We start from the raw sequence: 190416 nt of genomic DNA, 5'->3' as shown, positions 1-190416 counted from the left end.
AGTTATAGGTCTGCAAGACTTCAAAACTGATTTTGATATAAAACTTACTTCTTCCAGATTCAAAGCGCTGTTGCCCCGTTGGGAACAGTTGCTTGTACAAGTTATGCCTGATGACCATAGCAAGTCGGTCCCACCCCTTCCCATCCCGAACAGGACCGTGAAACGACTTTGCGCCGATGATAGTGCTGCAACCAGTGTGAAAGTAGGTTATCGTCAGGCTAGTTATAAGAGAAAAACCCCCGTAAGCCTTAGCGCGCACAAGTTCGCGCTAAGTGCAAACGGGGGTTTTTTTTCGTCTGGAGATTTGTGATTGTTCGGGACCGTAGGGCGGAAGAGCGCAGCGTCACCCGCCGATTGGGCTCGAACAGCGATAACGGTATTCGAGCCAATTCCGCGGATGACGGCCTTCGGCCTCTTCCGCCCTACAAATACGATGGCTGCTTACACGCCCCACACCACGTCGTAGCCACCCTTGCGTGCTTCGCGCAGCATATCCAGCAACGGATACGCTCGGGTCGAGAACGACACGATTTCCATCTCTTCATGGTCGGTGTCGTCGCCCTGTTCGTTATGATGCGCGTCGACGTCGCGCTTGACCTGCTCCGACGTCGGATGCGAGCGGCTTTCAGCGATTTCCCTCTCGAGGATTTCAACCGCTTTTGGCGCTTCGGCAGCGGTAATAATCCCCTGGTCGCTATCTTTTTGCAGCAAGTCGAGGATGCGCTTGGCGTGGTCTTTGTACATCATGACGTCGGCTGCGGCTTTGGAGTGAAATGTGATTAACATGGTGTTTTCCGATCTTACGTTTGATGACTAAACGATAACACGAACTGCACTTTCATTCACCCCGCACACGTACATGCGGGCAGTTTAATCATGCGCTTTTGCCTTGCTGGCGACGAAATAAACCAGCGAGGCGGTCTGCAAGGCCACGGCGATGGCCAAGGTGAGGCGGAAAGCATCGACAACCTGCATTCCATTCGCCTTCAGGCCATCGGCCACCACCCCAAAACCCCACTGCGTCGCGAATGCGCCGACGAACAACATCAGGTTATACGCTGAGTTGGCGCGGCCGGCCAGTGCCGCCGGGAATGACAGCGCCAGGTAAGACTGCACCAGGGTTGTCACAGGCACGCACAGGGCAAGCACCAGCCAGAGTATCCAGGCATGTTCCGACTGGGTAAACAGCATGGCCGTCTGCGCCAGCACCATGCCAATGATGCCCGCCGCGATGAGCCGGTGCGGGTTCACGCCGCGCGCCATCAGCCGCGGCGCGGCCCAGCCCAATGCCAGGTAGGCCATCATCAGCACCAGGTTCAGCATGAACAGGATCTCGCTGGCCTCTTGCGGCGACTTGCCCAGCACTGTCGTCATCCACGGGCCCGCCCACAAGGTCTGCAGGGCCACGAACACGCCTTGATTGAACATGCCCAGCGACGCCATGCGCCGGAAGTAGGGCCGCGCGAAGATGCGGCGGTAGCCGCCATCATCGCCCGCACCGGACGCAGTGGTCGAGTTGACCGCCGCGAAGTGCCGCTCGACGCTGCGCAGCGACAGGAAGATCGCCGCCGACACCATCAACAACAGCGCCGCCACGACCCAGAAAATGCCACGCCAGCCAATTGCCGGCAGCGCCAGCGTCACCGGGACGGTCGCGGCCAGCGCGCCGGCGGTGCCGGCAACCAGCATCCAGCTTGCCAGCTGGCTTTGCTGCTCTGGCGCGAACCACAAGCGGTACGCCTTGAAAGCGGCCATCAGGCAGGCCGACACCCCAATGCCGATCAGCGCGCGGCCGATCCACAAACCGGCCAGCGAATCGCTCATGGCGAACACCGCTGCGCCAATCGCTGCGACTACCAGCAGGGCCGACTCGGTGCGGCGCGGGCCGTACTTGTCGAGCCAGATCCCGAGCGGCAGCTGGAGCGAGCCGAAAGCGACGAAATATGCGGACGACAGCAGGCCCATGTCGGCATTCGACAGGGCCATCTCTTGTATCAGTGCGGGAGCGATGACGGCGTTGATCGACCGCAGTCCATAAGACAGCAGGTAGCCCAGTGCGAAGCAGAGGAAAACCCTTGCTGCCAGCACGCCGCGCAAGGTGCCGCTCATCGCGTCCACGTCAGTTCGGCTTGAACGACGACAGGAACATGTCGACTTCCTGCTGCGGAACGGCCTTCTCCTTGCCCATCACAATAACCTGGTAGACGCGGTTGCCGCGTGCTTCGAAATGGCCGACCAGGCGCATTGGCGTGCCGTTCTGCGCTCCCTTGGCGTCGATGTCGATCGACGACGCTTTCTTTTCTTCGCGGGTGACGGTGGCGCCGATGTTCTTGACCATCGCGGTACGCATCGCCGCAACGGCTGCCTGCGCCTTGGCCGCATCGGGTGCTTCGGCGCTGCCGATGGCGAACACGGTTCCGTCGATCTGCGCGGCCGTCATCGTCATGTCGACGTTCAAGCCATCGAGGTCGACGCTGCGCTTGTGCGATACCGGCTTGTCCGGGAACATGGCCTGGTACGGCGCGTCCGGGCTGTTGTAGTCGCGCCAGTTATAGGTAGGGCTGCACCCGGCCAGCAGACACGCTGTCAGTACGGGCAGAAGCAGGGATGAAAGTAGTGATGTACGCATGCTGCCATGGTAGCAGAACGGCCGCCGCTACAGCTCCCGCAGGCCGCGCCGGAACTGAACCGCCTGGGAGACGTGCTCCGCGCGGACCTCCCGGCTGCCAGCCAGGTCCGCAATGGTGCGCGCCACTTTCAGGACGCGGTGATAGGCGCGTGCGGACCAGTGCAGGCGTAGCATCGCCTCGCGCAGCACGGCCGCGCCGGCGGCGTCCAGACGGCAGTGCTCGTCGACTTCGCGCGGATTCAGCCCTTCGTTCGCCTTCCCTTGCCGCGCCAGCTGCAGATCGTACGCCCGCAGCACGCGCGCTGCGATGACGGCGCTCGGCTCGCCGTCCGCATGCGCCGACAAGGCCGAAGGCAGCATCGCCGGCACCTCGATCTGGATATCGATCCGGTCAAGCAGCGGCCCGGAAATGCGGTCCTGGTAGCGCAGCACCGCGTCGGTCGAGCAATGGCATTTATTGGACGGATGCCCGAGGTAGCCGCAAGGGCAGGGGTTCATCGCCGCGATCAGGTGGAAGCGGGCAGGGAAGTCAGCCTGGCGCGCGGCGCGCGAGATGGTGATGGTTCCCGACTCCAGCGGCTGGCGCAGCACTTCCAGCACGCGGCGGTCGAACTCGGGCAGCTCATCGAGGAACAGCACGCCGAAATGCGCGAGCGAGACTTCGCCGGGACGCGGCACCGAGCCGCCGCCCACCAGCGCGACGCCCGATGTCGTGTGGTGCGGCCTGCGAAACGGCCGCCGCTTCCACTGCGCCGCCGAGAAACCGCCCGCCAGCGAATGGACCGCGGCACTTTCCAGCGCCTCCTCGTCGCTCATCGGCGGCAGCAGGCCGACGAAGCGCGACGCCAGCATGGTCTTGCCGGCGCCGGGCGGGCCGACCAGCAGCGCGCTGTGGCGGCCGGCGGCGGCCACTTCCAGCGCGCGCTTCGCCTGCAGCTGGCCTTTGACGTCGGCGAAGTCGCCGTGCGCTGCCGCTTCGAGTACGGGCATCGGCTGATGCCTCTGCAGCGCGCACTCGCCGCCGCGCGCCGTGAAATGCGCGCATACCTCCAGCAGCGACTGGGCAGGATAGATATGCGCGTTCGGCACCAGCGCGGCTTCGGCGGCGTTAGCCAGTGGAAGGATGAAAGCGCGCGGCTGGCCTTGCGCCCGGCGGTGCATCGCAAACGTCATCGCCAGCGCGCCGCGTATCGGCCGCAACTGCCCCGACAGGGACAGCTCGCCCGCGAACTCGTAGAGATCGAGCCGGTCTCCGGGGATCTGTTCGGAAGCGGCCAGGATGCCCAGCGCGATCGGAAGATCGAAACGCGCCGATTCCTTCGGCAAGTCGGCCGGCGCAAGGTTCACCGTGATGCGGCGCGAAGGAATTTCGTAGCCTGCGTTCTGCAGCGCCGCCCGCACGCGGTCTTTCGACTCGCGCACCTCGGTGTCGGCGAGCCCGACGATGGTGAACGAAGGCAAGCCACGCGCCAGATGTACCTCGACGCTGACCGCAGGCGCATCCATGCCGGCCAGGGCGCGGCTTTTCAGTACGGCGAGGCTCATGGATATTCCTGACGGTTGACGGCGCTTCGCTGATCCTAGAATCGCTGGCCGGATGCTTCTTGTCGCTCGCCAAACGTGCGCGTGTTTTAGGCGCGAACAATTTCCGCAAGTAACTCAGCCACCGCCAGCGGATCGACCGGCTTGACCATGTAATGGTCGAAGCCCGCTTTCAGCGATTCGGCGCCGTCGGCAGGCAGCCCATAGCCGGTAATCGCCACCAGCATCGCGTCGCGCGCTTGCGGCAGCTGGCGCAGGCGCTGTGCGAGTTCTTTGCCATCCATGCCCGGCAGCCCGATGTCGAGCAGGAAGGCATCGAAGCTGGCGGTGGCCGCACGCGCAAGCGCCGCCTGGCCGCTGTGCTCCACCGCGACCAGGTGGCCGCTCGCTTCAAGGAACATCGCCAGCATCTGGGCGCCGTCGACATTGTCGTCGACGACCATCAAGCGCAGCGACATGCCTGCCGCAGCCGAGCCGCGTTCAGGCCACGCCGCCACCTCGGGTGCCTCGCGCGGGGCCAGCCGCGGCAGGCGCACGGCAAAGCTGCTGCCCGCGTTGACGCCGGCGCTCGCCGCCGTTACCGCGCCGCCGTGCAGTTCAACCAGGCTCTTGACCAGCGCGAGGCCAAGTCCCAGCCCGCCATGCGCGCGGTCGCTGCTGCGTTCGGCCTGCGAAAATAATTCAAACACGTGCGGCAGCAGTTCGGCCGAAATGCCGACGCCGTTGTCCGCCACCTTGAGCGTCACATGCTCGTCGCTGGCCTCGAGCGCGACTTCGATGCGGCCATGCTCCGGCGTGTACTTGACGGCGTTGTGCAGCAGGTTGGCCGCGATCTGCACCAGGCGGGTGTAGTCGCCGCACACGGCGACATGTCCGGGCGCGGTCTGCACCACGCAGCGGTGCTTGCGCGCTTCCATCAGCGGGCGTACCTGTTCCATCGCAGCGGCCAGCACGCGCTTGATGTCGACGTCTTCCTGCTGGATGATGGCCATGCCGCTGGTAACGCGCGAGACGTCGAGCAGGTCGTCGACCAGCCCTGTCATGTGCCCGACCTGGCGCGCGATCAGGGCGCCGGTGCTGCGCACCCTGTCGTGATCGAGCGTGCCAAGCTTGAGCAGTTCGGCCGCGGAGCTGATCGGCGCGAGCGGATTGCGCAGCTCGTGCGCCAGCATCGCCAGGAACTGATCCTTGCGCCGGTCGGCCTGCACCAGCGCCGCTTCCGCGCGTGCCCGTTCGACCGCGATCCACATGCGGTGCGCGACATCCTCGACCACTTCAATTTCGTCGGCGCGCCACGCGCGCGGATGGCTGGAGTTGATGATCAGGCAGTTGATGATGGCGCCGGCGCGGTGATTCGGCACTGCGATGGCCGAGCGGATACCGAGCGCGTAGAAAGCTGGAAACACATTGCCCGTGCTGGTACGCGGGTCGTTCGCGATGTCTTCGCATACCCAGGTTGTGCCGTTTTCGATCGACTTGAAATTCTCGCTGCCGAAGCTGGCGGCGGGAAACGTGCCGACCAGTTCCAGCGCCGGTGCGACCGCATAATTCGAATGAAAAGTCATCACGTGCTGGTCGCAGTCGTAGTCGCCCGACAGGACGCGGCTGGCGTTAAGGTGCTTGCCGAGCAGTTCGGCGGTGACGGACAGGATTTGCGCCGGTTCGGTGTGCGCACGCAGCGCGTCCGACAGGCGCAGCTGGAAGGCCTGGCGCTGTTCGAGCCGGGTGCGCGCCGTGGTGTCCCGAATCACGCAGAAGGCGCCCGCGACGGCGCCGGTTTCGTCGCGCAGCGGCGAATATGACAGTGTGAACGTGCTCGGCTCATCGCGTCCATTGCGCCGGATCATGCGCGTGACGTCTTCGCCCATCGTCGCCTGGCCGCTGAAGGCGGTGTCGATCAGCGGGCGCACCTGTGGCCATAGCTCGGGCCAGACGCGCGGCAGGGACGCCCCCAGTGCTGCCGGATGCTTCTCGCCCAGCAGATAGACGTAGGCGTCGTTATACAGGAAGGTCAGCTCCTCGCCCCATGCGACAAACATCGGAAAGCGCGAATCGAGCATCAGGCCGACGCTGCTGCGCAGCGCTGGCGGCCAGGTATCCGGATGGCCAACCGCGCTGCGCGACCAGTCGGTGGCGCGCAGTACCTGTCGATGCGGGTCGCTGCCCTGGAACAGGTCGTACGGGGGAGGGCAAGGGGGGCTGGACATCGCGTGTGATCGGTACTCGGCCGAATTGATAGCTGAGCACGATAGCACACGCGACGGTGCTAAAAGGCCGGGCGCAACAGTGCGCGCCGCAGATACAACAATTACGGTTTGGCGTCGATGCCCGCTTCCAGGTCGGCGATGCGCTTTTCCAGCGCGTCGAGCTTGGCGCGGGTCTTTGCCAGCACCTGGGCCTGGATATCGAACTCCTCGCGGGTGACGAGGTCTAGCTTGGAGAAGCCCTGCGTCATCATCGCCTTCACGTTCTTTTCGATGTCCTTGGCAGGCGAACTCTCGATGGCCTGGTTGATCTTGCCCTGCAAGTCGGTGAAGAAGTTGTTCATGTCCATCTGATGTCCCTGTTGAAAGGCGACGCACCATCAAGGTGCATGCGGGTCTTAATCTGGTGCGGTGGGCGCCATCAGGCCGGCCGCACCGCTGTGAATACGCTAAAAATAGGTCTGAATGGCTAAAAAACAAGTCCGGGACGGGCAAAAAACGCGCTGGCATGAGTCCTGCTATGACATACCTGACCCCCGGTCATCCGAGATTGTAATCCGCAACGACACCATACGTACAAAACCAAGGGAATCGCCCATGAAGAACCTGAAACTGAAGCTGTCCTTTGCTGCCGCGCTCTGCGTGGCGGCGGCAACGTCGGGCGCACCCGTCGCGATGGCGCAAACCGCCGACGGCGAGCTGACCTTCAACGCCGCCCTGACGTCCGACTATCGCTACCGCGGCCTGTCGCAGACGCGCCTGAAGTCTGCCCTGCAGGGCGGCGCCGACTACGTCCACACGCCGAGCGGTTTCTACGTCGGCACCTGGCTGTCGACCATCAAGTGGACCAAGGACCTGGGCGGCGATGGCGACATCGAGTGGGATATCTACGCAGGCAAGCGCGGCGACATCGCCGAAGGCATCAGCTATGACATCGGCGGCCTCGGCTACGTGTACCCGTCCAACGGCCTCAATCCAAGCGCCAACACCTTCGAGCTGTATGGCCAGGTCGGCATGGGCCCGGCGTACATCAAGTACTCGCATTCGACCACCAACCTGTTCGGTACCGCCGACAGCAAGGGCAGCGGCTACCTCGACCTGGGCGCCAACGTCGAACTGTCCACCGGGCTGGTGCTGAACCTGCACGCCGGCCGCCAGCGCGTCGCCAACAACGGCGCCTTCAGCTACAACGACTACAAGATCGGCCTGACCAAGGACATGGGCTTCGCCAGCGTGTCGCTGGCGGTCATCAAGGCCGACACCAAAGCGTATTTCAGCCCGGTCAACGGCAAGGACCTGGCCAAGACCGGTGCCGTGCTGTCGATTGCCAAGACTTTCTAATAGCGAGACAACCATGAAGATGATCACCGCCATTATCAAGCCCTTCAAGCTCGACGAAGTGCGCGAAGCGCTTTCCGAGATCAACGTGCAAGGCATTACGGTGACCGAAGTGAAGGGCTTCGGGCGCCAGAAGGGCCACACCGAGCTGTACCGCGGCGCCGAGTACATCGTCGACTTCTTGCCAAAGACCAAGATCGAAATCGCGGTCGACGACGCCATCGTCGAGCAAGTCATCGAAACGATTGAAAAGGCTGCGCGTACCGGCAAGATCGGCGACGGCAAAATCTTTGTCGCTAACCTGGAGCAGGTAGTGCGCATCCGTACCGGCGAAACCGGCAACGAAGCACTCTGAGGGGAATACTGAATGAAAAAAACGATAACAACATGGCTGGCCGGCGCCGCGGTACTGTTCGCGCTCACCGGCTCGCTGCCTGCCTTCGCGCAGGATGCCCAGGCGCCAGCGCCTGCTGCCACCGCTACAGCAACTGAGGCCGCCACGCCTGCCGCTCCCGCGGCAGCACCCGAGCTTGCAGCGCCGGCCACCGCCGCCACCGCCGAGCCGGCGGCCGCGCCGGCAGCCGCGCCGCTGGTGCCGAACAAGGGCGACACCGCCTGGATGTTCATTGCCACCATCCTCGTCATCATGATGTCGCTGCCCGGCCTGGCGCTGTTCTACGGCGGCCTGGTGCGCTCGAAGAACATGCTGTCGGTACTGATGCAGATCTTCATGGTGTTCTCGGTGATCATCGTGCTGTGGTGCCTGTACGGCTACTCGCTCGCCTTCACTGCCGGCAGCGCCTTCATTGGCGGCTTCGACCGGGCCATGCTCAACGGTATCTGGGATCCTGCACAGGGCGCGTTCGCCTATGCCGCCACCTGGAGCAAGGGCGTCGTGATTCCCGAGTTCGTGTTCGTTGCCTTCCAGGGCACGTTTGCGGCCATTACCTGCGGCCTGATCGTCGGCGCCTTCGCCGAGCGCGCCAAGTTCTCGGCGGTGCTGGCGTTCATGGTGCTGTGGTTCACCTTCAGCTACCTGCCGGTCGCCCACATGGTCTGGTTCTGGACCGGTCCCGATATGGTCACCGACGCGGCCAGCGCGGCTGCAGAGGGCGCCAAGGCGGGCTTCCTGTTCCAGATGGGCGCGCTCGACTTCGCCGGCGGTACCGTGGTGCACATCAATGCGGCAATCGCCGGCCTGGTCGGCGCCGTGATGATCGGCAAGCGCGTCGGCTACGGCCGCGAATCGATGGCCCCGCATTCGCTGACGATGACGATGATCGGCGCCTCGATGCTGTGGGTCGGCTGGTTCGGCTTCAACGCCGGCTCGGCGCTGGAAGCGGGCGACATCGCCGCCCTGGCCTTCATCAACACCCTGCTGGCCACCGCTTGCGCGACCGTGTCGTGGGTCATGGGCGAGTGGATCTTCAAAGGCAAGCCGTCGATGCTGGGCGGCGCCTCCGGCGCGGTTGCCGGCCTGGTGGCCATCACCCCGGCCTGCGGCTTCGTCGGACCGATGGGCGCGCTGGCGATCGGCCTGCTGGCAGGCATCATCTGCCTGTGGGGCGTAACTGGCCTCAAGCGCATGATCGGCGCCGACGACTCGCTCGACGTGTTCGGCGTGCACGGTGTCGGCGGTATCGTCGGCGCGCTGCTGACGGCGGTGTTTGCCGCGCCGTCGCTCGGCGGCCAGGGCATCTTCGATTACATCACCAACAAGCCGTCGCCCGATTACTCGATCGGCGGCCAGCTGGTCACCCAGCTGTGGGCGGTCGGCACCACGGTGCTGTGGTCGGCCGTGGTGTCGTTCCTGGCCTACAAGCTGGTCGACGTGGTCATCGGCCTGCGGGTACCGGAAGAAGAAGAGCGCGAAGGCCTCGACATCACCAGCCACGGCGAATCGGCGTACCACGCCTGATCCAGCCTGAATTGAGCCAAGGCGCCCTGCGGGGCGCCTTTTTACGTTGTGGCGGGATCAAACACCTTTAAAATGGCGGTATCGGCCCAATTTAGGCCTCTTAAAATTATCAAAAAAGCCTGAAGGACGTCTAATCCATGGTTCCGCACCTCGCCACAGCCCTGACCGGCCCCCTGCACGATCTCGAGAAAAAAGTCCTGGAAGCCACGCCGGCGATCGAGCGCTGGTTCCGCCTCGAATGGCAGGAGCACACGCCGCCGTTCTACTGTTCGGTCGACTTGCGCAATGCCGGCTACAAGCTGGCCCCGGTCGATACCAACCTGTTCCCGGGCGGCTTCAACAACCTGGCCACCGAAATGCTGCCGCTGTCGGTGCAGGCCGCCATGGCCGCGATCGACAAGTATTGTCCTGATGCGCGCAACCTGCTCTTGATTCCCGAAAGCCACACGCGCAATCCGTATTACCTGCAAAACATCGCGCGGATGATGCAGATCTTCCGCCAGACCGGCCTGCACGTGCGTCTTGGCTCATGGTCGCCGGAGATCACCCAGCCAACGCCGCTGGCGCTGCCTGACGGCAACATGCTGGTCATCGAGCCGCTGGTGCGGTCGGCCAACGGCCGCCGCCTGGGTTTGAAAGATTTCGATCCATGCACCATTTTGCTGAATAACGACCTGTCGGCGGGCATCCCGTCGATCCTGGAAAACGTCCATGAGCAGTCGCTGCTGCCGCCAGTGCACGCCGGCTGGGCGGTGCGCCGCAAGAGCAACCACCTGGCGGCCTACGATGAAGTGGCCAAAAAGTTCGGCAAGCTGATCGATGTCGACCCGTGGATGGTCAACCCCTTCCACGCCAAGTGCGGCCAGATCAGTTTCGACGAGGATACCGGCTCCGAATGCCTGGCTGACAACGTCACCATGCTGCTGGCCAAGATCAAGAAGAAATACAAGGAATACGGCATCAAGGACCAGAAGCCGTTCGTCATCGTCAAGCCGGACGCCGGCACCTATGGCATGGGCATCATGACGGTGCGCGACGCCAGCGAAGTGCGCGACCTGAGCCGCAACCAGCGCGCGCGCATGTCCGTCATCAAGGATGGCGTGGCCGTCACCGACGTCATCATCCAGGAAGGCGTGCCGACCTTCGAGAGCATCAATGACGCCGTCGCCGAGCCGGTGGTCTACATGATCGACCGCTATGTCGTGGGCGGCTTCTACCGCGTGCACGCCGAGCGCGGCATCGACCAGAACCTGAACGCGCCGGGCTCGCAGTACGTGCCGCTGGCCTTTGCCCAGCAGCATGCCGTGCCTGACCTGAAGGCGAAACCGGGCACGGCGGCGCCGAACCGCTTCTATGTGTATGGCGTGGTGGCAAGGCTTGGCTTGCTGGCGGCGTCGCTGGAAATGGAACGCACCGATCCGAATCCCGAAGTGTACTGATCACCGCCGTTCCCGCGTCCGCCTCGGCGGCCGCGCTAACGGTGTTGGCCCTGCTTCAACCTCACTCGGCGTTTCCGGCTAAAATCAGGGTATTACCTGCAATGGAACCGCCCATGAAACTCGCTTTCCTCGCCGACCCGCTGTCCGGCTTCAAGACCTACAAGGACTCGACCTTCGCCATGATGCGCGAAGCGGCGCGGCGCGGCCATACGATTTACGCGTTCGAGCAGAACGACATGGCGCTCGAAGGCGGCATCGTCAGCGCGCAGATTGCGCACATCACGCTGACCGGCGACGCCGACGACTGGTTCCGCGCCACGCCCAAGACCAGCGCGCGCCTGTCCGAGTTCGACGCGGTCATCCTGCGCAAGGATCCGCCGTTCGACATGGAGTACGTGTACTGCACCTACCTGCTCGACCTGGCCGAAAGGCAGGGCGCCTGCGTGGTCAACAAGGCCCAGGCGGTGCGCGACCACAATGAGAAGCTGGCAATCACCCAGTTCACCGAGTTCACCTCGCCAACCCTGGTGAGCTCGGACTCGACCCGGCTGCGCGCCTTCCACGCCGAGCATCGGGACGTGATCTTCAAGCCGCTCGACGGCATGGGCGGCGCCGGCATCTTCCGCATCCGCGACGACGCCATGAACCTCGGCTCGGTGATCGAATCGCTGACCGAGCTGGGCACCCGCACCATCATGGCCCAGCGCTACATTCCCGAGATCGTCAAGGGCGACAAGCGCATCCTGGTCATCGGCGGCAAGCCGGTGCCGTTTTCGCTGGCCCGCATCCCGCAGGGCGGTGAAGTGCGCGGCAACCTGGCCGCCGGCGGCATCGGCGTGGCCCAGCCGCTGACCGCGCGCGACCGCGAAATCGCCGAGGCCCTCGGCCCGACACTGGCGGCGCGCGGCCTGTTGCTGGTAGGATTAGACGTCATCGGCGATTTCCTCACCGAGGTAAACGTCACCAGCCCGACCTGCTTCCAGGAGATCGCCGACCAGGCCGGATTCGACGTGGCCGCGATGTTCATCGACGCGGTAGAGCAGCAGGCGGGTAAATAGCATGGTCGGCATCCTGTTGCTTACCCACGCCCCGCTGGGGCAGGCGTTCATCGCGGCGGTGGAGCACGTGTTCCGCGGTCCGACCGAACGCTTCGAAGCGATCGATGTCGCCGCCGACCAGGACATCCACCAGGTCAATGAGCTGGCCAAGCAAGCGATCGCGCGCCTGAACGACGGCAGCGGCGTGCTGGTCATCACCGATATCAAGGGCGGCACGCCGTCCAATTGCTGCAATTCGCTGGCGTCGGAAGGCTGCGTCGAAGTCATCGCCGGCATCAGCCTGCCGATGCTGCTGCGCGCGATCACCTATCGCCGCGACACGCTCGACGTGGTCGTTGAAATGGCGCTGGCCGGCGCGCAGAGCGGGGCGGTACGGGTGGATAACCGGATCCGTGTCGGTCCGGGATAGGAAACGGCTGCGCGCAGCGCGGCCGTATAAACAGCGCAGTTAAGCGTGATAGAGACGAGACAAAATGACTCAACAAGAACTAGAAATTATCAACAAGCTGGGCTTGCACGCACGGGCTTCGGCAAAACTCACGCAACTGGCAGCAAAATTCCAAAGCGATGTCTGGCTGACGCGTAATGCGCGCCGGGTCAACGCCAAGTCGATCATGGGCGTGATGATGCTGGCCGCCGGCATGGGCGCCAAGGTCACGCTGGAAGCCGACGGCCCCGACGAAAACGACTGCGTCGCGGCCCTCTCGGCGCTTATCAACGACAAGTTCGGCGAAGGCGAGTAATGCGCGAGCGCGCATCGCCCCGCTTCCATACAGGTCCGCCAATGGCATCGTTCACGCTGCATGGCATTCCGGTCTCGCGCGGTATCTCGATCGGCCGCGCGCACCTGCTCACGCCCGCGGCGCTCGACGTCAAGCATTACCTGGTGCCCGAAGAACAGCTTGAAGCCGAGGTGCGCCGCCTGCAGGATGCCATCGCAGAAGTGCATCGCGGCCTGCAGGCGTTGTGGACCGACCTGCCGAAGGACGCCCCGACCGAGCTGGGCGCGTTCATCGACGTCCATGCCCTGATCCTGTCCGACCCGATGATTTCCGAAGCGCCGCTCGACATCATCCGCACGCGCCACTACAACGCCGAGTGGGCGCTGGTGACGCAGATCGACGAGCTGTCGGCGCAGTTCGACGAGATCGAAGACCTCTACCTGCGCGAGCGCAAGGCCGACATCCAGCAGGTCGCCGAGCGCGTGCTGAAGGTGCTGATGGGGACCGCCCAATTGATGCCGCCGCGCGCCACCGCCAGCGCCGACGACTACCAGCCGCAGATGATCGTCGTCGCGCATGACATTTCACCGGCCGACATGCTGCAGTTCCGCGACCGCTCGTTCATCGGTTTCGTCACCGACGTGGGCGGCCAGAACTCGCACACCGCGATTGTCGCGCGCAGCCTGGACATACCGGCCGCCGTGGGCATGTCGCAGGCGTCGCAGCTGATCGAGCAGGACGACTGGGTGATCATCGACGGCGACGCCGGCGTGGTGATCGCCAACCCAAGCGCGCTGGTGCTGGACCAGTACCGCGAGCGCCAAGCCGCGCAGATCCGCGCCCGCAAGAAGCTGCAGAAGCTCAAAAAGACGCCGGCCATCACGCGCGACGGCGTGCCGGTGGCGATGCTGGCCAATATCGAGCTGCCCGACGACTGCCCGGGCGCGCTCGACTCCGGCGCCGAAGGCGTGGGGCTGTTCCGCTCGGAGTTCCTGTTCATGGGGCGCACCGGGCATCCGCACAAGATCCCCGGCGAGGACGAACAATTCGAGCAGTACCGCAAGGCGGTGCTGGCCATGAAGGGCAGGCCGGTAACCATCCGCACGCTCGACATCGGCGCCGACAAGCCGCTTGATCCGACCGAACACAATGCACTGAACCCGGCGCTGGGCCTGCGCGCGATCCGCTACTGCCTGGCCGAGCCGCAGCTGTTCCTGACCCAGCTGCGCGCGATCCTGCGCGCGTCGGCGTTCGGCAAGGTGCGCATCCTGATCCCGATGCTGGCGCACGCGTTTGAAATCGACCAGTCGCTGGCGATGATCGAGCAGGCCAAGGCGCAGCTGCGCGAGGCCGGCCACAAGTACGACCCGGCGGTGCAGGTCGGCGCGATGATCGAAATCCCGGCCGCCGCCTTGTCGCTGCCGATGTTCGTCAAGCGCATGAACTTCCTGTCGATCGGCACCAATGACCTGATCCAGTACACGCTGGCGATCGACCGCGTCGACTACGAAGTGGCGCACCTGTACAACCCGCTGCATCCGGCGGTGCTGCAGCTGATCGCGATGACCATCAGTGCGGGCCAGAAGGCCGGCATCGACGTCGCCGTCTGCGGCGAGATGGCGGGCGACACCAAGCTTACCCGGCTGCTGCTGGGGATGGGCCTGCGCGAGTTCTCAATGCATCCGGCCCAGCTGCTGTCGGTCAAGCAGGAGATCCTTACCTGCGACATGGCGAAGCTGGCCACGCAGACCCGCAAAATCCTGCGCACCAGCGAGCCGTCGGCGATCAGCGAAGCGGTCGAGCAGTTGCAATCAATCTGAAACACCCACAGTAAAGTCTCATGCAATCCATTGGAATAGTCTCGCCCAGTTCGATGCACTTCACCGAACCGCTGGCGCTGAAAAGCGGCGCGCAGATCGGCGGCTACACGCTGGTCTACGAAACCTACGGCACCCTCAACGCCGACTGCTCGAACGCGGTGCTGGTCTGCCATGCGCTCAACGCCTCGCACCACGTGGCCGGCACCTATGCCGACCAGCCGAAAAGCGCTGGCTGGTGGGACAACATGGTCGGCCCCGGCAAGCCGCTCGATACCGACCGCTTCTTCGTCATCGGCGTCAACAACCTCGGCTCCTGCTTCGGTTCGACCGGCCCAATGCACGACAACCCGGCCACCGGCAAGCCTTACGGCGCCACCTTCCCGCTGGTGACGGTGGAAGACTGGGTCTCCGCGCAGGCGCGCCTGGCCGACGCGCTGGGCATCACGCAGTTCGCCGCGGTGATGGGCGGATCGCTGGGCGGCATGCAGGCGCTGGCCTGGAGCATGATGTACCCGGAGCGGCTGCGCCACTGCGTGGTGATCGCATCGACGCCGAAACTATCGGCGCAAAACATCGCCTTCAACGACGTCGCGCGCCAGGCGATCCTGACCGACCCCGACTACCACGGCGGCGACTTCTACGCGCATGGCGTGGTGCCGAAGAACGGCCTGAAGGTGGCGCGCATGGTCGGCCATATCACTTACCTGTCGAACGACGACATGGCCGAAAAATTCGGCCGCAAGCTGCGTAACGCGGCCGAGAGCAACGAGTACAAATTCGACTTCGGCGTCGACTTCGAGATCGAGTCGTACCTGCGCTACCAGGGCGACAAATTCTCCGAGTACTTCGACGCCAACACCTACCTGCTGATCACCAAGGCGCTCGATTACTTCGACCCGGCGCGCGACTTCGGCGGCGACCTGGCCAAGGCGCTGGCCGGCACGCGCGCCGAATTCTTCGTGGCCTCGTTCACCACCGACTGGCGCTTCTCGCCCGAGCGCAGCCGCGAGATCGTCGAGGCGCTGCTGTGCAACCGGCGCCGCGTTACCTACGCCGAAATCGACGCGCCGCACGGCCACGACGCCTTCCTGCTGGAAGACCCACGCTACATGAACATGGTGCGCGCTTACTACCAGCGCATCTGGGACCAGATTTCCGAGGTGCGCGCATGAATTTCGACGACCTCTCCAGCCTGAGGCCCGACCTGGCCTTCATCGCCCACTGGGTGCCGAAGGGCGCGCACGTGCTCGACGTCGGCTGTGGCGACGGCGCCATGCTGCGCTACCTGCACAGCGACAAAAGCTGCACCGGCTACGGCATTGAAATCGACGACGACAAGCTGCTGGAAAGCGCCGCGCGCGGCATCGACGTGATCCAGCACGACATGGAAAAGGGCCTCGCCATCTTCGGCGACAACTCTTTCGACACGGTGCTGTGCCTGTCGTCGCTGCAGATGATGCAGCACGTCGAAGCGCTGCTGCGCGATATCGTGCGGGTTGGCGCCGAAGCGATCGTCTCGTTCCCCAACTTCGCCTACTGGCCGCACCGGGTGGCGCTGCTGCGCGGGCGCATGCCGGTATCGCGCTCGCTGCCATACCAGTGGTACGACACGCCGAACGTGCGCTGCGCAACCATCTACGATTTCGAGGAACTCGCACAGGAGTGCGGGCTCGAAGTGCTTGAGCGCGTGGCGCTGGTTGGCGGCCGGCCGGTAACGGTGCTGCCGAACCTGCGCGGCAGCCTGGCGGTTTTCCGCCTGCGCAAAAAAGGCCGTACCGCGCCCTGACGCGCACGGGCGACCATATCGTGTGCGACTTTGGGCGGATTTTTGAGATGATGGTGTTATCAGATAAACAAAACGGTACGCACATGAAGAAGCTCACGCAAATCTCCCTCGCGCTCACGCTCGCTGTCTGCGCCGGCGTCGCGCCAGCCCAGCAGAAGGAGTCCCAGGTACAGGACGGCATCCAGGTCAGGCCGATGCCGCGCTACCGCGTGCTGGCGTCGGAAGACCAGATGGAACAGCAGGCCAAGCAGCAGTACGCCGCCATGATGGCTGAAGCGCAGAAGCAGGGCGCGCTGGCGCCGCCGAACCACCCGCAGGTGGTGCGCTTGCGCACCATCGCCAAGCGCATCATCCCCTACTCGACACGCTGGAACCCGGCCGCTGAAAAGTGGAACTGGCAGGTCAACCTGATCGGCTCCGACCAGGTCAATGCCTTCTGCATGCCGGGCGGCCGTATCGGCTTCTTCAGCGGCATCCTGACCAAGCTCAGGCTGACCGACGACGAAGCCGCGGCCATCATGGGCCACGAGATCGCCCACGCGCTGCGCGAGCACGGGCGCGAGCAGGCGGTCAAATCGACCGGCACCGCGATGGGCTTGCGCCTTGGCGGCGCGCTGCTGTCTGGCTGGCTCGGGATCGATCCGCGCATGACCGACACGGTGGCGCAGTACGGCACCCAGTTGCTGTCGCTGAAGTACTCGCGCGACGACGAGCGCGAGGCCGACCTGATTGGCCTCGACCTGGCCGCGCGCGCCGGTTACGACCCGCGCGCCGGGATCGTGCTGTGGCAGAAGATGGCCGCGCAAAGCAAGGGCGCACCAGCCAGCTGGCTGTCGACGCACCCGGGCGGCGCCGACCGCATCCGCCAGATGAACGACCACATGGGCGTGCTGCTGCCGCTGTACGCGCGCTCGAAGGGCACCACCGCGGCCAAGCTGCCGCCGTACCGCACCACCGCACTGAGATAAATGGGACGGCAAGCCGCTAACAACGCCCTCCGGCCGCTCCCTGTCAGGGACGGCGTCGCGCCAAGCTACCTGTGGCTCGACGAGGACCGCGCCGGCGGCATGCTGGCCTTCCTGTGCGAGCAGTTTCCGGCGGTCGGCGAGGACGCCTGGCGCGGCCGCATGGCGCGCGGCGAGGTGGTTGACGGCGCCGGCGCAGTGCTCGATGAAGCGAGCCAGGTCAAGCGCGGCATGCGCATCTGGTACTACCGCGAGATCGAGGTGGAGACGCCGATCCCGTTCGAGGAGCGGGTGCTGTTCCGCGACGAGCACCTGGTGGTGGTCGACAAGCCGCACTTCCTGCCGATGACCCCGAGCGGGCGCTTCCTGCGCGAGACTTTGCTGGTGCGGCTCAAGGACAAGCTCGGGCTGGCGCACCTGACCCCGATCCATCGCCTCGACCGCGAAACTGCCGGCGTGGTGATCTTCTCGCACTGCGAAGCCAGCCGCGGCGCCTATCAGTCGCTGTTTCAGCAACGCAGCGTCGAGAAGACCTACGAAGCGCTGGCGGCGCCAATGGCTGGCCGCAGCTTCCCGTTCGTTTACCGCAGCCGGATGGTTGACGGCACCCCGTTCTTCCGCATGCAGGAAACCGAAGGCGAGCCGAACTCGGAAACCCTGGTCGACGTGATCGGCGCGCGCGGCGACGCGCTGCTGTACCGTCTGGAACCGCACACCGGCCGCAAGCACCAGCTGCGCGTGCACATGGCGAGCCTGGGCGCGCCGATCCTCAACGACGCCTTCTATCCGGTCGCGCTGCCCTGCAAGGGAGATGATTTTTCAACGCCGCTCAAGCTGCTGGCGCGCTCGATCGCCTTTCGCGACCCGCTAAGCGGCCAGCAGCGCCGCTTCGACAGCGAACGCATACTGGAGGCCGGCCTGGCCTGAAAGACGTGGAAGGTCAGCACCGGCACGCCGACGACCGGCAGGCAGTGCCAGCCTGCCTGAACCTTCGGCGGTGGTATTGCTTACGCGGGTATTTACACGCCGTAATCGATGATCAGCGGCGCATGGTCGGAGAAACGCTCGTCCTTGTAGATGGCGACGGTTTTCGCCTGCGACGCAATGCCGGGCGTGGCAACGTGGTAATCGATGCGCCAACCGACGTTCTTGGCCCATGCCTGGCCGCGATTGCTCCACCAGGTGTACTGCTCCTCGCGCTTGTCGATGCCGCGGTGGACGTCGACGAATCCGCACTCGTCGAACACGCGCGTCAGCCAGGCGCGTTCTTCCGGCAAAAAGCCCGAGTTCTTCTTATTGCCCTTCCAGTTTTTCAGGTCGATCTCGTGATGCGCGATATTCCAGTCGCCGCAGATCACCACTTCGCGGCCCTCGGCCTTCAGTTCGAGCAGGTGCGGCAGGAACACCTCCATGAAGCGGAACTTCGCCTCCTGCCGTTCAGGCGAGGACGAACCGGACGGGCAGTACACCGAGATGATCGACAGGTCGCCGAAATCGCAGCGCACGTAGCGGCCTTCGGCGTCGAACTCGGGGCAGCCGAAACCGGTGCGCACCGCATCGGGCTTGGCGCGGCTGTAGATGCCGGTGCCCGAATAGCCTTTCTTCTCGGCGTAGTGGAAATGGCCGTGGTAGCCGCCCGGGGTAAGGAACTCCTCGGTCATGTCAGGCAGTTGCGCTTTCAGCTCCTGCACGCAGACGAAGTCGGCGGTTTGGGCAGCCATCCAGTTGAAGAAGCCCTTCTTGTGGGCGGAACGGATTCCGTTCAGGTTCGCTGAAATAATTCTTGGCATGGGTCCAGGGGGAGGTGGGTGGCGTAAAATACCGCCAGATTTTAACAGTGAGGTTTCAGTGAATAATTTGCGCCAACAGTTTATCGCTTTTTCGGTGTCCACGGGCGTGTTGCGCTTCGGTGAGTTTACGACCAAGGCAGGGCGCCTGTCGCCATACTTCTTCAACGCCGGCCTGTTCCACGAAGGCGCGACGCTCGGCCAGCTGTCGCAGTTCTATGCGCAGACGCTGCTCGACTCTGGCGTCGAATTCGACATGCTGTTCGGTCCGGCCTACAAGGGCATCACGCTGGCCTCGGCCACCGCGGTCGCGCTGGCGGGCAAGGGGCGCGACACCTCGTTCGCCTTCAACCGCAAGGAAGCCAAGGACCACGGCGAAGGCGGCACCATCGTCGGCGCCAAGCTGCAAGGGAAGGTTGTCATTATCGACGACGTGATCTCGGCCGGCACCTCGGTACGCGAATCGGTGCAGATGATCCGCGCCGCCGGCGCCGAGCCGTGCGCAGTCCTGATCGCGCTCGACCGGATGGAGCGTTCGGGCAAGGACGACGCGCTGTCGGCCAGTTCGGCGGTCCAGGAAGTGAGCCGCGAGTTCGGCATTCCGGTGATCTCGATCGCCAACCTCGACGACCTGTTCACCTACCTCAACGCCCACAGCGCCGACCCCCAGTTGGCCCAATACAAGGAAGCCGTCGCCGCCTACCGCACCCGTTACGGCGTATAAACATTCCAAAATCGGGGACAGACCACCATTTTAGAAGATTCTAAAATGGTGGTCTGTCCCCGATTTCGGAACGTTTTGGAGAGGTGAAGAACTGGGAGCTTAGCCTGCCAGTTTTTTCTTCAGCAGTTCCGTCAGCTGGGCAGGGTTTGCTTTGCCCTTCGACGCTTTCATCGCCTGGCCGATCAGCGCGTTGATGGCCGCTTCCTTGCCGGCGCGGTATTGTTCAACGGATTTCTCGTTGGCGGCCAGTACGTCGTCGACGATCTTTTCCAGCGCGCCGCTGTCCGAAATCTGGCGCAGGCCCTTCTGGTCGATGATCGCGTCGGCAATGTGCTCGTCGGTCGATTTGGCTTCCCACATCGCGCCGAATACTTCCTTGGCGATCTTGTTGGAGATGGTGCCGTCGGCAATCCGCTTGAGCAGCAGCGCGAGCTGCGATGCTTCCACCGGCGACTGCGCAATGCCGACGCCTTCGCGGTTCAGCGTCGACGAGACGTCACCCATCAGCCAGTTGGCCGCGGCCTTGGCGTTTTCCTTGCCGGCCTTGGATACTACGGCTTCGAAATAGGCCGCCATCTCGTGCGACGAGGTCAGAATCAGGCTGTCGTATTCCGGCAGCGCATAGTCGCTGACAAAACGCACGCGCATCGCCGCCGGCAGTTCCGGCATGTCGGCCTTGACGCGCTCGATCCACTCCGGCGAGATCACCAGCGGCGGCAGGTCCGGGTCAGGGAAGTAGCGGTAGTCTTGCGCGTCTTCCTTGGTGCGCATGGCGCGCGTTTCCTTCTTGTCCGGGTCCCACAGGCGCGTGGCTTGCTGCACCTTGCCCCCGTCTTCGATCAGCTCGATCTGGCGCCGCACTTCGTAGGCGATCGCTTCTTCCATGAAGCGGAACGAGTTGAGGTTCTTGATCTCGCAGCGGGTGCCGAATTCGGTTTGCCCGAGCGGGCGCACCGAGACGTTGACGTCGCAGCGGAACGAGCCTTCCTGCATATTGCCGTCGCAGATGCCGAGCCAGACCACCAGCGAGTGCAGCGCTTTCGCGTACGCCACCGCTTCGGCCGAGCTGCGCATTTCCGGCTCCGAGACGATCTCCAGCAGCGGCGTGCCGGCGCGGTTGAGGTCGATGCCGGTCATGCCCGCGTAGTCTTCGTGCAGCGACTTGCCGGCGTCTTCCTCAAGGTGGGCGCGGGTCAGGTTGACCGTCTTGGTTTCGAGCTTGCCGTCCTTCTCGTAGCCGAACGTCAGCTGGCCGCCGATGACCACCGGTTCTGCGAACTGGCTGATCTGGTAGCCCTTCGGCAGGTCGGGGTAGAAGTAGTTCTTGCGCGCGAAGACCGAGCTTGGCGCGATCTTGGCGCCCACCGCCAGGCCGAGACGGATGGCGCGTTCGACCGCGCCCTTGTTCATCACTGGCAGCACGCCCGGCAGCGCCAGGTCGACCGGGCTGGCCTGGGTGTTCGGCTCGGCGCCGAACTGGATCGAACTGCCGCTGAAAATTTTGGAGTTGGTCGTGAGCTGGACGTGGTTCTCAAGACCGATGACGACTTCCCATTGCATAGGTTTCTCGCTTCTTTGAATGTTAGATGCCGGACGGGGCGCGCGTGTGCCAGTCGGTCGCCAGCTGGTACTGGTGTGCGATGTTCAGCAGCTTCGCTTCGGCGAAGTAGTTGCCGATGATCTGCAGGCCGACCGGGCGCTGGCTGTTCTTGTCGCCTTGACCGAAGCCGCATGGGATCGACATGCCTGGCAGGCCCGCCAGGCTGGTCGACAGGGTGAAGATGTCGGCCAGGTAGTTGGCCACCGGGTCGTTCGACTTGTCGCCCAGGTCCCACGCCACCGTCGGCGCCACCGGGCCCATGATGACGTCGCACTTGTCGCCCAAGACGGACTGGAAGTCGTCGGCGATCATGCGGCGGATCTTTTGCGCCTGCAGGTAGTAGGCGTCGTAGTAGCCGTGGCACAGCACGTAGGTGCCGACCATGATGCGGCGCTGTACCTCGGGGCCGAAGCCTTCGGCGCGCGATTTCTTGTACATGTCCTGCAGGTCTTTGTACTCGGCGGCGCGGTGGCCGTAGCGCACCCCGTCGAAGCGCGACAGGTTCGACGACGCTTCGGCCGGCGCGATGATGTAGTAGACCGGGATCGACAGCGACGTCTTGGGCAGCGTGATGTCGACCAGCGTTGCGCCCAGCTTGACGAATTCGTCGAGCGCGCCACGCACCGCCTGTTCAACGTCGGCAGCCAAACCTTCGCCGAAGTACTCTTTCGGCACGCCGATGCGCAGGCCGGCGAGCGGCTTGGCCAGGTCGCGCGCGAAGTCTTCGCGCACATTGCCTTGTTCGGCCGTCAGCGAGGTCGCATCGCGCTCGTCGAAGCCGATCATCTCGTTGAGCAGCAGCGCGCAGTCTTCCGCGGTCTGGGCGATCGGGCCGCCCTGGTCGAGCGAGGAGGCAAACGCGATCATGCCGAAGCGCGAGACGCGTCCGTAGGTCGGCTTGATGCCGGTGACGCCGCAGAACGAGGCCGGCTGGCGGATCGAGCCGCCGGTGTCGGTGGCGGTGGCCGCCGGCGCCAGGCGCGCGGCGATCGCGGCAGCCGAGCCGCCCGAGGAGCCGCCTGGCACCGCCAGCTTGTCCCATGGGTTCTTGACCGCGCCGAACGCCGAGTTCTCGTTCGACGAGCCCATCGCGAATTCGTCGCAATTGAGCTTGCCGAGGTTGACCATGCCGGCGCTGTTGAAGCGCTCGACGACGGTGGCGTTGAACGGGCTGGTGTAATTGCCCAGCATTTTCGATCCGGCCGTCGAGCGCCAGTCGCGCGTGACGAAAATGTCCTTGTGCGCGATCGGCACGCCGGTCAGCGGTCCGGCGCTGCCGCCGGCCAGGCGCGCATCGGCCGCGGCCGCTTGCGCCAGGGTCAGCGATTCATCGACGTGCAGGAATGCGTTAAGGTCGCTCGACTTGATACGGGCGAGGTACTGCGACGCCAGTTCGGTGGCGGACACCTGTTTCGAATGCAGGAGTTCGGACAGCTGTTTCAGTGTTTTAGTATGCATGGCTGATGATCGAATCCGTGATTTATTCAATAACTTTTGGTACCAGGTACAGGCCGTCCTGGGTTTTCGGCGCCGGCGCCTGATAATCGTCGCGGCGGTTGTCTTCGGTGACGACATCGTCGCGCAGGCGCAGCGACAGCGAATCCATGACGGCGGCCAGCGGCTGTGACAGCGGCGCCACGCCGGTGGTGTCGATTGCCTGCATTTGCTCAGCCAGTGCAAAGATGCCGTTTAATTCATTCAATGCGGTTTCGGCGTGAGCCTCGTCCATATCGAGCTGCGCCAGGTGGGCAATGCGTTTTACATCTGAAAGTGTCAGGGACATGGCAGGGTAGCGCGGCGCTGGCCGCGTTCAAAATGTTATGAGACGAATAGTGAAATTTGAATAACAGAGCGTTAAAGACGATAAAAGCTTATTAATAACTGCGATCTCGTCCGCCGAACTGGCGTGGAAAACACCGGTTTTTCAGCATTTACACCGCAAATTATAAGGTAGAATGGCGGGCTAATGCGTTGTGGAGACTGAATCCTGGTCACCGCGGCTTGCGAAACGGCGTGACGGTGCGGCAGTATCCGCGCGGCGACCGTATCCTTATTAATGATAAACGCGCAGCCGATTGCGCTACAGGACACACATGTTTGGTTTTTTACGCAGCTATTTTTCGAACGATCTCGCAATTGACCTGGGTACGGCGAACACGCTGATTTACGTGCGCGGCCTCGGTATCGTCCTGGATGAGCCGTCGGTTGTGGCGATCCGCCAGGAAGGCGGCCCGAATGGCAAGAAAACCATCCAGGCGGTCGGTAAGGAAGCCAAGCAGATGCTTGGTAAAGTGCCGGGCAATATCGAGGCGATCCGCCCGATGAAAGACGGCGTGATCGCCGACTTCACCGTGACCGAGCAGATGCTCAAGCAGTTCATCCGGATGGTGCACGATTCCAAATTCTTCCGTCCTTCGCCGCGCATCATCATTTGCGTCCCGTGCGGTTCGACCCAGGTCGAGCGCCGCGCGATCCGTGAATCGGCGCTCGGCGCCGGCGCCTCGCAGGTGTACCTGATCGAAGAGCCAATGGCCGCGGCAATCGGCGCCGGCCTGCCGGTGTCCGATGCAACCGGTTCGATAGTCGTCGACATCGGCGGCGGCACCACCGAAGTGGGCATCATCTCGCTGGGCGGCATGGTCTACAAGGGTTCGGTGCGCGTCGGCGGCGACAAGTTCGACGAGGCGATCGTCAACTACATCCGCCGCAACTACGGCATGCTGATCGGCGAGCAGACCGCCGAAGCGATCAAGAAGGCCATCGGTTCGGCGTTCCCGGGTTCGGAAGTCAAGGAAATGGAAGTCAAGGGCCGCAACCTGTCCGAAGGCATTCCACGCTCGTTTACGATCTCGTCGAACGAGATCCTCGAAGCGCTGACCGACCCGCTCAACAACATCGTTTCGGCGGTGAAGAATGCGCTCGAACAGACCCCGCCGGAACTGGGCGCCGACATCGCCGAAAAAGGCATGATGCTGACCGGCGGCGGCGCGCTGCTGCGTGACCTGGACCGCCTGCTGATGGAAGAAACCGGCCTGCCGGTGCTGGTCGCCGAAGACCCGCTCACCTGCGTGGTGCGCGGTTCGGGCATGGCGCTTGAGCGCATGGACAAGCTTGGCTCGATCTTCTCGTACGAGTGATCGCTCGCTGGCGGCGCCTTGTGCCGCGGCCTGCCCCGTGCCCTGGCACGGATGTCCGGAACGATGCGGGGCGCTTGTGCGCCCCGCCTGGTGAGCCTGGCGCACCGCGCCGTCATCTTCACACCTGAAACTCATGGAATACAGCCCACCGCCACTGTTCAAGCAAGGCGCCCCAGCGCGGGTCAAGGTGATTGTGTTCGCTCTTATCTCCATCGTGCTGCTGCTGGTCGACGCGCGCATGAACACCCTTGCCAGCATCCGCCAGGTCGCCGGCACCGTCCTCTATCCCCTGCAAATGGCTGCGCTGATGCCGCGCGAGGCGTTCGCCACGATGGGTAGCTACTTCTCGTCGCTGTCGGCGCTGCAGAAGGAAGTCCGCGATCTCAAGAACGAACGCGCCGCCAGCGCCCAGGTGATGCAGCAGGCGCGCCTTGAAATGGCCGAAAACGCGCACCTGCGCCGCCTGATGGGCGCGCGCGCGCACGTCCCCGTCAAGTCGATGATGAGCGAAATCCTGTACGACGCGCGCGATCCGTCGGCACGCAAGGTGGTGCTCGACCGCGGTTCGCGCAACGGCGTGGCGCTGGGCCTGCCGGTGATCGACAATGCCGGCGTGGTCGGCCAGGTCACGCGGGTATTCCCGTTCACCTCCGAAGTGACCCTGCTGACCGACAAGGAGCAGGCGATTCCGGTGCAGATCCTGCGCAATGGCTTGCGCAGCGTCGCCTATGGCCGCGGCAACGCCGGCACGCTGGAGCTGCGCTTTGTCGCGCCCAACGCCGACGTCCAGGTGGGCGATGTCTTGATCACCTCCGGGATGGACGGCGTGTATCCGGCCGGGCTGGCGGTGGCGAAGGTGGTCCTGGTCGAGAACAATGCGGCCGGCGCGTTCGGCCGCGTGGTGTGCCAGCCGCTCGCTGGCGTCGACCGCAACCGCCAGCTGCTGATCCTGATGTCGCTGCCCGAACTGCCACCGCGCCCGCCCGAACCGGCACCGCCGCCGGCCAAGCGCGCCCAGCGCCCGGACATGGCGCCGCTCACAACCCCGCGCGCGCCGCAGCTGCCGCCTGCCGCCGCCGCACCCGCCGTGGCGCCAGCCGCCACACCCGCGGCCGCGCCAGCCGCGACCACGCCGGCACCGGAGAGCACACGATGAACCGTCCCCATTACATCCTTTTGCCGGTCAGCCCGCTGTTCATCGCGTTCAGCCTGACCTGCGCCTTCATGCTCAACCTGCTCCCGTGGGGGAACTGGATCGGCGTTCCCGATTTCGTGGCGCTGGTGCTGGTCTTCTGGGGCATCAAGCAGCCGCGCAAGGTCGGCATCGGCGTCGCCTTCTTCATGGGCCTCCTGATGGACGTGCATGAGGCGACCCTGCTGGGCGAGAATGCGCTGGCCTACACGCTGCTGTCGTACTTCGCGATCATGATCCACCGCCGGGTCCTGTGGTTCCCGGTAATGACGCAGGCCCTCCACGTGCTGCCGCTGCTGCTGATGGCGCAGGCGATCCAGATGCTGGTACACCTGATCGGCTCGGGCAAATTCTCCGGCTGGCTGCAGTTCGTCGAAAGCGCCGTGGCCATTGCGCTATGGCCTGTGATCTCGTCCCTGCTGATGGCGCCGCAGCGCCGCGCCGTGGACCGCGACCACACACGTCCGATCTGACCGCGATGACTGAAATTAAGAACAACGACCGGGAGATTCATCGCTTCCGCATGCGCCTTGTGGCGTTCGTGGGAATCGTGTTCCTCGGATTCGGCGTGCTGGTGGCGCGTTTCGTCTGGCTGCAGGTCATCAAGTACAACGACTACGCCGCGCAGGCGGAAGACAACCGCATCGCGATCGTGCCGATCGTGCCGAACCGCGGCCTGATTGTCGACCGCAACGGTGTGGTCCTGGCGCGGAACTTCTCCGCCTACACCCTCGAGATCACGCCGTCCAAGCTGCAGGCCACCCTGGAGTCGGTCATCGACGAGCTGTCCAAGCTGGTCGAGGTGAGCCCGCGCGACCGCAAGCGCTTCAAGCGCCTGCTGGAAGAGTCGCGCAGCTTCGCCAGTGTGCCGCTGCGCACCCGCCTGACCGACGACGAGGTGGCGCGCTTCACCGCCCAGCGTTTCCGCTTCCCCGGCGTCGAGGTGCAGGCGCGCCTGTTCCGCCAGTACCCGCAGGGCGAAGTGGCCTCGCACGTGATCGGCTACATCGGCCGGATCAACCAGCGCGACGCCAAGATCATCGATGCCAGCGAAGACGCGGCCAATTACAACGGCACCGACCATATCGGCAAGGAGGGCCTCGAAAAAAGCTACGAGGCGCACCTGCATGGCCGCACCGGTTACGAAAAAGTCATCAAGACCGCCGGTGGACGCGCGGTGTCGACCTTGTCGCGCACCGAAGCGACGCCGGGCAGCAACCTGATCCTGTCGGTCGATATCGAGCTGCAGAAGATCGTCGAGCAGGCCTACGGCGATTTCAAGGGCGCCTTCGTCGCCATCGAGCCGGAGACCGGCGACGTGCTGGCCTACGTATCGCGCCCGGGCTACGACCCCAACCTGTTCGTCGACGGCATCGACACCCAGAACTGGAATGAACTCAACACGTCGGAAGACCGGCCGATGATGAACCGTCCGCTGTCGGGCACCTACCCGCCGGGATCGACCTTCAAGCCGTTCATGGCGCTGGCCGCGCTGGAGCAGGGCCGCCGCACGCCGTCGCAGGGCATTTCGGACGCCGGCTACTTCATGCTGGGCGGGCACCGCTTCAACGATGACAAGCCGGGCGGCCACGGTTTCGTCAACATGCACGATTCGATCGTCGCCTCGTGCGACACCTACTACTACCAGCTCGGCAACGAGATGGGCGTCGATAACATCCACGCGTTCATGAAGCAGTTCGGCTTCGGCGAAAAGACCGGCATCGACCTCGAACACGAGAAGACCGGCGTGCTGCCGTCGACCGCCTGGAAGCGCGAACGCTACAAGAACAACAAGGCGATGCAGAAGTGGCACGCCGGCGAAACCATTTCGGTATCGATCGGGCAGGGCGCCAACAACTACACGATGCTGCAGCTGGCCCATGCGGTCTCGATCCTGGCCAACAACGGCGTGGTGATGAAGCCGCACCTGGTCAAGATCGTCGAGGATGGCGCAACCCGCGCACGCACCTTGACGGTGCCGAAGGAAACGCGCCGGGTGCCGCTCAAGCAGGAGAACATCGACGTGATCAAGCGCGCGCTGGTCGGCGTGAATACCGAGGCGACGGGCACTGGCCGCATCGCCTTTGCCAACGCCGGCTATACGTCGGCCGGCAAGACCGGTACCGCCCAGGTGATCGGCCTGAGAGGCCAGAAGTACAACGCCAGCCGGATCGCCGAGAAGTACCGCGACAACGCGCTGTATATCGCGTTCGCCCCGGCCGACAAGCCGCGCATCGCGCTGGCGATGGTGGTCGAGAACGCCGGCTTCGGCGCCGCCGCAGCCGCGCCGATCGCGCGCAAGGCGATGGATTACTACCTGCTCGGCAAGCGTCCGGCGATCAAGGACCCTGCCGCACCGGCGGCCCCGGCGGCCCCCGCACACTGAGGATGAACATGCGCATCAACGAACGCCGCTCGCTCTGGCGCCGCATGCGGCCCTACTTCACCGTATTCGACGGTCCGCTGGCGATGATCGTGTTCCTGCTGGTCTGCACCAGCCTGGTAACCCTGTACTCGGCCGGTATCGACTTCCCGGGCCGGGTCGAAGGTCAGATCCGCAACATCATCGTGGCGTTCGTGTTCATGTGGATGGCCGCACTGGTGCCGCCGCAAATGCTGATGCGCCTCGCGGTGCCGATCTACACCTTCGGCGTCGCGCTGCTGATCGCGGTGTTCATGTTCGGCATCATCAAGAAGGGCGCGCGCCGCTGGCTGCACATCGGTATCGATATCCAGCCATCCGAGATCATGAAGATCGCGATGCCGCTGATGCTGGCCTGGTACTTCCAGCAGCGCGCCGGCGTGGTGAAATGGAGCTCGTTCCTGGTCGCTGCCGTGCTGCTGGCGGTACCGGTCGGCCTGATCCAGCTGCAGCCCGACCTCGGCACCTCGCTGCTGGTGCTGGCGTCCGGGATGTTCGTGATCTTCCTGGCCGGGCTGTCGTGGAAGGCCATCGCCGGACTGGTGGTGGCGTTCTTCGCCAGCCTGCCGGTGGCCTGGTCGCTGATGCACGACTACCAGCGCGAGCGGGTGATGACCTTGATCGACCCCACCGCCGACCCGCTCGGCAAGGGGTTCCACATCCTGCAGTCGATCATCGCGATCGGATCGGGCGGCATGACCGGCAAGGGCTGGCTGCATGGCTCCCAGGCCCACCTCGAATTCGTCCCCGAAGCGACCACCGACTTCGCGTTCGCGGTGTTCGCCGAAGAGTTCGGGCTGGTCGGCAACCTGGTCCTGCTGTTCATGTACATGCTGCTGATCGGCCGCGGACTGATGATCGCGGCCAACGCCGCCAACCTGTTTTCACGCCTGCTGGCCGGCGCGATCTCGATGCTGTTCTTTACCTTCGTGTTCATCAACATGGGCATGGTGAGCGGCATCCTGCCGGTGGTCGGCGTGCCGCTGCCGTTCCTCAGCTACGGCGGCACCGCCTTGATGACGCTGGGCCTGTGCCTCGGCATCCTGATGAGTATCCAGCGCCACCGCAAGCTGGTGCAGACATGATGCCGCCCGCGCTGGCAAGGCTGGCGCCAGCGCTGGCCGCGCTGGTGCTGGCCGGTTGCGGCAGCACCTCGGGCAGCGAGAAGCGGTCGATCTGGCCGTTTCCGGCACCGTTCCACAAGGCCGAACGCCATCCCAAGGTCAATCCGGACCTGCCGCTGCTGCCGCCGGCTAATTCCGGGCGCGGCGGCTATTACAAGGACGACGGGCCGGGCGACAATCCGCCGGAGAACCTGAACGATGTCGCCGACGCCGAAGTGCGCGCCGAACCCTATTCGAAGTATGCCAACCGCCCGTACACGATATTCGGCAAAACCTACGTGCCGGTAACCCACGACGAGCCGTTCGTGCAGCGTGGCGTGAGCAGCTGGTACGGCAAGAAGTTCCACGGGCAGCGCACCTCGTCCGGCGAGATCTACGACATGTACAAGATGACGGCGGCCCATCCGACCTTGCCGATTCCGTCGTTCGCGCGGGTGACCAGTGTCGCCACCGGCAAGCAGGTGGTGGTGCGGATCAACGATCGCGGCCCGTTCCATGCCGGCCGCGTGATCGACGTGTCGTTCACCGCGGCGCTCAAGCTTGGGCTGCTTCAAAAAGGCAGCCACGAGGTGCTGGTCGAACGCCTGTTGCCGAACCGCGGAGTCACGCTTGCCGAGCAGCGCCGCAACGCGCCGCAGAGCGCGATTCCCGACACTGCGCGCGACAGCGCGCCGGCCGGCATCGCCGCGCTGATGCTGAACGATCGCGCGCCGGATGCCGAGGCGTCGACCGAGCGTCCGGCAGCGGCGCCATCGAACGCCTTCTACCTGCAGCTGGGCGCCTATGCGCGCGCCGACAAGGCCGAACAGGCGCTCGAGCGCCTGCGTAACAATACGGCGGTGCGCGGGGCACTGGAAGTGGTCAGGGGCGGCGCCATGCACCGCCTGTTCAGCGGTCCGTTCGCCACCCGCGACGAGGCCAACGAGGCGCTGGCCGCGTTAAAGGCGCTGGGCTTGACGCCGCTGGTGGTGCGGCGCTAGCGGCGCGCTATTTGCAGAGGCGTGCGCGCTGGCCAGGGAACGTCGCGGCGACGCGGTCGATGCGGTCGCGCATGGCCGGTTCGACATCGCGGAAACGGTAGTTGACGCGCGTGACCTGGGCGCCTCGGCCGCTGATGCGCGCGCCTTGCACGCCCTGTTTGTTCAGCGCCGCGAGCAAGGTCTTGGCGGCGTTCTCCGATTTGAACACGCCCAGTGAAATCGCCCACTTCATCGGCGTGTTGTCGGGAATGACGTAGTAATTGGTGACCCCGAGGTTTTTCAGTTCTTCCGCCTTGCCGTCGGCTGCCGCGCGCGTTGCCTGCGGCGGGATATGCACCATGTAGCTGCCCACTTCGGTGCTGGTGACGTTCTGGCGCAGCGGCTTGAGCGGGCCGAGCGCGGCGATGCGCGCGTCGAAGCGGCGTGCGTCGACGGCGGCCAGGTTGCCCACTTCAACGCAGGCGATCAAGAGCGGGGCGGCGGCGACCGGCTGCAGTGCGGGCGCGGGCGCGGCGTCGGCCACGGCGGCTTTTACCGCCGTGGCCTGGGCGGCCGGCACAAGTTTGAGCTTGTCGGCGTTGAGCTGGTTCTTCATGCGCGCCGGTTCGCGCTCGTTGCCCTTGAAGTTGCCGAGGTAGCCGCGGCCATACGCGAACAGCGCGGCGTTAATCGACAGCAGAATCCAGAAGAGAAATTTCAGCACAGCTTATCCCGAAGAAGTGGCGGCCGCATGCAAGCCGACCAGGACGATATTATCGATGAGCCGGTGCGGGATGGATAGAGCCGGCGCAATATGCGGCGCCGCACCGCCCGAGATCAGGCACAGCGCGCCGCCATGCAGGCGGCTGGCGCGCTCGATCGCCCCAGCCTGGGCCGACAGGCATCCTGACCGGATCGCGTCGCTGGTGTTGTCGGCAAACGGCGGCGGCAGCGCGCCGGCGGCTGGCACCTGCGGCAGCTGCGCCGTGTTGGCGGCCAGCGACGCGGCCATCAGGCCGAGGCCCGGCAAGATCATTCCGCCGATGAACACGCCGTCCTGGCTGACAGCGTCGATGGTTGTCGCCGTGCCGCAGGTGGCCACCACCAGCGCCATCCCCGGCGCCAGCGCGCGCGCGCCGAGCGCCGCGGCAAAACGGTCGCAGCCGAGTTGTGCCGGATCGCGGTAGCTGTTGCGCAGGCCGGCCAGCTGGGGCGCCGCCGCGAACCAGGTCACCGGCACCGCCGGCAGCATCAGCTGCAGCTGGTCGCGCACACGCTGCCCGGCGACATTCGAGACGATCACGCTGGCGATGTGCGCGTCGCGCCAGACTTCGGGCAGGTGATTCAGGTCGGCGTTGGCGACGGCGCCGCTGGCGCGCCAGTGTCCCGGCGCGGCGCCCTGGTCGGCCAGGGCCCATTTGATGCGGGTGTTGCCGGCGTCGACGATCAGCAGCATGCTAGGCCTCGCGCGTGCGCAGCGACACGTCGCCAGCCAGCACCGTGATGCGGCCCTCGGCGCAGTCGAGCAGCAGGCGGCCTTCGTCGTCGACCCCGGCGGCGGTCCCCTCATGCAGGACGGCGCCATTATCGAGAATCGACACCAGCCGCCCCTGCCAGGCGTGCAGGCGGTTCCAGCGCGCGCTGAACGCGCGGAACCGCGACTGGCGGAATTCCGCCAGCGTGCGCGCCAGGCTGGCCAGCAGCGCCGCCATCAGCGCGTCGCGGTCCATCTGGGCCAGCCACGGCGCCGCGGCCACGCTGCGGCCGATGCGCTGTTCCAGGTCGTCGGGCATGCGCAGGTTCATCCCCACACCGATGATGGCCCAGATACCGCCGCCGCTTGCTGCCTGGGTTTCGATCAGCACCCCGGCCAGCTTGCTGCCGTCCTTGAGCATGTCGTTGGGCCATTTCAGCTGGACCTGGACGCCGCAGGCGGCCAGCGCCTCGGCCAGCGCGACGCCGACCGCCAGCGGCAGTCCGGCCAGCTGCTGCAGCGGCAGGTCGAATTTCCATGCCAGCGAAAAGGTCAGCGAGTCGCCCGGCGCCGACAACCAGCTGCGTCCGGCGCGGCCCCGTCCCGCGCTCTGGTGTTCGGCGATCAGCAGGGTAGGGCCGGCAAGCGCCGGTGCGCGCGCCAGCAGGTCGGCATTGGTCGACCCGGTTTCCGCGACCACTTCCACGGCGACCTGCGTGCCGCTCGCCAGGCCGATGGCGGCGGCGTTCATGGCGCTTCCTTGCGGGCCTTGTGCGGCGCGCGCGAGAACGCGAAGTCATAGACGGTATTGGGCAGTGCGCGCAGCAGCTTGGCCACCACGCCCATCTGCCAGGGAATGACGGCGTAGCTGGCGCCGCGATCGATCTTGTCGGCCGCTTGCGCGGCGAAGCGCGCGGCCGGCATCAGGAAGGGCATCGGGTACTTGTTATGGCGCGTCATCGGCGTGTCGATGTAGCCGGGCGCGATGGTAACTACCTTGATGCCATCGGGTTTGAGTTCGAGCCGCAGCGATTCGCAGTAGGCCAGCACGGCCGCCTTCGACGCGCTGTAGGCGCCGGCGCCAGGCAGGCCTCGGATGCCGGCAACGCTGCCGATACCCACCAGCCGGCAAGGGCCGCCCTGGGCCTTCATCGTGGCGATGAACGGCGCGAAGGTGGCGACCGTGGCGCTGACGTTGGTGGCGAGGATGGTGTCGAACACCGGCAGGTCGGCGGCGAATTCGGTCAGGGTGCCGTGCGAGATGCCGGCATTGGCGATGACGACGTCGGCGCCGCCGTGCGCGGCGATGAAGTCTTGCGCGGCGCCGGCGAGCGCCGCATGGTCGGTGACGTCGAGCGCGTAGACCTTGTGCAGGTGCGGGTTGGGCAGGCTGGCGGCGAGCTGCTCAAGCAGTTCGCGGCGCCGTGCCACCAGTCCCAGCACGGCGCCGCGCGCTGCATATTCGGCGGCGAGGGCCGCGCCGATGCCGGAGGATGCGCCCGTAATGAATACGCGTGTCATGGCCGGGCGCATCGCCTGCTTATTTGCTGGCTTTTACTTTGGCGACCAGGTGGTTCAGCACCAGTAGTCCGCCTTGCTGCTGTTCGGCTTCGGTCTGGTCGGTCTTGACGTTGACGTTGGCCAGCGAAGGGGACGTCAGGTAGCGTCCGCCGACCGCGAGGATAGGCCAGTGGTCGATCTTGTACGCTTCCATCATGGCGGCGGCGCGGCGGGTCTTGGCTTCCATGCCGAACGAGCGGTAGGCGGCGATGAATTTGGCGCGGTCGATGCCGGCTTTCTCGGCCCAGTCGAACACCGCTTCATCGTTCTGGAAGCGCTGGCGCTCGTTGTGCATCGCGTGGAACACCTTGGCGTGGTACTGCTCGACCAGACCGAGCGCCTCCAGCGTGTAGTAGAGGCGCTGCTGCGGCAGCACACCCTGGCCGCGCGTGATGTGCACGCGCTTGAAGACGATATTGCTACCTTGCTTTTTCACCCACTCGGCCAGCATCGGGTCGAACGAGTGGCAATGCGGGCAGGCGTAGTCGAAGAATTCGGTGACTTCGACCTTGTTGCCGGAGTCGGTGTTCTGCGCTTCCGGCAGGGTCAGGTACTCGGTGCCGTTGGCCGGATTGGCTGGGGAGGCGCTGGCGGTTGCGGCAACGGCGCACAGTGCGGCGGCGCACAGGATGGTACGAATGAGTCGCATGCTGGAAGTCTCCGGGGTTGACGGTTATTTTTGATTGCGGACGATGGCCACGTCGACGCCAGCGTCGACCAGCTTGGCGCGCGCGCGGTTCATGGTTTCGACCTGGTTGTACGGGCCGATACGCACGCGGTGCAGCACCTCGGGACCGTTGGTGCGGTCGCTGATGGCGGCCTCGAAGCCGAGCAGGGCCAGCTTGGCGCGGGTGTTCTCGGCGTCGGCCATCTCGCGGAAGGCGCCCGCCTGCAGGTAGTAGATGATCTTGTCTTCGCCGGTATCGGCGGCGGCGGGTGGCGGCGCTGGCGTCGGCGCCGCTGCCGGAGCCGCAGCCTCGGCGTCCTTGTCGATATCGGCGATGACTGCTGCCAGCGGATCGGCTTCGGGCGCCTTCGGCTTGCCCGCGAACTGCTTGTTCGCTTCGCGCGCGGCCTGCTTGTCGCCGTACAGCGGCTTGTTGGGATCGGCCGCCTGGCCGGCCTGCGGCTCGCCCATTTTTCCGAGCTTGCCGGTCTTGTCGGTAAACGGCGTGGCGCCCTTGGTGATCAGGAGCGCCACGATCACGGCGATCACCAGGCCGATGATCAGGCCGATGATGATGCCGGTGAGGGTATTGCCGCGCTGGCGCGCGTGCGAAAAGGAGCGGAGTTGTGCTTTCATCTGGACCCTGGGTTGGGGGTTACATCTTGTTTGGTGCGGACACGCCGATCAGCGCAAGGCCGTTGCGCAGGACCTGGCGGGTGGCCGTGGCCAGCGCCAGGCGGGCCAGCTTGAGCGGCTCGTCGTCGTCGAGCAGCCATTTGTTAGCGAAGTAGTAGCTGTGCAGTTCGCCGGCCAGCTCGCGCAGGTAGAACGCGACCTGGTGCGGGCCCAGCTCGGCCTGGGCGCGCGCCAGCACCTCCGGGTAGGCCGCCAGCTTGGCGAGCAGGCTCGCTTCGTGCGGGGCCGCCAGCAGCGACAGGTCGGCGTTGGCCAGCTGCGCCTCGTCGCCGCCCCAGTTTGCCAGCGCCGAGCAGATGCGCGCATGGGCGTACTGCACGTAATAGACCGGATTCTCGTCGTTGGTGGCCAGCGCGACGTCGACATCGAAAACGAATTCGGTGTCGGCCTTGCGCGAAATGAGGAAGAAGCGCACCGCGTCGCGGCCTTTGCCGATGTCGCCGCCGCCCGACCATTCGATCAGGTCGCGCACGGTAACGTAGGAGCCGGCGCGCTTGGAGATCTTGACCTCTTCGCCGTTTTTCATGACGGTGACCATCTTGTGCAGCACGTAGTCCGGATAGCCCTGCGGGACGCCCATGTCGACCGCCTGCAGGCCGGCGCGCACGCGCGCGATGGTGCCGTGGTGGTCGCTGCCCTGGATGTTGATGGCCTGGACAAAGCCGCGCTGCCACTTGGTGATGTGGTACGCCACGTCCGGCACGAAATAGGTATAGGTGCCGTCGGACTTGCGCATTACGCGGTCCTTGTCGTCGCCGTAGTCGGTGGTGCGCAGCCACAGCGCGCCTTCGTGATCGTAGGTCTTGCCCGAGCCGATCAGGGTGCTGACGGCGCTGTCGACCTTGCCTTCGCTGTACAGCGACGACTCGAGGTAGTAGTTGTCGAACTTGACGCCGAACGCCTGCAGGTCGATGTCCTGCTCGTTGCGCAGGTAGGTGACGGCAAATTTGCGGATCGACTCAATGTCGTCGGCGTTGCCGCTGGCGGTGGCCGGCTCGCCATCGCTGGCCGAAACCGTTTTACCGGCCAGGAAGTCGTCGGCGATGTCCTGGATGTAGTCGCCGTTGTAGGCCGATTCGGGCCAGCCGGCATCGCCCGGCTTGATGCCGCGCGCGCGCGCCTGCACCGAGTTGGCCAGGGTTGCGATCTGGACGCCGGCGTCGTTGTAGTAGAACTCGCGGGTGACGTCGAAGCCCTGCGCATTGAACAGCGAGGACAGCGCGTCGCCCAGCGCGGCCTGGCGGCCGTGGCCGACGTGCAGCGGGCCGGTTGGATTGGCCGAGACGAATTCGAGGATGACTTTCTTGCCCTGGCCAACGTCGCTGCGGCCGAACTGGGCTTGCTGCTGCAGGATCGTGCGCACCACCGACTGCTTGGCGCTGGCGGCCACGCGCAGGTTGATGAAGCCTGGGCCGGCGATGTCGGCGCTGTCGATCAGGCCCTTGCCAGCCGGGTTTTCCAGCAGGCCGGCGACGATTTTGGTGGCCAGTTCGCGCGGATTCATCTTGAGCTGCTTGGCCAGCTGCATCGCGATATTGCAGGCGATGTCGCCATGCGAGGGGTCGCGCGGACGCTCCAGCGTCACGGTCGGCGTGAGGCCGCTGCCTTCGAGGACAGGGGCGAGGGCGGCCTGGAACAGGGCGACGATTTCTTGTTTTTGTTGGGCGAGCATGTGCGGCGATCTGACAAAGTTAATGTGCGGTGGCGGGGCCACGGGCGAAGATTGGTCAATTATACTGGTTTGGCGCCTTCCGGAGTATCGCCGGCCCGCTCCGCTGGCGGTCCGTTTAAGCCAGGCTTACGGATTCACCCGGTACAATGGCGCCTTTCATTCGCACTATTGTAAAGACGACCATGACCGACAAGCGTCCGACGCTCTCCCTGAAGCCAGCGCCAAAGACCACCGGCGCGCCGAAGCGCGCGCCCGCGCCTGCCGTGCGGCCAAGCTACGAGGTCAAGCCGGTGCTGCAAAGCGGCTACCGGCCCGACCTGCGCGACGACTCGCTGGCGCTGGCCCTGTCGGGCGCCGCGCACGCGGTGGCCCAGGTGCGCGGCGGGGTCACCTTGCCGCAGGCGCTCGGTGTGGCGTTCGGCGTGATGGACGCCTCCCCGCAGGCGCGCGGCGCGATCCAGGACATTGCTTACCGGGCCATGCGCAAGCTGGGCCGCAGCGAATCGCTGATCGCCCTGATGACCTCGAAAGCGCCGGAGCCGCCGATGCTCGCCGGCCTGCTGTGCAGCGCGCTGGCGCTGCTCGACACGCGCAGCGGCGAGGACGCCGCCTATGAGGAATTCACCGTCGTCGACCAGGCCGTCACGGCCGCGGCATCGCATCCCGACATGGCGCATGCGCGCGGCATGGTCAACGCCGTGCTGCGCCGCTTCCTGCGCGAGCGCGCGGCGCTGGTGGCCGAGGTGGTGCGCCAGCCGGTCGCCGAATGGAACTACCCCGACTGGTGGATCGATGCGGCCAGGGCGGCGTACCCGCGCCAGTGGCAGCAGATCCTCGCCGCCGGCAACGAGGCGCCGCCACTGACCCTGCGCGTCAACCGGCGCAAAAGCAGCGTCGCCGACTACCTCGGGCTGCTGGCCGATGCCGGCATCGGCGCCAGCCAGATCGGCCCGGCCGCGGTGCGCCTCGACCAGCCGCTGCCGGTCGCCCAGATCCCCGGCTTCGAGGGCGGCGTGGTGTCGGTGCAGGACGCCGGCGCCCAGGTCGCCGCGCCGCTGCTCGACCTGGCTGACGGCATGCGCGTGCTCGACGCCTGCGCGGCCCCGGGCGGCAAGACCGGCCACATACTGGAGCTGGCCGAGGTCAGCCTGGTGGCGCTCGACTCCGACCCCAAGCGCCTGGTGCGGGTGCGCGAGAACCTCGACCGCCTCGGCCTGCAGGCCACGCTGGCCTCCGGCCTGGCGCAGCAGGGCGACTGGTGGGACGGCCAGCAGTTCGACCGCATCCTGGCCGACGTGCCGTGCACGGCGTCGGGCATCGTGCGGCGCCACCCGGATATCCGCTGGCTGCGCCGCAAGGGCGACACGCTCCAACTTGCAACACTTTCGGCCAAAATTCTCGACAACCTTTGGCAGATGCTGCGGCCCAATGGTAAATTGCTGTTCGTGACATGTTCGCTATGGCCCCAGGAATCGGAGGCGCAGGCCGCCGCGTTCGCTGTGCGCCACCAGGCGATTCGCCTCGACGCGCCAGGCCAGCTGCTTCCGGGCGCCGCTGCCGGGCAGGATCACGACGGATTGTTTTACGCGCTATTCCAAAAGAAGGCGGCGTAACGCGGGTTTCCGGCAATTCAAACGATGATTAAGGCTCTGGCCCACTTGTGACACACCGATTTCTCCGACTCCTGGCATGCCAGCTGCTGCTGGCGCTTGCATGCGTCCAGGCGCATGCTGCCGATGGCGTAGACGTCACGCGTGCCCGCATCGAGGCCACCGAGGACGGTTACAAGCTCGACGCCGCATACTCCTTCGAACTGACCCCCGCCGTGGAGGACGCGATCCACCATGGCGTCGACCTGTACTTCACGACCGAGGTGCGCCTGACGCGCCCGCGCTGGTACTGGCGCGACGAGAAGGCAGCGGCGGCCAAGCAGACCATCCGCATCTGGTACAACGTGATCACGCGCGAGTACAACGTCATGACCCTGGGCAGCGTCAAGCAAAGCTTTCAGACGCTGGAAGACGCGATGTTCCTGATCCGCCGCCCCAGCCGCTGGGTGGTCGCGCCCAAAAGCGCGCTGACGCCAGGCCAAACCTACGACGTCACGCTGCGCATGGGGATGAACCGCGACTACATGTCGAAGCCGATCCAGGTCAATGCGGTCAGTAACGCGGGCTGGCGCTTGTCGTCCGATTACAAGACCTTCACCTACAAGGCCGAGTAAGTGAAACAGGGACTGCGGTACGCGGTAGTCGTCGCTGGTGGCGTCACCAGCATTCTCTTGTTCCTGCTTGCCAGCGCCTCCGACAGCACCGGCTTCCTCGACCGCTACTACTCCTGGCTGCTCGGCCTGAACGCCGCGGTCGCCGCGACCCTGCTGGTGTTCTCGATCGTTGCGCTGGCGCGCCTGTATTCCCGCTACAAGTCAGGCAAGTTCGGCTCGCGCCTGATGGCGCGCCTGATGATGCTGTTCGCCGCCATCGGCATTTTGCCGGGGCTGGTGATCTTCCTGGTATCGGTGCAGTTCGTATCGCACTCGATCGAGTCCTGGTTCGACGTCAAGATCGAAGCGGCGCTGCAGTCGGGCGTGAACCTCGGGGTGGCGGCGCTCGACCAGGCCTTGTCGGAACTGGGCGCGCAGACCGAGGTCACGGCGGCCACGGTGGCCGGGCAGGACAGCGGCTCCAGCCAGCAAATCCTCAAGCGGCTGCTTGACGAACGCGAAGGCATGCAGAACGCGATGATCATCGGCGCCGACGGCAAGGTGGTGGCCAGCGCCTCGACCAACCGCCGCATCGCCGACCTGCAGGCCGACGTGCCGACCCCGCAAATGCTGCTGCAGGCCGTGATGCCGGGCGGGTACGCGCGCCCGGAAGGCGGCATCGAGCGCGACTTCCGCCAGGCGCCCGGCGCTTCCGATACCGCGCAGGACGCCGCCACCGGCCTGCGCCTGCGGGTGGTGCAGGCGATCCCCGAGCCGCCCGGCGCGCAGCCGCGCTTTTTGCAGCTGATGCAGGCGGTGCCGGTGAACCTTGCCTCCAACGCCGAAGTGCTGCGCAGCGCCTACAGCGAATACCAGGAACGCTTCGTGGCGCGGGTCGCGCTGCGCGAGATGTACATCGAGACCCTGACATTGACCCTGCTGCTGGCGATTTTCGGCGCCATCGCCAGCGCCTTCGTTATCGCCGGGCGGCTGGCGCAGCCGCTGCTGGTGCTGGCCGAAGGCACGCGCGCGGTGGCCGAGGGCGACCTGTCGCCGCGCCCGATCGTCGCCACCAACGATGAATTGGGCACCCTGACGCAGTCGTTCAACATGATGACCGGCCAGCTGTTCGAAGCGCGCAGCGCGGTCGAACGCAACCGCTCGGCGCTGCAGAGCGCCAAGGCCCACCTTGAATCGGTGCTGGCCAATATGTCGGCCGGCGTGATCGTGCTGGACGCCGACTTCCACGTGGTGAACTCGAACGAGGCGGTGGAACATATCCTGCAGCAGCCAGTGGCCGCGCATCTGGGCGTCACGCTGTCGGATATCGCCGGCCTCGAAGTATTTGCCAACGCGGTCAACCGCGCGTTCTCGGCCCAGAGCGCGGGATCGGCGGCCGGCAGCGCGCGCCTGCGCAGCCACTGGCAGCAGCAGATCGAGATTCCGCGCCGTCCCGGCAGCGGCGACGACCATGACCTGACCTTGCTGGCGCGCGGTTCGCGCCTGCCGGTGGGCGCCGGCAGCGGCTTCATCGTCGTATTCGACGATATCTCGGACGTGATCTCGGCCCAGCGATCGATCGCATGGGGCGAAGTGGCGCGCCGCCTGGCGCACGAAATCAAGAACCCGCTCACGCCGATCCAGCTGGCCGCCGAACGGATGCAGATGAAGCTCGAGGCCCACCTGCCGCAGAAGGAAGCCGACCTGCTCAATCGCGGCACCGCCACCATCGTCAACCAGGTCGATGCGATGAAGCGCATGGTCGACGACTTCCGCGACTACGCCAAGGCGCCGCCGGCCCAGCTGCAAACGCTGGACCTGAATGCGCTGATCGGCGAGATCCTCGAACTGTACCTGGCCGGCGACGGCAGCGACATCATTCACGCCGCGCTGGCGCCGCGACTGCCGTCGGTGATGGGCGACCCGACCCAGCTGCGCCAGGTGATCCACAACCTGCTGCAGAACGCGCAGGATGCGATGAACGACCGCGAACCGAGCGCGCCGCCGCCGCGCATCGACGTCACCACCGAGGCGATCCACTACCAGGGCGCGGGTGGCGCGGCCGGTACCGCGGTGCGGCTGGCGATCGTCGACAACGGCCCCGGATTCGCGCCGCGCATCCTGGCGCGCGCCTTCGAACCCTACGTCACATCGAAGGTGCGCGGCACCGGACTTGGGCTGCCAATGGTGAAAAAAATCATCGATGAACACGGCGGCCGGATCGACATCCAGAACCGCAGTGACGGAACAGGCGCGTCCGTCTTGATTTTGCTGTTAAAGTTAGCTCCTGCGACATAGTAGCGTCAGGTAAGAATCAAGAATAGAATCATGGCTTCGGCGGCATGTCATGCGTGCGGCCCTGCATGGGCGAAATCAGGAAGGCATTAGATGGCAAACATACTCGTAGTTGATGATGAAATGGGCATCCGCGAGCTCCTCTCGGAGATCCTTGGCGATGAAGGCCATGCGATCCAACTCGCCGAAAATGCGCAGCAGGCGCGCGATGCAAGGGCCGCTGGCGCGCCCGACCTGGTCCTGCTCGATATCTGGATGCCCGATACCGACGGCGTCACCTTGCTCAAGGAATGGCAGCGCGACGGGCTGTTGACGATGCCGGTCATTATGATGTCGGGCCACGCGACGATCGATACGGCGGTCGAGGCGACCCGGATCGGCGCACTGAACTTCCTCGAGAAGCCGATCGCACTGCAAAAGCTGCTCAAGGCAGTCCAGCAGGGCCTGTCGCGCGCCCAGGAAGTGGTGCGCGCACCGGCCATCGTCCCGCGGCCGATGATGGCCACCCAGATCGAGGACAGCAATGCGGTGAGCGCGCCGATGTTCGCGTCGCAGCCGCTGCCTGTAGGCATCCCGGCGCGCGTGGGCGGCATGCCGAACGGTGAAGGACATGGCTACAACCTGTCCTTCGACCTGCCGCTGCGCGAGGCGCGCGACGCGTTCGAGCGTATGTACTTCGAACACCACCTCGGACGCGAAGGGGGCAGCATGACCCGCGTCGCCGAAAAAACCGGCCTCGAACGCACCCACCTGTACCGCAAGCTCAAGCAACTCGGCGTCGAGCCGGGCAAGCTGGCCAAAAAAGGTCAATGACCGCGCCGGGGCTGGCGGCCACCCTGGTGACCGGCCCCAGCGCCGCGGCGCGCGAGGCCGCCATCGGCGCGCGGCTGGCCGCGGGGCAGGGCGGCCCGGTGGCCGTCATCCTCGAGGGCCTGCCCGATCCGCGCACCATCCTCACTCCCTCAGACTCGCTCCTGCTGCACCGAATCGCGCCCGGTTGCGTATGCTGCACCGGCAATCTGGTTTTGCGTGTAACATTAAATCGTGTCCTGCGCCGACGGCCCGCGCAACTGTATATCGGGCTTGCCAGTACAGAACATCTTGATCAGTTGCGATCGTGGCTGCAGCAACCGCCATACGATCAGCTGTTGGAACTGACCCCGGACCTCAGCACTTGAAATTGGTTCCGGTACCCCCACCTCCCCATTGAACGGAGTGGAAAGTCAGCCGTCTGCCTCTTGACGGTTCCGATCTGCAAAACCGTCTGATCGAGTGAAGGAGTAATGATGAACATGATCTACAACAGCGAACAGTACAGCGTCGTCGAGTTCGGCGTTGACCAGAACCTCGAGGCCCTGCGCTTCGGTGGCTACGAGATCGTCGACAAGTCGGGCCGCCGCGAAGCATTTATCGGTGGCAAGCTGGCACAATCGTTCCGGCGCGACGTCAATACGCTGATCGCCAGCGAGCCGACCATGGAAGAAATTGACGACTTCCTCGGTTCCTATGACTCGCTGATGAGCAACCCCGTGCTCCTGCACTAAACCCGGGCCGGACGTGGGCCCCCTGCGGGCGGCCCACGCACCCGGCGCCTCTGCGTTTCCCCCGACACGGCCGCACGGCCAGGTTTGTGGCGTATCAAATTTCGCATGGTAAGCTTGCGCCATGTGCCAACTTCTCGGAATGAATTGCAACGTCCCCACGGACATTGTTTTTAGCTTTACCGGCTTCGCCCTGCGCGGCGGACGCACCGACACCCACCACGACGGCTGGGGCATCGCATTTTTCGAAGGCGCCGGCGTGCGCCTGTTTGTCGATCACATGCCCGCCATCGAATCGCCCGTCGCCGAACTGATCAAGCGTTATCCGATCAAGTCGCGCAATGTCATAGCGCACATACGCAAGGCGACCCAGGGCCATGTCGCGCTGGAAAATTGCCATCCCTTCGTACGCGAGCTGTGGGGACGCTACTGGGTGTTCGCGCATAACGGCGACCTCAAGCAATTCCACCCGGACCTGCATGGCGCGTTCCGCCCGGTCGGCACGACCGACAGCGAACGTGCCTTCTGCTATCTGCTGCAGGAACTGCGCGCGCACTTCGGCGACATCCCGCCGCCGCTGGATGCCCTGCGCCCGGTGCTCGCCGAACTGGTGCAGGGCATCGCCGCGCACGGCACCTTCAACATGATGCTGTCCGACGGCTCGGCGCTGTTCGCCCACTGCTCGACGGCCTTGCACTACGTGGTGCGCCAGTATCCTTTCCCCACCGCCAAGCTCGCCGACGAGGACGTCAGCGTCGACTTCGCCCAGGTCACCACGCCGCAAGACCGGGTGGCGGTGATCGTCACCGCCCCGCTGACCACCAACGAAGCCTGGACCGCATTCGCGCCCGGCGAGATGAAATTGTTCGTCGATGGCTGGCCGCGCGGCTAAGTTTTAGTTTGTAATGACAAAAATGCCACAAAGAATGAAATAAGGGTTAAAGTTATGCCCATTATTTCCGTTCATAAACTGGCCACGCATGCTCGATACCGCACAACCCGACAATACCCGCGCCCACGTCCGGGTGCGTGACTTCTATCTCGGGCGCCAGCCCATCCTCGGGCGCGACCAGGCGCTGTATGGCTATGAGTTGCTGTTCCGCAACGCGCCTATGGGGCCGGCCAGCATCGACTCCGAGCTCTCGGCCACCGCGGCGGTCATCGCCCACGCTGCCCAGCTCGGGCTGAACCGGGTGCTGGGCGGGTCGACCGGGTTCGTCAACGTCGACGCGGCGGTGCTCAACAGCGATATTTTCGCCTTCCTGCCGCGCGAAAAGCTGGTGCTGGAGATCGACCAGTCGATCGACGCCAGCGCGCCGCTGCTCGGCCGGATCGCCGAACTGGCCGGCCATGGTTTCCGTTTTGCGCTGTCGGATGTCGGTGCGGACACCCCGCAACTGGGCGAGCTGCTGCCGATGATGGCATACCTGAAGGTCAACCTGCGCAACACCTCGCCGGAGGCGCTGCAGGACCTCGCGCCATTGCTGCGCGAGACAGGCAAGAACCTGGTCGCCGAAAAAGTCGAAACGCGCGAAGAATTCGACGCCTGCAGGGAACTCGGCTTCGATTACTTCCAGGGCTTTTATTTCGCGCGCCCGGCCATCATCAGTGGGCGCAAGCTGTCGCCGGGGCAGGTCGCCCTGCTGGAACTGATGAACCTGATCGACGCCGACGCCGACAACATCGTGATTGAGCGCACGGTCAAGAAAGACGTGCCGCTGGCGCTCAACCTGCTTCGCCTGGTCAACACGCCCGCCGTGGGCCTCGGGCACAAGGTCGATTCGGTCAGCCAGGCCATCACGATCATGGGCCGGCGCCAGCTGCAGCGCTGGCTGCAGATCATGTTGTACGCCGAACCGGCGCGGCGCGGCGAAAGCATGCCGCCGCTGCTGACCCTGGCGACCGCGCGCGGCCGCCTGCTCGAACTGCTGGCCAAGCGCCTGCGCCCTGGCCAGCGCGCGGTGCCCGAAATCGCCTTCACGGTCGGCATCATGTCGCTGATGGACGCGCTGTTCGGCATGCCGATGAACGAGATCCTGCAGCAGATGCCGGTCAGCGACGACATTTCGGACGCGCTGCTGCACCGCGGCGGTTTCTTTGGCGACTTGCTGCGCCTGGCCGAGAGCATCGAGGTGATGGACGAAGGCGACGACCAGCACGTCGCGCCGGCGCTGGCCGACCTGGCGCTCTCCGCCGACGAACTGGGCGAGCTCGAAATGGCGGCCTTCGAATGGAGCGACAACGTCGCGCGCTACGCAATCTGACTGCGGCGCCAGGGCGTGTTTGCTGCCCTGTCGGCGCCGAAGAATGCGCGCATTAGCGCCACAGCGCGTATTCAGATAGCAAAAAGCGATGACGAAAAAAACGCGAACCCGCGGGTTCGCGTTGTTGCATGGCGTAGCCGCTTAGTGCGCGCCGCCGGCGCTGGACCATTGGCGATGCAGCTCGGGGTCGGTCCGCAGCTCCCACATGCCCAGCACGACAACGGCGATCCCGACAATGACCGAGTTGGTCATCATCGCGCCGCGGTCGGCGAATGCCGGAATCCAGGGCGACAGCGCGGTCCACGCCCCCAGCAGCAGGTTCGCGACCACTGCCCAGAAGTAGGTTTTATAGAGGTCGAACGCAGCCAGCGCGGCCATCACGGCGCCGACCACATAGGCGTTGATTGCCCGCGGCGAGTCGCTGGGGATGCCAAGAACCCAGGGTGAGACGAACAGCCATACGCCCAGCAGCAGGATCAGCTGGTCCTGCCAGCGTTTGGCAGAGAAATGCAGTGCCATAGCAGCCTCCGAGTAGACGAACCGGCGCCAGTTCAGCCCGTTGCGGGCGTGGCGCCGGCACGCCCGCAACACTGCTTTGAGCGCGGAAGGCGGCGGAAAGTTCTGCCGATTACGACAGGTTCGGGGCCAGCCAGCGCTCCAGGTCTTCCTTGCTGGCGCCGCGCCGCGCGGCGTGGTCGGCCAGCTGGTCGTCGCCGATCTTGCCGACCACGAAGTACTTCGACTCCGGATGCGCGAAGTAGAAACCGGATACCGCCGCGCCCGGGAACATGGCGAACGAGTCGGTCAGTTGCATGCCGATGTCGTTGGCCTGGAGCACGCGGAACATTTCGGCCTTGACCGTGTGCTCCGGGCAGGCCGGATAGCCTGGCGCCGGGCGGATGCCCGAGTAGCGCTCGGCGATCAGGTCTTCATTGCTCAGCGTTTCGGCCGGCACGTAGCCCCACAGGTCCTTGCGCACGCGCTCGTGCAGGTATTCGGCGAAGGCTTCGGCCAGGCGGTCGGCCAGCGACTTGAGCATGATCGACGAGTAGTCGTCGTGCGCATCCTCGAAGCGCTTCTCGTGCTTTTCGATGCCAAGGCCGGCGGTGACGGCGAACATGCCGATGTAGTCGGCCACGCCTGACGACTTCGGCGCGATGAAATCGGCCAGGCACTGGTTCGGGCGCTGCACGCCGTCGACCACCGGCTTGACGCCTTGCTGGCGCAGGCCGTGATAGGTGAACGCGACTTCGGTTCGGCTGTCGTCGGTGTAGATCTCGATGTCGTCGTCGTTGACCGAGTTGGCCGGCAGCAGCGCGATGACGCCGTTGGCGGTCAGCCAGCGCCCTTCAATGACCTTCTTCAGCAGCGCCTGGCCTTCCTCGAACACGCGGCTGGCCGCATCGCCCACCACCGGGTCGGTCAGGATGGCGGGATAAGGGCCGGCCAGGTCCCAGGTCTGGAAGAACGGGCCCCAGTCGATGTACTTCGCCAGCGCCGCCAGGTCGACGTTCTTGAATTCGCGGCGGCCGATGAATTTCGGGCGCACCGGCGCAAAATCGAGCTTCATCTTGTTGGCGCGTGCGTCCTTCAAGGACAGCATCGGCAGCGCCTTCTTGTTGGCGTGCTGCTCGCGGATGCGCGCGTAGTCGTCGCTGATGTCTTCGATGTACTTGTCGCGCGTCTCAGGGGTCAGCAGCGACTGCGCCACCGAGACCGAGCGCGATGCGTCCGGCACGTATACCACCGGGCCTTCGTAGTTGTGGGCGATCTTGACCGCGGTGTGGGCACGGCTGGTCGTCGCGCCGCCGATCAGCAGCGGAATCTTCAGCATCCGGAAATGCGGGTCGCGCTGCATTTCGCGCGCCACGTGCGCCATCTCCTCCAACGATGGGGTGATCAGGCCGGACAGGCCGACCATGTCGGCATTCTCGACCTTGGCGCGGGCCAGGATCTCGGAGCAAGGCACCATCACGCCCATGTTGACGACTTCGAAGTTATTGCATTGCAGGACCACCGAGACGATGTTCTTGCCGATGTCGTGGACGTCGCCCTTGACGGTGGCGATGACGATCTTGCCCTTCGGCTTGGCGACGATCCCGGTACGCTCTTCTTCGCGCTTCTTTTCTTCTTCGATGTACGGGATCAGGTGGGCCACGGCCTGCTTCATCACGCGCGCCGACTTGACCACCTGCGGCAGGAACATCTTCCCTTGTCCGAACAGGTCGCCGACGACGTTCATGCCGTCCATCAGCGGGCCTTCGATCACGTGGATCGGGCGGCCGCCCGAGGCCAGCAGCGCCTGGCGCGCTTCTTCGGTGTCGTCGACGATCCACTGGGTGATGCCGTGCACCAGCGCGTGCGACAGGCGCTGGTTGACGGTGCCGTCGCGCCAGGCGAGGTTTTGCGCGTCCTGCCTGTCGCCGGCCTTCAGGGTGCCGGCGATCTCGATCATGCGCTCGGTGGCGTCGTCGCGGCGGTTCAGCACCACGTCTTCGACGCGCTCGCGCAGTTCGGGCGCGATGTCGTCGTACACCCCCATCATGCCGGCGTTGACGATACCCATCGTCATGCCGGCCTTGATCGCGTGGTACAGGAACACGGTGTGGATCGCTTCGCGCGCCGGGTCGTTGCCGCGGAAGCTGAACGACACGTTCGAGACGCCGCCCGAGACTTTCGCGTGCGGCAGGTTGTCGCGGATCCAGCGCGTGGCGTTGATGAAGTCGACCGCGTAGTTGTTGTGCTCTTCGATGCCGGTGGCGATGGCGAAGATGTTCGGGTCGAAGATGATGTCCTCGGGCGGGAAGCCGACCTGCTCGGTCAGCACCTTGTAGGCGCGCGCGCAGATTTCGGTCTTGCGCTCGAAGGTGTCGGCCTGGCCCTTTTCGTCGAACGCCATGACGATGACGGCGGCGCCGTAGCGGCGGCACAGGCGCGCCTGGCGGATGAATTCTTCCTCGCCTTCCTTCATCGAGATCGAGTTGACCACCGCCTTGCCCTGCACGCACTTGAGGCCCGCTTCGATCACCGACCATTTCGACGAGTCGATCATGATCGGCACGCGCGAGATGTCGGGCTCGGACGCGATCAGGTTCAGGAAGCGGGTCATCGCGGCGACCGAATCGAGCATCGCTTCGTCCATGTTGATGTCGATGACCTGGGCGCCGTTTTCCACCTGCTGGCGCGCCACCGACAGCGCTTCGTCGTACTGCTCGTTGAGAATCATGCGCGCGAACGCTTTCGAGCCGGTGACGTTGGTGCGCTCGCCGACGTTGACGAACAGCGAGTCCGCGTCGATGGTGAACGGCTCGAGGCCGGCCAGGCGCTGGGCCACCGGAATCTCGGGCAGCGCGCGCGGGGCCCGGTCGGCCAGCAGGTCGGCGATCGCCTTGATGTGTTCCGGGGTGGTGCCGCAGCAGCCGCCGGCGATATTGATGAAGCCGGCGTCGGCGAATTCGCGCAGCAGCGCCGAGGTGTCGGCCGGCAGTTCGTCGAAGCCGGTGTCGCTCATCGGGTTGGGCAGGCCGGCGTTCGGGTAGATGCAGACGAAGGTGTCGGCGATCTTGGACAGCTCTTCGGCGTAGGGGCGCATCAGCGCCGCGCCGAGCGCGCAATTGAGGCCGATGGTCAGCGGTTTGGCATGGCGCACCGAGTTCCAGAAAGCCGGCACGGTCTGGCCGGACAAGATGCGGCCGGAGGCGTCGGTGACGGTACCGGAGATCATGATCGGCAGGCGCACCTGGCCAGGGTTGTCGTCGAAGTACTGGTCGATCGCGAACAGCGCGGCCTTGCAGTTGAGGGTATCGAAGATGGTTTCGACCAGCAGCACGTCGGCGCCGCCCTGCACCAGCCCGCGCACCTGCTCGAGGTAGGCCGCCGCCAGCTGGTCGAAGGTCACGTTGCGCGCGGCCGGGTCGTTTACGTCGGGCGAGATCGATGCGGTTTTCGGCGTCGGGCCGAGCGCGCCGGCCACGAAGCGCGGCTTGTCCGGGGTGCTGTACTTGTCGCAGGCGCGGCGCGCCAGCCTGGCCGCTTCGACGTTCATCTCGAACGCCAGGTGGCCCATGTGGTAGTCGTCCTGGGCGATGCTGGTGGCGCCGAAGGTGTTGGTTTCGATCAGGTCGGCGCCGGCGGCCAGGTAGCGCTCGTGGATTTCCTGGATCACCTGCGGCTGCGTCAGCGTCAATAGTTCGTTGTTGCCTTTGACAAACAGTTCGCGCGCACCGCTGTTCTCCGGGGCAGCAAACGTGGCGAAGCGCTCGCCGCGGTAGGCCGCCTCGTCGAGCTTGTACTGCTGGATGATCGTGCCCATCGCGCCGTCAAGGATCATGATGCGGCGCGACAAGATATCGCGCAGCTGGGATTCGGTCTTTGAGAGTGCGGTGGTGGTCATGGTGTGCTTTCAGATGGCGGTGTCCCGGGCAGGCCGGCCGGGCGCGGCCCGGGTCTAAAATTATACGTCAACCCGGTCGAAAAGTTTTCGCAGTGCAGCATTTGGATTCACGGGTAGCGTTTGTATCTTTTTGTATTAAAGCGTGACACGGAAACATGAGGATACAAAACCTGAGGGCACAGCAATCTTTACGTTACATGACAGGGTCACAATCGCAGTATTGACAGGTTTTAAAGATGAGGATTCAGGAATGAACAAGGATTTCGCACCAGCGTGGGACGAGCCCGTCCAGGGAAATTACCTCGGCAGCAGCACCCAGCAGCCAGCCGCCAAGGCCAGCGCCACCCAGCAAAAGCAGATCGTGACGATCCGCCTCGACGTGGACATGCTTGACTGGTTCAAGTCGGCCGGTCCGGGCTACCAGACCCGCATCAACCAGCTGCTGCGCGAGCACATGGACGCCGAGCGCGCCAAGGCCGCGGCCAGCGACGACGCGGCTTAATCGAAGCACAGTCCTTCCAGCGGGAATCCCTTGAGGAATTCCTGTGCTGGAAGGCGTTTGCCGCCAGGCTTTTGCAGTTCAGTCAGGCGCAAGGTGCCGTGCTTGCAGGCGACCACGATGCCATGCTGGGCGTCGGCGGCCAGCACCTGGCCGGGGAGGGTGGTACTTCCTTCAGGCAGCGCCTCGGCACCCCAGAATTTGATCGCTACACCGTTGACTTCGGCGTGGGCGCCGGGAAACGGGTTGAATGCCCGGATCTTGCGGGCAATTTCGCCGGCCGACAGTGAAAAGTCGATCTTCGCTTCATCCTTGCTGATCTTGGCCGCGTAGGTGACGCCGGCCGCAGGCTGCGGCACCGCTTCCAGCGTGCCCTGGGCGCGCTGGCGCAGCGCCGCCACGATCATGCGCCCGCCCAGTGCGGCCAGCGTGTCGTGCAAGGTCGCGGTGGTATCGGCAGCGCCGATCGCCACCCGCTCCATCATCAGCATCGGGCCGGTGTCCAGGCCTTCTTCCATTTCCATGATGGTCACGCCGGTTTCGGTATCGCCGGCCTCGATCGCGCGGTGGATCGGCGCGGCGCCGCGCCAGCGCGGCAGCAGCGAACCGTGGATGTTGATGCAAGGCTTGATGTTGAGCGTGCTGAGCGGAAGGATCAGGCCGTAGGCGGCCACCACCATCACATCGTAGTCGAGCGCAAGCAGGCGCGCATGGGCGGCCGCGGCCTGGCTTGCCCGTTCCGGGTCCTTGCTGTCGGTGCGCAGCGACAGCGGTTGCAGCACTTCGATGCCGTGCGCCAGCGCGTATTGCTTGACGCTGGGCGCCTGCAGCTGCATGCCGCGCCCGGCCGGACGGTCGGGCTGGGTCAGCACCAGCGGGATCTCAAAGCCAGCCTCATGCAAGGCACGCAGGGCTACCGCGGCAAACTCCGGCGTGCCGGCAAAGACGACTTTCATCGCGCGCGTCAGTAGCGGCGGCCGGCGGCGCGCAGGGCCGCTTCACGCTCGAGCCCGCGCTCTTCCTTGACCAGCTTGGCCTTGATGCGGTTGCGCTTGAGCGGTGACAGGTATTCCACAAAAATTTTGCCCTGCAGGTGGTCCATCTCGTGCTGGATGCACACGGCCATCAGGCCGTCTGCCGCCAGTTCGAACGGCACGCCCTGCGCGTCGAGTGCGCGGACCTTGATTTTGGACGGACGTTCGACGCCGTCGTAAATGCCCGGTACCGACAGGCAGCCTTCGTCGTAGATGGTTTTTTCGTCGCTCGCCCAGATGATTTCCGGGTTGATGAACACGCGCAGGTCATCCTTGGTGTCGGTGATGTCGACGATCACCAGCTGCTCGTGCACATCGACCTGGCTGGCGGCCAGGCCGACGCCGGGCGCCTCGTACATGGTTTCGGCCATGTCCGCCACCAGGCGGTTGATGCGGTCGCCAAATTCGGTAACCGGCTTGGCGACCTTGTGCAAGCGTGGGTCGGGGTAGCGCAGGATAGTCAGGAGTGCCATAGGTGTGTTCAGCTCAGTAACAATTTAATAATCGATTCGGTGGTGCCAGCAGAAAAATGCCTTAAAACAACAAAATCACACAGTCCGCCACGGTGATCGGGCGCAGTATTTCTTGCTACTTCAAGGATTTATGTGCAGAATTTGATCCAGTACGGCAACCCTTTACTCTCAGCAAGTGCAATGGGGAGCGCGCATTCTGCTGCCTTTTGCGCCGTGGCGCGCGATGGGTGGCGGTTCAGCCAGCAATTTTGTGTAATGCCGCACTTTTCGGACATCTCAATGAAAAATTTTAGCACAGTCGGCGCCCGACTTGCTGGAGCAGCGCTCCTGGCAGGCCTGTTTGCTTCATCCGCCCAGGCCGCGCCCTGCGCGTTCCGCCCGAACGCGCCCGACCAGCACAAGGTCGTCAAGGGCGATACGTTGTGGGACATCTCCGGCAAGTTCCTCGAGCATCCATGGTGCTGGCCGCAGGTATGGGGCATGAACCGCGACGAGATCCGCAACCCGCACTGGATCTACCCGGGCCAGATCGTCTACTTCGACCGCAAGACCGGCCGCCTGTCGCTGACCCGGCCGGGCGACGACGATGGCGCCGGCCGGCCGGGCATCACCCGCCTGTCGCCGCAGTTCCGCACCGAAGGCATGGGCCGCGACGCGGTGCCGTCGATTCCGCCGGCGATGATCGAACCCTTCCTGACCCGTCCGCTGGTGATCGGCGTCGACGAGCTGGCGAGCGCGCCGCGCATCGCCGCCGCGCAGGAAGGCCGGGTGTATATGGGCCAGGGCGACAAGGTCTACGTCAAAGGCGAGCTCAACGGTGTAAAGGCGTTCCAGGTGTACCGCCCGGGCACGCCGCTGACGGATCCGGAAACCGGCGCCTTGCTCGGCTACGAAGCGCAGTACCTCGGCACGGTGGCGCTGAAGGCGCAAGCCACACCGGGCGTCGATGTCCATACCTTCACGGTCGGCAGCTCGCATCAGGAAATGGGCGTGGGCGACCGCCTGGCGCCGGTGCCGCCCGAGGGCATGCGCAACTATGTGCCGCATCCGCCCGAGACCGTCATCGACGCGCGCGTGGTGTCGATTTATGGCGGCGTGACGTATGCGGGGCAGAACCAGATCGTCAGCATCAATCGCGGTTCAGTTGACGGACTCGATGTCGGCGCGGTGCTCCAGCTGTACCATTTCGGTAAGGTTGTGGCGGATCCGGGCGGCGACAAAGGCATGCTGGGGATCGCCAGGCCGACCATCAAGCTGCCGGACGAGCAATACGGCGATCTGTTTATCTTCCGCGTGTTCAAGAACGTTTCTTACGGCTTGGTCATGCAGGTAACTGAGCCGGTGCAGGTCGGCGACGTGGCTAAATCACCGGAGTAAAACCGCCGTGCAGGACACGGACCCCACGCAGCAATCAGCCCGGCCGGATCTTTCCGGCTGGCTGCGGCTGGTATCCGTGCCGGGCATCGGCTGCGTGCTGGGTGCGCGCCTGCTGGACGCCTTCGGTTCTCCCGCCGGCGTCTTCAACGCCAGCCACGCGGCGCTCGCCGCGCTCTGCGGCGCGGCGCAGGCAAGCGCCATCGCCGCGCCGCCGCCCCCATCTACCGAACAACTGATCGACCGCACCCGGGAATGGCTGGCCAAACCCGGCAACCGGGTCCTGACCTTGCACGACCCGGCTTATCCGCGCATGCTGCGCGAAATCCACGATCCGCCGTTGCTGCTGTACGCGATCGGCCATGTGGCGCTGCTGTCGGCGCCCTCGGTGGCCATCGTCGGCAGCCGCAACGCCAGCACCCAGGGCAAGGCCAACGCCGGCGCGTTCGCCCGCGCCTTCAGCGAAGCCGGCCTGACGGTGGTCTCCGGGCTGGCGCTGGGCATCGATGCCGCCGCCCACGATGGCGCGCTGTGCGGGCCCGGCGCCACCGTGGCCGTGATCGGCACCGGCGCCGATATCGTCTACCCGTCGCGCAACCACCAGCTGGCCCATCGCATCGCGCACAGCGGCTGTCTTATTAGTGAGTATCCCTTGGGGCATCCGGTGCTCGCGTCCAACTTCCCGCGCCGTAACCGCCTGATCAGCGGCCTGTCGGCCGGCGTGCTGGTGGTGGAGGCGGCCGCCCAGTCCGGCTCGCTGATCACCGCGCGCATGGCCGCCGAACAGGGCCGGGAAGTGTTCGCGATTCCCGGCTCGATCCACGCGCCGATGAGCAAGGGCTGCCATCGGCTGATCCGCGAGGGCGCCAAGCTGGTCGACTCGGCCGCCGATGTCCTCGACGAGATCGCGCCGCAATTGGCCAGCCCGCGCGGCGCCGGCGGCGGCGCGCGCGCACCGTCCGACCAGTTGCTCGATGCGCTGGGCTACGACCCGGTCGGCGCCGACGCGCTGGCGCTGGAATGCGGCCTCGACGCGGGTACCCTCAGCGCCCACCTGCTGACCCTCGAACTGGCCGGCCATCTGGAAAGACTGCCGGGCGGATTGTTCCAGCGCGTGAATCGTTAGATTCGGCGCATTCCTTGATCCCGCTATTGCCGGGCGGTACTGTGGACACTTGTGCCACAACGAACTTAACTGATAGAGTAGAGCCATGTTTGATATCCTTGTCTACCTCTACGAGACCTACTACCGCCCCGACGCCTGCCCCGAGCCGGCCGCCCTGGCGCGCAAGTTGTCCGCGGTGGGATTCGACGAGGTCGAAATTTCCGAGGCACTGGTCTGGCTGACCGACCTGACCGAAATGGCCGGCGGCGACCTCGAATTCTCCGCTTCCTCGGATGGCATCCGGTTCTACGTAGACCAGGAATACGACGTGCTCGGCACGGCCGCGGTCGGCTTCATCCAGTTCCTTGAAAGCGCGCGGGTGCTCAGCCCGGTGCAGCGCGAAATCGTCATCGAACGCGCGCTGGTGCTGGACGAATCCCCGGTCGGCCTGGGCAAACTTAAGATCATCGTGCTGATGTTGCTCTGGAGCCAAGGCAAAGAACCTGACGCCCTGATGTTCGACGATTTGTTCGGGTCGGACGACGAGCAGGCTCCCCGCCTGCTGCATTAGGCGCCTTCCCGGCCCAAAAGCCGCCGGGTTGCCGCTTTCCTCCGCGACGCAAGCGTTGCGCCGGAGTCGCTTACCGTCCCAAAGGCCACTTGCGGATTTCACGACAACCCGCTTATCATTGGCCGCACTTATCCACTGTTACAAATGTGATATCGGAACGACAAATCTTGATATCCCGGCCAAGCATGTATGATGCGCGGGCCAAACAACCAGAGTACGACGAGAACCTTATATGACAAAAACCCTCATCATCGCCGAGAAGCCCTCCGTTGCGAACGACATCGCCAAGACGCTGGGCGGCTTCACCAAGCACGATGAGTATTTCGAATCCGACGAATACGTGCTGTCGTCCGCGGTCGGCCACCTGCTGGAAATCGCGGTGCCGGAAGAGTTCGACATCAAGCGCGGCAAGTGGAGCTTTGCCCACCTGCCGATGATTCCGCCGTATTTCGCGCTCAACCCGATCGCCAAGACCGAATCGCGCCTGAAGGTGCTCAACCGCCTGATCAAGCGCAAGGATGTCACCCAGCTGATCAACGCATGCGATGCCGGGCGCGAGGGCGAGCTGATTTTCCGCCTGATCGCGCAGAACGCGAAAGCCAAGCAGCCGGTCAAGCGCCTGTGGCTGCAGTCGATGACGCCAGGCGCGATCCGCGATGGCTTCGCCAAGCTGCGCAGCGACGAAGAAATGCTGCCGCTGGCCGATGCCGCGCGCTGCCGTTCCGAAGCCGACTGGCTGATCGGCATCAACGGCACCCGCGCGATGACGGCGTTCAACTCGAAAGAGGGCGGCTTCTACCTGACCACCGTGGGCCGCGTGCAGACGCCGACCCTGTCGATCGTGGTCGAGCGCGAAGAGAAGATCAAGAAGTTCGTCTCGCGCGACTTCTGGGAAGTGCGCGCCGAGTTCATCTGCGCCGCCGGCATCTACGAAGGCCGCTGGCTCGACCAGTCGTTCAAGAAGGACGAGAACGACCCCGAGAAGCGCCCGGAACGCCTGTGGAGCAAGGCTGCGGCCGACACCATCGCGATGGCTTGCAAGGGCCGCCAGGGCAACGTCACCGAAGAATCGAAGCCGACCACCTCGATGGCGCCGGCGCTGTTCGACCTGACCAGCCTGCAGCGCGAGGCCAACGGCCGCTTCGGCTTCTCGGCCAAGAACACGCTCGGCCTGGCCCAGGCGCTGTACGAAAAGCACAAGGTGCTGACCTATCCGCGTACCGACTCGCGCCACCTGCCGGAAGACTACATCGGCACCGTCAAGGCGACCATGGAGTCGCTGGCCGAGAACAACAATTACCACCAGTTCGCCAAGCAGATCAGCAAGAACGGCTGGGTCAAGCCGAACAAGCGCATCTTCGACAACGCCAAGATCTCGGATCACTTCGCGATCATCCCGACCACCTTGGCGCCAAAGAACCTGTCCGAGCCGGAACAGAAACTGTACGACCTGGTCACGCGCCGTTTCATGGCGGTGTTCTTCCCGGCGGCCGAGTTCCAGGTCACCACGCGCTACACCGAAGTGTCGGGCCATCAGTTCAAGACCGAGGGCAAGGTCATGACCAACCCGGGCTGGCTGGCGATCTACGGCAAGGAACTGGCCGCCGACGACAAGGAAGACGCCGGTACGCTGGTGCCGGTGGCCAAGGGCGAGAAAGTGCTGACCGAGAAAGTCATGGCCAACGGCCTGGTCACCAAGCCGCCTGCGCGCTACAGCGAAGCGACCCTGCTGTCGGCCATGGAAGGCGCGGGCAAGCTGATCGACGACGACGAACTGCGCGATGCGATGGCTGGCAAGGGCCTCGGCACGCCAGCGACGCGTGCGGCGATCATCGAAGGCTTGCTGACCGAGCGCTACCTGATCCGCGAAGGGCGCGAGCTGATCCCGACCGCCAAGGCGTCCCAGCTGATGACCTTGCTGCGCGGCCTGGGCGTCAACGAACTGACCGCCCCTGAACTGACCGGCGAGTGGGAATACAAGCTGTCGCAGATGGAGAAGGGCAAAATCTCGCGTGATGAATTCATGCGCGAAATCGCCCAGATGACGCAGATTATCGTCAAGCGCGCCAAGGAATACGACAACGTCACGATCCCGGGCGACTACACCACGCTGCAGACGCCGTGCCCGAACTGCGCCGGCGTGGTCAAGGAAAACTACCGCCGCTTCGCCTGCACCAAGTGCGAATTCAACATGAGCAAGACGCCGGGCAGCCGCCAGTTCGAGATCCCCGAGGTCGAAGAACTGCTGAAGAACCGCACCATCGGTCCGCTGCAGGGTTTCCGCTCGAAGATGGGCCGTCCATTCGCGGCGATCCTGCGCATCGTGCGCGACGAAGACATCAACAACTTCAAGCTGGAATTCGATTTCGGCCAGAACGACGAGAGCGAGGACGGCGAAGGCGTCGACTTCACCGGCCAGACCCCGCTCGGACCGTGCCCGAAATGCAGCGGCGGCGTCTACGAGATGGGCCTGGCGTATGTGTGCGAACACAGTGTGGCCAAGCCGAAGACCTGCGATTTCCGCAGCGGCCGCATCATCCTGCAGCAGGAAATCCTGCCGGAGCAGATGGCCAAGCTGCTCAATGAAGGCAAGACCGACCTGCTGCCGGGCTTCGTGTCGCAGCGCACGCGCCGCCCGTTCAAGGCCTTCCTGGTGAGGGGCAAGGACGGCAAGACCAGCTTCGAGTTCGAAGAGCGCAAGGCCAAGGCGCCGGCCAAGGGCAAGGCTGCCAAGGCCGAGCCGGAAGTCGAAGGCGAAGAGGGCGCAGTCGCGGCGCCGGTGAAGAAGGCCGCTGCCAAGAAGGCGCCGGCCAAGAAGGCGCCGGCCAAGAAGGCCGCGGTGAAGAAGGTCGCGGCTAAGAAAGCGCCTGTCAAGAAAGCAGCGGTAGCGAAGTAAGCGACGCCGTCGCAACAAAGCCGCGCCAGCCCATCAAGGGTTGGCGCGGCTTTTACGTTTTGTTGGCGGATGCGCTGCGCTTATCGCCCGACGAGAGCATGTCAGGTCCGCGGTGTCGACGTAGGGCGCAATGCCGCGTCGAGCGTCGGCGCCGCGGCGCCCTGCGGGCCGGCCGCCACGGCGGAGCCGGCCAGCAGCATGGCCGAGCATGCCGGTGGCAGCCTTGTCATCGCAGTTCCACCTCGATCATGTTGTCCGACGGCTTGCGGTCGATCAGCTTGTTGTCCGGGTCGATGCCGGCGCGCGCCGGACGCCCGTCGACGATCAGGGTGACCACCACGTCGCGGCTGCCCACGATGCGGCGTTCGCGCACCAGCGGCCGGCCGTCCTTGTCGTCGACGCCGAACTCGATCACGTCCTTCAGCGGCGCTTCCTTCTCCTCGCCGAGTTCGCCGGCGCGCATCTTGAGCGCGGTGGCCGCCAGGGTCACGGTATATTTTCCGTCTGCGCGGCGCTGCGCGGTCGCCATGGTGGCGCGGTTCTCGTACAGGACGATCGACTCGAACAGGTCGTCGATCAGGTAGGCGTACTCCGGCGGCGTCACGCGGCGCAGCGCGGCGGTCAGGACGCCGGCGCCATTGTACGGCGGGCCGTGGAAGGCGTGCTCCGTCAACAGGTCGTGCAGCACGCCGTTGACCTTGTCCTCGCCCAGCACATCCTGCAGCAGGTACATCGCCATGCCGCCCTTGCGGTAGTGGATGTAGTCCTGGTTTTCGTTCTGCGCCAGCGGAAGCTCTTTCTTGTTTTCGAGTGCGCGCCCCATCAGGTAGCGATCCAGGTTGTGGCGCAGGAAGCGGCGCATCTTGTGCGGCCCCATGGTCTTCTTCATCACCATCAGCGCCGAGTATTCGGCCAGCGTTTCGGTCAGCACCGTGGCGCCGCGCGTGTCTGCCGCCACCAGCTGGTGGCCCCACCAGTGGTGCGCGATTTCATGCGCGGTGACATGGAACGGGTAATCGATCTGCTTCTGGTCCTGGTCGTCCACCTTGGCGATGAAGCCGAGGCTTTCGGAGTAGGCGATCGTGCCAGGATACGACTGCGCGAACGAGGCGTAGCGCGGGAATTCGACCACCCGCACGACCTTGTGCTGGTAGGGGCTGAAGTTGGCCGAGTAGTATTCCAGCGACGCCTTGACGCCGCGCACCATGCGGTCGAGGTTGGCGTCATGCGACGGGTGGTAGTAGATGTCGATGGTGACGTCGCGCCAGCGGTCGTGCCGCACTTCGTAGCGCGCCGACTGGAACGCGTAGAAGTTCAGGATCTGCCGGTCCATCTTGTAGTGGAAGTAGCGGCGGCCCTTGTCCAGCCATTCCTTTTCCAGCGTCCCGGGCGCGATCGCGATCTGGTCCGGGCTGGTGCTGACGACGGCGTTGAAATTGATCCAGTCGGCGTCGGGGCTGACGTAGTTGACGGCTTGCCCTTGCGGGTCGTCCTGCGCCAGCATGCGCTCGCGCGCCGGCAGGCCGTGGCGCTTGCGGTCGCGCGCGTCGTCCAGCTCGATCGCACGCAGGTAGCCGATCGATGGCAGCGCGTCCTTGTTGAAGAAGGTGCCGTTGCCGACCACCGGGGTGTCGAGCCCCATGCCGAGGATGCCCTTCGGCGCGTAGCGCACGTCGAAAGCCATCGCGATGCGCGCGCCAGGCGCCAGCGGAGTGGCCAGCTTGTACAGGTAGGCGCCGCGCTCGTGGTCGGCGATCACGCGCCGCGCCGGCTGGCTGAAACGCAGCTGCAAGCTGGCGCGGCGGTCCTGGTTGACCAGGATGTCGGTGACCGGACGGCCTGACCTGTTTTCAAGCTGGTAGGTGCCGCGAACGGCCAGGGTGCGCTGTTCGGGTGCGATGTCGACTTTCAGGTCGACGCCGGTCACGCGCGGCTGCGCCAGTTGCGCCAGCGGCTTGTAGCGCAGCTCGTACTCGGCGCGCTTCTGCTCGTCCTGCCAGGCGGTGTGGAAATCGTTGGCGACGTGGAGGTTGAAGTACAGCAGCGCGCCGGTGCCGGCGAATATCGCCAGGCCAAGCGCGAAGCCGGCCAGTACCGGGCCGCTCAGGTTGCGGCGCGCCAGGCGCAGGCGGCTACCCAGTTCATCGTTGCAGCCGCGCGGCCAGAACACCAGCGTCAGCACCAGCAGCATCAAGGCCGCGCCGCCCCAGTACAGCATGAACCAGCGTTCGCGCGTGAGGTAGTGGCCGAAACCGTTCATCGCCGAGTAGATAAATTGCGGCGAGGTGCCGTACAGGATCATCGGGTGATCCAGCCCCAGCGTGCCGAAGGTGATGCTGCCGACGTAGTACACGATCATCGCAAAGTAGGCGATGTACTTGTGGTTGAACAGCACCTGCAGGGCGATCGCCAGCACCGCCAGCAGCGCGTACTGCGGCAGCTGTATCAGGAACAGCGTCTTGATGTACAGCCCCAGCTCGAACACGAAGTAGCCCTTGAATACCTGGATCAGCAGCCCGCAGATCATCAGCACGAACAGCATCAGCGCCTGCAGTCCGATCAGCGCGCAGACCTTGCCCAGCATGCGCACCCAGGTGGGCACCGGCATCACGTCGAGGATAGGCGCCATGCGCGCTTCGCGTTCGCGCCAGACCAGCTCGCCGGCGTAGAAGGTGGTGACCACCAGCATGAACAGCGCGAACATCTCGCCGATCATTTCGAGTACCTTGTAGGTGACCGGGTAGGTGCCGGTGCCGTGGATCGACCCCATGTTGATCGCACTGGCGAAGACCGCCAGCACCCCGGCCAGCACGATGACGGCGAAGTAGATGTTCTTGACCGATTCGCGGAAGTTGAGCCATGCCGAGCGCACCAGCAGCAGCGCCAGGCTGCGGCTGGCGAAGTCGGGTTTTTCGCGGGTGCCGACCGCGGTGTGCGACAGCTGCAGCGGCAGTTCGCCGTCGCTGCGGCGCGCGGCGCCGCTGTCGGCGCTGCTGATGAAGTGGAAGCGCCAGTAGCCCAGCAGCAGCACCACCAGCCCGAAGCCCGACCAGATCAGGCGGTTGAGCAGGTAGACGCCGTCGAACGGGATGGTGCGCACATTGCGCTCGGCGATCGGCCAGTATTCGGTCACCCGGATCAGCGCCGTGGTGCCGAACGGGTCGATCAGGGCCGCGAGGGTTTTGTAATCGAGGTCGCGCGCCAGTTGCGGCGCCACGATGTAGCCGACCATCATCACCACGCTGGCGACGTACACCGGCATCATGCGGCGCGTCAGCGCGGCCAGCACGAAGAAGATCGAGCCGAAGATGAACAGGTTGGGCAGCAGGGTGAAGACGAATGGCCGCAGGTACATCATCGGCGTCGAGGGCCCGAGCCGGTCCGGCTCGATGCCCGGTATCCAGGTGCCCAGCCAGGCCCCCAGCACGATGCTCGAAAAGATGATCGCCATGGTGAGGAAGGCGCCGAGGAAGCGCCCGAACACGTAGTCGGCTTTGCGGATCGGCGCGCTGAAGAAGAAGTGGTGCATGTCGTACTCGAAGTCCTGCTGCACCGAGCGGCCGGCGATGGCAGCCACCACCACCACGCCGAGGCAGCCAAGGAAGGCCACCGTCAGGTCGATCGACCGCGGCGCGTTGATCAGCACCTTGCCGCCGAACGTGACGATGGCTTCCTTGAAGACGCCGCCGGCGGCGGCCATCCACAGCATCGCCATCGCCAGGAACATGGCGAAGTAGACCCAGGTCGACAGCAGCTTGAGCCGCTGCCGCGCTTCGAATAATGCGATTGCCAGCATAAACTGTCCTTAACAGTTGCTGGCCGCGAAACTGCGCCCGGCGATAGTGGCGAAGTAGACGTCTTCGAGGTCGCCGATGGCCGCATCGAAACCGTCGCCCGGATCGCGCTCGTCGTACACGCGGATCAGGGTGCGGCCGGTGAGCAGGCGGGTCGAGATCACCGCGTGGCGGGCCTGGAAGGCGGCCAGCTCGGCCTTGTTGACGAAGCGCTCCCAGATCTTGCCGTCGATCGCGTCGATCAGCTTTTGCGGCTCGCCGCACAGCAGCACCTGGCCCTTGTTGATGATGGCCATGTTGGAGCACAGGTCGGCCACATCGGACACGATGTGGGTCGACAGCAGCACGGTCTTGTCTTCGCCTATGTCGGACAGCAAGTTATGGAAGCGCACGCGTTCCTGCGGGTCGAGGCCGGCGGTCGGCTCGTCGACGATGATCAGCTGCGGGTCGCCCAGCAGCGCCTGGGCGATGCCGAAGCGCTGGCGCATGCCGCCCGAAAAGCCGCCGAGGCGCTGGTTGCGCACTTCAAACAGGTTGGTTTGCTGGAGCAGGCCGTCCACCACTTCGCGGCGCCGCGCGCGGTTCGACAAGCCCTTGAGAACGGCGAAGTGGTCGAGCAGTTCGTAAGCGGTCACTTTCGGGTAGACGCCGAAGTCCTGCGGCAGATAGCCCAGCAGGCGGCGCACCTCGTCTTGTTCGTCGAGTACGTCGATATCGTCAAGGAACACCGAACCCGAGTCGCATTCCTGCAACGTGGCGAGAATGCGCATCAAGGTCGATTTGCCCGCGCCGTTTGGGCCGAGCAAGCCGAACATCCCGGTGGGGATGTTCAGGGTGACCTTGTCCAGCGCCACAACACCGTTGGCGTAAGTCTTGGACAAATTGCGGATTCGTAATTCCATGCTGACTCCAGATCCTGTAACCAAGCGTAACCAAAAATGCAACTGTCACACTTATATGATAGTTGCATTGTATTAAATTTAGGGCCGCTGCGGCGGCTCGTTGCGATACACGGCGAATTGATTGGAACAGAGTGCAGTTTTGGAGGAATGGGGCGGGGCGCCGGCCGTGGCGGCGCGACGACAAGTGAAGCTCGCCGGAACGCGGCGGGCGCCGCTCAGGCGGGATCGACGCCGATCAGAAGTTTGCCGCCGGCCATGAAGTTATGCGGCGGCACTTCCATGTTGGACGGGGCCGGGACGTTCTCGAACACTCGCCCGGCCAGGTCGAAGCGCGAGCCGTGGCAGGGGCAATAGAAGCCGCCGGGCCAGTCGGCGCCGATGTCGGCCGCGCCCGGCTCGGGCCGGTAACTGGGAATGCAGCCGAGATGGGTGCAAATGGCGGTGAGTACCAGGAATTCGGGTTTGAGCGAGCGCGACGGATTGGCCGCGTAGGGCGGTTGCTGCGGCTTGCGCGAGGCCGGGTCGACCAGCTGGTCGTCATGCCCGCCGAGCGAGGCGATCTGTTGGGGAGTGCGGTGCAGGATCCATACCGGCCGACCGCGCCACTCGACCGTCACCAGTTCGCCCGGGGCAATTTTGGTGGTGTCCGCCTCCACCGGGGCGCCGGCGGCGCGCGCCCGTTCGCTGGGCAACATCGAGGCGATGAACGGCATCGTCATTGCCGCCAGCCCGGCGCCGCCGAAGGCGATCGTGCTGGCCGTCAGGAACTGGCGGCGGCTTGCCTTGTAGCTTAGTGCCTTGTAGATGAGCGTCGTGGCCATGGCCGGTCTCGTCGTCTGCCACCCGGGAGTGTTTGCAGGTTTGACCGGCCAGGCGGCGGCAGGTTCGGGCAGGGCCGCCAAAACCGGCCTGACGGCGCTGAAAATGTGGATAATGTTCAGATGGATACTGCAACCAAAGAAAAAGTGCTCGCCGTGACCCGCCGCGGCCAGACCGTGGGCGAATCGACCGACTTCTTCCGCACCGCGCTCGGGCTGCATTACCTGGCCGCCTTGATGACCGACGACACGATCGACTTCAAGATCGTCGACCGCGAATTCAACCGCTTCATCTACCAGTCGATCGGCAAGGGCCACACGATCACCAGCGTGCTGCAGTTCATGAGCGGCGCCAAGGTGATCCCGGTGCTGGAATCGAAGCGCTTCCTGCCGGCGTTCGCCGAACACTGTCCCGAGGTGCCGGTCGACAGCGTGCCGTTCCTGCTGTCGCTGAACCTGTCGGTGGCGAAGAAAATCTCCGGGATCGACATCGCCGGGCCGGTGCTCGACTGGATCGAGCGCCAGAAGCTGCCCGAGGCGGGCGCGCCGGCGCCGCGCGACGTTTTATAATGGCGTTTTGACAGCGTCACTGGACACCGCCATGCCATCACAGCGTTCCCTCAATCCCTTCGATAGCCTGATCGTCAACGTCGACAAGGCGCTGCGCGTCATTGGCGGCGTCGCCACCTCGTCGCGCCCGAATCCGGCCGCGCATGCGGCCGACGCCACGCTCGACGAGCGTGAACAGCGCCACAGCGCGGGCCTGATGCGGGTCAACCATGTGGGTGAAGTGTGCGCGCAGGCGCTATACGATGCGCAGGCGCGCTTCGCCAAAAGCCCGCAGATGCGCGAGCAGTTCGAACAGGCCGGCCGCGAGGAAGAAGACCACCTGGCCTGGACCGCCCAGCGCCTGGCCGAACTCGGCTCGCAGCCGAGCCTGCTGAACCCGCTGTGGTATGCCGGCGCCTACGCCATTGGCGCGGTCGCCGCGCACCTCGGCGACGCGCGCAGCCTCGGCTTCGTGGTCGAGACCGAGCGCCAGGTCGAGGCGCACCTCGACAACCACCTGGTGCAGCTGCCGGCGCAGGATGCCAAATCGCGCGCCATCGTCGAACAGATGCGGCTTGACGAAATCGTCCATGGCGCCGCTGCCAGGGAGCTGGGCGCGGCCGAGACGCCGGCGCTGGTCAAGGCCGGCATGACGGCCATGTCCAAGGTGATGACCACCACCGCCTACTACATCTGACGCTTTACGGCGCCGGCGCGCCGGTTTCGACGATGTCGAACGAATGCGTGAAGGTGGCGCTCTTGGCCAGCATGATCGAGGCCGAGCAGTACTTCTCGTGCGACAGGTTGATCGCGCGTTCCACCGTGCTGTGTTTCAGGTTTTTGCCGCTCACCACAAAGTGGAAGTGAATCCGCGTGAACACCTTCGGGTCGGTCTCGGCGCGGTCGGCCTTGAGCGTGACGTCGCAGCCTTCGACCAGTTCGCGGCCGCGCTTGAGGATCAGCACGACGTCGTAGGCGGTGCAGCCGCCGGTTCCCAGCAACACCATCTCCATCGGGCGCGGCGCCAGGTTGTGGCCGCCGCCTTCGGGCGCGCCGTCCATCGATACCATGTGGCCCGAGCCGGTCGCGGCCCGGAAACTCATGCCCGACGGGCCATTCCAGCTGACTTTGACTTCCATTCCTGCCTCCGTTCAAAAACGTGACTATACCGCCAGTACGTAACGTTCGCTGCGCAAGCGCCAGCTGGCGAAGGCGACAGCGGCCAGCGCCGGGATCATCGAGCTGACAAACGTCATCAGGTAAGGCATTGCGCCGACGTCCTGGCCCTTGGCCACTTCGCCCAGCAAGGTCTGGTTCGACAGCATCGGCACCGCGTACATCCAGGCCGCCGTTTTCAGCTCCATCATCGACACCACCACGCCAGGAATCATCGGCACCAGCATGACGACGCTGGCCGTGGTCTGGGCTTCCTTGAACGATTTGGCGTTCATCGCCATCGCGATATGGACGGCGGCGGCCAGCATCGACAGCGGCACCGACGCCAGGCAGATCATCGCCAGGTCGAGCGAGGTGACGCGCCACGAGGTGCCCACTTCTTCCAGCGGCAGCCAGCTCAGGATGCCGTGCGCCAGCGCCAGTTCCAGCGTGATGGCGACCACTGACAAAATGCCGGCGGCCAGCCACTTGCCGCCGATGAGCTCCCAGGTGCGGATCGGTTGCGCCATCAACACTTCCATCGAGCGCCGTTCGCGCTCGCCGGCGGTGCTGTCGACCGCCGCAGACAGGCAGCAGCCGAAGGCCGGGAAGAACAGGAAGCCGATCATCGCGCCGATGATGCCCGAGCGGCCGGCGGTGCCGCCAGTGTCGTAGCGCTGCACCTTGACCGGCGCCATCGTCACCGGCGAGACGCCGTGCGCCAGCAGGCGCGCGCTGGCGATGTCCATACTGTAGGCGTTGAGCACCATCTCGACGTCGCGCACGCGCGCTCCATTGTCGATCGCCGAATCGAACCACAGCTCCACCTGCGCCGGGCGCATGGCCTGGTAGTTTTCGGTGAACTTGTCGTCGATGCGCAGCACCGCCACGACCTTGCGCGACTTGAGCAGTTCGGTGATCGCTTCCTCATCCAGCGCATCGACCTGCTGCACGGTGACGTTTTTCTGCTTGAACTGCGCCATCAGGTTGGGCGCCTGGGCCGCGCCGATCACCGCCAGCGCCATGCCTTCGCGCTCGGGCTTGGTGGCGCGCTCGATCTGCTTGTTGAGCATGTAGCCAAGCATCAGCGGATACATCAGCGTAAACAGCGCGAGCAGCACCAGCGAGCGGCGGTCGCGCAAGGTCTCGCGGAACTCCTTGATGAATACGACCATCGACTTTGACTTCATGCTGCGATCCCTTCTTCGCCGACCAGGCTGACAAACGCATCTTCGAGGTTGGCGATGCCGGTGCGCCGGCACAGCTCTTCGGGCGAACCCTGAGCCACCGTATGGCCTTTGGCGATCACGATCACGTCATCGCACAGGTGGGTCACTTCCTGCATCACGTGGGTCGCCATCAGCACGCAGCAGCCTTCCTTGCGAAGCACCGTGAGGGCGTTGCGCAGCGCGCGCGTGCTCATCACGTCGAGGCCGCGGCTTGGTTCGTCGAGCAGCAGGTGGCGCGGACGGTGCAGCAGCGTGCGCGCCATCGCCACCTTGATGCGCTGGCCCTGCGAGAAGCCCTTGGTCTGGCGCAGCAGGATGTCTTCCAGCGACAGCAGGTCGGCCACTTCGTCGATGCGCGCGCGCAGGGTTGCGCCGCCCATGCCGTTCAGTTCACCGAAATAGGTCAGGTACTCGCGCGTGGTCAGGCGTTCGTACAGCCCGAACTGGTCGGTTAGGAAGCCGATGTTCCGCCGTACCGCCATCGGATCGACGGCCGGGTCGATGCCGCCGATGGCGATGCTGCCGTGGTCGCGTTCGAGCAGGCCGACCAGCAGGCGCAGGAGGGTGGTTTTGCCGGCGCCGTTGGGGCCGAGCAGGGCGGTGATCTGGCCGTCGCGCGCGGTGAACGACACCCCGCCGAGAGCCTGCACCGCGCCGAAATGTTTGCGGACGTCGCTCGCTTCAATCATGTTTGCCTCGATGTTTAAGGATGTGGTCCGGCGCTGCCGACCTGGAAGGTGGGGGCGGGGATCTCGGACAGGCACTTGGCGTCGAGCTTCTGCGCCGGGTTGTCGAGGAAGGTGCGCAGCAGGCGCGGGCCGCAGCCAAGCTGCGAAATGCCGTGGCCCGCGTGGGTGACCACGACGTGCTGGGCGCGCGCAATGTGCTGGCCGGCCGCTTCGGCGCGGCGCGGCGGCGTGACCGGGTCGAGCGCGCCGGACAGCATCAGCACCGGCGCATCGATGCGCGTGGGGGCGCTCAGCGGCACCGCCGGCACCTGCGCGGCCTTGCACATGGTCTCCATCTGCTTGATGGTGCCGACGGCCAGCAGCGAGGCGCTGGCGTCGGCAGCGGCCATTTGCGGCGTCAGGCGCGAGTAGTCCTCGGCGCAGACTACCGCGACGTACAGGCCCATCGCCATCGGACCTTCGGTGGCAAAGTCGCCACTGGCGTTGCGGCGCGCGACGAACGGCTCCCAGCGGCCCTGGTGGGCGCTGTGGATCATATACGGCAGGCGGCGGCTGTCCTGCGGCGAGTACAGCACGTTGTGTACGGTCGACAGGAAGCGCGCGCGGGTCATCGACTCGCGCAGCGGCAGCGTGGTGCGCGGATTGGCGAGCGAGACTTCGACCGGGCCGGCGCCTAGGCGCGCTACCAGCGCGTCGAATTCGCTGCGCAGCGCCGGGAAGGCCTTGTTGCAGGCCTGGTCCTTGGCGCAGGCGCGGAACAGGCCATCGAGGGCGGCTTTGCCATCGACGCCGCCGGCCGGGATGATCTGGTCGGGCGCGGCGACGCCGTCGAGGATCAGCGAGCGCACCTGGGCCGGGAAGGCGCGCGCGTAGGCCTGGCCGAGGCGGGTGCCGTACGAGCCGCCCCACAGGTTGATCTTGCCGTAGCCGATCGCGCGACGCACCATGTCGATGTCGCGCGCGGCATTGGCGGTGGTGTAGGCGGAGAAGTTCTTGCCCAGGCTGGCGATGCAGCCGGCGGCAATCGCCTGCAACTGGGTGTCGCTCATGGTTTCGTATTCAGGCTTGCTGGCGCAATCGAGCTTGCCCGACAGGCCGGTGCCGCGCTGGTCGATGAACACGATGTCGCGGGTGGCGCGCACGCGGCGGAACACCTGGTCGAGGAAGCCAAGTACGTCGCTGCCGGCCTGGCCGGGACCGCCGGCAAGGATGAACAGCGGATCGGGGCGCGCCGATTCGCGGAAGGCCGGCGCCACCGTGACATGGATATCGATGGTGCTGGCAGGGGCGGCGTAGTCGAGCGGTACGGTGACCTTCAGGCAGCGCAGCGGCTCTTCGGAGCCGGGCAGGTGGCAGGTGCGGCCGGCCTGCGAGGGCGGCGTGGCGCCGGCGGCATGGGACGACAGCAGGAGCGGGAACAAGACGATGGCAAGGCAGGCGCTGAGTTTCACAAGGACTCCTAAAAAGGGTCTTTGCATACTAGTTTGGCACCGTTCCGCCAGTCAACTCATTTGGCATGAGCCGCCGATTGCTGGGCATCAAGTGCCGATTTGAGGCTGTGCCTGCATGAGACAGGGACCGCAAGCGCACCTTGACGCGGTAACGCCAGATGGGCTATGATTGTCGGCTTTCCGTTTGCTCAGGAAAGAAAATAAGGCCGAGTCCGCTGGTAGTGAAGGCGGAACCACCATTTGAGCGATTTAAAATATTAGGAAGTCATCATGAAAACTTTTTCCGCTAAAGGACACGAAGTCCAGCGCGATTGGTTCGTGGTTGACGCGACGGACTTGGTCCTCGGACGTGTTGCCAGCGAAGTGGCACTCCGACTGCGCGGCAAACACAAGCCAGAATTCACTCCGCACGTCGACACCGGCGATTTCATCGTCGTCATCAATGCGGGCAAGCTGCGCGTTACGGGCACCAAGGCAACTGAAAAGACGTACTACCGTCACAGCGGCTACCCAGGCGGCATCTACGAAACCAACTTCAAGAAAATGCAAGAGCGTTTTCCTGGTCGCGCGCTCGAGAAAGCGGTCAAGGGCATGCTGCCTAAAGGCCCGCTCGGCTACGCCATGATCAAGAAGCTCAAAGTGTACGCGGAAGGTTCCCATCCGCACGCTGCCCAGCAACCTCAAGCACTCGTGCTGTTCAAGTAAGGAACTGACATGATCGGTAACTACAATTACGGCACCGGCCGTCGCAAGAGTGCAGTCGCTCGCGTCTTCATCAAAGTTGGCACTGGCCAAATCATCGTCAACGGCAAGCCAGCGTCGGAATACTTCTCGCGCGAAACCGGCCTGATGGTCATTCGCCAGCCACTGGAACTGACCGGCAATGTCGAGCGTTTCGACATCAAGGTCAACGTCCACGGCGGCGGCGAGTCCGGCCAGGCTGGCGCGGTTCGCCACGGCATCACCCGTGCGCTGATCGACTACGACGCAGCACTGAAGCCAGATCTGGCGCGTGCAGGCTTCGTTACCCGTGACGCACGTGAAGTCGAGCGTAAAAAAGTTGGTCTGCGCAAAGCACGTCGCGCAAAGCAATTCTCGAAGCGTTAATTCGTTTCCCGGCAGCGCTACGGCGCTGCTACCGAAAAGCCGCCGGCTGCGAAGCCCGCGGCTTTTTGCTTTTGCAGCAACATTCCAAAATCGGGGACAGACCACCATTTTGGAAGATTCCAAAATGGTGGTCTGTCCCCGATTTTGGAATGTTCCCCGATTTTGGATTGTTTCGTTGATTTAGTCGGGCGCGGCGGGGATTTTGGGACGCTGTTAAAATTATTACCTTATCGGGCTTTGCCCAACCATTTAAGAAGGAATGAACATGATCAAAGTTGGCATCGTCGGTGGTACCGGTTATACGGGTGTGGAGTTGCTGCGCTTGCTGGCCGTCCATCCGGATGTGAAGCTGACCGCGATTACTTCGCGTAAGGAAGATGGCTTGCCCGTGGCTGACATGTTCCCGTCGCTGCGCGGCCGCGTCGACCTGGCGTTTTCGGCGCCGGATAAAGTCGACTTGAAGCAGTGCGACGTGGTGTTCTTCGCCACCCCGCACGGCGTGGCGATGGCGCAGGCGCCCGAGCTGCTGGCCGCCGGCGTCAAGGTGATCGACCTGGCTGCGGACTTCCGCCTGAAGGACCAGGCGTCCTTCGAGCAGTGGTACAAGATTCCCCACACCGCATCGCACTTGCTGGAAGAGGCCGTGTACGGCTTGCCGGAACTGAACCGCGAGGCGGTCAAGTCGGCGCTCCTGATCGCCAATCCTGGTTGCTATCCGACCACGATGCAGCTCGGCTTCGTGCCGCTGCTGAAGGCCGGCGTCATCGACGCCGGTTCGCTGATCGCCGATGCCAAGTCGGGCGTGTCGGGCGCCGGCCGCAAGGCGGAGATCGGCACCTTGTTCTCCGAGTCGAGCGACAACTTCAAGGCCTACGGCGTGTCCGGCCATCGCCACACGCCGGAAACCGTTGCGCAGCTGCAGCGTTTTACCGACCAGAAGGTCGGGCTGGTGTTCACCCCGCATCTGGTGCCGATGATTCGCGGCATGCACGCGACCTTGTACGCGCGCCTGACCAAGGACATCGATAACGCCGCACTGCAGGCCTTGTTCGAAGAGGCCTACAAGGATGCCGATTTCGTCGACGTGATGCCGTTCGGTTCCCATCCGGAAACCCGTTCGACGCGCGGCTCGAACATGCTGCGCCTGGCCTTGCACCGTCCCGAACAGGATGGCGCACCGGGCAACATGGTGGTGATCCTGGTGGTGCAGGATAACCTCGTCAAGGGCGCGTCCGGCCAGGCAGTGCAGTGCATGAACCTGATGTTCGGCTTGCCGGAGACCACCGGATTGCAGCAGATCGCATTGTTGCCTTAAGGATATAAACGGTATGCATTGCGTCGGGACGACCTAGATCAAAGCATCCAAGGATGAGCACGGTAAATTGGCAAGACCGTCTGGTCGCATTTACAAGGGGCTCATCATGTTCGGTCGCAACGCTAAAAGCGAAATTGATAGTCTGGTGGGCATTTCCGCCCGTATCGAGGGAGACCTCTGCTTTACCGGCGGCCTGCGCATCGATGGCGAGGTCCACGGCAGCGTGATCGCGGCCGAGGGCGCCGACAGCGTGCTGGTCGTGTCCGAGCATGCGCGCATCGAAGGTGAGGTGCGATGTGGAAATTTAATCGTCAACGGCTATATTGCCGGGCCGGTTTATTCGTCCGAAATGCTTGAATTGCAGCCGAAAGCCCGCATTGTAGGGGATGTCCATTACAAAACCCTCGAAATGCATGGCGGTGCCTTGGTAACCGGGCAATTAACGCACATGCAGACGGGGGAACCAGTGTTCCATCTGGCAACAGCTGAACTCTCCGCAGCGTGAGCAGCGCCAACGGACTATAATGATTCAAATTGTTCCCAAGTAGGAGTTCCCAATGAATGCAGTCGTCGAAAACCTGGACGCGATCCCCGTGCCGATCATCTTTACCGATAGCGCAGCGGAAAAAGTCGCGCAACTGATCGAAGAAGAGGGTAATCCCGACCTGAAACTGCGCGTGTTCGTGCAGGGCGGCGGGTGCTCCGGCTTCCAGTATGGCTTTACGTTTGACGAAATCGTCAACGAAGACGACACCACGATGGTCAAGAACGGCGTCCAGCTGCTGATCGATTCGATGAGCTACCAGTACCTGGTTGGCGCTGAGATCGACTACAAGGACGACCTCGAAGGCGCCCAGTTCGTCATCAAGAACCCAACCGCAAGTTCCACCTGCGGCTGCGGCTCGTCGTTCTCGGTATAAGTCTTACGCGGGGTAGAGGGCGCCCAGGATCCTTGGGCCCGTCGATCCCGTCACTGCCGGCAGGTTGCCCGCTTCGCGCTGCGTGAAGCGGTAGCCCAGCCAGGCAAACGCCAGCGCTTCCACCCGGTTGGGCGCCACGCCCAGCACCGCAGTCGATTCCACCCGCGTCGTTCCCCCCAAAGCAGCCGCCAGCAGGCGCAGCAGCTCGGCGTTGTACGCGCCGCCTCCGCACACATACACCGCATCCACCTCCGTCGACTCCTGCCTGATCGCGTCGGCAATGGTCCGTGCCGTCAGCGCGGTCAGGGTTGCCTGCACGTCTTGCGGCGACAAGGCAGGCCCTTGCGCCAGGCGCGCGTCCAGCCATTCGGCGTGGAACAGGTCGCGGCCGGTGCTTTTCGGGGCAGGCTGGGCAAAGTAAGGCTCTTCCAGCAAGGTGCCCAGCAACGCCGGGCTGACCGTGCCGGTCGCCGCCCAGGCGCCGTCGGCATCGTATTCCTTGCCCTGGTGGCGGCCGATCCACGCATCCATCAGCACATTGCCCGGGCCGGTATCGAAACCGCTGACCCTGCCGTCCGCGCGCAGCACGCTGATATTGCCGATACCGCCGATATTGACCACCACTCGGTTCTGTCCGGGCTGGCCGAATTGCGCCTGGTGGAAGGCGGGCACCAGGGGCGCGCCCTGGCCGCCGGCTGCGATGTCGCGGCTGCGGAAGTCGGCGATCACGTCGATGCCGCTCAATTCAGCGAGCAGGGCAGGATTATTGGTCTGGCGCGTGAAGCCGAGTTCGGGGCGATGGCGGATGGTCTGGCCATGCACCGCAATCGCCGCGACCCGCGTTGGCGCCTGCGGCAACAGCGCGGCGACGCATTCGGCGTAGCACCGTGCCAGCTGGTTCGCGGCCAGCGCCTCGCGCTCGATCTCGTTGTCGCTCTTGGCCTGCAGGGCCATCAGTTCGCTGCGCAAGGCGGCAGGGAAGCTGGTGAAGGCGGCCTTGATGGTGGTGATCTTGCCGTTGCTAAAGTCGGCCAGTACGCCATCGACGCCGTCCATGCTGGTACCGGACATCAGGCCAATGAAGAGGGGGGATGAATTTGTCATGCTGCGATTATGCGCGATTGCGCCTGACCTTGCCAGCGTACTACTTTGGGGGGCATCTCGACCTGCCCCCAAGGGACGAAAAAAAACCTTCCGCAAGGAAGGTTTTTTTTACCGCCTTGCGCGCAGCGGATTAGCGGGCGGCCATCGCGGTGCCGGCGCCGGCTGGACGCAGCAGCGCGAAGCGGTGCGACATGTCGGCGGCGGCCATGCGGAAGCGGGTCAGTTCCGCGGCGTTCAGCGGCGCTTGTTGAATCATTGCAACCTTGCGCGGATCGCGTGCTTCGTTGTTGACGCGGAATTCGAAGTGCAGGTGGGCGCCGGTGGACCAGCCGGTCGAGCCGACGTAGCCGATGATGTCGCCCTGGCTGACCTTGCTGCCGCGGCGGATGCCTGGCGCGAAGCGGCTCATGTGCGCATAAGCCGTCGAGTAGCTGGCCCAGTGCTTGATCTGCACGAAGTTGCCGTAGCCGCCCTTGCTGCCGGCGAAGTCGATGACGCCGTCGCCAACCGCGCGGATCGGCGTGCCGGTCGCCGCGGCGTAGTCGACGCCCTTGTGTGCTTTCCAGACACCCGAAATCGGGTGCGAGCGCATCGAGAAGCCGGAGGAAATACGCGAGAATGCCAGCGGCGACTTGAGGAATGCTTTTTTCAGCGACTTGCCGTCGAGACTGTAATAACCGCCACCCTGCTTGCTGTGCGGGTCTTCAAACCAGACCGACTGATAGGTCGTGCCGCGGTTGGTGAATTCACCAGCCAGTATGCGGCCAGCGCGTACCATGACGCCGTCTTGCCAGAAAGTTTCGTAGACGACATTGAAACGGTCGCCGCGCTTCAGGTCGGAGCGGAAATCGATATTGGTCGAGAACATCTCGATGATCTGGGCGACGATCGCGTCCGGCAGCTTGCTGCCATCGGAGTTCGAGTCGGTTGCCGCGTACAGCGACGACGCGATTTCGCGCGAACGCATTTCGACGCGGCGCTCGAGCTGGACCTGGCTCTCTTCGGCCTTGAAACGATCGCCGTGGCGCGCGATGGTGATGTTCTTGATTGGCAGGTCGCGGCTGTCGACAACGGTGGTGCGCAGCCACAGCAGCTGGCCGTTTTCGCCGGTGCGGGCCTGGATGCGCTTGCCGCTCTTGAGCTGCATGACGCCACGGGCGAGCTTGTCGGTCTTGATGAACTGGACTGCGTCGGCGTCGTCGACACCAAGGCGGGTCAGCAGCGCAGCGAGGGTGTCGCCCGGACGAACGCGCTCTTCCTGGTCGAACTGCTGTTCGTCATCCTGGAGGGCTGCGATCTGGTCTGCCAGGTTCGGCAACTCGAGATCTTGGGCGATGGAGACTTGGGGAATGCTGGACGCGTCAGGTGCGATTGGCGCGACAGCGGCGGTGCCGAAAGCGCAGACTGCCAGGAAGATCGCAGATGCGCTAAGGATGCGCGTCTTTCGCGTTGTGCCTAGCAGGCCGGTCCAGCTTTTGCCTGTGATTTTGTTTGTAGGGTTCATGCAATCAGTTAAAATTTGCTGCTTGAACATCCGTAAGACTACAACTTTTTATTTTTATTAACTGTGAGATGTTTTCGTTCAGCAAGATTGATGGGATCGAGCAGTATAGCAAAAAAAACGGCTTGTAGGACGAATCTCGCAAAGAATGTAGGACAATTACCCTTTTGACAATATGACGACCACTTCCGACACACCTAAGACCGCTGCCGCCGCGCATGGTTCAACACCCCTGCCGCTGACAGATTCCGTCCTGGGAGCGCTCGCCATCACCAAGCGTGGCGTCGATGAACTGCTGATCGAGAGCGAATTTGCGCAGAAGCTGGCGCGCTCCGAGAAAACCGGCCAACCGCTGCGCATCAAGCTCGGCCTCGATCCAACCGCTCCCGACCTGCATCTGGGCCACACCGTGGTGCTGAACAAGCTGCGCCAGCTGCAAGACCTCGGACACCAGGTGATCTTTTTGATCGGCGACTTTACGTCGATGATCGGCGACCCATCGGGCCGCAACGTGACGCGTCCGCCGCTGACGAAAGAGCAGATCGAGGAAAACGCCACGACTTACTTCCGCCAGGCGTCGCTGGTGCTCGATGCGTCGCGCACCGAAATTCGCTATAACTCCGAGTGGTCCGACCCGCTCGGGGCGCGTGGCATGATCGAGCTGGCCTCCCGCTACACCGTGGCGCGGATGATGGAGCGCGATGACTTTACCAAGCGCTTCAAGAGTGGGACACCCATCTCTGTCCATGAGTTCCTCTATCCGTTGATGCAGGGTTACGATTCCGTCGCGTTGAAGTCAGACCTTGAGCTAGGTGGAACAGACCAGAAATTCAACTTGCTTGTTGGCCGGGAGCTGCAGAAGGACTATGGCCAGGAGCCGCAGTGTATTTTGACGATGCCGTTGCTGGAAGGCCTGGACGGCGTCGACAAGATGTCCAAGTCTAAGAACAACTATATCGGCATTACCGAGCCGGCCAATACGATGTTCGGCAAACTGATGAGCATTTCCGACGTCATGATGTGGAGATACTTCGAATTGCTGTCGTTCCGCTCGATCGCCGATATCGCCCAGCTTAAATCCGAGGTCGCGGGTGGCCGCAATCCGCGCGACGCCAAGGTTGCGCTGGCTCAAGAAATCGTCACGCGCTTCCATTCGTCCCAGGCGGCCGGCGATGCGCTGACCGACTTCGTCAACCGGTCCAAGGGCGGCATTCCGGATGATGTGCCTGACGTCGCGCTGGCCGGCGCGCCGCTGGGCGTGGCACACCTGCTCAAGCAGGCGGGCCTGTGCGCTTCCACTTCCGAGGCGATGCGCATGGTCGACCAGGGCGGCGTGCGCATCGATGGCGCCGTCGTCACTGACAAGGCGCTCAAGCTGGACGCCGGCACTTTCGTGCTCCAGGTCGGCAAGCGCAAGTTCGCCCGCGTGACCCTCGGCGCATGATCGGTCTGCTTCAGCGCGTTACCCAGGCCAGCGTGGCGGTCGGCGGCCAGCAGGTCGGCGCGATTGGGCCCGGCTTGATGGTGCTGGTGTGCGCGGAGAAGGGCGACACCGAACGGGAGGCGGACGCGCTGCTGGCCAAGTTGCTGGGTTATCGGGTGTTTTCCGACGATGCCGGCAAGATGAACCGCAGCGTGCAAGATGTCGCAGGGGGGCTGTTGCTGGTCCCTCAGTTCACCCTGGCGGCCGATACCAAGTCCGGCACGCGGCCGTCGTTTACGCCGGCTGCCAGTCCCGAGGATGGACGGCGCCTGTTCAATCATTTTGTCGCCGCTGCGCGGGCCCGGCATGCCGTCGTCGAAACCGGGCAGTTTGGCGCCGACATGCAGGTTTCGCTGACCAATGATGGCCCGGTGACGTTCTGGCTGCAAGTCGAGCCGAAGTAAGGCCACCGCTTAGGCGGACGACGCTGCGCTCGTCCGCCCTACATTTACCACTCTATTAATGCCATCTACCCGCATCCTCCTGATCCGCCACGGCGAAACCGCCTGGAACGCCGAACGCCGCTTGCAGGGCCATATCGACATCGCGCTCAATGCCGAAGGCAAGCGCCAGGCCGCGGCGCTGGCGCTCGCCCTCGCAGGCGAGCAGGTCGACGCCATCATCTCGAGCGACCTGCAGCGCGCGCACCAGACCGCCACGGCGGTCGCTCGCCTGCACGCTATGCCCGTTCACACTGACCCAGGCTTGCGCGAGCGCTGCTATGGCGCCTTCGAGGGCTTGCTGTACGCGGAAATTGAACAGCGCTACCCGGCCGAATTCGCGGCCTGGCAGGCGCGCGACGTCGATTCCAGGGTGCCAGATGGCGAGCGGAAGGCGGAAACGTTCCGCCAGTTCTTCCAGCGCTCCACCGCCAGCATCATCGCCTGGGGTCACAAGTATCCAGGCGGGACGCTGGCGCTGGTGGCGCACGGTGGCGTGCTGGAATGCGCCTATCGCGCCGCCCTTGCGTTGTCGCTGGAAACACCACGCACCTTCAAGGTCATGAACGCAAGCATCAACCGCTTCACGATTGAAGAAGGAAAGCTGGTGCTCGACAGCTGGGGCGAGGTCGCCCATCTGCGACAAGGGGCGCTGGACGAGCTTCCGTAGTCCCTCTCCGCAGTGCGATCTAGCCTCCCATGAACCCGCTTCGTCGCCCTGATGCGACAAATCTGCTAATTAATTGAGCAGTAAATCGGTTAAAATAGAGGGTTCCCGCCATTCTTTCTATGCTGACCAGTGCAAATCGGACCGTACATACTGCGCAATAATGTTTTTGTCGCTCCCATGGCAGGGGTGACCGATCGCCCGTTCCGCCAGCTGTGCAAGGAGCTGGGCGCAGGCTATGCCGTGTCTGAAATGGCGGCGTCGAATCCGCGCCTGTGGGCAACCGAAAAAAGCTCGCGCCGCACCGACCACGCCGGCGAAATGGAGCCGAAGGCAGTGCAGATCGCCGGCGCCGACCCGCAAGACCTGGCCGATTGCGCCAAGTTCAACGTCGACCGCGGCGCCCAGATCATCGACATCAATATGGGCTGCCCGGTCAAGAAGGTGTGCAACAGCTGGTGCGGCTCCGCGCTGCTGCAGCACGAAGACCTGGTCGAGCGCATCCTGCATGCAGTGGTGCAGGCAGTCGATGTGCCCGTCACGCTGAAATTCCGTACCGGCTGGGACCGCCAAAACAAGAATGCGCTGACCATCGCGCGCATTGCCGAGCAGGCCGGCATCCAGATGCTGACCTTGCACGGCCGTACCCGCGCCGACGGCTACAAGGGCGACGCCGAGTACGACACCATCGCCGCCGTCAAAGCGTCGGTCGGCATTCCCGTCGTTGCCAACGGCGATATCGCCACCCCTGAAAAAGCCCGCTACGTGCTCGACTACACCGGCGCCGACGCCGTGATGATCGGCCGCGCCGCGCAAGGGCGCCCGTGGATCTGCCGCGAGATCGACCATTACCTGCGCACCGGCACCCATCTGCCGGCGCCGTATGTGGAGGAAGTGCGTCACCTGATGAGCGAACACCTGCAGGCGCACTATGCGTTCTACGGCGAATTCGTCGGCGTGCGCACCGCGCGCAAGCACATCGGCTGGTACGTACAAGACCTGCCGGGCGGCGAAACTTTCCGCCAGCAAATGAATCGTCTTGAGTCGACGGCGGAGCAGCTATTAGCAGTGGATAAATTTTTTGAATCGCAACACCGTCTCGGGGAGCGGTTACAATACCGCCCCGCGGACGTTTCCTCCGCAGGCGACGACGCCGGCGAAGCGCTGGCGGCTTAACAAGACGCCATGGGGCAGCCCCCGCCACTAGCGGCGGCGGAAACACAACACACGCAGGATAAGCACGAACATGAGCAAAGAAAGCATCCAGGAAGTTGTCCAAAAGAGCCTTGAAGACTATTTCAATGATCTGGGCGAGCAACAGCCGTCGAACATCTACGACATGGTCGTGCTGACCGTTGAGCGGCCGATCCTCGAAGTCGTGATGACGCGCGCCGAAGGCAACCAGTCGCACGCGGCGCAGATGCTGGGCATCAACCGCAATACCTTGCGCAAGAAACTGCAAGAGCACGGATTGCTGTAAACCTCTTTAGCACCGGGTGGCCGTGCTAGCGAGCGCGAGCCATTCGCGCCGCCGCGCGGGCGAGGCATCTTCCCCGCGATCGTATCGGCAGGCATCACCGTATACTTCACAACCAGGCCACTCACCATGATCAAACAAGCCCTCATTTCCGTCTCCGACAAGACTGGCGTGCTCGATTTCGCACGCGCATTGTCCACGCTCGGTGTCAGCATCCTGTCCACCGGCGGCACCGCAAAACTGCTGCAAGACAATGGCGTGCCGGTCACGGAAGTGGCCGACTACACCGGTTTCCCGGAAATGCTCGATGGCCGCGTCAAGACCCTGCATCCGAAGGTCCACGGCGGCATCCTGGCGCGCCGCGATTTCCCCGAGCACGTTGCCAAGCTGTCCGAGCACAACATCCCGGAAATCGACATGGTCGTGGTCAACCTGTATCCGTTCCAGCAGACCGTGGCGAAAGACAGCTGCACACTGGAAGACGCGATCGAAAACATCGACATCGGCGGCCCGACCATGCTGCGTTCGGCAGCCAAGAACCACAAGGACGTGGTGGTGGTGTGCGATCCTGCCGACTATGGCCTGGTGCTGGCGGAAATGAAAGGCACCGGCGCGCAAGCTGGCCCGGTCAGCTACGACACCAAGTTCATGCTAGCCAAGAAAGTGTTTGCCCACACCGCCCAGTACGACGGCGCCATCACCAATTACCTGACCAGCCTCGGCGCGGACAAGGCGCACGCCACCCGCAGCAGCTTCCCCGAGACGCTCAACATCACCGTCGAAAAAGTGCAGGACATGCGCTACGGCGAAAACCCGCACCAGGCTGCCGCGTTCTACCGCGACCTGGCGCCGGCCGCCGGTTCGCTGGCCGCGTACAAGCAGCTGCAAGGCAAGGAACTGTCGTACAACAATATCGCCGACGCAGATGCCGCGTGGGAATGCGTCAAGTCGCTGGGCGGCCTCGGCCAGAGCGCCGGCTGCGTGATCGTCAAGCACGCCAACCCGTGCGGCGTGGCGATCGGCACCGATGCGCTGGATGCGTACAGCCGCGCGCTGCAGACCGATCCAACCTCGGCCTTCGGCGGCATCATTGCGTTCAACGTCGAAGTCGACGGCAAGGCCGCAGAAGCGCTGGCCAAGCTGTTCGTCGAAGTGCTGATCGCCCCATCGTTCACCGCCGAAGCGCTGGCGACGATGTCGGCCAAGCAGAACGTGCGCCTGCTGGAAATTCCCTTGGGCGACGCCCAGAACCCGTTCGACGTCAAGCGCGTCGGCGGCGGCCTGCTGGTGCAGTCGCCGGACGCCAAGAACGTCGGCATCGGCGAACTGCGCGTGGTCACCAAGAAGCAGCCAACCCAGCAGCAATTGCAGGACATGATGTTCGCCTGGCGCGTGGCCAAGTTCGTCAAGTCGAACGCCATCGTCTTCTGCGGCAACGGCATGACGCTCGGCGTTGGCGCCGGCCAGATGAGCCGCATCGACTCGGCCCGCATCGCCTCGATCAAGGCGCAAAATGCCGGCCTGTCGCTGGCCGGTTCGGCAGTGGCGTCGGATGCCTTCTTCCCGTTCCGCGACGGCCTCGATGTGGTCGTTGACGCTGGCGCGACTTGCGTGATCCACCCGGGCGGCTCGATGCGCGACCAGGAAGTGATCGACGCGGCCGACGAGCGCGGCGTCGTGATGCTGTACACCGGCACCCGCCACTTCCGCCACTAAGCAAGCAACCTGGGTTCCCGCGTGCGCGGGAACGACGATCATCGTCGTCCCCGCGAAAGCGGGGAGCCCATTTTTCTTACCTACAACTGTGTTTTTACACAGTATTTCCCCACAAGCGTTGCCCGCCGGTATAACATTCGGTCATGATTATTCTAGGCATTGACCCAGGGCTACGCACGACAGGCTTCGGCGTCATCGAAAAGCACGGCAACAAGCTGCGTTACATCGCTTCCGGCACCATCAAGACCGGCAGCGACGGCGCCTTGCCGCCTCGTCTGAAGGTCATCCTGAACGGCATCGGCGAAGTGGTACGCACCTACCGCCCCGACTGCGCGGCCATCGAAAAAGTCTTCGTCAACGTCAATCCACAGTCCACCTTGCTGCTCGGGCAGGCGCGCGGCGCCGCCATTACCGCGCTGGTAGGCTCGGACTTGCCGGTGGCGGAATACACCGCGCTGCAAGTCAAGCAGGCCGTGGTCGGCACCGGCAAGGCGGCCAAGGAGCAGGTCCAGGACATGGTGTCGCGCCTGTTGCTGCTGCCGGGCCTGCCAGGGTCGGACGCCGCCGACGCGCTCGGTGTGGCGATCTGCCACGCCAACAGTGTCGACGCGCTGGCGCTGATCCAGTCGCTCGCACCCTCCCTCGGCGGCCTGCGCATGAAGCGCGGACGCCTGGTCTAACTATATAAATAGAAGGCTCCCGATGATCGGTCGCATTTCCGGAATCCTGCTCGAAAAAAACCCGCCGCAACTGCTGGTCGACTGCGGTGGCGTCGGCTATGAAGTCGATGTGCCGATGAGCACCTATTACAACCTGCCCAATGTCGGCGAAAAAGTCACCCTGTTCACGCACCAGGCGATCCGCGAAGACGCGCACCTGCTGTTCGGCTTCGGCAATGCCAACGAGCGCGCGGTGTTCCGCCAGCTGATCAAGATCAGCGGCGTCGGCGCGCGCACCGCGCTGTCGATACTGTCGGGCATGACGATCACCGACCTGGCCCAGGCCGTGACCTTGCAGGAAGCAGGGCGCCTGGTGAAGGTGCCCGGCATCGGCAAGAAAACCGCCGAACGCTTGCTGCTCGAACTCAAGGGCAAGCTGGGCGCCGATGTGGGCGCCGTGGCCGGTGCGCCGCGCGACGATACCCAGTCCGACATCCTCAACGCGCTGCTGGCTTTGGGGTATTCTGACAAGGAGGCCACGGCCGCACTGAAGAACATGCCGACCGGCGCGAGTGTGTCCGACGGCATCAAGTTCGCGCTGAAGGCGCTGTCGAAAGCATAAACAATGAGTATCCAGACCGACGATTTCTCCGAGCAGCGCATCATCGACGCCAAGCCATCCTCGCCCAACGAGGAAGCGATCGAACGCGCGCTGCGGCCCAAGCAGCTCGACGAATATGTCGGCCAGGAGAAGATCCGCGGCCAGCTGGAGATCTTCATTTCGGCGGCGCGCAAGCGCGGCGAAGCGCTCGACCACACCTTGCTGTTCGGACCTCCGGGCCTGGGCAAGACCACCTTGGCGCACATCATCGCGCGTGAAATGGGCGTCAACCTGCGCCAGACTTCGGGTCCGGTGCTGGAGCGGCCCGGCGACCTGGCCGCGATCCTGACCAACCTCGAAGCCAACGACGTGCTGTTCATCGACGAGATACATCGGCTGTCGCCGGTGGTTGAAGAGATCCTGTATCCGGCGCTGGAGGATTACCAGATCGACCTGATGATCGGCGAAGGCCCGGCGGCGCGCTCGGTCAAGATCGACCTGCAGCCGTTCACCTTGGTCGGCGCGACCACGCGCGCCGGCATGCTGACCAATCCACTGCGCGACCGCTTCGGCATCGTCGCGCGGCTGGAGTTCTACAATGCGGCCGAACTGACCCGCATCGTCACGCGCAGCGCGGCGCTGCTGAACGCGCCGATCACCGAAGACGGCGCGCACGAGATCGCGATGCGCGCGCGCGGCACGCCGCGTATCGCCAACCGCCTGCTGCGCCGCGTGCGCGACTACGCGGAAGTGAAGGGGACCGGCGACATCACCAAGGCGATGGCCGATGCCGCGCTGATCATGCTCGATGTTGATTCGGTGGGTTTCGATGTCATGGACCGCAAGCTGCTCGAAGCGGTGCTGTTCAAGTTTGGCGGCGGGCCGGTCGGCATCGGCAACCTGGCGGCGGCGATCGGCGAGGCGGCCGATACGATTGAAGATGTGCTCGAACCCTACCTGATCCAGCAGGGTTATTTGCAGCGGACCCCGCGCGGGCGCGTCGCGACGCCGGCGGCGTACCAGCACTTTGGCGTTGCCGCCCCGCGCCTCAGCCCGAGCGGCGACCTGTGGGATAATTTGACGAGTTAAATCGGCGGATGACGGCTTCGCCTCTTCCGCCCTACGATGCTCCCGCTAACCGTAGGGCGGAAGAGGCGAAGCCGTCATCCGCGTACATGCTTAGTGCTAACGCCAAAGTCGCCCCGAAACCTCCGAACTCGCGCATCGCCCACGGCGAAGCCCGTCGCAAGGGCGCGCGGTTATACTGCGGGCAACACGATGATACGAAAAAGGGCTGTAGCATGAAGATTTGGGTAGACGCGGACGCGTGCCCTGGTGTGATCAAAGATATTCTTTACCGCGTGGCCGAACGTCTTGAGCTGGAAGTGATCCTGGTCGCCAACAAGCTGATGCGCGTGCCGGGATCGCGTTTCGTGCGCTCGATGCAGGTGCCCAACGGCGCCGACGTGGCCGACGCCGAAATCGTGCGCCTGCTGGAGGCGGGCGACCTGGTGGTCACCGGCGACATCCCGCTGGCCGCCGATGTGCTGGCCAAGGGCGGCTATGCGCTCAATCCGCGCGGCGAGTTCTACACCGACGCCACCATCGCCCAGCAACTGACGATGCGCAAGTTCATGGAAGAGCTGCGCCAGAACGGCGTCGATACCGGCGGTCCCGCGCCATTCAACCAGGCCGACCAGCGCAATTTCGGCAACGCGCTCGACCGGCACCTGACCCGCAACTTCAAGCGCGGCTAGCTCAGCCCGGCAGTTCCGTGCTGGCGGCCGCCAGCGCCACCTGGTTGCGGCCATTTTGCTTGGCCGCGTACATCGCCTGGTCGGCGCAGTGCACCAGGCCGGCCGCGTCGGGGCCGCATTCCGGATACACCGCCACCCCGACACTGCCTGAAATGCGCAGCGCGATACTGTCGGTCTCGAATGGCATGTTGAGCAGGCTGAGAATGTTTTCCGCGACTTTCATGGCGTCCGCCTGCGATGCGCAGGTGGCCAGCAGCACGCCGAATTCATCGCCGCCCAGCCGCGCCAGCGTGTCGGACTTGCGCAGGCTGCAACGCACGCGCCGCGCCACCTGCACCAGCAACTGGTCGCCCATGCCATGGCCGTAGTTGTCATTGACCGGCTTGAACTTGTCGAGGTCGAAGTAGATAACCGCGAGCATGTTGTCGTCACGTTTCGCATGCAGCAGCGCCTGCTCGAGGCGGTCGCGGAACAGGGTGCGGTTGGCCAGGCCGGTGAGCGCGTCGTGGCTGGCCATGTAGCGCATTTCTTGTTCTGCCAGCTTGCGCTGGTCGATGTTGGTGACGGTGCCAACAACGCGTTTCGGCGCGCCAAGTTCACCGCCGTTTACCAGTGCCGCCCGTTCGGAAATCCAGTGGGTGCTGCCATCGGCGCGCAGCACGCGGTATTCGGCCATGAAATCAGCGCTCCTGCCATCGAGATGCGCTCGCATGGCGGCCGATACGGCAGGCAGGTCGTCCGGGTGCACCTTGCCATGCAGTGCGCCGACGGTCCACGGCACGATGCCGGCGTCAATGCCGAGCAAGGCCTGGGCCTGCGACGACAGCAGCAGGCGCCCGGTCTTCAGGTTGAGGTCCCAGACGCCGGCACCCGACGCGCTCAGCGCCAGTTTCCAGCGCACCTCGGCTTCCTCCAGCGCCTTGACCGAACGGCGCCGGTTGTACCTGGCGGCAAACGCGGTCCAGCCGAGCATCGACAGCGCCAGCAGGATGCCGATGCCCATGATGGCCGCGAAACGCTGCCGGCTTCCGTAGCGCGCGTGGGCGTCGGCGGTGGCCAGCCCGACCGTGACGATCAGGCCGTAATCTTCCAGCTTGTGCCAGGCGTAGTAGCGGTCGATGCCGTCGATGCGGCTGACGCGCCGGAACAGGCCGGCGCGTTCGGTGTTCGGGTCATACGGATAGCCGGTCAGCCGCGCGCCAACCTGGACGTTCGGGTTCCTGCCCGAGCTGCGCGCCAGCACCACGCCCGAACCGACCAGCGAGATCGATGAACCGGGACCGAGGTCGATGGTGTTGTAGAAGCGCGCGAAATAGGCGGTCGCGACCGACGCGACAATGACGCCGTCGACCTTGCCGGCGGCATCGTACAGTGGACGGGTAAGTTGTACCGACCAGACGCCGGAGGTGCGCCCGATCACCGGCGCGCTAATGAACAGCCGGTCCTGGCCATCGCCTTGCAGGTGGGTGCGCACATGTGCGCGGTCGCTTAGGTCGACCGCGGGCGTTTCCGTCCGGCCGCTGGCAAACCGCACCACGCCTTGGCGGTCGGTCGCTTTGACCTGGAAAAAGACCTTGCGGCGCAGCTGCCGGTTCAGTTGCTCGACTGTGCTGGCGAAGCTGGCCTGGTCGCGTTGCCAGTGGCCGCGCAGGGCGATCAGCGATACGTCCACCGTGCTGATGGTGGCGCCTACCTCTTCGGAAAACGCGCGCGCCAGGTTGCTCAAGTCGCGGTTGCTTTCGGCCTTGGCGATCGAGCGCAGCTTGGCGTGCTCCATCGTCACGCCGGTGCCAACCGCAGCGATACACGCCAGCATGAACAACACGGTGCGCAGCAATACCCACGGGCGAAAGTACGCACCGGCAGGGCCGCGCACTGGCGTCGCTGGGTGGGCGTTGGTGAACATTTGGCTTCCGTGGTGTTGCCGCTGCTCGGATAATTCAGAATAGCAAATTATGCTTTTCCCGTCTGCAATTTGCAGTGCGAGTGGCTTCGCGCGGACGTAAAAAAAGCGGGATCGATCGATCCCGCTTTCATGGCCCGCCTGCAGGTTGTCAGGCAGCCGGCAGCTTGCCGAACTGCTCGCGCAGCTTGTCGATGGTTGCCGAGAAATTGACCAGGCGTTCCTTCTCCTGCGCCACCACTGCCTCGGGCGCGCGCGCCACGAAGCTCTCGTTGCCCAGCTTGCCGTTGACCTTGGCGATCTCGCCTTCGATGCGGGCGATTTCCTTGGACAGGCGCTCGCGCTCGGCCTTGACGTCGATTTCCACCTTCAGCATCAGCTTGGTGGTGCCGACGATCGACACCGCCGCCGGCGACTCCGGCAGCGTGTCGACAATGCTCACTTCCGACAGCTTGCCGAGCGACTGGATGTACTGGGCGAAGCCCTGCATGCGTTCCTTGCCGGCCGCATCGGCCGCTTCGACGATCAGCGGCACGCGCAGCGATGGCGACAACTGCATTTCGCCGCGCAGGTTGCGGGTAGCGTCGGTCAGCGATTTGAGCTGCGTCATCCATTCCTCGGCCCGCACGTCGATCAGCGTCTCGTCGGCAATCGGGTACGGCTGCATCATGATCGAGTCGCCGCTGCCTTCGGTGGTCTTGCCGGCCAGCGGGGCCACCGCCTGCCACAGCGCTTCGGTGACGAACGGCACGATCGGGTGCGCCAGGCGCAGGATCACTTCCAGCACGCGCAGCAGGGTATTGCGGGTGGCACGCTGCTGGCCTTCGGTGCCATGCTGTACCTGGACTTTTGCCACTTCCAGATACCAGTCGCAATACTCATCCCAGACAAACTTATAGATCGTGGCCGCAATGTTGTCGAAGCGGTAGTCCTCGAAGCCCTTGGCCACGTCCAGCTCGGCGCGCTGCATCAGCGACAAGATCCAGCGGTCGGCCTGCGACAGGTCGGCGTCGCTGGCCGAGCAATCCTTGCCCTCGGTGTTCATCATCACGAAGCGGGTCGCGTTCCACATCTTGTTGCAGAAGTTGCGGTAGCCTTCGGCGCGGCCCAGGTCGAAGTTGATGTTGCGGCCCAGCGAAGCGTAGCTGGCCATGGTGAAGCGCAGCGCGTCGGTGCCGTAGGCGGCGATACCTTCGGGGAACTCCTTGCGGGTTGCCTTGGCGATCTTTTCGGCGTCGCGCGGGTTCATCAGGCCGGTGGTGCGCTTGCCCACCAGGGTCTCGACGTCGATGCCGTCGATCAGGTCGATCGGGTCGAGCGTGTTGCCTTTCGATTTGGACATCTTCTGGCCGCTGGAATCGCGCACCAGGCCATGCACATACACGGTCTCGAACGGCACCTTGCCGGTGAAGTGGGTGGTCATCATCACCATCCGGGCGACCCAGAAGAAGATGATGTCGAAGCCTGTCACCAGCACCGACGACGGCAGGAAGGCCTTCATGTCCGGCGTTTCCTCCGGCCAGCCCATGGTCGAGAACGGGATCAGCGCCGACGAGAACCAGGTGTCGAGCACGTCGTCGTCGCGGCGCAGGGGAGCGGTGACGCCGGCGGCAACCGCCTTGGCTTGCGCTTCTTCCTCGGTCTTGGCGACAAAGATATTGCCGGCATCGTCGTACCACGCCGGGATGCGGTGGCCCCACCACAGCTGGCGCGAGATGCACCAGTCCTGGATGTTGTTGAGCCACTGGTTGTAGGTGGTGCTCCAGTTTTCCGGCACGAACTTGATCTCGCCGCCAGCGACTTTTTCCAGCGCCACTTCGGCGATCGACTTGCCCGGGAAGTGGGTGCCTTCCGGCGCCGGCTTGCTCATCGCAACGAACCACTGGTCGGTCAGCATCGGCTCGATGACGACGCCGGTGCGGTCGCCGCGCGGCACTTGCAGCTTGTGCGGCTTGACTTCCTGCAGCAGGCCTTGCGCGTCGAGGTCGGCGACGATCTGCTTGCGCGCGGCGAAGCGGTCCAGGCCGCGGTAGGCTTGCGGCGCCTCGTCGCTGATCTTCGCTTCCAGCGTCAGCACGCAGATCATCGGCAGCTTGTGGCGCTGGCCAACCGCGTAGTCGTTGAAGTCGTGGGCCGGGGTGATCTTCACGCAGCCGGTGCCGAAGGCCTTGTCGGCGTACTCGTCGGCGATGATCGGGATTTCGCGCTCGGTCAGCGGCAGCTTCAGCATCTTGCCGTGCAGCGCCATGTAGCGCTCGTCGGTCGGGTCGACCGCGACAGCGACGTCGCCCAGCAGGGTTTCAGGACGGGTGGTGGCGACCGTGATGTGGCCGCTGCCGTCGGCCAGCGGGTACTTGATGTACCACATCGAGCCGTCTTCTTCTTCCTGCACCACTTCCAGGTCGGACACCGCGGTGCCCAGCACCGGGTCCCAGTTGACCAGGCGCTTGCCGCGGTAGATCAGGCCTTGCTCGTACAGGCGGATGAACACCTCGGTCACGGTCTGCGAGCGCGGCTCGTCCATCGTGAAGTATTCGCGCGCCCAGTCGGCCGAGGCGCCCATGCGGCGCATCTGGCCGGTGATGGTGTTGCCCGACTTTTCCTTCCACTCCCAGACTTTCTTGATGAACTCGTCGCGGCCGAGGTCATGGCGCGAGATCTTCTGCGCGTCCAGCTGGCGCTCGACGACGATCTGGGTGGCGATGCCGGCGTGGTCGGTGCCCGGAATCCAGGCGGTGTTGAATCCGCGCATGCGGTAGTAGCGGGTCAGGCCATCCATGATGGTCTGGTTGAACGCATGCCCCATGTGCAGCGTGCCCGTCACGTTCGGCGGCGGCAATTGGATGCTGAACGATGGCTTGTCGGCATCGAGGGTGGCGGCGAAGTATCCGCGCTGCTCCCATTCGGTGCGCCAGAACTGTTCAATGTCGGCGGGCTCGAAAGACTTGGCTAATTCCATGGTGTGTGGGCTGTGTTGTAGGCGAAAACAAGCATTATAAGGGAGCGATGCGAGCAAATGATGCTGTGCAAAAAAAAGTGCTGCGTCGCGTTTGTCACGCTCACCAGTGGAAAATTGGCCGGGCGGCGCGAATTACCTCATAATATTGATTCATGGTAACTTTATCCTGGGTAAGTATGATTTCGTTCGCCATTGCGCAGTACGTCGATTCGACCGCGAAGTTCGCCGATCAGCTTGCGCTGATACAGCGGGCAATGGCGCTGGTCGGCAAGATACTGGACCGCGAACTGGTCTCGGCCGCGACCGCCAATATCCTGCTGAAAGTGACCATCCAGACCGATGCGGAGGTCGATGGCGCTTACAGCGCCGCCGCCTTGCCGAATTATTCCGGCCAGTTCAGGTCTTCGCCCGAGGGAACCATTCCTGCACTTAACGGTCTGGTCAACGACGTCGCGTACAAGGTGCAGACCGGTAAGAGCGCGCTGATGCCCTGGAATGCGACCACCGGCACGGGCAACTGGTTTAGCGATACCGTCGAAGGTTTTCTGTACATTAGCGAGGGGACCATGGCCGACCTGGTGGCAAGGGGCAGCGCTGCCCTGGCCGAAACCGACGGCACCATTGCCCTGCTGGTCCACGAGGTGCTGCACATGCTCGGCTTCCATGGCGATGAGGATGCGCTGACCGAACCTGAAGGTTCCGCCTGGACTTCCCCGTTCGACCAGATGATCGAACTGAACGGACTGGATGCCTGGTTTACCGGCCGCGCGGCCCAGGCGATCTACGGCGATGAGGTTCCGCTGCGTCCGCTCGACAGCTGGACCAATGTGCACCACCTCGACGTGCTCAACCTCCCCGATGGCGGCGCGCAGGGCGACGCTTTCGTCCATGCGGGCAGCGACTTGATGAACGGTCTCCTGGTGGACGGCATGCGGGTCTCCGACCTCGATGTCGCGGTGCTGGTCGACCTGGGCTACCGCAACGTCCGCACCCTCGTGTCGGTGGACGGGCATACCTTCATCCCCGGCGTCGGAGCTCTGACGCTGCAGGGGACGGCCGCCACCAATGACGCCGCATTCTTCGCCGGCGAGCGCAGCGCATTTTCGGTCATCAAATTGGACGGTACCGTCACGGTCACGGCCAAGGCGACGCCATCCGACGTGGCCCGGCTGAACGGTATGGAAACGCTGCTGTTCGCCGATGGCAAGCTCGGCACGGATTTCATCGGCACCGCCGCTGCGGATGTGTTGCGCGGCACCGCAGCGAGCCAGACCTTGTACGGCGGCGCCGGCGACGACCTCCTGATCAGTGGCGGAGGCCGCGACATCGCGGTATTTTCGGGCAGCGCTGCCGAGTATCTTCTTGCCGCTGACGGCAGCACCTTGACCGTGCTCGACACGCTTGGGCGGGATGGCCGGGATACGCTGGAAGGCGTGCAGCGCCTGTGGTTCGCCGACAAGCACCTGGCGATGGACCTCGATGGCAATGCGGGCGACATGTACCGGCTATACCAGGCCGCGTTCGACCGCAAGCCGGACCTGGACGGGCTGGGCTTCTGGATCGGCATGCTCGACGACGGCATGAGCCTTGCCGATATCTCCGCCGCTTTCACCACTGCGCCCGAGTTCAGGGACCTGTACGGCGCCGCGCCCAGCAACAGTTCGGCATTGACGAAGTTCTACCAGAATGTGCTGCACCGCGAGCCGGAACAGGCCGGGTTCGATTACTGGCTCGACGTGATGAACAACAAGGGCGGCGCATTGAGCGCGGTGCTGATGGCGTTCAGCGACAGCCCGGAAAATCAGGCCCAGGTGATCGGCAGCATTGCGGGCGGCATCGAGTACACCCAGTTCTACGGGTAGGGACGGCGTTGGCAGGCAAAAAAAAGGACGCCGAAGCGTCCTTTTTTCATGCCGACAGATGCTTAGTTACCGCAACCCAGGGAGGCGATACGGTCGTAAGCCGCCTTGGCGCGTACCAGGCCGAAGCCGTACTTGGTGTCGCGGCCAGCGGTGCCCAGGTCTTCAGCGCTCTTGGTGAGCGAGCTGCGGATCTGTGCGCCGGTGCAGGTTGGGAAGTAGCTCCACACCAGGGCTGCCACTGCCGATACGTGCGGCGTTGCCATCGAGGTGCCGTCGAAGTAAGCGTAGTTCGACGCCTTGATGCCGACCGTTGCCGACTGGCCCAGCTGGTTCGCCATCGCCGCGCCTTCCACATCGGTGGCCGTTACCGAAGGAATGCTGGTCACGGTGGTGCCCAGGGTGCCGCCGAACGCGCCTGCCACGTTGTTATAGACGACTGCGCCAACGCCGCCCGAAGCCTGGCAGTTCGATACCTTGGTAGCGAAGTCGACGGTGCCGCGCGCGATCAGGCAGACCTTGCCCGAGACCGAGGCATTGACCTGGTCGCCAATGCCGAAGTCAGCCAGCGCGCCGGTGCGGACCACTGCTGGCGAACCTTCCATTGCGCCCGGAGCGTAGCTGGTGGTGCCAACCGTCAGCACCGCTTCCGAACCCGTGCCCATCGGGACGGTCGACAGCACCGCTACGCCAGGACCGGAAATTTCTACTGCGCTGTTGTACTGCGAGAAGGTGGCCCATGCCTTGTTCTCGTCCAGCGCGCCAACCATCATGACGCTGGCATAGCCCGCCGGGTAGGAGATCACGGTGTTGCCGTCGTTGCCTGCTGCGGCGATCGACAGTACGCCTTTCGATTGCAGCGAGTTGAACGCGTTTTCTTCGGTTTTGGTCTTGCGGCCGCCGCCCAGCGACATGCTGATGACGTTCGAACCGGCTGCGCCGCACTTGTTGGCGGCCGACGCCAGCGTCGACGAGTAAGCCCAGCCGTTCGCGCCGAACACCTTGACGATGTGCAGCTTGAGTTTCTTGTTGGCGTTCACGCCGACCACGCCGACGCCGCTGTTGTTGACCGCGGCGATGGTGCCGGCGACGTGGGTGCCGTGGCCATCTTCGTCGTTGTACCACCAGCCGGTGCCAGCGTCGTATTCGCCGGTCACGACGTTGCCGACCAGGTCTTCGTGGTCGCGGTTCATGCCGGAGTCGATGATGCAGACCTTGCGGTTGGTCGCGTTGGTGTCAGGCAACTGATCGGCCTGGACCATCTTGATACCGTAAGGAACCAGCTGTCCTGTCGCATAGGGGGTGCCAGTCGATGGCGAGGTCAGCGCGAATGGCTTGCGGATCACGTCTTCTTCGACATACTGCACGTTCGGATTGTTCTGCAGGCCCTTCAGCGCCACGGCCGGCACTTCGATCGCCATTGCGTCCATGCCGAAAATTTCGTGTTTGACATTGCCTTTGGCGGCAGCGACGGCCGCCTTGACGTTGGCTTTTGCGCCTGGCTTGAAGGCGACGATGACGCGGGTGGTGTCAGGAGCGGCTGCGGATGCGGCGCCCATCACGCCGAAAGCGGTGGTTGCAACGACCATCTTGACTGCGAGGGCGATGGTGGACATGCGAGTCTTGCTTTGCATCATGAATCTTCTCCGATAGAAAATAGTTGTAAACGCCGCGGCTCTGATGGCCCTTGGGCGTGGTTTTATTGAACCTTTGCCGACCATTTATGGAACAGCAATGGCCCAGTGTATTTGGAAAATTTACGCAAAATCAATCGAACTCAGCAGATCGCACCGCAGCATGTTGTATTGCTCAAGAAAAGTTTTAGTTTTTGCGTTTAGCAAAATTGCTTGGATAGAATTGGTGATATTATTTTGCGCCCAGGCAGTTAAAGATGTTATTAAAGTACTATTTATGTCTCTGGGGAAACTTTACGAAAGAAAAAAAGACGCCGCAGCGTCTTTTTTTTTGAGGAGGGCGGGTCGTCAGTTGCCGCACCCGAGGGTGTTGATGCGGTCATATGCGGCTTTGGCCTGCACCAGCCCATGACCGTAGCGCTCATCGCGCCCGGGCGCTCCGAGGTCCTGGGCACTCTTTCCCAGCGACGAGCGCAACTGTGCCGCCGTACAGCTTGGGAAATAGCTCCACACCAGCGCCGCAACGGCGGCGACATGCGGCGTCGCCATCGAAGTGCCGTCGTAATAGGCATAGTGGACCGGCTTGACCGCGACCGTGGCCAGCTGGCCCAGCTGCCCCATCATCGCCGCGCCTTCGGTATCGGCGGCGCTCACTGACGGAATCGACGTGACAGTGGCGCCCAGCGTTCCGCTGAAGCCGCCTGGCACATTGTTGTAGACCACCGCAGCGACCCCGCCGCTGCGCTGGCAGTTCGCCACCTTGGTCGCGAAGTCGACCGACCCGCGCGCGATCAGGCAAACTTTGCCGTTGAGCGCAGCATCAACCGCGTCGCCCAGCCCGAAATCGGCCAGCGGCGCGCTGGCGCTGGCGAACGGCGAACCTGCCATCGTGCCCGGCGCGTAGGCGCTGCGGCCGACCGTCAGGCTGGCCTCGGCGCCGCCGCCCATCGGTACCGTCGACAGCACGCCCACCCCTGGCGCCGACAGCTCAACCTTGCTGTTGAACTGCGAGAACGCGGCCCAGGCCTTGTTCTGGTCCAGCGCGCCGACCATCACCACGCTCGGATAGCCGGCCGGGTACGAAATAGCCCGGTTGCCATCGTTGCCGGCCGCCGCGACCGACAACACGCCCTTGCTGGCCAATGCCATGAAAGCGCGGATTTCAAGCTGGCTGGGGCGCGCGCCGCCCAGCGACATGCTGATCACGTTGGCGCCGGCACTGCCGCACTGGTTGGCGGCCGCAGCCAGCGTCGACGAATAGGCCCAGCCCTCGGCGCCGAACACCTTGACGATGTGCAGCCTGAGCTGGCGGTTGGGCGCCACGCCGACGACGCCGGTGCCCGAGTTGTTGATCGCCGCGACGGTGCCGGCCACGTGGGTGCCATGATGATTCTCATCGGTATGCCACCAGCCGGTGCCCGCGTCGTAGACGCCGCTGGCGCTGTTGCCCGCCAGGTCTTCGTGCGCGCGGTCATAGCCCGAGTCGATGATGCACACCATGCGGTTGGCGGCGTAGTTGTCGGGCAATTGGTCGGCCTGGACCATGCGGATGCCGTAGGGGACAAGCTGTCCCGGCAGGTAGGGCTTGTTCGACGGCGCCGCCAGCGCGAGCGGATAGCGCTTGACGTCTTCTTCGATGAATTCAATCTGCGGGTTGTTGCGCAGGCCGCGCAGGGCGCGCGCCGGAATCTCGACGGCGATCGCATTCATGCCCGGGAGATCGCGCTTGACCTGGCCGCGCGCCGCGCCCACCGCCGCCTTCACCGGCGCCGCGGCGCCCGGCTTGAACGCCACGACAACCCGGGTGGTCTCGGGCGCCGCTGCGCGGGCCGCGCCGGCGCCGGCGACGCCAAGCGCCAGGATGGCCGCGGTGAAGGTCGATGCCCCAATGAGTAGCTGATTCATGTGTGTCTCCCTGTGGAAGTCGTTGCTGTGACCGTTCGATCCTACCCCCGCCGATTCAGCGTGCCCTTGTGTTTTATGTGCCGTCCGCTGCCGCACGCTTGACCAGTTCGGTCACCGTGACAGAAAAACCATGTTGATCGCTTCGCCACACGTTATAATTTCCGCGCTGCCGCAAGGCGGCACACGCTAGGGGTCCTGCAAATCGCGACGGTTGTCGCGAGGCGCGGGTGAGAAACACCCTCTGAACCTGATCTGGATAATGCCAGCGAAGGGAAGCATGTCGAGCCTGGCCGCGCACCTACCGCGTGGCAGGCCGGCGCTCCTTTGCTGGCTCCTGCACGCAAAGGAGCCACATGAATGCCCAAGTAAAATTTGACCCGGCCACCGCCACGGTCGACCAGGCGGCGATTGCGCCGTTTCCCAATTCCACCAAGGTCTACCTCGAAGGCAGCCGGCCCGACATCCGCGTGCCGATGCGCTCGGTCAGCCAGTCGGCCTCCGGCGGCGAGGACAACCCGCCGATCTTCCTCTACGACACCTCCGGCCCGTACACCGACCCGGCCGTCGCGATCGATATCCGGGCCGGCTTGACCACCCCGCGCACCCCGTGGATCCTGGCGCGCGGCGACACCGAAGCGCTGCCCGGCCCGAGCTCCGACTACGGCCGCGCCCGCATGGACGACCCGGCGCTTGCGCAGATGCGCTTTGCGCTGGCGCGCGCGCCGCGCCGCGCGCTGCCTGGCGCCAATGTCACCCAGATGCATTACGCGCGCCACGGCATCGTCACCGCCGAAATGGAATTTGTCGCCCTGCGCGAAAACCTGCACCGCAAGCAATACCTGGCCCAGCTGGAGCAAGCCGGTCCGCTCGGGCGCCGCACCGCCGCGCTGCTGGGCCGCCAGCATTCGGGCCAGTCGTTCGGCGCCGCCATGCCCGGCGAAATCACGCCCGAATTCGTGCGCTCGGAAGTGGCGCGCGGCCGCGCGATCATTCCGGCCAACATCAACCACCCGGAAGTCGAGCCGATGATCATCGGCCGCAATTTCCTCGTGAAGATCAACGCCAACATCGGCAACTCGGCGGTGACCTCGTCGATCGGCGAAGAGGTCGAGAAGATGACCTGGGCGATCCGCTGGGGCGCCGACAACGTGATGGACCTGTCGACCGGCAAACACATCCACGAAACGCGCGAATGGATCATCCGCAACAGCCCGGTGCCGATCGGCACGGTGCCGCTCTACCAGGCGCTCGAAAAGGTCAACGGCAAGGCCGAAGACCTGAGCTGGGAAATCTACCGCGACACCCTGATCGAGCAGGCCGAGCAGGGCGTCGACTACTTCACGATCCACGCCGGGGTGCTGCTGCGCTACGTGCCGATGACGGCCAACCGCCTCACCGGCATCGTCTCGCGCGGCGGCTCGATCATGGCCAAGTGGTGCCTGGCGCATCACCAGGAGTCGTTCCTGTACACGCACTTCGAGGACATCTGCCAGATCATGAAGGCCTACGACGTCTCGTTCAGCCTTGGCGACGGCCTGCGTCCCGGGTCGATCTACGACGCCAACGACGAAGCCCAGCTGGCCGAGCTGAAGACGCTGGGCGAACTGACCCAGGTCGCCTGGAAGCACGACGTGCAGACCATGATCGAGGGTCCCGGCCACGTGCCGATGCAGCTCATCAAAGAGAACATGGACCTGCAGCTGGAGCAGTGCCACGAGGCGCCGTTCTACACGCTGGGACCATTGACGACCGACATCGCGCCGGGCTACGACCACATCACTTCTGGCATCGGCGCCGCGCAGATCGGCTGGTACGGCACCGCGATGCTGTGCTACGTGACGCCGAAGGAGCACCTCGGCCTGCCCGGCAAGGACGACGTCAAGGAGGGCATCATCACCTACAAGATCGCCGCCCACGCGGCCGACCTGGCCAAGGGCCACCCGGGCGCGCAGCTGCGCGACAACGCGCTGTCGAAGGCGCGCTTCGAGTTCCGCTGGGAAGACCAGTTCAACCTGGGGCTGGACCCGGACAAGGCGCGGGCCTTCCATGACGCGACCTTGCCGAAGGATTCGGCCAAGGTCGCCCACTTCTGCTCCATGTGCGGCCCACACTTCTGTTCGATGAAGATCACCCAGGAAGTGCGCGAATACGCCAGGGCCGGCATGCAGGAAAAGGCGATCGAATTCGTCAAGGGCGGCGCGCGGCTGTATCCGAAGGAGGCGCCATGACCACGGTTGACGTCAACGGCGAAGCGCGCGAGGTGGCGCCGGCCTGCACCTTGCTCGACCTGGTCGCGCAGCTTGACCTGGCCGGCCAGCCGCTGGCGCTGGCCGTCAACCGCACGGTGGTGCCGCGCCAGCAGTGGCATGCGTGCCAGCTGCGCGGCGGCGACCAGGTCGACATCGTGCGCGCCATCGGCGGCGGCTGAACATCACAGGAGACTTCACACATGAACGACAAACTCACCATCGCGGGCGTTGAATACAGCTCGCGCCTGCTGGTCGGCAGCGGCAAATACCGCGACCTGGCGCAAACGCGCGAAGCGACCGACGCGGCCGGAGCGCAGATCGTCACCGTCGCGATCCGCCGCGTCAACATCGGCCAGGACCCGAATGCGCCGAGCCTGCTCGACGTGCTGCCGCCGAGCCAGTACACGATCCTGCCCAACACCGCCGGCTGCTACAACGCGATGGACGCGGTGTACACGCTGCAGATGGCGCGCGAACTGCTGGACGGGCGCAAGCTGGTCAAGCTCGAAGTGCTGGGCGACGACAAGAGCCTGTTCCCGAACATGCCCGAAACCCTGATCGCCGCCGAGACGCTGGTGCGCGACGGCTTCGACGTGATGGTCTACTGCAGCGACGACCCGGTGCAGGCGCGCCTGCTGGAAGAAATCGGCTGCGTGGCGGTGATGCCGCTGGCGTCGCTGATCGGCTCCGGCATGGGCATCCTCAACCCGTGGAACCTGTCCTTGATCATCGAGCAGGCCAAGGTGCCGGTGCTGGTCGACGCCGGCGTCGGTACCGCGTCGGACGCCGCCATCGCCATGGAGCTGGGCTGCGACGGGGTGCTGATGAACAGCGCGATCGCCATGGCGCAGGACCCGGTGCGCATGGCGCGCGCGATGCGGCTCGGGGTGCTGGCCGGGCGCGAAGCTTTCCTGGCCGGGCGCATGGCGCGCAAGTTCAGCGCGTCGCCGTCGTCGCCGATGGCGGGACGGCTGCAGTGATGCGGCCAGCCGTGCTGGTGTTTTCCGGCCTCGATCCGTCCGGCGGGGCCGGCATCGCGGCCGACATCCAGGCGATCGCCGCGCAGGGCGCGCATGCGCTGCCGATTGTGACGGCGCTGACGGTGCAGGACCATAACCGGGTGTTCGAGGTGGAGCCGGTCGACGCCTGCCTGCTGCGGCGCCAGGCGCGCGTGCTGGCAGCGAGCTGCGACATCAAGGTCGTCAAGGTCGGCATTCCGGGCAACCGCGCCAATGCCGAGGCGATTGCCGCGGTGATCCTCAGGCTGCGCGAAGACATGCCGGATCTGCCGCTGGTACTCGACCCGGTGCTGGCCAGCGGCCATGGCGACCTGCTGGCGCGCGGCGATCCGCTGCAAGTCATCGCACCCTTGCTGGCGCTGGCCACCGTGGTGGTGCCGAACCTGCCCGAGGCGCGCGCGCTGGCCGGCGCGCGCTTTCCGCACCTGCTGGTCACCGGCGGCCACGGCGGCGGACCCACCGTAATCAACCGCTGGCAGGGCGAAGGCGAATCGCGCGACTGGGCCTGGCCGCGGCTGGCTGGCAGCTTCCATGGCAGCGGCTGTACGCTGGCGGCGGCCATCGCCGGCCGGCTGGCGCTGGGCGAACCGGTCGCACAGGCGCTGCAGCGCGCCCAGGCCTACTGCCATGGCGCCCTGGCGGCGTCGTTCGCGCTCGGCCCCGGCCAGCGCATCCCCAACCGCAGTGCGCATTTCATTTAAAGGGACACATACACCATGCACCAGGGACTTTACCTCGTCACCCCCGACTGGGACGACACCGGCCGGCTGGTCGACATCACGCGCAGCGCGCTGCACGCCGGCGCGGCCATGCTGCAGTACCGGCACAAGGGCGCCAGCCCCGCGCTGCGGCTGGAGCAGGCCGCCGCGCTGCTGGCGCTATGCCGCCGCTATCATCGCCCTTTGATCATCAACGACCATGTCGAACTTTGCCTGACGCTCGACGCCGACGGCGTCCATGTGGGCGGCACCGATGTCTCCGTCGCGCAGGCGCGCGCAACGCTCGGTCCCGGCAAGATCGTCGGCGCGTCATGCTACGGCGACCTGGCGCTGGCGCGCGCGGCCCAGCGCGAGGGCGCCAGCTACGTGGCGTTTGGCGGCTTTTATCCGTCGCGCGTGAAGCAGTACAGCTTCCGGACCGAGCCCTCCATCATCGACCTGGCCAAGGCCGGCATCGCGCTGCCGCTGGTTGTCATCGGCGGGATGACGCCCGAGAACGCCGCGCCGCTGGTGGCGCGCGGCGCCGACATGGTGGCGGCGATCAGCAGCGTGTATGCGGCGCCGGTGCCGGGCGCGGTGGTGTGCGAGTTCGACGCGCTGTTCGCCGGGCGCCCGAAAAACTGCGCAAACCAGGGAGCCGCCGTATAATCAGTTCACATTTCGATGATTAGGGACTTCAAGAATGACTTCCTCGCCCGCTGTCAAAAGACGCATCCTGATCGTCGACGACGATGCCATCCTGTTGCAATTCATCGGTGAAGTGCTGCGCCATGCCGGCTACGACACGGTGTCCGCGTCGTCCGGCGCGCAGGCGATCGCCCAGATCGAAGCGCGCGAACCCGACCTGGCGCTGCTCGATATCACCATGCCCGGCATGACCGGGCTGGAGCTGGCGCGCCACCTGAACGAACTGACCACGGTGCCGTTCATGTTCCTGTCGGCGATCGGCGACACCGATTCGGCCAGGCAGGCCGCCGCGTACGGAGCAGTAGGGTATGTCGTCAAGCCGGTCGACGCCGAGCAGCTGATGGCCGCCTTTGAGGCGGGCCTGGCGCGCGCCGACGAGATCCGCCAGCTGCGCCGCACCGAAACCAATCTCAATGCCGCGCTCGCCGCCGGCCGCGAGACCAGCCTGGCTGTCGGCCTGCTGATGGGCAAGTTCCAGACCGACCGCAACACCGCCTTCGAGGTGCTGCGCGACCATGCGCGCTCGAGCCGCCGCAAAATCAATGAAGTGGCCGACCAGTTACTTGCAGCGGAAGAAACGTTAAACAGTTTGCATGTTGGATTTGCAAGCCGTCTCAAGGCGAAGTAGCGATCGAGTCTGTTTATTGCGACGATTGTAAAATATAAATACCCAAACTGCGCGTTGAGCGCCCGTTTCCGGTAGACTTCGCTTGTGGTCTCCAGGACCAGCGAGCGGCCGCTACCCGCCGTTCGCCGTATTACCAGCGCCGCCTTTCCCTCGCGGCCGACGTCTTCATCTCGGCCCAGCTCCGCCGATTGTTCATCCCGAATCGTTCCTTGCTGCCTATCCATGGCAGCGCTGCGGCCATGCCGCTTTCGGTCCGGGACTTCGATCGTCCAGAAAGGACTCTCATGAAAGCGGCAAACCAACCAACTCATAGCGCAGTCCGTGGCCGCACCGACGCGGCGCACCTGTTGCGGCGCGCCCCTGCGGCGCCACGCTGTAGCCTGCCGGTTAGCCAGGACCCGCGTTTGACGGCCAGCATCTGGTTCATGGCGGAAGTCAAAGAACTGGCGGAATCGGCACGCGCCAAGGCCAAGACCGACGACGACGACGGCGTCCGCGATGCAGGCGTGCCGCGCGTGCTGCTGATCGACAAAGACCCCGGCACCGCCAAGGTGATGTCGGCGCTGCTGACGCCGGAAGCACGGGTAACCCACGCCGCCACGCTGGCGCAGGCGCAGCAACTGCTGCGCAGCGACATCTTCGCGCTGATCATCATCGACCCGGCTCTCCCCGATGGCAACGCCGCCTCGCTGATGCCGCTGATCGTCGCCACGCCGGTACTGGTGCACGCGGTGCGCGAACCGGCCTGGCGCGACCTGGTGGCGGCATTCCTGCCCAAGCCGTGGACCTCGCAGCGCAGCCTGTGGAGCACCATTTCGCGCCTGCTCGGCGTTCCTACCAATATGTCTGCCGGAGATTGATATGACACCACGCGTTCACGAACCCGTCCTCAAGTCGATCCTGTACGTCGAAGACGACCTGCACGTGCGCACCACCGCCAAGCTGGTGCTCGAAGTGATCGGCAAGCTGGAAGTGCGCGACTGCGGCTCGGGGCACGAAGCACTCGATGCCGCGCGCGGGTTCCACCCCGACCTGATCCTGCTCGACGTCATGATGCCCGAGCTCGACGGAATCGCGACGCTGGCGCGCCTGCGCAACCTGCCGCACCTGGCCGACACGCCGGCGCTGTTCGTCACCGGCCTGACGACGACCCGCGACATCGAGCGCTATACCGACGTCGGCGCGATCGGCGTGATCCCCAAGCCGCTGGCGCCGCTGAAGCTCACCGACCAGCTGCGTACGCTGTGGGAAGAGCATCACCTCGGCCATACCGACGCTTGACGCGACTTTCGCCAGCAACGAAGCGATGCGGGGTCCGCGCCCGGGGATAGCCCCCCGGGCGCGGGCCCCGAATTGCTTTGCTGCTCGATCTTGGAATATCCCGCCCGCCTGTTGCCACTTTTCCGCCGTCTGTCGCACGCCGCTGGAGCCCGTCCCCGTCCTTGTCTAAAGTCGCCCCAGGTCGGCTGAAATCGGCCGCATCAATGTAGAAAAAAACTTCTAGACAAATCAATCTAGATATTTTATTCTACATTCAACGATACGGAGACTTCATGACAACGTTCCGCCTTTCCCCTGGAGTTGCACGATGAGCGCGCTGGTGCCGGCGCTGGCGTGGGCGTTGCTCGACTTCGTCTGGCAGGGCATGCTGATCGGCTGGGGCGCGGCGCTGCTGCTGGCCGCCATGCGCCGTGTCCGCCCGCAGGCGCGCTACGCCGTCGCCTGCGGCGCGCTGCTGCTGTGCGCGGCGCTGCCGCTGTCGGGCGTGGTGCAGCGCATCGCCGATGTGCAGGTGTTGAACGCGACCTTCCTGCCGCTGTCCGGTCCCGACACCGCGCAAGCCATTGCCTTGAATGCCAGCGCCGAACCGGCCGCCTTGCTGGCCGGCTGGGAGCAGGCCTTGCAGGCGCGCCTGCCGCTGGTGGTGCTGTTGTGGTCGTGCGGCGCGGCGCTGCTGGCGCTGCGCATGGCGGTCGGCCTGGCCTGGGTGCGGCGCGTGACCAGCCATCACCAATACCGCTCGGATCCCGCATGGCAGGCGCGCCTCGAGCGCATGGCGGGGCGTTTCGGCATCGCGCGCAAGGTCGTGCTGGGCCTGGTCGACGATATTCACAGTCCGGTCACGGCTGGCTGGTGGCGTCCGGTGGTGCTGGTGCCCGCATCGCTGATATCGGGCATGCCGCCGCACCTGCTGGAGGCGCTGCTGGCGCACGAACTGGCGCATATCCGGCGCCACGATTACCTCGTCAACCTGGTGCAGGGCGCGATCGAGATCGTGTTGTTCTACCACCCGGCCGTGTGGTGGCTGTCGAGGCGCATCCGCGATGAACGCGAACAGATTGCAGATGATTTAGCCGCAAGCATGCTTGGCGAACCGCGGCGCCTGGCACTTGCATTATCCGAGCTGGACCAGTTCCAGTTATCCATCCCTCAACTTGCCCATGCTGCCCACGGAGGAAATCTCATGTCACGCATCAAACGCCTGGTACGCCCGGATACCGAACCCCTGAACTGGAAGGCCGCGCTGCCCGCGCTTGGCCTCGCGGTGGCCTTTGCCGGCTTCTATGCCCACGCCCAGTCGATTCCGCCGGTGCCGCCGGCGCCGCCAGCGCCGTTGGCTGCCGATGTGCCGCCGCCGCCGCCGGTCCCGGCAGTGCCTTCCCGCAGCATGCCGGCGCCGCCGGCCCCGCCAGCCTCGCCAGCCCCGCCAGCCCCGCCGGCGCCGCCAACCCCGCCAGCGAAATGGAGCGTCAGCAAGCAACCCGGCGAGCTGTCGTATGCGATCGTGCGCGGCGAAGAGCGCGGCGGCACCAGAATGAATGGCCACAGCGACGATTTCGACGACCTGAAGGCCGCGAGGAGCGCCGTCAAAGGCGAGTTCCTGTGGTTCCGCGACCGTCACGGCAAGGCCTACATCGTGCAGGACGCGGGCATCCTTGCCCGTGTCAATACGGCCTGGGAACCGCTCGACCGCCTCGGCAAGCAGATGGATGTGCATAGCAAGGAGATGGGCAAGCACAGCAAGGTGATGGATGTGCTGGGCCGTCAGATGACGGCCGTCTCGCCGGCCACGGCGCCGAACGCCGCGCTGCGCAACGCCGAGCGCGACATGCAGGCGCTGGGCCGCGAGCAGGACAAGCTTGCCCGTGAACTGGACAAGCTGGGCCGCAAGATGGCTGACGCCTCCCCGGACCAGCGCAACAGCCTGTCGCGCGACATGGAGCGCCTGAGCGCCAAGATGGAAGTCCTGTCGCGCGAGATGGAAAACTACTCGCTGGTAATCGAGGCCCATTCGCGCGACATCGAAAAAGCCGCCAAGCCGATGGAAGCGATCGGCGCGAAGATGGAGGAGGCCGGCCGTCCGATGGAAGCCCTCGGCAAGAAGATGGGCGAGCTCGGCAAGCAGATGGAAACCGAGAGCCGCGCCGCCGGCAAGACCGTGCGCGGACTGATCGGCGAAGCCGTGTCGCGCGGCCTGGCCAGGCCCGCCCCCGGTTCCGGCGCAAGCTGATGCGTCACGGTCCCGCGCTGGCATGGTCACTGTGCCAACGCGGGACCGGCGCCCATTCGGGCATCGGACAAGCACCCCTCCCGGTATAATCACGGGATGCAAAATCTCCTCCACAATCTCAATCCCGAACAACTCGCCGCCGTCACCCTGCCGCAGCAAAGCGCCCTGATCCTGGCGGGTGCCGGATCGGGCAAGACGCGCGTGCTGACCACCCGCATCGCCTGGCTGATCCAGACCAGCCAGGTCTCGCCGGCCGGGATCATGGCGGTGACGTTTACCAACAAGGCCGCCAAGGAGATGACCACGCGCCTGTCGGCAATGCTGCCGATCAGCACGCGCGGCATGTGGATCGGTACCTTCCACGGCTTGTCGAACCGTTTGCTGCGCACCCACTACCGCGACGCGGCGCTACCGCAGACCTTCCAGATCCTCGACTCGCAAGACCAGCTGTCGATGATCAAGCGGCTGCTCAAGGCGAACAACGTCGACGACGAAAAGTACCCGCCGAAGAACCTGATGTACTTCATCAACAACGCCAAGGACCAAGGGCTGCGCGCCAGCCAGGTCGAAGCGTTCGATCCGATCGAGCGCCGCATGGTGGAGCTGTATGAGCTGTACGACATGCAGTGCCAGCGCGAAGGCGTGGTCGATTTCGCCGAGCTGCTGCTGCGCTGCTACGAGCTGTTGTCGCGCAACCAGCCGCTGCGCGAGCATTACCAGACCCGCTTCCGCCATATCCTGGTCGACGAGTTCCAGGATACCAACGACCTGCAATACCGGTTGCTCAAGCTGCTGGCCGGCCATGGCGAGCGCCACGGCGGGGCGCTGTTCGCGGTCGGCGACGATGACCAGAGCATCTACGCCTTCCGCGGCGCCAACGTCGGCAACATGAGCGCGTTCGAGCGCGAGTTCCAGGTCGAGAACCTGATCAAGCTGGAGCAGAACTACCGCTCGCACGGCCACATCCTCGACAGCGCCAACCAGCTGATCGCCAATAACAGCAAGCGCCTCGGCAAAAACCTGCGCACCGACGCCGGCCACGGCGAGCCGGTACGCATCTACGAAGCCTCGTCCGACCTCGAAGAAGCGCAGTGGATCATCGAGGAAGCCAAGAGCCTGATGGCAGAGGGCGCGGCGCGCAGCGACATCGCGATCCTGTACCGCTCCAACGCGCAGTCGCGCGTGATCGAGCATGCGCTGTTTGCAGCCGGCCTGCCGTACACCGTCTACGGCGGCCAGCGCTACTTTCAGCGCGCCGAGGTCAAGCACGCCATCGCGTACCTGCAGCTGATGGATAACCCGCACAACGATTCGGCGTTCCTGCGGGTGGTGAACTTCCCGACCCGCGGCATCGGCATGCGCACCATCGAGCAACTGCAAGCTGCGGCGGACCAGTACGGCGTGTCGCTGTATGCGGCGGTGCCTTACGTGGCAGGCAAGGGCGGCTCGTCGCTGAACAGCTTTGTGCGCCTGATCGAAGGCGCGCGTTTCGAGACCCAGCAGCTGTCGCTGCCGGAAATGGTGCGCGTGGTGCTCGAATCGAGCGGCCTGCTGACGCACTACCAGAACGAAAAGGAAGGCGCAGACCGCATCGAAAACCTCGAGCAGATGGTCAGCGCTGCAACCCACTTCGTGCAGGAAGAAGGCTTCGGCCAGGGCGCGCCCGCGCACCTCGGCCCGCAAGCGCAGGCGCAGGCCGGTGAAGCGATCGTCAACCAGGATGGCTTCGAGATCCTCGACGCCGACGTGCCGCTGGCCACCGTGATGTCGCCACTGTCGGCTTTCCTGTCGCACGCATCGCTCGAAGCGGGCGACGCGCAGGCGCAGGCAGGGCAGGACGCGCTGCAGCTGATGACGGTGCACTCGGCCAAGGGCCTGGAGTTCGACGCGGTGTTCATCACCGGGCTTGAGGAAGGCTTGTTCCCGCACGAGAGCAGCTCGCGCGAGCTAGATGGCGTCGACGAAGAGCGGCGCCTGATGTACGTGGCGATCACGCGCGCGCGCCGCCGCTTGTACATGAGCTTCACGCAGACCCGCATGCTGCATGGCCAGACGCGCTACAACATGAAGTCGCGCTTCTTCGACGAACTGCCCGAGGAAGCGCTCAAATGGCTGTCCCCGCGCGTGCAGACGCAGTGGTTCGGCAACCGCAAATCGGCGTGGGATGACGCGAAGTTCAACGGCGGATCGGACAACAAGATCGCCCAGCAGATCACCCAGAAGTCCACCAGCGGACCGGGTTGGCGGATCGGCGAATCAGTCGCGCACAGCAAGTTCGGCGAAGGCGTGATCGTGAATATCGAAGGCAGCGGCGGCAATGCGCGTGCCCAGATTAACTTCGGCCGCGCCGGCATGAAGGTGCTTGACCTGTCAGTGGCCAAGCTGGAACGCGTGGCCCGCTAGACGTCGTTTCCGCGCAGGCGGGAATCCACAGGTCGTCGCTGGACAATGCGCCGCATGGATTCCCGCCTGCGCGGGAATGACGGGGCCAGGCTTTGCCGGTTCGGCGAATCAGTCGCGCACAGCAAGTTCGGCGAAGGCGTGATCGTGAATATAGAAGGCAGCGGCGGCAATGCGCGTGCCCAGATGAAGGCGCTTGACCTGTCAGTGGCCAAGCTGGAACGCGTGGCCCGCTAAACGTCGTTCCCGCGCAGGCGGGAACCTACAGGTCGTCGCTGGATCAATGCGCCGCATGGATTCCCGCCTGCGCGGGAATGACGGGTTCAGGCTTTGCCGGTTCGGCGAATCAGTCGCGCACAGCAAGTTCGGCGAAGGCGTGATCGTGAATATCGAAGGCAGCGGCGGGAGCAATGCGCCGCATGGATTCCCGCCTGCGCGGGAATGACGGGGGCAGGCTTCCGGTGCGCCGAACAGGGGTTGGCGGATCGGCGAATCAGTCGCGCACAGCAAGTTCGGCGAAGGCGTGACCGTGAATATCGGAGGCAGCGGCGGCAATGCGCGTGCCCAGATAAAGGCGCTTGACCTGTCAGTGGCCAAGCTGGAACGCGTGGCCCGCTAGACGTCGTTCCCGCGCAGGCGGGAACCTACAGGTCGTCGCTGGAGCAATGCGCCGCATGGATCCCCGCCTGCGCGGGAATGACGGGGTCAGGCTTCGTCGGCCGCAACCGGCTTCGCCGGTTCGGCTTCCGGTGCGCCGAACAGGGTGCAATAAACCGCAAAGAACGAGCAGAACGCGGCGATCGTGTAGATCAGCGATACCGGGATGAGCACCGTCTGGAACATCTGCGTGCGCCCAAAAATCAGCGCCACCACCTGGCCGATGATCGCGCTGATGCCGAACCACGCCAGCGCGAATACCGCGAACGACTTGGCCGCGCCAAAGATCCCGACCACACTGTAGAACACCGCTTTGCCGACGCCCATGCCCTGCCAGTGAACCAGCGGTCCGGTGAACGCGAGCAGCACGAAGGTGACCAGCTGGGCAAAGGCGGTAAACAGGATCGCCGCGCCCACCGACGATGTCTTCGGGTCGATCGCCTCCTGCTCGACCTGGTTCAAGAGGATCTGCAGCCACAAGCCGCCATCGACCAGCGTGGAGGCGGCAATGGCCAGCACCGCCAGCAGCAGGTAGACCATGCCCAACTTGAACAATGTTGCGGAGTGCGGCGAGCGGAAGCCCGTCAGCAGCAGGCCCGGATGGACGCGCTTGCCCGCTTCGGCGTTGGCGCAGCCCTGCATGAAGGCGACCGTAAACATCGGCACCAGCAGGTAGGACAGCAGTTTGCCGACCAGCGGCACCAGGCCGAGGGCGACGGTAATCAGGACATAGCCGAAGAACAGCGCGGCCAGGCCCAGCGGCTGCTTGCGGAACAGGGCAAAGCCACGCTTGACCCAGTTCCAGCCTTCGCGCGCTGGTATCTTATTCATGAAACAGCTCCGGTGCCGGTGTGGCGAGTCGTTCGCGCAGGATGCGCTCAAAATGGGTCGGGTCGTGCGGGGTCAGCATCTCGGCCTCGCGCGGCAGGTGGAAATCGTAGAGGCGTGACAGCCAGAAGCGCAGCGCGGCGGCGCGCAGCATCGGCTGCCAGGATGCCTGTTCGTCGTGCGTGAACGGACGCTCGGCGTGATACGCGTCGAGCATCGCGCGTGCGCGCGCGCGGTCGATCACGCCGCTGTCCGGGTCGATGCACCAGTCGTTGACGGTGACGGCGACATCGAACAGCCAGGTGTCGCAGCCGGCGAAATAGAAATCGAAGAAGCCGGTCAGCTGCTCGCCGACGAACATCACGTTATTGCGGAACAGGTCGGCGTGTATCGGGCCGCGCGGCAGTGCGGCGTAATGCGCGCAGCCGTGGAAGGCTTGCTGGAAGTGCATCTCGGCGCGCAGCAGGTGGGCATCGGCGTCGTCCAGGTACGGCAGCACCGCGGGCGTGGTCTCGTTCCACCAGTCGAGGCCGCGCAGGTTGGACTGCTGCATCGGGAAGTCGCTTCCGGCCACGTGCATTTTGGCGAGCATCGCGCCAACGGCGGCGCAGTGCGCCGGCTGCGGATCCATCTGCGAACTGCCGTCGAGCTTACTGACGATGGCGGCAGGCTTTCCCTGCAGCGGCACTACCAGCTCGCCACGGTCATTGGCGACCGGCGCGGGCACCGGAATGCCGCGCAGCGCGAGGTGGTTCATCAAGTTGAGGTAGAACGGCAGCTGGTCAAAACCAAGGTTCTCGAAGATGGTGAGCACATACTCACCGCGCTCGGTCGTCAGGAAGAAATTGCTGTTCTCAATGCCGGAAGCGATGCCTCTGAGCGCAAGTGCGTTGCCGAGTGGGAACTGCTTGATCCACTGGGTAAGCTCACCCAGCCCGACCGCGGTAAAAACTGCCATGTGAACGCAAAAAAGAAAAAGTCAGTTGAGAATGGACCGGTACCGCATCGCGATGGCCGGGTCCGGCTGCCGGGCGGGGGCGCGGTTATTTCGCTGGCGGCGGCGGTGGCGGGACATTTGCCGGCGGCGCCGCGGCCGCGGCGGCTGCTGCTTCCTCGTCGCGCTGTGCCTGCTTCTTTTTGCTCAGGTCAAACTCCAGTACCTGCCATTGCGGCGGACGCAAGGTGCTGCCAGTGCCGACGCTGGTCTCGTTCACGCTGGCAGGGTTGCGGCCCTTCATGGTGTACGTGCTCTTGCCGCTTTTGACCGTCACTTCCTTGACCTGGCCGCCATCCCGGGTCTCGGTCACCCGGCGCTGCTGCTCGCGCTTCGGCACGATGGTCACCGGCGTGTCCGAGCCTTCTTCGATGCGCTCGAGCCGTGGTGGCGCGTCGCTCGGCTTGGCCTGGGCAAACGCGGAACCGGCATTGGCAAAAAGGAAGAGGGCAAGCAATTTCAAGGCTGGGGATGTGCGCGTCATGATAGTCACCTTTATCGTTGTGACCATTGTAACAAACCGAATGCTTCCCTGTGAAAATGCGTGTAATCGTCCCCATATGGTGGGCATGATTCGACGAGTCGTTGCGTTTTCTTCATGCGCGATTCTGCGATAATGGCAGCTATTCGCCGGCGCCCGGCCCGGCCCACCTTCTTATTGGCATTATGCAAAATACCCTGTTGTTAGTCGACGGCTCCAGTTACCTGTACCGCGCGTTCCACGCCTTGCCCGACTTGCGCAGCCCGGACGGCCATCCGACCGGCGCCATGCACGGCATGGTCAACATGCTGCGCCGCCTGCGCCAGGATTACCCGGCCGCCTACATCGCCTGCGTGTTCGATGCCAAGGGCAAAACTTTCCGTGACGACATGTACCCCGAATACAAGGCCACGCGCGCCTCGATGCCGGACGACCTGCGCCTGCAGATCGAGCCGATCCACGAGGCGGTCAAGCACATGGGCTGGCCTATCTTGATGGTTGACGGCGTCGAGGCCGACGACGTGATCGGTACCCTGTCGGTGCAGGCGTCAAAGCTGGGGATGAAGACGATCGTCTCGACCGGCGACAAGGACCTGGCGCAGCTGGTCAACGACAAGGTCATGCTGATCAACACGATGACCAACGAGAAGCTCGACGAAGCCGGCGTGATGGCCAAGTTCGGCGTGCCGCCGGACCGCATCATCGACTACCTCACGCTGATCGGCGACACCGTCGACAACATCCCCGGTGTCAGCAAGTGCGGCCCAAAGACGGCCCTCAAATGGCTGGCGCAGCATGGCAGCCTGCAAGGCGTCATCGACAACCACCACACCATTACCGGCGCGGTTGGCGAAAACCTGCGCACTGCGCTTGAATGGCTGCCGCAAGGCCGCACTTTGATCACCGTGAAGACCGACTGCGACCTCTCTGGCCACATGGTGTCGATCTCCGAATCGCTGGTAGGGCGCGAGGAAGACAAGGACGGCCTGCGCGACTTCTTCCAGCGCTACGGCTTCAAGACACTGCTGCGCGAGATCGGCGCGGCGGTCGACGCGGGCGCCAGTGGCGTGCTGCTCAATTCGCCCGAAGGCGACCTGTTCGGCGTCGCAGCGACACCGGTCATCCGTGGCGAATACGAGACCGTGCTGACCGAAGAGGCGCTCGACAAATGGCTGGCGCTGATCGACGCCGCCGAACTGACTTCGGTCGACACCGAAACCACCTCGCTCGACCCGATGACGGCCGAAATGGTCGGCATCTCGCTCAGCGTCGAGCCGGGCAAGGGCGCCTACATTCCGGTCGCGCACCGCTACGCCGGCGTGCCGGAACAGCTGTCGCGCGAGCTGGTGCTGGGCAAGCTGCGCGCCTGGCTGGAAGACCCGGCCAAGCCGAAGGTCGGCCAGAACCTCAAGTACGACAGCCACATTTTCGCCAACCACGGCGTGACCTTGCGCGGCATCGCGCACGACACCCTGCTGCAATCGTACGTGTTCGAATCGCACAAGCCGCACGACATGGACGGCCTGGCGATGCGCCACCTCGGCTACACCACCATCCCGTTCACCGACGTATGCGGCAAGGGCGCGGGGCAGATCTGCTTCGACCAGGTCGAGCTGTCGCGCGCGGCCGAATACGCCGGCGAAGACTCCGACATCACGCTGCGCCTGCACCACGCGATGAAGGGCCACGTCGAAAGCGACGAAAAGCTCAACTTCATCTACCGCCAGATCGAACTGCCGACGTCCGTCGTGCTGCAGAAGATCGAGCGCAACGGCGTGCTGATCGACGCCGCGCTGCTCGACACGCAGTCGAACGAACTTGGCGCGCGCCTGATGGAGCTGGAGCAGAAAGCGCACGAACTGGCCGGCGGCCCGTTCAACCTCGGCTCGCCCAAGCAGATCGGCGAAATCTTCTTCGGCAAGCTGCAGCTGCCGGTGATTAAAAAGACCCCGAGCGGCGCCCCATCGACCGACGAAGAAGTGCTGCAAAAGCTGGCCGAAGACTTCCCGCTGCCGAAGGTCCTGCTTGAACACCGCAGCCTGTCGAAGCTGAAGTCGACCTACACCGACAAGCTGCCGAAGATGGTCAACCGCGCCACTGGCCGCGTGCACACCAACTACGCGCAAGCGGTGGCGGTGACGGGACGGCTGTCGTCGAACGACCCGAACCTGCAGAACATCCCGATCAGAACAGCCGAAGGGCGGCGCATCCGCGAAGCCTTCGTCGCGCCGCCAGGCAGCGTGATCGTCTCGGCCGACTACTCGCAGATCGAGCTGCGGATCATGGCGCACATCTCGGAAGACGAAGCGATGCTGCGCGCATTTGCCGATGGCGAAGACATCCACCGCGCGACGGCGGCCGAGATTTTCGGCGTGGCGCCGGCCGACGTCGAAAGCGAGCAGCGCCGTTACGCGAAGGTCATCAACTTCGGCCTGATCTACGGCATGAGCGCCTTCGGGCTGGCGGCCAACCTGGGCGTCGACCGCTCGGCTGCGCAGAGCTACATCGAGCGCTACTTCGCGCGCTTCTCGGGCGTGAAGCAGTACATGGACGACACCCGCATGCAAGCGAAGGCGCGCGGCTACGTCGAGACGGTCTTCGGACGGAGACTGTGGCTCCCCGAGATCAACTCCCCGAACGGCCCGCGCCGCCAGGGCGCCGAACGCGCCGCGATCAATGCGCCGATGCAGGGCACGGCGGCCGACCTGATCAAGCTGGCGATGATCGCGGTGCAGGGCTGGCTCGAAACGGCCGGCATGGCGACAAAGATGGTGATGCAAGTGCACGACGAGCTGGTGCTGGAAGTGCCGGAGCGCGAACTGGAGATCGTCAAGGTCAAGCTGCCGGAGCTGATGGCAGGCGTCGCGCAGCTGAAGGTCCCGCTGCTGGCCGAGGTTGGCGTGGGCAGCAATTGGGACAAAGCGCACTAAACGCGACGGAATATTGACGGTCAGCTAACGAAATCTCAGCGAAGTTGTAAGCAAAAGTTGCAATGTGTGTTGGCGCACACAAACTTGCCACTCGGAAATGTATAGTCCGGTTGTTGCAGCGCGCTACGCGTGCCGGATTATTCATTTTTGAGAGGTTATATATGACACTGACATTCGTTCGTCCGACCCTGATCGCTTGCGCCACCATTGCCGCGGCCACCATTGCCGCTTGCGGCGGCGGCGGCGGCGGGGATAGCGCCGCGCCGGCACCGGCGCCTACCCAGTCCGGCACGCTCGGCGTGTCGCTGACCGACGCGCCAGCCTGCGGTTTCGATGCCGTCAACGTCACTGTCAGCAAGGTGCGCGTGCACCAGAACGGCGCCGCCGGCGACGCCGATAGCGGCTGGAGCGATATCACGCTCAGCCCGGCCCGCAAGATTAACTTGCTTAACCTGACCAACGGCGTGCTGGAAACGCTGGGCGCGACCAGTTTGCCTCCTGGTAAGTACAACCAGCTGCGCTTGGTGCTCGATGCCAACGGCGGCGCCGGCACCGCCAACACCGTCGTCGCCACCGGTACCACCGCCGAGAAGACGCTCGATACGCCAAGCGCCGTTCAGAGCGGCATCAAGATCGCCGGCACCTTCGACGTGGTCTCCGGCCAGCGCACCGACCTGGTGCTCGACTTCGATGCCTGCAAATCGGTACTCACAAAAGGCAACGGCAAGTATGCGCTCAAGCCGGTCATCAAACTGGTGCCAACCGTCAGCAATGGGATCAACGGCTTCATCAGCCCGGCATTGCTGTCGAGCGGCGTGAGCGTGAGCGCCCAGCAGAACGGCACGATCGTCAGTTCGACGGCGCCGAACCCGACATCGGGCGAATTCATCCTGTCGCGCCTGGCGCCAGGCAGCTATGACGTGGTCATCACCGCCGACGGCCGCGCCGCCGCGGTCGTTGCCGCGGTCCCGGTCGCGACGGTCTCGAGCACCACTTCGCTGAGCACGGTCGCCGCTCCGCTGACGCTGGCGGCCAGCCCGGTCGGCAGCATCGCCGGCAGTGTCACGATGACCCCGGCCAGCGCCACTGGCGAAGCGGCCTATGTCTCGGCCCGCCAAACCTTCGCTGCCGGCCCGACGGTGGTGATCAAGTATGCAGGCGCCGACCTGGCAACCGGCGTCTACACGCTTAACAACTTGCCCGTAGCCGCCCCGCAATACGCCACCTACAGCGCGACCCTGCCATTGACGTTCTCGGCCGCGACCACGGCGACGCCAGGCGCGGGCCAGTATTCGGTGTCGGCCGCAGCCACCGGTTATGCCACCCAGACCCGGGCCACCGCGGTTGATATTGCAACGCAGAACGCGTCCAACATTAACTTCGCGCTCGTGCCGTAAGCGTCGCGCAGCCGCCCCGCAAGGCCTCCCTCACCGGAGGCCTTTTTTTCTGGGCGGCAGGCCAACAGGCGGACGGATAGCGGGCCGAGGCGGTACAATGCCGGGCTTGCGCATCTCGCAACATCCGTACAAGAGGCAACAAAATCGACCCGATCCTCATTTCCATCCTGCTCGCGACCACCATCGGCGGCGTTGTCAGCATTTCTGCGGCCGCCGTGTTCTCGTTCACGCTGCTGTCGAAAATGGTCGAGCGCATGGTCAGCCTGTCGGTCGGGATCATGTTGTCGACAGCGCTGCTGCACGCGCTGCCCGAGGCATTCGAGTCGGGCGCCGATACGCACCAGCTGTTCGCCACCCTGCTCGGTGGCCTGCTGGCCTTCTTCATGCTGGAGAAGCTGGCGATCCTGCGCCACTCGCACCATCACGAGGGCGATGGCCATCACCACGCGCACGGGCACGATGCGCGCGAGGCGGGCAAGTCGGGGTGGATGATCCTGATCGGCGACGGGATGCACAATTTCACCGACGGTATCCTGATCGCCGCGGCGTTCCTGGCCAATCCCGAGCTGGGCATCATCACCGGCCTGGCCATCATCGCCCACGAAATCCCGCAGGAAATCGGCGACTTCATCGTGCTGCTCAACGCCGGCTTCTCGCGCCGCCGCGCCTATGTCTTCAACCTGCTGTGCAGCCTGATGGCGGTGGCCGGCGGCTTGATCGGCTACTACACCTTGGACCGCGCCAGCGGGCTGATTCCGTATGTGCTGGTGTTTGCGTCGTCAGGCTTCCTGTATATCGCCGTGAGCGACCTGATGCCGCAGATGCAGCGCCGCGCCACCGTGCGCGAGTCGGTGCCGCAGGTGCTGTTGATCGGCATTGGGGTGCTGATTGTGGTGTTCCTGACCGGCGCTCACTGACGCAGCGGCACGCTGTACCGACAAGGTCGCCTACGCGCCCGTATGCACCGGGCGCGAGGGATCGGAGCTCCACTCGCTCCACGAACCCGGATACAGCGCCGCGCCCGGCAGGCCGGCCACTTCCAGCGCCAGCAGGTTGTGGCAGGCAGTGACGCCGGAGCCGCACTGCATGATCGCCGCCGCCGGCTCCGCCACCAGGCCGGCGAAGTCGGCCTTGAGCTCGGCCGCAGCCTTGAAGCGGCCGTCCGGCTGCAGGTTGTCCTTGAAAAAGCGGTTTTTCGCGCCCGGGATGTGGCCGCCGACCGGGTCCATCGTTTCGTTCTCGCCGCGGAAGCGGTCGGCCGCACGGGCGTCGATGACCACGCGCGCGCCGATCGCGAGATTTTGCAGCACTTCGGCCGCCGACACGGTTTCCACCAGCGGGCCGCGGTCCATGATCGTGCCGCGCTCGCGGATCGGCGCCTCGGTCGACATCGGGAAGCCTCCGGCCTGCCAGGCAGCCAGGCCGCCGTCGAGCACCGCGACCTGCTGGTGGCCGACCCAGCGCAGCATCCACCACAGGCGCGCGGCGAACATGCCGCCGTGGGCGTCGTAGGCGACGACCTGGGTGTCGCCGTTGATGCCCCAGTGGCGCAAGGTCTCGATGAAGGTCTCGCGGTCGGGCAGGGGGTGGCGGCCGCGGAAGGCGCCGTCGGCGCCGAACTTCGGACCCGACAGGTCGGTGTCCACATGGGCAAACAGCGCATGGCTGATATGGCCGATCGCATAGCCGGCGTGGCCGGCCTGCGGGTCGGCCAGGTCGTGGCGGCAGTCGATGACGGCCCAGTTGGGGCTGTCGATGTGCGGGGCGAGGTCGGCGGCGGAAATCAGTGTCGTGTACATGGTGTCCTCAGAGTTCGCTGGCAATCGGATCGGTCCTCACCGCTCCTGCGGGCGGCGTGCTGCGTGTATTGTAGAACGTTGCAGCCACGCCCGATACCAGGATCACGCCCATGCCGAGCCACACATGCCAGTCGAACACATCGCCCCACAGCGCCATGCCCCACAGGCTGGAGAAGATGATGCCAGTGTATTGCAGGTTGGCCACCACCAGGACATTGCCGACCCGGTAAGCGCGCGTCATCGCCATTTGCGCGATGGTCGCGCAGAAACCCACCGCCACCAGCAGGCCGGCGCTATACCAGCTGTGGGCATGCAGCGACGGCTCGCCGCCCTGGCTAGGTGCCAGCGTGCCGACCAGGCCGAACACCACGGTGATCAGGGAGAAATAGAACACCACCCGGTATTCCGGCTCGCCCATCTTGCCGAGCCGGCGAACCTGCATGTACGCCATCGCCGACAGCAGCGACGAGGCGATCGCCACCGTCGCGCCGAGCCAGGCCTCGGACTCGACCGCAGGCTGCAGCGCCAGCACCACGCCGACAAAGCTGGCGCTGACGGCCAGCAGCATCGGCCATTCGACATGGTGCTTGCCGCGCAGCCAGCCCATCAGGGCGAGGTAGAGCGCGATCCAGATCGGTGCCAGGTAATTAAGGGTGACGGCGGTGGCCAGCGGCAGCTCGCCGATGGCGTAAAACCACAGCCACAGAGATATGACGCCAACGAAGCCGCGCCACAGGTGCTCTTTGGGAAGCGCGGTACGGAAGGTGCCGCCCTGGTGGCGCACCAGCAACAGCAGCATGATGGTGCCAACCATGCCGCGGTACATCACGATTTCAGAGGTGGAGTACAACTCGGAAGCCAGTTTCACGGCCGCGCCCATGGCGGCGAACGAGAAACTGGCAAGTAACATCCATAGCGACGCCATGGGATCCTTTGGCGTTAAAGGTCGATATTGCTTCGGTACCACTCGTGGAAATGCTGCATGCCATCTTCCATTGGTGACTGGTATGGCCCGACTTCGTTGACTCCGCGCTGCACCAGGATGCGCCGGCCGGCGTCCATGCGCAGTGCGATCTCGTCGTCCTCGACGCAGGTTTCCATGTACGCGGCGCGCTCGGCCTCGACGAACTCGCGCTCGAACAGCACGATCTCCTCGGGGTAGTAGAACTCGACCACGTTGCGGGTCTTCTGCGGGCCGTCCGGCCACAGCGTCGACACCACCAGCACGTGCGGGTACCACTCGACCATGATGTTCGGGTACAGGGTCAGCCAGATCGCGCCGTACGGAGGCGGTTCGCCGCGGCGGAACTTGAGCACCTGCTCCTGCCATTTCTGGTAGGCCGGCGAGCCGGACTTCTGCAGGCCGCGGTTCACGCCCACCGTCTGCACGCTGTAGTCGCGCCCGAATTCCCAGCGCAGGTCGTCGCAGCTGACGAAGCCGCCCAGGCCCGGATGGAATGGCTCGACGTGATAGTCTTCCAGGTAGACCTCGATGAAGGTCTTCCAGTTGTAGTCGCAGGTATGCACCTCGACGTGGTCGAGCATGTAGCCGGTGAAATCGAGGTCCTTGGTCACCGACAGCGTTTTCAGCTTGTCGATGACGTTGTAGCCGTTCTGCTCGAACAGCAAGCCGTTCCAGCTCTGCAGCGGCGTTTTCGCCAGGTGCACGCAAGGCGTTTCCGGGAAATGCGGCGCGCCGATCAGCTGGCCCTTGAGATCGTAGGTCCAGCGGTGCAGCGGGCAGACGATGTTGGCCGCGTTGCCGCGGCCATTGAACATCAGCGCCTGGCGGTGGCGGCAGACGTTGGACAACACTTCAATGCCATTTGCATTGCGCACGAGCATGCGACCCTCGTTCTCAGAAGCAAGGGTGGCAAAATCGCCCACGTCGGGCACCATCAGTTCGTGCCCGACATAGCGCGGGCCGTTCTGGAATAGTTGCTGCATCTCGCGCTTTAGCAGCGCTTCATCAAAGTAGACATCTACCGGAAGCTGCGCGCACGATTGCGCCAGCTTGGCGTGGGTAGCCAGATCGGACATCCCAACCCCCCTTTTAAATGAGCATCAAGCCAAAGAAGAGAAAGAATCCAAAGACCAGTATTTTGGGAGTGCGGAATACGGTATTTCGGACAGAACCGGAGATTATACCGCGAACGAGCTCTACAGTCGTGGGCCAGCGCGCGAATGTGGCGCCGCGAGATGGAGGTGTTGCCGGAACGGCATCGTTTTCATGGGCAGCCCCCTAATTGGGATAAAATCTGGTCTGACTTGCAAGCTGTCGCTGGCGAACCGACGTTACCCGATGGGGTGAATTATTCTAAAATAAGCGATTAGACTGGAACGGCAAGCATAAAGTTGCATGCCTCAGCCTCACTTAAAGTATTTATGTCAAAGAAAATAACAGCCGACGGCGTTGCCGCCCCGGAGTCGTTCGAGCAGGCAATGGCCGAACTGGCGCAACTGGTCGCCCAAATGGAAGCCGGACAACTGCCGCTCGACGCCTCGGTGGCCGCCTACGCGCGCGGCTCGGAGCTGGTGCGCTACTGCGCCGCCCAGCTGGAAAAAGTCGAAGCCCAGGTCAAGGTCCTCGAAGGCGACATGCTCAAGCCGTTCGCGGTCGCCAATGGCGGCGAGGGCGACCAATGATCGCCGGCGCTTTCGATGACTGGATGAAAACCGTGCAGGCCCGCGTTGAAACCGCGCTGCAGACGTTTCTGCCGCCGGCCGCCGTGGTGCCGCACAAGCTGCACGAGGCGATGCGCTACACGGCGCTGGGCGGCGGCAAGCGGGTACGCCCGCTGCTGGCGTTCGCCGCCGGCGCGCTGACCGGCGCCGATGTGCGCGCGCTGGAACGCGCCGCCGCCGCGGTCGAGATGATCCACGTGTACTCGCTGGTCCATGACGACATGCCGTGCATGGACGACGACGATCTGCGGCGCGGCAAGCCGACGGTGCACGTAGCGTATGACCAGGCCACCGCGCTGCTGGTGGGCGACGCGCTGCAGGCGCAGGCCTTCAGCGTGTTGTGCGAAGGCGATACCGTTCCGCCGGCGCGCCAGCTCGCGATGGTGAAGCTGCTGGCGCAAGCGGCAGGTTCAGGCGGCATGTGCGGCGGCCAGGCGATTGACCTCGACAGCGTCGGCATCAGCCTCACGCTCGAACAGCTCGAGCGCATGCACCAGCTGAAAACCGGTGCGCTGCTGCGCGCCGCGGTGGTGCTCGGCGCGCTGGCGGGCAAGGATTTGTCGGCGCAGGAACTGGCCGCGCTCGACGCGTATTCAAGCGCGATCGGGCTGGCGTTCCAGGTTGTCGACGACGTGCTTGACGCCACCGCCGACTCGGCCACGCTGGGCAAGACCGCCGGCAAGGACGCGGCGGCCAACAAGCCGACCTATGTATCGATTCTGGGCCTGGAGCAGTCGCGGGCCCTTGCGGAAAAACTGCGGAACGACGCGCACCGTGCGCTCGAACCGTTTGGAGAACAAGCATGCAGGCTGCGCGACCTCGCCGACCTGATCGTGCAGCGGAAAGCGTAAATGAAACTGCTAGAGACCATCAACAGCCCGGCCGAGCTGCGCAAGCTGCCCCGTACCCAACTCACGCCGCTGGCGCACGAACTGCGCCACTTCCTGCTCGACTCGGTATCGAAGACGGGCGGCCACTTGTCGTCCAATCTCGGCACCGTCGAACTGACGATCGCGCTGCACTACGTGTTCAACACGCCGCACGACCGCATCGTCTGGGACGTCGGCCACCAGACCTATTCGCACAAGATCCTTACCGGCCGCCGCGAGCAGATGCACACGCTGCGCCAGTTTGGCGGCGTCTCGGGCTTCCCGCGCCGCGTCGAGAGCGAATATGACACCTTCGGCACCGCGCACTCGTCGACCTCGATCTCCGCCGCGCTGGGCATGGCGCAAGCGGCCAAGATCAAGGGCGAGCAGCGCCACGCGATCGCGGTGATCGGCGACGGCTCGATGACCGCCGGTATGGCGTTCGAAGCGATGAACAACGCCGGCGTACAGGAAGACGTCAACCTGCTGGTGGTCCTGAACGACAATGACATGTCGATCTCGCCGCCGGTCGGCGCGCTGAACCGCTACCTGGCGCGCCTGATGTCGGGGCAGTTCTACGCCGCCGCCAAGAACGTCGGCAAGTCGGTGCTGCCTGGCCCGGTCCTCGAACTGGCCAAGCGCTTCGAGGAGCATGCCAAGGGCATGGTGGTGCCGGCCACGATGTTCGAAGAATTCGGCTTCAACTACATCGGCCCGATCGACGGCCACGACCTCGAATCGCTGATTCCGACGCTGGAAAACATCAAGAAGCTCAAGGGGCCGCAGTTCCTGCACGTGGTGACCAAGAAGGGCCAGGGCTACAAGCTGGCCGAGGCCGAGCCGATCCTGTACCACGGCACCGGCAAGTTCAACCCGACCGAAGGCATCCAGCCCGCCAAGGCCGGCAAGATGACCTACACCGAAGTATTCGGCAACTGGCTGTGCGACATGGCCGCTGCCGACAAGCGCCTGGTCGGCATCACGCCGGCGATGCGCGAAGGCTCCGGCATGGTCGGCTTCGAGCAGCAGTACCCGGACCGCTACTTTGACGTCGGCATCGCCGAGCAGCACTCGGTGACGTTCGGCGCGGGCCTGGCCACGGAAGGACTCAAGCCGGTCGTCGCGATCTACTCGACCTTCCTGCAGCGCGCCTACGACCAATTGATCCACGACGTAGCGCTGCAAAACCTCGACGTCACGTTCGCGCTCGACCGCGCGGGCCTGGTCGGCGCCGACGGCGCCACCCACGCCGGCAACTACGATATTTCGTACCTGCGCTGCATCCCGAACATGGTCGTCATGGCCGCCTCGGACGAAAACGAATGCCGCCGCATGCTGACCACGGCGTACCGCTACGAAGGCCCGGCCGCGGTGCGCTACCCGCGCGGCGCCGGCATCGGCGCGGAGATCCTGAAGGAGCTGACCTCGATCGAGATTGGCAAGGGCGAGATCAAGCGAGAAGGCAAGGAGATCGCGATTCTCGCGTTCGGCTCGATGGTCGCGCCAAGCGTGACCGCCGGAGCCGAGCTTGGTGCGACGGTCGCCAACATGCGCTTCGTGAAGCCGCTTGATGTGGAACTGGTCAAGCGCCTCGCGGCCGACCACGACTATTTCGTGACGGTGGAAGAGGGCTGCGTGATGGGTGGTGCTGGCGCGGCGGTAGCCGAAGCGCTGGCGGCCGAAGGCATCGTCAAGCCGATCCTGATGCTTGGCCTGCCGGACAAGTTCATCGACCACGGCGACCCGGCTGCGCTGCTGGCCGGTGTTGGCCTCGACGCCAAAGGCATCGCCGCCTCGATCCGCCAGCGATTCATGTCGGGTGAACCGCGCCTGGTGGTCAACAACACCTAAGCCGACAGGCTGGCACGCAAGGCGGACAAGCGCAACGCGCCATCCGCCTTTTTTACGCTCAAAAAAAAGTCCCGCATTCGGAAAGTTCCAAAATCGGGGACAGACCACCATTTTAGAAGATTCTAAAATGGTGGTCTGTCCCCGATTTTGGAATTTTTTCGCTAGCTATACAGCGTCTCGGCACGCTGGAACAAGATCCATGACGTGGCGATGTATTTGTCGCCGCTCCTCGACACGTGTCCCTTGTGCGAATGCGTGAAGCCGGCCGGCGCAATGATCAGCCGTCCCTGGCGCGCCTCGACCTTGCGCTGCTGGTACAGGAATTCGGTCTCGCCGCCGTCGTCGACGTCGTTCAGGTAAAACTGGAACAGCAGCGCGCGGTGCAGCGTCTCGCAGCTGGCGTTTTGCGGGTAGATCTCGGAATGCCAGTGGTGGTAGCCGCCGCTCGCCTTGACATACTTCTGCAGGTTGATCGGCCCGGCGCGGTACATGTACTGGATCAGCGCGTCGATGTTCGGCGTGCCGCAGGCGTCGAAGTTCTCCAGCGTCAGCACCACCGGCTCGCCGGTCTCCGGATGCGCAACCGTCGGCGACAGCGCGCCCACCAGCAGCATCCGGTACTTGTCCATGTACGCCCGCAGGTGCTGGCGGACCACGGTCAGCATCAGGTTGCCCACGTCGTGCCATTCCTTGTGCGAGCCGATCGTCAGGTCGTAGCTGTCCTTCTTGGTCACGTCGACGCCGTTGCCGGTGCGGCCGCGCACTACCTTGTCGCTGGCATCGAAGCGGCCGATGATCTGCTGGCACTGTTCTGGCGTTAGCGCGCCGTCGTAGGTCTCGATAAAGTCATGCACGAACCAGTCTCCTGTACGTTGTTTTTGCAGCCGATGTTACACAAGAGCGGTTGATCGGTCACGCACCGCGCGCTTTGCCTGTTGACTCTGATGGGTTGACTTGGACGCAGTCCGCATTTAATGTCAGGGCCAATCCCCTGAACGGAATCCATCCATGAAGCTGATCGCCACCAAGCACGGAAAATCCGACAAATACGATTCCTTGCTTTGCATACGCGGCGATGGCACCCAGACCTCGGTCGCGATGCCGCGCCAGGGCATCCTGCCGCATGACCTGATCCATTTTGTGGTGGAGGACACGCTGGCATATACCGGTGGCTTCCTTGGCATGGTCGCCGCCGGCAGCGACATCGGCTTCGCGATGACGCAAGGGCACGACATCGCGAACGCCGCACTGGCCGATCAGGCGGTGCATGCGGAGGCGGTCGTTGAGAGCCTGCAGGCGCAGTTGTGGAGCGGGGCGTTCGATCCGGGCCAGTTCGTCGAAGGCGTGCGCGGCGCATGCGCGACGCGGGGCCGGCCGGCCCCCGAACTCGCGGGCGTCGTCGTCGAAGATCAGCTGTATGGCGCCGCGCGCACCCTGGCCGCGAAGTGGCAGGAGGTGCCTCCGCACGGCAGGCTCGAACTCGAGATGAAGCACATCTGACGCGTTTCTATCCCCGTTTGCGGTCGTTCTGCCACAGCACGTCGCTGCCTCCGGCAAACCGGTTCAATACGCGCGACAGCACGAACATCAGGTCGGACAGGCGGTTTACGTATTGACGCGGGTGCTCGTTGATCTTCTCTTCGCGGCCCAGGCTGACGATGCTGCGCTCGGCGCGGCGGCACACGGTGCGGCACAGGTGCGCGACGGCGGCGGCGCGCGAGCCGGCCGGCAGGATGAAGTCCTGCAGCGCGGGCAGGGTGGCGTTGTACTTCTCCAGCAGCGCGTCGAGGCGCTCGACATGGGCGTCGGTGATCAGCTGGTAGCCCGGGATGCACAGCTCTCCGCCCAGGTCGAACAGGTCGTGCTGGATCGAGACCAGCTCTTCGCGCAGGTCGTCCGGCATGTCTTCGCACAGCAGCAGCCCGACGAAGGAGTTCAGCTCATCCACCTCGCCCAGCGTATGGACGCGAATGCTGTCTTTCTCGGTGCGGCTGCCGTCGCCGAGGCCTGTGGTGCCGTTGTCGCCCGTGCGGGTGGCGATTTTTGAGAGGCGATTGCCCATGGTTGTCCCTAGCATGCAAAAAAGAATAGCTTGAGCATACGACAAAACCCCGGAATTGTGCTTACAATCGGTGCATGTCCGCCTCCATCCCCGTCAATAACGAGCGACGCCAGCAAGTAGCCGCTGCGCTGCGCGCCCGCGTGCCAGATCGCTGCATTCTTTCCGATCCGGAAGATACCCGTCCGTACGAGTGCGATGGCCTTGCCGCCTATCGCCAGTTGCCGATGATCGTCACCCTTCCGGACAACGAGGAGCAGGTGCTGGCGATCCTGAACGTGTGCCGCGAACTGAACGTGCCGATCGTGCCGCGCGGCGCCGGCACCGGCTTGTCTGGCGGCGCGCTGCCGATGGCCGACGGCGTGGTGATCTCCACCGCGCGCCTGAACCGCATCTTGCGCGTCGAGCCGTATGCCCGCCTGGCGGTTGTCCAGCCGGGCGTGCGCAACCTGGCCATCTCCGATGCCGCCGGACCGTACGACCTGTACTACGCGCCCGATCCGTCGTCGCAGATCGCCTGCACCATCGGCGGCAACGTGGCCGAGAACTCGGGCGGCGTCCATTGCCTGAAGTACGGCCTGACCGTGCACAACGTGATGCGCGTGCGCGTCGCCACCATCGACGGCGAGATCATTGAACTGGGCGGCGAGTCGCTCGACGCGCCCGGCCTCGACCTGCTGGCTGTCTTTATCGGCTCCGAAGGCATGCTCGGCATCGTCACCGAAGTCACCGTCAAGCTGGTCCCCAAGCCGGCGACGGCGCGCGTCATCATGGCGTCGTTCGACGACGTTGTCACCGGCGGCAACGCGGTGGCCAGCGTGATCGCCGCGGGCATCATCCCGGCCGGCCTGGAGATGATGGACCGCACCTCGTCGCGCATGGTCGAGCCGTTCGTCAAGGCGGGCTACGATACCGACGCGGCAGCGATCCTGCTGTGCGAGGCCGACGGCACCAAGCTGGAAGTGGACGAAGAAATCGCGCGCATGACCGCCGTGCTGGAGAAGGCCGGCGCAAGCGCGATCGCGGTGTCGGAAACCGAATCGGAACGCATGCGCTTCTGGTCCGGCCGTAAGAACGCCTTCCCGGCGGCGGGACGCATTTCGCCCGACTACTACTGCATGGACGGCACCATCCCGCGCAAGAACCTGGCGCAGGTGTTGATCGGCATCGAGCAGATGGAGACCACGTTCGGCCTGCGCTGCGCAAACGTGTTCCATGCGGGCGACGGCAACCTGCATCCGCTGATCCTGTTCGATGCGAACAAGCCCGGCGAATTCGAGCGTGCCGAGGCCTTCGGCGCCGCCATCCTGGCGCTGTGCGTCGAAGTAGGCGGCACCATCACAGGTGAACATGGCGTCGGCATGGAGAAGATCAACTCGATGTGCGTGCAGTTCACGCGCGAGGAGCTCGACGCCTTCTTCGCCGTCAAGCGCGCCTTCGATCCGCCGATGCTGCTCAATCCGGACAAGGCGATTCCGACACTTAACCGATGCGCCGAATTCGGCAAGATGCGCGTCAGCGGCGGCGTGCTGCCGTTCGCGGATTTGCCGCGCTTCTGATGGGAACCACTGTGCAGTCGATCGAACAATTAAGAGAGCAGGTACTGGCGGCGGCGGCGGCGGGCAGCGTATTGCGCATCCGTGGCGGCGGCACCAAGGACTGGTATGGCCAGCGCATCGACGGCCAGGTGCTCGACACGCGGGTCCACAGCGGCATCATCGACTACGAGCCCACTGAGCTGGTCATCACCGCGCGCTGCGGCACGCCGCTCGCCGAGATCGAGGCGGCGCTGGCCGAACGCAAGCAGATGCTGGCGTTCGAGCCGCCGCATTTCGGCGACGGCGCCACCTTTGGCGGCGCCATCGCGAGCGGCCTGTCCGGTCCGCGCCGGGCTACCAGCGGCGCTGCACGCGACTTTGTACTCGGCACCAAACTCCTCGATGGCAGCGGGCAGGTGCTGTCGTTTGGCGGGCAGGTGATGAAGAACGTGGCCGGCTACGATGTCTCGCGCCTGCTGGCAGGCTCGCTTGGCACGCTGGGCGTGATGCTCGAGATGTCGGTCAAGGTGCTGCCGCGGCCGATCCGCGAGACCACGCTGCGCTTTGAAACCAGCGAGATCGACGCGCTGCGCATGCTCAACGAGTGGGGCGGTTTGCCGCTGCCGATTTCTGCCAGCTGCTGGCACGGCGGCGTGCTGACGGTTCGCCTGTCGGGCGCGGAGGCCGCGGTGGAGGCGGCTGCGCGTGACCTGGGCGGCGAGCTGGCCGACAGCGCGGACGATTTCTGGTCGCGCGTGCGCGAGCAGCAGCACCCGTTCTTCACCAACACCGAGAGCCTGTGGCGCCTGTCGGTACCGACCAGCGCAGGCGCCATCATCCTGAAGGGCGAGCAGCTGATCGAGTGGGGCGGCGCGCAGCGCTGGCTCAAGGTCGACGCCGACGCCGACATGGCGCAGCGCATCCGGCGCACCGCAGCAGCCGTTGGCGGCCACGCCACGCTGTTCCGCGGCGGCGACAAGGAGGTGGGCGTGTTCCATCCGCTGGCGCCCGCGGTGGCGAAGATCCATCAGCGCCTCAAGGCTTCGTTCGACCCATCGAACATCTTCAATCCAGGACGGATGTACTGACATGCAAACCAATCTCGCCGATTTCATCAAAGGCACGCGCGAAGGCGACGAGGCCGAGGCGATCCTGCGCGCCTGCGTCCACTGCGGCTTCTGTACGGCCACCTGCCCGACCTACCAGCTGCTCGGCGACGAACTCGATGGCCCGCGCGGGCGCATCTACCTGATGAAGCAAGTGCTGGAAGGCGCGCAAGTCACGCGCAAGACGCAGATCCACCTGGACCGCTGCCTTACCTGCCGCAATTGCGAAACCACGTGCCCGTCGGGCGTCAAGTATGGCCGCCTGGTCGACATCGGCCGCAAGGTGGTGGAGGACCGCGTACAGCGTCCGTTGGGCGAGCGCATCAAGCGCACGGTGCTCAAGGAAGCGTTGCCGCGCAAATGGCTGTTTACGCCAGCATTCAGGGCTGGCCAGCTGTTCCGCCCATTGCTGTCGCCGAAGCTGCAGGACAAGCTGCCGCGCACCAAGAGCGCGGGACAGTGGCCCTCGCGCGCGCACGCGCGCAAGATGCTGGTGCTGGAAGGCTGCGTGCAGCCCGCGATGGCGCCGAACATCAACAGCGCCACGGCGCGCGTTCTCGATGCGGTCGGCGTCCAACTGGTCATGGCGCCGAAGGCCGGCTGCTGCGGCGCGGTGCGCTATCACATGAACGACCAGGAGGGCGGCCTTGCCGACATGCGCCGCAATATCGACGCGTGGTGGCCGATGGTCGAGCAGGTTGAGGCTATCGTCATGACCGCATCGGGCTGCGGGGTGACGGTCAAGGAGTATGGACATTTGCTGGAGCACGACAGCGCGTATGCGGCGAAGGCGAAACGCATCTCGGAGATGACGCGCGACCTGTCGGAGATTTTGCCGGAGTTCGAAACGGAGCTGACTGCGCGCTTTGCCGGCAAGGTCGGCCCGCGGGTGGCGTTCCATCCGCCATGCACCTTGCAGCATGGGCAGCAGATCAGGGGGAAGGTGGAAGGGGTGCTGCGCGCTTGCGGCGTCGATGTGAAGCTATGCGCTGATAATCATTTGTGCTGCGGCTCGGCGGGCACCTATTCGGTGCTGCAGCCGGAGCTGGCCACTGAACTGCGGGACAAGAAGCTGGCCAACCTGCATGCCACCCGGCCCGAAGTGATTGTGTCGGCGAACATCGGTTGCGTGACCCATCTTCAGTCAGGCACCGATACGCCGGTGTCGCACTGGATCGAGTTGATCGACCAGGCGTTGAAGACGGCGTGAATCCGGCGGATGACGCTTCGCCCGTCCGCCGTACGGGTCACGCCAGCAGTTTCTCGATGTCGCCCGCAATCGCGCGCGGCGATGTCGTCGGGCTGTAGCGCTCCACCACGCTGCCATCCCGGGCGACCAAGAACTTGGTGAAGTTCCACTTGATCAGCCCCGTCCCCAGCAGCCCCGGCTTCTCCTTCTTCAGATGCTTGAACAGGGGATGCGCGCCGGCGCCGTTGACGTCGATCTTGGCAAACATGGGGAACGTCACGCCGAAATTGCGTTCGCAGAAAGCGCCGATCTCCGCTTCGGTGCCGCGCTCCTGCTGGCGGAACTGATTGCAGGGGAAGCCAAGCACCACCACGCCCTGGTCCCGAAACTGCTGGTACACCTGCTCGAGCTCCTTGTACTGCGCCGTGAACACGCATGCGCTGGCCGTGTTCACGATCAGCAGCACCTTGCCGCGGTATTGTTCCAGCGCGAGCGGCTGGCCCTGGATGTCGGTGGCGCGAAAATCGTAGACGTTCAAACGATGCCCAGGTGCTCGGTACCCGCCGACAGGTCGCGGTTCTTGGCGTCTTTGCCTTGCAGTTTGATGGTCAGGCGCAGGTCGTTGACCGAGTCGGCGTTGCGCAGCGCGTCTTCGTAGCTGATCTTGTCCGCCTCGTGCAGGTCGAACAGCGCCTGGTCGAAAGTCTGCATCCCCAGTTCGCGCGACTTCTTCATGATTTCCTTGATCTCATGGACGTCGCCCTTGAAGATCAGGTCCGAAATCAGCGGCGAGTTGAGCATGATCTCGACGGCGACCACGCGGCCCTTCGATTCCTTGCGCGGAACGAGCCGCTGCGAAACGAGCCCCTTCAGGTTCAGGGACAGGTCCATCAGCAGCTGCTGGCGGCGCTCTTCCGGGAAGAAGTTGATGATGCGGTCGAGCGCCTGGTTGGCGCTGTTGGCGTGCAGCGTGGCCAGGCACAGGTGGCCGGTTTCGGCAAACGCGATCGCGTGTTCCATCGTTTCGCGGTCGCGGATTTCGCCGATCTGGATCACGTCCGGCGCCTGGCGCAGCGAGTTCTTGAGCGCCGCTTCGAAGCTGTCGGTGTCGACGCCCACTTCGCGTTGCGTGATCACGCAGTTCCTGTGCGGGTGGACGTATTCAACCGGGTCTTCGATGGTGATGATGTGGCCGTAGCTGTTCTCGTTGCGGTAGCCGACCATCGCGGCCATCGTCGTCGATTTGCCGGAGCCGGTGGCGCCGACCATGATCACCAGGCCGCGCTTGGACATGATGATGTCCGACAGGACGGGCGGAAGATCGAGGTCTTCGAGCTTCGGAATCGTGGTCGTGATCGTGCGCAGCACCATGCCGACGCAGCTCATCTGCACGAACGCCGAGACGCGGAAGCGCCCCAGGTCGCCCGGGCTGATCGCGAAATTGCATTCCTTCGACAGCTCGAACGTGGCGGTCTGCTTGTCGTTCATGATGGCGCGCGCGAGGTCCGCAGTGTGCGACGCGGTCAAGGGCTGGCTGGAGACCGGCGTCATCTTGCCGTCGATTTTCATCGCAGGCGGGAAGCCGGCCGTGATGAACAGGTCGGAGCCGCCCTTGCTGGTCATCAGGCGCAGCAGGTCGAACATGAATTTTGAAGCCTGGTCGCGTTCCATCGCGTGTCCTTTATGTTCTTAGCCGGGGAAGTTATCCGGGATCTTGGCGGCGGAGCGCGCGGCGGCGCTCGAGATGACGTTACGGCGCACCAGGTCGGTCAGGTTCTGGTCCAGCGTCTGCATGCCGACGTTGCTGCCGGTCTGGATCGCCGAGTACATCTGGGCGATCTTCGCTTCGCGGATCAGGTTGCGGATCGCCGGCGTGCCGATCATGATTTCATGGGCGGCCACGCGGCCATTGCCGTCCTTCGTCTTGAGCAGGGTTTGCGATACCACCGCTTGCAGCGATTCGGACAGCATCGCGCGCACCATCTCTTTTTCATCCGCCGGGAACACGTCGACGATACGGTCGATGGTTTTTGCGGCCGACGAGGTGTGCAGCGTGCCGAACACCAGGTGGCCGGTCTCCGCGGCCGACAGGGCCAGGCGGATGGTTTCGAGGTCGCGCAGTTCGCCGACCAGGATGCAGTCCGGGTCTTCGCGCAGCGCCGAGCGCAGCGCGTTGTTGAACGAAAGCGTGTGCGGGCCGACTTCGCGCTGGTTGATCAGGCATTTCTTCGACTCGTGCACGAACTCGATCGGGTCTTCAATCGTCAGGATGTGGCCATACTCGTTTTCGTTGAGGTGGTTGACCATCGCCGCCAGGGTCGTCGATTTGCCCGAGCCGGTCGGGCCGGTGACCAGCACCAGGCCGCGCGGACGCATCGCCAGTTCGCCGAAAATCTTGGGCGCGTTCAGGTCTTGCAGGCTGAGGATCTTCGATGGAATCGTCCGCAGCACGGCGGAAGCGCCGCGCTCCTGGTTGAACGCGTTGACGCGAAAGCGCGCCAGGCCCGGAATCGCGAACGAGAAGTCGACCTCGAGCACTTCTTCGTACTGCTTGCGCTGGCCGTCGTTCATGATGTCATAGATCATGCTGTGCACGTCCTTGTGCTCCAGCGGCGGCAGGTTGATGCGGCGAACGTCGCCGTGCACGCGGATCATCGGCGGCAGGCCGGCCGACAGGTGCAGGTCGGATGCCTTGTTCTTGACGGAGAATGCGAGTAATTCGGAGATGTCCATTTATAATCCCTGTGCCTGTTATCGGTGCCTGCCTGATAACACCGTTAGCATTTATTTACCTAAGTGCTTGATTGCTCTAAGAAAATGATTATGTCCACAATCGCCCAGAACTTGCAAGCAGTCGATCACACTATTGTTGCTGCTGCGAAGGCCTGCGGCCGCGCGCGCGACGACATCCTTTTGCTTGCCGTGTCGAAGACCTTCCCGCCTGAAGCGGTGCTCGAAGCGATGGCCGGCGGCCAGCGCGCGTTCGGCGAGAACTACCTGCAGGAAGCGCTCGACAAACAGCAGGCGGTGCATGCGGCGGCGCCGGATGTGCAGGTGGAGTGGCATTTCATCGGTCCAATCCAGAGCAACAAAACCCGGCCTATCTCGGAGAATTTCGCGTGGGCCCACACGGTCGATCGCTTGAAGATCGCGCAGCGACTGTCCGAGCAGCGGCCTGCCGGCATGGGGCCGCTGAACATCTGCCTGCAGGTGAACATCAGCGGCGAGGCGAGCAAGAGCGGCATCAGCGCCGCCGAACTGCCGGAGCTGGCGCGCGCGGTGGCGCTGTTGCCAAACCTGCGCCTGCGCGGCTTGATGGCGATTCCCGAGCCCGAGGCAGATCCGGCGCGCCAGCGCGCGCCATTTGCGCGCCTGCGCGAGATGCTGGAGCAGCTGCGCGACGCTGGCCTCGCGGTCGATACGCTGTCGATGGGCATGTCGGCCGACATGGCCGCCGCGATTGCCGAAGGCGCGACCATCGTGCGCGTCGGCAGCGCCATCTTCGGCTCACGCACTTACGAATAAGGGGAAGTCATGAAGATTGCATTTATCGGTGGCGGCAATATGGCCTCCGCGCTGATCGCGGGCCTGGCCGGCAAGTTCACGCCCGGCGCGAACATTCACGTGGTCGATCCGAATCCGGAAGCGCTTGAGCGCTTGCGGCAGGCGCACGGCGTCACGGCAGCGCAGCAGATCGGCGATGAGGTGCGTGCGTCGGAAGTGGTGGTGCTGGCGGTGAAGCCGCAGCAGATGCGCGAAGCGGCGGCCCTGCTGCAGCCGCAGCTCGGCGCCGGTACGCTGGTGCTGTCGATCGCGGCCGGGATTCGCGGCGCTGACTTGTCGCGCTGGCTGGGCGGGCACCGCGCGGTAGTGCGTACGATGCCCAATACCCCGGCGCTGATCGGGCGCGGCATCACCGGCATGGTGGCGATGGATGGCGTGAGCGAGGCGCAGAAGGCCGCTGCTGACGCGATCATGAAGGCGGCCGGCCAGACCGTGTGGCTCGACGACGAGGCATTGATCGATCCGGTGACCGCGGTGTCGGGCAGCGGTCCGGCGTATGTGTTCTATTTTCTGGAAGCGATGCAGCAGGCGGCGGTGGAACTGGGCTTGACCGCGGAGCAGGGCAGGGAGCTGGCGCTGGCCACCTTTGCCGGCGCGGCGGAACTTGCGGCGCGTTCACCTGAGAGTTTGCAGGTGCTGCGTGAGCGCGTGACGTCCAAGGGAGGGACTACGTATGCAGCCATCACCAGCATGGAGGAGAGTGGCGTGAAGGAGGCCGTGGTGAAGGCGCTGAAGGCGGCGTCGGCTCGTGGACGCGAATTGGGTGAGGAGATGGGCGCTAATTAACGTCGTTCCCGCGCAGGCGGGAACCTATGCTGAACTAAACGCACGCGGCGTATAGGTTCCCGCCTGCGCGGGAACGACATGCTAGCCCCGCTGGCGCCAGGCGTCCAGCGAATTGCGCCCCAGCCGCCACAGCGACAACCCGGTGGTCAGCATCGGCAGCAAGCGTCCGCTGCGCGCCGCGAAAATCAGTCCGCCAATCAGTCCGATCGCCGACACCGGAATCGCAAAATTCCCGCCAACCTTGGCGCGCAGGTTGTGCACCGGCGCCATGATGTCGCGAATCTCGGCGGTCGCGGAAACCCGCTGCAGCGCGCAGAGCGTCACCAGCCCCTCGCGCCGCGCCGCCAGCGATGCCGGCGCATGTTTTGATGTCTTATTCATCGACGTCCCTCGCCATGCGCGCGTATGCAATGTCCTTGCGCATTTCTTCGATGGTGTTGGCCAGCAGCCGCGGCTTGTTGGCGAAGCCTGACTTGACCTTCATTGCGATGATCGCGCCGGCAACGCCGAACAGCGCGGCCATGCCGGCCACCGCCGCAACGCGGTGGGTGTCCCAGAAAATCACGATCACCAAAAACGCCAGCAAGATGAAGGCGACTCCGAACAGGACCAGTGCAAGCAGGCCGAACAGCAGGAAGCCCAGCATGCGCTGGGATTCTTCCTCGACCTCGATCGCGGCCAGCTCCAGGCGCGTGTGCAACATGTCAACCAGGGTCGATCCCAGCCGCCCGACCGATTCGAAGATCGCCATGGCGGGTTAGCGGCGCGAGATCAGCACGCCCAGCAGCAGTCCGACGCCGGCGCCGATGCAGACCGACTTCCATGGATTCTCATGCACGTATTCGTCGGTTGCCTTGGCCGCTTCCCTGGTGCCCTCGACCACGGTTTCCTGCAGGTGGATCAAGTCAGCCTTGGCACTGATCAGCGTCTGCTCGAACTTGGCCTTGGCCGCGTGGAACTCATCGCCGGTCAGGTTTCCACCGTGGCGCAGCCACGCTTCGGCATCCTGGATCACGGTTTTCAGGTCATTCATCAGTTGGTCGCGAGCGCCGGTTTTGGTTGGAATTGGTTGCATCATGAGTTCCTCACATTTAAATTATTGATCTACTGTAGGGAGGTTAGCTCCGCATACTTTGCGCTGGAGCAACTCTCACCTGCCGTGCTTTTCGGACAACATTATCCTAACGCGTAGTCTAACGCGACACCAGCAAAAACCGCCGCACCCAACCAATTGTTGTGACGAAAAGCCGCAAAACACGCCATTCTGTCGCGTCCGCGGATCAGGGTGTAGTGGTAGAGCGCAATTGCTGCCGCCACGGCGATACCGCCGACAAACCAGTAGCGCAGCCCAAGATGCCAGCCGGACACGAGAATGATCGCCAGCGCCGCGCCGTAGCACAGCATCACGGCGGCCACATCGAAGCGCCCGAAGGTGATGGCCGAGGTGCGGATGCCTATTTTCAGGTCGTCGTCGCGGTCGACCATCGCGTATTCGGTGTCGTAGGCAACCGCCCAGAACACGTTGGCCACCAGCAGCCACCACGCTACCGCCGGCACCGCGCCGGTTACCGCGGCAAAGCCCATCGGAATGCCGAAGCCGAAGGCGATGCCCAGGTAGGCCTGCGGGATCGCGAAGAAGCGCTTGAAGTACGGGTAGCTGCCGGCGATGATCACGGCCGCGATCGACAATTGCTTGGTCAGTGTGTTCAGCGGCAGGATCAGCACGAACGACACGAGCGCCAGCACCCCGGCCACCATCAGCGCTTCCCAGCTCTGGAGGCGGCCGGACGTGAGCGGCCGTTCGGCGGTGCGCTTGACGAATTTATCGATGTCGCGGTCGGCGTAGTCGTTGATGGCGCAGCCGGCCGAGCGCATCAGGACGGTGCCGAGCGTGAAGATCAGGACGATGCCGATGTCGGGACGTCCGCCGGAGGCCATCCACAAGGCCCACAGGGTAGGCCACAGCAGCAAAAGGATACCAATCGGCTTGTCCAGGCGGACCAGCCGAACATACAGCGCCAGCTTGTTCATGTCGTGCTTTGGTTGTTCGTTAGGGATCAAGCCGCGACGGCCTCGTTGGCAAGCATCTCGATGCCGGGCAGGTCGCAGGCGGCGACCGCGGCGCAGACCGCTTCGATGGCCGCGCGGCGCGTGAAGCTCTTGCGCCAGACGATGACCACGCGCCGCGACGGCGTCGGCGCGTCGAAGGGCGTGTAGCGCAGCATGCCGTCTTTCGGGTTCATGTCGGCCACCGAGGCGCGCGGCAGCACGGTCAGGCCGATGCCGCTGGCGACCATGTGACGGATCGTTTCCAGCGACGAGCCTTCGAACGTGCGCTGCATGCCATTGCCGGGTGTCGAGAAGCGCGCCATTTCCGGGCACACTTCCAGCACCTGGTCGCGGAAACAGTGGCCGTTGCCAAGCAGGAGCATGGTTTCGGATTTCAGGTCGGCTGCGGGAATCGACCTGCGCGCGGCCCACGGATGATGCTTGGGCATCGCGACCACGAACGGCTCGTCGTACAGCGCCTGCATCGACATGCCGTGGTCGGGCAGCGGCAGCGCCATGATGGCCGCGTCAAGCTCGCCCTGGCGCAGCATCTCCAGCAGGCGAACGGTGAAGTTTTCCTGCAGGATCAGCGGCATCTGCGGCACGTGGTCGATCATGTTCTTGACCAGCGGCGGCAGCAGGTAAGGGCCGATGGTGTAAATCACGCCGAGGCGCAGCGGGCCGGCCAGCGGGTCTTTGTTCTGCTTGGCCAGCTCCTTGATCGCGGCCGTTTGCTCCAGCACGCGCTCGGCCTGGGCCACGATCTGCGCGCCCAGCGGCGTGACGGATACCTCGGAACCGCCGCGCTCGAACAGCACCACGCCAAGTTCGTCTTCAAGCTTCTTGATCGCGACAGATAAAGTCGGCTGGGCCACAAAACAAGCCTCGGCCGCATGGCCGAAATGTTTCGCACGCGCGACGGCAACGATGTATTTCAGTTCGGTCAGGGTCATGGGCGTAGTCAACCACTCTGGGTCGGAAAGATTTTATATTCTACCGGAAAGGTGTCGATATAATTGCCGGGGGGGCTAGTCCAGCTCCAGCATAATCCGTGAAAGGCTTCCATGTCTACGACCTTTGGCCCCGCCGAAGCCCAGGCTTACATCCATAAACTGCTCACCGTGATGCACCACCAGGGCGGTTCCGACTTGTTTATCTCGTCCGACTTCCCGCCCAGCATGAAGCATCAGGGCGCCATGAAGCCGCTGAGCCAGCAGCGCCTGACCGGCGAGGTCACGCGCGCGCTCGCCATGTCGCTGATGAACGAGCGCCAGCGCGCCGAGTTCGAGGCCGAGATGGAATGCAATTTCGCGATCTCGCTGCCCAATGTATGCCGCTTCCGCGTCAATGTGTTTGTGCAGCAGCAGTGCGTGGCGATGGTGGTGCGGACGATCGCCTCCGAAATTCCGAACTTCGACAAGCTCGGCCTGCCGGAAGTGCTCAAGGAAGTCATCATGACCAAGCGCGGGCTGGTGCTGGTGGTCGGCGGCACGGGTTCGGGCAAGTCGACGACGCTGGCTGCGATGATCGATTACCGCAACGCCAATTCGGCCGGGCATATCATCACCGTGGAAGACCCGGTCGAGTACGTTCACAAGAACAAGAACTGCCTGGTCACGCACCGCGAAGTCGGCGTCGACACGCACTCTTGGCACAACGCGCTGAAGAATACCTTGCGCCAGGCCCCGGACGTGATCCTGATCGGCGAGATCCGCGACACCGAGACGATGGAGCACGCGATCGCGTTCGCCGAAACCGGCCATCTGTGCCTTGGCACGCTGCATGCCAACAACGCCAACCAGACGATGGACCGGATCATCAACTTCTTCCCGGAAGAGCGGCGCAACCAGCTGCTGATGGACCTGTCGTCGAACTTGCGCGGCATCGTCTCGCAGCGCCTGGTGCGCACCGAGGACGGCAAGGGCCGCAAGGCCGCGATCGAGATCTTGCTCAATACCGCGACGATCAGTGAGATGATCCTGAAAGGGAACTTCCACGGGATCAAGGAGATCATGCACAAGTCGCGCGAGCTGGGCATGTGCACCTTCGACCAGGCGCTGTACGAGCTGTACAACCAGGGCAGCATCAGCTACGACGAGGCGATCCGCAACGCCGACTCGGCCAACGGCCTGCGCCTGCAGATCAAGCTGCGCGGCGACCGCAAGGAGCCTGGCAACACCAGCGCGACCACGGCCGACGACCTGTCGATGGCGATTGAAGAAGAGCCGGAAGAAGACAAGCCGGCGCATTAACCCAATTACTTTAAAGCGATCTCATGCCTGATTTCGAGAACAAGATTTGCACCCGCAGCGAACTGGCGCGGCGCGTTGCCGCGCTGCCGAAACCGGTGGTGCTGACCAACGGCGTGTTCGACATCCTGCACCGCGGCCATGTGACTTACCTGGCGCAGGCGCGCGCGCTGGGCGCCTCGCTGGTGGTGGCGGCCAACACCGACGCGTCGGTGAAGCGGCTCGGCAAGGGCGATGACCGGCCGTTGAATACCTGCGCCGACCGGATGGCGGTGCTGGCCGCGCTGGAGTCGGTGGCGCTGGTGGTCGACTTCGATGAAGACACCGCGCTGGAAGTGGTGCAGGAAGCGCGCCCGGAGATTTATGCCAAGGGCGGCGACTACGACATGACCGCGATCCCGGAAGGCCAGGCCGTGCTTGCCTACGGCGGCCAGGCGATCGCGATCGACTTCAAGCACGACCGCTCGACCACCAAGCTGCTGACGAAGGTCCGGGCCGGCTGACGAGGCGGCGTCGGCGTCATCCGCGAGCGCACCACAATTGCGCCCGCATCATTGAAGTTCATGCATCCCCCGACCATACTGAGTTGATCATCGACGAATCAACGTGGCGGGAGAAGATCATGAACGAACAAGCCAACATCGAGCTCATCCAGCAGGTCTACGACGCCTTCACCAAGGGCGACAGCGGGCGCTTGCTGTCCTACATGGCGCAGGACATCGCGTGGGAAGAGCCGGACGTGCCGGGCCTGCCTTTCGCCGGCAAGCGCCAGGGGCGCGCCAGCGTCGCCGAATTTTTCCAGATGGTCGCTGCGGCCCAGCAGCTGCGCGACTTCCGGCCGGCCGAATTCATCGCGCAGGACGGTCGCGTGGTGGTCCTGGGGCATTACGACTGGACCGTCAGGGCAAACGGCTTCGACTGGGGCAGCGACTGGGTGCACCTGTTTACGGTTCAGGACGGTAAAGTCACCGCGTTCCGCGAAATGACGGACACCCACCGCGCGGTGGAGGCGTTTCAGCTGGGGCAAGCGGGAACCAGCCGCAACGTGCCCGTGACCGACGCGACGACGCCGCCATCGATCCACTGAACTTCAGGCGCCTCCGGCGTAGCCGTTCTGGCGCCATGCCTCGAACACCACCACGGCCACCGTGTTCGAGAGGTTCAGGCTGCGGTTGTCGGGCATCATCGGCAGGCGGATGCGCTGGGCCGGCGGGAACGACTCGCGCCGTTCGGGCGCCAAGCCGCGCGTCTCGCTGCCGAATACGAACACGTCGCCCGGCTTGAAGCTGGCGCTGGCAAACGGCGACGAGCCGTGCGTGGTCAGCGCGAACATGCGTGAGGCATCAGGCCGCTCCGCCTCAAGATAAGCCTCCCAGCTTGCGTGGACCTTCATGCTGGCGTACTCGTGGTAATCGAGCCCTGCGCGCTTCATCTTGGTGTCGTCCAGCGGAAAGCCGAGCGGCTCGATCAGGTGCAGCCGGGCACCCGTATTCGCGCACAGGCGGATGACATTGCCGGTGTTCGGCGGAATTTCGGGCTCGACCAAAACAACATGAAACAAGGTGCTTCTCCTTAAAGATCAATGGGGTGGCGTGCGCGCGAACACCAGGTTGGAGACCCGCGCCGCGCCGAAACGCTTGAGCGTGACGGCCAGTTCATCGAGCGTGTGACCGCTGGTCATCACATCGTCGACGATGCCGATGTGCTGGCCGCGCACCATCGCCAGCGCGTCCGGCGCCACGATGAAGGCGTTGCGGATGTTGCGGCGGCGCTGGTCGGGCGCGACACCGGACTGCGCCGGCGTCTCCAGCGCCCGGATCGCCAACCGCGGCCGCAGCGGAATGCCAAGCAGGCTCGACAGCGGCCGGGCAATTTCCAGCGCCTGGTTGAAACCGCGCTCCACCAGCCGTTGCCGGCCCAGCGGCACCGGGCACAGTACATTCGGCAGCAACAGCTGGCGCTGCTCGCGCACCGTGTCGGCAATCATCAGTGCGAACCAGGGCGCCAACGCCAGCCGCCCGCCAAACTTGAGCTGCAACACCAGCTGGTCCAATGGCGCTGTGTAATCGGCCGCCGCCACGCTGGCGTCGAAGGCGCGCCCCTCGCTCAGGCACGCCGCGCAGTCGATGCGGCCGTCGGCACCGGCGCCCAGCGGGTTGGCGCAGCGCCGGCAGCGCGGCCGGCGCGGCGCCACATGCTCGCCGTGGCAGGGCACGCACACGACGCCGCCGCAGCCGGCGCCGCACAGCGCGCAGGAGGAGGGCAGCAAGGCGCGCGCCACTGCCAGCGGCCATCCTTGCATCGTCAGGCGCAATCGGTCGGCCACGCTCTCGCCTCGCAACATGTACACTTCCGCCATTATCTCATTCTCGCGGCACGCATTCGCATTACCGTCATGGCAAATCCCCAGTCCCCTTCCAAAATGAGCGCGCCGATCGACCTGGCGCGCGTGCGCACCTTGTTCGCCGATCCTGCCCGCGTGGCGCCGTCCGATTTCCTGCGCCGCGAGATTGCTTCGCGCATGCATGACCGGCTGGCGCTGGTGAAACTGGCGCCGGCGCAGGTGCTCGACGCGGGCTGCGGCACCGGAGCCGATCTTGCAACATTGCAAAAAGACTATCCCGCCGCGCAGGTGATCGGCGTCGATGCCAGCGCCGCGATGCTGGCCGGGGCCAGGGCGGCGGCGCCGGCCTCCAGCCTGAAATCGATGCTGAACCGCTTGATGCCAGGCAAAACCGGCATCGACCTGGTGTGCGCGGACTTTGGCCAATTGCCGCTCGGGCCGAACTCCGTCGACCTGGTGTGGTCGAACCTGGCGCTGCACTGGCATCCGCAGCCGGACCGGGTGTTCGCCGAGTGGCGCCGGGTGTTGCGGGTGGAGGGGTTGTTGATGTTCTCCAATTTCGGTCCCGATACCTTCCGCGAGCTGCGGGCGGCCTTTGCCGAGGTCGACGGGCATCCGCATGCCTTGCCGTTCGTCGACATGCACGATTTCGGCGACCAGCTGGTGGAAGCCGGTTTCTCGACTCCGGTGATGGATATGGAAATTATTACCGTGACATACGACACGCCTGACGCGCTGTTGGCCGACGTCCGCGCGCTGGGCGGCAATCCGCTCGCCACGCGCGTGCGCGGCCTGCAAGGCCGGGCCGGCTGGCTTAGAATGCGCGCTGCGCTGGAGCGCCAGCGCCGCCCCGACGGCAAGCTGGGCCTGAGTTTCGAGGTCATCTATGGACATGCATTCCGCCCGGCCCCGCGCAAGACCGCGGCCGGCGAAGCGATCATCCGCTTCGAACCGCCGCGGCCGCGCTAGGTCCCGAAACGTGGGGTCGCCCCAGCGAAATGCAAGGGTTCAGGCCACAACGGCGGCGATTATTCCTTGATGTAGACACTACTCATTGAGTATAATCAACGACTAATTTTGTCGACTGTGGCTGTGTGTGCTCAAAAAACGGGCGAATTCAGCGGCATGAAAGTCGAGCGCGATAGCAAGCCAGCGTGCGCGGTGCGTTTTCTCCACCGGGTACGTTGTGATGGTTCCAACCGGATTCGCGGCAATCGGCGCGGTGTGCCGGTATGGGACCTTTTTGTGCGATGGTTTTGGAGCGTCTGCGGTAGCAAGCCAGGATTGCTGGGCGTTTAAAAATATTCTTATCTTTGGGTGGTTGGGGAAAACATGACATATGCAAAGCGACTTCAAGCCTTGATGTTCGGCCTGGCTGTTACGGCAGCCGGACTTCCGGCATTGGCTGTGGCACAGGTGCAGGGGCGTCCAATTGAGAATCAGTTGAACCTGCAGATGCCTGTAACGCGCATCGCTGATGAAATCAACACGCTGCACACCTGGATGATGGTGGTCTGCCTGGTGATCTTCGTTGCCGTGTTCGGCGTGATGTTCTATTCGGTCTTCAAGCACCGCCGTTCGCAGGGACACAAGGCAGCGACCTTCCACGAATCGACCGCGGTCGAAATAGCATGGACCGTGGTGCCGTTCCTGATCGTCATTGGCATGGCGCTGCCAGCGACCAAGACCGTTGTCGCGATGAAGGACACCTCCAACGCCGACCTGACCATCAAGGTCACCGGCATGCAGTGGAAGTGGGGCTACGATTACCTGAAGGGCGAGGGCGAAGGCATTTCCTTCCTGTCGAACCTGTCGACCCCGCGTTCGCAGGTGGGCTCGCCAGGCGTGGCGCCAACTGAAGCGCGCAATGAAAACTACCTGCTGGAAGTCGACAACGAAGTCGTCGTTCCAGTAAACAAGAAAGTCCGCCTGGTGCTGACCGCCAACGACGTGATCCACGCATGGACGATTCCTGCGTTCGGCGTCAAGCAGGATGCGATTCCTGGTTTTGTGCGCGACACCTGGTTCAAGGCTGAGAAAATCGGTACCTACCGCGGCAACTGCGTCGAACTGTGCGGCAAGGAACACGCCTTCATGCCGATCGTCGTGCGCGTCGTGTCCGACGCCGACTACAGCGCATGGGTCGCCGGCAAGCAGAAGGAAATGGCGGCGCTGGCCGACGATCCGACCAAGGTCTGGACCATCGACGAACTGAAAACCAAAGGCGAAACCGTCTACAACACCAATTGCATCGCCTGCCACCAGGCCAACGGCAAGGGTGTGCCGGGCGCCTTCGCGCCGCTGGACGGCTCGGCCCTCGTGCTCGGCCCGAAAGCGCCGCAGATCGACGTGCTGCTGAACGGCCAGAAGAGCGGTAAGTACCCTTCGGAAATGCCAGCATGGAAACAATTGTCGGATTCGGATATTGCTGCGGTGATCACCTACACCCGCAATAGCTGGTCGAACAAGGCAGCGGAAAACATCGTTCAACCAGCCGAAGTTCTGGCTGCACGCAAGTAATTAGGAGCTTCAGATGAGCACAAGCACAATCGATCACGCACACGGCCACGACAGCCACGATCACGCGCACGATCATCCACACGGTCTGAGCCGCTGGTTGTTCGCGACCAACCACAAGGACATCGGTACGCTGTACCTGTGGTTCTCCCTCGTCATGCTGATGTCCGGCGGCGTTCTCGCGCTGGGCATCCGTACCGAGCTGTTCCAGCCTGGCCTGCAGTTCTTCCAGCCTGAGTTCTTCAACCAGCTGACCACGATGCACGGCCTGGTGATGGTGTTCGGCGCGATCATGCCGGCCTTCGTCGGCTTCGCCAACTGGATGATCCCGCTGCAGATCGGCGCATCCGACATGGCGTTCGCGCGCATGAACAACTTCTCGTTCTGGCTGCTGCCGCCTGCGGCAATCCTGCTGGCCGCGTCGTTCTTCGTTCCTGGCGGCGCCACCGCTGCCGGCTGGACCCTGTACGCACCGCTGTCGACCCAGATGGGTATCGGCATGGACATGGGTATTTTCGCGATGCACCTGATGGGCGCCTCGTCGATCATGGGTTCGATCAACATCGTCGTCACCATCCTGAACATGCGCGCTCCTGGCATGACCCTGATGAAGATGCCGATGTTCTGCTGGACCTGGCTGATCACCGCCTACCTGCTGATCGCCGTGATGCCGGTCCTGGCAGGCGCGATCACCATGACCCTGACCGACCGCCACTTCGGCACCTCGTTCTTTAACGCTGCCGGCGGCGGCGACCCGGTCATGTACCAGCACATCTTCTGGTTCTTCGGACACCCGGAGGTGTACATCATGATCCTGCCGGCGTTCGGTATCGTCTCGCAGATCCTGCCAGCATTCGCACGCAAGCCGCTGTTCGGCTACGCATCGATGGTCTACGCGACCGCGTCGATCGCGATCCTGTCGTTCATCGTCTGGGCGCACCACATGTTCACCACCGGCATGCCGGTGACCAGCCAGCTGTTCTTCATGTACGCCACCATGCTGATCGCGGTGCCGACCGGCGTGAAGGTATTTAACTGGGTCGCCACGATGTGGAAGGGCGAAATGACCTTCGAAACCCCGATGCTGTTCTCGGTCGGCTTCATCTTCGTGTTCACCATCGGCGGCTTCACCGGCCTGATCCTGGCTGTGACCCCGATCGACATCCAGCTGCAGGATACCTACTACGTGGTGGCGCACTTCCACTATGTACTGGTGGCAGGTTCGCTGTTCGCGCTGTTCGCCGGCTTCTACTACTGGGTACCGAAGTGGACCGGCCACATGTACAGCGAGTTCCGCGGCAAGTTCCACTTCTGGGCATCGCTGATCACGTTCAACATCACGTTCTTCCCGATGCACTTCCTGGGCCTGGCAGGCATGCCACGCCGCTATGCGGATTACTCGGCGCAGTTCACCGACTTCAACGCCATCGCAACCATCGGCGCATTCGGTTTCGGCCTGTCGCAAGCGTACTTCCTGTTCTTCGTGGTCCTGCCGACCATCCGTGGCGGTGCAAAAGCTGCCGACAAGCCATGGGATGGCGCGGAAGGCCTGGAGTGGACCGTACCGAGCCCGGCGCCTTTCCACACGTTCGAAACGCCGCCGCTGGTCAAGTAATAGCAGCACCGGCGGCGCGGGCCCGACGGGCCCGCGCCGCCACGGAACAATAAGTGGTAACCATGACTGACCCGAAGAAACCGAATAACCTGAAGACCGGCCTGATCATCGGCGGGATCGCCCTGTTCTTTTTCGTGGCCTTGTTCGTCAAGCGCATGTGGTTGATGTGATATGAACCGCGAACAGTCAGGCAGGATCCAGCTCAATAAAAAGATGCTGGGAAAATTGGTTGTGCTGGCGGTGATGATGTTTGGCTTCGGCTACGCATTGGTGCCGATGTACAAGCAGTTGTGCGAGGCGCTCGGCATCAACGTGTTGACGCAGTCCGATGGCATGGTCGAACGTCCTGAGAACACCCAGGTCGACAAGAGCCGCACCATTACGGTTGAGCTCGATGGTAATGCGCAGGGCCCGTGGCGCTTCCGCCCGACCACGCGCAGCATCGATGTCCACCCGGGCGAGCTGGCCACCGTGATGTACGAAGTGGTCAACACCCAGGCGCGCACGATCAAGGCGCAGGCGATTCCGAGCTACGCGCCGCAGTCGGCCACGCCGCACTTCATGAAAGTGGAGTGCTTCTGCTTCAAGGAGCAGACCATGGGACCGAATGAAGCGAGGCAGATGCCGGTCGTGTTCTTTATCGACCCGAAGCTGCCGCGCGAAGTAAAAACGATTACGCTGTCGTACACGTTCTTTGAAATCGCCGGCATGAACGCGGCGAAGTGACAGGGCGGGCGCGATGGATGAACTGAACCAGGCCAGGCGCCGCAAGGCGTCGTTCGGCGCCACCATGAAGGCCGTGTTCTGGTCCTTTTTTGGCGTGCGCAAGGGCAAGGATTACGCAAGCGATTCAGCCAACCTGAACCCGGTGCATGTGATCATCGCCGGCCTGATCGGGGCGGCGATTTTTATCGGCGTGCTGGTGATGGTGGTCCGGTTCGCGGTAGCACAATAGATTTTAAAAAACAGCAGCAAGACATTCACCGAATACAGTTTGATTTAGGAGATGAAGATGAGTTCAACCAAAGGCGCCGCAGCACCGTACTATTTCGTGCCTGGCCCGTCGCGCTGGCCGCTGTTTGCCGGCATGTCCCTGCTTGCCACGATGATCGGTGCATCGGGCTGGGTTAATGGCGCCGGTTTCGGTCCGATCCTGACCATCGGCGGTATCCTGTCGACCCTGCTGGTGCTGTATTTCTGGTTCGGCGACGCCATCAAGGAATCGGAATCTGGCCTGTACAGCAAGCGTATCGACCTGTCGTTCCGCTGGTCGATGAGCTGGTTCATCTTCTCGGAAGTGATGTTCTTCGCGGCCTTCTTCGGCGCGCTGTTCTACGCCCGCTCGATCTCGATGCCTTGGCTGGCCGATCTCGACCACAAGGTGATCTGGCCCGACTACGCTGGCCAGTGGGGCACCGGCGGTCCTGCCGGCGTCATCGACAGCTTCCAGACCATGGGTCCGTTCCCGATCCCGACCATCAACACCGCGCTGCTGCTGCTGTCGGGCGTGACGCTGACCATTTCGCACCACGCCCTGCTGGCGGGCAAGCGTTCGAAGACCATCACCTGGCTGGCCGCTACCGTGCTGCTGGGCGCCATCTTCATGGGCTTCCAGGTGTATGAATACATGCACGCTTACAGCGACCTGAACCTGAAGCTGACCTCGGGTATCTACGGTTCGACCTTCTACATGCTGACCGGCTTCCACGGCTTCCACGTCACCGTCGGCGCGATCATGCTGGCCGTGGTCCTGTTCCGCTTGATGAAGGGCCACTTCACGCCGGAGCATCACTTCGGTTTCGAAGGCGCCGCCTGGTACTGGCACTTCGTCGACGTCGTCTGGCTTGGCCTGTACGTCGTCGTCTACTGGCTGTAATTTGCCGGAGGGGTTACCCTCCGCTCAAAAAAGCCGCACGTGGGATAATCCTGCGTGCGGCTTTTTTGCCGAATCGCCGATCGTTTAGCCACCCAATCAAAACGCCATGAAAATCCTCGTCGCCCTCGCTTTCATCATGATTATTGCCAGCCTCGCGTCGGCGCTGTTCTTCCTGATGCGCGACAAAGGCAAGAGCCCGCGCACGATGCGCGCGCTGGCCATGCGGGTCGGGCTGTCGGTCACCTTGTTCCTGCTGATCCTGCTGGCCAACCAGCTCGGCTGGATCGCGCCTACCGGCATCCGCTGAAGCCGATGCGCGCTTTCCGCTTCCGCCCGATTCCGTTCGTCGCCACCATGCTGCTGGTGGCGCTGGGGGTGTCGCTGGGCCAGTGGCAGGACCGCCGCGCCGCCGGCAAGATCGCCGTGCAGCAGCAGGTCGACCAGGCCGCCAGGGCGCCGGCGCTGATCGTTGGCGGCACGCCGCTTGAGGCCGCCGAGGTCCAGCACCGCAGGGTCAGCGCCACCGGCGAATTTGTCGCCGCCTGGCCGATCCTGCTCGACAACCGTCCGCAAGAGGGCAAGGGGCCTGGCTTCTACCTCTTGATGCCGATGCGCCTGGCCGGCACCGATACCCACGTGCTGGTGGCGCGCGGCTGGCTGGCGCGGCCGCCCGGCGCCGCGGGCCTGAAGCCTGCGATCGACACGCCGTCCGGGCCGGTCACGGTGACCGGCGTGGCGCGTTCCACGATGGGCAAGGTGATGCAGCTCGGTAGCGCGCCGCCGGTGGTGCCCGGCGCGATTTTGCAGAACATCGAGGTGGCGCAGTTTGCCCAGGCCAGCGGCCTGACGCTGCAGCCATTCTTCATCGAACAGTCCGACCCGGCGCAGCCGGGCGAAGCGCTGGTGCGCGACTGGCCGGCCCCCTCCCTGGGCGTTGAGAAACACCGGGGCTATGCTTTCCAATGGTATGCGCTGGCCGTGATGGCGCTGCTGTTTTTTGTGACTACAGGATTTAGACGTGGACCAACATAACACCCCCGCCAAGCGCAAAGGCCGCTGGAAGCTGTTCGCCGTGCTGCTCGTCTGCGCGTCGCCGCTGCTGCTGTCATACCTGACCTATTACGTGATCAAGCCGGCCGGCCGCACCAATTACGGCGACCTGATCGACCCGCGCAACCACCCGATTCCGCAGCTGGGCGCGACGACGCTGGACGGCAAGCCGTCCGGCCTGGAGCAGTTCAAGGGTAAATGGATCATGCTCAACGTCGATAACGGCGACTGCCAGCAGGCCTGCCGCGACCAGCTGGTGCAGATGCGCCAGCTGCGCCTGATGCAGGGCAAGGAGCGCGAGCGCGTCGAACGCGTCTGGCTGATCACCGACAGCACCCCGCTCGACACCATGCTGATGCGTGTAGTCGAAGGCACCCACTTCCTGCGCGCGCCGGCGGACGCGGTCGCCAAATGGCTGCCGGTGGAGCAGGGCGGCAACGCGGCCGACCATATCTACCTGATCGACCCGCTTGGCAACCTGATGATGCGCTTCCCGAAAAACGCCGACCCGGCCAAGGTCAAGAAGGACATTGGCAAGGTGCTCAAAGCGTCCGCGATCGGCTGACGCATGGAGACCTCGGCACTGGTACTGCTGGCCGCGAAGGGCCTGCTGGCGGCGAGCCTGCCGCTGGCGATGGTGTGGATGTCGTCCGACGCCAACAAATACCGCAAGCTGGTCTGGGTGATCGTGTTCTTCACGTTCGACCTGATCGTGTTCGGCGCCTTCACGCGCCTGACCGATTCGGGCCTCGGCTGCCCGGACTGGCCGGGCTGCTATGGCGCCGCCAACCCGTTCATCGCGCACGAACAGATCGCCGCCGCCGAAGCCTTGATGCCAACCGGGCCGGTCACCGTGGTCAAGGCCTGGATCGAAATGACCCACCGCTACCTGGCGATGGGGATTGGCGCGTTGATCATGGCGCTGATGGCGACCAGCTGGATCCAGTGGCGCAAAACGCGCCGCAGCGAATTCTCGCCGGCGATTCCGACCGCGCTGTTCTTCTTCGTGTGCGTGCAGGGCGCGTTCGGCGCCTGGACCGTCACCCTCAAGCTGCAGCCGGTGATCGTCACGATCCACCTGCTGCTCGGCATGGGCCTTCTGGCGCTGCTGGTGTGGATGGGCGGGCGCCAGGACCATGCGCAGCACCCCGTGGCGCCCGCCGCCGGCAGCGCGCCCGCATTGGCGGCGCTGCGCCCGCTGGCGCTCGCCTCGATCGTGCTGCTGTTCGTGCAGATCGCGCTGGGCGGCTGGGTCAGCACCAATTACGCCACGCTGGCCTGCACCGACTTCCCGCTGTGCGGCGGCAAGGTGGTGCCCGAGATGGACTTCGAGCATGGCTTCACGCTGTGGCGCGAACTGGGCAAAACCGCAGCCGGCAGCTACCTGCCGTTTTCGGCGCTGACGGCGATCCATTGGGTGCACCGCAATTTCGCCTTCGTGGTGTTTGCGCTGGTCGGCTTCACGGCCTGGCGTGCCTGGCCGCACGCCAGCCTGCGCAAGACCGCCCACTGGCTGGCCATCGCGCTGGCGGCGCAGTTCATCACCGGTGTGGCCACCGTGTTCCTCGACTTCCCGCTGGCGATCGCGGTGCTGCATAATGCCGGCGCCGCCATCCTGGTGCTGTTGCTGACCATGTTAAACTACCAGTTAAAGTACCAGCTCGTCCCGGCGCACCGCGCTCCCGCAAGCGCGCTCTCGCCGCAAGCCTCATACCTGAAATAATGACCCAGACCGCCATCCCCAAACCGACCAGCCGTGTCGCCCAATACCTGGCGCTGACCAAGCCGCGCGTCACCCAGCTGGCGGTGTTCTGCGCCGTGATCGGCATGTTCCTCGCCACCGACGAACTGCCGCCGTGGCGGACGGTGCTGGCCGCCACGGCCGGCATCTGGCTGCTGGCCGGCGCCGCCTTTGCGGTAAATTGCATCCTCGAAGCCAAGATCGACGCGCGCATGGCGCGCACGGCGCGCCGCGCCACCGCGATGGGCGAACTGACCAACACCCAGACCATCGCCTTCTCGGCGCTGATCGGCGGAGCCGGCATGTGGATTTTGTATGCGCTGGTGAACCCGCTGACCATGTGGCTGACGTTTGTCACCTTCGTCGGCTACGCCATCATCTACACGATGATCCTCAAGCCGGCCACGCCGCAAAACATCGTCATCGGCGGCTTGTCGGGCGCGATGCCGCCTGCGCTGGGCTGGGCGGCGATCGCCAACGACGTGCCGATGCAGGCATGGCTGCTGGTCTTGATCATTTTCGTCTGGACCCCGCCGCATTTCTGGGCGCTGGCGATGTACCGCCGCGACGACTACGCGCGTTCCGGCCTGCCGATGCTGCCGGTCACCCACGGCATGAACTTCACCGGCTTCCACGTGTGGCTGTATTCGATCATGCTGGCCGCGACCACGCTGCTGCCGTACATCGTGCGCATGAGCGGCCTGATCTACCTCGTCTCCGCGATTATCCTCAACGCGGTCTTCCTCTGGCACGGCTGGCGCGTGTACCGCCACTACAGCGACCAGGTCGGCCGCAAGGCCTTCGCCTGGTCGATCATGTACCTGTCGCTGCTGTTTGCCGCGCTGTTGCTGGACCACTACATCAAGCTCTGACATGAAAAAACTGCTCTCGATTTTTGCGCTGGCGCTGCTGCTGGCCGGTTGCGACAAGCTGCCCAGCCAGCCGCAATCGTTCAAGAACACCGACCTGACTGGCCTCGACTACGCCAAGGATTTCGCGCTGACCGACCACACCGGCAAACCGCGCACCCTGGCCGACTTCAAGGGCAAGGTGGTGGTGGTGTTCTTCGGCTTTACCCACTGCCCCGACGTCTGCCCGACAACGCTGTTGGAAATGGCCGGCATGATGAAGGAACTCGGCCCGCAGGCCGACGACGTGCAGGTCCTGATGGTGACGCTCGACCCGGAGCGCGATTCCCAGGAACTGCTGGCGCAGTACGTGCCCGCCTTCGACAAGCGCTTCATCGCCTTGCGCGGCACGCCCGAGCAGACCGCGGCGGTGGCCAAGGAATTCAAGGTGTTCTACGCCAAGGTGCCGGGCAAGGAGCCGGGCAGCTACAGCATGGACCACACTGCGGCCAGCTACGTGTTCGACCGCACCGGCAAGGTGCGCCTGTTCGTCCGCTACGGCCAGGGCGTCGAGCCGCTGGTGCACGACATCAGGCAACTGCTGTAATCCCACAATAACAAGGACCACATGGACCGACGCGACGGATCGACGAACTACGCCAAGCTGGCCGCCATCTCACTGCTGACGATCGGCTGCCTTTACGTACTTCGCCCCTTCCTCGCCGCGATCCTGTTCGCCGGCGCCGTCGTCATCTCGTCGTGGCCTTTATATCTGCGCCTGCTCTCGGGCATGCGCGGGCGCCGCAACCTGGCGGCGCTGACGATCACGCTGTCGCTGACGTTCGTGGTGATCATGCCGCTGGCGCTGGTGGCGTACAACCTGGCCGACGACGTCGGCCATTTGTATGAGCAGCTGCGCATCGCTGTCGAAACCGGCAACACCGACCCACCGCTGTGGCTGCGCCGCATTCCGCTGGTGGGCGAATCGGTCTACGCCTACGCCATGGAGCTGATGCATAGCCGCGAGCAGATGCTGGCGCTGGCCGCCGACATGCTCGAGCCGGCCCGCAAGTACGTGCTTGGCGGCGGCATCGTGCTCGGCACCGGCGTGGCCCAGATGAGCCTTGCAGCGTTTGTCAGCTTCTTCCTGTACCGCGACGGCCTGGCGCTGGTGTCGTCGGTGGCGGTCGGCATGGAGAAGGTCATCGGCGAAGGCGCGGCCAAGGTCACGGACATCGTCAGCCAGACCGTGCGCGGGGTGATGTACGGCTTGCTCGGCACCGCGCTGGCCCAGGCGCTGGTGGCGGCGATCGGTTTCGCGATCGCCGGCGTACCGGGCGTGCCGCTGCTCGGCGTTGCCACTTTCATCATGTCGCTGGTGCCGATCGGCCCGCCGATCATCTGGGGCGGCGCCGCACTGTGGCTGTTCGACCAGGGCAGCACCGGCTGGGGCATCTTCATGATCGTCTGGGGACTGGTCCTGATCAGCGGCGTCGACAACGTCCTCAAGCCGTTCCTGATCAGCCGCGGCAGCGACCTGCCGTTCCTGCTGGTGCTGCTCGGCGTGCTGGGCGGGGTGCTGGCCTTCGGCTTCGTCGGCCTGTTCATCGGCCCGACCCTGCTCGCCGTCGGCTACTCATTGATGCGTGATTGGACCGGCGTCAAGCCCGCGGTGCCCCCAGCCAAAGACTGAAGGTCTATACTCGTCAGGTCGCAACGCACATGGAGCATCCATGAACGGCGCTATCCTGATCGACCCCGCACTCGCTGGCGCCAGGCCTGTTCTGCGCCAGCTCAATCCCGCCGCCACCGAATTTTGCGACGGCTACCGCATGCTGGTCGAGCTGGTGCCGGAGGCGATCTGGATCAACTGCGGTGGCCAGGTGGTGTACGCCAACCCCGCCGCGCGGCGCCTGTTCGGCGCCGCCGACCCCGGGCCCCTGATCGGCAGCGACGCGCTGGCCCGGGTTCCGCCCGAGTCGCGCCACCAGCTGGCGCAGTACTTCCTGACCGACGCCGATTGCCGGCAGCAGCCGCCGCGCTGTCCCCTGCAGCTGCGCCGCATCGACGGCGCCCTGGTCGATGTCGAATATTTCGGCTGCGCGGTGCGCTTCAACAACCGCGAATCGGTATTGAACGTCGCCCATGACGTCACCGCGCGGCGCGAACACGAACAGGCCATCGAACACCAGGCCACCCACGACCTGCTGACCGGGCTGCCCAACCGCGCGCTGTTCCTCGACCGGCTGGCACTGGCGATCCGGCGCGCCGAACGGCACCGCGGCCGGGTCGCGGTAATGTTCGTCGACCTCGACAAATTCAAGCATGTCAACGACACCCTCGGCCACGCCGCCGGAGACCAGCTGCTGCGCACCGTCGGCGCCCGGCTGGCGCAGTGCGTGCGCGACGCCGACACCGTGGCGCGGCTGGGCGGCGACGAGTTCGTGCTGCTGCTTGACCACCCGCTGGGCGAGCATACGCCGGCGCTGGTGGCGGAGCGGGTCGCGCGCTGCCTTGGCGAGCCGGTGTCGCTGGGCGGCCACGAGCATGTGGTCACCGGCTCGATCGGCATCAGCATCCATCCCGACGACGGCGCCGAGGCCGAGGAGCTGCTGCGCCAGGCCGACATCGCGATGTACCGCGCCAAGGAAGGAGGGCGCAACGGCTTCCAGTTCTTCACCCACGACATGCAGTGCCGCCTCGACGCCCGCATGATGCTCGAGCAGGGCCTGCACCGCGCGCTGCAGCGCGACGAATTCGTGCTGCACTACCAGCCGCAGGTCGACCTGCGCAGCGGGCGCATCGTCGGCGTCGAGGCGCTGCTGCGCTGGCAGTCGCCCGAACTCGGGCTGGTCCAGCCTTTCCAGTTCATCCCGGTGGCCGAAGAGAGCAACCTGATCTCGCAGATCGGGCAGTGGGTGCTCGACAAGGCCTGCACCACGCTGCGCTCGTGGCTCGACGCGGGCGTGCCGGTGGTGCCAATCGCGGTCAACGTCGCCGCTTCGCAGTTTTCCGACCTGGCGATGGACCAGGTGGTGCGCGCCACGCTGGCGCGCCATGGCGTCGCGCCGCACCTGCTCGAACTGGAGCTGACCGAAAGCCTGTCGATGGAAGACCCGGAGGCATCGGTGGCCCTGATGCACCGGCTGAAGGCGACCGGCATCTCGATGTCGATCGACGACTTCGGCACCGGCTACTCGAACCTGGCCTACCTCAAGCGCTTCCCGGTCGACAAGCTCAAGATCGACCAGTCGTTCACGCGCGGGCTCACCTGCGAGCCGGAAGACCGCGCGATCGTCACCGCGGTGATCAGGATGGCGCATAGCCTCGGCCTGCGGGCGATTGCCGAGGGCGTGGAAACCGAGGGCCAGCTGCGCGTGCTGGCCGAACAGGGCTGCGACGAGGTGCAGGGCTTCTACTTCAGCCGCGCGCTGTCCGGCGCGGCGATGGTGGCGATGCTGGGGCAGCAGGCGGCGATCGGGCCCGCCCTGCCGATGCCGGGCCTTGGCCTGCGCACGGTGCTGCTGGCCGACCCGGACCCGCGGCTGCGCGACGATTTCCGCGCCATCGCAGCCAGCGCCGGCTACCACGTACTGCTCGCCCAGGGCTTCGAAGAGGCCTATGAACTGCTGGCCGGCAACGAGGTCGGCGTGGTCGTCGCCGGCCAGGAGCGCGCCGGCGACGCGGCCATCGATTTCTTCCGGCGCCTCAGGCACATCCATCCGCGCGTCGTCCGGGTGTTGCTAACCGGCGACACCAGCGCGACAAATCTGGCCGACGCGATCAACAGCGGTTCAGTGTACAAATTTGCCACAAAACCATGGTCGCCTTCAGCACTCACTGGGACGCTTGCCAGCGCCTACGCATACTACGAGCGCTTTTAGTTCAAATTTATCTACACCTGCTGGTTTTGTATGAAATGCCGCCAATAGGCGCGTGACATTTTCCTCGATATACTCCGCCTTCTATAATGCACTGAGGAAAATCATGAAGGGCGTCGTATTCACTGAATTTATGGAGCTGGTCGAGTCGCGCATGGGCCTCGACATGCTGGACCGCATCATCGGCGAAGCCGACCTGCCCAACGACGGCGCTTACACGTCGGTCGGCACCTACGACCACGCCGAACTGGTGCGCCTGGTGACGGCGCTGTCCAACGCCACCGGTCTGACCACATCCGACCTGGTGCTGATGTTCGGCGAGCACCTGTTCACCCGCTTCTCGGTTGGCTATCCGGCGCTGTTCGCCGACGTCACCAACTCGTTCGAATTCCTCGAGCGGATCGACGGCGTGATCCACGTCGAAGTGCGCAAGCTGTATCCCGACGCCGAGCTGCCCAGCCTGCAGTGCGCGCGCCCGGCGCCGGGCCAGCTGGTGCTGACCTACAGCTCGCCGCGCGGCTTCGCCGACCTGGCCGAGGGCCTGATCAAGGGCTGCATCAAGCATTTCGGCGAGCCGATCACCGTGGTGCGCACCAACCTTGAAAAGGAAGGCGGCGTACACCGCGCGCGCTTCGACCTGACCACCGGGACGGCATGATCGAACCGGTTGTCAGCACGGTCGCCTCGCGCAGCCTGATCCGAGAGCGCACCGCGCGCAAGGAAGCGGAAACCCTGCTCGAGCAAAAGAGCCGGGAACTGTACGACATCAACCTCAACCTGCGCCAGCTCAACTCCCACCTCGAGGAGAGCGAATCGCGCTACCGCACGCTGGTCGAGCTGATGCCGGACGCGATCTGGATCCATACCGGCGGCCGCATCGTGTTCATGAACCCGGCCGCGCAGCAGCTGTTTGGCGCCAGTACGCCAGAGCAGCTGCTGGGCAGCGAAGCGATCGACCTGATTCCGGAAGATTTCCGCGACCCGATGGCGCGCGCGATTTTCGGCGACCTGGCCGCAGCGCAGCAGCAGCCGCGCTGCGCGCTGCGCGTGACGCGCGTCGACGGCTCGCTGGTCGACGTTGAATTTTTCGGCTGCGCGATCCGCTTCAACGATGCCGAATCGGTGTTGAGCGTCGCCCACGATGTCACCGAGCGGCGCCAGCACGAGATGGCGATCGAACACCAGGCCACCCACGACCTGCTGACCGGGCTGCCGAACCGCGCGCTGTTCCTCGACCGCTTGTCGCTGGCGATCCGCCGCGCCGGGCGCAGTGGCGAAAAGCTGGCGGTCATGTTCGTCGACCTCGACAAATTCAAGAGCATCAACGACACGCTGGGCCACTCCGCCGGCGACGACCTGCTGCGCATGGTCGCTACCCACCTGGGCCAGTGCGTGCGCGGTTCGGACACCGTGGCGCGCCTGGGCGGCGACGAATTCGTCCTGCTGCTCGATAATCCGCTGGGCGACACCACGCCTGCCATGATCGCCGAACGCATCGCCCAGCGGCTTGGCCAGCCGGTCATGCTGGGCGGGCAGGAACACGTCGTCACGGGCAGTATCGGCATCAGTATCTATCCCGAAGACGGCACCAAGGCCGAAGCGCTGCTGCGCCAGGCCGACATCGCGATGTACCGCGCCAAGGAGGGTGGACGCAACAGCTTCCAGTTCTTCACCCAGGAGATGCAGAACCGCCTGGACGCGCGCATGGCGCTAGAACAGGGGCTGCACCGCGCGCTGCAGCGCGACGAGTTCGTGCTGCACTTCCAGCCGCAGGTGGACTTGCGCAGCGGCCGCATCGTCGGCATGGAAGCGCTGGTGCGCTGGCAGTCGCCCGAGCTGGGGCTGGTGCCGCCGATGCAGTTCATCCCGGTGGCCGAAGAGAGCAACCTGATTAACGCGATCGGCCAGTGGGTGCTGAACAAAGCCTGCGCCACCTTGCGCGGCTGGCTCGATGCCGGCGTGCCGGTGGTGCCGATCGCCGTCAACGTGGCGGCGTCGCAGTTCTCCGACCAGGAGATGGACGAGCTGGTGCGCAGCACGCTGGAACGGCACCGGGTCGCGCCGGAACTGCTGGAGCTGGAACTGACCGAGAGCCTGTCGATGGTCGATCCGGAAGCCTCGATCGCGCTGATGCACCGCCTCAAGGCGACCGGCATCGGCATGTCGATCGACGACTTCGGGACCGGCTATTCGAACCTGTCTTACCTGAAGCGCTTCCCGGTCGACAAGCTCAAGATCGACCAGTCGTTCACGCGCGGCCTGACCAGCAACCCGGAAGACCGCTCGATCGTCACGGCGGTGATCAGGATGGCGCACAGCCTGGGACTGCGCGCCATCGCCGAAGGCGTCGAGACCGATGGGCAGCTGCGCCTGCTGGCAGCGGAAGGCTGCGACGAAATCCAGGGCTATTATTTCAGCCGCCCGGTGCCGGAGCAGGCGATGCTGGCGATGCTCGAACGCGGGATGGGCATGGATATCGCGCCGCTGGCGCGCAGCGTCCAGCGCCGCACGGTGCTGCTGGTCGATAACGAGCCGCAGGTGCTGTCGAGCTTCCGCAAGATGCTCGACGGGCAGGGCTTCGAGGTGCTGACCGCGCTCGGGCTGCCGGAAGCGTACGAGCTGCTGGCCGGGCACGAGGTGGGGGTGGTGATTTCGGACCAGGAACTGATCGGGAATACCGGAATCGACTTCTTCCAGCGGATCAAGAGCATGTACCCGCGCGCGGTGCGCGTGCTCTTGACCACCGATACCACGCCGGCCAACCTGGCCGATGCGATCAACAAGGGCGCGATTTACAAGTTCGTCGAAAAGCCGTGGCGCGACGAGGATTTGCTCGGCGTGCTGGCCAGCAGTTTCGCGCATAACGAGCGCTTGTAAGCACAGGCGATGCGCGTGGGGTAAAAAATTCTTCCGCGGGCTTGTCGATCTCGGGTAACTTCATCCGTCGTAAGGATGAAGCACCGATGGTCCATGCCACCTCAACCAGGGAAACGCGATGAACAAACAGATTATCCTCAACCTGCCGGTGAAGGACCTGGATAAATCCAGGGCCTTCTTTTCCGCGCTCGGCTTCAGCTTCGATCCGGAATTGAGCGGCGAGAACGCGGCGTTCATGAATATCGTCGACGGCGCCATCCAGGCCATGCTGACGACCGAACCGTTCTTCAAGTCCCTGATCGACAAGCCCGTGGTGAATGCCAGGGAAGCCAATGAAATGGTCATTTGCCTCAGCTGCGAGAGCCGCGAAGAGGTCGACAGCCTGATCGCCAGGGCGGTCGCCGCCGGCGGCCGTACGCCGCACCCGCCCGAGGACCATGGCTTCATGTACGACCAGGGCTTCGAGGACATCGACGGCCACCTGTGGAACCTGGTCTGGTCGGCGCCCCGGGCCTGAACCGCCCCAACGGCCTTAATCGTGCTCTTCGTGGTCCTCTGGCCGGTGCAGGCGGGGGATCACTTTGACCAGCACGATCCGCGGCCCGTTCATCTTCTTGACCACGATATCGAACTGCGGGAACTCGATCCGCTGCCCCTGTTTCGGGATATCGCCCAGCTTCACCATCAGCAGTCCGCCGACCGATTCCACTTCGTCCATGCCAAGCGTTTCGTTATCGATGTCGATACCGAGGCTGCGTTCGAGCGAGAAGATCGGCAAGCTCGCCTTGCCGATCAGGGTGCCATCGGGCTGGCGCAGCCAGTCGTTTTCATTGAGCCGGAATTCGTCATGGATCTCGCCGACCATCGCGCCGAGCAGGTTGTCGAGGGTGATGAAGCCCACCGGGCGTTTGCCCTTTTCGCCGATCAGCGCGAAGTGCGGCGCGCCTTCGCGGAAGCGGCGGAACATCTGCTGCGCCGGGGTACGCGCCGATACCGTCTCGACCGGGCGCAGGAACGAGGTCAGTTCGGTTATGGTCTTGCCCGATTGCTGGGCGAAGAACAGGTCCTTCAGGTGGATCACGCCAAGCACTTCTTCACCGGTCGCATCGAAATACGGATAGCGGCTGAAGCGGTTGCGCTGCACCGTCTGCATGTTGACGTCCAGCGGCTTGCTGGCGTACAGGGCAATCACCTCGTTGATCGGGCGCATCAGGTCAAGCACCGTCAGCGCGCTGAAATCGAGCGACTGGGCCAGGATGTGGCGTTCGTCGCGGGTGAATTTTTCGCCCGGCTGGCTGGTGCGCAGGATCAGCTTGAGCTCTTCGTTGGAATAGTGCGAGTCGTGCCCGCCGGTGCCGGACAGGCCGGCAACGCGCAGCACGTAGTTGGCGCTGCCGTTGAGCAGGTAGATCGCCGGGTACATCATCCAGTAGAACGCGTAGAGCGGCGGCGCGCACCACAGGCCGACCGCTTCCGGATAGCGGATCGCCAGCGACTTCGGAGCCAGTTCGCCGATCACGATGTGCAGGTAAGAAATCACGCCGAAGGCCACGATGAACGAGATGCCGTGCAGCACTTTGTCGGATTCGACGCCAACGGCCAGGAGCATTGGTTCGAGAATGCGGGCAAACGCCGGTTCGCCGACCCAGCCAAGGCCCAGCGATGCAAGGGTAATGCCGAGCTGGCAGGCCGACAGGTAGGCGTCGAGCTGGCCGTGGACTTTGCCGAGGATGCGGCCACGCACGCCCTGGGTTTTTGCAATCGCGCGAACGCGCGTCTTGCGCAAGGTGACGATGCCGAATTCTGCCGCCACGAAAAAGCCATTAAGCACCACGAGGATGAGGGCAAGTACTACGAGTAGAAAGTTTTCCATGAAGTAAGGTTAATTGAACAGCACTGGCTGTCGAACAGGCATTGTACAGTTCAAGCCGAATGCAAGACACCCTGATGAACTGCCGACATGATCGCCTCGACGGCAGGGTGGGCGATCTTGCGTTCGTTGGAAACGGCGTAGCATTGCTCGCGCACCTCGGGCACCGCGCCGACCAGGGTCGCGCCGAACTGGTCTTTCATGTCGGCGGCGGCCATGCTGGAGGCGAAGAACAGGCCGGCGCCGCGGCGCCCGAACGTGGCCAGCAGCGCATTGTCGTCAAACTCGCCGACCACGTCCGGGCGCACGCCGTGATGGTCGAACCATTCGTCGATCTTGCCGCGCAAGACGTTATTTCTCGTCGGCAGCAGGAACGGCGCGCGGTCCAGGCTGCGCGGGAAGTCGTCGCGGTACGTGGCGGCAAGTTGTTCCGACCCGACCACGATGGTCGGACCTTCCAGCAGCAAGTGGCTAAACACCCGCAGCGGCGTGCCGGAGCGCACCGGACGGTCGGTCAGCACCAGGTCGAGCTTGTGCAGCGCCAGGTCGGTGAGCAAGCCGTCGAACGGGCCTTCGTTGCACACCAGCCTGACCGGCGGCGTCATCTGCAAGGTCGCTTCGAGCAAGCGGAACGCGGTCGGCTTGGGCAGCGAATCGGAAATGCCGATCGTCAGGCGGTTGCGCTTGGTTTCGGCCTGGGCGAGCGCGTCCTGCATCTGTTCGCCAAGCAGGAATATTTGATCGGCGTAGGATAGCGCGGTGCGGCCGGCCTCGGTGAGCACCAGGCGCCGGCCCTGCTGGGTAAACAGCGACTTGCCCAGCGATTGCTCCAGCAGGCCGAGCTGGGTGCTGACGGTCTGGATGGCCAGGCCCATCCGGGTGGCGGCGCGGGTGATGCCGCCTTCCTTGGCCACCACCCAGAAATAGTAGAGATGCCGAAAGTTGACGCCGGTATCCTTCATCTCGCTTCCGTTTTTACGAAGTAATGCTTCAATTATCTCCTATTTTTAAATCGGCTCTGGCAAACTACACTCCTTCGGTTAAACAAAAATATAAGAGGGAAGATTTTATGAAGCATTTTCGGTGGTCGTTTATTGTCGCAATCGTCTGTCTCGGCGTGGCGGGATGGTGGGGTTACCAGAACGCAGGCCTGGGCGGTGCGCTGACCGCGCTCGGCATTGCGGTGATCCTGAGCGTGATGGAAGTGTCGCTGTCGTTCGATAACGCGGTGGTCAATGCGTCGGTGCTCAAGAACTGGGACGCGTTCTGGAAAAAGCTGTTCCTCGGCGTGGGCATCATCATCGCCGTCTTCGGCATGCGCCTGGTGTTCCCGCTGGTGATCGTGGCGGTGGCCGCCGACCTCGGCATGGCCGAGGTATGGAATCTGGCGCTGACCAATCCGAAGGCATTTTCGATGCACCTGACCAACCACCACGCGGAAGTGGCGGCGTTCGGCGGCATGTTCCTGCTGCTGGTTTTCCTTAACTTCCTGCTCGACGACGAAAAAGAACTGCACTGGCTTGGCAATTTCGAAAAGAAGATCGGCGCCCTGGGCAAGGTCTCGTCGATCGCCGTGATGATCGCGCTGGGCACCCTGATGGCCAGCATCAACATGGTCGAAGAAGCACAGAAGATGATCGTGCTGATCGCCGGCCTGTGGGGCATCCTGATTTACGTCGGCGTCGACATGCTTTCGAGCCTGCTTGAAAAAGGCGAAGAAGAAGGCGGCGAAATGGGCGACATGGTCAAGCGCGGCGGTATCGGCGGCTTCCTGTACCTGGAAGTGCTCGACGCATCGTTCTCGTTCGACGGCGTGATCGGCGCGTTCGCCATCACCAGCGACGTCGTGATCATCATGCTGGGCCTGGCGATCGGCGCGATGTTCGTGCGTTCGATGACCATCTACCTGGTCGAGAAGGGCACGCTGGACCAGTATGTCTACCTCGAGCACGGCGCGCATTACGCGATCGGTATCCTGGCCGCGATCATGCTGGCAAGTATGAAGTTCCATGTGCCGGAAATCTTCACCGGCCTGATCGGCGTGGCATTCATTGCCGCCTCGCTGTGGTCGTCGCTGCGCTACAACAAGCAGCAGCACCTGGAGCAGGTGAAGATGGGCGTTCGCCACCACTAAGCAGGGCGTTGCGCCAGACAGTGCGCAGCGCGTATTGCATCGGTTAGTAACATTTCCCTGGCCTGGTTACCGGACTGGCAGGGGGACAGTTAGCGACTGGTGCAATACGCGCTGCGCATTGTCCGTTTACGGCGAGCCGTTAAAAATCGCTTGACACGGCGGCGCGCCATGTTTACTGTATTAATCAACTAATACACTAGACATCATGCCCATACACTCCGCCAGCCTGTTTTCAATTGCCCCCGGGTCGTCCGAGCCGATCTACCGCCAGCTGGTCGACCAGGCGCAGCGCCTGGTTGCCGGCGGCCAGCTCGCCCCGGGCGACGCCATGCCGTCGGTGCGCGATGTCGCCCAAGCGCTCGCGCTCAATCCCATGACGGTATCGAAGGCCTACGGCATCCTCGAACTGGAGGGCGTGCTGGCGCGCAGGCGCGGCATGGGCATGTTTGTGGCCGACGCACCCAAGGGCAGGCACAGCGTCGCGAGCCGCATCGAACTGCTGCGGCCCACGCTCGAACGCGCCGCGCTGGAGGCGCGCCAGCTCGAACTCGACCCCGACACGGTTCTGTCACTTTTCACCAATCTCCTCAAGGAACAACCATGAGCACTGCGATCCTGCATGCGGAAGGCATCAAGAAATCATTCTCGAGTCGCGCCGTACTCGATGGACTGGACTGGGAAGTAAGGCCAGGCCAGGTGATCGGCCTGCTGGGACGAAATGGCGCCGGCAAGTCGACCTTGATCGAATGCCTGCTGGGCTTGCGCGAGCTCGACGCGGGGGCGGTGTCGATCTGCGGCGAGGACGTGGGCGACCTGTCCGAGGCGGCGCGCGCGGGCATCGGCTACGTGCCGCAGAAGTCCGACCTGTTCGAGTGGCTGACGCCCGACCAGATGCTGGCCTACTTCAAGGCGTTGTACCCGCGCTGGAACGAGGCCAAGGTCGAAGCGCTGCTGGGGCGCTGGGGCTTCGACGCCCCGATGCGCGCCAGGACGATCGGCAAGCTGTCGGTCGGCGAACGCCAGCGCCTGTCGATCATCCGCGCGCTGGCGCACGACCCGTCGCTGCTGGTGCTCGACGAGCCGGTGTCGGCGCTCGATCCGGTCGCGCGGCGCGACTTCCTGCGCGAGCTGATCAACCAGGTGATCGAACGCGATACCACGGTGATTTTTTCGACGCATATCCTGACCGACCTGGAGCGCGTGGCGCTGGATGTGGCATTCCTCAAGGGCGGAAAAATCGCGCTGCAGGGCAACCTGGACACGCTGCTTGAGAAGGCGCGCCGCGTGGTCGGGCCGACATCCGTCATCGACAAGCTGACCGGCGCGGCGCCGCTGGGACGCATGCAGCTGGACGGCGGCACCAGCAGTTTCGTCACCTTCGAGGACGGCGACGCCCTGGCCGCGCGCGAACCAGCGGTACGCGCCGATGCGCTCAGCCTCGAAGACCTGTTTGTCGAGGTGACCCAATGAGCGCCGTGCTGAGCGACTTCGGACTGATCTGGCGCCACGCCGTTGCCCCGAAAATGCTGCGCAAAATCGTGTGGGCGATCTGCGCGCTACTGGCGATCGCGGGCGCCATCCTGGCATACAGCGCAGGCGGCGCGACGCCGCCGCCGCGCCGCACACTGCTGCTGATCCTGCCCTGGTTCATGCTCGGGACGTTGTACTGGCTCGACCTGGTGGCGGGGGCGGTCAGGCAAGTCACGCCTGCCAATGCGCGCCTGGTGCCGCGGCTGCGGCTGCGCGCGATGCAGCTGGTCGGCCTTGTCTGGGGCATGTTCATCGTATTGATCGCGCTGGCGCTGGCAGATGGCTTCGGCCACCCGGCGCTATGGGTCGCGGCTAGCGCGGCGTGGCTGCTCGGCGGGGCGATGGTGCGGGTCGGACTTCAGCGCGGCATACTGCTCATGATGGTCTCGTTCATGGTGCTGCTGCTGCCGCGCCCGGCCATGCTGACGTTGCAGGAAGTTGCGGCCACGCCAGCTGGCAGCGCGGCGTGCGCGGCGTGGCTTGTGTTGCTGGCCTGGTTCGGCAAGCGCTCCCTGTTCCCGCGCGGCGACCGTCATTTCGACCAGCGCGCGGCGGTCGACAAAGGCGCGTGCCAGGTGCAGGGACCGTACATCGCGAACGCGCGTTCAAGCCTGTACATCATGGACCTTGACCGGGTTAGCCGGCAGCGCGGCAGCGCCGGCGAACTTGTGCTGCATGCGCTCGGGCCCGGCGCCCACTGGAGCGTCTCTGCACATATGCTGGTGCTGCTGGCCGCGATCCTGATCGCGGGAAGGTTGCTGATCGAGGCGACCGGCTACGACAGCCGGGCGGTGGCGCCATTTGCCGGCGGCTTCATCATCATGCCGCTGCTGTTGACCTTTGCAGCGATTCCGCAACGGATCGCCGGCCGCGCCGCCGCCAGCCTGGGTGAGCAATCCTTGCTGCGCCTGGCGCCGGCCGCGCCGCGCACCGGCCAGTTTAACCGCGCGATTGGCGTCTCCCTGCTGCGCCGCGCGCTGGGCGAATGGGCGATCGTGACAGTGGCGCTGGTCGCCGTCGTGGGAGCGGTCAATGCGCACCCCGACCTCGCGCTGCTGCAGTTCTCGGTCTGCTTTCTCGCGATGCCGCTGATGACGGTCGTCATGCGCGATTACGCCCGCCAGCCTGCGCTTGGCACGTGGTTCATTTACCTGGCGGCCATTTACCTGGTGGCCATGGCGGGAACGGCGTACTTTGCGATGCTGCGCACGTCGATCGTACCGGTCACCGTCGTCTGCGTCGCTTTCGGCATTGGCGCCACCGCGTGTCTGGCCGCGTCGAGGCAGCGCAAGATGATCGAGGCGCCCGTGGCGTTTCCCGCCGGCCGGCTGGCGGCGTAACTAGCGCGCCGGTTGTTGAACCAGGGCGGAGCCGGCGCCATGCCGCTTCGCTTCGCTGACCGCGGTTACGCGGCCATCGGCATGGAAGGCGATGGCGTTGGCGGCGCCGATTTCTTCCGGCTCCGGGTGCCATTTGTGACCGATGCGCTCAAGGCCCTTCGCCTGCAGCGTCCCGGCAAAGCCGGGTTCGATGTCGGTAACGGCCTCATTGCGCTGGCTCAGGCGCGGCGCGTTCAGCGCGCGCTCGAGCGGCATGCCAAAGTCGACGTGGTTGACGATGGTTTGCAATACCGTGGTGATGATGGTCGACCCGCCGGGTGATCCCAGCGTGAACGCCGGTTTGCCGCCGCGCAGGGCGATGGTCGGCGCCATGCTGCTGCGCGGGCGCTTGCCCGGTTCGGGCACGTTCGGATGCGGTCCGCTGAAATCGAAGTCGGTCAGCTCGTTATTCAGGATAAAGCCGTAGCCAGGCACCGTAATGCCGCTGCCGCCCCACGATTCGATCGTGAAGGTGTAGGCGACCACATTGCCGGCCTTGTCCGACACCGTGAGGTGGGTGGTGTGCGCGTTTTGCGCCAGCACGCGCGAGGCGTGCGGACGCAGCGGCGTGCTGGGATCATTCTGGAAAGGGTATGGGTCGCCGGCACCGGTCTTGCCCAGCACGCGCTCCATCCCGACCTGGCCGCGGCGGCGCGCCGCGTACTCCTTGCTCAGCAGCCCTGCGACGGGAACGTCGACGTACTCCGGGTCGCCCGCATACGCGTTGCGGTCGGCGAAGGACAAGCGGCTCGCTTCCAGGTACAGGTGTTCGGCGGTGGCGCGCGGCAGCGATTTGAGGTTGAATCCTTCGAGGATGTTGAGCGCTTCGCCAATCGCGATGCCGCCGCTGCCTGGCAGTCCCATGCCGTAGATGTCATAGCCGCGGTACGTCGTGCGAACCGGCAGGCGGATGCGCGCTTCGTAATTGGCCAGGTCGGCCAGTGTCATCGCGCCGCCGCGCACCTTGAAGCCGGCGGCGACCGGCGGCTGGTTGACGGCGCCGACAATCGCGCGCGCCATCGGCCCGCTGTAGAACGCACGGTAGCCGCGGGCGGCCAGCTCGCGGTAAGCCCTGGCCATGTCCGGATTCTTCAATACCGTGCCGACCGGAAGTGCTTTGCCGTCCTTCAGGTAGAGCGCGCTGGTGCTGGCGAAGCGCCGGAACTTTGCTTCATTCTGCGCCGTGAGGTGCGCGAAGGTTGCGCTTACTGGAAAGCCTTTGCTGGCCACGCCAATGGCCGGCTGGAGCACCTCTTTGAAGCTCATCGTGCCGTAGCGTGCCAGTGCTTCGTGCCAGCCGCGCACCGTGCCTGGCACACCAACCGAGGCGCCGCTGGCGACGGCGGTGTTGAAATCAATCTCGCGGCCGTTTTCAAGAAACAGCGATGGCGTTGCCGCCGCCGGCGCGGTTTCGCGGTGATCGATCGTGATCACGCGCTTTTCGTCGGCCAGGTAGAGCATCATGAATCCGCCGCCGCCGATACCGCAGCTGAACGGATCGGTCACACCCAGCGTGGCCGCCGCCGCCACCGCCGCGTCGACCGCGTTGCCGCCCTTGTTCAGGATGGCCATCGCGGCGCGCGAAGCCTCGACGCTGATGGTCGCAACAGCGCCGCCAGTGCCGGTCGCGACGGGCGTTCCGGCACAGGCCGGGAGCAGTGACAGGGACAGGGTAGCGGCGAGAACGGTCGTTGAAACTCGGGGCGGCAGTCTGGTCATGGTGTCAGGTATTGGTGACGCTGATGGTAACCGGGTGGGGTGGCGGTGGCTCGCTGGACATGCGTACCGGCGGCGGTTCGGTTGTCGCCAGCACAATGCGCACGCCCTTGAAGGACGTCGAGACGAAGGTCGCTTGGTCGGCGTCGAGCTTGAACGGCTCGGATGCCGTATTGCCGACCAGGGTGAAGTGGTAGACGATGGTGCCGGCCCAGACGCAGCGGGCGTCCGAGGGGCAGCGGCTGTCGTCGGCGCGTTCGTAGCGCAGGCTGATGGTCTTGCCCAGCGCGAGCGTTTGCTGCGGCTGGAGGGTGAGGGTGGCGTCGTTGACGGGAGCCTCCCCGACGGTGGTGCATGCTGCCAGGAAGCATGCTGCGAGAGTCAGGTAACCGGCACGTTGCGGATTCATGGCGTTATCCCATCGGTAAGTGGAATGAGTGTATCAAATCTGCCGGTGACGGCGCGCGCCAAGGAAACCGTGCTGGTCACGGTGCCGCCGAAAGCGGGCGCGGCCCCGCACAGCCACTAAGCTGAGTAAACGAAAAAAGGGCCGGGTCCTGTGCAATACAGGACCCGGCCCTTGGTGTTTGCTGCGCTGCCCGGCTTAAACGAAAGCCGCCAGCGAGCCTTTCATTTTCTTCAGTGCCGCCGCTTCGATCTGGCGGATGCGCTCGGCGGACACGCCGAACTCTTCAGCAAGCGTGTGCAGCGTTGCACCCGAGCCGTCGTCGTTGGCCAGCCAGCGCGCTTCGATGATGCGACGCGAGCGCGGGTCGAGCTTCGACAGCGCCGACTCCAGGCCTTCCGACTGCAGGCGCGTGACCTGTTCCGCTTCCAGCACCTTGGTCGGCTCCGACAGGTCGGACGACAGGTAGGCGATTGGCGAGAACTTGTCGTCTTCATCGTCCGTCGGCGATTCGAGCGCGATATCGCGGCCCGACAGGCGCGTTTCCATCTCGATGACTTCCTCGCGCTTGACGTCGAGCAGCTTGGCGAGCGCATCGATCTGGGTTGGCGACATCGCGTCCAGGCCCACCTTGTTGCTGCGCAGGTTGAAGAACAGCTTGCGCTGGGCCTTGGTCGTGGCGACCTTCACCAGGCGCCAGTTCTTCAGGATGTACTCGTGCATTTCGGCCTTGATCCAGTGCATCGCATAGGACACCAGGCGAACGCCCTGGTTAGGGTCGAAACGCTTGACCGCTTTCATCAGCCCGATATTGCCTTCCTGAATCAGGTCGGCATGCGGCAGGCCGTAGCCCAGATAGCCGCGCGCGATCGATACCACCAGGCGCAGGTGCGACAGCACCAGCTCCTGCGCGGCGCCGAGGTCGTTGCTGTCGCGCAGGCGGCGGGCCAGCGACTGTTCTTCCTCGTGCGTCAGCATCGGCAGGCGGTTGACCGCCGAAATGTAGGCATCAATGTTGCCAAGATTGCCAGTGAACCCGAGTCCGAGAGCACGATTACCAGTAGGAACCAGTGCGGATTGTGCGGACGTCATAGTCATTTATTCCTCGTAGTTGAGCTGTGTTGCATCGTCAATTTGCCATGGCGAGCCATGGAGCGACAAAAACGGTTTATTACCGGACGCAAGCGGGGTTTTCGAATAGTCCGCTCTGCGTTGGACATATATTAGCACTCTCCAGCATCGAGTGCCAATCGGGCCCAAATTTGCATTTCAACACCGCTTTTCGATTGCCGATTGGAAATAAATAAGCAGGTTTCACTCTAGGACGAGACCGGTTTTTCCGGGTTGATGCATGTCAAATACGATGCAGAGTAATCATGCATCAACGGGCTTAAGACGACCTTAAGACACCCGGTACGGTAGACAAGTTCAGTGTAGTGCGATGGGGAGGTGATCTCTGTACGTTAACTCACGTTGCAAACCCCTTCGGGTCTGCAACATGTTCAAACGACAGTTAGTTCAGCCGAGCAAGATGGCGGCGGATCGACAGCATCGCGCCGACGAGGCCGAGCGCGGCGCTGATCGCCAGCAGGCCGGCGCTTTCCAGCGGGCCGAGCGGCAGCAGCAGGAATTCCGATGCGTACAGCCGGGCAAACTCGGCCACCGCGCTGTTGAGCGGCTGCAGCGACAGCGCCACCGCCGCCAGCGCTACCACTCCGGCGGCAAGGCCGAGCAGCATGCCGGTGTAATAGAAGGGCCGGTGGATGAAGTTATCGGTGGCGCCGAGCAGCTTGGCCATCGTAATTTCTTCGCGCTGGGTCAGCACCTGCAGGCGGATGGTATTGAATACCACGGCAATCACCACCATGCCGAGCGTGACCGCCAGCAGCAGCAGCGCCAGGCGCAGTACATTGAGGAGGGCGGCCAGGCGCTTGACCCAGGCCGAATCGACGTGCACCGAGTCGACATTCGGCAGCGCGCGCAGCTTGTCGGCCAGCGCATCGATGCCGGCGGCGTCCCTGGCGCTTTCATAGCCGTCCAGCTTGAGCACGTAGCTGTCGGGCAGCGGGTTCTCGCCGAGCGTGTCGAGCACTTCGGCGGTCGCGCTCTTGGCCTTGAGGTTGTCGAGCGCCGCTTCGCGCGGCACGAAGGTGACCGTGGCGCGCTGGCTGCCGACACTCTTCTGCAGCACGGGTCCAAGCGCGCGCGCTTGCTCGCGCGTCGCGCCGGGCGTCACGAACAGGCTCAGTTCCGGTTCGACCGCAAGCTGCTGCGACAGCGGCCTGACGTTGTCGAGCAGAGTCAGGCCGGCAAACGGCAGCGCCAGCGCAATCGCGACGACGATCACGTTGAACAAAAAACTGCCCGGCGCGCGGCGAATGGTGGCGAAGGCGCCGTCGAGCGCAAAGCGGTGTTGGCGGATCCAGCTCTTCATGCCGCACCCCCGACCAGCTGGCCGTTCTCGATATGGATCACGCGCCGGGCGCTTTGCAGCACTTGTTCGTCGTGGGTCGAGATCAGGCAGGTGACGCCGACCGCGTTGAACGCGCGCAGGGCGTCGAGCACCTTGTCGGCGCTGGCGCGGTCGAGGTTGGCGGTCGGCTCATCGGCCAGAATGATCTGCGGGCGGTTGACGATCGCGCGGGCGATCGCCACGCGCTGCTGCTCGCCGCCGGACAGTTCCAGCGGCATCGCCTTGGCGCGCTCGAGCATGCCGACCTTTTCGAGGGCGGCGCGTGCGCGCTGCTCGGCTTCGCGGCGCGGCGCGCCGGTCACCAGCAGCGGCAGCATGGTGTTGGCCAGTACCGTACGGTCGGTCAGCAGGCGCTGGTCTTGCAGCACCAGGCCGAGCTTGCGGCGCAGGAAGGGGACTCCGGCGTGACCAAGCTTGCCGATGTCCTGGCCGTTGACCAGCACCTTGCCACTGGTCGGACGCTCGATCGCGGCGATCATCTTGAACAAGGTGGATTTGCCAGCGCCGGACGGGCCGGCCAGGTAGGCCAGCTCGCCCTTGGCGATACTGAGGGACACGTCGCGTAGCGCGACCGCATCGGCGGAGTAGTGCTTTGACACCGATTGAAATTCGATCATGAGGCCTTATCCGAGCAGCGCTTCGACAAATTCGTCAGCCTTGAATGGCTGCAGGTCTTCGATTTTCTCGCCTACGCCGATGAAATAAACAGGCACCGGGCGGGTACGTGCGATCGCCGCCAGCACGCCGCCTTTCGCGGTGCCGTCGAGTTTTGTGATGACCAGGCCAGTCAGGGTCAGCGCGTCGTCGAAGGCCTTGACCTGCGCCAGCGCGTTCTGTCCCGTATTGCCGTCAATGACCAGCAGGGTTTCGTGCGGGGCGCCTTCCATGCCCTTGCCGATCACGCGCTTGATCTTGCGCAGTTCGTCCATCAGGTGCAGCTGGGTCGGCAGGCGGCCTGCGGTATCGACCATGACCACGTCCATCTTGCGCGCCTTGCCCGACTGGACCGCATCGAAGGCGACGGCAGCCGGGTCGCCCGACTCCTGCGAGATCACGGTGACGTTGTTGCGCTGGCCCCAGACCATCAGCTGTTCGCGCGCGGCGGCGCGGAAGGTGTCGCCCGCAGCCAGCAGCACCGACTGGTGGTAGGTCTGCATATGCTTGGCCAGCTTGCCGATGGTGGTGGTCTTGCCGGCGCCGTTGACGCCCGCGATCATCATCACCAGCGGTTCGTAGCGGCCCAGTTCGAGCGGTTTCTCGAGCGGGCGCAGCATGTCGGTCATCAAGACCTTGAGCGCGGCCTTGACCTCGGCGGCGTCGAGCAGCTTGTCTTCCTTGACCTTCTTGCGCAGCGCATCCAGCAGGTACTGGGTGGCGTCCATGCCGGCGTCGGACATCAGCAGCGCCGCTTCGAGTTCTTCGTACAGGTCCTCGTCGATGCGCGCGCCGACGAACAACAGGCTCAGATTGCTGGAGGTCTTCGACAGGCCGGCCTTGAGGCGGTCCATCCAGGATTTTTTCCGGTCTGCTTCGCTGCCGAGGCGCTCGGCGGTCTCGGGAATCAGCTCCGCGGCTTGCGCGACTGGCTCGGGGACCGGCACTGGTGCAGGCGGCTGGATTACCGGCGGCGGCGCGACCGGCGCCGGCTGCAGCACTGGCGGTGGCGAAAACGTCGAGGTGGTGCCGTAGCGGCGCGACATGCCCGACGGTGCGGGTGCCGGTGATGGTGCCGCTACCTGGACGGGCGATGGTGCTGGAACCGGCGCTGGCGGGGCAATCGGCGCAGGTGCGGCGACAGGTGCAGGAGCAGGTGCAGGAGCAGGAGCAGGGGCTGGCGCCGGGACCGGAGCTGGCACCGGCACTGGCGCCAGTGCGACTGGCGGCACTGCGACAACTGGCGGCGCGATGCGCACAGGTTCAGCCGGCGCAGGCGCAGGCGCAGGCGCAGGAACAGGAACAGGAGCAGGAACAGGAGCGGGAGCAGGCGGTGTTGGCGGCGCGACTTGCTCAGGCGCCGGACTCTCTTCCGAGCGAAGAATTTTCTTGAAGAAACTAAACATGGGTCTGTATCGGCGGGCGCTGCATGCACATTCCCCCGGTTGCGGGGAACGATGAATTGGATCGCGCGTATTTTACCAGAGCAGGGCCCGTGCTTCTTGTCATCCTGTCTAAGCGGCGAGCTGGACGCGCGTCCTGCGCCAGCGCTCGATGCTCGGGGCAATGCCTTCGAGGTCGATCACGCATTCCGGACCGAGCTGGCGTATCAGTTGTGCGGCGCAGGCGCCGCCCACCCAGACCTCGGCCGCACCGTCGAGCCGCTCCTTCAGCTGCAGGATATTGTCCATCGCCGCGCGGCCCGATACCGCGGACGAGAACGACAGCGCCACCACGTCCGCCCGGTGCACCTTGGCGGCCGTCACGATGTCGGATAAAGGTGTCTGCACACCCAGCGAGATGCAGCAGGCTCCTTCCAGCGCGAACAGGGCCTCGGCCATCAGCAGGCCCAGGCCGTGCCGCTCTATCGGTACGGTGGTCAGCAGGATGCGCGGGGCGGCGTGCTCGCGGTCGGTTTGCTGGCTGGCGCTGAAGATTGCCGCGCGCATCACGCCTTGCAGCGTTTCAGCGTACAGGTGCTCTTCAAAAATGGCCAGCCGCCCGGCCGCCCATTCATTCCCGACCAGGGTGGTCATCGGGGCCACCAGGTCCGTGACGAACGCGCGCAGTCCCAGTCGCAGCTGCGCCTGCATCATCAGCTGGCGCAACTCGGGCACCCGATGCGCCCTGATCATCGCCATGCAATCCGCCAACAGCGGGTCATCGGCATTTGGCGCCGGAATGGATGACTTGCGTGCCGCCAGCCGGGCCAGTTCATCGAGCTCTTCGCCAGAAAGATTGACAATTTTGCCAGGCCGGTAGCCGTTGTCGATCAGCCGCTTAATTAGTTGCAACCGAATGCGTTGCTCCGACGTATATATCCGTTCACCGTTGGCATCCCTGCCTGGCTTGGGGAAGTCATAGCGGCGTTCCCATACCCGCAGGGTTTCCTTGGCAATGCCGGTTTCGCGTTCTACCTCGCTGATGGTGGTCATGCGGTCGTCGTTGTTTGTCGTGCTCATGAGTGGGCCTGTATAGGACAGTTTATTCATTGTAAGCGTATCAACAGGGATTTTGCCACGAAACGCGAAAGAAAAGCCGTGATTGCGACATATTTGTTCAGGACAAAACGATTGACAATTACCTAGTATTTGTAGAATATGCCAATGACGACTTCTTTGTCATGGACAAAACAAAGTTTGGATAAAACATGAAAATCGCTGTGATTGGCGCCGGCATTTCCGGCTTGTCGAGTGCTTACCGCCTGGTCCAGGCGGGGGCGGACGTGACGCTGTTCGAGGCCGGGAGCTATTTCGGCGGGCACAGCAATACAGTCGACGTCGATGTCGATGGCTTCCGCTTCGGCGTCGACACCGGATTCCTGGTGTTCAACCAGCGCACCTATCCGAAGCTGATCGCGTTGTTCGAAGAGCTTGGCGTGGAAAGCGTCGGCAGCGACATGTCGTTCTCGGTCAAGCTGCCCTTGCCGGGCCGCACGCTGGAATGGGCTGGCAGCAACCTGGACACCGTGTTCGCCCAGCGCCGCAACCTGTTCAACCCGCGCTTCCTGGGGATGGTGCGCGACATCCTGCGCTTTAATAAGGAAGCCACCGCGCTGGCCACCGGCGCCGGCCCGATGCCGGCGCAGTCGCTCGGCGCCTTCCTGGCCGAGCGCGGCTACAGCGACGCGTTCCGCAACTGGTACCTGCTGCCGATGGCCGCCTGCATCTGGTCATGCCCGGCCGGGCAGATGCTGGCCTTCCCGGCGGCGACCTTCATCCGCTTCTGCCACAACCACGGCCTGCTGCAGGTAAGCGACCGGCCGCAGTGGCGCACGGTACGCGGCGGCTCGCGCGTGTATGTCGACAAGATGCTGGCGGCGATTCCATCGCGCCGCCTGGTCACGCCGGTGCGTTCGGTCACCCGCGCAGCCGCTGGCGGGGCGCGCTCGGTGCGGGTCGACACCGGCGCCGGCGCCGAGCAGTTCGACCAGGTCGTGCTGGCCTGCCACAGCGACCAGGCGCTGGCCCTGCTGGGCGATGCACGTGACGACGAACGCGCGCTGCTGGGCGCGATCGGCTACCAGCCAAACCGCGCGGTGCTGCATACCGACGCCAGCTGCCTCCCCGAGAACCGGCGCGCCTGGTCGGCCTGGAACTACCAGAGCACCGCGTCGGCGACGCCCGAGGTCTGCGTCCACTACCTGATCAACAAGCTGCAGCCGTTGCCATGTTCGACCCCGGTGATTGTGTCGCTCAACCCGATCGACCAGCCGGACCCGCGCCTGGTGCTGGGCGAGTTCGACTACGCGCACCCGGTATTCGACGCCGCGGCGGTCGCCGCGCAAGGCCGCCTGCAGGCGCTGCAGGGGGTGCAGGGGACCTGGTTCGCCGGTGCCTGGACTGGCTACGGCTTCCACGAAGACGGCCTGGCATCCGGCCTCGCAGTGGCAGCGGCGCTGGCGGCGCGCATGGCAGGGCAGGGCGATGCGGCCGCCTGACGTTTCAGCGCCGCAGCTGTGCTTCGGCCAGGTGCGGCACCGCCGTATGCGTCCGAGCGCGAACGCGTTCGCCTACGCCAGCTACTACCTGCGCCTTCCAATCCGTTCGCTGGGCAGCCAGGGTTTCAACGCGCACCTGGTGTCGCGCAACCGCTTCAACCTGCTGTCGTTCTTCGATGCCGACCATGGCGACGGCCAACGCCCGCTGATCGAGTGGATCGATACGCTGCTTGAAGCCGAAGGCGTGTCCGACGCCGACGGCGAGATCTGGCTGCAGGCAATGCCGCGCGTGCTCGGCTACGCGTTCAACCCGGTCTCGTTCTGGTTCTGCCACCGCGCCGACGGCGCCTTGCGCGCGGTGCTGTGCGACGTGCGCAACACCTTCGGCGAGCGCCACTTCTACCTGCTCGATACCGGCGCGGCGATCGCCAACGGCAGCGAACTGCGGGCCCGCAAGGTGTTCCACGTGTCGCCGTTCTGCCGAATCGAAGGCGGCTACCGGTTCCGCTTCATGCGCGCCGCGCGCGGCCAGTCGGAGCACACGCTGGCGCGCATCGATTACCACGACGCCGACGGCCTGCTGCTCGAGACCAGCGTATCGGGCGTGGCCGCACGCCTGTGCGACGCCAGCGTGGCACGGGCATTTTTCGCTTTCCCCTTGATGACTTTCGGCGTCGTCGCGCGCATCCACTGGCAGGCCTTGCGCCTGTGGCTGCGCCGCGTGCCTTTTTATTCCAAACCCGCTCCACCTGAACAAAAGGTTAGCCGATGAGTTCCGATTCTTTCCAGTCCGCGGCCCCGATCGCCGTACCGGCGCGCACGCGCAAGCAGCCCGTCCCAACCTCCGCGGCGATCGTCCTGCGCCTGCTCGACAAGCTCCAGCACGGGACGCTGCACCTGCGCACCCCCGACGGCGAACAGCTGGTGTTCGGCAGCGGCGGCGTGCCGGTCACGCTGGAACTGCAGAGCTGGGACGTGTTTGCCGCCGCGCTGCGCTCGGGCGATATCGGCTTTGCCGAGACCTACATCGCCGGCGACTGGCATACCAGCAGCCTGGCCGGCCTGCTCGAACTGCTGGCCAACAACCGCGCGCAGGTCGAGTCGGCGCTGTATGGCAGCTGGTGGGGCAGGCTGGCGTACCGCGTGCGCCATCTGCTGAACCGCAACAGCCGTAACGGCAGCCGCAAGAACATCCACGCCCACTACGACATCGGCAACGCGTTCTACAAGCTGTGGCTGGACCCGTCGATGACCTATTCGAGCGCACTGTTCACGCCTGCCAGCGGCGCCGACCTGGCGCTGGCGCAGGCGGAAAAGTACCGCGCCGTGCTCGGCCAGCTGCGCCTGCGCCCCGGCAAGCGGGTGCTTGAAATCGGTTGCGGCTGGGGTGGATTCGCCGAGATGGCGGCGGGCGAAGCAGGCGTCTACGTCACCGGCCTCACCTTGTCCGAACAGCAGCTCGCTTTCGCAACCCAGCGCATGAAGGATGCGCGGCTCGACCAGATGGTCGACCTGCAGCTGCGCGATTACCGCGACAGCGAGGGCGAGTACGACGCGATCGCGTCGATCGAGATGTTCGAAGCGGTGGGCGAGGCCTACTGGCCAAGCTACTTCGACTGCGTGGCGCGCAACCTGAAGCCGGGCGGACGCGCGTGCGTGCAGACCATCGTGATTGCGGATGAACTGTTCGACCGCTATCGCAAGGGCACCGACTTCATCCAGCAGTACATCTTCCCCGGCGGGATGCTGCCGTCACCCGAGGTGTTCAAGCGCATGGCGCAGGAGCGCGGCCTGCTTGTCACCCGCGAATTCGACTTCGGCATCGACTACGCCGATACCCTGGCAATGTGGCGCACGGCGTTCCACGCCAACCTGGAGGCGGTGCGCGGGCAGGGCTTCGACGAGCCGTTCATCCGTACCTGGGACTTCTACCTGGCCTATTGCGAAGCGGCGTTCAGGGCCAGGAATACCAGCGTCATGCACTTCACGCTGGAGAAAATATGATGGCCCGCCTGCTGCTTGTCGCCCTGATGTCCACCGTGTTCGCCAGCGCCGCGCAGGCTGCCATGCCGCAGGTCGCGCCGGACCTGCCGGGCGCGCGGGTGTCCGGACAGGGCAAGTTCACCTGGTTCGGCATGAAGATCTACGACGCCAGCCTGTGGGTAGGCGAGGCCGGGTATGCGCCGGGCGCGCCGTTTGCGCTCGAACTGCGCTATGCCCGCGCGCTGAGCGGCGTGCGGATCGCCGACGCCAGCGCCGACCAGATGGAAAAAACCGGCGGCGGAACAAAGGCCCAGCGCGCGCTCTGGCTCGGCAAGATGCGCGCCATTTTCCCGGACGTGAAGGAAGGCAGCCGGATCACCGGCGTGTTCCTGCCGGGCGGCGCGGTGCGCTTCCACCTTGACGAGGCGGTGCTTGGCACGATCTCCGAGCCGGGCTTCGCGCAGGCCTTCGCCGGTATCTGGCTCAGCCCCCGCACCACCGCGCCGCAGCTGCGCGAAGCGCTTCTCAAGGAAGCGGCGCGCCAATGACCCGGCTGGCCATGCCCCAGCTGATGGCGTATGGCCTGCTTGGCCTGCCGCTGGCGATGGTCGCGCTGCCGATTTACGTTTATCTTCCGAAGTTCTACGCCGAACGCACTGGCCTGTCGCTGGCGCTGATCGGCAGCGCGCTGCTGGCCGCGCGCGTCGGCGCCGCTTTCCTCGACCCGTTGCTCGGCTGTTGGATCGAGCGCGGGCGCGGCGCCTTCGGGCGCTTTGTCCTGTTCGGTGCGCCGCTGCTGCTGGCCGGGTTCGTGGCGCTGTTCCATCCGCCGGTACTGGACGGCGCTGCCGCGCTGGCATGGTTCCTCGGCACGCTGATGCTGGTGTATCTCGGCTTCGGTCTGGTGACGATCGCCCACCAGAGCTGGGGCGCCGCGTTGACGCAGGCGCCCGAGGAACGCGCCCGGGTGTCCGGCGTGCGCGAGGCATTCGCGCTGGCCGGCGTGGTGCTCGCTGCCGCAGTGACCAGCGGCGCGGGCTACGGCGCACTGTCGCTGTCGTTCGCGCTGGCGCTGGCCGCCGGCGTGCTGCTGCTGTCCGTCAAATCGCCGCGTCCCGCCATGGCCGGTGTTGCCGCCGCCGCGCCGGGCATCGGCGCGATGGCCGCACCGTTTGCCAACCGGCGATTCCGGTCGCTGTTCGCGGTCCTGATCGTCAACGGCGTGGCGTCGGCCATTCCGGCCACGCTGTTCCTGTTCTTCGCCTCCGACCGGCTGGGGCTCGGCAGCATGGCGGGGCTGTTTCTGATCCTGTACTTCGGCGCCGCCGCCGCTTCCGTGGCGCCGTGGGTCGCTGCCGCGCGCAGGGTTGGCGAGGCGCGCGCCTGGACCGGCGGCATGCTGCTGTCGGCGCTGGTATTCGTATGGGCTTTTGCGCTGGGCCAGGGCGATGCGATGGCCTTTGGCGCGATCTGCCTGCTGTCCGGCTTTGCGCTCGGCGCCGACCTGGCGCTGCCGCCCGCGCTGCTGGCAGGCGTGATCGCCAAAGGCGGCGACTCCGGCCAGCGCGAGGCCGCCTACTTCGGGATCTGGAACTGGGGAGTGCAAATCACATTGGCGCTGGCTGCGGGAATCTCGCTGCCTTTGCTCGACTGGCTGGGCTACGTACCCGGCAGCAGCGCTGGGACGGGGGCGCTTGCCGCCGCCTATGCGCTCCTTCCATGCGTCCTGAAAGTACTGGCCGCCGCAATGCTGTGGCGCGCCCCCTTACGCGATTGCTGACCATTTAAAGGAACCATCATGAGAATCTCTACTGCATTGATCGCGGCTGCCGCCGTCGTCACCCTCAGCGCCTGTACCGCCCCGCAGCCATCCCAATACGCGAACGAAAAGCCGGCGCTCGACGTGCAGACCTACTTTAACGGCACGCTCGACGCCCACGGCATGTTCCAGGACCGCTTCGGCAAGGTGGTCAAGCGCTTCGTGGTGGTCATGCGCTGCACCTGGGTGGGCGACGTGGGCACGCTCGATGAAGACTTCGTCTACTCGGACGGCACCAAGCAAAAGCGCGTCTGGACCTTGCGCAAGACCAGTCCGACCACCTTCACGGCGACTGCCCCGGACGTCGTCGGCACCGCCGAGGGCATCGTGTCGGGCAATTCCCTGCGCTGGCGCTACGTGCTGTCGCTGCCGGTCGGCGAGCGCATCATCGACGTCCACATGGATGACTGGATGTTCCTGATCGATGACAAGGTCATGCTGAACCGGACCGCGATGAGCAAGTTTGGCGTCGATCTCGGTAACGTCACTCTCTCGTTTTCCAAACGGTCGCCATGAACCCGCGCATCTCCGACTGGAACGGCAAGCGGGTATGGGTGGTCGGCGCCTCGACGGGCATCGGCAAGGCCACCGCCGAACTGCTGCACGCGCTCGGCGCCACGGTCGCGCTGTCGGCACGCAGCGCCGGCAAGCTGCACAGCGCGGTGGCCGGCATGCCGCGCGCCATCGCCGTGCCGCTCGACGTAACCGACCATGCCAGCCTGATGGACGCCAGCGAGCGGGTGCTCCGTGAATGGGGCGGCATCGACCTGGTGCTGCTGGTCGCCGGCGGCTACAACGAGATGCGCGCCGATACCTTCGACCTGGACGCCGCCAACGCGCTGGTGGACCTGAACCTGCGCGGCACGTTCAACTGCCTCGATGTAGTGCTGCCGCAGTTGCTCAGGCAGCGCTACGGCGGTGTCGGCATCGTCGCGTCGGTGGCCGGATTCGGCGGCCTGCCGAAGGCGCTGGTGTACGGCCCGACCAAGGCGGCGCTGATCAACCTGTCGGAGTCGCTATACCTCGACCTGCGCCCGCGCGGCATCGCCGTATACCAGATCAATCCGGGCTTCGTCGAAACGCCGTTGACGGCGAATAACGACTTCCCGATGCCGGCCCTGATGTCGCCCGACAATGCGGCGCTGGCGCTGGTCGAGGGGCTCGAACGTGGCCAGTTTCACATCCACTTCCCGCGCCGGTTCACCAACGCGCTGCGCTTTGCGCGCCTGCTGCCCTACCGGATGTATTTCTGGCTGATCCATAAGGTGACAGGTTTATGAACCGGTCACCCGAGCTCGCGCGCCTGGTGCGTTTTTATGAGGCGATCAATCCCGCCACCTTGCATGAGGAGCTGGCATCGGTATACGCGACGGACGCCCATTTCAAGGACCCGTTCAACGATGTGAAGGGGCATGGCGCCATCGCGCATATCTTCACCCATATGTTCCATCAGGTAAATCAGCCGAGCTTTCACGTTATTAGCGGAATTCAACAGGATGGGGAGGCGTTCCTGACCTGGGAGTTTCGCTTCCGCATGAAGCGCTATCGGACGGACGAGCAATGCATTCGTGGCGCGACCCACATCCTGTTCGATGAGCGTGGGCTGGTGACATTGCATCGGGATTACTGGGACGCAGCGGAAGAGCTGTACGAAAAGTTGCCGCTGCTGGGCGCTTTCATGAGAATGCTAAAACGCGCTGCCGCACGATAGAAAAATATTAGGGCTACTGCTGTGACAGCGTGCCCGCAATCCGCTAAGATTCTGGTCAGGGATGTCCTTTAAATCAACTACTTAGCACGTTGTAACAGCTTGGAGAGATTGTGAAAGACTACGATCATTTGCAGGCGCAAATTGCACTTCAAAAAGTGCGCTCGTTTGGCGCCGTGGCCATTAAATATGTGGTGTGCGGCGTGTTCATCGTGCTTGTCGCATTGCTGGCAACATCACCGGCCTACCTGGTCAGCGTGTTCGATGCGCCGTTGCCGATGCCGGCGGAACTCGGGCTCGAATAAGCCCCGTTCCGCCAGCTACCTGCTCCATCAAATCACTGCGCCGCTTGTGAAGCCTGCGCGTTCTGGCGGATGGTCGCGAGCGTCGCGTTCGGCGTGATCAGGTTGCCGTCGTAGCGCAGTTCGATCAGCGCCGGCAAATTGTTGACGCGCGCGTGTTCGATCGCGCGCGCCAGCGCCGGGCCGAAGTCCGCCGTCGTATCGACCTGCTCGCCGTGCGCGCCGTAAGCGCGTGCCAGCGCCGCGAAATCGGGATTGTGCAAATCGGTGCCCGACACGCGGCCCGGGTAGTCGCGTTCCTGGTGCATGCGGATCGTGCCGAACATCCCATTGTTAAAGACGATGATGACCACGCCGGCCTTGTACTGCACGGCGGTGGCAAGCTCCTGGCCGTTCATCATGAATTCGCCGTCGCCCGCGAAGGTCACGACGGTGCGGTCGGGGTTGACGATCTTTGCCGCGACGCCGGCCGGCACGCCGTAACCCATCGCGCCATTGGTCGGGGCCAGCTGCGTGCGCATGCCGCCGTAGCGGTAGAAGCGGTGCGCCCACGACGCGTAGTTGCCGGCGCCGTTGGTGACGACGGTGTCATGCGGGACCTGCCGCATCAGCTCCTGCACGACCTGCCACAGGTCGAGCGGCGCTTGGCCGTCCTTGAAGATCGGCGGTTGTTCCTGGTACGCGGCCAGTTCGGCCTTCGCATCCGGCACGCTCGAGCGCCACGCGCCGGCATCGACCGGCGCCATCGCCGCCAGCATCGCGCAGGCCTGCGGCGCGCCGCTGTTGATCATCAGGTCGGCCTGGTAGACGCTTCCCAGTTCTTCGGCATCGCAATGGAAGTGCACCAGCTTTTGCTGCGGCACCGGCGAGGCCAGCAAGGTGTAGCCGCCGGTCGTCATCTCGCCGAGGCGCGGGCCGATGGCGATCAGCAGGTCGGCGTGTTTGACGCGCGCGGCCAGTTTCTGGTTGATGCCGATGCCGACGTCCCCGATGTAGTTCGGGTGCGCGTTATCGAGCAGGTCCTGGAAGCGGAACGCGCAGCCAACCGGCAGCGCGTTCGCTTCGACGAAGCTGCGCAGGTCGGCGCAGGCTTGGGCGTTCCAGGTGCCGCCGCCCAGCAGCACCAGCGGACGCTGGGCCGCGGCCAGCATGCCGCGCAAGGTGTCGATCTGCGCCGCTGACGGCGACGCCTGCACCGGCTGGTAGCGGCGCGTGTCTGCTACGCTGGCGGTCTCGATCAGCATGTCTTCCGGCAGTGCCAGCACCACCGGGCCAGGGCGGCCGCTGGTGGCCACCTGGAATGCGCGTGCGATGTATTCGGGAATGCGGTCAGCGCGGTCGATCTGGGTGACCCACTTGGCCATCTGGCCGTACATGCGGCGGTAGTCGATTTCCTGGAACGCTTCGCGGTCGGTGAAGTCGCCGCCGACCTGGCCGATGAACAGGATCATCGGGGTCGAATCCTGGTAGGCGGTGTGCACGCCGATCGACGCGTTGGTGGCGCCCGGGCCGCGGGTGACGAAGCAGATGCCCGGCTGGCCCGTCATCTTCCCGTAGGCCTCGGCCATGAACGCGGCGCCGCCTTCCTGGCGGTTGACGATGAAGCGGATGCTCGAATCATGCAGCGCGTCGAGCACGTCAAGATAGCTCTCGCCGGGCACGCCGAAGGCGGTGTCCACGCCGTGGATCTTGAGCGCATCGACCAGGATCTGGCCGCCGGTACGGGAAGGGTGCGTCATGTGCGTTGCCTCTTAATTTTGGTATGCCTCATTCTATGCGAGCCGCTGGCGGCCGGGCTTTTGAAATAACGACACCAAATTTCAGAATCAACCTTTCTTGACTGCACCCTTCATCGTGTTTTTCAGCTTGCTGACGGGTAGGTATAGGTCGAGCCTATGCCCAGCGGAATGTCGAGCGCCCAGAAGCCCAGCAGGAACGAGGTCCACAGCACCAGCATGGCGATCGAATACGGCAGCATCAGCGCGATCAGGGTGCCGATACCGGTCGACTTCACGTATTTGCGGCAGAACACCACGATCAGGGGGAAATACGGCAGCAGCGGGGTGATGATGTTGGTCGACGAGTCGCCCACGCGGTACGCGGCCTGGGTCAGGTCGGGCGAGACGCCCAGTTCCATCAGCATCGGCACCATGACCGCGCCGATCAGCGCCCATTTGGCCGAGGCCGAACCGACCAGCAGGTTGACCGAGCTGGACAGCAGCACGATGCCTACCAGCGTCACGCCCATCGGGAACGCCATATCCTTGAGCCACATCGCGCCCTTGATCGCCATCAGCGCGCCCAGGTTCGACTGGCCGAACGCAAAGATGAACTGGGCGCAGAAGAACGCCATGACGATGTAGTAGCCCATGCCGCTCATGGCCTGGCTCATGCCCTTGATGATGTCGCGATGGTTCTTGGCGGTGCCGGCCACATACCCATACACCACGCCGGGAATCAGGAAGAACACGAAGATGATCGCCACGATCGACTGCATCAGCGGCGCCGACGAGTGGGTCAGCTGGTTGTTGGTGGGCGAGCGCCATGCCGAGGTTTCAGGAATAAACGACCAGACCAGCAGCACCAGGCTGGCGAACATCGCGGCGGTGGCCCAGCGCAGGCCTTTGCGCTCATTGGCCTGCAACGGGTCCATCTTGGGCAGGTCGGCCGCATCGCCATCGACCGCGGTGGCTTTCAGGCGCGGCTCGATGAACTTGTCGGTCAGGACCCATCCGATCAGCACGACCAGCAGGGTCGAGGCCGACGTGAAGAAGAAGTTATTCAGCGGGTTGATGACGATATTGGCGGCCGCCGGGTCCGAGGACAGGCGGGCGGCGACCTGGGTCAGGCCGGCCAGCAGCGGGTCCAGGCTGGACGGCACGAAGAAGGTGGCCGAGAAACCGCCCGAGACGCCGGCGAAGGCGGCGGCGATGCCGGCCAGCGGATGGCGGCCGGCGGCGTAGAAGATCACGGCGCCCAGCGGAATGACCAGCACGTAGCCGGCATCGACCGCCACGTGGCTCAGCACGCCTACGGCAACCAGTACCGGCGTGAGCAGGACTTTCGGCGTGACCGACAAGATCGAGCGCAAGCCGGCGTTGATGTAGCCCGTATATTCGGCCACGCCCAGGCCCAGCATGGCGACCAGCACCACGCCCAGCGGCGGGAAGGTGACGAAGGTATTGACCAGTTTGGAGACGAAATCGGTCAGTGCCACCGGCGCCAGCAGGTTCTTGATCTGGATCGCCTGGCCCGAGCGCGGATCGATCTCATTGAAGCTCACGCCCGACAAGGCCCACGACGCGAACCAGACGACGGCCATCAACAGGGCAAACAGGACTGCCGGGTCGGGCAACTTGTTGCCGACAACTTCGATCACATTCAGGGCGCGGGACAACCATCCCGCTTTTGCCGGCGCAGCTTGTACAGACATAAGGATTTCCTTCTGGGTTGCAAAATGACGAAGATAAATTGAACGGCTGAGTGTCGCAGAAAACATGCCTGTAGCAAAGCCCCTTGCCATACCATCGGGCATAGGCTGCCTGGGCACCTGTTACAATAGCGCCCGTGAAGCAGGCCAAGGCAGCCGCTGGCTGGCGTGTAATGCGTCGGCGGGAGGAAGGTCCGGACTCCATAGAGCAGGGTGACGGTTAACGGCCGTCCGCTGAAAGCTTCCCGGCGCAAGCCGGGGGTATAAGGCGAGGAATAGGGCCACAGAGACGAGCGTATTAAGTTACGGTGAAACGCGGTAACCTCCACCTGGAGCAATTCCAAATAGGCACGCGTTGATGTTGCTCGCGGAGCGTGCGGGTAGGAAGCTTGAGCGCCGGAGTAATTCGGCGCCTAGAGGAATGGCTGTCATAGCGAACGTTCGCAAGGGCGTTCGCCGTATACAGAATCCGGCCTATCGGCCTGCTTTACACTTTTATTCCGGCCCCGGCACGTCCGCGGGCCATGCGCCGGGGACCTTGATGACTCAATACATCCTCGCCCTTGACCAGGGCACCACCAGCTCCCGCGCCATCCTGTTCGACCGCGAAGGCCGTATCCGCGGCACCGCGCAGCAGGAATTTCCCCAGCATTTTCCCCAGCCTGGCTGGGTCGAGCACGACCCCCGCGATATCTGGAACAGCCAGCTGAAGGTGGCGCGCGAAGTGCTGCGCGCATGCCACGTCACGCATGCGCAGGTGGCCGCCATCGGCATCGCCAACCAGCGCGAGACCACGCTGGTATGGGACCGCAAGACCGGAGAGCCGGTGGCCAACGCCATCGTCTGGCAAGACCGGCGCACCGCCGGAGCATGCGAGCGCCTGCGCGAGCAAGGCAAGGCCGAGCGCATTGGCCAGCGCACGGGGCTTGAACTGGACGCTTATTTCTCGGCCAGCAAACTGGCCTGGCTGCTGGAGCACGTGGCGGGCGTGCGCGCACGCGCCGAGCGCGGCGAGCTGGCCTTCGGCACGGTCGACAGCTGGCTGGTGTTCAAGCTGAGCGGGGCCCACGTCACCGACGTGAGCAACGCGTCGCGCACGATGCTGTTCAATATCCACGACATGCGCTGGGACCCGGAACTCCTCGACCTGTTCGGCATTCCTGCGTCGATGCTGCCCGAAGTGGTCGACAGCGCCGGGCAGGTGGGCGTCGCCTCAAGCGAGTGGCTCGGCGGGCCGGTTGCCATCGCCGGCCTCGCCGGCGACCAGCAGGCGGCCACCTTCGGCCAGGCCTGCCACCAGCCCGGCATGGTCAAGAACACCTACGGGACCGGGTGTTTCATGCTGATGCACGCCGGGCAGAAGCCGGCGCTGTCGCACAACCGGCTGCTGTCGACGGTGGGCTGGCGCGTGGGCGGCACGACCGACTACCTGATCGAAGGCAGCGTGTTCATGGGCGGCGCCACGGTGCAGTGGCTGCGCGATGGCCTTGGAATCATCAACGCCTCGCACGAGGTGGAGGCGCTGGCGGCCAGCGTGCCCGATAACGGCGGGGTGTTCCTGGTACCGGCCTTTGCCGGGCTTGGCGCACCGCACTGGGATCCATACGCGCGCGGCACGCTGGTGGGCATGACGCGCGGGACCAACAAGGGGCATATCGCGCGCGCGGCGGTGGAGGCGATCGCTTACCAGAGCGCCGAGCTGCTGGCGGCGATGTGCAAGGACGCGGCGGTGCCGGTGGCCGAAGTGCGCGCCGATGGCGGCGCGGCGCGCAACGACCTGCTGATGCAGTTCCAGGCCGATTTGCTCGGCGTGCCGGTGGTGCGGCCGAAGGTGACCGAGACCACGGCGCTGGGCGCGGCCTACCTGGCCGGGCTGGCGGTCGGCTTCTGGGAGTCGCAGCAGGAGATCGCGGCGCAGTGGCAGGCCGAGCGCAGGTTCGAACCGTCGATCGGCGAGGACCAGCGGCGCGCTTTGATGGCGCGCTGGGACCAGGCGGTTGGCAGGTCGAAGGGCTGGGCTTAGCAAGATCGGGCACGCCCCGCCTGTATCCGCGTGTATCGGCCGGCCGCGCAGATACACTTCGCGCCTGCAGCCGCCGGTTTTCGACATTCACGGTACACATTCGGGCGGTCTAATGAGCTTGCCGCGTTCCAGTCCGCTATTCCGGCCGACTGCGCAACCGGCGCCTTATTGGAGAACCACCATGAAACTTATCCAGACGCTTGCCCGTAGCGCCGCCGCCGCACTGATCGCCAGTGCAGTCCTGCTGCCCGCCGCCCACGCCCAGAAGTTCGATGACCAGGGCATCGCCCGCACCGAGTCGGTACGCCACGACTACGACCACAAGAACGAGGCGATCCAGGTGCGAGTGGACTTTGCCCATGGCGCATCGTTCCCGGCCCACTCCCACCCTGGCGTGGAAATCGCCTACGTATTGAGCGGAACCCTGGAATACGCGATGGACGGAAAAACGATCCGCCTGACGGCCGGCGAGTCGCTGTATATCCCCGCTGGCGCAGTACACGCCGCGCGCAACGCTGGCGACGGCGTTGGTTCTGAACTGGCCACCTACCTGGTCGAGAAGGGCAAGCCGATCGTCGTGCTGGCCAAGTAATCCTATTTGTATTTGGCCGGAGTGAATTGCATTACCAGGCTATGCGGCGGCGCGCCGTTTTTCACTGGCCGATTTGTCAGGTAGGCCAGGCCGGAACGGTCGCCTTTCAAATACCCGTTGAGGAAATTGAGGACATAACGCGCCCCCAGGCTATACGCGAACGATACTTCGTCCGCCGTGTATTCCTGGTAGTCGGCGGCGTCGTCCAAACGAATGAACGCCGAGCCGAAATGGACATGCTCCATCGGGTGCATGGTGAGCATATAGACATCCGCCTTCGACATGCGGCCGATGAAACTGCCGGTCAGGTCCTGCTCGATGCGGATATTCTCTTCCACCGATGCGGGGCGTTGCGCCAGGTAGAGCAGTGGCGTTTTGATGTTCTCCGGTACGGCGTATTTGGCCTCGGCCACCAGCGCATTGTAGTACCTGAGCGTGCCGTCCATGGACACCAGCGCCTTGATCCGCGGGTCTTTCACGGCTGCGAGAATATTGGTAAACCCGCCCCAGCTGAAGCCTGCCGCCGCCACGCGCGACATGTCCGCCTGCGGCAGCGTCTTCGCATAATCGATCAGGAAGCGGATATCGTCGGCCTGCATTTCCGCATTCGCCAGATCCCATTTGATGAAGCGGCGGGCCGCGCCAATCGTCGGGCTGGAGATCACGATATAGCCGTGGCTGGCCAAAAACTCCGCCAGGTCGGCGTTTTCAAAGGCGGTGTTATTGATGCTGGGCGCGTAAATCACGACCGGAAATTTGCCGTTCGTCGGGACCGCCCCGCGTACTGCCCACATCGGTTTGGCGCGTTCAGCCGCAACCTGCGCCGGGCGCTTCCCATCGGTGACCATCTCGATCCACCCATCGACAAGCCGCTTTTCCTCGGCGCCGCTGAGGTTGAAGTTGGTTTCCCAGCCGATCAGCGACAGGTAATCGTTCCACTGGACCGCCTTGCCGCCTTTGGCGGCGGGGTACCAGATCACGGTCTGGATCGGGCGGCCTAAGTCGTCCTTTGCACGTCCGCCAGCCCAGAAACTGCGCGATTTCGCGAATGGCCTGCTGCCATCGTATTGTTTGACAAAGCGAACGCCCACGCCGTGTTCACCCGGCTGGTTTGAAAAGGAAAACAACGATTGGGCATGGGCCACACTGACGGCGGCGAACAGGACTGCGAACAGGAAGTGGCGCATGGGTCTCCGGCGAAGGGAAGGTTCGAGAAGGGATGCCCGTGACGCGACACACGTCGAGTATTAACTAAAGTTTAACTTTTTGCAACTTGATCGACGTTTCGACGAGCCCGAGCTCAGGTGGTGCGCGCGAGGGGGCGGCAGCGCTCCTCGACCAGCGCGTGCAGCAGCTTCACCGCCGGCAAGAACTGCCGGCGGTGCGGGCAGACCAGGTTCAGCGGCGCCGCTTCGCCCGGCAGCTCAGGCAGCAGCACCTGCAGGCGCCCTTGGGCCACATCCGCGCTGACGTCGAGCCACGACTTGTACGCGATGCCCTCGCCGGCCAGCGCCCAGCGCCGCACCACCTCGGCATCGTCGCTCACCAGCCGTCCCGCGACCTGGACAACACGCTCACCCGCAGGCGGATAAAACGACCAGCGGTCATGGGCACGGCCGCGCAGCCGGAATTGCAGGCAGTTGTGCTCGTCCAGGCTAGCGAGCGTGGCTGGCTGTCCGTGCCGCGCGATGTAATCGGGCGACGCCACGAGCACGCGGCGGTTGCCGGGTGCTACCGGCAGCGCGACATAGCTGGCATCATCGATCTGTCCATAGCGAAGGGCGATGTCGACGGGATCGCGGAACACGTCCGTTACCTGGTCCGACACCATCAGATGGATGTCGAGGCTGGGGTGCGCGCGGCGAAATTCCGAGATCCACGGCAGCAGCAGGTTACGGCCGAAGTCCGAAGGCGCAGCGATCTGCAGCGTGCCAGTCAGGCAGTTTGCGTCGCCGCGAATGCCGTCGACGCCGTCGCGCATGGCCTGCAGCGCGTCCTGCGCGAAAGGCAGGTAGCGCTTGCCTTCTTCGGTCAGGCGCAGGCTGCGCGTCGAGCGGGCGAACAGGCGGACTTCGAGCTCGCGTTCGAGACGTCCAATCGCTGCGCTGGCCTGTCCGGGCAACAGGTTAACCTCGCGCGCGGCCTTCGAAAAACTGCCGAGGGCGGCGGTACGGACGAATACTGCAAGGTCATCTAACCTGATCATTTTCTCTCCAGCTGTGAAAGTGAAATCGCGCCAGCCGGGTTTTTACTGGGAAGACTTCGCCGTAGAATCGCCATCAAGCCTAAAACTTAATGGAGATTCAACATGAAAGCAGTAGTGTATACCCAGCACGGCCTCCCCATCAGCGACGCCCAATCCCTGCAGGAGATCGAGCTGCCGATGCCGCTGGCCGGCCCGCGCGACCTGTTGGTCGAAGTGCGCGCGGTGTCGGTCAATCCGATCGATACCAAGATCCGCCTGGGCGCCCCGGTCACGGAACCGCGCGTGCTGGGCTGGGACGCGAGCGGCATCGTGCGCGCCGTCGGCAGCAGCGTGACCCTGTTCAAGGAAGGCGATGAAGTGTTTTACGCCGGTTCGCTCGTGCGCCCGGGATCGAACGCCGAGTTCCAACTGGTGGACGAGCGCATCGTCGGGCGCAAGCCGGCGACGCTCGACCATGCCCAGTCGGCGGCCCTGCCGCTCACCTCGATCACGGCCTGGGAGCTGCTGTTCGACCGCCTCAGGGTGGCCGAAGGGGGCGGCGCCGGCCAGTCGTTGCTGGTGATCGGCGCGGCTGGCGGGGTCGGTTCGATTTTGCTCCAATTGGCGCGCAAGCTCACCAAGCTGACCGTCATCGGCACCGCCTCGCGCGAGGAAACCCGCAACTGGGTGCGCGAACTCGGCGCCCACCACGTGATCGACCACACGCAAGCGCTGCGCCCACAGCTCGAGGCGCTTGGCATCCCGGCGGTGGACATCGTCATCAGCCTGACGCACACCGACAAGCACTTTCCGGCCATCGTCGACGTGCTGGCGCCGCAGGGCCAGCTCGCATTGATCGACGACCCGGCCCAGATCGACGTCCTGGCGCTCAAGCGCAAGTCGATCTCGCTGCACTGGGAGCTGATGTTCACGCGCTCGATGTTCGAGACGCCGGACATGATCAAGCAGCATGAGTTGTTGAATCGCGTGTCGGCGATGATCGACGACGGGACCTTGCGCACCACGCTGGGTGAGCACTTCGGCGTGATCTCGGCCGGGAACCTGCGCCGGGCCCATGCCCTTATCGAGAGCGGCCGCGCCGTCGGCAAGATCGTGCTCGAAAATTTCCACACCAGCTGAGTGACCGAAGCGCGGAATCGGTCTAAAAGCCGATCCGCGACTTTCCCGGCGTCGCCTTCAGGCGGATATCTTGTACGGTCACGTCATCGCGTCCGCCCGCCGCCGCATAGCCGAGACCATCGAGCAAGGTCTTGCGCATGTCGCGCGGCGACACCCCGGCCAGCTTGTCGAGCACCGCGGGCGCGAGCTGGTGCGCGAACCTGGCCAGTTTTAGCTCGGACACCAGCCCTGCATAGATCCGCTGCGCGATCCCCGCCGCCTGCGCGGGCGTGGGCGCCGGCACGTCGTACACCGCCATCCGGTTGAGCAGCGGAGCGGGGATGCCATCGGTGCTATTGGCCGTCAGCACCCAGAAAATCTGGCTGGCATCGATCTCCACGTCGATAAACTCGTCGCGAAACGCCCGCGACGTCTCCGGCTCAAGCAACTGGTACAGCGCCGCCAGCGGATCGGACTGCGACGAACCGCTGGCCTTTTCCACTTCATCGAGCACCACCACCGGATTGGCATACTGCCCACGCACCAGGCGCTCGGCCACTTTGCCGCATTTCGCGCCTTTCCAGCTGGCCGAGCTGCCGGTGATGACGAACCCGGCCGACAGCGCATTCATGCTGATTAACTCGCGGTCGGTGGCCATCGCCTTGGCCAGCCGCTTGGCAAAGTGGGTTTTGCCCACGCCCGGGTCGCCCAGCAGCAGGATCGGCATGACGTTAATGCCGCCGTCGCCGGCGTTGGCCAGCGCCACGTAGCGGCGCAGGTCGCTCACCACTTGGTCGAAGTTGGGACATTCATCCACTAGCGGAGAGAGTGCGTCGGCCGACGAGGGCGTGGTGACGAAACGCTCGGCGCCGTTGTCGAGCATGCGTTCGTAGAAGGCGTCGAGCTCGGGCGAGCGGCCCTTGCTGCGCTCAAGGGCGCCTTGCACTTCACTCAGGTCGTACACGGCGCGGGTACGGGCGAGGGTGATGTTCATGACGTCCTCCTGGCACTAAGGTTTGCCTGCTGCCTGCGCCTTTATCCTAACTCGGCTACGGCCAGCGTGCAATTTCACCCGTGAACCATGCTGTTGCTAAAAAGTAAGCTCGTATTTATTTTGTGATAGCGCAAACTCCCGGAAAAGTCCAATTTGCAGATGAAGTAGCACATTCAATGTCTTTTCTAAGTGCCTGTTTTTTGACACATTTTCGCCAGAGGCTGCTTCAACGAAGTGCGCTAAGTCATTGACTTCATTAGAAAAATTCCGATTTTCGATACGGAAACCGCTTGACCCACTTCCTTGCTTCCACTAAAGTGGGCAACAGTGTGAAAAAGTGTAGTTTTGTGGGAGAGAAATCAGCTTCCCAAGCTAAAAAAGCAGTTACATAATTCAATCCAGAACTAGGCTAAAACGTGTTTCAAGGCGCGTCCGCAATCAACCTCGATGCGAAAGGCAGGATGTCTATTCCTGCCAAGCATCGTGACGCACTCGCAGTCCAGTGCGAAGGACGGCTCACGCTTACCAAGCACCCGCACGGCTGCCTGCTGTTCTTCCCGCGCCCGGTCTGGGAATCGCATCGCGACCAGATCGCCGCCTGGCCAATGTCCGCCCGTGCGTGGCAGCGGATTTTCCTCGGTAATGCTTGCGATGTCGAGATGGATTCGGCAGGGCGCATCCTTATTTCGCCAGAACTGCGCCAGGCTGTCGGCCTGACGCGTGATGTGATGCTGCTCGGCATGGGCACCCACTTCGAAATCTGGGATGCCGCCAAGCTGGCCGACAACGAGCAGGAAGCCGTCGCCGGCGGCATGCCCGACGTGCTTTCCAATTTCTCTTTTTAAAGGCGCCAGCGAATGACGACAGTGGCGGCGCCTGAGTTTCAGCACCGGACGGTGCTGCTCAACGAAGCGGTCGATGCGCTCGACATCACAGGCGTGCGCGCCGACGGTATCTATATAGATGGCACCTTCGGCCGCGGCGGCCACAGCCGCCTGATCCTGTCGAAGCTGGGGCCGAAGGGTCGCCTGTTCGGTTTCGACAAGGACCTGCAGGCAATTGCCACCGCAAATCAGATCGACGACCCCCGTTTCGAGATCGTGCACGACAGCTTCGCCACCATGAAGAGCGCGCTTGCCGAACGCGGCGTATCCCACGTGGACGGCATCCTGCTCGACCTGGGCATCTCGTCGCCGCAGGTGGACGACGCCGCGCGCGGTTTCAGCTTTCAAAAAGATGGTCCGCTCGACATGCGCATGGATACCACGCGCGGCGTCTCGGCGGCCGAGTGGCTGGCAACGGCAACCGAACAACAACTGGAAAAGGTAGTGCGCGATTATGGGGAAGAACGGTTTGCTTTTCAGATTGCAAAGGCGATTGTTGCTGGCCGGGCAGTCCAACCAATTTCAACCACACGACAGCTTGCCGGTATCGTGGCAAACGCGGTCAAGACCCGCGAAAAGGGCAAGGATCCGGCCACCCGTACCTTTCAGGCTATCCGGATTTTCGTCAATAAAGAGCTTGAAGATCTCGAAGCAGGCTTAAGCGAGGCATACGCGTTGCTGGCGCCTGGCGCGCGCATGTCGGTCATCAGCTTCCATTCGCTGGAAGACCGCATGGTCAAGCAATTTCTGGCCAGTAAAGCCAAGGTCGAGCAGCCGGACCGCCGCCTGCCGATCCGCGCCGTCGACCTGCCGCAGCCGCTGATGAAGCTGATCGCCAAGATCAAGCCGTCCGACGCGGAAGTCAAGGACAACCCGCGCTCGCGCTCGGCGGTCTTGCGGGTGGCCGAACGCCTGCCGTTTGCCGGAGCCGGCGCATGAGCTTCAAGATCAACATCGTCCTCGCCGCGCTGCTGGTGAGCTGCGCGCTGGCGCTGGTGAACTCGCAGTACAAGGCGCGCAACCTGTTCATCGAACTGGGAAAACTGCAGCAGCAGTCGCGCCAGCTCGACATCGACTGGTCCCAGCTTCAGCTCGACCAGTCCACCCTGGGCAAGAACGCGCGCATCGAGCAGATCGCGCGCACTGAACTGAACATGGCGCCGCTGTCCCCGGCACGTACGCAGTACCTCACGGAAGGCGACAAATGAAGCGCAGCGGACATGGCGTGAACTCGCGGGTCGCCGCCTCGAAAGGGGTGTCGTTCTCGAAAAGCCCGGTGCTGGCGGTCAGCCTGCCGATCTGGCGTTCGCGCGTCGTGCTGTTTGTGCTGTTCGCCGCGTTCGCGGCGCTGGCCGTGCGCGCCGTCTGGCTGCAGGGGATGTCCAACGAGTTCCTGCAAAAGCAGGGCAAGAGCCGCTACGAGCGCACCATCGAGCTGCCAGCCACGCGCGGCAAGATCATGGACCGTAACGGCCAGGTGCTGGCCTCGTCGCTGCCGGTCAAGGCGGTGTGGGCGATTCCTGAAGACGTACTCAAGTCGCCGCCTGCCAAGCTGGCCGAGCTGGCGCGCCTGCTCGACATGAGCAGCGCCGACCTGCGCAAGAAGCTCGATTCGGACCGCACCTTTGTCTACCTGAAGCGCCAGGTCGAGATGGACGTGATCGCCCAGATCGACAAGCTGGAAATCGCCGGCCTCGACACCCGCAAGGAATACAAGCGCTTCTACCCGCAGGGCGAAGTGATGACCCACGTGGTCGGCTTCACCAACGTCGAAGACGCCGGCCAGGAGAGCATGGAGCTGGCGCAGCAAAAGACGCTGCAGGGTGCTACCGGCTCGCGCCGCGTCATCAAGGACCGCCTGGGCCGCATCGTCGAAGACGTCGGCCTGTCGAAGCTGCCGCATGACGGCCGCGACCTGACCTTGTCGGTCGACAGCAAGCTGCAGTACATCGCTTTTTCCAGCATCAAGGAGGCGGTCGAGAAGTTCAACGCCAAGGCAGGCGCCGCCGTGGTGCTGGACGTGAGGACCGGCGAAGTGCTGGCGCTGGCCAACTACCCGACCTACAACCCGAACGACCGCCGCAAGCTGACCGGCGAACAGCTGCGCAACCGCGTGGTGACCGATACTTTCGAACCGGGTTCGACGCTCAAGCCGTTTACGGTGGCGCTGGCGCTCGACACCAAGCGCGTCACGCCCGACACGATGTACGAAACCGCGCCTGGCTTCATGGTGATCGGCGACCGCCGCATCCGCGACATGCACACCTACGGCACCATGTCGGTCAGCAGCATCATCCAGAAGTCATCCAACATCGGCATGGCCAAGATCGCGCTGCCGATTCCGCCACAAGAGATGTGGGAAATGTTCACCAAGTCCGGCTTCGGCCAGCAGCCGAAATTCGGCTTCCCCGGCGCCGTCGCCGGCCGCGTGCGCCCGTACAAATCGTGGAAGCCGATCGAGCAGGCCAACATGGCGTTCGGCCACGGCATTTCGGTCTCGCTGCTGCAGCTGGCGCGTTCGTACATGATCTTCGCGCGCGACGGCGACATCATCCCGCTGTCGTTCCAGAAAGTCACCGAGCCGCCGGTCGGCCAGCAGGTCATTTCCCCGCAGACCGCGCGCCAGATCCGCACCATGCTCGAAAGCGTGGTCGGCCCCGAAGGCACCGCCTCCAAGGCGCAGGTGCCTGGCTACCGCGTCGGCGGCAAAACCGGCACCGCGCAAAAGCTGATCAATGGCCGCTATTCGCACAACCGCAACATCGGCTCGTTCGTCGGCATCGCGCCGATGTCGAACCCGCGCTTCATCATCGCGGTGATGCTTGACGACGTCAGTGGCGTCTACCGCACCGGCGGCTGGGTCGCGGCGCCGACCTTCGCTGCGCTGGCGGCCAATGCGCTGCGCGCGGCCAACGTGCCGCCCGATTCGACCGTCGTCGACATCATCATTCCTGAAAACCCGCTGGAGGACAGCCTGTGACCCCGGTAAGCATCCAGGACATCTGCCAGTGGATCCGCGACACTGCGCCCAACGCGCAGCTGGCATCCGATTCGCGCCGCATCAAGGCCGGCGACGTGTTCTTCGCCTACAAGGGCGAGGGCAGCGACGGCCGCGATTACATCCGCACCGCGGTCGAGCAGGGCGCCGCCGCGGTGGTGTTCGAAGCCACCGACTTCGCCTGGGATAGCGCGCTCGACGTGCCGCACCTGGCCGTCGAGCACCTCAAGCGCCACGCCGGCGAGATCGCGCATGCGTTCTACGGCATGCCGGACGCGCAGATGTTCACGGTAGGCGTCACCGGCACCAACGGCAAGACCTCCTGCGCGGTCTGGCTCGGCCAGGCCCTGGCGCGCCTCGGCAGCCCCGCCGCCGTCATCGGCACGCTCGGCGTAGGCCTGTTCAGCGGCCGCGGCGAGCCTGAATACGACGTCACCGGCTACACCACCCCCGACGCGGTGCTGCTTGCAGGAAAGCTCGCGCAAGTACGCCAAGCGGGCGCTGCCTCGCTGGCGATCGAGGTATCATCGATTGGTTTGGAGCAGGGCCGTACGTCCGGCATGCATTTCGATGTCGCGTTGTTCACCAACCTGACGCGCGACCACCTCGACTATCACGGCGACATGGCCAGCTACGAAGCGGCCAAGATTAAATTGTTTGAATGGCCTCACCTGAAGACAGCTGTACTTAACCTGGACGACCCAGCCGGATTGCGCCTCGTGGAGCACCTGCGCGCCAAGTTCGGCGACGCGCTCGCGCTGATCGGCTACACGCTGCGCGATGCCGCGGCCCAGCCAGCGCTCGATGGCGTGGCGATCCTGCGCGCCTCGCAGTTCCGCAGCCGCCATGCCGGCACCGACTTCCATCTCGAATCGCCGTACGGCGCGGCCAACGTCAAGACCCAGCTGGTCGGCCATTTCAACATCAGCAATGCGCTGGCGGTGCTTGGCGCCCTGCTGGCCAAAGGCACTGCGCTGAAGGCCGGTGTCGATGCGCTCGAAGCTTTGAGCCCGGCCCCGGGCCGCATGCAGCAGCTTGGCGGCCAGGATGCGCCGATGGTCGTCATCGACTACGCGCACACCCCGGACGCGCTGGAAAAAACCCTGCAGGCGCTGCGCCAGGTGGCCGATGAACGCGGCGGCCAGCTGTGGTGCGTGTTCGGCTGCGGCGGCGACCGCGATCCGGGCAAGCGCCCGCAGATGGGCGCCATCTCGCAAATCGCCCAGCATGTGCTGGTCACCAGCGACAATCCGCGCAGCGAAGATCCGGCCGAGATCATCAGGCAGATCGTCGGCGGCATGGACAAGGATCATCCTTCGTCGACCTTCCAGGCGATCGAAGACCGCGCTGCGGCCATCCTGTCGTCGGTCAAGCACGCGGCCAGGCAGGATGTCATCCTCGTCGCCGGCAAAGGCCACGAGGCATACCAGGAAATCAAGGGCAAGAAGATGCCGTTTTCCGACGCCGACCATGCTGCGCTGGCCTTCGCGGCGCGCGTTACGATGATGAGGACCCACTGATGCGCGGCTCACTGGCACTGATGGTCCCGTCCATCGCGGGCGCTCGCATGACGCAGAACGCGGCGTTCGACTCCGTCACCACCGATAGCCGCAGCGCCGGCGCCGGCGAGCTGTTCGTCGCGCTGCGCGGCGAGAATTTCGACGGTCACGATTTCCTCGAACAGGTCGCCGCGCGCGGCGTGGCCGCGGTCGTCGTCGAAGAACTCCCGCCGGGCCTGAAGCTGCCTGCCATCGTGGTGCCGGACACCCTGGTCGCGCTGGGACAGATCGCCAATTTCTGGCGCGCGCAGTTCGACATGCCAGTCATCGGCGTCACCGGCAGCAACGGCAAGACGACGGTCAAGGAAATGATCGCCTCGATCCTGGCGGCGGCGCACGGTGAAGAAGGCCGTCTTGCCACGCGCGGCAACCTGAATAACGAAATCGGCGTGCCGCTGACCCTGATGCGCCTGACCGAAGCGCACAAGGCCGCAGTCGTTGAACTGGGCATGAACCACCCGGGCGAGATCGGGCGCCTGACCGCGATTGCCCAACCCGGCATCGGGCTGGTGAACAACGCCCAGCGCGAGCACCAGGAATTCATGCACACCGTGGAAGCGGTCGCGCAGGAAAACGGCGCTGTCATCGCGGGCTTGCCGGCCAATGGCGTGGCGGTGTTCCCGGCGGACGATACCTACACCGGCCTGTGGCTTAGCCTCGCGCAAGCGCGCGGCCAGCGCAAAATCATTACCTTCGGCCTGAATAACGCCGCCAACGTCAGCTGCGCGCACCGCGCATCGGGCGCAGGCAGCGAACTTGACGTCACCGTGGCCGGCACCGGCAAGGAAGACGGCACCTTTACCGTGCAGCTGTCGGCATTCGGCCTGCACAACGTGCGCAACGCGCTTGCGGCGATCGCCTGCGCGGTAGCTGCAGGCATCGAGCGCGACGCCATCGTGCGCGGCATCGAAGCCTTCGCGCCGGTCAGCGGCCGCCTGCAGCGCAAGCTGGCCGTGTGCGGCGCCACCGTCATCGACGACACCTACAACGCCAATCCCGATTCGGTGCGCGCCGCGATCGACGTGCTGGCCGAAGCGGCCGAGCCGCG

The 190416-nt window shown here is 64.5% G+C and carries 184 protein-coding genes, 1 rRNA gene, 1 other RNA gene and 1 riboswitch (1 of these 187 cut by a window edge); of the genes, 119 read left to right on the top strand and 67 right to left on the bottom strand.

Features of this window, described 5'->3' with window-relative positions; genetic code table 11:
* The first annotated feature begins 106 nt into the window (after window positions 1–106).
* Window positions 107–219 (top strand): 5S ribosomal RNA (gene rrf, locus I4X03_RS17215).
* Window positions 220–441: 222 nt separating this feature from the next.
* Here the strand turns inward: rrf and I4X03_RS17210 are convergent.
* From I4X03_RS17210 to I4X03_RS17185, 6 genes are all read right to left on the bottom strand, one after another.
* Window positions 442–786 (bottom strand): DUF1840 domain-containing protein, encoded by a 345-nt coding sequence (locus I4X03_RS17210; RefSeq protein ID WP_223469467.1) that lies wholly within the window; start codon window positions 784–786, stop codon window positions 442–444.
* 84 nt (window positions 787–870) lie between these two features.
* Window positions 871–2109 carry an MFS transporter gene (locus I4X03_RS17205; RefSeq protein ID WP_223469481.1) on the bottom strand — a complete coding sequence of 413 codons (1239 nt, stop codon included), beginning with the start codon at window positions 2107–2109 and terminating at the stop codon, window positions 871–873.
* A 10-nt stretch (window positions 2110–2119) separates the two neighbouring features.
* Window positions 2120–2629 (bottom strand): hypothetical protein, encoded by a 510-nt coding sequence (locus I4X03_RS17200; RefSeq protein WP_223469466.1) that lies wholly within the window; start codon window positions 2627–2629, stop codon window positions 2120–2122.
* 27 nt (window positions 2630–2656) lie between these two features.
* Window positions 2657–4174, bottom strand: coding sequence for a YifB family Mg chelatase-like AAA ATPase (locus tag I4X03_RS17195; protein WP_223469465.1), 1518 nt, complete (start codon window positions 4172–4174; stop codon window positions 2657–2659).
* 86 nt (window positions 4175–4260) lie between these two features.
* Complete coding sequence (locus tag I4X03_RS17190) at window positions 4261–6378, bottom strand: hybrid sensor histidine kinase/response regulator (protein ID WP_223469464.1); 2118 nt, start codon at window positions 6376–6378, stop codon at window positions 4261–4263.
* A gap of 101 nt (window positions 6379–6479) precedes the next feature.
* Complete coding sequence (locus tag I4X03_RS17185; RefSeq protein WP_223469463.1) at window positions 6480–6725, bottom strand: accessory factor UbiK family protein; 246 nt, start codon at window positions 6723–6725, stop codon at window positions 6480–6482.
* A 247-nt stretch (window positions 6726–6972) separates the two neighbouring features.
* Between I4X03_RS17185 and I4X03_RS17180 the strand changes: the two genes are divergently transcribed.
* From I4X03_RS17180 to I4X03_RS17125, 12 genes are all read left to right on the top strand, one after another.
* Window positions 6973–7716, top strand: coding sequence for a TorF family putative porin (locus I4X03_RS17180; protein WP_223469462.1), 744 nt, complete (start codon window positions 6973–6975; stop codon window positions 7714–7716).
* A 13-nt stretch (window positions 7717–7729) separates the two neighbouring features.
* On the top strand, window positions 7730–8068 hold the full coding sequence (gene glnK, locus I4X03_RS17175; protein ID WP_223469461.1) for a P-II family nitrogen regulator: 339 nt from the start codon (window positions 7730–7732) through the stop codon (window positions 8066–8068).
* A 12-nt stretch (window positions 8069–8080) separates the two neighbouring features.
* A complete protein-coding gene (locus tag I4X03_RS17170) occupies window positions 8081–9631 on the top strand; it encodes an ammonium transporter (RefSeq protein ID WP_223469460.1) in 1551 nt (516 codons plus the stop codon).
* A gap of 137 nt (window positions 9632–9768) precedes the next feature.
* On the top strand, window positions 9769–11070 hold the full coding sequence (gene gshA, locus I4X03_RS17165) for a glutamate--cysteine ligase (RefSeq protein WP_223469459.1): 1302 nt from the start codon (window positions 9769–9771) through the stop codon (window positions 11068–11070).
* A 113-nt stretch (window positions 11071–11183) separates the two neighbouring features.
* The gene (gshB, locus tag I4X03_RS17160) at window positions 11184–12128 is read left to right on the top strand and encodes a glutathione synthase (protein ID WP_223469458.1); all 945 of its coding nucleotides are present in this window, start codon (window positions 11184–11186) and stop codon (window positions 12126–12128) included.
* A 1-nt stretch (window position 12129) separates the two neighbouring features.
* Complete coding sequence (locus I4X03_RS17155) at window positions 12130–12537, top strand: PTS sugar transporter subunit IIA (RefSeq protein WP_223469457.1); 408 nt, start codon at window positions 12130–12132, stop codon at window positions 12535–12537.
* 64 nt (window positions 12538–12601) lie between these two features.
* Window positions 12602–12871 (top strand): HPr family phosphocarrier protein, encoded by a 270-nt coding sequence (locus tag I4X03_RS17150; protein WP_223469456.1) that lies wholly within the window; start codon window positions 12602–12604, stop codon window positions 12869–12871.
* A gap of 41 nt (window positions 12872–12912) precedes the next feature.
* On the top strand, window positions 12913–14670 hold the full coding sequence (gene ptsP, locus I4X03_RS17145; RefSeq protein ID WP_223469455.1) for a phosphoenolpyruvate--protein phosphotransferase: 1758 nt from the start codon (window positions 12913–12915) through the stop codon (window positions 14668–14670).
* A gap of 20 nt (window positions 14671–14690) precedes the next feature.
* Window positions 14691–15842, top strand: coding sequence for a homoserine O-succinyltransferase MetX (gene metX, locus I4X03_RS17140; protein WP_223469454.1), 1152 nt, complete (start codon window positions 14691–14693; stop codon window positions 15840–15842).
* Window positions 15839–16456: a methionine biosynthesis protein MetW gene (gene metW, locus I4X03_RS17135; protein ID WP_223469453.1), complete on the top strand. Its 618-nt coding sequence runs from the start codon at window positions 15839–15841 to the stop codon at window positions 16454–16456. Before metX ends, metW begins: the two co-directional genes overlap by 4 nt.
* Before the next feature lie 83 nt (window positions 16457–16539).
* Complete coding sequence (locus I4X03_RS17130) at window positions 16540–17424, top strand: M48 family metallopeptidase (RefSeq protein WP_223469452.1); 885 nt, start codon at window positions 16540–16542, stop codon at window positions 17422–17424.
* Window positions 17425–18348: a pseudouridine synthase gene (locus I4X03_RS17125; protein ID WP_223469451.1), complete on the top strand. Its 924-nt coding sequence runs from the start codon at window positions 17425–17427 to the stop codon at window positions 18346–18348.
* 92 nt (window positions 18349–18440) lie between these two features.
* Here the strand turns inward: I4X03_RS17125 and I4X03_RS17120 are convergent, their stop codons facing one another.
* On the bottom strand, window positions 18441–19211 hold the full coding sequence (locus I4X03_RS17120; protein ID WP_223469450.1) for an exodeoxyribonuclease III: 771 nt from the start codon (window positions 19209–19211) through the stop codon (window positions 18441–18443).
* A 58-nt stretch (window positions 19212–19269) separates the two neighbouring features.
* Here I4X03_RS17120 and pyrE point away from each other — a divergent pair, with 58 nt between their 5' ends.
* Window positions 19270–19932, top strand: coding sequence for an orotate phosphoribosyltransferase (pyrE, locus tag I4X03_RS17115; RefSeq protein WP_223469449.1), 663 nt, complete (start codon window positions 19270–19272; stop codon window positions 19930–19932).
* A gap of 99 nt (window positions 19933–20031) precedes the next feature.
* On the opposite strand, the gene gatB is transcribed toward pyrE, so the two are convergent.
* Genes gatB through gatC form a run of 3 tightly spaced genes read right to left on the bottom strand, consistent with a single transcriptional unit; the run spans window position 20032 to window position 23315 of the window.
* Window positions 20032–21492: an Asp-tRNA(Asn)/Glu-tRNA(Gln) amidotransferase subunit GatB gene (gatB, locus tag I4X03_RS17110; RefSeq protein ID WP_223469448.1), complete on the bottom strand. Its 1461-nt coding sequence runs from the start codon at window positions 21490–21492 to the stop codon at window positions 20032–20034.
* 22 nt (window positions 21493–21514) lie between these two features.
* Entirely contained in the window at window positions 21515–22990 is a 1476-nt protein-coding gene (gatA, locus tag I4X03_RS17105; RefSeq protein ID WP_223469447.1) for an Asp-tRNA(Asn)/Glu-tRNA(Gln) amidotransferase subunit GatA, read from the bottom strand.
* Between the two features lie 22 nt (window positions 22991–23012).
* Entirely contained in the window at window positions 23013–23315 is a 303-nt protein-coding gene (gene gatC, locus I4X03_RS17100; protein WP_223469446.1) for an Asp-tRNA(Asn)/Glu-tRNA(Gln) amidotransferase subunit GatC, read from the bottom strand.
* A gap of 310 nt (window positions 23316–23625) precedes the next feature.
* Here gatC and I4X03_RS17095 point away from each other — a divergent pair, with 310 nt between their 5' ends.
* From I4X03_RS17095 to I4X03_RS17070, 6 genes are all read left to right on the top strand, one after another.
* The gene (locus tag I4X03_RS17095) at window positions 23626–24669 is read left to right on the top strand and encodes a rod shape-determining protein (protein WP_223469445.1); all 1044 of its coding nucleotides are present in this window, start codon (window positions 23626–23628) and stop codon (window positions 24667–24669) included.
* Window positions 24670–24802: 133 nt separating this feature from the next.
* Window positions 24803–25825, top strand: a complete 1023-nt coding sequence (mreC, locus tag I4X03_RS17090) for a rod shape-determining protein MreC (RefSeq protein WP_223469444.1) — start codon at window positions 24803–24805, stop codon at window positions 25823–25825.
* The gene (gene mreD / locus I4X03_RS17085; protein WP_223469443.1) at window positions 25822–26334 is read left to right on the top strand and encodes a rod shape-determining protein MreD; all 513 of its coding nucleotides are present in this window, start codon (window positions 25822–25824) and stop codon (window positions 26332–26334) included. Before mreC ends, mreD begins: the two co-directional genes overlap by 4 nt.
* Before the next feature lie 5 nt (window positions 26335–26339).
* On the top strand, window positions 26340–28247 hold the full coding sequence (gene mrdA, locus I4X03_RS17080) for a penicillin-binding protein 2 (RefSeq protein WP_223469442.1): 1908 nt from the start codon (window positions 26340–26342) through the stop codon (window positions 28245–28247).
* An 8-nt stretch (window positions 28248–28255) separates the two neighbouring features.
* Window positions 28256–29368 (top strand): rod shape-determining protein RodA, encoded by a 1113-nt coding sequence (gene rodA, locus I4X03_RS17075; protein ID WP_223469441.1) that lies wholly within the window; start codon window positions 28256–28258, stop codon window positions 29366–29368.
* Window positions 29365–30387, top strand: a complete 1023-nt coding sequence (locus I4X03_RS17070; RefSeq protein ID WP_307735375.1) for a septal ring lytic transglycosylase RlpA family protein — start codon at window positions 29365–29367, stop codon at window positions 30385–30387. Before rodA ends, I4X03_RS17070 begins: the two co-directional genes overlap by 4 nt.
* Before the next feature lie 7 nt (window positions 30388–30394).
* On the opposite strand, the gene I4X03_RS17065 is transcribed toward I4X03_RS17070, so the two are convergent.
* Genes I4X03_RS17065 through argS form a run of 7 tightly spaced genes read right to left on the bottom strand, consistent with a single transcriptional unit; the run spans window position 30395 to window position 36435 of the window.
* A complete protein-coding gene (locus tag I4X03_RS17065; protein ID WP_223469440.1) occupies window positions 30395–31090 on the bottom strand; it encodes an SPOR domain-containing protein in 696 nt (231 codons plus the stop codon).
* Between the two features lie 3 nt (window positions 31091–31093).
* Window positions 31094–31822 (bottom strand): type III pantothenate kinase, encoded by a 729-nt coding sequence (locus I4X03_RS17060; RefSeq protein ID WP_223469439.1) that lies wholly within the window; start codon window positions 31820–31822, stop codon window positions 31094–31096.
* Window position 31823: 1 nt separating this feature from the next.
* Window positions 31824–32591 (bottom strand): biotin--[acetyl-CoA-carboxylase] ligase, encoded by a 768-nt coding sequence (locus I4X03_RS17055; protein ID WP_223469438.1) that lies wholly within the window; start codon window positions 32589–32591, stop codon window positions 31824–31826.
* Window positions 32588–33361 (bottom strand): SDR family oxidoreductase, encoded by a 774-nt coding sequence (locus I4X03_RS17050; protein ID WP_223469437.1) that lies wholly within the window; start codon window positions 33359–33361, stop codon window positions 32588–32590. Before I4X03_RS17050 ends, I4X03_RS17055 begins: the two co-directional genes overlap by 4 nt.
* Window positions 33362–33380: 19 nt before the next feature.
* The gene (locus I4X03_RS17045) at window positions 33381–34049 is read right to left on the bottom strand and encodes a thiol:disulfide interchange protein DsbA/DsbL (protein WP_223469436.1); all 669 of its coding nucleotides are present in this window, start codon (window positions 34047–34049) and stop codon (window positions 33381–33383) included.
* Window positions 34050–34073: 24 nt separating this feature from the next.
* Window positions 34074–34703: an SPOR domain-containing protein gene (locus I4X03_RS17040; protein ID WP_223469435.1), complete on the bottom strand. Its 630-nt coding sequence runs from the start codon at window positions 34701–34703 to the stop codon at window positions 34074–34076.
* Window positions 34704–34722: 19 nt separating this feature from the next.
* Window positions 34723–36435, bottom strand: a complete 1713-nt coding sequence (gene argS / locus I4X03_RS17035; protein WP_223469434.1) for an arginine--tRNA ligase — start codon at window positions 36433–36435, stop codon at window positions 34723–34725.
* A 182-nt stretch (window positions 36436–36617) separates the two neighbouring features.
* Here argS and rsmB point away from each other — a divergent pair, with 182 nt between their 5' ends.
* The 8 genes from rsmB to I4X03_RS16995 all read left to right on the top strand — a co-directional run bounded on the left by rsmB (window position 36618) and on the right by I4X03_RS16995 (window position 44738).
* Window positions 36618–38048, top strand: a complete 1431-nt coding sequence (rsmB, locus tag I4X03_RS17030) for a 16S rRNA (cytosine(967)-C(5))-methyltransferase RsmB (protein ID WP_223469433.1) — start codon at window positions 36618–36620, stop codon at window positions 38046–38048.
* Window positions 38049–38095: 47 nt separating this feature from the next.
* Entirely contained in the window at window positions 38096–38659 is a 564-nt protein-coding gene (locus I4X03_RS17025) for a DUF4390 domain-containing protein (RefSeq protein WP_223469432.1), read from the top strand.
* Window positions 38660–40936, top strand: a complete 2277-nt coding sequence (locus tag I4X03_RS17020) for a sensor histidine kinase (RefSeq protein ID WP_223469431.1) — start codon at window positions 38660–38662, stop codon at window positions 40934–40936.
* Between the two features lie 90 nt (window positions 40937–41026).
* The gene (locus I4X03_RS17015) at window positions 41027–41746 is read left to right on the top strand and encodes a response regulator (protein WP_223469430.1); all 720 of its coding nucleotides are present in this window, start codon (window positions 41027–41029) and stop codon (window positions 41744–41746) included.
* Complete coding sequence (locus I4X03_RS17010; protein WP_223469429.1) at window positions 41743–42111, top strand: GTPase; 369 nt, start codon at window positions 41743–41745, stop codon at window positions 42109–42111. Before I4X03_RS17015 ends, I4X03_RS17010 begins: the two co-directional genes overlap by 4 nt.
* A gap of 108 nt (window positions 42112–42219) precedes the next feature.
* Window positions 42220–42477, top strand: a complete 258-nt coding sequence (locus I4X03_RS17005; RefSeq protein ID WP_131428549.1) for a BTH_I0359 family protein — start codon at window positions 42220–42222, stop codon at window positions 42475–42477.
* A gap of 121 nt (window positions 42478–42598) precedes the next feature.
* Window positions 42599–43366 carry a class II glutamine amidotransferase gene (locus I4X03_RS17000; RefSeq protein ID WP_223469428.1) on the top strand — a complete coding sequence of 256 codons (768 nt, stop codon included), beginning with the start codon at window positions 42599–42601 and terminating at the stop codon, window positions 43364–43366.
* 88 nt (window positions 43367–43454) lie between these two features.
* Window positions 43455–44738, top strand: a complete 1284-nt coding sequence (locus tag I4X03_RS16995; RefSeq protein WP_223469427.1) for an EAL and HDOD domain-containing protein — start codon at window positions 43455–43457, stop codon at window positions 44736–44738.
* A 141-nt stretch (window positions 44739–44879) separates the two neighbouring features.
* On the opposite strand, the gene I4X03_RS16990 is transcribed toward I4X03_RS16995, so the two are convergent.
* Both I4X03_RS16990 and metH read right to left on the bottom strand, forming a co-directional pair.
* The gene (locus tag I4X03_RS16990; protein ID WP_223469426.1) at window positions 44880–45257 is read right to left on the bottom strand and encodes an SPW repeat protein; all 378 of its coding nucleotides are present in this window, start codon (window positions 45255–45257) and stop codon (window positions 44880–44882) included.
* Between the two features lie 109 nt (window positions 45258–45366).
* Entirely contained in the window at window positions 45367–49131 is a 3765-nt protein-coding gene (gene metH, locus I4X03_RS16985; RefSeq protein ID WP_223469425.1) for a methionine synthase, read from the bottom strand.
* A 250-nt stretch (window positions 49132–49381) separates the two neighbouring features.
* Between metH and I4X03_RS16980 the strand changes: the two genes are divergently transcribed.
* On the top strand, window positions 49382–49633 hold the full coding sequence (locus tag I4X03_RS16980; RefSeq protein WP_223469424.1) for a BrnA antitoxin family protein: 252 nt from the start codon (window positions 49382–49384) through the stop codon (window positions 49631–49633).
* Here the strand turns inward: I4X03_RS16980 and fmt are convergent.
* Window positions 49630–50586 (bottom strand): methionyl-tRNA formyltransferase, encoded by a 957-nt coding sequence (gene fmt / locus I4X03_RS16975; protein ID WP_223469423.1) that lies wholly within the window; start codon window positions 50584–50586, stop codon window positions 49630–49632. The two genes, I4X03_RS16980 and fmt, sit on opposite strands and share 4 nt — an antisense overlap.
* Window positions 50587–50594: 8 nt before the next feature.
* Window positions 50595–51137 carry a peptide deformylase gene (gene def, locus I4X03_RS16970; RefSeq protein ID WP_223469422.1) on the bottom strand — a complete coding sequence of 181 codons (543 nt, stop codon included), beginning with the start codon at window positions 51135–51137 and terminating at the stop codon, window positions 50595–50597.
* Window positions 51138–51416: 279 nt separating this feature from the next.
* On the opposite strand from def, the gene I4X03_RS16965 reads away from it, so the two are divergent.
* The 4 genes from I4X03_RS16965 (at window position 51417) to I4X03_RS16950 (ending at window position 57083) form a co-directional block, all read left to right on the top strand.
* Window positions 51417–52514: a LysM peptidoglycan-binding domain-containing protein gene (locus I4X03_RS16965; RefSeq protein ID WP_223469421.1), complete on the top strand. Its 1098-nt coding sequence runs from the start codon at window positions 51417–51419 to the stop codon at window positions 52512–52514.
* A gap of 7 nt (window positions 52515–52521) precedes the next feature.
* The gene (gene dprA / locus I4X03_RS16960) at window positions 52522–53637 is read left to right on the top strand and encodes a DNA-processing protein DprA (RefSeq protein ID WP_223469420.1); all 1116 of its coding nucleotides are present in this window, start codon (window positions 52522–52524) and stop codon (window positions 53635–53637) included.
* A gap of 85 nt (window positions 53638–53722) precedes the next feature.
* Window positions 53723–54187, top strand: coding sequence for a Smg family protein (locus I4X03_RS16955; protein WP_223469419.1), 465 nt, complete (start codon window positions 53723–53725; stop codon window positions 54185–54187).
* 232 nt (window positions 54188–54419) lie between these two features.
* Window positions 54420–57083, top strand: a complete 2664-nt coding sequence (locus I4X03_RS16950; RefSeq protein WP_223469418.1) for a DNA topoisomerase III — start codon at window positions 54420–54422, stop codon at window positions 57081–57083.
* Between the two features lie 101 nt (window positions 57084–57184).
* Here I4X03_RS16950 and I4X03_RS23105 read toward each other — a convergent pair whose 3' ends face one another.
* The 4 genes from I4X03_RS23105 to petA form a co-directional block, all read right to left on the bottom strand.
* On the bottom strand, window positions 57185–57313 hold the full coding sequence (locus I4X03_RS23105; protein ID WP_267874068.1) for a hypothetical protein: 129 nt from the start codon (window positions 57311–57313) through the stop codon (window positions 57185–57187).
* Entirely contained in the window at window positions 57310–60879 is a 3570-nt protein-coding gene (locus I4X03_RS16945; RefSeq protein ID WP_223469417.1) for an ABC transporter permease/M1 family aminopeptidase, read from the bottom strand. The genes I4X03_RS23105 and I4X03_RS16945 overlap by 4 nt, the downstream gene beginning before the upstream one ends.
* 9 nt (window positions 60880–60888) lie before the next feature.
* Complete coding sequence (locus I4X03_RS16940) at window positions 60889–61779, bottom strand: ABC transporter ATP-binding protein (RefSeq protein WP_223469416.1); 891 nt, start codon at window positions 61777–61779, stop codon at window positions 60889–60891.
* A 215-nt stretch (window positions 61780–61994) separates the two neighbouring features.
* Complete coding sequence (gene petA, locus I4X03_RS16935; protein WP_223469415.1) at window positions 61995–62600, bottom strand: ubiquinol-cytochrome c reductase iron-sulfur subunit; 606 nt, start codon at window positions 62598–62600, stop codon at window positions 61995–61997.
* Between the two features lie 120 nt (window positions 62601–62720).
* Between petA and I4X03_RS16930 the strand changes: the two genes are divergently transcribed.
* A complete protein-coding gene (locus tag I4X03_RS16930; protein ID WP_223469414.1) occupies window positions 62721–63167 on the top strand; it encodes a hypothetical protein in 447 nt (148 codons plus the stop codon).
* 31 nt (window positions 63168–63198) lie between these two features.
* On the top strand, window positions 63199–63843 hold the full coding sequence (gene coq7, locus I4X03_RS16925) for a 2-polyprenyl-3-methyl-6-methoxy-1,4-benzoquinone monooxygenase (protein ID WP_223469413.1): 645 nt from the start codon (window positions 63199–63201) through the stop codon (window positions 63841–63843).
* A gap of 4 nt (window positions 63844–63847) precedes the next feature.
* Here coq7 and I4X03_RS16920 read toward each other — a convergent pair whose 3' ends face one another.
* The 4 genes from I4X03_RS16920 to I4X03_RS16905 are packed head-to-tail and all read right to left on the bottom strand — an operon-like array spanning window position 63848 to window position 67670.
* Window positions 63848–64285 carry an OsmC family protein gene (locus I4X03_RS16920; protein WP_223469412.1) on the bottom strand — a complete coding sequence of 146 codons (438 nt, stop codon included), beginning with the start codon at window positions 64283–64285 and terminating at the stop codon, window positions 63848–63850.
* A 24-nt stretch (window positions 64286–64309) separates the two neighbouring features.
* Window positions 64310–65491, bottom strand: a complete 1182-nt coding sequence (locus I4X03_RS16915) for an ABC transporter permease (RefSeq protein ID WP_223469411.1) — start codon at window positions 65489–65491, stop codon at window positions 64310–64312.
* The gene (locus I4X03_RS16910; protein ID WP_223469410.1) at window positions 65488–66219 is read right to left on the bottom strand and encodes an ABC transporter ATP-binding protein; all 732 of its coding nucleotides are present in this window, start codon (window positions 66217–66219) and stop codon (window positions 65488–65490) included. The genes I4X03_RS16915 and I4X03_RS16910 overlap by 4 nt, the downstream gene beginning before the upstream one ends.
* A 14-nt stretch (window positions 66220–66233) precedes the next feature.
* Complete coding sequence (locus I4X03_RS16905) at window positions 66234–67670, bottom strand: alpha/beta fold hydrolase (RefSeq protein WP_223469409.1); 1437 nt, start codon at window positions 67668–67670, stop codon at window positions 66234–66236.
* A 270-nt stretch (window positions 67671–67940) separates the two neighbouring features.
* On the opposite strand from I4X03_RS16905, the gene rplM reads away from it, so the two are divergent.
* The 5 genes from rplM (at window position 67941) to erpA (ending at window position 71012) form a co-directional block, all read left to right on the top strand.
* Complete coding sequence (gene rplM, locus I4X03_RS16900; RefSeq protein ID WP_131428568.1) at window positions 67941–68375, top strand: 50S ribosomal protein L13; 435 nt, start codon at window positions 67941–67943, stop codon at window positions 68373–68375.
* Between the two features lie 9 nt (window positions 68376–68384).
* Window positions 68385–68777: a 30S ribosomal protein S9 gene (gene rpsI / locus I4X03_RS16895; RefSeq protein WP_131428569.1), complete on the top strand. Its 393-nt coding sequence runs from the start codon at window positions 68385–68387 to the stop codon at window positions 68775–68777.
* 265 nt (window positions 68778–69042) lie between these two features.
* Window positions 69043–70092, top strand: a complete 1050-nt coding sequence (gene argC, locus I4X03_RS16890; protein ID WP_223469408.1) for an N-acetyl-gamma-glutamyl-phosphate reductase — start codon at window positions 69043–69045, stop codon at window positions 70090–70092.
* Window positions 70093–70198: 106 nt separating this feature from the next.
* Window positions 70199–70597 (top strand): bactofilin family protein, encoded by a 399-nt coding sequence (locus I4X03_RS16885; RefSeq protein ID WP_223469407.1) that lies wholly within the window; start codon window positions 70199–70201, stop codon window positions 70595–70597.
* 52 nt (window positions 70598–70649) lie between these two features.
* Window positions 70650–71012 carry an iron-sulfur cluster insertion protein ErpA gene (gene erpA / locus I4X03_RS16880; protein WP_223469406.1) on the top strand — a complete coding sequence of 121 codons (363 nt, stop codon included), beginning with the start codon at window positions 70650–70652 and terminating at the stop codon, window positions 71010–71012.
* A gap of 3 nt (window positions 71013–71015) precedes the next feature.
* Here the strand turns inward: erpA and I4X03_RS16875 are convergent, their stop codons facing one another.
* Window positions 71016–72116, bottom strand: coding sequence for an anhydro-N-acetylmuramic acid kinase (locus I4X03_RS16875; RefSeq protein ID WP_223469405.1), 1101 nt, complete (start codon window positions 72114–72116; stop codon window positions 71016–71018).
* Window positions 72117–72246: 130 nt separating this feature from the next.
* Entirely contained in the window at window positions 72247–73620 is a 1374-nt protein-coding gene (locus I4X03_RS16870) for a M23 family metallopeptidase (RefSeq protein WP_223469404.1), read from the bottom strand.
* Window positions 73621–73792: 172 nt separating this feature from the next.
* Between I4X03_RS16870 and tyrS the strand changes: the two genes are divergently transcribed.
* The 10 genes from tyrS (at window position 73793) to I4X03_RS16820 (ending at window position 82417) form a co-directional block, all read left to right on the top strand.
* The gene (gene tyrS, locus I4X03_RS16865) at window positions 73793–75061 is read left to right on the top strand and encodes a tyrosine--tRNA ligase (RefSeq protein WP_223469403.1); all 1269 of its coding nucleotides are present in this window, start codon (window positions 73793–73795) and stop codon (window positions 75059–75061) included.
* Window positions 75058–75504, top strand: coding sequence for a D-aminoacyl-tRNA deacylase (gene dtd / locus I4X03_RS16860; RefSeq protein ID WP_223469402.1), 447 nt, complete (start codon window positions 75058–75060; stop codon window positions 75502–75504). Before tyrS ends, dtd begins: the two co-directional genes overlap by 4 nt.
* Before the next feature lie 58 nt (window positions 75505–75562).
* Window positions 75563–76210, top strand: coding sequence for a histidine phosphatase family protein (locus tag I4X03_RS16855; protein ID WP_223469401.1), 648 nt, complete (start codon window positions 75563–75565; stop codon window positions 76208–76210).
* Between the two features lie 129 nt (window positions 76211–76339).
* Window positions 76340–77383, top strand: a complete 1044-nt coding sequence (gene dusB / locus I4X03_RS16850) for a tRNA dihydrouridine synthase DusB (RefSeq protein WP_223469400.1) — start codon at window positions 76340–76342, stop codon at window positions 77381–77383.
* A 70-nt stretch (window positions 77384–77453) separates the two neighbouring features.
* Complete coding sequence (locus I4X03_RS16845; RefSeq protein ID WP_131428581.1) at window positions 77454–77687, top strand: helix-turn-helix domain-containing protein; 234 nt, start codon at window positions 77454–77456, stop codon at window positions 77685–77687.
* A gap of 126 nt (window positions 77688–77813) precedes the next feature.
* A complete protein-coding gene (gene purH, locus I4X03_RS16840; protein WP_223469399.1) occupies window positions 77814–79400 on the top strand; it encodes a bifunctional phosphoribosylaminoimidazolecarboxamide formyltransferase/IMP cyclohydrolase in 1587 nt (528 codons plus the stop codon).
* A gap of 143 nt (window positions 79401–79543) precedes the next feature.
* Window positions 79544–80080, top strand: coding sequence for a crossover junction endodeoxyribonuclease RuvC (gene ruvC / locus I4X03_RS16835; protein ID WP_223469398.1), 537 nt, complete (start codon window positions 79544–79546; stop codon window positions 80078–80080).
* A 22-nt stretch (window positions 80081–80102) separates the two neighbouring features.
* Entirely contained in the window at window positions 80103–80681 is a 579-nt protein-coding gene (gene ruvA / locus I4X03_RS16830) for a Holliday junction branch migration protein RuvA (RefSeq protein ID WP_223469397.1), read from the top strand.
* Between the two features lie 3 nt (window positions 80682–80684).
* On the top strand, window positions 80685–81749 hold the full coding sequence (ruvB, locus tag I4X03_RS16825; protein ID WP_223469396.1) for a Holliday junction branch migration DNA helicase RuvB: 1065 nt from the start codon (window positions 80685–80687) through the stop codon (window positions 81747–81749).
* Window positions 81750–81961: 212 nt separating this feature from the next.
* The gene (locus tag I4X03_RS16820; RefSeq protein WP_223469395.1) at window positions 81962–82417 is read left to right on the top strand and encodes a YaiI/YqxD family protein; all 456 of its coding nucleotides are present in this window, start codon (window positions 81962–81964) and stop codon (window positions 82415–82417) included.
* 1 nt (window position 82418) lies between these two features.
* Here I4X03_RS16820 and I4X03_RS16815 read toward each other — a convergent pair whose 3' ends face one another.
* Entirely contained in the window at window positions 82419–84323 is a 1905-nt protein-coding gene (locus I4X03_RS16815; RefSeq protein ID WP_223469394.1) for a sensor domain-containing diguanylate cyclase, read from the bottom strand.
* A 148-nt stretch (window positions 84324–84471) separates the two neighbouring features.
* Entirely contained in the window at window positions 84472–87279 is a 2808-nt protein-coding gene (locus tag I4X03_RS16810) for a valine--tRNA ligase (RefSeq protein WP_223469393.1), read from the bottom strand.
* A gap of 176 nt (window positions 87280–87455) precedes the next feature.
* Between I4X03_RS16810 and I4X03_RS16805 the strand changes: the two genes are divergently transcribed.
* Window positions 87456–89141, top strand: a complete 1686-nt coding sequence (locus I4X03_RS16805; protein ID WP_223469392.1) for a DUF4214 domain-containing protein — start codon at window positions 87456–87458, stop codon at window positions 89139–89141.
* Window positions 89142–89203: 62 nt separating this feature from the next.
* Here the strand turns inward: I4X03_RS16805 and I4X03_RS16800 are convergent, their stop codons facing one another.
* Entirely contained in the window at window positions 89204–90772 is a 1569-nt protein-coding gene (locus tag I4X03_RS16800) for a S8 family serine peptidase (protein ID WP_223469391.1), read from the bottom strand.
* A 348-nt stretch (window positions 90773–91120) separates the two neighbouring features.
* Entirely contained in the window at window positions 91121–92677 is a 1557-nt protein-coding gene (locus tag I4X03_RS16795) for a S8 family serine peptidase (RefSeq protein ID WP_307735374.1), read from the bottom strand.
* Window positions 92678–92855: 178 nt separating this feature from the next.
* Window positions 92856–92968, top strand: a riboswitch (TPP riboswitch).
* A gap of 62 nt (window positions 92969–93030) precedes the next feature.
* Here I4X03_RS16795 and thiC point away from each other — a divergent pair.
* The 12 genes from thiC to I4X03_RS16735 all read left to right on the top strand — a co-directional run bounded on the left by thiC (window position 93031) and on the right by I4X03_RS16735 (window position 104335).
* Window positions 93031–94905 (top strand): phosphomethylpyrimidine synthase ThiC, encoded by a 1875-nt coding sequence (thiC, locus tag I4X03_RS16790; RefSeq protein ID WP_223469390.1) that lies wholly within the window; start codon window positions 93031–93033, stop codon window positions 94903–94905.
* Window positions 94902–95105: a sulfur carrier protein ThiS gene (gene thiS / locus I4X03_RS16785; protein ID WP_223469389.1), complete on the top strand. Its 204-nt coding sequence runs from the start codon at window positions 94902–94904 to the stop codon at window positions 95103–95105. The genes thiC and thiS overlap by 4 nt, the downstream gene beginning before the upstream one ends.
* A gap of 21 nt (window positions 95106–95126) precedes the next feature.
* Complete coding sequence (locus I4X03_RS16780; protein ID WP_223469388.1) at window positions 95127–95906, top strand: thiazole synthase; 780 nt, start codon at window positions 95127–95129, stop codon at window positions 95904–95906.
* Window positions 95906–96646: a bifunctional hydroxymethylpyrimidine kinase/phosphomethylpyrimidine kinase gene (gene thiD, locus I4X03_RS16775; protein WP_223469478.1), complete on the top strand. Its 741-nt coding sequence runs from the start codon at window positions 95906–95908 to the stop codon at window positions 96644–96646. Before I4X03_RS16780 ends, thiD begins: the two co-directional genes overlap by 1 nt.
* A gap of 15 nt (window positions 96647–96661) precedes the next feature.
* A complete protein-coding gene (gene thiE / locus I4X03_RS16770) occupies window positions 96662–97312 on the top strand; it encodes a thiamine phosphate synthase (protein WP_223469387.1) in 651 nt (216 codons plus the stop codon).
* A 34-nt stretch (window positions 97313–97346) separates the two neighbouring features.
* Window positions 97347–97979, top strand: a complete 633-nt coding sequence (locus I4X03_RS16765; RefSeq protein ID WP_223469386.1) for an ANTAR domain-containing response regulator — start codon at window positions 97347–97349, stop codon at window positions 97977–97979.
* Between the two features lie 284 nt (window positions 97980–98263).
* Window positions 98264–98839 carry a DNA-binding transcriptional response regulator gene (locus I4X03_RS16760; RefSeq protein ID WP_223469385.1) on the top strand — a complete coding sequence of 192 codons (576 nt, stop codon included), beginning with the start codon at window positions 98264–98266 and terminating at the stop codon, window positions 98837–98839.
* A gap of 1 nt (window position 98840) precedes the next feature.
* Window positions 98841–99260 (top strand): response regulator, encoded by a 420-nt coding sequence (locus I4X03_RS16755; RefSeq protein WP_223469384.1) that lies wholly within the window; start codon window positions 98841–98843, stop codon window positions 99258–99260.
* 307 nt (window positions 99261–99567) lie between these two features.
* Window positions 99568–101490, top strand: a complete 1923-nt coding sequence (locus I4X03_RS16750) for a M56 family metallopeptidase (protein WP_223469383.1) — start codon at window positions 99568–99570, stop codon at window positions 101488–101490.
* 96 nt (window positions 101491–101586) lie between these two features.
* Entirely contained in the window at window positions 101587–103893 is a 2307-nt protein-coding gene (locus I4X03_RS16745) for a UvrD-helicase domain-containing protein (protein ID WP_223469382.1), read from the top strand.
* A gap of 54 nt (window positions 103894–103947) precedes the next feature.
* Entirely contained in the window at window positions 103948–104127 is a 180-nt protein-coding gene (locus tag I4X03_RS16740) for a hypothetical protein (RefSeq protein WP_223469381.1), read from the top strand.
* A gap of 55 nt (window positions 104128–104182) precedes the next feature.
* The gene (locus I4X03_RS16735; protein ID WP_223469380.1) at window positions 104183–104335 is read left to right on the top strand and encodes a hypothetical protein; all 153 of its coding nucleotides are present in this window, start codon (window positions 104183–104185) and stop codon (window positions 104333–104335) included.
* Between the two features lie 260 nt (window positions 104336–104595).
* Here the strand turns inward: I4X03_RS16735 and I4X03_RS16730 are convergent, their stop codons facing one another.
* The 3 genes from I4X03_RS16730 to I4X03_RS16720 all read right to left on the bottom strand — a co-directional run bounded on the left by I4X03_RS16730 (window position 104596) and on the right by I4X03_RS16720 (window position 106853).
* The gene (locus I4X03_RS16730; protein ID WP_223469379.1) at window positions 104596–105378 is read right to left on the bottom strand and encodes a BPSS1780 family membrane protein; all 783 of its coding nucleotides are present in this window, start codon (window positions 105376–105378) and stop codon (window positions 104596–104598) included.
* On the bottom strand, window positions 105371–106333 hold the full coding sequence (locus I4X03_RS16725) for a homoserine kinase (protein WP_223469378.1): 963 nt from the start codon (window positions 106331–106333) through the stop codon (window positions 105371–105373). The genes I4X03_RS16730 and I4X03_RS16725 overlap by 8 nt, the downstream gene beginning before the upstream one ends.
* Before the next feature lie 85 nt (window positions 106334–106418).
* Window positions 106419–106853: a hypothetical protein gene (locus I4X03_RS16720; RefSeq protein WP_223469377.1), complete on the bottom strand. Its 435-nt coding sequence runs from the start codon at window positions 106851–106853 to the stop codon at window positions 106419–106421.
* A gap of 182 nt (window positions 106854–107035) precedes the next feature.
* On the opposite strand from I4X03_RS16720, the gene polA reads away from it, so the two are divergent.
* The 3 genes from polA to I4X03_RS16705 all read left to right on the top strand — a co-directional run bounded on the left by polA (window position 107036) and on the right by I4X03_RS16705 (window position 112094).
* The gene (gene polA, locus I4X03_RS16715) at window positions 107036–109780 is read left to right on the top strand and encodes a DNA polymerase I (protein ID WP_223469376.1); all 2745 of its coding nucleotides are present in this window, start codon (window positions 107036–107038) and stop codon (window positions 109778–109780) included.
* 161 nt (window positions 109781–109941) lie between these two features.
* Complete coding sequence (locus I4X03_RS16710; RefSeq protein WP_223469375.1) at window positions 109942–111177, top strand: DUF4382 domain-containing protein; 1236 nt, start codon at window positions 109942–109944, stop codon at window positions 111175–111177.
* Window positions 111178–111344: 167 nt separating this feature from the next.
* Entirely contained in the window at window positions 111345–112094 is a 750-nt protein-coding gene (locus tag I4X03_RS16705; RefSeq protein ID WP_223469477.1) for a ZIP family metal transporter, read from the top strand.
* Between the two features lie 30 nt (window positions 112095–112124).
* On the opposite strand, the gene I4X03_RS16700 is transcribed toward I4X03_RS16705, so the two are convergent.
* Genes I4X03_RS16700 through I4X03_RS16690 form a run of 3 tightly spaced genes read right to left on the bottom strand, consistent with a single transcriptional unit; the run spans window position 112125 to window position 115016 of the window.
* Window positions 112125–112976 (bottom strand): sulfurtransferase, encoded by an 852-nt coding sequence (locus I4X03_RS16700; protein ID WP_223469374.1) that lies wholly within the window; start codon window positions 112974–112976, stop codon window positions 112125–112127.
* A 7-nt stretch (window positions 112977–112983) separates the two neighbouring features.
* Window positions 112984–113901: a DMT family transporter gene (locus I4X03_RS16695; RefSeq protein WP_223469373.1), complete on the bottom strand. Its 918-nt coding sequence runs from the start codon at window positions 113899–113901 to the stop codon at window positions 112984–112986.
* Window positions 113902–113915: 14 nt separating this feature from the next.
* Complete coding sequence (locus I4X03_RS16690; RefSeq protein WP_223469372.1) at window positions 113916–115016, bottom strand: aromatic ring-hydroxylating oxygenase subunit alpha; 1101 nt, start codon at window positions 115014–115016, stop codon at window positions 113916–113918.
* 345 nt (window positions 115017–115361) lie between these two features.
* Here I4X03_RS16690 and I4X03_RS16685 point away from each other — a divergent pair, with 345 nt between their 5' ends.
* The 3 genes from I4X03_RS16685 to dxs are packed head-to-tail and all read left to right on the top strand — an operon-like array spanning window position 115362 to window position 118381.
* Window positions 115362–115622: an exodeoxyribonuclease VII small subunit gene (locus I4X03_RS16685; protein ID WP_223469371.1), complete on the top strand. Its 261-nt coding sequence runs from the start codon at window positions 115362–115364 to the stop codon at window positions 115620–115622.
* Entirely contained in the window at window positions 115619–116512 is an 894-nt protein-coding gene (locus I4X03_RS16680) for a polyprenyl synthetase family protein (protein WP_223469370.1), read from the top strand. Before I4X03_RS16685 ends, I4X03_RS16680 begins: the two co-directional genes overlap by 4 nt.
* Window positions 116513–118381: a 1-deoxy-D-xylulose-5-phosphate synthase gene (gene dxs / locus I4X03_RS16675; protein WP_223469369.1), complete on the top strand. Its 1869-nt coding sequence runs from the start codon at window positions 116513–116515 to the stop codon at window positions 118379–118381.
* Window positions 118382–118542: 161 nt separating this feature from the next.
* Here the strand turns inward: dxs and I4X03_RS23345 are convergent, their stop codons facing one another.
* Window positions 118543–119235, bottom strand: a complete 693-nt coding sequence (locus tag I4X03_RS23345; RefSeq protein ID WP_223469368.1) for a 2OG-Fe(II) oxygenase — start codon at window positions 119233–119235, stop codon at window positions 118543–118545.
* A 154-nt stretch (window positions 119236–119389) separates the two neighbouring features.
* Between I4X03_RS23345 and I4X03_RS16665 the strand changes: the two genes are divergently transcribed.
* Window positions 119390–119881, top strand: coding sequence for a hypothetical protein (locus I4X03_RS16665; RefSeq protein ID WP_223469367.1), 492 nt, complete (start codon window positions 119390–119392; stop codon window positions 119879–119881).
* Window positions 119882–119888: 7 nt separating this feature from the next.
* On the opposite strand, the gene I4X03_RS16660 is transcribed toward I4X03_RS16665, so the two are convergent.
* The gene (locus I4X03_RS16660; protein ID WP_223469366.1) at window positions 119889–120443 is read right to left on the bottom strand and encodes a cob(I)yrinic acid a,c-diamide adenosyltransferase; all 555 of its coding nucleotides are present in this window, start codon (window positions 120441–120443) and stop codon (window positions 119889–119891) included.
* A gap of 74 nt (window positions 120444–120517) precedes the next feature.
* Here I4X03_RS16660 and I4X03_RS16655 point away from each other — a divergent pair, with 74 nt between their 5' ends.
* The 3 genes from I4X03_RS16655 to glcF are packed head-to-tail and all read left to right on the top strand — an operon-like array spanning window position 120518 to window position 124294.
* Window positions 120518–121999, top strand: a complete 1482-nt coding sequence (locus tag I4X03_RS16655; RefSeq protein WP_223469365.1) for an FAD-linked oxidase C-terminal domain-containing protein — start codon at window positions 120518–120520, stop codon at window positions 121997–121999.
* Entirely contained in the window at window positions 121999–123066 is a 1068-nt protein-coding gene (gene glcE, locus I4X03_RS16650; RefSeq protein ID WP_223469364.1) for a glycolate oxidase subunit GlcE, read from the top strand. The genes I4X03_RS16655 and glcE overlap by 1 nt, the downstream gene beginning before the upstream one ends.
* Window position 123067: 1 nt before the next feature.
* Window positions 123068–124294, top strand: coding sequence for a glycolate oxidase subunit GlcF (glcF, locus tag I4X03_RS16645; protein ID WP_223469363.1), 1227 nt, complete (start codon window positions 123068–123070; stop codon window positions 124292–124294).
* Between the two features lie 37 nt (window positions 124295–124331).
* On the opposite strand, the gene I4X03_RS16640 is transcribed toward glcF, so the two are convergent.
* Genes I4X03_RS16640 through I4X03_RS16630 form a run of 3 tightly spaced genes read right to left on the bottom strand, consistent with a single transcriptional unit; the run spans window position 124332 to window position 127006 of the window.
* Entirely contained in the window at window positions 124332–124811 is a 480-nt protein-coding gene (locus I4X03_RS16640; RefSeq protein ID WP_223469362.1) for a glutathione peroxidase, read from the bottom strand.
* Entirely contained in the window at window positions 124808–125944 is a 1137-nt protein-coding gene (locus tag I4X03_RS16635; protein ID WP_223469361.1) for a PilT/PilU family type 4a pilus ATPase, read from the bottom strand. Before I4X03_RS16635 ends, I4X03_RS16640 begins: the two co-directional genes overlap by 4 nt.
* A gap of 18 nt (window positions 125945–125962) precedes the next feature.
* Window positions 125963–127006, bottom strand: a complete 1044-nt coding sequence (locus I4X03_RS16630) for a type IV pilus twitching motility protein PilT (RefSeq protein ID WP_223469360.1) — start codon at window positions 127004–127006, stop codon at window positions 125963–125965.
* A 90-nt stretch (window positions 127007–127096) separates the two neighbouring features.
* Between I4X03_RS16630 and I4X03_RS16625 the strand changes: the two genes are divergently transcribed.
* Both I4X03_RS16625 and proC read left to right on the top strand, forming a co-directional pair.
* The gene (locus I4X03_RS16625) at window positions 127097–127798 is read left to right on the top strand and encodes a YggS family pyridoxal phosphate-dependent enzyme (protein ID WP_223469359.1); all 702 of its coding nucleotides are present in this window, start codon (window positions 127097–127099) and stop codon (window positions 127796–127798) included.
* 9 nt (window positions 127799–127807) lie between these two features.
* A complete protein-coding gene (proC, locus tag I4X03_RS16620) occupies window positions 127808–128623 on the top strand; it encodes a pyrroline-5-carboxylate reductase (protein ID WP_223469358.1) in 816 nt (271 codons plus the stop codon).
* Window positions 128624–128704: 81 nt separating this feature from the next.
* Here proC and I4X03_RS16615 read toward each other — a convergent pair whose 3' ends face one another.
* The 5 genes from I4X03_RS16615 to I4X03_RS16595 all read right to left on the bottom strand — a co-directional run bounded on the left by I4X03_RS16615 (window position 128705) and on the right by I4X03_RS16595 (window position 131625).
* A complete protein-coding gene (locus I4X03_RS16615; protein ID WP_223469357.1) occupies window positions 128705–129004 on the bottom strand; it encodes a hypothetical protein in 300 nt (99 codons plus the stop codon).
* Window positions 128997–129374, bottom strand: coding sequence for a phage holin family protein (locus I4X03_RS16610; protein ID WP_223469356.1), 378 nt, complete (start codon window positions 129372–129374; stop codon window positions 128997–128999). Before I4X03_RS16610 ends, I4X03_RS16615 begins: the two co-directional genes overlap by 8 nt.
* A 6-nt stretch (window positions 129375–129380) precedes the next feature.
* Window positions 129381–129698 carry an ElaB/YgaM/YqjD family protein gene (locus I4X03_RS16605; RefSeq protein WP_223469355.1) on the bottom strand — a complete coding sequence of 106 codons (318 nt, stop codon included), beginning with the start codon at window positions 129696–129698 and terminating at the stop codon, window positions 129381–129383.
* A gap of 101 nt (window positions 129699–129799) precedes the next feature.
* Complete coding sequence (ubiA, locus tag I4X03_RS16600) at window positions 129800–130654, bottom strand: 4-hydroxybenzoate octaprenyltransferase (protein WP_223469354.1); 855 nt, start codon at window positions 130652–130654, stop codon at window positions 129800–129802.
* 26 nt (window positions 130655–130680) lie between these two features.
* Window positions 130681–131625 (bottom strand): LysR substrate-binding domain-containing protein, encoded by a 945-nt coding sequence (locus tag I4X03_RS16595; protein WP_223469353.1) that lies wholly within the window; start codon window positions 131623–131625, stop codon window positions 130681–130683.
* A 111-nt stretch (window positions 131626–131736) separates the two neighbouring features.
* Here I4X03_RS16595 and I4X03_RS16590 point away from each other — a divergent pair, with 111 nt between their 5' ends.
* The 3 genes from I4X03_RS16590 (at window position 131737) to I4X03_RS16580 (ending at window position 134008) form a co-directional block, all read left to right on the top strand.
* A complete protein-coding gene (locus I4X03_RS16590; RefSeq protein ID WP_223469352.1) occupies window positions 131737–132924 on the top strand; it encodes a PilT/PilU family type 4a pilus ATPase in 1188 nt (395 codons plus the stop codon).
* Window positions 132925–132947: 23 nt separating this feature from the next.
* On the top strand, window positions 132948–133424 hold the full coding sequence (locus I4X03_RS16585; protein ID WP_223469351.1) for an adenylyltransferase/cytidyltransferase family protein: 477 nt from the start codon (window positions 132948–132950) through the stop codon (window positions 133422–133424).
* Between the two features lie 119 nt (window positions 133425–133543).
* Window positions 133544–134008 (top strand): nuclear transport factor 2 family protein, encoded by a 465-nt coding sequence (locus tag I4X03_RS16580; protein WP_223469350.1) that lies wholly within the window; start codon window positions 133544–133546, stop codon window positions 134006–134008.
* A 3-nt stretch (window positions 134009–134011) separates the two neighbouring features.
* Here the strand turns inward: I4X03_RS16580 and trmL are convergent, their stop codons facing one another.
* Window positions 134012–134482 (bottom strand): tRNA (uridine(34)/cytosine(34)/5-carboxymethylaminomethyluridine(34)-2'-O)-methyltransferase TrmL, encoded by a 471-nt coding sequence (gene trmL / locus I4X03_RS16575; protein ID WP_223469349.1) that lies wholly within the window; start codon window positions 134480–134482, stop codon window positions 134012–134014.
* 18 nt (window positions 134483–134500) lie between these two features.
* Window positions 134501–135265 (bottom strand): ComF family protein, encoded by a 765-nt coding sequence (locus I4X03_RS16570; RefSeq protein ID WP_223469348.1) that lies wholly within the window; start codon window positions 135263–135265, stop codon window positions 134501–134503.
* A 51-nt stretch (window positions 135266–135316) separates the two neighbouring features.
* Between I4X03_RS16570 and I4X03_RS16565 the strand changes: the two genes are divergently transcribed.
* The 17 genes from I4X03_RS16565 to I4X03_RS16485 all read left to right on the top strand — a co-directional run bounded on the left by I4X03_RS16565 (window position 135317) and on the right by I4X03_RS16485 (window position 152187).
* A complete protein-coding gene (locus tag I4X03_RS16565; RefSeq protein WP_223469347.1) occupies window positions 135317–136234 on the top strand; it encodes a methyltransferase domain-containing protein in 918 nt (305 codons plus the stop codon).
* A gap of 363 nt (window positions 136235–136597) precedes the next feature.
* Window positions 136598–137785, top strand: coding sequence for a cytochrome c oxidase subunit II (coxB, locus tag I4X03_RS16560; RefSeq protein ID WP_223469346.1), 1188 nt, complete (start codon window positions 136598–136600; stop codon window positions 137783–137785).
* 13 nt (window positions 137786–137798) lie between these two features.
* Window positions 137799–139397: a cytochrome c oxidase subunit I gene (ctaD, locus tag I4X03_RS16555; protein ID WP_223469345.1), complete on the top strand. Its 1599-nt coding sequence runs from the start codon at window positions 137799–137801 to the stop codon at window positions 139395–139397.
* Window positions 139398–139568: 171 nt separating this feature from the next.
* Complete coding sequence (locus I4X03_RS16550) at window positions 139569–140123, top strand: cytochrome c oxidase assembly protein (RefSeq protein ID WP_223469344.1); 555 nt, start codon at window positions 139569–139571, stop codon at window positions 140121–140123.
* A gap of 13 nt (window positions 140124–140136) precedes the next feature.
* Window positions 140137–140352: a DUF2970 domain-containing protein gene (locus tag I4X03_RS16545; protein WP_223469343.1), complete on the top strand. Its 216-nt coding sequence runs from the start codon at window positions 140137–140139 to the stop codon at window positions 140350–140352.
* 51 nt (window positions 140353–140403) lie between these two features.
* Window positions 140404–141273: a cytochrome c oxidase subunit 3 gene (locus I4X03_RS16540; RefSeq protein ID WP_223469342.1), complete on the top strand. Its 870-nt coding sequence runs from the start codon at window positions 140404–140406 to the stop codon at window positions 141271–141273.
* A 106-nt stretch (window positions 141274–141379) separates the two neighbouring features.
* A complete protein-coding gene (locus I4X03_RS16535; protein ID WP_223469341.1) occupies window positions 141380–141580 on the top strand; it encodes a twin transmembrane helix small protein in 201 nt (66 codons plus the stop codon).
* Between the two features lie 5 nt (window positions 141581–141585).
* Window positions 141586–142305: an SURF1 family protein gene (locus I4X03_RS16530; RefSeq protein WP_223469340.1), complete on the top strand. Its 720-nt coding sequence runs from the start codon at window positions 141586–141588 to the stop codon at window positions 142303–142305.
* On the top strand, window positions 142292–142888 hold the full coding sequence (locus I4X03_RS16525; protein ID WP_223469339.1) for an SCO family protein: 597 nt from the start codon (window positions 142292–142294) through the stop codon (window positions 142886–142888). Before I4X03_RS16530 ends, I4X03_RS16525 begins: the two co-directional genes overlap by 14 nt.
* Before the next feature lie 3 nt (window positions 142889–142891).
* The gene (locus I4X03_RS16520; protein ID WP_223469338.1) at window positions 142892–144046 is read left to right on the top strand and encodes a COX15/CtaA family protein; all 1155 of its coding nucleotides are present in this window, start codon (window positions 142892–142894) and stop codon (window positions 144044–144046) included.
* Window positions 144046–144936 carry a heme o synthase gene (gene cyoE / locus I4X03_RS16515; protein ID WP_223469337.1) on the top strand — a complete coding sequence of 297 codons (891 nt, stop codon included), beginning with the start codon at window positions 144046–144048 and terminating at the stop codon, window positions 144934–144936. The genes I4X03_RS16520 and cyoE overlap by 1 nt, the downstream gene beginning before the upstream one ends.
* A 1-nt stretch (window position 144937) precedes the next feature.
* On the top strand, window positions 144938–145519 hold the full coding sequence (locus I4X03_RS16510; protein WP_223469336.1) for an SCO family protein: 582 nt from the start codon (window positions 144938–144940) through the stop codon (window positions 145517–145519).
* Between the two features lie 21 nt (window positions 145520–145540).
* The gene (locus tag I4X03_RS16505) at window positions 145541–146605 is read left to right on the top strand and encodes an AI-2E family transporter (protein ID WP_223469335.1); all 1065 of its coding nucleotides are present in this window, start codon (window positions 145541–145543) and stop codon (window positions 146603–146605) included.
* A gap of 40 nt (window positions 146606–146645) precedes the next feature.
* Window positions 146646–148796, top strand: coding sequence for an EAL domain-containing protein (locus I4X03_RS16500; protein WP_223469334.1), 2151 nt, complete (start codon window positions 146646–146648; stop codon window positions 148794–148796).
* Between the two features lie 103 nt (window positions 148797–148899).
* Window positions 148900–149451 (top strand): heme NO-binding domain-containing protein, encoded by a 552-nt coding sequence (locus I4X03_RS16495; RefSeq protein ID WP_223469333.1) that lies wholly within the window; start codon window positions 148900–148902, stop codon window positions 149449–149451.
* Complete coding sequence (locus I4X03_RS16490; protein ID WP_223469332.1) at window positions 149448–151670, top strand: EAL domain-containing protein; 2223 nt, start codon at window positions 149448–149450, stop codon at window positions 151668–151670. The genes I4X03_RS16495 and I4X03_RS16490 overlap by 4 nt, the downstream gene beginning before the upstream one ends.
* A gap of 118 nt (window positions 151671–151788) precedes the next feature.
* Window positions 151789–152187 carry a VOC family protein gene (locus I4X03_RS16485; RefSeq protein ID WP_223469331.1) on the top strand — a complete coding sequence of 133 codons (399 nt, stop codon included), beginning with the start codon at window positions 151789–151791 and terminating at the stop codon, window positions 152185–152187.
* A 15-nt stretch (window positions 152188–152202) separates the two neighbouring features.
* On the opposite strand, the gene I4X03_RS16480 is transcribed toward I4X03_RS16485, so the two are convergent.
* Together I4X03_RS16480 and I4X03_RS16475 are read right to left on the bottom strand one after the other, a co-directional pair.
* Window positions 152203–153543, bottom strand: coding sequence for a hemolysin family protein (locus I4X03_RS16480; RefSeq protein ID WP_223469330.1), 1341 nt, complete (start codon window positions 153541–153543; stop codon window positions 152203–152205).
* A 50-nt stretch (window positions 153544–153593) separates the two neighbouring features.
* Complete coding sequence (locus I4X03_RS16475; RefSeq protein WP_223469329.1) at window positions 153594–154502, bottom strand: LysR family transcriptional regulator; 909 nt, start codon at window positions 154500–154502, stop codon at window positions 153594–153596.
* Between the two features lie 107 nt (window positions 154503–154609).
* On the opposite strand from I4X03_RS16475, the gene I4X03_RS16470 reads away from it, so the two are divergent.
* The 4 genes from I4X03_RS16470 to I4X03_RS16455 all read left to right on the top strand — a co-directional run bounded on the left by I4X03_RS16470 (window position 154610) and on the right by I4X03_RS16455 (window position 158544).
* Window positions 154610–155674, top strand: coding sequence for a DUF475 domain-containing protein (locus I4X03_RS16470; RefSeq protein WP_223469328.1), 1065 nt, complete (start codon window positions 154610–154612; stop codon window positions 155672–155674).
* Window positions 155675–155879: 205 nt separating this feature from the next.
* The gene (locus I4X03_RS16465) at window positions 155880–156278 is read left to right on the top strand and encodes a GntR family transcriptional regulator (RefSeq protein ID WP_223469327.1); all 399 of its coding nucleotides are present in this window, start codon (window positions 155880–155882) and stop codon (window positions 156276–156278) included.
* On the top strand, window positions 156275–157144 hold the full coding sequence (locus I4X03_RS16460; protein WP_223469326.1) for an ABC transporter ATP-binding protein: 870 nt from the start codon (window positions 156275–156277) through the stop codon (window positions 157142–157144). Before I4X03_RS16465 ends, I4X03_RS16460 begins: the two co-directional genes overlap by 4 nt.
* The gene (locus I4X03_RS16455) at window positions 157141–158544 is read left to right on the top strand and encodes a hypothetical protein (RefSeq protein WP_223469325.1); all 1404 of its coding nucleotides are present in this window, start codon (window positions 157141–157143) and stop codon (window positions 158542–158544) included. Before I4X03_RS16460 ends, I4X03_RS16455 begins: the two co-directional genes overlap by 4 nt.
* Here the strand turns inward: I4X03_RS16455 and ggt are convergent, their stop codons facing one another.
* The 6 genes from ggt to ftsY all read right to left on the bottom strand — a co-directional run bounded on the left by ggt (window position 158545) and on the right by ftsY (window position 164878).
* The gene (ggt, locus tag I4X03_RS16450) at window positions 158545–160302 is read right to left on the bottom strand and encodes a gamma-glutamyltransferase (RefSeq protein ID WP_223469324.1); all 1758 of its coding nucleotides are present in this window, start codon (window positions 160300–160302) and stop codon (window positions 158545–158547) included.
* A gap of 4 nt (window positions 160303–160306) precedes the next feature.
* Window positions 160307–160708: a hypothetical protein gene (locus tag I4X03_RS16445; RefSeq protein ID WP_223469323.1), complete on the bottom strand. Its 402-nt coding sequence runs from the start codon at window positions 160706–160708 to the stop codon at window positions 160307–160309.
* Between the two features lie 195 nt (window positions 160709–160903).
* Window positions 160904–161803, bottom strand: coding sequence for an RNA polymerase sigma factor RpoH (gene rpoH / locus I4X03_RS16440; RefSeq protein WP_223469322.1), 900 nt, complete (start codon window positions 161801–161803; stop codon window positions 160904–160906).
* Window positions 161804–162218: 415 nt separating this feature from the next.
* Entirely contained in the window at window positions 162219–163139 is a 921-nt protein-coding gene (ftsX, locus tag I4X03_RS16435) for a permease-like cell division protein FtsX (RefSeq protein WP_223469321.1), read from the bottom strand.
* A complete protein-coding gene (locus I4X03_RS16430) occupies window positions 163136–163795 on the bottom strand; it encodes a cell division ATP-binding protein FtsE (RefSeq protein ID WP_223469320.1) in 660 nt (219 codons plus the stop codon). Before I4X03_RS16430 ends, ftsX begins: the two co-directional genes overlap by 4 nt.
* Before the next feature lie 6 nt (window positions 163796–163801).
* Window positions 163802–164878, bottom strand: a complete 1077-nt coding sequence (gene ftsY, locus I4X03_RS16425) for a signal recognition particle-docking protein FtsY (protein ID WP_307735373.1) — start codon at window positions 164876–164878, stop codon at window positions 163802–163804.
* Between the two features lie 23 nt (window positions 164879–164901).
* Between ftsY and I4X03_RS23215 the strand changes: the two genes are divergently transcribed.
* Entirely contained in the window at window positions 164902–165225 is a 324-nt protein-coding gene (locus I4X03_RS23215; protein ID WP_307735372.1) for a hypothetical protein, read from the top strand.
* Window positions 165226–165346: 121 nt separating this feature from the next.
* Here the strand turns inward: I4X03_RS23215 and I4X03_RS16420 are convergent, their stop codons facing one another.
* Entirely contained in the window at window positions 165347–166294 is a 948-nt protein-coding gene (locus I4X03_RS16420) for a MerR family transcriptional regulator (RefSeq protein WP_223469318.1), read from the bottom strand.
* A gap of 188 nt (window positions 166295–166482) precedes the next feature.
* On the opposite strand from I4X03_RS16420, the gene I4X03_RS16415 reads away from it, so the two are divergent.
* The 9 genes from I4X03_RS16415 to I4X03_RS16375 all read left to right on the top strand — a co-directional run bounded on the left by I4X03_RS16415 (window position 166483) and on the right by I4X03_RS16375 (window position 173587).
* Window positions 166483–167772 (top strand): NAD(P)/FAD-dependent oxidoreductase, encoded by a 1290-nt coding sequence (locus I4X03_RS16415; RefSeq protein ID WP_223469317.1) that lies wholly within the window; start codon window positions 166483–166485, stop codon window positions 167770–167772.
* Window positions 167759–168544, top strand: coding sequence for a DUF1365 domain-containing protein (locus I4X03_RS16410; protein WP_223469316.1), 786 nt, complete (start codon window positions 167759–167761; stop codon window positions 168542–168544). The genes I4X03_RS16415 and I4X03_RS16410 overlap by 14 nt, the downstream gene beginning before the upstream one ends.
* Entirely contained in the window at window positions 168541–169776 is a 1236-nt protein-coding gene (locus tag I4X03_RS16405; protein WP_223469315.1) for an SAM-dependent methyltransferase, read from the top strand. The genes I4X03_RS16410 and I4X03_RS16405 overlap by 4 nt, the downstream gene beginning before the upstream one ends.
* Window positions 169773–170303 (top strand): chalcone isomerase family protein, encoded by a 531-nt coding sequence (locus tag I4X03_RS16400; protein ID WP_223469314.1) that lies wholly within the window; start codon window positions 169773–169775, stop codon window positions 170301–170303. Before I4X03_RS16405 ends, I4X03_RS16400 begins: the two co-directional genes overlap by 4 nt.
* Window positions 170300–171535: an MFS transporter gene (locus tag I4X03_RS16395; protein ID WP_223469313.1), complete on the top strand. Its 1236-nt coding sequence runs from the start codon at window positions 170300–170302 to the stop codon at window positions 171533–171535. Before I4X03_RS16400 ends, I4X03_RS16395 begins: the two co-directional genes overlap by 4 nt.
* An 18-nt stretch (window positions 171536–171553) precedes the next feature.
* Window positions 171554–172090, top strand: coding sequence for a DUF3833 domain-containing protein (locus I4X03_RS16390; RefSeq protein WP_223469312.1), 537 nt, complete (start codon window positions 171554–171556; stop codon window positions 172088–172090).
* Window positions 172087–172854 (top strand): SDR family NAD(P)-dependent oxidoreductase, encoded by a 768-nt coding sequence (locus I4X03_RS16385; RefSeq protein WP_223469311.1) that lies wholly within the window; start codon window positions 172087–172089, stop codon window positions 172852–172854. Before I4X03_RS16390 ends, I4X03_RS16385 begins: the two co-directional genes overlap by 4 nt.
* Window positions 172851–173285, top strand: coding sequence for a nuclear transport factor 2 family protein (locus tag I4X03_RS16380; protein WP_223469310.1), 435 nt, complete (start codon window positions 172851–172853; stop codon window positions 173283–173285). Before I4X03_RS16385 ends, I4X03_RS16380 begins: the two co-directional genes overlap by 4 nt.
* Window positions 173286–173395: 110 nt before the next feature.
* A complete protein-coding gene (locus I4X03_RS16375; RefSeq protein WP_223469309.1) occupies window positions 173396–173587 on the top strand; it encodes a hypothetical protein in 192 nt (63 codons plus the stop codon).
* Window positions 173588–173619: 32 nt separating this feature from the next.
* On the opposite strand, the gene I4X03_RS16370 is transcribed toward I4X03_RS16375, so the two are convergent.
* Both I4X03_RS16370 and I4X03_RS16365 read right to left on the bottom strand, forming a co-directional pair.
* Window positions 173620–175323, bottom strand: coding sequence for a thiamine pyrophosphate-binding protein (locus tag I4X03_RS16370; RefSeq protein ID WP_223469308.1), 1704 nt, complete (start codon window positions 175321–175323; stop codon window positions 173620–173622).
* Between the two features lie 122 nt (window positions 175324–175445).
* Complete coding sequence (locus I4X03_RS16365) at window positions 175446–177017, bottom strand: AbgT family transporter (RefSeq protein ID WP_223469307.1); 1572 nt, start codon at window positions 177015–177017, stop codon at window positions 175446–175448.
* Window positions 177018–177153: 136 nt separating this feature from the next.
* Between I4X03_RS16365 and rnpB the strand changes: the two genes are divergently transcribed.
* The 3 genes from rnpB (at window position 177154) to I4X03_RS16350 (ending at window position 179629) form a co-directional block, all read left to right on the top strand.
* Window positions 177154–177507, top strand: an RNA gene (rnpB, locus tag I4X03_RS16360) — RNase P RNA component class A.
* A gap of 48 nt (window positions 177508–177555) precedes the next feature.
* Window positions 177556–179037, top strand: coding sequence for a glycerol kinase GlpK (glpK, locus tag I4X03_RS16355; protein ID WP_223469306.1), 1482 nt, complete (start codon window positions 177556–177558; stop codon window positions 179035–179037).
* A gap of 181 nt (window positions 179038–179218) precedes the next feature.
* Entirely contained in the window at window positions 179219–179629 is a 411-nt protein-coding gene (locus I4X03_RS16350) for a cupin domain-containing protein (RefSeq protein WP_223469305.1), read from the top strand.
* 2 nt (window positions 179630–179631) lie between these two features.
* Here the strand turns inward: I4X03_RS16350 and I4X03_RS16345 are convergent, their stop codons facing one another.
* Together I4X03_RS16345 and I4X03_RS16340 are read right to left on the bottom strand one after the other, a co-directional pair.
* Window positions 179632–180816, bottom strand: coding sequence for an alpha/beta hydrolase family protein (locus I4X03_RS16345; protein WP_223469304.1), 1185 nt, complete (start codon window positions 180814–180816; stop codon window positions 179632–179634).
* Window positions 180817–180929: 113 nt separating this feature from the next.
* On the bottom strand, window positions 180930–181835 hold the full coding sequence (locus tag I4X03_RS16340) for a LysR family transcriptional regulator (RefSeq protein ID WP_223469303.1): 906 nt from the start codon (window positions 181833–181835) through the stop codon (window positions 180930–180932).
* 102 nt (window positions 181836–181937) lie between these two features.
* Here I4X03_RS16340 and I4X03_RS16335 point away from each other — a divergent pair, with 102 nt between their 5' ends.
* Window positions 181938–182954 carry a zinc-binding alcohol dehydrogenase family protein gene (locus I4X03_RS16335; RefSeq protein ID WP_223469302.1) on the top strand — a complete coding sequence of 339 codons (1017 nt, stop codon included), beginning with the start codon at window positions 181938–181940 and terminating at the stop codon, window positions 182952–182954.
* A gap of 22 nt (window positions 182955–182976) precedes the next feature.
* Here I4X03_RS16335 and I4X03_RS16330 read toward each other — a convergent pair whose 3' ends face one another.
* Window positions 182977–183927 (bottom strand): AAA family ATPase, encoded by a 951-nt coding sequence (locus I4X03_RS16330; RefSeq protein WP_223469301.1) that lies wholly within the window; start codon window positions 183925–183927, stop codon window positions 182977–182979.
* A 416-nt stretch (window positions 183928–184343) separates the two neighbouring features.
* On the opposite strand from I4X03_RS16330, the gene mraZ reads away from it, so the two are divergent.
* The 6 genes in view from mraZ to I4X03_RS16300 are tightly spaced (at most 12 nt apart) and all read left to right on the top strand, a layout consistent with a single transcriptional unit that may run on beyond the window.
* Complete coding sequence (gene mraZ / locus I4X03_RS16325; protein WP_223469300.1) at window positions 184344–184772, top strand: division/cell wall cluster transcriptional repressor MraZ; 429 nt, start codon at window positions 184344–184346, stop codon at window positions 184770–184772.
* Between the two features lie 12 nt (window positions 184773–184784).
* Window positions 184785–185750, top strand: coding sequence for a 16S rRNA (cytosine(1402)-N(4))-methyltransferase RsmH (gene rsmH, locus I4X03_RS16320; RefSeq protein ID WP_223469299.1), 966 nt, complete (start codon window positions 184785–184787; stop codon window positions 185748–185750).
* Window positions 185747–186019 carry a cell division protein FtsL gene (gene ftsL / locus I4X03_RS16315; protein ID WP_223469298.1) on the top strand — a complete coding sequence of 91 codons (273 nt, stop codon included), beginning with the start codon at window positions 185747–185749 and terminating at the stop codon, window positions 186017–186019. The genes rsmH and ftsL overlap by 4 nt, the downstream gene beginning before the upstream one ends.
* Window positions 186016–187791 (top strand): peptidoglycan D,D-transpeptidase FtsI family protein, encoded by a 1776-nt coding sequence (locus I4X03_RS16310; protein WP_223469297.1) that lies wholly within the window; start codon window positions 186016–186018, stop codon window positions 187789–187791. The genes ftsL and I4X03_RS16310 overlap by 4 nt, the downstream gene beginning before the upstream one ends.
* Window positions 187788–189329, top strand: a complete 1542-nt coding sequence (locus I4X03_RS16305; RefSeq protein WP_223469296.1) for a UDP-N-acetylmuramoyl-L-alanyl-D-glutamate--2,6-diaminopimelate ligase — start codon at window positions 187788–187790, stop codon at window positions 189327–189329. Before I4X03_RS16310 ends, I4X03_RS16305 begins: the two co-directional genes overlap by 4 nt.
* Window positions 189329–190416, top strand: the 5' portion of a protein-coding gene (locus I4X03_RS16300; protein WP_223469295.1) for a UDP-N-acetylmuramoyl-tripeptide--D-alanyl-D-alanine ligase. The gene runs 307 nt beyond the window's last position; 1088 of the gene's 1395 nt are visible here — the first part of the coding sequence; the start codon lies at window positions 189329–189331; the stop codon falls past the right edge of the window. Before I4X03_RS16305 ends, I4X03_RS16300 begins: the two co-directional genes overlap by 1 nt.

Source organism: Massilia soli, from assembly GCF_016809835.1.
In the GTDB taxonomy this organism is placed as follows: domain Bacteria; phylum Pseudomonadota; class Gammaproteobacteria; order Burkholderiales; family Burkholderiaceae_D; genus Telluria_A; species Telluria_A soli.
The sequence above is the reverse complement of the archived record's forward strand: the minus strand, read 5'-3'. Positions and strand labels throughout refer to the sequence as shown.

What these genes read in the sequence shown, in the direction of transcription:
- I4X03_RS17210 (WP_223469467.1), bottom strand. Translation starts at nt 786, where the DNA reads ATGTTAATCACATTTCACTCCAAAGCCGCAGCCGACGTCATGATGTAC.
- I4X03_RS17205 (WP_223469481.1), bottom strand. Translation starts at nt 2,109, where the DNA reads ATGAGCGGCACCTTGCGCGGCGTGCTGGCAGCAAGGGTTTTCCTCTGC.
- I4X03_RS17200 (WP_223469466.1), bottom strand. Translation starts at nt 2,629, where the DNA reads ATGCGTACATCACTACTTTCATCCCTGCTTCTGCCCGTACTGACAGCG.
- I4X03_RS17195 (WP_223469465.1), bottom strand. Translation starts at nt 4,174, where the DNA reads ATGAGCCTCGCCGTACTGAAAAGCCGCGCCCTGGCCGGCATGGATGCG.
- I4X03_RS17190 (WP_223469464.1), bottom strand. Translation starts at nt 6,378, where the DNA reads ATGTCCAGCCCCCCTTGCCCTCCCCCGTACGACCTGTTCCAGGGCAGC.
- I4X03_RS17185 (WP_223469463.1), bottom strand. Translation starts at nt 6,725, where the DNA reads ATGGACATGAACAACTTCTTCACCGACTTGCAGGGCAAGATCAACCAG.
- I4X03_RS17180 (WP_223469462.1), top strand. Translation starts at nt 6,973, where the DNA reads ATGAAGAACCTGAAACTGAAGCTGTCCTTTGCTGCCGCGCTCTGCGTG.
- glnK (WP_223469461.1), top strand. Translation starts at nt 7,730, where the DNA reads ATGAAGATGATCACCGCCATTATCAAGCCCTTCAAGCTCGACGAAGTG.
- I4X03_RS17170 (WP_223469460.1), top strand. Translation starts at nt 8,081, where the DNA reads ATGAAAAAAACGATAACAACATGGCTGGCCGGCGCCGCGGTACTGTTC.
- gshA (WP_223469459.1), top strand. Translation starts at nt 9,769, where the DNA reads ATGGTTCCGCACCTCGCCACAGCCCTGACCGGCCCCCTGCACGATCTC.
- gshB (WP_223469458.1), top strand. Translation starts at nt 11,184, where the DNA reads ATGAAACTCGCTTTCCTCGCCGACCCGCTGTCCGGCTTCAAGACCTAC.
- I4X03_RS17155 (WP_223469457.1), top strand. Translation starts at nt 12,130, where the DNA reads ATGGTCGGCATCCTGTTGCTTACCCACGCCCCGCTGGGGCAGGCGTTC.
- I4X03_RS17150 (WP_223469456.1), top strand. Translation starts at nt 12,602, where the DNA reads ATGACTCAACAAGAACTAGAAATTATCAACAAGCTGGGCTTGCACGCA.
- ptsP (WP_223469455.1), top strand. Translation starts at nt 12,913, where the DNA reads ATGGCATCGTTCACGCTGCATGGCATTCCGGTCTCGCGCGGTATCTCG.
- metX (WP_223469454.1), top strand. Translation starts at nt 14,691, where the DNA reads ATGCAATCCATTGGAATAGTCTCGCCCAGTTCGATGCACTTCACCGAA.
- metW (WP_223469453.1), top strand. Translation starts at nt 15,839, where the DNA reads ATGAATTTCGACGACCTCTCCAGCCTGAGGCCCGACCTGGCCTTCATC.
- I4X03_RS17130 (WP_223469452.1), top strand. Translation starts at nt 16,540, where the DNA reads ATGAAGAAGCTCACGCAAATCTCCCTCGCGCTCACGCTCGCTGTCTGC.
- I4X03_RS17125 (WP_223469451.1), top strand. Translation starts at nt 17,425, where the DNA reads ATGGGACGGCAAGCCGCTAACAACGCCCTCCGGCCGCTCCCTGTCAGG.
- I4X03_RS17120 (WP_223469450.1), bottom strand. Translation starts at nt 19,211, where the DNA reads ATGCCAAGAATTATTTCAGCGAACCTGAACGGAATCCGTTCCGCCCAC.
- gatB (WP_223469448.1), bottom strand. Translation starts at nt 21,492, where the DNA reads ATGCAATGGGAAGTCGTCATCGGTCTTGAGAACCACGTCCAGCTCACG.
- gatA (WP_223469447.1), bottom strand. Translation starts at nt 22,990, where the DNA reads ATGCATACTAAAACACTGAAACAGCTGTCCGAACTCCTGCATTCGAAA.
- gatC (WP_223469446.1), bottom strand. Translation starts at nt 23,315, where the DNA reads ATGTCCCTGACACTTTCAGATGTAAAACGCATTGCCCACCTGGCGCAG.
- I4X03_RS17095 (WP_223469445.1), top strand. Translation starts at nt 23,626, where the DNA reads ATGTTTGGTTTTTTACGCAGCTATTTTTCGAACGATCTCGCAATTGAC.
- mreC (WP_223469444.1), top strand. Translation starts at nt 24,803, where the DNA reads ATGGAATACAGCCCACCGCCACTGTTCAAGCAAGGCGCCCCAGCGCGG.
- mreD (WP_223469443.1), top strand. Translation starts at nt 25,822, where the DNA reads ATGAACCGTCCCCATTACATCCTTTTGCCGGTCAGCCCGCTGTTCATC.
- mrdA (WP_223469442.1), top strand. Translation starts at nt 26,340, where the DNA reads ATGACTGAAATTAAGAACAACGACCGGGAGATTCATCGCTTCCGCATG.
- rodA (WP_223469441.1), top strand. Translation starts at nt 28,256, where the DNA reads ATGCGCATCAACGAACGCCGCTCGCTCTGGCGCCGCATGCGGCCCTAC.
- I4X03_RS17070 (WP_307735375.1), top strand. Translation starts at nt 29,365, where the DNA reads ATGATGCCGCCCGCGCTGGCAAGGCTGGCGCCAGCGCTGGCCGCGCTG.
- I4X03_RS17060 (WP_223469439.1), bottom strand. Translation starts at nt 31,822, where the DNA reads ATGCTGCTGATCGTCGACGCCGGCAACACCCGCATCAAATGGGCCCTG.
- I4X03_RS17055 (WP_223469438.1), bottom strand. Translation starts at nt 32,591, where the DNA reads ATGAACGCCGCCGCCATCGGCCTGGCGAGCGGCACGCAGGTCGCCGTG.
- I4X03_RS17050 (WP_223469437.1), bottom strand. Translation starts at nt 33,361, where the DNA reads ATGACACGCGTATTCATTACGGGCGCATCCTCCGGCATCGGCGCGGCC.
- I4X03_RS17045 (WP_223469436.1), bottom strand. Translation starts at nt 34,049, where the DNA reads ATGCGACTCATTCGTACCATCCTGTGCGCCGCCGCACTGTGCGCCGTT.
- I4X03_RS17040 (WP_223469435.1), bottom strand. Translation starts at nt 34,703, where the DNA reads ATGAAAGCACAACTCCGCTCCTTTTCGCACGCGCGCCAGCGCGGCAAT.
- argS (WP_223469434.1), bottom strand. Translation starts at nt 36,435, where the DNA reads ATGCTCGCCCAACAAAAACAAGAAATCGTCGCCCTGTTCCAGGCCGCC.
- rsmB (WP_223469433.1), top strand. Translation starts at nt 36,618, where the DNA reads ATGACCGACAAGCGTCCGACGCTCTCCCTGAAGCCAGCGCCAAAGACC.
- I4X03_RS17015 (WP_223469430.1), top strand. Translation starts at nt 41,027, where the DNA reads ATGGCAAACATACTCGTAGTTGATGATGAAATGGGCATCCGCGAGCTC.
- I4X03_RS17010 (WP_223469429.1), top strand. Translation starts at nt 41,743, where the DNA reads ATGACCGCGCCGGGGCTGGCGGCCACCCTGGTGACCGGCCCCAGCGCC.
- I4X03_RS17005 (WP_131428549.1), top strand. Translation starts at nt 42,220, where the DNA reads ATGAACATGATCTACAACAGCGAACAGTACAGCGTCGTCGAGTTCGGC.
- I4X03_RS17000 (WP_223469428.1), top strand. Translation starts at nt 42,599, where the DNA reads ATGTGCCAACTTCTCGGAATGAATTGCAACGTCCCCACGGACATTGTT.
- I4X03_RS16995 (WP_223469427.1), top strand. Translation starts at nt 43,455, where the DNA reads ATGCTCGATACCGCACAACCCGACAATACCCGCGCCCACGTCCGGGTG.
- I4X03_RS16990 (WP_223469426.1), bottom strand. Translation starts at nt 45,257, where the DNA reads ATGGCACTGCATTTCTCTGCCAAACGCTGGCAGGACCAGCTGATCCTG.
- metH (WP_223469425.1), bottom strand. Translation starts at nt 49,131, where the DNA reads ATGACCACCACCGCACTCTCAAAGACCGAATCCCAGCTGCGCGATATC.
- I4X03_RS16980 (WP_223469424.1), top strand. Translation starts at nt 49,382, where the DNA reads ATGAACAAGGATTTCGCACCAGCGTGGGACGAGCCCGTCCAGGGAAAT.
- fmt (WP_223469423.1), bottom strand. Translation starts at nt 50,586, where the DNA reads ATGAAAGTCGTCTTTGCCGGCACGCCGGAGTTTGCCGCGGTAGCCCTG.
- def (WP_223469422.1), bottom strand. Translation starts at nt 51,137, where the DNA reads ATGGCACTCCTGACTATCCTGCGCTACCCCGACCCACGCTTGCACAAG.
- I4X03_RS16965 (WP_223469421.1), top strand. Translation starts at nt 51,417, where the DNA reads ATGAAAAATTTTAGCACAGTCGGCGCCCGACTTGCTGGAGCAGCGCTC.
- I4X03_RS16955 (WP_223469419.1), top strand. Translation starts at nt 53,723, where the DNA reads ATGTTTGATATCCTTGTCTACCTCTACGAGACCTACTACCGCCCCGAC.
- I4X03_RS16950 (WP_223469418.1), top strand. Translation starts at nt 54,420, where the DNA reads ATGACAAAAACCCTCATCATCGCCGAGAAGCCCTCCGTTGCGAACGAC.
- I4X03_RS23105 (WP_267874068.1), bottom strand. Translation starts at nt 57,313, where the DNA reads ATGACAAGGCTGCCACCGGCATGCTCGGCCATGCTGCTGGCCGGCTCC.
- I4X03_RS16945 (WP_223469417.1), bottom strand. Translation starts at nt 60,879, where the DNA reads ATGCTGGCAATCGCATTATTCGAAGCGCGGCAGCGGCTCAAGCTGCTG.
- I4X03_RS16940 (WP_223469416.1), bottom strand. Translation starts at nt 61,779, where the DNA reads ATGGAATTACGAATCCGCAATTTGTCCAAGACTTACGCCAACGGTGTT.
- petA (WP_223469415.1), bottom strand. Translation starts at nt 62,600, where the DNA reads ATGGCCACGACGCTCATCTACAAGGCACTAAGCTACAAGGCAAGCCGC.
- I4X03_RS16930 (WP_223469414.1), top strand. Translation starts at nt 62,721, where the DNA reads ATGGATACTGCAACCAAAGAAAAAGTGCTCGCCGTGACCCGCCGCGGC.
- coq7 (WP_223469413.1), top strand. Translation starts at nt 63,199, where the DNA reads ATGCCATCACAGCGTTCCCTCAATCCCTTCGATAGCCTGATCGTCAAC.
- I4X03_RS16920 (WP_223469412.1), bottom strand. Translation starts at nt 64,285, where the DNA reads ATGGAAGTCAAAGTCAGCTGGAATGGCCCGTCGGGCATGAGTTTCCGG.
- I4X03_RS16915 (WP_223469411.1), bottom strand. Translation starts at nt 65,491, where the DNA reads ATGAAGTCAAAGTCGATGGTCGTATTCATCAAGGAGTTCCGCGAGACC.
- I4X03_RS16910 (WP_223469410.1), bottom strand. Translation starts at nt 66,219, where the DNA reads ATGATTGAAGCGAGCGACGTCCGCAAACATTTCGGCGCGGTGCAGGCT.
- rplM (WP_131428568.1), top strand. Translation starts at nt 67,941, where the DNA reads ATGAAAACTTTTTCCGCTAAAGGACACGAAGTCCAGCGCGATTGGTTC.
- rpsI (WP_131428569.1), top strand. Translation starts at nt 68,385, where the DNA reads ATGATCGGTAACTACAATTACGGCACCGGCCGTCGCAAGAGTGCAGTC.
- argC (WP_223469408.1), top strand. Translation starts at nt 69,043, where the DNA reads ATGATCAAAGTTGGCATCGTCGGTGGTACCGGTTATACGGGTGTGGAG.
- I4X03_RS16885 (WP_223469407.1), top strand. Translation starts at nt 70,199, where the DNA reads ATGTTCGGTCGCAACGCTAAAAGCGAAATTGATAGTCTGGTGGGCATT.
- erpA (WP_223469406.1), top strand. Translation starts at nt 70,650, where the DNA reads ATGAATGCAGTCGTCGAAAACCTGGACGCGATCCCCGTGCCGATCATC.
- I4X03_RS16875 (WP_223469405.1), bottom strand. Translation starts at nt 72,116, where the DNA reads ATGACAAATTCATCCCCCCTCTTCATTGGCCTGATGTCCGGTACCAGC.
- I4X03_RS16870 (WP_223469404.1), bottom strand. Translation starts at nt 73,620, where the DNA reads ATGAACCCTACAAACAAAATCACAGGCAAAAGCTGGACCGGCCTGCTA.
- tyrS (WP_223469403.1), top strand. Translation starts at nt 73,793, where the DNA reads ATGACGACCACTTCCGACACACCTAAGACCGCTGCCGCCGCGCATGGT.
- dtd (WP_223469402.1), top strand. Translation starts at nt 75,058, where the DNA reads ATGATCGGTCTGCTTCAGCGCGTTACCCAGGCCAGCGTGGCGGTCGGC.
- I4X03_RS16855 (WP_223469401.1), top strand. Translation starts at nt 75,563, where the DNA reads ATGCCATCTACCCGCATCCTCCTGATCCGCCACGGCGAAACCGCCTGG.
- I4X03_RS16845 (WP_131428581.1), top strand. Translation starts at nt 77,454, where the DNA reads ATGAGCAAAGAAAGCATCCAGGAAGTTGTCCAAAAGAGCCTTGAAGAC.
- purH (WP_223469399.1), top strand. Translation starts at nt 77,814, where the DNA reads ATGATCAAACAAGCCCTCATTTCCGTCTCCGACAAGACTGGCGTGCTC.
- ruvC (WP_223469398.1), top strand. Translation starts at nt 79,544, where the DNA reads ATGATTATTCTAGGCATTGACCCAGGGCTACGCACGACAGGCTTCGGC.
- ruvA (WP_223469397.1), top strand. Translation starts at nt 80,103, where the DNA reads ATGATCGGTCGCATTTCCGGAATCCTGCTCGAAAAAAACCCGCCGCAA.
- ruvB (WP_223469396.1), top strand. Translation starts at nt 80,685, where the DNA reads ATGAGTATCCAGACCGACGATTTCTCCGAGCAGCGCATCATCGACGCC.
- I4X03_RS16820 (WP_223469395.1), top strand. Translation starts at nt 81,962, where the DNA reads ATGAAGATTTGGGTAGACGCGGACGCGTGCCCTGGTGTGATCAAAGAT.
- I4X03_RS16815 (WP_223469394.1), bottom strand. Translation starts at nt 84,323, where the DNA reads ATGTTCACCAACGCCCACCCAGCGACGCCAGTGCGCGGCCCTGCCGGT.
- I4X03_RS16810 (WP_223469393.1), bottom strand. Translation starts at nt 87,279, where the DNA reads ATGGAATTAGCCAAGTCTTTCGAGCCCGCCGACATTGAACAGTTCTGG.
- I4X03_RS16805 (WP_223469392.1), top strand. Translation starts at nt 87,456, where the DNA reads ATGATTTCGTTCGCCATTGCGCAGTACGTCGATTCGACCGCGAAGTTC.
- I4X03_RS16800 (WP_223469391.1), bottom strand. Translation starts at nt 90,772, where the DNA reads ATGCAAAGCAAGACTCGCATGTCCACCATCGCCCTCGCAGTCAAGATG.
- I4X03_RS16795 (WP_307735374.1), bottom strand. Translation starts at nt 92,677, where the DNA reads ATGAATCAGCTACTCATTGGGGCATCGACCTTCACCGCGGCCATCCTG.
- thiC (WP_223469390.1), top strand. Translation starts at nt 93,031, where the DNA reads ATGAATGCCCAAGTAAAATTTGACCCGGCCACCGCCACGGTCGACCAG.
- thiS (WP_223469389.1), top strand. Translation starts at nt 94,902, where the DNA reads ATGACCACGGTTGACGTCAACGGCGAAGCGCGCGAGGTGGCGCCGGCC.
- I4X03_RS16780 (WP_223469388.1), top strand. Translation starts at nt 95,127, where the DNA reads ATGAACGACAAACTCACCATCGCGGGCGTTGAATACAGCTCGCGCCTG.
- thiD (WP_223469478.1), top strand. Translation starts at nt 95,906, where the DNA reads ATGCGGCCAGCCGTGCTGGTGTTTTCCGGCCTCGATCCGTCCGGCGGG.
- thiE (WP_223469387.1), top strand. Translation starts at nt 96,662, where the DNA reads ATGCACCAGGGACTTTACCTCGTCACCCCCGACTGGGACGACACCGGC.
- I4X03_RS16765 (WP_223469386.1), top strand. Translation starts at nt 97,347, where the DNA reads ATGACTTCCTCGCCCGCTGTCAAAAGACGCATCCTGATCGTCGACGAC.
- I4X03_RS16760 (WP_223469385.1), top strand. Translation starts at nt 98,264, where the DNA reads ATGAAAGCGGCAAACCAACCAACTCATAGCGCAGTCCGTGGCCGCACC.
- I4X03_RS16755 (WP_223469384.1), top strand. Translation starts at nt 98,841, where the DNA reads ATGACACCACGCGTTCACGAACCCGTCCTCAAGTCGATCCTGTACGTC.
- I4X03_RS16750 (WP_223469383.1), top strand. Translation starts at nt 99,568, where the DNA reads ATGAGCGCGCTGGTGCCGGCGCTGGCGTGGGCGTTGCTCGACTTCGTC.
- I4X03_RS16745 (WP_223469382.1), top strand. Translation starts at nt 101,587, where the DNA reads ATGCAAAATCTCCTCCACAATCTCAATCCCGAACAACTCGCCGCCGTC.
- I4X03_RS16740 (WP_223469381.1), top strand. Translation starts at nt 103,948, where the DNA reads ATGGATTCCCGCCTGCGCGGGAATGACGGGGCCAGGCTTTGCCGGTTC.
- I4X03_RS16735 (WP_223469380.1), top strand. Translation starts at nt 104,183, where the DNA reads ATGGATTCCCGCCTGCGCGGGAATGACGGGTTCAGGCTTTGCCGGTTC.
- I4X03_RS16730 (WP_223469379.1), bottom strand. Translation starts at nt 105,378, where the DNA reads ATGAATAAGATACCAGCGCGCGAAGGCTGGAACTGGGTCAAGCGTGGC.
- I4X03_RS16725 (WP_223469378.1), bottom strand. Translation starts at nt 106,333, where the DNA reads ATGGCAGTTTTTACCGCGGTCGGGCTGGGTGAGCTTACCCAGTGGATC.
- I4X03_RS16720 (WP_223469377.1), bottom strand. Translation starts at nt 106,853, where the DNA reads ATGACGCGCACATCCCCAGCCTTGAAATTGCTTGCCCTCTTCCTTTTT.
- polA (WP_223469376.1), top strand. Translation starts at nt 107,036, where the DNA reads ATGCAAAATACCCTGTTGTTAGTCGACGGCTCCAGTTACCTGTACCGC.
- I4X03_RS16710 (WP_223469375.1), top strand. Translation starts at nt 109,942, where the DNA reads ATGACACTGACATTCGTTCGTCCGACCCTGATCGCTTGCGCCACCATT.
- I4X03_RS16700 (WP_223469374.1), bottom strand. Translation starts at nt 112,976, where the DNA reads ATGTACACGACACTGATTTCCGCCGCCGACCTCGCCCCGCACATCGAC.
- I4X03_RS16695 (WP_223469373.1), bottom strand. Translation starts at nt 113,901, where the DNA reads ATGGCGTCGCTATGGATGTTACTTGCCAGTTTCTCGTTCGCCGCCATG.
- I4X03_RS16690 (WP_223469372.1), bottom strand. Translation starts at nt 115,016, where the DNA reads ATGTCCGATCTGGCTACCCACGCCAAGCTGGCGCAATCGTGCGCGCAG.
- I4X03_RS16685 (WP_223469371.1), top strand. Translation starts at nt 115,362, where the DNA reads ATGTCAAAGAAAATAACAGCCGACGGCGTTGCCGCCCCGGAGTCGTTC.
- I4X03_RS16680 (WP_223469370.1), top strand. Translation starts at nt 115,619, where the DNA reads ATGATCGCCGGCGCTTTCGATGACTGGATGAAAACCGTGCAGGCCCGC.
- dxs (WP_223469369.1), top strand. Translation starts at nt 116,513, where the DNA reads ATGAAACTGCTAGAGACCATCAACAGCCCGGCCGAGCTGCGCAAGCTG.
- I4X03_RS16665 (WP_223469367.1), top strand. Translation starts at nt 119,390, where the DNA reads ATGAAGCTGATCGCCACCAAGCACGGAAAATCCGACAAATACGATTCC.
- I4X03_RS16660 (WP_223469366.1), bottom strand. Translation starts at nt 120,443, where the DNA reads ATGGGCAATCGCCTCTCAAAAATCGCCACCCGCACGGGCGACAACGGC.
- I4X03_RS16655 (WP_223469365.1), top strand. Translation starts at nt 120,518, where the DNA reads ATGTCCGCCTCCATCCCCGTCAATAACGAGCGACGCCAGCAAGTAGCC.
- glcE (WP_223469364.1), top strand. Translation starts at nt 121,999, where the DNA reads ATGGGAACCACTGTGCAGTCGATCGAACAATTAAGAGAGCAGGTACTG.
- glcF (WP_223469363.1), top strand. Translation starts at nt 123,068, where the DNA reads ATGCAAACCAATCTCGCCGATTTCATCAAAGGCACGCGCGAAGGCGAC.
- I4X03_RS16635 (WP_223469361.1), bottom strand. Translation starts at nt 125,944, where the DNA reads ATGGAACGCGACCAGGCTTCAAAATTCATGTTCGACCTGCTGCGCCTG.
- I4X03_RS16630 (WP_223469360.1), bottom strand. Translation starts at nt 127,006, where the DNA reads ATGGACATCTCCGAATTACTCGCATTCTCCGTCAAGAACAAGGCATCC.
- I4X03_RS16625 (WP_223469359.1), top strand. Translation starts at nt 127,097, where the DNA reads ATGTCCACAATCGCCCAGAACTTGCAAGCAGTCGATCACACTATTGTT.
- proC (WP_223469358.1), top strand. Translation starts at nt 127,808, where the DNA reads ATGAAGATTGCATTTATCGGTGGCGGCAATATGGCCTCCGCGCTGATC.
- I4X03_RS16615 (WP_223469357.1), bottom strand. Translation starts at nt 129,004, where the DNA reads ATGAATAAGACATCAAAACATGCGCCGGCATCGCTGGCGGCGCGGCGC.
- I4X03_RS16610 (WP_223469356.1), bottom strand. Translation starts at nt 129,374, where the DNA reads ATGGCGATCTTCGAATCGGTCGGGCGGCTGGGATCGACCCTGGTTGAC.
- I4X03_RS16605 (WP_223469355.1), bottom strand. Translation starts at nt 129,698, where the DNA reads ATGCAACCAATTCCAACCAAAACCGGCGCTCGCGACCAACTGATGAAT.
- ubiA (WP_223469354.1), bottom strand. Translation starts at nt 130,654, where the DNA reads ATGAACAAGCTGGCGCTGTATGTTCGGCTGGTCCGCCTGGACAAGCCG.
- I4X03_RS16595 (WP_223469353.1), bottom strand. Translation starts at nt 131,625, where the DNA reads ATGACCCTGACCGAACTGAAATACATCGTTGCCGTCGCGCGTGCGAAA.
- I4X03_RS16590 (WP_223469352.1), top strand. Translation starts at nt 131,737, where the DNA reads ATGTCTACGACCTTTGGCCCCGCCGAAGCCCAGGCTTACATCCATAAA.
- I4X03_RS16585 (WP_223469351.1), top strand. Translation starts at nt 132,948, where the DNA reads ATGCCTGATTTCGAGAACAAGATTTGCACCCGCAGCGAACTGGCGCGG.
- I4X03_RS16580 (WP_223469350.1), top strand. Translation starts at nt 133,544, where the DNA reads ATGAACGAACAAGCCAACATCGAGCTCATCCAGCAGGTCTACGACGCC.
- I4X03_RS16570 (WP_223469348.1), bottom strand. Translation starts at nt 135,265, where the DNA reads ATGTTGCGAGGCGAGAGCGTGGCCGACCGATTGCGCCTGACGATGCAA.
- I4X03_RS16565 (WP_223469347.1), top strand. Translation starts at nt 135,317, where the DNA reads ATGGCAAATCCCCAGTCCCCTTCCAAAATGAGCGCGCCGATCGACCTG.
- coxB (WP_223469346.1), top strand. Translation starts at nt 136,598, where the DNA reads ATGACATATGCAAAGCGACTTCAAGCCTTGATGTTCGGCCTGGCTGTT.
- ctaD (WP_223469345.1), top strand. Translation starts at nt 137,799, where the DNA reads ATGAGCACAAGCACAATCGATCACGCACACGGCCACGACAGCCACGAT.
- I4X03_RS16550 (WP_223469344.1), top strand. Translation starts at nt 139,569, where the DNA reads ATGAACCGCGAACAGTCAGGCAGGATCCAGCTCAATAAAAAGATGCTG.
- I4X03_RS16545 (WP_223469343.1), top strand. Translation starts at nt 140,137, where the DNA reads ATGGATGAACTGAACCAGGCCAGGCGCCGCAAGGCGTCGTTCGGCGCC.
- I4X03_RS16540 (WP_223469342.1), top strand. Translation starts at nt 140,404, where the DNA reads ATGAAGATGAGTTCAACCAAAGGCGCCGCAGCACCGTACTATTTCGTG.
- I4X03_RS16535 (WP_223469341.1), top strand. Translation starts at nt 141,380, where the DNA reads ATGAAAATCCTCGTCGCCCTCGCTTTCATCATGATTATTGCCAGCCTC.
- I4X03_RS16530 (WP_223469340.1), top strand. Translation starts at nt 141,586, where the DNA reads ATGCGCGCTTTCCGCTTCCGCCCGATTCCGTTCGTCGCCACCATGCTG.
- I4X03_RS16520 (WP_223469338.1), top strand. Translation starts at nt 142,892, where the DNA reads ATGGAGACCTCGGCACTGGTACTGCTGGCCGCGAAGGGCCTGCTGGCG.
- cyoE (WP_223469337.1), top strand. Translation starts at nt 144,046, where the DNA reads ATGACCCAGACCGCCATCCCCAAACCGACCAGCCGTGTCGCCCAATAC.
- I4X03_RS16510 (WP_223469336.1), top strand. Translation starts at nt 144,938, where the DNA reads ATGAAAAAACTGCTCTCGATTTTTGCGCTGGCGCTGCTGCTGGCCGGT.
- I4X03_RS16505 (WP_223469335.1), top strand. Translation starts at nt 145,541, where the DNA reads ATGGACCGACGCGACGGATCGACGAACTACGCCAAGCTGGCCGCCATC.
- I4X03_RS16500 (WP_223469334.1), top strand. Translation starts at nt 146,646, where the DNA reads ATGAACGGCGCTATCCTGATCGACCCCGCACTCGCTGGCGCCAGGCCT.
- I4X03_RS16495 (WP_223469333.1), top strand. Translation starts at nt 148,900, where the DNA reads ATGAAGGGCGTCGTATTCACTGAATTTATGGAGCTGGTCGAGTCGCGC.
- I4X03_RS16490 (WP_223469332.1), top strand. Translation starts at nt 149,448, where the DNA reads ATGATCGAACCGGTTGTCAGCACGGTCGCCTCGCGCAGCCTGATCCGA.
- I4X03_RS16485 (WP_223469331.1), top strand. Translation starts at nt 151,789, where the DNA reads ATGAACAAACAGATTATCCTCAACCTGCCGGTGAAGGACCTGGATAAA.
- I4X03_RS16480 (WP_223469330.1), bottom strand. Translation starts at nt 153,543, where the DNA reads ATGGAAAACTTTCTACTCGTAGTACTTGCCCTCATCCTCGTGGTGCTT.
- I4X03_RS16475 (WP_223469329.1), bottom strand. Translation starts at nt 154,502, where the DNA reads ATGAAGGATACCGGCGTCAACTTTCGGCATCTCTACTATTTCTGGGTG.
- I4X03_RS16470 (WP_223469328.1), top strand. Translation starts at nt 154,610, where the DNA reads ATGAAGCATTTTCGGTGGTCGTTTATTGTCGCAATCGTCTGTCTCGGC.
- I4X03_RS16465 (WP_223469327.1), top strand. Translation starts at nt 155,880, where the DNA reads ATGCCCATACACTCCGCCAGCCTGTTTTCAATTGCCCCCGGGTCGTCC.
- I4X03_RS16460 (WP_223469326.1), top strand. Translation starts at nt 156,275, where the DNA reads ATGAGCACTGCGATCCTGCATGCGGAAGGCATCAAGAAATCATTCTCG.
- I4X03_RS16455 (WP_223469325.1), top strand. Translation starts at nt 157,141, where the DNA reads ATGAGCGCCGTGCTGAGCGACTTCGGACTGATCTGGCGCCACGCCGTT.
- ggt (WP_223469324.1), bottom strand. Translation starts at nt 160,302, where the DNA reads ATGACCAGACTGCCGCCCCGAGTTTCAACGACCGTTCTCGCCGCTACC.
- I4X03_RS16445 (WP_223469323.1), bottom strand. Translation starts at nt 160,708, where the DNA reads ATGAATCCGCAACGTGCCGGTTACCTGACTCTCGCAGCATGCTTCCTG.
- rpoH (WP_223469322.1), bottom strand. Translation starts at nt 161,803, where the DNA reads ATGACTATGACGTCCGCACAATCCGCACTGGTTCCTACTGGTAATCGT.
- ftsX (WP_223469321.1), bottom strand. Translation starts at nt 163,139, where the DNA reads ATGAAGAGCTGGATCCGCCAACACCGCTTTGCGCTCGACGGCGCCTTC.
- I4X03_RS16430 (WP_223469320.1), bottom strand. Translation starts at nt 163,795, where the DNA reads ATGATCGAATTTCAATCGGTGTCAAAGCACTACTCCGCCGATGCGGTC.
- ftsY (WP_307735373.1), bottom strand. Translation starts at nt 164,878, where the DNA reads ATGTCGCGCCGCTACGGCACCACCTCGACGTTTTCGCCACCGCCAGTG.
- I4X03_RS23215 (WP_307735372.1), top strand. Translation starts at nt 164,902, where the DNA reads ATGGTGCCGCTACCTGGACGGGCGATGGTGCTGGAACCGGCGCTGGCG.
- I4X03_RS16420 (WP_223469318.1), bottom strand. Translation starts at nt 166,294, where the DNA reads ATGAGCACGACAAACAACGACGACCGCATGACCACCATCAGCGAGGTA.
- I4X03_RS16415 (WP_223469317.1), top strand. Translation starts at nt 166,483, where the DNA reads ATGAAAATCGCTGTGATTGGCGCCGGCATTTCCGGCTTGTCGAGTGCT.
- I4X03_RS16410 (WP_223469316.1), top strand. Translation starts at nt 167,759, where the DNA reads ATGCGGCCGCCTGACGTTTCAGCGCCGCAGCTGTGCTTCGGCCAGGTG.
- I4X03_RS16405 (WP_223469315.1), top strand. Translation starts at nt 168,541, where the DNA reads ATGAGTTCCGATTCTTTCCAGTCCGCGGCCCCGATCGCCGTACCGGCG.
- I4X03_RS16400 (WP_223469314.1), top strand. Translation starts at nt 169,773, where the DNA reads ATGATGGCCCGCCTGCTGCTTGTCGCCCTGATGTCCACCGTGTTCGCC.
- I4X03_RS16395 (WP_223469313.1), top strand. Translation starts at nt 170,300, where the DNA reads ATGACCCGGCTGGCCATGCCCCAGCTGATGGCGTATGGCCTGCTTGGC.
- I4X03_RS16390 (WP_223469312.1), top strand. Translation starts at nt 171,554, where the DNA reads ATGAGAATCTCTACTGCATTGATCGCGGCTGCCGCCGTCGTCACCCTC.
- I4X03_RS16385 (WP_223469311.1), top strand. Translation starts at nt 172,087, where the DNA reads ATGAACCCGCGCATCTCCGACTGGAACGGCAAGCGGGTATGGGTGGTC.
- I4X03_RS16380 (WP_223469310.1), top strand. Translation starts at nt 172,851, where the DNA reads ATGAACCGGTCACCCGAGCTCGCGCGCCTGGTGCGTTTTTATGAGGCG.
- I4X03_RS16370 (WP_223469308.1), bottom strand. Translation starts at nt 175,323, where the DNA reads ATGACGCACCCTTCCCGTACCGGCGGCCAGATCCTGGTCGATGCGCTC.
- I4X03_RS16365 (WP_223469307.1), bottom strand. Translation starts at nt 177,017, where the DNA reads ATGTCTGTACAAGCTGCGCCGGCAAAAGCGGGATGGTTGTCCCGCGCC.
- glpK (WP_223469306.1), top strand. Translation starts at nt 177,556, where the DNA reads ATGACTCAATACATCCTCGCCCTTGACCAGGGCACCACCAGCTCCCGC.
- I4X03_RS16350 (WP_223469305.1), top strand. Translation starts at nt 179,219, where the DNA reads ATGAAACTTATCCAGACGCTTGCCCGTAGCGCCGCCGCCGCACTGATC.
- I4X03_RS16345 (WP_223469304.1), bottom strand. Translation starts at nt 180,816, where the DNA reads ATGCGCCACTTCCTGTTCGCAGTCCTGTTCGCCGCCGTCAGTGTGGCC.
- I4X03_RS16340 (WP_223469303.1), bottom strand. Translation starts at nt 181,835, where the DNA reads ATGATCAGGTTAGATGACCTTGCAGTATTCGTCCGTACCGCCGCCCTC.
- I4X03_RS16335 (WP_223469302.1), top strand. Translation starts at nt 181,938, where the DNA reads ATGAAAGCAGTAGTGTATACCCAGCACGGCCTCCCCATCAGCGACGCC.
- I4X03_RS16330 (WP_223469301.1), bottom strand. Translation starts at nt 183,927, where the DNA reads ATGAACATCACCCTCGCCCGTACCCGCGCCGTGTACGACCTGAGTGAA.
- rsmH (WP_223469299.1), top strand. Translation starts at nt 184,785, where the DNA reads ATGACGACAGTGGCGGCGCCTGAGTTTCAGCACCGGACGGTGCTGCTC.
- ftsL (WP_223469298.1), top strand. Translation starts at nt 185,747, where the DNA reads ATGAGCTTCAAGATCAACATCGTCCTCGCCGCGCTGCTGGTGAGCTGC.
- I4X03_RS16310 (WP_223469297.1), top strand. Translation starts at nt 186,016, where the DNA reads ATGAAGCGCAGCGGACATGGCGTGAACTCGCGGGTCGCCGCCTCGAAA.